This window comes from Virgibacillus sp. LDC1 (assembly GCF_025792345.1).
GTDB lineage: Bacteria > Bacillota > Bacilli > Paenibacillales > Paenibacillaceae > Paenibacillus_AQ > Paenibacillus_AQ lautus.
In genome coordinates this window covers 3,979,331-4,210,016 of record NZ_JAOXLZ010000001.1, presented here as the reverse complement: position 1 = coordinate 4,210,016, position 230,686 = coordinate 3,979,331, and the positions used below count along the sequence as shown (strand labels likewise).

The window sequence follows — 230,686 nt, the reverse complement described above, 5'->3', positions numbered from 1 at the left end:
CTTGCGCAAAGGAGCCGGCAATCTCGGCAGTCACTGCTTGCAGGCCCGGATTTTGGGGGATATAAGTCAGCTCCAAGTTTTGATCCTCATCTATTTCCAGATGGCGAATAACGGGGCCAGCAGCCATCCAGCGGTTCAATGCCTCTATCTCCCTGGGCGAAGGTGGCTCTCCCGCGACGATGTGTTGAACACATGTTCGAAGGAAGGAGCGAAGCTGCCGGAGAAGTTCCAGTTCATCCGGGGTCAGCGGCAGGTTGACTTGAAGCTGATATTGGTTCCTGAAATCGGTGAGCCAATCCTCACGGGCAAGCCGGTCCTCGGATCGGCCGCTGCCTCTCCAGTCATGCCATTTGCTATTTATAAAATCATCCCATAACATGAAACCCATCCTTTCTCATTCATTATTGTAACAAGTGAAAATTTATGTTGCTAGTTACTTGTAATGAAGTCTAAACTGTGTTAATTTTTATGTAACATTCTATTTCATTTATGGTGGTTACAAAAAACGAAGCGGAGGCGATGGTGGTTATGAACATGAAGGAACTACTGCTCCAAAACTGGGATTATACGATGGGGCAAGAGGATTGGTATCCTCCAATTCTCCCTGCCCTGAGGGATGTGACGGTCGAGCAGGCTTTGTGGAAACCGGAAGGGCAGGCGGCGAATTCCATTTGGGAGAACGTGCAGCATTTGCTGTATTACAAGCAGCGTCTGCTCGCGAGATTGGAAGGTACACCGCTTCCTAATGAAGGGATAGGCAATGACGAGACGTTTCTCATTCATGACCCAAGTGAGGAGGCATGGAATACGGCTCGGGAGCAGATTCAAGATGTTCATGGCGCTTTAAGACACAAGTTTGAGGAGATGCCGGAGGCGGAGATCATCGAATCGCCTCAGCGAATCCTTAGCTTAATTATGCATGATGCATATCATACGGGACAAATTGTTTTTCTCCGGAAGCTTCAGGGCTCCTGGCCAGCTAAACGCAGCTTTCTATAAGTTCAAAATTCGACGCATTCAGCCCTAATCAAACGCAAAAATAAGCCGGACAGGGTGTCCGGCTTATTGTCATACATATGGATCGGTTGCAGTGCCCTAACGGGCATTCGTGTTTTCTTCACCCGGGGAATTCCGGTAAAAGTACCAGCATTCGTTCAGCAGCTTGATCTGACGTCTGTCCTTTTTACGAAAAGCGCGTGTCAATTGATTGCAGAGCCATTGCGGCAAGGGTATCTCCTCCTCTTGCTAATTCCATCTGTATGGATAGCATATGGGGAAAAAGCCCAAAGCGTGCAGGTCTACCTCGATTATAACGCTTCTTCCTCGTACCACTGCTCAAGCTGCGCTTGGAGAGCCCGAATCTCGGTAAGCAGCGAGATGAGCGGATATTCCGTTTCCTTAAGGGAAGCAAAGGCCTGCTCAAGCTCATTTATGTATTCCAGACCACCTTGAATGCTTAGCGATTCCTGCAGCAGATCCAGATTGTCGCATTCCGCTACAGCAAGAGGCAGCTGAGGTTTGCCTGCGGCGGTGAGTTTATCAATTTCCTTATTGAGGCGTAAATTTAGAGCACTGAGCTGGTAAGCATAGTCACTAGGCATTTCGACAAATAACAGCTCGTCCTGTCCTTTTAAAATAACGTAGCGCATGTTCGGCATGATTGCAGGTTCTCCCTCCATACTTTCTACTTGACAGTGTAGCCCAGAGAGAAGTTAAAATTCAAGTAGCATTTATAAGGCAAAAGGAAGGATCGGACAGGGTGACGATGAACGAGATGAGTAATGAAGAACTACAGGCATGGGTTGAGAAAATCTCGCTGGAGAGCTTTCGGGTTCCGTTCAGGCACAAGGCGACGTTTAACCGGCGATTGTCCTCGACAGGCGGCCGCTATTTCATGAAAAGCCATCATATCGAGATCAATCCGCATCAGCTGGCTACGCACGGCAGGGAAGAGGTGGAGAAGATCATCAAGCATGAGCTGTGCCATTATCATCTGCATATTGCGGGCAGGGGATATCGGCATCGGGACGCTGATTTCAAAAGCCTGCTGCAAGCCGTTGGAGGGAGCCGTTTCTGCAAATCCTTGCCGAAGGGCAAGACTGCGGGCCGTCGGGAGCCGGAACCTTATCGATATAAACTTCGCTGCAGCGCCTGCGGGACTGAATATCTGCGCAAACGGAAGATGAATCCGGCCCGGTATCGGTGCGGAAAGTGCGCCGGACGCCTTACGCTTCTGAAGCTTGACTCCCCTATGAAGTCATGATAAATTATTAGTATCCAACTTAATGTTCCCTGATAGCTCAGTTGGTAGAGCACTCGACTGTTAATCGAGTTGTCACAGGTTCGAGTCCTGTTCGGGGAGCCATATGGAGAGATACCCAAGTGGCTATAAGGGGACCCTCTGCTAAGGGGTTAGACTGCGTAAGCGGTGCGAGGGTTCGAATCCCTCTCTCTCCGTTGAGCGTTACATCGAAGAAAGCTCCCATCACAAAGTGATCGGGGGCTTTTTTTTTGCAAAGGGATGAGAACCCTAGATAGGGTTCGTCGGAGCATAAGCGGCGTTAGGAATACTTCGCAGTCTCGACCGAAGGGAGAGTATCCCTTTCTCTTTCGTTGAACTTGAATGGGGGAGAGCTCAATGAAACAGATTATTGCCATGGGTGGCGGCGGTTTCTCGATGGAACCGGATAATCTCTTGCTTGATCGCTATATTTTGGCACAAGTACCGAAAGAAATGCCTAAGGTGTGTTTTGTTCCGACGGCAAGCGGGGATGCGGATGGTTATGTTGAACGTTTCTATCATGCTTTCCGGACACTGCCGTGCACTCCCAGCCATCTGTCACTGTTTCAGCCGAACTTTGCCGATCTTCGGTCTTTTGTACTCAAGAAGGATATCATCTATGTTGGCGGGGGCAATACCCGGAATATGCTCGTCTTGTGGAAGGAATGGGGCTTGGATCAGATACTCAAAGAGGCTTATGAACAGGGTGTCATCTTAACCGGGTTAAGCGCTGGTTCCATTTGTTGGTTTGAGCAAGGGGTGACGGACCCGTTGAACGGGCCTCTGTACAAGCTTGAGGGTTTGGGTCTATTACAAGGCAGTCATTGCCCGCATTATGATGGTGAGAGCAAAAGAAGACCTGCCTATCATAAACTAATGCTTCAAGGTGAAGCACAAGCGGGATATGCTGCTGGTGATGGGGCTGCATTGCATTTTATGGAGGGACGGTTGCATAGAATCGTAAGCTCAAGGAAAAATGCATATGCATACCGTGTGGAGCGCGAAGGAAATAGCGTTCAAGAAGCGAAGTTAACGCCGGACTTTTTAGGCTGATTTATTGGCCGAAAAAGCTCCAAAAATAAATATTAAAATTCACGAAAAAAAAGCTTGCCAGCTTTTTTGAAATTATGCTATACTCAATCTTGTCGTCACGGCGACGTGGTTAAAGTGGCCCGTTGGTCAAGGGGTTAAGACACCTCCCTTTCACGGAGGTAACAGGGGTTCGAATCCCCTACGGGTCACCACTTTCTATATAACTTCGGGAATGAGAATCCCGTCGGTTCGTCGGAGCATAACCCTCCGTTAGGATAAGCTTCGCAGTCTCGAACGAAGAGAGAGTATCCCCTACGGGTCACCACTTTCTATATAACTTTCTTATATGGCAGCAGCATGATTGTCATCGAGAGCCATTAGCTCAGTTGGTAGAGCACCTGACTTTTAATCAGGGTGTCGAAGGTTCGAGCCCTTCATGGCTCACCATTTTTATGAAGTAACGAAATGATGTACCCCTTATATTATGCGGTAGTGGTGGAATGGCAGACACGCTATCTTGAGGGGGTAGTGGGTGTATACCCGTGGAGGTTCGAGTCCTCTCTACCGCATACGAACATTAAGAAAAAGCTCCGCACTTTGTGTGGGGCTTTTTTTGCGTTTAAGATATCAGAAAGTAAAAACTTCGAAGTATGGCCTACCTGATATCGCAAGAAAAACAACCTCTAAACGCGGTCTGTCTTCTCTAGAATGCACGTCGATAGACGTTTTTTCTTACATCAAGGTTTACATAGGATTCATCACGGTTTTCATCGATTTTCAGTGCGCGTTTATGCAACACTGGTGTTTCATCTCTGGTCAGGAGTTTAATATCATAACGTGGACGAGCAGCAACTTCAAATTACCTATAAGGAGTGATTCAGAATGGCTAATAACAACAATGGAAAGATGAGCCGTGAAGAAGCAGGACGTTTAGGTGGAGAAGCAACAGCGAACAACCATGACAAAGAGTTCTACCAAGAAATCGGACGGAAGGGCGGCGAAGCAACTTCCCGGTCCCATGACAAAGAGTTTTATCAGGATATCGGTAAAAAGGGTGGAGAATCCACGTCAAACTCCCATGATAAAGAATTTTATCAAGAAATCGGCCAGAAGGGCGGGGAAGCGACTTCCGATTCCCATGGCAGGGAATTCTATGAGGATATCGGACGCAAAGGCGGCGAGGCTACCTCGGATTCCCACGGACGTGAGTTCTATCAAGAGATTGGGCAGCAGGGCGGCGAAGCCAGAAGCGGCAACGGCAGCGACGGAGACGGAGACGGCAAAATGAGCCGTGAAGAAGCGGGCCGCAAAGGCGGCGAGGCGAGAGCAAGGCAGCGCCAGCGGGGGAACTAATGACAATCCGGCGGATTTGAGAAGAAGTTCCCCTTGGAGGGGACTGAAATTCTCGCATGCGAAAGATCCGCCTCATATCATACCATTTGAAAGCAGCAGCTACGACTCCCTGACAGGGAGTGCGTGGCTGCTTTCTTTTTGCCTTGTATCGTCATGCAGCAAGGTGGAAAAGAGAAGATCGTGCTGGACTTTTGGGACAGTGTGTGATAATTATATGATAATGATAACCATTCTCATTTAAGGTTGGGGTCTGTACAAATGGTAAACCTATCGACGAATCGTAGCAGCAAAAAAGATCCGCGTGAATACAGCGGGCTCATGGCCCGTTTATGGAATATGGATATTGTTCATGGGCAAGAGCTCTCCTTAGAGCAACAGCTGGCAGTTCAGCCAGCCCTAATCATCCCACTTAGCGGAGAAACCTGTTTACTACAGGCAGAGCAAATGACCCGTATGAATAAGGGATGTGTTTATTTTTGTGCAGCGGGGTCTACTTTTGGAATCACGAGTGCCGATCACAAGAATTCCGAGGAATACGAACAGGCTTCGGTCGCGATCCTTCATTTTAGTTTCATGGAAGGGATGTCAGGCTGCAGTCGATTGCAGGAGGTGGACGGCGCCGCTTTCATGCCCTATGACGGCATCTTTGTCATCAGCTCTCCGGACCGCTTGAATCTCGTCTGCCGGTCGATGTATAAGGATTTTCACAGCAAGGAGCCCATGAAGCAGTGGAGAGTTCAGCTGGATTTTCAAGAGCTGCTGTATACGATGATTGCCGAATGCAGCCCTTACTCCAAGAATGATAAGCGGCAAGCACTGGAGCGGGTGAAGGAGTATATCGAGGAGCATTATGATGAAGATTTAACGATTGAACAATTGGCGACACTCTCCGAGCTGAGTCCTAAATATTTTGTAGAAGTATATAAGAAGACGTATGGGCACAGCGCAATGGATTATTTGGCGCATGTTCGATTGAACAAGGCGAAGCAGCTGATGCTGGGCTCGGATTCTTTGCTGCGTGAAGTGGCGCATATGGTGGGGTATAAGGATGAATTTTATTTTAGCCGCAAGTTCAAGAAGGCATTCGGGATCTCTCCCTCGGTGTATATGAAGACAAGGAAAAATAAACTGGCGATGTACGGCTCCACAGCTCTTCTGGGTTACGCCATGCCGCTGGATTTTACGCCGTATGCTGCTCCGCTTCATCCAAAGTGGTCACAGCATTACTATAACCTTCTTGGGCCGGATATCCCTGTCCATCTGGATGCATACCGCCAGAATCATAACAAATATGCCAATCTGGAGAAGCTGGCCTCGGCACGTCCCGAGCTCATCGTCTGTGCACAGGGGGTGGAGGATTGGGAGAAGGAGCAGCTTCGGCTGATTGCACCTCTCTACGAAATGGCGGAAGAACAGGAAGGGTGGCAGTTTAATCTGTTGGGACTCGCTAAATTGCTAAACAAGCTGCCCGAAGCAGAGCGATGGATTGAAACGTTCCATCATAAAATTTCAACTTACCGTGAGAAGCTCCCCGCTGAAATGATGGATGAACGCACGCTTTTGACCGCACGCCTGCATCAGGATGAACTTATGGCTTACAGCCATCCGGGCATGAAGGAACTATTATTTGATTATTTTAATTTTCAACCGGCTAAGCCTATGGATCGGGAGGATGCAGGATGTTTAACGATTAAGCAGATCAAGGAGAGCCGCGCAGACCATATTCTGCTCTTGATCCGTCAGGATTCCGAAACGCTGGCGAATTGGAGAAAACTGCAGGCAACGCCCGAGTGGATGACCATTCCCGCGGTGCGAGATGGAACGTTCCATCCATTATCCTCTTACCCCTGGCGCGAATACTCTCCCATTGCGATGGAGCAGATGGCGGAGGAGGCCTTCCGGTTGTTTTCCGGAAATTGTCCATGAGGAATCCGGTTATTTGTCCATGGTGCTTAGAGAGCAAATCCTATACTATGATCAATAATGATAATCATTATCATTTGTTTTGATCATAGATCATGGAAGGGGTATTTGGAGAGAGATGAAACGAATGAAATGGGTTTTGGGGTTATTGCTGGCATTTGCGTTGGTACTGTCCGCTTGCGGTGGAGGTAACGACGCTAAAGATACAGACGGAGCAAGCACGAATAATGCAGCAGAAAGCACGAACACAGCCGGGGAGGATAACGCTGCGAAAGAAGAAGCGACCCCCGCTGCGTCCGATACTAAAGTTGTGAAATACCTCGATCAGGAATATACGCTTCCGGCCAAAACGGAGCGCATCGTCATCACGGGTGCCGTTGAAGCCATGGAGGATGCTATTGTGTTGGAAGTGAATCCGGTTGGAGCGATCACCTTCTCGGGTAAATTCCCGCCGATGTTTGAGTCGATCACGAAGGATGCTCAGTCGGTTGGTGAGAAAATGGAGCCGAATTTTGAAACGATCCTGTCTTTGAAGCCGGATGTAATTTTGGCATCGTCCAAAGCGAAGCCTGAAGTCATTGAACAGTTGAACAAAATTGCTCCCACGATTCCGTACTCCCATATCTCCACTAACTGGGAAAGCAACCTGAGATTGCTCGGCGAGTTAAGCGGTAAACAGGAGCAAGCGGAACAGGCAATCGCGAAATATAAAGAGGACTTGGAAAACGTCAAAGAGACAATTGGAGATAGTCTAAAGGACAAGAAGGTTCTGGCGCTTCGGATTCGTGCAGGCGAGATGTACATCTACCCGGCAGGGGTGTTCTTTAACCCGGTGTTGTATGAGGACTTGGGGATTGCAGTACCGGCTGAAGTAGCCGCAGCCAAAGCGCAGGAACTGATCTCGAAAGAGAAGATTGCAGAGATGAATCCGGATTATGTATTCGTACAGTTCTCGCCTGATGAGAACAAGGATACGCCGAACGCCCTGGAAGAGCTGCAGAATGATCCGATCATGAAGAACTTGAATGCATTTAAGAACGGCACCGCTTTTGTCAACGTGGTGGACCCACTCGCTCAAGGTGGAACCGCGTACAGCAAAATCGAGTTTCTGAAAGCTGCGGTCGAAAGTCTGACAAAGTAACATTCATCATTCCAGTATAAACCTATAAGGCGTGTTGTTCATGGGGTTCAAAAAATCACTGCCGGCTGTCATCCTTGTGATGGCCCCGGCAGTCTGTTTATTGCTCATAGCGGCCTCCATCCTGTATGGAGCCAAAAATATTACGATGGATACCGTTTGGGATTCCATCTTTGCTTTTGATTCGGAGAGCATCGATCATCAGATCATTGTGAGCTCCCGATTGCCGAGAGTCGTTGGCGCCATGCTCATCGGCGCTTTTCTCGCGGTATCAGGCGCGTTAATGCAAGGAATGACAAGGAACTATTTGGCGTCCCCATCCATCATGGGGGTATCCGACGGTTCGGTGTTCGCGGTGACGCTGTTCATGGTATTTATCCCGAACGCCAGCTCCAATATGTACATCGTCAGTTCGTTGATCGGCTCAGCCATCGGAGCAGCCGTCGTGTTCGGCTTGGCATGGCTTATTCCTGGCGGACTCAGTCCGGTTCGACTGGCAATACTCGGAACCGTGATCGGAACGTTTCTTAGCGGTACCGCGGAGGCATTGGCGGCGTATTTTCAAGTATCGCAAAATATCAGTTTCTGGTACAATGCCCGACTGCACGCAATGGACCCGGAACTGATCAAACTGAGCATTCCGTTTGCCATCGTCGGTTTAAGCCTTGCCGTTGTATTATCCAAATCGATCACGCTGCTGTCACTCGGGGACGAGACGGCCAAGGGACTCGGTGTGAATACATGGCTGATCAAAGCCCTTGCGATGCTGGCTGTTATCATTCTAACCGGCGTATCTGTGGCGCTGGCGGGTAAGGTTGCCTTTGTAGGCTTGATTATTCCTCATATTGCCCGTTTCCTGTCCGGCTCGGATTATCGATGGATCGTACCGGTATCGGGCGTGCTCGGCGGCATGTTTCTTGCATTATGCGATATTCTCGCACGCTTTGTAAATTACCCGTTTGAGACGCCGGTGGGTGTTATTACTTCGTTGATCGGCGTTCCTTTCTTCCTCTATTTGATCAAGACGAGGGGAGGGGCTCAGCGTGCGTAATACCTACTATCGATTCCCGATTGTTTTGACTGGAGGAATCTTGGTTGTATTGACTGCCGTATATTTCAGTCTGACCAACGGGACGTTTGATATGTCCATCAAGGAAGTATTTCAGACACTGCTTCGGATGAGTCCCAATTCCGATTTTGAACTCGTTGTGTTTGAATTCAGGTTGCCGCGTATCGTGCTTGGCGCTCTCGTCGGGTTTGCGCTGGGGATGGCCGGTGCAGTTATCCAGGGGGTTACCCGCAATGGACTCGCGGATCCGGGTATCCTCGGCATCAATGCAGGTGCAGGCATGGCGGTTGTGTTGTTTATGTTCCTGCTGCAAGGGCAGATCACGATGACAGGCTGGCTCGGGGTTATGATGATGCCGATGTTCGGTATCGCTGGCGGCTTGGCGGCGACTACGGCCATATTTATGTTCGCCAGAGAAAACGGAAAGCTGGATCCGCAGCGGCTAATTCTTGTGGGGATTGCGATTGCATCCGGCTTTGGTGCTATTACGATGTTCCTCTCGCTCAAAATGAATCCATCGGATTATGAGATGGCCGTAGCTTGGCTGGCCGGCAGCCTTCACAGCGCCAACTGGAAGTTCGTGGTCACCATGCTTCCTTGGCTCATTATGCTGCCGCCTGTCATTTGGCTACGTTCTCAAGTGCTCGACTTGTTCCAGCTGAGCGAGGAAAGCGTGAAGAGTGTCGGGGTAACCGTCGAACGTGAAAAAAATGTATTGCTTCTATGCAGCATCGGTTTGATCAGCGCGAGTGTTGCCGTATCCGGCAGCATTGGGTTTGTCGGTCTGATCGCTCCGCATCTGGCGAGGCAGCTGGTTGGACTGCGGCACAGGCATATCATCCCGATCAGCGGTATAGCAGGCATGGCGATTGTGGTCATAGGCGATTTCATCGGCAGAACGATATTCGCTCCGGCCGAGCTGGCTGCAGGCATTGTGGTGTCCGTGATCGGGGTACCGTATTTTATCTATCTATTAATTCGCATGAGAAAATAAAAGCAGCTTTCGGGAGGATCACATGAATCGTTATCAACAGCTGGTGGTTGAGGACAGGGAACTCATACTGTATTTACCTCCTTCTTATCATGAGTCGGACCGTTCCTATCCTGTTGCCTATGTACAGGATCAAGGAGATATGTTCACGGACTGTCTCAACTATCTGAACCATCTGTTTGCAGCAGGCCAACTCGTCGAGGTCATCCTGGTCGGGATATCGTCAACAAATCGGAACCGTGAGTATACGCCTTGGCCAGCCGAGCCGCTGCTGGAGGGCAATCCGCCTTTCGGCGGGGAGGGCAGAGCTTATGTCGATGAGGTTGCGGATGTCATCAAGGCATACATAGACAGACATTACCGTACACTCGCAGCCCCCGAGCATACAGCCATCATTGGCGGTTCCTTTGGCGGTTTGATCTCGATGTTCGCGGGGTATTGGCGGGCCGAGACCTTCGGACGGATCGGGATGCTGTCGGCTTCGTTATGGTATGACGGGGTTATGGATTACATCAGGGAGCAGGGGGAATTGCCTGCCGGGCTGAGGGTGTATATGTCCGTTGGACAGTTGGAAGGTGCATATAAGGAAAATGCGCAGAAACATATGTATCCGAATAACGTCGAGGCCCATCGATTCTGGATGGAACAAGGGGTGAGCCCCGAGCGGCTCCAGTTGGCGGTAGATCCTGATGGGACCCATGATCCCATCTTTATGGCCAGAAGATTTCCGGATGCGCTGCGGTGGTTGTTCGTCAAGGAAGAATATGACCAAGAATCTGAGATGGCACGAGCTCAGCATGAGGGTATTATGGGTAACCACGAAAAGGGCGAAAAGCACGAAAAGGATGAAGAGCACGATAACCGCGATGACCATAACCATGATAACCACAATAATCTCGATAACTGCAATAACCACGAAAAGGATCCACTGTTTTGCATACCGGGAACGGTGACATGGTCCATGCAATCCGACGTCACAGGCCGTGAATACCGTATTTTCATTGCCGAACCGATGGGGCCGCCACCCGAAGGGGGGTATCCTGTGTTATATTCGCTGGATGCCAATGCGACCTTCGGATCGCTTGCAGAGGCAATCCGGCTGCAATCCCGGACGCCTCGGGGCATTCCTTCGGCGCTTATTGTCGGGATCGGCTTTGACAGTGACAGTCCCATCGTGAGCAGTGAGCGTTTTTATAACTTTACTGAATATGCTGAAGACCATGAACTGCCGGTCCGTCCTAACGGATTGGATTGGCCGGAAACAGGCGGCGTCGAAGCATTCCTTACGTTTATCGAGCAGCAGCTGAAGCCGGCCGTGGAGCGGCAATACGAGGTGAACCGTTCAAAGCAGGCGCTGTTCGGGCACTCGCTCGGTGGTTATTTTACCTTGTATACCTTATTCACCAGACCGGAGACCTTTTCGCGGTATATTGCGGCCTGTCCCTCGGTGTGGTGGAAGAACTACGTGCTGTACAAACGATGGGAAGAGGGAAAAACCCGTTTACAGCAGAGTGGACAGCGCAAACAGCTGCGTCTGTACGTGGGAGCCGAGGAGAAGCCGTCCATGGTTCAAGACGCCAGGGAGCTCTATGCATTCCTCAAAGGGCATGATGAGCTGCTGGAGACTACGTTTAATGAAGTTGAGGGAGAAGGCCACGTCTCGGTACTGCCTGCTCTGATAAGCCCTCTGCTTCGTTTTGTGAACGCGTAATATGAGAATGATGCGTTAAGCATGAATAAGCAGCCTCATATCCGTGATAAAGCCGGATATTGAAGCTGCTTATTTCGTGTTGTTGTATGTAGGCAGAGAGTTAATCGAGTAATTCCGGATCATCAAGGATGGATGAGTACTTGGGGTATAATCTGCGAATGCAATCCGGACAGATGTCGTGGGTGAATTCAATGGGGAGGCGGCTCTCCAAATAGCTCTCCACGGGCTCCCATTCTTCCGCGTGGTGAACGTATTTGCATACGGCGCAGATGGGAATATGCCCGGGAAGGGGAAAACTGTGAGCCAGCGCTTGTTCCAGCAGCAGTTCCTTACGTTTGAACTTCGTAATATCCGTAAATGATATCATAGCTCCGTGAATACGACGGTCCTTGTTGATAAGCAGCGGCAGTACCTCACATAACACCCAATTCTCTTGGCCGTTCCATGGCACTGCATATTCAAAGGAATAATCAGGCTGCTTACCCAGCATAACATCTCTTACGGAGGGCACATCCAGCTCATGGAAAAAATGATCGAATGAAGCCAAACTCAAGGGCTGGGAAGCGATATTAAAAAAAGATGCCCCCTGCCATCCAAACTCAGGGGAAACACCATATCTTTCGGCCATGGTAATGAGTGGATCGTTAATTTTGTCTATGATGCCATCCGGCGTAATGATCATCAATCCTTTATTCAAGGAATGAACCGCATTATTCCAAGATGTGATCATGGTATCGTAGGGCAAATGACTCGCTCCTCGTACTGAATAGACTCATGAGTAAAAGATACAACGAACAATGAGTACTATGGTATAATTTAGGCAATATATATTTGATTATACACGTAATTAAGTGGTTTTGCAAGAGAAAAATACGTACATAAGTAATTTTCTTTCAAAGAGAACTAGGAAGGCGGTTGTTTGATGCAATCTATTTACCAACGAATCGAACATCTCATAGAAAGCCGAGGTATGACCAAGAAGGCGTTTTGTGAAACCCTCGGAATCAGCACAGGAAATTTTGGTGATTGGAAGAGGGGGAAAACAACGCCGAGCACGAATAAATTGATTGAGATTGCAGCATTCTTTTCCGTAAGCTTGGACTGGTTGATTATTGGCAAGGGCAACCCTACCCGAGTCAGGGAAGCGCGTGGGGAGTATGGAGTGGATGCGGAATCGTCCGATCTTCCCTTCATGTCCGGATTGGCAGAGAATGAGAAGGAGTTTATCCGTGAATATATCGAGTTCTCAGCATACCGGAAGGAAAAGCGAAACGACAAGACTTAGCAGCTCATACGCCTAAGCCCATGATCCACAATTTGGTTCTTTACTTTTGTATGATGGAACAGTATAATAGGGAATGTTCGCTACAGAACATCCCTTACAACATGCGGTAGTGGTGGAATGGCAGACACGCTATCTTGAGGGGGTAGTGGGTGTATACCCGTGGAGGTTCGAGTCCTCTCTACCGCATACTTCATAAAGAAGCTGTTTATCAGGAGGAATTCTTCCATTGATAAACAGCTTTTTTTATTTGCTTTGCGAGTCGGGACATGCTGTTTCTTTTGCGAGTTGGCCTATTTATCGTTTCAATTTGTGCTGCAAGTTTAAAGAGTACATGTAGAGATCATAATAGGGCATGAAGGAGATGAACGAGCATGAAACCATTATACACAGCAGATGTAAAAGTCATTGGAGGGCGCGAAGGCTCTGTCGAATCTACGGATGGGGTTCTTAATCACAAATTAAGCATGCCGAAGGAGCTTGGAGGACCGGGCGGTGACGGAACCAATCCGGAGCAGCTGTTTGCGGCCGGCTATGGCGCCTGTTACGAAAGCGCTCTGGCTAATATCGCCCGTAAAGAGGGCGTCGAGCTCAAGGACGTTGTGATCCACTCCCAGGTCATGATCGGAAAGGACGAAGGCGCTGACGGCTTTAAGCTTGCGGTGAAGCTGAAGATCGAAATGCCGGGAATCGAACGAAGCCAGGCGGAGGACCTCGCGAAGAAGGCGCATGCGTTCTGCCCTTATTCCAAGGCAACCCGAGGCAACATCGACGTGGAGTTAAGCGTAAGCTAACCATAAAGGAATTCGGATGGTCCTCTGAAATGGAGGGCCATCCTTTTTTGTCGGCTTACGCGGAATATGAAACTTTTTACATGATACTCCGTATTTCAGTTAAAGCTATGAATTGGAAAGGGGCGCTTAAGATGAGTATTGAACAAATGATAGAGGAACGGTTTGTATGCAGCAAATGCGGAGGGAATCACTGCCAGACAAAAGAGGTCTCGATGTCAGGGGCCGGGCTGAGCAAGATGTTTGATATTCAGCACAATCATTTCCTATTTGTTTCCTGCACGAACTGCGGATATGTGGAAGTGTTCAACCCGGATATATTAGAAGGTAAAAAGAGGGGGCAGCTTGGCTCGATCCTGGATGTGTTCTTCGGTTGACATCACCCCTAAAATTCTTTAATATGACTAAGTACCAGAAAGTACAAACCAGTCATAGGGAATTTAAATAAAATAAACGGGTGATGAACATGCCATACAGACCGCAGATTGCAAATGTGACCACAGCTGGAAGCAATGAAAAAGAAGGGCTTTACGAATTCATTATCCACACGGCTGACGGAACGGATATTCGCGTATTCTATAACCGCTTCCCGGAATGGAAACTGACTGCGCTTAGCCGACTTGGGAAAGTACCTTGCCCGGTTTGTCGTAAGGATTTCATATGCAAATGCATGGAGAAATTCTCGAACGAATTCGACCAGCAGATGAAAGACGGCGAGTGGCTGAACAAAGCTGCTGAGTAATAAACCAATAAGCGTACTTGATCAAGCGTAGGAGAGGGCTCCTGCGTTTTTTCTTTTTTTATGGCGTGAAGGGAGCGAAGAAAGATATGAAGAATCGTGCAACCGAAAATCATGAGGAATATGCGATTGTGCTGATTGATGGCGTCTGCCATTTGTGCCAGGGGCTGACCCAGTTCATTATCAAGCGAGATCCCGCGGGTGCTTTCCGGTTCGCTTCGCTGCAATCCGAGATCGGTCAGGAGCTGTTGAGGCAGGGAGGGCTTCGTGGAGATACTACGGAAACGATGGTGCTGATTGAACAGGGGAGGTATTACACAAGGTCGACGGGAGCTCTGCGGATTGCACGGCGTCTTCGCTTTCCTTGGCCGCTGTCGTATATCCTGATTCTGATTCCCCCATTCTTACGTAACCTGGTGTACCGCTGGGTAGCGAAGAACCGTTACCGGTGGTTTGGGCAATCCAGTGAATGCATGATCCCGACGCCGGACATTCGGCGCCGGTTCTTGTCCTAATCCACTTGTATTAATGATGATGTTCTGCCGTACCTTCTTGAAATGTCGGAGTTCCTGCTTGCAGGTAGGCAAGCTCGGCCTCGGACAGTTTGCCGACCGCGAACGGTTTTTGGGGAATGATGATGGAACCGTTGTTGCCGCTGTGCAGCTTGATGAAATACAGCCCCTCTTTATCGAAGGTTTTGGTTACCGTGTACACGCCATCACCGACCTCTACCGCGTCCGTCATGGGATCCCGCAAGGAGCCGTCATGGCTCCACAGTTCGTAGTGGACAAAATCCGCACCGGGCACTCTTTGGCCAGCCTGGGTGAGAATGATTTCAATGGTCTCCGGTTGATGCACAGATAACGTCTCCGGAATGTTCACCTCGGCGATCAGCGGGATTTCTTTTTCATACCGGTCGGCTGCGCCGGGATTGGCCGAACAAGCGCTCAACAGCAGGACCGACAGTAGTACGGATAATATAACACGGCTTTTTATGATCATGAACCGCCACCCCTTATTGTAGTTAGAGTATAGAACCGAATCAGGCATTCAGAAATGTCTTGATCGCCGGTACCCTCCGAACGATGACATAATCGATGATCCACACGATGATGAGCGACAAGCCCACAAGCGGGAACAGGATCCCCAAAGCGATGAGCAGCAGAAGGAATACCCACATGTTCTTCGCTTTAACCTCGGGTGCTTTTGGTGCCCCCAGTCCGTGCTCGGGTTTTCGCTTCCACCACAAGTACAAACCGCTTACCGCAATGAAAATGATGCCTATGCATATAAGCAAACTGAAGATCTGGTTGACGATGCCGAATTGGGTTCCTTTGTGCAGGGTAATGCCCAGGGCAACGGCTTTGCCGACGACTCCGTAATGATCATAGCGATAATCCGCCAACACCGCGCCGCTGTACTGGTCGATGTGCATGGTAGCCTCGTCTTGGGCTTTCGGCGGATAGGCCGACAACGTGTACACCCCGTCCGCTTGCTGCGGAATGCTGATGGTGTAGCTTGGATGGATCCCCTCGCTTCGGGCTACGTACATGACATCTTCGATTGGAAGCGGCGTAAAGTCGGAGATGGTGGAGTTAGGTACCTCCAGATTTTCGGCCGCCCAAGGGACCTCTGCGACTTCCTTCGTCTGAACCACATGGGAGGATGGCGCACTGCCTGACCAGATGGAAGGCGGATAGCCGGCACCGGTATTGGTCGCCACGGTTTGGAAATTGCTGCCCCACAGGCCTGACCAGGGCAAACCGGTCATGACGAGAAACAGCATGCCTGCCGCGATCCAGAAGGCGGGAACGGCATGCAGGTCCCTGCGAAGAATCTGCTTGCCCTTGCCGAGCCTGGGGTAGAGGATACCCGCGAGGCTTCTTTTCTTTTTGCTTTTGTTTTTATTTTTCGGGAACCACAAATACACGCCGGTAATGATGAGCACGATCGCCCAGCAGGCGGCAAGCTCCACGATCCGGTCCCCGATGGTCCCGACCATCAGCTCACCGTGGAACTCCTCGATTTTGTCCATGATCCGGTCTTTGTCTTTCAACTCGCCAATCTTTTCTCCCGTATAGGGGTCCATGAAGACGGTCATGGATTCGCCCTCTGAGGTCAAACTGATCTCTGTAGAACGGGAGTCCGACTCGCCGGGGCGGTATTTCGTGATCGTAGCGTCAGGGTAGAGCTCTTTCACTTGTCCGACCAGCTTGCTGGGCGTTACCCGCTCAACCTGAGGTGTTACCGTGTAGTAGTCCCGATATAGCGCTTGTTCAATCTGAGGCTTGAATAAGTAAACGGAGCCGGTGATAGCCAGGATGATCAGAAAGGGAGCAAAAATGATGCCGGCATAGAAGTGCCATCTCCAGACGGTTTTGTACCATGCGGCAGAGCTTGGATTTGGCGGTGGACTTTCATTTGGTTGGATTGCGGGAGGTTTCTTGTTCCCCATGGCTGGTGGCTCCTTTTCCATTACGGCTAAAATTTATATAAGATGAACATGAGCGGTTCATTTCATATATCAAATGAGTTTACTTGTTCGGGGCCCGGAAACCGGCCTGGACGGCTTCTGCCTCGCTGCAGAACCACTGCTCCTGCTTCGTTTGCTCATAGTATGGGGATTCGGGAGTGTGGTAGATTTTTTCACCCTTCGAGTTGATGTTGCCTTTGATGTCGCAGCCTTGCTTCGACTCTTGGCTGTTCTCGTTCGGGGCTTGGGTTGCTGCTGTGTCATTACGGCCGCTGTTGTTATTGTTGTTTGTGTCGTCCTGCTCCTCCGGATGGAAGCCGTCTTCCTGGGCATAGTTCTCTACGCTCCATATGCCGAGCGCCTGGTCCCGACTGATCCGCTGCAAATCATCAAATTTGTCCACGTAGCGGGTGTTGGGCGGATAGATATAGGCCACGCGGGCAAGTCCTTCTTCAAGCAGCGATTCCTGGACCATTTTTCCATCAGCATATACGTACGCAAGAAGCCTGGAATATTTATCGCGGTTCGGACCGATATCGAACTCCAATTCAAGAAGGTCGGCTTGTTCCACCAGATCCTTCGTAAAAGCCTTGGCTTCGGGCCCGAACGGCTGTACGCCCAGCTTCGGATGGCTTGTCTCGGGCGTGTCGACCAGCAGCATGCGAACATTCTCTTTTTTACCTTCGAACATCACGCTGATGGTGTCGCCATCAACGGCTTTGACCAGTTCTACGGCTACCCGCGGAAGATTCAGATCATCGGTTGGATAGGTCGTTGGTTTTGAATTCGTCGTGCTGGTGTTTGTCTTTGGCTGGGAGTTAGCGGTTGTTGCGATTCCTTCGTTCGATGTCGCCGGGGACATCAGCGGCTGGCTGCAGCCTGACAATAGCAGCAAGGCGGTTAGCATAGCGGTTAACATTCGTTTGTTCACTTGTTGTCACTCTCCTGGCTTGGATGTTTGGTTCAGATGGTTTAGGAGTTTATGTAATGTTGATTCTATATAAGTAGTTCCTATATAGAGAACATTCGTTCTAAGCCTATATAGTAGGACATTTATCCTTGTTTTGACAATAGTGATTAAGGGCTATCTGTATATCAAAATAAAATCTTGCCGTTCTGCTGCAACTGTGATATTCTAATGTCAAATTATAACAGGCAACGGAAGCACCGTTCATGGACCGCATATTGCGGCCTTTGACGGTGCTTTTTTGGCGTTGTTACAGAAATGAGGGATTGGCTTTATGATACCGGCCCGGCTTGTGCTGGCAGTGCAGGATTCCCGGTATGTTGAACCGCTGCTGAGTTATTTCCATGGAAGTTCTTACGGATCCGCTCTCCAGGTGACCGCATTTACCCGCACCGATTCATTTCTACATTATATGGATGCGGGTGATACGCCGAATCTGGTCGTGGGGGATACGGAAATGCTGGAGAGTTGGCTGAGCCGGGGGGAGACTTCGGTTCCTTGGCTGCTTCTAAGTGAAGGCCATTCATCATCTTCTCTTTTAGAGGGGGGCAGCAGTACATTCAAGTATCAACCGCTGCCTCAGCTGATGGAAGTCATCATCACCCACTGTAAGCGAAGCGGTGGAGCGCTGGAGAAACTGAATGTCGGAACAACCCCGGTGATTGGCATTGTATCTCCCCTGAGCGGGAGCGGGAAGTCAACGATAGCCATGAATATGGCGAAGCAGCTGGGCGTGCTCGGATTAAAGGTGTTCTATCTCAATTTGGAGACGGTGAACAGCAGTGCATTATTTTCTTCCGGTTCGGTGGGCATGGAGGGGAGCTTTTCAAGATTGTTGTATGACATTAAGGCGTCACAAGAATCGGCTTCGGGGAATGAGTTGTCGATAACCCCTTATATCATCAGACATCACGGCCTGAAGTGCGATTCCTTTGAGCCCAGCTTCAATGTAAAGGAAATCACGGAGATGACCATGGAGGACACGGCTTTGCTGCTAGCTTCCCTTGCAGCGTGTAATCAATATGATGCCATTGTCGTGGATACCGAGGGGTACATGGAAGAACGAATGCAGACGGTTCTGGAGCAGGCCGGAGTGCTGATCTGGGTTTTATTGGATGATCTAATGAGTATGTATAAAAGCGGTGTGTGGATGGATCAATTGGAGCTCAAGGCTCCCGCGCTTTTCGGAAGTCTGAAGAAGCGGAGCCGATTCATTGTCAATCGTTACACAGGACAGCTTGTTAACGGATTCCCCCGCAAGGATATGAGCATAGACAGCGTACTGCCTTATATTCCTTCATGGAAACAGCTCCATCGGGAAGAACTGCTGTTGTCCTCACCCATCTATCAGAGAGAGGTATTGAAGCTCTGCCAGCAGCTGCTGGAGGGCTCGGGTATCACACCAGTGCAAGCGGGTGGTGAGCAGTGATGATGGAGGATCCGTTCAAGTCGGTTCGTGACCAGGTTCGTTCCGAGCTTGATATGAGTGCGAGCATTAACAATTCGGAATTGATGGCCCGCATCGAGGAACTGGTATGGAGAAGACGCGAGCTTATGGAGCTGACAGCCGCCGAGAAGCGGAGGCTGGTGCGGAGGGTATTTGATTCATTTCGCGGGTTGGATGTGCTTCAACCATTAGTGGATAATCCTCGAATTACGGAAATTATGATTAACAGCCACCAGGACATATTCATAGAGCAGGATGGCGAGGTGAAGAAGCTGCCGCTCCAATTCGAATCGCAGAGCCGCCTGGAGGATATCATTCAGAGCATTGTCGGTACGGTAAACCGGGTGGTGAATGAATCAACGCCCATCGTTGACGCCAGATTGAAGGATGGCTCGCGGGTAAATATCGTACTGCCTCCAATAGCGCTGAAAGGGCCGACCATGACGATCCGGAAGTTTCCGGAATCGCCGATGACGATGGATGACCTGGTTGGAAGGGGCGCGCTAACAGAGGAGGCAGCGGAGCAGCTTCGGATATTGGTCAAGGGTAAATACAATATTTTTATAGGCGGAGGGACAGGTTCGGGGAAGACGACTTTCCTGAATGCATTATCGCAGTATATTCCGCCTGATGAGCGTGTCATCACGATCGAGGATTCGGCGGAATTGAAGATCGTGACGGTTCCGAATCTTGTGTCGCTGGAGACCCGGAATGCCAACACGGAAGGCCGGGGGGAAATCGCGATACGCGATCTGATTCGTTCCTCCCTGCGGATGCGTCCGAATCGGATCGTGGTGGGCGAGGTACGAGGCAGCGAGGCGCTGGATATGCTGCAGGCGATGAATACGGGGCATGACGGAAGTCTGTCGACGGGGCACGCCAACAGCACGCAGGACATGATCAGCCGTTTGGAAACGATGGTGCTGAGCGGTGCGGATCTTCCGATCGGCGTAGTCCGTCAGCAGATTAGCTCGGCGATTGATATTTTCGTTCATTTATCCCGGCTTAGGGACCGATCGCGGCGCGTAACGGAGATTAGTGAAGTGATTGGAATGGAGGGCGGCGAGGTGTTGCTGAGTCCGCTGTATCGGTTCCGCGAGACGGGCGAATCAGGCGGCCGGGTGATTGGGAGCCTGGAGCCTTGCGGCAACCCGCTTCAATCGGCGGACAAGCTTCATATGGCCGGGATTACGACTTGGCCGCTGCAGAAGATGATGGAGGTGACGCCATGAAGCGATCTGGCGGTTCGGTCTTGACGCCTGAAGAGGGTCAAGGCGAGCGGGTGATCAAGAGGAGTAAGGGGGCTGGAAAGCGTGAGCATGCTGCCACGGCTCGAACCCATGCCCTTCCGGATTACAGTGTCTATCACCTCTCGATGAGGCAGAGAACGGCATGTGTCATCCTTGGCGGCCTTTTGTTTTTCTGCATCGGTTATCTGTTTTATCACAATCTGATTTTGTCGCTGCTGCTTGGAACGGGAGGTCTGACGGTCCCTAAATTTTGGCGACGGTTTATGCTGGAACGCAGGCGCAAGACGCTGAATCTTCACTTCAAGCAAGCTCTGTATTCCTTGTCCTCATCTCTGTCGGCTGGCCGCTCCGTGGAGAATGGGTTCAGGGACGCGGTACAGGATTTGCTGCTGCTGGATCCAGGAGGCCATAGTGATATGATCTTTGAACTCAAAGTCATTGTGTCCCGTTTGGAGTACGGCGAGCCTATTGAAACTGCTTTGCAGGATTTTGCACGAAGAGCGGGGATGGAGGATCTGACGAATTTTGCCGATGTCTTCTCGACTTGCAAACGAACAGGCGGTGATCTGGTTGAAGTCGTGCGCAGAACCTCTTCTGTCATCGGAGAAAAGCTGGATATTCAGCAGGAGATATCCGTCATGATCGCCCAGAAGAGGTTTGAATCCAAGGCGCTTCTTGCAGCGCCGTTCCTCCTGCTGCTGTTCATGAATATGACATCTCCCGATTATATGGAGTCCATGTATAGCGGATCGGGGATCTTAATCTCTACTTTTGCACTGGCGGCTCTAGGAGGCTGTTTCTTATGGATCACCAAAATGATGAATATCAAGGTGTAAGGAGGTGAGGCGGGCATGCTGACATGGATATCCGGCGCGCTGATGGTTCTGCTTGTGGGTGGTTGGGTGGTGCTGAATCAAATGTGCGGCGAACGGTACCATCGTCTTGGCAAAGTGCCAATGGAAGGTCTTAGGCTGCAGCGGTTAGCACCGCCTCTGTTGTTTCTGCTCGAGCGGGGAAAGGTTCCGATGCGCCTTCCAATTGTATTCTACCGGATGCAGGGTTCCGTTCAGAAGATCCATGGATTGCGGCACAGCACAGAAATGACGTTATTGTTTATGGCCGAGGCACTTGCGTATACATGGCTTATTTTGATCGGTGGCTGCCTGTGGACATTGCTGTTGGGGGATGTACTCGGACTTCTGGCCGGATTGGGATTGGGTGCATTGCTGCCCGTCGCTTTGGTAAAGGACCTTCATAAAAAGGTCACACTGCGCGAGCAGGATATCGTGATGGAGCTGCCGGAGCTTTTAAACAAGATTGTGCTGCTTGTTGGCGCCGGTGAGACCGTGCAGCGGGCGGTCATTCATTGTGTAGAGCGGAATAAGGACATGAACCATCCTTTGTATGTCGAGCTGAAGCGAATGGTGCTTGAATGGGAGGGAGGACATCCGTTCCAGCAAGCCTTCGAGCAGTTCAATAAACGGTGCGGCGTTCAGGAGGTATCGATATTTACAACAACCGTCCTGCTTAATTTTCGGCGCGGCGGGAATGACTTTGTCCTGGCACTGCGGGATTTGTCCCGCGTGCTGTGGGAGAAGCGCAAGGCCATTGCAAGAACAAGGGGCGAGCAGGCCTCCTCAAAGCTGGTGCTGCCAATGGTGGTCATTTTCATGATCGTGATTGTTTTGCTCGGAGCGCCTGCATTTATGATGATGAACATGTAGAAGGGACCGGTGTATGAAATATGATGTTAAGCATGGCAAAGAACGGGATGAAAACTTTTTGGAAGGATGAGAAAGGGATCGGAACGCTGGAGATGATCCTGATCCTAGTCGTTATTTTGATTATCGCGCTTATATTTAAAGATCAGATTACGGCCTTGGTGAACAACTTGTTTAAAAACGTGAACAACAAGAGTAAAGAGTTCCTTGAGTAAACGGCTGCCGAGAGGATGGAAGGACGAGACAGGGAGCTTCACGGTGGAAGCCTCCCTGGTTCTTCCCATCGTACTGATGGTGACGGTATTGCTTCTGTTCCTATGCTTGTATATCTACCAGCAGTCGATGCTGGTTCAGGCATCGGCCGCGGCTTCCGAAAGGACCGCGTATAGCTGGGACAACAGCCATAAGTTCGCAGCTACGGGATCCGTAGAGCAGGGACAATATGATTCGTTATATTGGCGGTTAACGGAAGATAACGTAGTCGGAACTCTATTTGGTTTGGCAGGGGGAGACAGTACGAGGTCAATTACATTGCCGCAGGGCGAAGCTGAGGGCGGAAAATTGCCCGAGCTTAAGCTGTCCAAGGGCGGCACGGCTGTGCCCGCTAGCATGGCGGGAGAGATGCGTTTTACAAATCAGCTGCTCATTCGAAAAGTAACGACTTCGTTAAATGAGCAGGTAACTCTGACGCCGCTGAGTCGAATATTGGACGATGGAGGCCAGATCAAGGTCAGCGCACAGTCGATCGTAGTTGATCCTGTAGAGTTTATCCGCACGGTGGATTTGATGCGATATTACGGATCGAAGTTTCAAGGCGGGAGAAATGGAACGGATAAGGCAGCCGCTGGAGAAGTTCTACAAAAGTTCGGAGGTTCGCGATAGTCATGACGAAGCATGGGAAAGCGCGGTCTAATCGGAGAAGGAGAGACGGGGGCCGATCGTCCGATGGATCTGTATCTGTTTTTTTGATTATCGCCCTGGCAGCCGTATTTATGTTTGTAGCTATCTTTATTGATTATTCCCGCATAGCGGCGATGAAGGTGCAAAGTGAAAGGCTGACAAGAGCAGCCGTACGCTCCGTGATGTCCTCCTATGATCCGCAGCTGCAGAAGGAATATGGATTATATGCCCTTGGAGACACCAGCGGCGATCTCATTATGGGCAATGTGCTGAATGACAGCATGAATCCGGGCGAACGTAGCGATGCATTCCGGTTAATGGCAATGGAGCTCGATAGCTCGGGGCTTGAGCTGCAGCGTCCGCTGGGGACTTATGACATCTTCAACCGGCAGATTATCGAGGATATGAAGTATAAAGCGCCGATTGATTTCACTTTGGAATTAGTGGGCAAGTTCAAACCGTTATCGCAGTCCATGAAGGAAGCTTCCAATACGGTCGATGTCCTTAAGAAGCTTCGCAAATTGTATGACAAGCGGGAAGCGGCGCTGGATGAGATGCTGGCAAAGCAGCGGAAGGCAGGCGAGCATGTAATCCGGCTTTCGAAGCTGGTTATGGATCCGCCGGGACAATCGATCTCTGACATTACGCTGGGGGGCAGTATGAATACCGCCGCTGATGTGGCATCACAATACGAGGATTTTAAGGCTAAACAGCAGGAGGATGCAGACCGGCCTCCTAAGGAAAAACAGTATACGCTGCTGCTCATGGCTTACCGGAGCGGAATTTCTTCCATTGGCTCACAGATCTCGAGGGAGGCCAGCCGAGTTCAGAGGGAGAATGACAAGCTTCTCTCGAGTGGGCATCAATTATGGGAGGAAGCAAGGAATCTGAATGAAGAGATGAAGCAGGTCATCAAGGATTCCGAGAACCGTTCATCTAATAAGGGATATGAACAGGTCACGAATGACGTAACACCAGGGTCTAACGATTCTTCCGGGGCGGAAGCGGAGATGATTCAATCCATACGGAAGCAAGCTGACAAATTAATTCATAGCGATGAATTCTTGAACGGCTTCCGACAGGAGATTGATCGCCAGGAGAGTCGATACCAACAGGTTGCACGAGCGGTCAGCATTCTTCAGTCTTCTCTGGGGGGAGAGGGAATGAAGGGAACGGTGCTTGAAGCCAGTCGCACATTACAGCATTTTGTCTCTAATTATGGAGTATCAGGCAGTGGAAATATTATAGATCGGCAGCAGGCGTCATTGGAACAGTTCCGCACATCGGATAAGGAACGCAAGGCGATGGAGAAGCAGGCCAATCAGAAGCTGAAGCAGGCATCCAAAGTCATTCAGGCAATTAACGGGTTGAATGGACAACATCAGGCTATTATGGATGAGTTTCGTGAACTCCAGCAGTACTATGACGAAAGTCTTCAATTTAATGCCGAAGCGGACAGTATGAGTAAGGGAAAGCCTATGGATGATGATCCGTATGATGCCGGTAAACAGGCAATGGATAATATGGATGGTATGTTTGGATTTATGGGGAACGTGCTTGGCGGTGTTAGGGATGAACTGTTTCAAAATGAGTATGCCGTTCATTACTATCAGCATTTTGATATGAGGAATTTAACCGGAATGGTTGATGGTTCCAACACTGGCGGGGATGTCATCCAGGAGTTTGCCATTGGGAACCAGGAAGTGGAGTACATTCTATATGGATTTCATAACCCCGCTGGGAACATATCGGCGGCCTATGCAGAGATTTTTGCTTCCAGGCTCGCGATCCGGACGATGGAAGGATTTATTGTGAATAGTAAATTAGGAAATCCGTTGGCGATTTTGGCGGCGGCGATTCTGTATGGGATCGAGAAGGCCATAGAGGATATGATCCAGTTGTGTCAGAAGGGGAGCGTTCAGCTATCCAAGTACGCCCCCATTGAGCTGACTTACAGGGATCATTTACGAATATTTCTGTTTATTCACAGCAATAACGAGAAGAAGCTATCGCGCATGTTGGCGTTGATTCGATTGAACACCGGCACCAATCCTGCGGAGCGATTTACCTACGCATCAGGAGAGGTCAAGACGGCCATGCGTTTATGGTTTCTTCCAGAGGTGACGAAAGCGATCGGCGTTGTATTTGGAAGCGATGGGGACGAAGTTCAGGGAAGTCGTTACATGGTAAAGCGCAAGGCGGATTTTTCCTATTAGGATTAGGGGTACTTGAATGAAACGATTATCGGTAATACAGAAACCTCTCCATAAAGGTAAAGCGTCATCGGAACAAGGAAGCGTGGTGGTGGAAGCTGCACTTGTGCTGCCGATGTTTATGTTTTTTGTCATTTTTCTCATTTATATCGTGCAAATGACGTTAATATCGACAGCACTCCAGAATACCGTTTCGGATACGGTTAAAACCGTAGCGGCTCATATGTATCCCGTCTCGCTAGCCGTACAGGCCAATGCTGGTGGCAGTGGGACAGGAGAAGGCTCACCAAGCACATCTCATTGGGAGATTCCCAAATTGTCGCTTTCTGATTGGGTTTCGAATTACAGCGACTCTCTTCCTGCTCCTGTTAATGAGTGGATCACGCAAGCCGTAGCGTCAGGCGAGGAGCCGCTGCAGCAGCTTAAGAACCAAACCGTGGAAGCCGTACTCGATCCCGTGGTCAAGCCGATGATGAAGCCGTTCATACCTGAACATCTTCTGGATTATGATCGAATCCATGTGTCCAATGTTCACATTCCCAATTTGAAGAGCGGGGCGAGTCCCTATTTCGGCATAGAGGTGAATTACGCGCTTCCGATCCGAGTTCCTTTCTTGAACAAACGAATTGTGCTGCAGGCAAAGGCTCAGGAGAGATTATGGATTGGTGATACCGGCGAAGGAGGGGCGGGTTCAGGGGACGGCTCGGGAACGAACGGGGCTATCGAGCTGCTGGAGAAGCCGAATCCGGCTGTGGCTAGCAAGCAGGCTAAGGTAAAAGTAAAAGTAGAGCCGGGAAGCAGTGCCCAATTGTCGGTCTACTATAAGAGTGGTCAGAGCACGGCTAAATATTTGGGATGGGAAACCGCGGACGGTAACGGCTATATCGAGTGGGAATGGAATGTAGGCTTTAATACAACGCCGGGAACGTGGCTGTTTGTCGTAGAGACAGCAGACGGGCAGCGGATTGAGGTGCCGTTTACGGTAGTGGCGCGGTCGGGTTCATGAGGCGTTCGAAAGTAAGGTTATGAAATAAAAGTTCCAAAAAAAGAATCGCATTATAAAGGCGTCCAGGATTTGCAATCTAAAGAAGTGTCCAAGAGAAGCAATCTAAGAAGCGTTTTAAGAGAAGCGTTCCAAAGAAATATCCAGGAAAAGTCCTTCCAAAGAAGCAATTCATTGTGCATCCATTTAATGTTCTATTAAGGCTGTTCCTTTGAATAGTCGCGCGGGGGAGGTTGATGCGTGTGGCCGTTGCCTTTGGTATTTGTGCCGTTTACCTGATTGCAGCATTCATTACAGACCTTCGTTCCATGAAAATACCGAATGTATTAACCGTTTCGGCGATGCTGTCCGGTCCTGTCTATCATGGCGTTCTGGACGGGTGGAAGGGGTTGTTCTTTTCTTTGCAGGGTCTTGGAGCAGGGTTTCTTATCTTGTTGATCATGTATTTTATAGGAGCTGTAGGAGCGGGTGACGTTAAGCTGTTTGGAGGGATTGGTGCCTGGACCGGCTTATGGTTTACCTTACAGGGCATCATGTACTCTGTCCTTTTTGCCGGTGTCATCGGGTTGCTCATCCTGCTCTGGCGGCGGGAAACGATGAAGCGAATACGCAATGTCGTTGGCAGTATCGCCGGAGTTTTTGTTATGAAGAGCTGGTTGCTATGGCGCAACAGCCAGGAGGAACACTTGCGATTCCCCTTTATGATGGCTGTCCTTCCTGGCGTAATCAGCACGTATGTAGTACTGCACTTATAGGAGGGGGAGCCTATGCTCGGATTAAAGGTGGATTTTAAGCAGAACGGTGGAACCATGATGGTGCTGGACCGGGCTGAAGGAATCCAATCATCAGAACTTAATCATGTACAGCTGGGAATGATCCGTTCTTCGAGAATCCCTCATTTTCTGAAGCTGCATATGAAAGAAGTCGATTATAAGGTAACGCTGGAATATGATATTACCGGCAAAAAAATGCTGTCTCAAGCGTTGAAGAGTGAGCGAATGACGCTGACCGAATATTTTGGATTGCTGCTGCAGATCGTCACCGCTCTGGAGGACAGCAAGTTGTATATGCTCCAACCCGAGAACTACATTCTTCATGAGGATTATCTGTTTATTGAAGGTTCCCTGCATCTTGGCACTTTATATTTAACTTATGTTCCCGTTGCAGCTAGCGAAGCAAGCAGCAATCGTCTTCCGATTTTGCTCAAAGAGCTAATGACAAGGTTGCTTGCATCGGTGACGGAGTTAAAAGGGGGAGGGATACAGGCACTGATGTCGTTCTGCAGTGAACAAAGCTTCAATCTGCCGGGACTAAAGAAGCTTGTGGTCGAGCTGTTAGCTGGAGAGGGTGAAGAGCATCGTGCTGTAACTCAAGCAAATGCAGCAGTGCCTTCAGGTCTGAATCAAGGATCTCCCTATACCGATAGTCAATCAAGCAGCTTGGGCTCCAAGCCTGCATTCGCATTTACAGAACCGGCTCGTGGGCGGACAGCAATGCCGCAGACGGAGAGTGACATCCACACGGATAAACAGAGTTTAATCCGAGGTCTGACGGAACGTACGAATGAGATGTTTGGGAAGAGGGGCAAGAGCGAGGAAATGAATTCTCATGGGGGGCGAAGCCCCTTGGGTTCAACTCCTCCGTGGTTACCTGATACGGATACGGATGATACAAATTCAGATGATGCGGACAATGACAAGACTTCACCGGTTCGTACCTATATTTTGTTAGGATGTTTGCTCGCCGCAGCGGGAGCTTGGAGATTGTTGTATATGAATCAGCGATCTCCACTGATGTTGGGGGTATCGGTTGGGATTACGATTCTACTTGCTGCAGTAGCCTGGCTTGGCTGGACAGGTAAACTCCAGCTGCTATCACGGAGATCCGGCGATTGGTCCGGTTCCCTGCCAATGTTCGAGTCAACAGAGCTTAGCCCGCAGGAGCATTCCAAGTGGAAGTCCGTCCCACGTTTTCAGGCGGATCCTTTATCGGGCCTTCTTGGGGATAACTCGGAAACAGACGCTGGAAAAGCAGCTATAGAGCTTGAGGAGGGGAAAGAGAATTGGAGATGGCGAGTTCCTAAATCTCCAGTTAACTCCGAGAGAGTTCACCATGCAGCGGGATATCCCGCACCGTCTCCGCAGGGCCATGCTTATTCGCGTCCATCTGAGGCAGCAGCTGCGGCAGAGGATTCGTATGGGGAAGAGGGGGATTATTATGCCCATTTGTCTCAACGGACGGAGGTGCTTTCATCCTCTGGAGGCGGGGGAGCTACCGTCCTGCTAAGTCCGGATGCTGCAGCCCGTCCAGCCGTGCAACATTCAGCAGGAGTTTACCTCGAACTAAACGAACCGAATACAGCCACCCCACAGCGGATAGAACTGCATCAGCCCCATTTTATCATCGGCCGTTCTCCCGACGTAGCCCAATTCGTCGCGCAGGGAGTGGGGACTTCACGGGCGCATGTCGAGCTTTCGCGCGAAAGCGGAGGGTACGTCCTGAAGGATTTGGGTTCTAGAAACGGTACGATGTTGAAAGGAGAATCCATGGTGCCTTATAAAGAATATCCTTTGATGGAGGGGGATGTTTTTATTATTGCGGGATGGTCGTTTACCTTGCGCAGGGGTTAATATTAATACGGGATTATATAGTAGGAGTAAGATTTACGTAGCTATGATTCTAAGAAGTTTAGAGAAAACTCGGATTATTGCAGAAAACCAAAGGTGTACCCTAATTTTTAGAGGGGCCTTTGGTTTTTTATTTTTACTAGATCTATAAAAAACATCTGGTATGATGATTATGGTAAAATGTACCGATTAACTATACATGACTAGCTTTGTATATGTTAACGATTAATTGAAAAAACATCTTGTGTTTTTTGATTCATGTGTATAAGGAGGACTTTGATGTGTCTGAAGATCTAAATAGAGAAATATTGAAAGAGCTAAAAGAAATCAATAATAAACTAGACACCTTGAACTCGTCAAAAGGAATCTCAGGAACTCTAAAAGTTATTGCCCTGATATTCGGGTTTTTAGTGATAGGACCTTTGCTTGTAGGGATAATGGTGTATCTATTTAATTTAGCTGGCTAAGGTAAACAGCCCCTGCCAGAAGCCCAGACGGACAATCCCGGAAGGGGCTTTATAAGCTCCAACAAGAGTAACTCGTCCAGCGATGCTGGTATGGCGTGTAGTCGATGCTTTTTTGTGTAGAATCATCTATAGGTAAAAATGAATTCTTTTTGTATGGTACCTTGAGAACAGCACTCTACTCATTGAGGTCACTGTCATAGCTGGAGCTGGAAATTTAGCTGCAACACCAGTTTTTTCTCGCAAACCGAAAACTCTATTTGGTTTACTCTCCGGCCCGTTCATTGCCTCTTATCGCCTCCTGCTCGCGGAAGACGGAAGGAGTCAGGCCGTATTTTTTCTTGAATAGAGTGGAGAAGTAAGTGATATTGTACATTCCGACCGATTCACTGATTTTGGCTGCAGTCTCATGGGTGGAAGCAAGCAAATCCTTTGCTTTCTCCAGCCTGGTGTGATTCAGGTATTCACTGAACGATTGACGGGTTGCTTTTTTGAAGAGCTTTCCCAAATAGCTTGGCGACAGGCCAGCAATGTTGGACACCAGCTCCAGAGATAAGTTTGGCTCGGCATAATGTTCCTGGATATAATTCTGCACTTTTTCAATGATAACATTGTGCTTCTGGGCATTCATCCAGAGATTCTTCTCTTCGATTAATGTGCAGATATTTAAACAATAGCGATTGAACGTTTCCTTGATTTCCGTCAGATGTTCGGCGGATTCAATTTCGGTCACCGCATCCAGATACTCGTTAAAATTGGAATCCGGCACATGCTGCAAATAGTCAAAGTGTTTAAGTAAGGATAGCATGAGCTGGGTGCTGTATGTAATGACCTGATTGATTGAACCGTTAGAGATCTGTTCCACGAATTGTCCGATTGCATCCCGGATTGCTTCCGGCTTCCCGGACTGCACCGCATCGATTAGCTTCTTCTCGAAGGCGCTGGGATAACTTAAGGCCGTCATCATATGGGGCCGTGTTGTTATGGCATCCAGGATCGATTCCTTCCCGTAGATTAGCCGGTATTTAACATACTGCTGCGCCGAAATATAGGAGTAAGAAATATTTTTCCTGCCGTAACTTATATCCCCTATGCCAATGGATACCGTCACCTTGAAGTAACGGTTCAGAAAACTCTGAATATTGCCCAAGGCAGCCTCGAGCTCCTCAGGCTGTTGGTTGTTCGTACACTGAAGGATTGCGACGGCTTCATTTCCCCCCATAAACAGGTAATCACATGCTCCGATAGGCTCCAGCATCTCTTTTGCAATATTGCCTAGAGCGAAGAGCAGCAGCGGCTGCTGTTCCGTCTCCATCCTCCCTCTTGTCGGTTCCAGCGCATTGATTTTGAATACAAGCACGCAAAAATAAGGCCCCGATACTTTCTTGTCGATATCCCGAATTAATTCGCTCGGAACAGAATGTTCCAGCGGATGACCCCAGAGTAACGAAAGTAAGTAATGCTCACGAATCGTTCGGGAAGAGCGGTTGATCACGAATTGCATCGATTTTTCACGTTCCTCCAACGAATGGAAAACCTCGGTCATCATCTTATATTCATCTATGAACGGCGAATCGGAGACTGGAGAATCCGTGTCCGGCATGATCCTTTCAAACAGCGCCGATAACGGTCTATAAATGCTCTTGGTCAGAAAAATAGAGATCAGCAGACCAGTCAGTACAATTCCGGCTGTCACAAGCAGCGTAACGTTGCGGAGACGGTCAATGTTGGAGATGAGTCCGGAGTAGGGGGAAACGCTTACAAAATACCAGTCCATTTTCTCCGACTTCACATAAGTGACCAGATGCTTTTTATTTTGAATATTTGTTGTGAAGCTGTTCTCTTCCTTGTCCTGATTTAGAATTTGCTGCACATACTGTTCCTCGGACCAATCGTTCAGAAATAAACTTGAATCGGTATGGGAGAGCACTTTGCCCTCTTTGTTGATGACAAAAACGTTGTTGGCGGAATCCGTTTTGCTGATTTTGCGGATCGTCGTCAGAATCGACTTTTCTTCCACATTGATATAGATAAGCGGGTTGTCGGAGGTCTTAAATGAAAAATCCGGGTACAGCAGAAAGGTCAGGAGCTGAAGCGGCGCATCGTTGTTGCGGTCGGCAACGGTCAAGCTACGTGGATAGAATTCCATGTACCGCTCCGCGCTAAGGGTGATGAGCGAGGAGTCGAATGGAAGCCCGGCAGTATCGACGGCTGTTCCCGTAGAAGGCCGGTAGATCCCGGCACTGTAAATATAAGGATACACACTTATAATCTGGTTCATTTGTTGAAATATCCGATAATTGTTCGTCTTGTCCTCCAACGTGTCATTCAGGAATGAGGTGATCTCAGGCTGGATGAGCAGCGCATTACCGATTGTCATGACTTGGTTATAGACGACCTCCGAGGCGTAAGTGATTTGGGATAACATGGCTTTGGAATTGCGATCGATCTCCTTGACGGCGCTTTTGGAGAAGAGAAGGAAGAGGACGCCGGACAGCAGGCTGACGGTTAGTAGAACGAGCAGGAAATATGAAATTGTAAGTTTTTGAAACGCCTTGTATCGAACAAGCCGATTCATGGTGTTCCGCATGAAGAATTCCTCCCAATGCCGTTAATATAACCACTTCACTATAGGACATATATGGCTAAAAAGGTACTCCTTCACGCAAAAATGAAAGTCAGTCCGTTTATTTGAAAGGTTTGAGCCGCATGTCAATACTGTCCATTCTTATGTATCCTCCGATATTGGGCTGGCGTCATTCCATACACCTTTTTGAAGATGGAATAAAACGTGTTAAGCGACGAAAATCCGTATTTCTGGATGATCGGCTCAATCGGCGAGTCGGAGGCAAGCAACTCCTGACAAATGTAATTTAGGCGCTTCTCCGATATCTTCTCCGTAACCGACTGGTTTGTCTCCGCTTTATACAAACTGCGGAAATAGTTCACGGACAGACCCAACTGGTCGGCCAGCATTTTTGCGGACAAGTTCGAATCGGTTAATTGTTTTTCAATGAACTGGTCCGCCTGCTCGATCAGGGCCGCGTTTTTGGACAGACTGCGGGCAGCCTCAATGTCTTCAAGCGTCTTGATTATAAGCGCTTCCATCCAAGGCACTACGTTTTCCATCGTCTCTTGCTGTATGATCTGATTCTCGATGGAAGTCAGCCCCCATGAATGGGGCAGCGGCTGACTGGAGTGCTCCTGCATGAGCCGGCGTATGTCCATAAACAAGGTAATCAACGACATTTTACATTCAAAATAGGGCAGTCCCCGCAGCTTGACCACGGCTGAGCGTATGATTTCCAGAACTATATCCGCGTTACCCTTGGGAAGAGCCTGAGCGATCTGCCGTTCTTTGTCCACAGGCAAATGATACAGTTCTCCTGGCGCGTCGGTAAGCCATGCTTTCATGATGAGCGCTCCGTGCCCGAATCGGAACCGTTCGTGCGTTAGTTCATACGTCTCCATATATACCTCATGCATGTCGGTCAGGCTGGGCAACGTCCTACCCCAAGCGACGGTCGTGCCGATTGACAAATACTGCTCCACTAACTGCTTAGATACTTGCAGCTTCTTCGCAAATTCCTCGGACAATGGAGCCGATAAGACAACCGCCACGTGATCGTTCCCCATGTCCACCGTTTGCAGCTTGTGTTTGGAAAATTGCAGCGACTCCTGGATAATATTGGACATTGCAAATCGGAGTAGACGCCGGTCTTTCTCCGGGTAGGTCTCCGTAAATTCCGAGAAGTGGTCGATCCGGAAGATGGCTACCGATAGCTGATCTTCCGGCAGAGCAATTCCCCATTCTTGAAATTGAGAGCATATTTCCTCTGCCGTATGGTAGATCCCCCCCAGAAAATCCCGTAAAAACCGCTCCCTACCCAGAATTTTAGTATGCCGCCAGTGCTCGGTCAGTTCATAAATCTGCTTGTGTTGGGCTGTAAACACATGGGATAAGTAGTCAAGTTCATTTGCGCTGGATCCTTCGCCGGGCTTTTCCGCTTGATGCTGCCGCATCACTCTGCTGATCAGTTCTTGAATAGGCGAGTACACCCGTTTGGAAATCAGAACGATAACGGTCAATGATGCTGCGAACAGAATGAGGAACAAGATCAAACTTGTGTTGCGAAGAACCGTGATTTTTCCCAAAATGACAGACTTCGGGATAGTTTCGATAAAGGTCCAATCCTGAATGCCTTTGATGGAGGAGCCTGCGTAAACCATCAGTTGCTCTTCCTGATTGCGGGGCTGAAACAGCTTCCATCCGCTTTCGCCCTTATTCCCTTGGCTCCTGAGCTCCGCAATTTGTTCCTGATTCAAAGGAATGCTGCTAAAAACCGTCTCATCCCGATCATTCAGAACAGTGACCGACCTGTTCGCATAATTCGAATTGTTCTGAAGCAAGGTCATTAAATTATCAGTATCTATATTCAGAACGAAAGCCGAGATGGAACTGCCTTTTTCGTAAAATCTTACGATGCTAATCACCTCTTTGGCCTTAATCCCGACAAGTGGAATGGACAAGACTCTCGGAATGAGAACGCTGTGATCCGTTGTAGCCGGATCCTGCAAGCGCTTAATAATGTCCTGGTCGTAAAAAGCTTCCGCATCACTCAAACCAAGTCTGGAATCTACTACAGTATTTGTGTAATCGTTGATTAGGTATACCGAATCGATAGACGGATTGGCGTTCTTAATGTCGATAAGCCGTCTCCATACCTCATAAGTTTCAAAATCGCTGTATTGATCCGAAAGGGCATTCACCTTGAGGGTACTGTCATCGCTGGAGGAGAAGCTGAATTCCAAAGACCATTCCACCAGTCGCGCTGTGTTCCGGGCACTGTTCACTAGCAAGGATTCGGAATGATCGCCGATCTCTTCCAGAAGTGTCTTGGAAGACTGCCAATAGAGCAGCGCAAAAGATATAGCCAGAACCAGAACGTTTGCACTGACAAAATAAAAAATAAGTTTCATATAAGTAGGATGTCGCTTCAGAGAGGTGGAAATTGGAAACCTGAACTTCATTGCTCTAAATCCCCCGTTATTAGAATCCCCGCATATAATTTTCAGATTATTAATTATAGCATAACGAGCAATCCGGTCTGCAGAATCGGTTATTTTCGAGGGTAGTGTTGTTTTTGGGAAGTTCGTAAATCTGCGCTTGCAGGAAAAATTGGAGCTTGCTGGAATTGTCGTTGCGGTAAGGGCTCGGTAAGGTGAAGGTATAAATAACGGGACGAAAATGTGATTGCCTGTTTCGATGAAAGGGGGAAGTAAAACTATGCAATATCAACTTAATGCAAGGAAACGGCCCGTGCTGAAGCATATTGTTCGTAATCCTTTTCTTTATGCTATGGCCGTGCCGGGGCTGCTGTTCTTTCTCGTGTTCAGTTATTTTCCCATATACGGGATTATGATTGCCTTCAAAGACTATAATTTTGCCAAAGGAATTACGGGAAGCGAATGGGTCGGTTTAAAAAACTTCAACTATTTTTTTACTTCAGATGACTTCTGGGTCATACTGCGCAACACGCTGATGCTGAACATGCTGTTCATTTTGTTTACTACGGCGGCTGCTGTATTAATCGCGCTAATGTTCAATGAAATTCGCAATAAGTATTTCAAACGAATTTCGCAGTCTCTCATTTTTCTTCCTTATTTTATGTCCTGGATTGTGGTAGGAATGATTGTCCAATCCTTGTTTGGCGGGGAAGAGCCGATGATCAATACTTGGCTGCAAAGTTTCGGCTTGGAACCGGTCAACTGGATGTTTGAGTCGAAGCTGTGGCCTTTCATTCTGACGGTGATCCGCGTATGGCAAGGAGCCGGTTATCTTTCGATTATTTTTCTGGCCGCGATTACCGGCATATCGGAGGATTTGTACGAGGCTGCCCGGATTGACGGGGCGTCTAAGCTGCAGATTGTGTTGCGCATTACGCTGCCGTTGCTCGTTCCTACTGTGATGATCATGACTTTGCTGGCCGTAGGCAAGATTTTCAACGGGGACTTTGCCATGATCTATGCCATCATTGGAGACAATTCCTTGCTGTATCCGACTACCGACGTCATCGACACCTTCGTATTCCGCTCCATGAGACAGTTGCATGACTTCGGCATGTCTTCGGCGGTTGGCCTGTTCCAGTCGGTTATGGGTCTGATCTTCGTCATTGCCGCCAACTGGATAACCCGAAGGGTGTCTAAAGAATCCGCTTTATTCTAGGAGGTAACGATGAGACAGAAACAGAGTGCTGCGGATCGAACTTTTACGGTATTTGCCTATACGTTCATTTTATTGTTCACCTTATTTTGTCTGTTTCCTTTTCTGCTGATGATTATCGGATCGTTTACGGACGAGGGGGAACTGATTGCGCATGGGTATACTTTATTTCCGCAAAAATTATCGCTGGACGCTTATAAAGCGGTTTTGCAATCGGATGTGCTGCTGAGCGGCTATGCGGTCACGATTTTTATCACCGCCGTAGGCGCATTAAGCGCGCTGTGCATTTCCGCAATGCTCGGCTATTCTCTGGCTAACAAGCGGAATGTCCTGAAAACGCCTTTTCTGATTTTTTGCTATTTGCCTATGCTTTTTTCCGGGGGCATCATTCCGTTTTATATTGTGGTCAGTCAGTGGCTGCATTTGCAAAATACCGTTTGGGTGCTTATTTTAACATTATTATGCCAGCCGTTCCTCGTCTTTTTGCTTGTCAGTTTCTTCCGCACAATTCCCGAGGAATTGGAGGAAGCCGCAAGAATTGACGGAGCGAATGAGATGAGAATTTTCTTTCAAATTATGATACCGATCTCGAAGCCGATTCTGGCTTCCGTCGGTCTCTTTTATGCCCTGAACTACTGGAATGACTGGTTTATGGGATTGATGTTCGTGGATAATGAGAAGCTGTTCCCGCTGCAATTGATTCTGCGCCGGATGGTATCCAATATGGAGGCCGCCAGAAATCTCATTCCCGCCTCGGCAGCCATTGCCGTAACGCCACCAACCTATGGCGTGCGGATGGCGACAACCGTGCTGACGATCGGCCCGATTGTCTTGCTGTATCCCTTGCTTCAAAAGTATTTTGTCAAAGGTCTAACGGTAGGAGCTGTCAAAGGGTAATCGAGGAGTTCCGGCATTAACCGGATCAGCCCGGTTAATCATAGATACTTTTTTCTTCATTATATAGAGGGAGGTTAACGAAATGAGATTGAAAAAATGGTTTGGCGCGGTGACGACCACAGTATTGGCTTTGTCATTGATGCTGGCGGGCTGCGGAGGCAAAACGGAGACAGGCGGCAATAAAGGGAATTCACCAACGAATACGGAAAGCACTACATCTGCACCGAAGGAAACGGTGACGCTGAAAGCTTATTTCCCGGGGGATAAGCCGGCTGGCTTTGACGATGTGCTGCAGGCGGTCAATGACAAATTGAAAGCGGACAACGTCGGAGCGGCCTTGAATATCAATTTCTTGCCGTGGTCCGATTACGGGAATGCGGTATCTGTGAAGATGTCTGCCGGGGAAGATTTCGATATGTATTTGGATGCCCCATGGTTGTCGATGAATCAGATGATCGCCAGCAATTCTTTGCTGGAACTGGATGCCATGGTGGCCGAGCGTCCGGAGCTTAAAGCGTCCATTCCCGATGAAATGTGGGAATATAACAAATTCGACGGCAAAATTATGGGCATTCCTCTTGGCACCACCCAAGGCCCGGTATACGGCCTGCTTATCCGCAAAGATTTGCGCGAGAAATACGGACTTCCCGAGTTGAAAACGCTCGAAGATCTGGAGAAATTTTTGTATACGGTCAAGGAAAACGAGAAGGACGTCAGACCCTTCGTCATTAACGGCATCAAAGCCGATAAACTTCCATTTATCCTGAGCGAATCCGCTAATCTGGCGCTCGATGAAGTGCTGGAAATCGGCGTCAGCATGTTCTCCTATTCAACCAAGGACAAGAAAGTTGTCGGTCAATGGGCAAGCCCGATGATTGCCGATGGTTATGAACGCGTCACCAAATACTACAAGGATGGCATCATTTCCAAAAATATCGCGCAGGAGCAAAATGCGGAAACATTGTTCAAACAGGGCAAATATGCGGCAACCTACTATGCGGCTGACGGTGTGGAGGGATTGAAATATTCGGATATGCTGAAGGATGGCAGCGACAAGCTTGAGGTTTTCGTTCCAAACGGCGATAAGGCCAAGCCGTATACCGCTTTCCAGCAATGGAATTTCCTTTGCATTCCGACTTCATCCAAGCACAGCGATTTGGCTCTGGACGTAGTCAATTGGTTATCCATTAAGGAAAACCACGATTTGATGGAATACGGCATTCAAGGGAAGGACTGGGAGCCTGTCGGCGATACGAGCTATAAGGTGCTGTCCAACTATTCGTTCCCCGGCTTCGTGCTGACCTGGCGGCCAACGCTAAACCGCACGCCGGATACGATGATGCCGGATGACAAGAAGTGGTTCGACTTCTCCGCCGACCCGGCTAATTTCACGCTTAGTCCGACGTCAGGTTTCAGCTTTAACGCTGAAAAGGTGAAGACGGAATATGCCAAAATTACGCCGCTTCACGATTCGGTTTTCCTGCCGCTTAGTCAAGGTGTGCTGTCTGCGGATGAAGGCAAGGCGACGCTGGAGGAAAAAATGGCGAGCCTCGGCGGACAAAAAGTGATCGATGAAATTCAAGCGCAAATCGACGCCGTTACATCCGGTAAATAACAATCATTGAAAGACGGAAAGAGGTATCTCACATGAACGTAAAACGCTGCGCGCAAAATCCTGTTATACGGACCCGGGACGTTGCACCCTCCCGCCCCAACTTTCAAGTGCTTGGAGCGTTTAATGCAGGCGTTGCGCAAGTACGGGATGAAATTATTCTGTTGCTGCGCGTTTCGGAAGCGCCGGTATCGGACCGGGGGGACGAAGTGCTCGTCCCCCGGCTTAACGAAACGGGCACCGATGTACTTATAGAGCACTACGACAAGGCCGATCCGAGCTATGATTTCTCCGACTCGCGCTTCGTAGCAAGGGACGGACGAACGGTCATGCTCACATCTTTATCCCATCTGCGGGTGGCGCGAAGCAAGGATGGCGTTCATTTCGACATCGAGCCTCAGCCGGCCTTGTTTCCGGAACACGCTCTGGAAGCGTGGGGGATTGAAGATCCGCGCGTGACCCAAATCGGGGACATGTATTATATCACTTACAGCTCCGCCTCCGCTCGCGGCGTTGGCGTTGGCCTGGCGGAGACCCGGGATTTTCGAACATTCAAGCGTCACGGGCTTATGCTCGCTCCCGAAAATAAGGACGTCATGATATTCCCGGAGAAAATTAACGGCAAATACTACGCTTTGCACCGTCCGGTGCCGAAGTCGTTCGGTTCCCCCGAGATGTGGATTGCCGAATCGCCCGATCTCATACATTGGGGGAACCATCGCTTCCTGATGGGGTTAAGCGAACAAGGCTGGGATTCAGCTCGTATGGGCGGCGGCGCGGTTCCGATTCGAACCGAACGCGGCTGGCTTGGGCTGTACCACGGCGCGGACAGCAAGCATCGCTATTGTATGGGCGCAGTGCTGCTCGACTTGAAAGACCCGGCCAAGGTGATAGCAAGATCTCGTGTACCGGTATTGGAGCCGGAAGCTGCATATGAGGTGAATGGATTTTTCGGCGAGGTCGTGTTTTCGTGCGGAGCCATTTTACTAGATCAAACGATCCGCATGTATTACGGTGCCGCGGACGAAGTGATGGCTGTAGTGGACATCCCCTTGGAGGTTATATATAGTACGTTTATTTGAAGGGTTGAGGGCAGTTTTTGCTGCCTTCTTCAATCCATTAATGTGAAAGCGTTATCAACAACTTTTTGAGCTTAACAAGGAGGAGTATGAGAATGGCTAACCCAAGGCAAAGGTTTGTAAAGAGGTGGATATGTCTTACTACGGTTTGTTTAATGATATCATCGATATTTTTATACTCGCCCGTATCGGCGAGCACTCCCGAGGAAACGAATGCTTCTCAAGAGATCGCTGATATGAAAATGATGAAAAAGCGTATGGTTGATTTTTACATCTCCAAAGATATTATAAATGACGGAACGAACGGTCGGGTCGAATGGACCTTCAAATCACAGGCAGGTACTTATTTATCCAATCAAAACCCTGATGGAAGCTGGGGCGATGTCGATTACACGAGTACAACTTCCGCCGCCAATGGGAGAGGTTGGTCGCCCTACCTTGCCTTAGACCGGATGCAGTCGATGGCGCAGGCGTTTGCTGACCCGAATGATCCAAACTATCATAGTGCAACGCTGTTAGATGGTATTCAAAAGGCGCTGGATTATTGGTTCACGGTAAAGCCGACTTCAACCAACTGGTGGGAGACCGGAATCGGCAAACAACTAAGGCTGGAAAAAATTGCGCTTCTATGTGAAGGATATTTATCGGCAACGCAAGTCTCCAATATTATCGGCACGTTAGACAGCAGCCCACACACTGTCGATGGAGCCAATTCGTCCTGGTACAATCAAAATTATATGTACCGGGGCTTACTGCTGGAGGATGCCCAGATCGTTCGGAACGCCGTGAATGCGTTTAACGTACTGTCGAATGTGACTACGACGGTGACGGGAATCCAGTCGGACATGTCTTTTTTCATGCATGGCAAAACGAATTATACGACGGGCTATGGAAGAAGCTTTGCCAGAGATATGTCATTCTGGGCCTACATTACCTCGGGCACCGCGTTCTCGTACAGCGAGGCGGCGATTGATTCGTTATCGTCATATTTGTTGGACGGCACCAGGTATCTCGTGAGAGGCGATGTTGCCGATTTGGGCATGGGGATGAATGGACCTGATTGGCCGGATTATGCGAGCGCGGCTTTGACCTTCTATGAAGATCCGTTGCAATGGATGCAGACGGCCAATCCGAAGCGGGCTGCGGAGTTTGCCAGTTTCCTTGACAATATTCGCATGATCGGCACGAACACGAGCAACGGACTGGACGTGAGCAATATGACGCAATGGCAGACGCTTGTTTCCTCCCATATGCGAACTGACTACGGAATTACGGTCAAGATGGCCTCCAGCACGGTTAAAGGCGGCGAATGGAGAACGATTCATCCCAGCGGATATAACCTGTTGTACTGGACGCCGCAAGGCGCCACCGCCATTCAGAGAACCGGCGACGAATACAGACCCGTTTACCCGTTGATGGACTGGGCCCATGTTCCCGGTACGACGGCTCCGTACGCACTCACGAAAGACGGGAATTTCAACAATCCCAAAACGTTTGTAGGCGGAGTGACAAATGAGCGTTATGGGGCCACCGCATTTGATTTTAACAAGCTGAATACAAGCGGAAAGAAAGGCTACTTCTTTTTCGATGATGAAATGGTGGCGCTTGGTGCAGGAATCGCTTCAACGAATACCGCGGCGATCCACACGACATTGAACCAAAGTCAGGCGATAGGCGAAGTTCTCGTAGATGGCAATCCGATAGCAGACGGAACGATGCAAACGGGCGGACGCTGGGCCTATAACGATCATATCGGCTATATATTCCCGATTCCGACGGATTTTCAAGTAAAACGGGAGACGAAAACCGGAAAATGGAGCGACGTCATCTCGGGAAGTTCAACGGAGGCGATGACCAAGCCGATTTTTTCGATTTGGCTCGATCATGGCGTGAAACCCACAAACGCTTCCTACCAATACATTGTATTGCCGAACAAAACCTCCGAAGAGGTCAGCAGCTACGCGAGCGACAACCCGATAAGTATTCTTTCGAATACATCGTCCGTCCAGGCTGTCCGGCATATGTCTCTGGGAATTGCGGAGTTGCTGTTTTATCAACCCGGAACGGTGACGGTGAGAGACGGTTTGATTGTCACAGTAGATCAACCCGCCATGGTTATCGTTGACGAATCTTCAGCACCTGTCCGTATTTCGGTCGCCAATCCCGAAACACCGGGGATTACCGTGAACGTGACGCTGGATCGGAACGGAGAAACATCCACGACAAGCTATACGCTCGGCAAGGATACGTTCACAGGCCGAAGCATGACTTTGAATGAGGGAGCCTCCATCGACGACAGCGGATTCGATCTCGCTTACAGTAAAGGAGCGACCGCTTCATCCAGCAAAGACAACTTATATGCCTCGAAGGCTACGGATCTCTACAGAACCTCGTATTGGAGTTCAAACGATTCGGATAATGAATGGATTTATGTTGATTTGCAAAATCAATTTTTGATCCATAAAGTTAGGCTGAATTGGGAGAAAGCGTACGGGAAAAGTTATAAAATTCAAGTATCGGACGATGCTGTCACCTGGAAGGATGTTTACTCAACGACGACGGGTGAAGGCGGAATCGAAGACATTTCATTCAGTCCGGTCAGTGCCAGGTACGTTCGTATGCAAGGGGTTCAGCAGGGTACCGGAAATGGCTACTCACTTCATGAATTTAACGTGTATGAAGCAGTACCGCCCAATCTTGCAGAAGGCAAGCCGGTAGTGGCAAGCTCGTCCAAAGCCGCGAACGTGGGGCCCGGTTATGCAGTCGATGGCTCAATTAGTACCCGTTGGGGATCTAACTATTCCGATCCGCAGTGGATCTATGTCGATCTTGGCTCTAGCAGGTCCATCCAGGAGGTCGCTCTACATTGGGAAGATGCGTATGGAAAGGCGTACCAAATTCAGGTTTCCGACGACGCGACGAATTGGACTACAGTTTACAGCACCACAACCGGAGACGGCGGAATCGATAGAATCTCCTTCGAACCCGTGAATGCCAGATACGTTCAGATGTATGGCACGAAAAGAGGGACCACATACGGCTACTCGCTCTGGGAATTTAGAGTATATTCGGCTCTTGCTACCGCTCCGGACGCACCTGCCGATGTGCATGCCGTCGGTCATGACGGGTCCGCTGAGGTAAGCTTTGCCGCGCCGATTAATACCGGCGGAAGCGAAATTACAGACTATAAAGTAACCGCGTGGGCAAACGGAGAAGCTGTTGCGACGGCGGAAGGTTCGGACAGCCCAATCACCGTCACCGGTCTGACGAACGGTACGGCGTATACCTTTACGGTGATCGCAAGGAACGGCAAATGGGAATCGGCCTCGTCCGCGCCGTCGAACGAAGTGATCCCGTCGCCGGATGAAGTATCTGTTCCGGCTTCGCCTGCGAATTTGACGGCTGCGCCCGGTGATCGATCCGTAACCTTAGGATGGGACGCTTCGGCGGAAAGCGTCACCTATTCCGTATACCAATATGAAGGCATGGCGGCGCCGGCCGATCCGGGCAACTGGCAGCTGGCTCAAGCCAGCGTAACGGAAGCCACGTATACGGTAACCGGGTTGACGAACGGAACGAGCTATGCGTTTACGGTGAAAGCCGTAGATGCGAGAGGCGAGAGTGATTTCTCCATGGCCGTGACGGCGACCCCGAATTCGACATTGTCGCAGGTTCCGGCAGCGCCGGCTCATCTTGCCGCTTTGGCGGACGACCGGAAAGTTTCGCTGAGTTGGGATGCCGTGGCTGGAGCGGATCGCTATGTCGTTTACAAGTATGCAGGGTCTACGGCTCCGGTGGATCCGGCCGATTGGGAGCAAGTGCAGGCGAACGTCACAGAAACCGCATACACAGTAACCGGCCTGACGAACGGCACACGATACGCGTTCTCAGTGAAAGCCGTGGGAGCAGGGGGCGAGAGCAAGTTCTCCAATGCCGTGACGGCGACGCCGAAGGCTTCGCAACCGGAGACGCCGAAGGATCCGCTACCGGGGGCGCCGGTCAGCGGCAGCGGCACAGGCAGTGGCATTGATACTTCCGTTATCAAATCGGCCAACGGCATCATCCTTATTCCGAGCGGCAGGACCGGCGAGGTCAGTCTCGATAACGAAGTTATCCTTACGGTAGGCGCAGGAGCGGCGGAGCAAGAGCTGCGCATTGAGATCGAGAAGCTGCTCAGTACGGCAAACCTCGTATTCGATAAGGAAACGCTGGTCAGCAATGTCTTTGAATTGACGAAAAATATGGCTGGAAACTTCAAGAAGCCGATCGTCATCTCGATGAAGTTCGATCCGTCTCTCATAGGAGACAATCAAAGAGTTGCTATCTTCTACTATGACGAAGCAAAGAAAGTATGGATTGAAATAGGCGGCGTCGTGAAAGGCGATCGAATTACGGCCGAGGTGGATCACTTCACCAAGTTTGCGGTCATGGCTGTAGGCGAGAAGAAGGACGAAATCGGCGAACCGAACGAGCCGGCGCCATCGTTCACTGACATAGAGAGACATTGGGCGAAGAGCGCCATCCTGAGCGCGGCGGGCATGAAGCTTGTCAGCGGCTATCCGGATGGAACGTTCAAGCCGAATGCCGCCATTACCCGCGCCGAGTTTACGGTCATGCTGGCCAATGCGCTTAAGCTGGAAGGAGCAGGTTCAGCGGCTGCGTTTACGGACGAGGCCAAAATCGGCGGATGGGCGAAGCAAGCGATCGCGAATGCGGTTGAAGCAGGTATTGTGAGCGGGTACGCGGACGGCAGCATCCGGCCGAATGCGCGTATTACCCGCGCGGAAATGGCGTCGATGATCGCTAGAGCGCTTCACCTGTCTGATGAAGCAGGCGCAACGACCGGCTTCGCGGACGATAAGGATATCCCGAAATGGGCGAAAGGCGCGATTGAAGCGGTTCGCAAGCTGGGCGTCATGAGCGGCCGCGGCGACAATAAGTTCGTTCCGAACGGTACTGCGACCCGGGCGGAAGCAGTGACCATATTGGTGCGGATATTGGAGCTTGGTACAGAACACTAAAACAGAGCTAACAGCAGGCACAGCGTAGGAACAGATAAGTTCCTCATGCTGTGCCTGTACTCGTGTTCAAGTGTTTCTTAAGACCTTTGTGGAAAAATTGGACGAAAATGTGTCACATTGTCAGGTGAAAAAATGGGAGTGGGCGTATTCCAGCCATTCGATTCAGCGGCTTAAGCGCGATCGAGGTAGGTGTGGGCTCCGCTTAATGATGATCCCTTCTCGTCTGACGAATTTCTTCTTGTGGTCGATCTCTTTGAATTTTTCGGTCAAAATGAAAATCAGTTCGGAAATTTGAAAGCCATTTAATCGAATCGTGAAAGCGATATCCGGTATTTGAAATTGGAAACGCTAACCCGCTGCTATAGAGTTAGAGCAAGCTCAACGCAGCCCAAAAATGTACACTGCAAAGAAGGAGGATAAGAAATTGGAAAAGAGACAGCGACCGGCATTCGGCATGTTTTCTGATATCCGTAGGAATGGAACATCTTACTTGCTGGTCCTTCCGGCGATGGTTTACACGTTTATTTTCGGGTATATGACGTATCCGTATATACTGATTGCTTTCCAGCGATTCAATTATACAAAGGGCATATTTCATAGCGAGTGGGTAGGATTAAAGAACTTCGAGTTCTTTTTCGGGTCGAGCAAGGCGTTTACGGTCACCTTTAACACCATCTTTCTAAATTTGCTCTTTATTGTCTTTGGAACGCTGACGGCACTGGCCATCTCACTGATCCTGAACGAGCTGCGCAAGAAGCTGTTCGTCAAAATCAGCCAATCCATGATGTTGTTTCCGAACTTCATTTCCTGGATCGTCATCAGCTATGTGCTGTATGCGTTTTTTTCTATGGATATGGGGATCGTGAACAAATTGCTGAATCAGCTTGGACTCGCCTCGGTCAACTGGTACACCGAGCCGAAGGTATGGCCGGCTGTTCTTACCGTCATGCATGTGTGGAAAGGAGCAGGGATGAGCGCGATCATTTATCTGGCTACCATCACCGGGATCGATGAGACGTTGTATGAAGCTGCCGAGATTGATGGGGCTAACCGGTGGCAGATGTGCATGCGCATTACGATTCCGTTGATGATGCCTACGGTGGTTATACTGATGCTGCTCTCGGTCGGCAAAATCATGTATGGCGACTTCGGGATGATCTACGCCTTGATTGGCGACAATGGCACCTTGTATTCGACCACGGATATCATTGATACGTATGTATTCCGCTCTTTGCGTCAGATTGGCGACCCTTCCGAAGCTATGGCTGTCGGATTGTTCCAGTCCGTCATCGGGTTTATCCTAGTCTTCGGCACGAATTCCATTACCCGCAAATTTTTTAAAGATGGCGCGTTGTATTAGAATCCGGTTTCGGCGATAGATTCCCGAAGAAAGGTTTTAGGAGGTATAGAAGTGAAGACGTTTTCATTCAGCAAGACGATTATGTATGCTCTCATTACGGTTTATTCGACGCTTTGTTTGCTTCCAATGCTTCTGGTTTTGATGATCTCGGTCACGGATGAGGATGCCATATTGAAGAACGGATACAGCCTTTTCCCGGAGGAGTTCTCTTTGTATGCCTATAAGCTAATCTTTACAGGGGGTTCCCAGGTCATGCAGAGCTACGGTATTTCCATCTTCGTCACAATTGTTGGTACGGTGCTGGCGATTCTGATTACGTCCATGGCTGGCTATACGTTGGCGAATAAAAATGTGAAATACCGCAATCCAATGGCGCTCTATTTCTTTATTACCATGATTTTTTCGGCGGGAATTGTTCCCTGGTATCTGATGAATCGGTCGCTTGGATTGACCAATAACATCTTCGCTTTAATCATTCCCTCGCTGCTGTTCAGCCCGTTCAACCTCTTCCTTGTGCGGAATTTCATGAGCGGGATTCCCGACTCGCTGCGAGAGTCGGCAAACATAGACGGGGCCAGCGATATTACGATTGCCTTCCGGATCTATCTTCCTTTATGCAAACCGGTATTGGCGACGATTGCGCTATTCTACGGACTTGATTACTGGAACAATTGGTGGAATGCAATCATGTTGATTGACAGCAAGGATTTGTACCCGCTGCAATTTATGCTGCTGCAAATGCAATCGGAGATCAGCATGCTGAACGAGATGACGATGCTGGCCGGAACAAGCGACATCACGCTTCCTTCAGAATCGGTCAAGATGGCAACAGCGATCGTGACGATCGGGCCGATCGTCTTACTCTATCCGTATTTGCAAAAGTACTTCGTGAAAGGCCTGGTTATTGGTTCTGTCAAAGGCTGATATACTCCCCTTCGGGGTTAACATAAATTAAGCACTTTATAGAAGGAGGTCAATATTTAATATGAAAAAGTATGGTGTGTTTCTATTGGCTGTGGTGCTTGTCCTTTCGACGTTAATTGGATGCGGTAAGGGGGACAATTCTTCAGTCTCCAATTCAGAGAATAATGACAAGCCTGCCAATACGGTCAAAATCAAATATTTAGTTCCAGGCACAGAGCCGAAAGACTACAAGGAAGTGTTCCAAAAGGTCAATGAGAAGCTGGCTGCGGACGGTGTCGGCGTTGAGGTGGAAAAAATATATATCCCGTGGGATGCGTGGGATCAGAAGCTGAACTTAATGCTGTCCACTGGAGAAGATTTCGACCTGTTCCACGTCATGCAGGACCGCACGCCGTTCTCGAGCTACTATAACCGCGGTGCACTGGCGGATATCACGGATGCGATTGAAAAGCATGGAGAAAATCTGAAGAAATATATTCCGGATGATATCTTCGACGGAGCTAAAATCGATGGCAAGTATTATGCCGTTCCCTCTTATTGGGTTGAAATGGCGAGTGAAGGTCAATTCAATATTCGTCGTGACATTCTCGCCGAGAATAATCTCAAAGAGCCGACGACTCCAGCTGAATTGATCAGCGCTTGGGAGATTGTCATGAAGAACTGGAAGGGAAGCAATAAGCCCTATCTTGGCACTCGCGCTGACTTTGACCCGATCTACCTGCATACGTCCATCCTGCACCGGACTTATGACACGTTCCCGTTTACCGTGAAGGATAAGTTCTTCTATGTGAATCAAAGCGGCGAGGTTAAGTCTTGGATTGAGACCGAAGAGTTCAAGAAAGATGCGTCTTTCATGCGCGAGCTGTACACAAAGGGCATTACCAATCCCGATATCCTGGTCATGAAGCAGGAGCAGGTAGATGCACAACTCGACAGCGGTGAATGGTTCGTCCGTTTGGGAACTGGCGGAAGCTTGAACGGGCTCAAGAAGTACAATCCAGAAGCCACTGTAAACGATATCGGCGTTGTATGGTTTAACCCGGAGAAAGAATATATGCGTCCGCTCACCTTCAAGAACGGAAATGCCGTACCGGTAAATAGCAAAAATCCGGAAGCGGCCGTCAAATTCATGGATTGGATGCTGGCAAGTCAAGAAAATTATGATCTTGTACAATATGGCATTGAAGGCAAGCACTACACCAAGGACGGTGAGACGGGCTTTAAGCCGATCAAAGATCCGAATAACAATAATAATCCGGGGTTTAGAGGTTCTGATTCGCAAAACGGCAACGTAAACTTCATGCGATTTGACTTGGAGAACAGCATTCCAGATAACAACAAAGTCTTGTTTGAGCCAAATCCGAATGCAATCAACAGTATCGCGGCGAACTTTATTTTTGACCCGACGAATGTAAGGGCCGAATACACCAATATTTTGTCGGAAGCTTCGGCAAGCATCACTCCGATTTATATGGGGGTTCAAGAATACGATAAGGCCTTCCCGGCTGCACTAGAAAAAATGAGGAAAGCCGGTCTGGATAAAGTGGTTGCTGAATACCAGAAGCAATTTCAGGAGTATCAAGCTTCACTTAAATAAACGAGTTGAAAAACAAAAGGAAGGTGTGGAGGAATTTTGACCTTGCAGAAGCAACGAATTGAATTTGAAGCGACAAAAACGATCTATGAAAGTGCAACCTTGAAATTTCATGGCGTTGATGGTTTTGATGTCTACAATATTTCGATTCCATTCAAACGGGATGGGAAGCGCTATTTGTTCGGGCGGGTAGAACGTCGCGAGGAATGGGCCCGCTCTTGGGTCCGCCTGTTCGAGGAAACGGGACAGGATGAATGGAGCGTGGTGGAAGATAGCATGATCTATACGCTGGAGGACCCTTACATCAGCGAGATCGGTGATGAGCTCGTAATGGGCGGGACTCATGTGCAATACCAAAGTGGAAGATACAGCACATTTTTCGGTTATTTCTTTCGGGGCACCGACCTCCATAATTTGTACTACTTCACGACCGGACCTAACAAAATGAAGGATATTCGCCTTGTTCCGTTGTCGGACGGCAGGATCGGCGTCTTCTCGCGTCCGCGCAGCGCCGAGATGAGGGGCGAATTCGGGAGCGAATCCATGATCGGCTTTACGATCATTGACAGACTGGAAGATTTGACTGCGGACGTCATCGAGAACGCACCTTACATTCATGGCATTTTCGGGGAAGGCGAATGGGGAGGCGTCAATCAGGCGTATCTCCTAGACAGTGACAAAATCGGAATCATTGGCCACATTTGTTACTTGGATAAGGATGAGAACGGAGGGGAACTGAAGGTGTACCTGAACATGGCCTTCGTCTTCGATCCAACCACCCGTGAGTCATCGAACCTTCATGTGATCGGTAGTCGTTCCTGCTACCCGGCAGGACCTGCCAAAGCGCCGTATTTGGTGGACTGTGTTTTTTCTTCTGGCATTGTCATGCGCCCGGACGGCAAGGCTGATCTTTACAGTGGTCTTAGTGATTGTCAGGTAGGACGCATTACGATCGACTATCCTTTCGCAAGGCATGGACTTCTTGTTTAGAAGCTCATGGGAGAATTCGCACTCGCGAAGGACACGTTGATAACCCGGAAATTGTACTTTTCAGCTTACAAGGAGGATAGTAATAGATGAAAACCTCGAATATGCCCAACATTGGAACGCTGGCGTCTAGCCCGTTCATTCGTCGCCATCCGGCCAACCCCGTGTTGGATGCGGCACGTGTGCCGTATCCAACCGCACTTGTCTTCAATGCAGGCGTCGCTAAGTTTAACGGCCGCTACATCATGGTATTCCGCAATGACTATGGCTCGCTGGAGAAGCAGATCATTGATCCGCATCATACGACAGATCTCGGCATCGCCTTCAGCGACGACGGCATTCACTGGACGGCGGGGCCGAAGCCGATCTTCAAGCTGCACGACGAAGAGATCGTGCGCGCCTATGATCCGCGTCTGACGGTCATTGACGGCCGCTGCTACATGTGCTTCGCCGTAGATACGCGGCACGGCATCCGGGGAGGTATCGCAGTAACGGATGATTTTGAATCCTTTGAAGTATTGAGCATGTCAACACCAGACTTGCGAAATATGGTGCTATTCCCGGAACGGATCAACGGCAACTACGTCCGGCTGGAACGACCGTTCACGGTATATAGCCGCGGCGGAGTGGACCGATTCGACACTTGGATCTCGGAGTCGCCGGATCTGATCTATTGGGGCCGTTCCGAGCTCCTGCTGGCGGTGGAGCAGGTGCCGTTCGCCAATGACAAGATCGGTCCGGCCGCACCGCCCGTGAAGACAGATAAGGGCTGGCTCACTACGTTCCATGCGGTGGATATTGATTCCGCTAGAGGGAAGAACGGCTGGGAGTCGACCTGGAAGAAGCGGTATACTGCCGGCATTATGCTTCTCGATCTTGACAATCCGAAGAAGATCCTTGGCATGAGCGCATCGCCCCTGCTTGCGCCTGAGGCACTGTACGAGACGGATGGGGGCTTCCGCAATGATGTCATTTTCCCCGGCGGCATGGTGCTGGAGGAGGATGGAGAAGTGAAAATCTATTACGGGGCCGCCGACACAGTGGAATGCTTGGCTACCGCTCATGTGGACGATCTAATCCGGCTCTGTTTGGAGGGATAAGGATGGGGCAGGCGGAACGCCTCATCTTTCCGTCTTCAAATTAGTACAAGAATTGCATGATACCTGCGGTTCGGATTATATCCTGATGTGGAACAAACCAGCCCGTGGGGCATGTGCGGAATTCAACCGCCATGCACCACGGGCTGACTGGGCTTTGTTTCTCTTTTTTTGTAAGCCTGGCCGATCCATTAAACTCAACAGACTTCTACTTATTGATCAAATGCTGATAAGGCTTGTAGTCGATTTCCTTCTTCTGGAGGAAGTTCATCAGGAATTTATAATCCCGCTTCGGCGTAGCCACGATGTAACCTTTGATGCAGTGATCCCGGGTTACTTCGGTTGCGCCGGATTCGACGGCGATTTTACCGATTTCGGCTGCAATGGAGTGTTTGGCGATATCCCGAAAAGGTCCCGGAACAGGCTGCACCAGTTCGTCCAGAAATGCTTTGGATTCATCCGTCCACAGCGGGCGGCTTCGCTCTACCCAGTAATTTTGCCAATCGAGCTTTGATTTGCCGTCGGCTTTGGGAAGCACTTTCAGAAACTTGCGGAACATGAAAAATCCGCCGATGCCCATCAGCCCGAGCATGACCCATCCCCAGAAGGCAATGGAGTTCATGAACCATGACGGCGGCGCACTGGACGACAAATAGCCCATGACGGCCCCTGTGCTCTTCATTTGTATATCACCTCAATGATTATTGTCACATGACACTTTCATGAGAATTATAACGCATTTCTAGATTTATTTCGATATACAAGCTAAAATAGGTGTAATTGTGTGTTAAAAAAGGGGGATGCAGCATGTTGAAAATTGGTTCCCACGTGTCGTTTTCGGACAAGGGATTGCTGACTGCGACGGCTGAAGCCACATCATATGGCTCCAGCTCGTTCATGATATATACCGGTGCACCGCAAAATACGCGCCGTAAGCCGATCGACTCCATGTTTATCGAAGAAGGTAAAGCCGCCATGCAGGAAAGCGGCATTGAGGAGATCGTGGTCCATGCGCCTTACATTATTAACCTCGGATCGTACAAGCCCAACACGTTTGAGCTGGCGGTTAGCTTTCTGCAAGAGGAGATTCGCCGCACGCATGCGGTCGGCGTGAAGAACATCGTTCTCCATCCCGGCGCGTATACCGATAAGGATGCGGAATACGGCATCGACCGAATTGCCGAAGGTCTTAATGAAGTGCTCGGCGGTACGGATGAGACCGAAGTGAAGATTGCACTGGAGACGATGGCCGGCAAAGGCACCGAGATGGGACGCAGTTTTGAAGAAATTGCTTCCATTATTGATAAGGTGAAGTACAATGACCGTTTGGCCATTTGTCTCGACACCTGCCATATTCATGATGCGGGTTATGATATTGTAAATGATCTGGACGGCGTCCTGGAGCAGTTCGACAAGCTGATCGGACTCGACCGTTTAACGGTCGTCCACGTGAATGACAGCAAGAATCCGCGTGGAGCGGGCAAAGACCGTCATACGCCAATTGGAACCGGATGGATCGGCTATGAAGCCATCCAAAGAGTGGTTCATCATGAGAAGCTCCAGGGCAGACCGTTTATTCTGGAGACGCCGTGGATCGGTAAGGATCCAAAGACGCAGCGTCCGATGTATGAGATCGAGATTGCGCTTCTGCGCGGGGATGTGGAAGGCCGTTTCGGGTCAACTTTTGCTGAGCAAGTAGAAGAACTGGGCGCTTTCTTTGCCAAGGAAGGCATCGAATCCCGTTCGTTTGTGCTGGATACCTGGACACTGTTGAAGAATGATGCCAAAGCCAAAAAAGCCGATCCGCGCGAACCGATGGAGCGCCTGTACGATATGGTCATGGCAGCAGGCCTGCTGTCCGACCTTTCGGAGGAGCAGATCAATCAGCGCCTGATCGCTTGGTTGTCCGGTGCTCCCCTGAATTCATAAGCTTCATTAGAAATGGCTTTATATTAAGAATACTAAGGCATTCTCAGGATAACGTCCGCATGTCGAGGGATGTTTTCCTGGGAGGCCGTTTGACGTTAATTGCAGATTTAAAAGGAGGATCACCGAGTCTCATGGAAATTCACATCAAGAAGGATCTGCCGTCTGCGGCAGGTCAGTACCCTAATCGTGCCCGCATGCTGATCTCCTGTCCGGATGGACCGGGAATTGTGGCGGCGGTCTCCCAGTTTCTGTACCAGCATGGCGCCAATATCGTTCAGTCTGACCAATACACGATGGATCCGGCCGGCGGCATGTTTTTTATGCGGGTTGAATTTGATCTGGAGGATTTGAATACAAAGCTTCCCAAGCTGGAGGAATCCTTCCGGGAAGTTGCCGATCAATTCCGTATGGAATGGAATATCTACCATGCAGCCCGTAAGAAACGACTGGCGATTTTTGTTTCCAAAGAAGATCACTGCCTTGTTGAGCTGTTGTGGCAATGGCAGGCCGGCGACCTGGATGCGGATATCGCATTGGTCGTAAGCAACCATCTGGATATGAAGGAATATGTGGAATCGTTCGGTATCCCGTATCACCATATTCCGGTTACGGCGGATACGAAGCCACAAGCGGAGCAGCGTCAGCTGGATGTGATCGGCGATGATATCGACGTGATTATCCTTGCACGTTACATGCAGATTATTTCGCCAACCTTTATCGAACATTACCGGAACCGGATTATCAACATTCACCATTCCTTCCTTCCGGCCTTTGTCGGCGGCAAGCCTTATGCGCAAGCTTATAACCGCGGGGTGAAAATTATCGGAGCCACCGCCCATTATGTAACCGAAGAGCTGGATGGCGGACCGATTATTGAGCAGGACGTGCAGCGCGTTAGTCACCGTGACGATGTCAACGAGTTGAAGCGTATTGGCCGTACCATCGAACGCGTAGTGCTTGCAAGAGCCGTCAAATGGCATGTCGAGGATCGGATTCTGGTGCATAACAATAAAACGGTTGTCTTCAACTAACGATTGCAAATAAGGCTGTATTCGGACGATTCATCATAGATAGTACAATGGAGCAGCCTAACACTTTAACGCTGCAATGGATTACCCCTTGATCCCGCTCCTCTTATTGGAGTGGGATTTTTATTTATGGAAGGAAACGTCAAACTTTTTATAGATTCGACTCGTCAATATAGTTGAACTTGTGAAGAGAACCTTTACATACGTCTTATGAACCTATGTGTCATTTTTCATGCGAAAGCAATTTATATGTGGAGAGGGGAATCATCAGTTGTCGTTTTATACAAAAAAAACGTGGATGTTGCTGCCGATGGTGGCGCTGCTGATTGTTGCAACGTTATCCTTGTCGATTCCGGCAGGAAACGTCTACGCCGACGGAGCGAAGATTGGGATTCAATCCGAAATGGGTTATCAAGGCAAGATTAAACATGATAAATGGAATCCGCTCAAACTGACCTTAACCAGTGACCGGGATATATCCGGTGACGTGGTTGTGCAGATTCAGAACTATAATGGCTCTGGATATCAAACTTCCTACGTCCAGCAGGTCGACCTGCCGAAGGATACGCCGAAGGAAGTCGTGATCGGCATTCCAGGGGCCGTGCTGAATAAAGATAATAACCAGATCCTCTTCTATGAAGGATCTTATACCAAGGGGAAGCAGATTCCGTTTGCCACAGGTAAAAATTACGTGCAGGCTTCTCCGTATCAAGGCGCACTCATCGCCGTGTTATCCGATGATCCGGATACGATGAATTTCATGAATGTCCTTAACGGCAAGGGCAACAGCGTGAACGTGTTCCCGCTTAAGAACGCCAGCGTTCCATCGGATGGAATGCTGCTGAACGGACTGGACGTCATCGTGATCAACAATTTTGCTTCCGATACGCTGTCAGAGCCGCAGCGCAAGGCAATTACAGATTGGGTAAATAGCGGCGGCACCCTGATTCTGGCCGGAGGCGCGGGATATACCAAAACTGCGGTGCCGTTTGCCGACATCACGCCGGTCGTTGCGGACGGAACCACTACCGTTAATTCGCTGGCTGAGCTGGAGAAGCTTGGCGGGAAACCGCTGAAACTGGATGGGGCCTTTACCATTTCTACAGCGAAAGCGGTGGAAGGCGCCCAAATCGGAATTGAAGCGGAAGGACAACCTTTGTTTGCCTCGAAGGCCTATGGCCAGGGAAGCGTTCAATATGCGGCTTATGATCTGGCCATGGAACCGGTGAGCTCATGGGCGGGTCATCCGGATGCGTGGGCATCGATATTGCGCAATAACCTTCCCATGATGGGCGCGCAGAATGGCATGTACTACAATTCGTTGATGGACAGTTTGAATTACGTTCTGGAGTATTTTCCATCGCTGAAGATGCCTTCCTTCACCCTGTTGTTATGGATGCTCATTATATATGCGGTCGTTGTTGCGCCGCTGCTCTACTATATCTTGAAGAAGGCGGACAAACGGGAATGGGCGTGGTTCTTGATCCCGATCATTGCCGTCATCGCGAGCGGTTCCGTTTACGTGGTCGGTTCATCGGACAAGACGCGGGAACTCGCGCACACCATCAACTTGATTGAACTAAACGGTCAGGGGGATGCGGTTAAATCGACGGCTTCCGCATTTTTCACGCCTCGAAGCGGGAACTATGCTTTGGAATTTCCGGAGAATACGTATTTGAAAACGGGGCAGTCCCAGACCAGGTTTGGAGGAATGGGCGAGAATAAGAGTTTTGTCCGAGTCGAGCAGGCGTCCACGACGCTGGAGCTTCGCGACATGTCCCAATGGTCATTAGCCAAGGTCTGGGTGGACCGTCAAGGAACCGAGGAGATGGGGCGCCTGGGCATGGATTTGAAGCTGGATGCCAAAGGAGAATTAAACGGTAAGGTCACCAATGACACAATTAACGATTTGACCGAGGTTGTGCTGGTTGTCGGGGGCAAAGCCTACAAGCTGGGAGATATCAAGAAGGGGGATGCTGCAGCCGTTCCTCAGGACCCGAAACAAATCATCAAGTTTACGGGCGGTGACTTGTCCGGGATGCTGTACCCTTATTCGCAGAATGATCCGAAACAGCGTGAGCGCGATATTTTGTCCCAATACGGATATTCCAACAGAATGGTTAACAGGGATGCTTACATTTTGGGATGGAGCAAGGATCATTTGACGAATTATACGCTGAAAGGCGCTGAGGTGGACAGTGATCAGCTCAATTTCTGGATACAGCCGGTGGAGATGGATTGGGGACTGAACGGGGAGATCAACATTCCTTACGGCTTCCTGTCTCCTGAGATCTCGCAGGTAAATGCACCGATGTTCGGGGTTTACCCTCATGGGGTCGAAATGGGACAGGGCAGCTTGATCGCCGAATTCCCATTAATATCTGAAGGCAACGTAAAGTATTCGGAATTGTCCATGAAAGGCACCAAATTCAACAACAACGTCACGATGGAGATCTGGAACTCCAAGAAGAGCGAATGGGAGCCTGTTACAGAAGTGAACAATGTGCATACCATTACCAAAAATCCGGAGCAATATATCGTAGGGAATCGGATCCGTTTCATGATCACCGCCAAGGATCAGACCAACTTTATGATGCCGGAGCTGTCTGTGAAGGGGGATGCCACTCCATGATCGAGATTAGAAACCTGAGTAAAAAATACGGAACGTTCCATGCGTTAAAGGACATCAGTCTTCATATCGAAAAAGGGACGGTATTTGGATTTGTTGGTCCGAACGGAGCAGGCAAATCCACGACGATGTCCATATTGGCCACCCTGATGCTGCCAACCTCGGGTGTTGCCAAGGTTGGCGGCTTCGATGTGACCCAGCATCCTAAAGAGGTCCGCAAGCGAATCGGCTACATGCCCGACTTCTTCGGCGTGTACGATCAGTTGAAGTCTACTGAATATTTGCATTTTTACGGGGCAAGTTACGGCATTCCGCGCGCCGAGCGGGAACAGCTCATTCCGCAGCTCCTAGAGCTCGTCAACCTGAGCGACAAAGCGGATACGTACGTCGACAGTCTCTCGCGTGGGATGAAGCAGCGTTTATGTCTTGCCCGGTGCCTGGTGCATGATCCGGACGTACTGATTCTGGATGAGCCGGCTTCGGGGCTGGATCCGCGGGCGCGGATCGAGATGCGTGAAATCTTGAAGGAATTGAAGCTTATGGGCAAGACGATCATCATTTCGTCGCATATTTTGCCTGAGCTGGCGGAGATGGTGGATGAAATCGGCGTGATCGAGCACGGCGAGATGGTTGCCCAAGGCAAGGTGGCCGATATTCAGAGCCGTCTCCGCGTGAAAAAAGTCATCCACATCCGCACGCTCGAGCGCGAAGAGGAACTGGCCGAGAAGCTGCGGGACGAACCGTTTGTCACGTCGGTATTAACGGATAACACGGGCGTCCATGTTCATTACGGCGGGGATGATTCGCAGCAAAGCGCTCTGCTGCGGCAGGTGGTCTCCTGGGAAATTCCGATTGTCTCGTTTCAGGAAGCGCAGAGCAATCTGGAGGATGTATTCCTCGAAATTACCAAAGGAGGACCCCGCGAATGAATTGGAGCAGAAAGCTAATTAATCCGGTCATTGACAAGGAATTTCGGCTGCGGATGCGTTCTACGCGTTCCATGCTGTCGGTGTTATTTTATGTGTTGGCGCTCGGAGCCGTTGCGATGGGCTTCATTTACCTTTTCTTATATTTGGGACAGCGAGGACCCCAGCGATTCGATCCGCAGATGAGCCAAATGATGTTCTATGTGCTGAGTTTTGCTCAGCTTGTCCTCATCGCGTTCATGGCGCCTGCTCTTACCGCCGGCGTCATCAGCAGCGAGCGGGAGAAGCAAACGCTGAGCATGCTGCTGACGACGCAGCAGAGCTCGGCGACGATTGTGCTGAGCAAGCTGGTGTCGGCACTCAGCTTCATGACATTGATCGTGCTGGCCACCCTGCCGGTATACAGCATTGTTTTCCTGTATGGGGGGATTTCGCCGAAACAGCTCATATCCGTCTTTGTTTTTTATTTATTCGTGATGCTGCTGCTCGGTTCGCTTGGCGTGATGTTCTCGACTTTATTCAAAAGAACCATCGTCGCGATTATTGTCACCTACGGTGCGGGACTTATTATCTTCCTTATAACAGGGCTGCTGTATTTGTTCTTTATGGGGATTGAACAGCAGAATATGTATCAAAGCGGGCAGGCGCCTACGCCGGGCAGCTATTCCTGGGTCGGATATTTGCTGGGTCTGAATCCGGCCGGGGCGATGATGAGTTTGTTTAACCCGTCCTTCTCAAAAGAAGTATTCCTGCTGCACGGCGGAAGCTTGAACAGCAAGGCTCCCATTGAATTGTGGCTGGAATTTTTCATCGTCTATTCGGTGGTGATCGTTCTCGCGCTGTGGGTTGCCGTACGGAATATCCGCCCTGTCGCAAGGCGGAAACGTAAGGATAAGAACGAAGCACAGCTCCCGCAAGAACCGGAAATGACGCGGGACGAAGCGTAACCTAAAGCATAAGAGTACGCTAAGGAGGAAGAGCAATGGACAACATCATGCGTTTTATCGAAGCTGCGAGACGGCGGCTGCAGCGCTTCCGCATCATCACGTATGTTTTATACGGACTGATGGCAGGGTTTGCCGCGCTGCTGCTGCTTCTGGTGCTGGGGAGATTCGTGCCCATAGCCTGGCTTCCCGTCGCATCCGTGGCCGTTCCTGTCGGGGCAGGCTTCGTAGGCTGGTTATGGGGATGGCTGCATCGGGTTCCGATCGAAGAGGCCGCTTCAGCGATGGATCATGTTCCGGACGGAGCGGAGCGAAGCGACATGATGGTGACGGCACTATCGTTCAAAGAAGAGGAATCGCAGGCCGCTAAATGGCAGCGCGAGCAGGCGGAACGCTATGGTGCACGTTTTGCGGAGCAATTGCCGGAGCGTCTTCCGTACCCTAGTCGTAAAAGACATCTCTTGATCTGTGGCGCTTCGCTGGCTGCCGTGCTCATCCTTGTTTTTGTTCCAAACCCGATGGATAAGAAGGTGGAAGCGGCAAAAGAGGTGCAGAGCTGGATGAAGGAGCAGGCAGCCAAAACCGAAAAGCTTGCGGAAGAGATCCCGAAAGAAACGCTCAATCCTGCCGACAGGAGGAAACTGCAGGAGAAGCTGGATGCCTTGAAAAAAGCGCTGGACCGTGAGAAGCATCCCGAGCAAGCGCTGGAGAAGCTGGAAGAAGCGATGAAAGAGCTGGAGAAAATAGCGAAACAGCAGGAGGAAAAAGCAAAGGCATTGTCTGAGCTGGCTAAGCAAATGCAGCAGGAGAAGGCGTTGTCCCAGGTGGGGAAAAAGCTTGCCGAAGGCATGGCTGATGAGCTGAAGCAGGAAATGAAGAAACTCACCGAGCAGGTGAAAAAGATGTCCCAGGAAGAGAAGGACGAACTGTCCGATGCTTTGAAAAAATTGGCTGAGGAAGCCGCCAAGCAGATGGAGGACGGGAAGCTGGAGCAAGAGCTCAAGAAAGCGGCCGATTCGCTGAAGGAAGGCAAGCTGCCGAAGGAGCTGGAAGAAGCGCTCCAGCAGCTGGCCGAGGAGCTGGCCAAAGCGGCGCAAGCCAAAGCCGCGTCGGACAGTCAATCGCAATCCGCCGCTTCGCTGGCGTCCTCTCTTGCTTCGCAAGGACTGAGCTTGGCCGATCAGATGACGGCTGCCGGGATGTCGGTATCCGATGCCTGGAGTAACGGCGGCAGTGCCGAGGCGCTGGCGCAGGCCGGATCCGGGGAAGGCTCGGGAGAAGAAGGCGAAGGCTCGGAGGGAAGCTCCGGGGAAGGCGGCTCCGGGGCCGGTCAAGGTCAAGGTCAAGGTCAAGTTGCCGGCAGTGGGTCCGGTTCGGGGAGCGGCTCTGGGTCAGGAGCAGGCTCCGGCTCAGGTGGCAGCGGCAGCGGAGGATCGGGAAGCGGGACCGGCAGCGGAGCCGGCCTTGGCTCAGGCGGTCGCGAGCTTGTGACGATCCCCAGGGATTACAAGGGCAGCGGCAATGTGCAAAACGATTCCGGCCAGATCAAAGGCAGCGGCGGAGATATTCAGAAGGGCGGCGTTTCGCCGACCGTTCCGGGCATGTCCAGGCCTTATGAGGAAGTGTACCGCGATTATGAGACCGAAGCGCGCAAAACGTTAGATCGCAATCAGCTGCCTGACCAGATGCAAGGCTTGGTTGAGGAATATTTCATACAGATCAATCCGAATCCGTAGGGGATGGAAGAGCCAACCGATCACGGAAGCTAGAATGAGTACTTGAACTTTACCAAGAAAATGGAGGTTTCGTCCATGTCGGATATTGCAGTGAGACCACAGGAATGGATGGAGAAAATATCAGGCCTGCGGGAACATATCGGGAAGGTGATTGTCGGGCAGCAGGAGGTTGTGGAGCAGATGCTCTGGTGTATCTTTGCAGGAGGGCATGCCCTCCTGGAGGGGATTCCGGGTCTCGGTAAAACGATGCTCGTCCGCACGGTGTCGGAAGCGTTGGAATTGTCCTTTTCCCGTATTCAGTTCACGCCGGATTTGATGCCGAGCGATATAACGGGCACCAACATCTTGTCGTTCGGGCAGCATGGAGACACCGGGATGACCTTTCAAAAGGGTCCGCTGTTCAGCAGCATCGTGCTGGCTGATGAGATCAACCGGGCCACGCCCAAAACCCAGAGCGCCTTGCTGGAGGCCATGCAGGAGAAGACCGTCACGGTGGGCGGGGTAACCCATCAGCTGCCCAAACCTTTCTTTGTTCTGGCGACTCAAAACCCATTGGAAAACGAGGGGACATATCCCTTGCCGGAGGCGCAGCTTGACCGCTTTCTGCTGAAGATCGAAGTATCGTATCCGAGTGCGGATGAACTGAAGGAAATCGTGAAGCGGACGACGTCCTCCCACGAATTCCAGGTGGAACGACAAATGACCGGAGACGAGCTGCTGGAAATCCAGCGCGGAGCCCGGGAAGTGCTGGTTGCCGAGGAGATTTTGGACTATGCGGTTCGTCTGCTCATGATGACGCATCCGCAAGAGGCTGCGGCCCCGGAGGCGGTACGAAAATACGTCCAGTTCGGTTCCGGACCGCGGGGCATTCAGTCCATCATATCCGTGAGCAAGGTCCGTGCATTGTGCAGCGGGCGGATGCATGTATCGACGGGGGATATTCGCGCCGTGGCTTTATCGGCGCTGCGCCACCGTTTGTTCCTGAATTTCGAGGGGCAGGCGCTCGGCATCACGACAGACCATGTCATTCAGGAGGTTCTGCAAGCGCTGGAGGCATCCGCGTGAGCGGGGGCGGGCACCTGCTTCCTCCGGAGTGGCTTCCGCGTCTGGAGCGATTGAGTCTGGAGGCCAAGCGACGGGTTGCCGGAACGCTGCAGGGAAAGAGACGATCCCGCCGGCTTGGTTCATCCCTCGAGTTCGCCGATTACCGAGTATATTCTCCCGGGGATGATGTCCGCAGGTTTGACTGGGGCGTCTATTCCCGTACGGGAAAAGCATTCGTGCGTCAATTCATGGACGAGCAGGAGCTGACAGTCAGTCTATTCGTGGATTGCTCGGCATCCATGGGGGCCGAAATGTCATCATCATCTGAATCATCGGCTGCGGATCCGGCGGGAACGAAGGGAAGCCCGAAATGGCTGCTCGCACGTCAACTCGCCGCCAGCATCGGCTACATGGCATTGTCCTCCTACGACAGGCTGCAGGTCGCCTGTTACAGCCGTTCGATTAACGCCCGTCTTCCGATCATGAGAGGAAAGGGCTCGGCCCATCGTCTGTTTTCATTCCTGCAAGGGGCAGAAACGGGAGGTGAGGGCAGCTTGGGTGCTGCGCTTGGCGTTCCTGGTGCACTCCCCCGGCAGCCGGGGATGACCTGGGTGTTCTCGGATTTTTGGCTGGAGGGCGGCGAGGAGGAATTGTTCAGAGCGCTTTCCCTTTTGTCCGGTACCGGACAGGAAGTGGTGCTGGTGCATGTTTTGTCGAGGGAAGAACTGGAGCCTAAATTGACCGGCGATTTGCGATTGGTCGACAGCGAAACGATGAGCGGCAAGGAAGTGGCATTGACGGGTAAAGTGCTCGATGCTTACAAAGAGGAGCTGGAGCGGTACCGGACGATGCTCTCCCGCGTGTGCGCGGAGCGGGGAATGTCTTACGTGCTCATTCCGGCGGATATGCCGCTTACGGACGCGATGTTCGGGGTACTGGCAGGAGCAGGACTCGTTACTGGATAAGGCGAGATCTCATGCAGGGGCCGGTGTCTGAGCATCTGCCGGATGTTCTCCGCTTTCGAAAGCTTGGCGACAAGGTAACACCGGTAAATACACAAGCTATGAAAAGTAGGCTTCACTAGCACCTGTCTGTGATCTCTAGAAACGAACAAGCAGGAAACGCATTAAATCTAGGAAGAGATGGATAGGCCTACATCCGATGCTTGGGGAAAACAGGCAAGTCTCGTTAGTCAGGGTCCACGGGAGTAAGGAGGGGACACGTTGGGGATTCAATCTTGGCTGAGTTTATGGTTCGGTTTAACGCTGCCGGCCATCGTGCTTATGTATATGTTCAAACGAAAATATGTGGATACAACCGTTCCCAGCCACTTGCTGTGGGAGCGGGTGCTTCGGAACCTGGAGGCCAACAGGCCGTGGCAGAAGCTGCAGAACCGGCTTCTGCTGTGGCTCCAGCTGCTTGCTGCTGCGCTGATGGTCTTCGCACTGATGCAGCCCTTTATGCAGGTGTCTGGCGGAGGCAGCGCCCATGTGGTCATCGTTGCCGATACCTCGGGCAGCATGAGCGCGCAGATTCAGCCTTCGGCCGAAGGTGAAGCCGCATCCAGGCTGCAATGGATGCAGGAACGAATTAAGGAATACGTGAAGGACCAAGGGAGACGGAGCGAGATCACCCTCCTGTCCGTGGGAGCAAGTCCCATGACGCTGGTCTCCCATGAAAGCGACCGCGCCGCCATCGATAAGGCCGTGGATGGGTTGCGGCCCTATTACGGCCAGGCATCCTACAGGGAAACCTTATCGCTCGCTTCCGCTCTGACACGGGAAGAACATGATGCAGAAGTCGTTATTTTTACAGATAGCTATTGGAAGCAGGATACGGCTCCCATATCGTTTCAGGTTCCAGTATCCGTGGAGAAGGTACAAGGGGAACACCCTCTTAACGTTTCCATCGACCAATTCGGCATTTCACTCAAGGGTGAAACAGGTTCAGCCTATGCGGCGGTCGCCGTCCTCAGCACGAATGCCAGGGAATCGATGTCGACCGAAGTGAATCTTTACGGAGATGAACAACTGCTGACCAGCAAGGTACTTGAATTGGAGCCGGGGAAGAGATTGACCGAATCCTTTGCCGATCTGCCGTTTGCCGAAGTGTACCGACTTGAATTAACCCGGGATGACGGGTATGCGGCAGACAATCAATCCTTTGCATTCGGTTTGGGTCACGGATCTTCGCGCGTCCTTCTGCTGACTTCGGGCAATTTGTTCCTGGAGAAGGCCCTGCAGCTAAGCGGAGCCGAAGTCACCCGGGTTGCCTTAGATGGCTCCGAAGACAAGAAGGATGAGGATCCAGGCCCGGATCAAAATACGGACAAGGGCAGCGCCGCATCGGATGTACCGCCCGTACCCGATGGCGAATTTGATCTGCTCGTCATAGACGGGAGCATGCCGGAAGGGTTCAAGCAAGGGAAGTGGGCGGAGCTGGCTGCCAAAACGCCCCTCTGGACGATCGGCGGAGAAGGTTCCAAAGTCGGAAGCCAAGGAGGACGCGCCGTGCTTGCCAAGCATCCGGTGACCGCCTACGTAACCTTATCGGGCGTCTATTTCGGCACGCTGGTGGATCAGGCCCCTGTCTGGGGGGAACCTGTAGTCAAGCTGGGGAATCAACCCATCGTCTATGCGGGAAGCGAAAACGGGCGACCGCGATTGTCGTTTAATTTCCTGCTTCAGGATAGCGATCTTCCGTTGTCGCCGGAATTCCCGGTCATGGTCAGCAATGCACTGGAGTGGATGACCTCAGGCAAGGGAAGCGGTCTAGGCCGATATATGGCCGGCACGCAAGCGGATATCCCGATTGCGGCGGATACGGTAGCGGCCAAATGGGTACCCAAGAGCGGTCTTGCTCTTACTGACGGCCTTCCTGCTGCGGAAGCTCTCCGGAATGAGCAAGGGATATCGCCGGTACAGCTCGTGCCGGAATATCCGGGGCTGTACGCTTTTGAGCAGCAGAATGAAGCGGGCGAAAAGCTTAGCTTTTGGCTTGCTGTAACGGCAGACCCGTACGAGGCGGATTGGAGCAACGATCAAAGCCCGACCGTGAGTCAAACGTCACCGAATTCGGATGATCCGGCGGCTGGTGATCGTGCCGGGATGTCCGGGGACAGCGAAACGGCAAGCCGTGCCGGTTCGTTAATGCCATGGCTGGCTGCCTTGGCACTTGCTGTGATCGCAGCGGAATGGGGGGTGTACCAGCGTGGGCGTTCAATTTAGCCAACCATGGTTGTTGCTGCTGTTGATTCCGGCAGGAGTGTTTCTCTATTACGCATACACATCGGATTTTCGGCTCAGCGGTTTTCGCAAGAAATTGGCCTTATTTTTTAGAACCTGCGTCATTCTGTTATTGATTCTTATGCTTTCGGGTCTGCACGGTTATACCGTCTTGCGGGATAAACAGGTCGTGTACTTGGCGGACCGTTCCGACAGTATGGGGGATTCGGCCCGGATCACGAACTGGATTAACGATTCCCTTGCGGCAAAAGGCGAGAAGGATGGCACGGCTGTAGTTTCTACAGGTCTTGAAGGCGCCGTGGAACGGCGTTTATCCTCTGCCGAGAATGCAGTTGCCTCTTTAAATGCGCTGCTGGAGCAGCAGTTTACGGGGCTGGAGTCCGGTCTTCAGCTCGCGGGAAGCTTGTTCGAGGGCAACAGCGATTCCAGAATCGTGTTGATTTCGGACGGGGAAGAGAATGTAGGCAGCATGGCAGCGGCGGGAAGGCTGCTGAAGGATCGGGGCATTGCGGTTGATGTGCTTCCGACTCCGAAGCAGGCGATCCAGGATGTTGCCGTGGAGGAACTGAAGGTACCGGATAAACTGTATCAAGCAGAGTCGTTCTACGTGGAGGTCATGATCCGGAGCACGTTTAAGACCTCCGGTGAATTGCGCATTTACGAGGACAACCGCGAGATCGGCCGGGAAAGAGTGGACGTAACCCCGGGCGAGAACCGGTATGCCGTGAAAGGCCTGGCCAAGAATCCGGGACTTCATCGTTACCGTGCCGAAATCTTCATGGACGGGGATGAAGCATCCGCCAATAATGCAGCCTTCGATTTTACCCGGGTGGAAGGTCCGCCGAACGTACTGATCGTTGAAGGAACCCCGGGAACATCGGGTAATATCACGGCGGCACTCGAGTCCGGAATGATCGGCACCGAAGTGATTCCGCCGGAGCTGCTTCCGCTGGAAGCGGCCAAGTATGCCGTATACGACAGCATCATCTTTAATAATGTCTCGGGCAGTGACGTCGGCGGCAAACAGATGGAGCTGATCGAGCAGGCGGTCCGCAGCTTCGGCATCGGGTTTATGATGGCGGGGGGCGAGGACAGCTTCGGGATGGGCGGATATTTTAAAACCCCGATTGAAAAAGCGCTGCCGGTCTCGATGGAGCTGGAAGGCAAGCGGGAGATTCCATCGCTTGCTCTCATCCTCGTCATTGACCGTTCGGGGAGCATGGATGGCAGCAAGATCGAATTGGCCAAGGAATCAGCTATGCGCACGGTGGAGCTGCTGAGAGCCAAGGATACGGTCGGCGTCGTCGCCTTTGACGATCAGCCGTGGTGGGTCGTTCCGCCGCAGAAGCTCGGGGACAAGGAAGAGGTGCTCAGCAGCATCCAGTCGATTCCGAGCGCAGGCGGGACTAACATCTATCCTGCCGTTTCCTCGGCGCTTGAAGAAATGCTGAAGATTAACGCCCAGCGCAGACATATCATTCTGATGACCGACGGACAATCCGCCATGAATTCCGGGTATCAGGACCTGACCGATACGATGGTGGAGAACAAAATCACGATGTCTTCGGTAGCGGTCGGGATGGATGCCGATACCAACCTGCTTCAATCCTTGGCGGATGCGGCCAAAGGACGTTATTACTTCGTTGAGGATGAAACGACGCTGCCGGCGGTATTCAGCCGGGAGGCCGTCATGCTGGCCAAATCCTATATCGTGGATAAACCCTTTGTCCCGGCCGTTCAGAATGCGGGCGATTGGGCGAGTCTATTCCAGCAGGGCGTTCCGGGGCTATATGGTTATGTAGCGGCAACGCCGAAGTCTTCCGCCCAGACGGTATTGTCCAGTCCGGAGCCAGACCCCATCCTGTCGCGCTGGCAATACGGATCCGGGCGAACGGTGGCGTGGACGAGTGATTTAAGCGGAAAGTGGTCCAAGGAATGGGTATCGTGGTCCGGCTTTGCCAACACGTTGACCGAAATCGTGAAGTGGACGTTCCCGCAGTTTACGTCGTCGCCCTATGAAGTGACAACCGAGACGGCCGGCAACCAAGTAAAGCTCCAAGTAATTGCAGAGGGCGAGAATCCGCCGGAGAAGCTGAAAGCGGTGATCGGGGACGATGAAGCCGGCGAGCAGACGGTAGAGCTTATCCAGGAGGCTCCCGGCCGTTATACCGGACTGGTCAACGTCACGAAGCCGGGAGCCTTCCTCATGTCTCTAGAGGATGCCAGCGGGGAAGAAGCGCTGCAGGCGGCGCCAGGCACCGGTTTTGTCGTGCCGTATTCTCCGGAATACCGGCTGTCCTCCGGCAGCGGCGAGGAAGCCATGAAGCGGCTGGCCAAGGTGACCGGCGGCCGTGTACTATCCTGGGATAACCCGGCCGAAGTGTTCGACCGGCAGGCGACCTCGCGGATGAAACTCCACGATTGGAGTTATCCGCTGCTGGCGGCGGCCCTGCTGCTGTGGGTCGCCGACATCGCCGTGCGGCGCCTGGCTCTGCCATGGGGCGCCATCGGCGCAAGGCTGGCCGCCCTGCTCCGCAGGCGGCCGGCACCTGCCGGCGAGGCCGCGCGTGACGCCGGCCTCGAGCGGCTGGCGGCGCGCAAAGCCCGCGCCGCCCAGTTCTACGGCGGCAGCTCCGCGAAGCCGCCGCAGGCCCCGCCCGCGCGCGAGCGCAGCGGCGCGGCCCATGGTGCCGGGGGCGGAAGCCCTGCCCCGGCACCCGGCGCAGCTCCGGCAGGGGGCCGCAAGGCCCCGCCGGAGGCGCGCGATTCGCAGCGGGCGGATGCCCCGCTGCGGGAAGAGCGGCCGGCCCAGGCGAAGCCGGCCGCAAGCCAGGGCGCGCGCAAGGGAAGCGCGCCCCCGCCGCCTCCCCCGCCGCCGCAGGCGCAGGGGGACGGCCAAGGCCGGCCCGAGGGAACCGGGCCGGCTCCGGAAGGAGGCTCCTCCATGGATCGCCTCCTCAAAGCCAAAAAACGCGGCACGCGCTGATGTGCCGCCTCACGCTTCGGTCCAGCTGTTTAATGTACAGCCGGACCGAAGCTTTTTTTAATTGTCGGATGAAGTAACTTTTTCCATGCCGACATGCCCGTAAAATCGTTTAACGGATGTCGAATCCGGTTATAACCGGACTATTAAGGGAAATAATGCAAGGGGGATGTCGCTCTCCCTGGCGGCTTTTACACAACTTTGATAATTACGTTATGGAAATGAAAGACGTGTGGTGATACAATAAGAGTCAAAATGATATTCTCAACATTCCTAACTGCTCTGATACCATATGGATTGGGGCTGGAGGGGCGTAAGAAGCCTTCATTTTCGAAGCTTACTATGGAAAAGATTTGAGGAGGACGAATCATGACAACTGAACATAACCAAACGATCGACAACCTGTCCATCGCAACGATCCGGACATTGGCGATCGACGCGATCGAAAAAGCAAACTCCGGTCATCCGGGCATGCCGATGGGGTCTGCACCTATGGGCTACCAACTGTTCGCGAAGACGATGAACCATAACCCGGACCAACCGGCGTGGATTAACCGCGACCGTTTTGTCTTGTCTGCAGGCCATGGCTCCATGCTGCTCTACAGTCTGCTTCACCTGAGCGGTTATGACTTGTCCATTGAGGATCTGAAGCAGTTCCGTCAATGGGGAAGCAAAACCCCGGGTCACCCGGAATTCGGCCACACGGCCGGCGTTGACGCAACGACAGGTCCGCTTGGACAAGGCGTGGCCATGGCTGTAGGTATGGCAATGGCTGAAGCTCATTTGGGCGCGACTTACAATAAAGAGAGCTTCAACGTGGTTGATCACTATACGTATGCGATTTGCGGCGACGGTGACATGATGGAGGGCGTGGCTTCCGAGGCAGCTTCCCTGGCAGGTCATTTGAAGCTTGGCAAATTGATCATGTTGTACGATTCCAACGATATCTCTCTTGACGGCGAGCTCAGCCTGGCATTCTCCGAGAACGTAGCGAAGCGCTTTGATGCTTATGGCTGGCAAGTGCTGCGCGTAGAAGACGGTAACGATTTGCCTGCGATCGAGAAAGCGATCGAGGAAGCGAAAGCCGATACGAACCGTCCGACGCTGATCGAAGTGAAGACCGTCATCGGTTACGGCAGCCCGAACAAACAAGGTAAAGGCGGCCATGGCGGTACGCACGGTTCTCCGCTTGGAGCTGATGAAGCGAAGCTGACCAAGGAATTCTATAACTGGGTATATGAAGAGGACTTCCATGTGCCTGATGAAGTGCGCGAGCATTTTGGCAAAGTGAAAGAACGCGGCATCGCAGCCTATCAAGCTTGGGTTGACCAATTTGCGAAATACAAAGAGGCTTACCCGGAACTGGCAGCGCAATTCGAGCGCGGCGAATCCGGTGAACTGGCTTCTGGTTGGGATAAAGACCTTCCGAAATACAGCGCGGATGACAAAGCGGTTTCCACTCGCGTGGCTTCCGGTAAAGCGCTGAACGGTTTGACTGCAGGCGTGCCGCAGCTGCTTGGCGGATCGGCTGACCTGGAAAGCTCCACCATGACTCACCTGAACGACCTGGCCTCTTTCACGGCGGACAGCTATGAAGGCCGCAACGTGTATTATGGTGTTCGTGAATTCGCAATGGCCGGCGCGATGAACGGTATCGCTCTCCATGGCGGACTGAAGATTTTCGGCGGCACGTTCTTCGTATTTACGGATTATCTGCGTCCGGCTGTACGTCTGGCTGCCATCATGAAGCTGCCGGTTACGTATGTGCTGACTCATGACAGCATCGCTGTCGGCGAAGACGGTCCTACGCATGAACCGATTGAACAATTGGCTTCCCTGCGCATCATTCCAGGTCTGACGGTGATCCGTCCTGCAGATGCCAACGAAACTTCCGCGGCATGGGCTTATGCGGTTGAGAACAGAGACCGTCCGGTAGCATTGGTGCTGACTCGTCAGAATCTGCCAATCCTTCCAGGCACGGTGGATCATGCACGTGAAGGCATCAAACGCGGTGCTTATGTTGTTGCCGATGCGAAGGATGGCAACGTGCAAGCTCAAATTATTGCAACGGGTTCCGAGGTTCAGCTTGCCGTTAAAGCGCAAACAGCATTGGCTGAAGAAGGCATCGCCGTGCGCGTCATCAGCATGCCGAGCTGGGATCTGTTCGACAGCCAGGATCAGGCATACAAAGATTCCGTGCTGCTTCCTGACGTAAAAGCCCGTCTGGCTATTGAAATGGCTCATCCGTTCGGATGGGAGCGTTATGTCGGAGACAAAGGCGACATCCTGGGCATCAACACATTTGGCGCTTCGGCTCCTGGCGACCGCGTCATTGCCGAATACGGATTTACCGTTGAGAACGTGGTTAGCCGCGTAAAAGGCTTGCTGTAATACAACGGATGTAACTCTATATTGATTTTCCGGCACCCGCATCCTGCGGGTGCCGTCCATATATCAAGCCATAACGATGTTGTTGGAGGAGGAGAGTTTGTCGATGTCACAATTTAAGAACGCTACCGTTACGAAAGCAGCCAACGTTTACTATGAGGGGAAGGTAACCAGCCGTACGGTGCTGCTGGAGAATGGCGAGAAGGTAACGCTCGGTATCATGCTTCCGGGAAGCTATGAATTCGGAACGGATGGCCCTGAGATTATGGAGATTTTGTCGGGCGATTTGCGTGTCCTTCTGCCCGGAGAGCAGGAGTGGTTAGAGATTCAAGGATCCGCTACCTTTAACGTTCCGGGCAATTCAAGCTTTAAACTGGAAATCCGCACCGTTACGGATTATTGCTGCTCTTATCCGACCATGTAATAGATTCAGCGCTGCACATGACTTCGTGTCCGTAAATAAACAACAAAAAGGCTCAGAGCCGTTGGCTCTGAACCCTTACTGTCAATGCCGGATGTCAACGCATGCGGTTAACGGTGGTTGTTATAATGGACTCATTCCTCCGGAATCGTCACGATCTCACCTTTGTAGCCTGGTGAGTGGTTATCAAGCTCTACGTACCCTTCGCCCCATTCCTTGCCGCGGTCGAGCAGTCGGTAGCTGGTGACGCCGGAAGGGTAGCGGAAAACGAATTTGGCTACAGTCCAGTTCTTGACATCCGGCTGCTTACCGACCTCGGCTTGAATCGCAGGCAGGAAGAACAGGTTCTGGTTTGCAGCCGCTTTGGCGGAGTAGTCCAGCTTGCCTTGCCATTTCAAATATTTGACGCCTCCCTGGATTTCGTAATATTCAGCAATGTCGTTATCGACCAGGAAGAAGCGATTGGATTTGCCTTTTGGAAAGTAATAATCCACGCCTTGCATTTCCACAGGGAGCATTTCCAGCTCAGGTTTCTGCAGTTGGGATGAGTAAGGAAGCTTGGCTGCAGCATTCCGGGCGGTGGCCAGATCGGAGCTCTTTAAGTCAGCGAGCATAGTGGCATCTGCCTTATTGATATAAGCTGTTTTTAAAGAGCCATTCCAATAGACGCTGGCATCAAAAGCTTGGGCTACGGCCCTCAGGGGAATCATGGTCTTGCCTTTATGTAGCAGCGGGGCTGCAGGCAGTGCCTTCTTAACTCCGTCCACATCCATGTGGGCGTTTCCGGCCGTGAGAATCACCGTTCGATGGTCGCCCTGAATCGTCACCTGTTTCTTGCTGTTGTCGTACTTCATGACGTAGTTACCCAGAGGCTTGAGATCGGTAAGGGTAACAAAGGTGGTGCCCTGCCTGATCAGCACGTCACCGCTTGCGGTAACATTGTTAATCGAAGCGGTTGGTTTGGCTGCGGCAGAAGCCGGTGAACCGGCTATTGCAGGAGACAGAACAGCGGTTAGTATGACAGCAGCTGCCATTGCTTTTGATCTTTTGGTCCATTTCATGTTGTAATTCCTCCCTTTGCATAGTAGACGGAAGTGAAATGCAAAAAGTTTCTTTCCGAGAGGAAAATGATGGAATGACCAAAAAAATAGCTCCTTCCTCCTAGTCCGGATGAACCGCAAACCAGCAAGAAGGAGCCATTATAAGATATAGCACGGCTTGTTTGTTATTACTGCTGCTGTCCGCCGATTTTTTGGCCGATCCAGGCTTCATAGCATTTCACGACAGCGGAAAGATCCTCTTCGCCATAGCCTTCGCTGGCACCGGCTTGAAACAGGCTCTTGGCCAGATTCAGCATAGGGGAAGGCATTCCGATGCCATCCGTGAGTGAAGAGGCCAGCTTGAGGTCCTTGAGCATGAGCGCAAGCGAGAATTGGTTGCTGAAATCGCCCTCGATAATTTTGCGTCCCTTCAGCTCTGCCGCTTTGCTGCCGGCCGATCCCAGCTGCACAAGCTCCAGGAAGTTGTCAGCGGGAATGCCTGACTTCGCGGCGATGGCGAAGCCTTCGGCTAGCGCCAGATTGTTAATGCCCACAATGGTATTATGCGCAAGCTTCGCAACAGCGCCGCTTCCGTTAGGTCCCATGTGGATGACTTTTTTGCCCAGGGTGTCAAATACGTCCGCATGCGCTTCGATGACGGCGGCATCACCGCCAACCATGAAGACCAAGGTTCCATCAATCGCTGCAGGCTTGCTGCCGGTTACCGGGGCATCCAGGAAGGAAGCGCCGAGACCGGATACGGCGGAAGCCATTTCCTTGACAAGGCTCTCGGAGATCGTGCTGCAGTCAATGACGGTCATCCCGCTCGTCAGGGAGCCAAGCAGACCATTCTCGCCATAGAATACATCGCGGATGGATTGGTCGTTGCTTACCATTGTAATGACAAGATCTTGTCCATCAGCCGCTTCACGAGGCGTCTCCGCAATGGAGGCTCCCTGTTCGGCGAGCGGACGGCACTTTTCGTGGGTGCGGTTATACACGGTCACATCGTAATCCTGCTTCAGCAGATTGGAGGCCATGGGAGCGCCCATGGTGCCCAGTCCGATAAACCCGATTTTTTTCATAGCTATATCACCTTCGATTATGGATTCCTGATCCACTCTATCTTAGCATGGGTTCCTGAAACGAAGCCAGCGTTTGTGAGGAATGGAAGCGGTAAGGAAATCCGCGCATGAAGAATAGATGACAGTTGGCCCGTGAAACTTGCGGTCTTTATTAAATTAAAGTATCCTATTTCTAAATTCACAGGAGGTTTAAGGCATGTCTAAAAAAATCAAGTTTGATTACAGTAAAGCATTGACTTTTGTCAATCAGCACGAAGTTGATTATTTCGCAGAGCCGATCCGTACAGCTCATGAACAGTTACATAACGGTACGGGAGCCGGCTCCGATTATCTGGGTTGGATCGACCTGCCGACGCAGTATGATAAAGAAGAATTCTCGCGCATCCAGAAAGCGGCTGCCAAAATTCAAAGCGATTCGGACGTTCTGATCGTTATCGGAATCGGAGGTTCCTACCTCGGGGCACGCGCTGCCATCGAAATGCTGTCGCATTCGTTCTATAATGAGCTGTCGAAGGACCAGCGCAAGACACCGGAAATCTATTTTGCGGGTAACAACATCAGCTCCACTTATGTGACTCACCTGCTTCAATTGATTGAAGGCAAAGATTTCTCTGTCAACGTCATCTCCAAATCCGGCACAACGACAGAGCCGGCTATCGCATTCCGTATTTTCCGTGCGGAACTGGAGAAGAAATACGGCAAGGAAGAAGCTCGCAAGCGCATTTACGCTACAACGGATCAAGAGAAGGGCGCCCTCAAGAAGCTGGCTACCGAGGAAGGCTACGAGTCCTTTATCATCCCTGACGATGTGGGCGGACGTTATTCCGTGCTGACTGCGGTCGGTCTGCTTCCGATTGCTACGGCAGGCATCAACATTGAAGAAATGATGCAGGGCGCGGCTGACGCATCCAAGGAATACAGCAGCCCGAACGTAGCCGAGAACGAGGCTTACCAATATGCGGCGGTTCGTAATGCGCTTTACCGTAAAGGCAAAGGCATCGAGATCCTCGTGAACTACGAGCCTTCCCTGCATTTTGTATCGGAATGGTGGAAGCAGCTATATGGCGAGAGCGAAGGCAAGGATTACAAGGGCATCTATCCGGCTTCCGTCGATTTTTCTACCGATCTGCACTCCATGGGTCAATTTATCCAGGAAGGCAGCCGCAACATCTTCGAAACGGTCATTCAGGTTGAGAACGTATCCGAGCATATTACGATTGAATCGGATCCGGACGATCTGGACGGATTGAACTTCCTGACTGGGAAAACATTGGATTTTGTCAACAAAAAGGCCTTCCAAGGCACCATGCTGGCTCATACAGACGGACAAGTTCCGAATTTGATTGTGACAATTCCAGATTTCACTCCCTATTCGTTCGGATATCTGGTATACTTTTTCGAAAAGGCCTGCGGTATCAGCGGCTATCTGTTGGGTGTCAACCCGTTTGACCAACCGGGCGTAGAGGCGTACAAGAAAAATATGTTCGCATTGCTCGGCAAACCTGGGTATGAGAAAGAGAAGGCCGAATTGGAAGCTAGACTTTCCGAATAACCTGACACTTTCATTGGATTAGACGTAAGACGCTGAAGGAAGCAGTCCGCTGGCATATCGTTGCCGTGGACTGCTTTCTTGGCAATATAGAGGTGGTTGTAGTTTCATGCTGGATCGTTACAAAACGGTACGTCAGGCGGGCTCCAAAGAGATTGTCATCAAGAAATCGCGTTTCATCGGGCATGTGATGCCGGTTGAAACGGAAGAGGAAGCCGTCGCTTTTATTGAAGAGATCAAGAAAAAACATTGGAATGCTACGCATAATTGTTCCGCTTATATGATCGGCGAGCGGGATGAGATTCAGAAGCAATCGGATGACGGGGAACCGAGCGGAACGGCGGGTAAGCCGATTCTCGAGGTGATCCGCAATCAGGGGCGGAAGAATGTAGCCATTGTGGTCACGCGTTATTTTGGCGGCATTATGCTGGGTGCGGGCGGATTGATCCGGGCGTACACCGACGGAGCCGTGGCTGCAATTGAGTCAGGCGAACCGATTACAAGGGTTCTGCATCGGGAGATTTTCGTGGAGCTGGATTATACCTGGCTGGGTAAGGTGGAGAACGAGCTTCGTAACCGGGGCGTTCGAATGGGAGAGACAAACTTTGCCGACACGGTAACCTTGACCTGCTTGCCGCTCGATGGTGATGCGGAGAGCTTTATGACTTGGATGGTGGATTTGACACAGGGGCAGTCCTTGATCACGGAGGGAGAGCGGCTTTATTTTATTGAAGGGGAATAAAATAATATGGCAAGAAGAGCTGTAGAACGCGAGTTGTCGAGAGAGCGGATACTGGAAGCAGCCAGGCATTTGTTCATAACCAAAGGATACAGGGCCATATCGATGCGAAGCATCGGGCAGCATCTGGGTTATAGCCACGGCTCCTTGTATTATCATTTTAAGGAAAAGGCGGAGCTTTTCTACGCCATTGTCATGAAGGACTTTAATGATCTAAATGATTTGCTGTTGGATGTCTCGGGAAAGCCTCCCTGTGACGGGGTATCGAAGCTGGAGCAGCTGATGCTGGAATTCGTTCGTTTCGGTCTGGATAATCCTTACCAGTACGAAATCATGTTCATGATTCGGGACGAAGAGCTGCTGTCCTACTGTCGCTCTGAGCAGGGACGCTGTTTTGAAATGTTTGCTATGCTGGTCCGTCAGTATTTGCTTGAGGAGAATTACAGTGAGGAAGAACGGCGAACCGTTCCGCTGACTTTGTTTTTGTCGCTGCATGGATTTATATCGTATTATATTCAGGACAGAATTGGTTTTGAGGAGATTAAACCAGCCGCTCTTACCCATATCAAAGTGTTATGCCGGAGTCTGTACAGCAGGGTCTGATTTTTAAATGCTGCCAAGACGTGCATCTTGATACTTCAATCCGTTACAACGACCTAGCGTTGAAACGTCAATCACCTAATGAATAAAACACAGACAGGTCCACACGCCCCCTAGCATGTGCCTGTCTGCTTTTTGTGTTGTTATACATACGCTGGCGTCAACATACATCTTATTTAAGGGATCATCCTTCCATGATCTTCACATGATATTGGCGCTGCCTTGGACCGTCGAATTCGCAGAAATAAATGCCCTGCCAACGTCCGAGAAGCAGGTGCCCGTTCTGAATGATAACGGTCTGGGAAGGGCCGCAGGTGATCGATTTGAGGTGGGAAGCGGTGTTGCCCTCCGCATGGCGATACTTGGGATGATTCCAAGGATAGACCTCATCGAGCGACATCAGGACGTCCCGCTTCACATCGGGATCCGCGTTCTCATTGATGGCAATCCCCGCCGTCGTATGCGGACAATAGATCAGGACCGTTCCTTGCTGGACCCCGCTTTGTTTTACGTAGGAGTGGATCTCCCTTGTAATATCCCTCATCTCATCGCGACCTTGCGTATCCAATTCACCGGTATACAGCATGTACCATACCTCCTCATTTTTTAAGAGATAAAAAAAGTATAAACATCCGAAGCTTAGCATCCTTATCTCGCAAGAAAAACTTCCGCTAAATGCGGTCTGTCTACTGAGAAAGTACGTCGACAGACGTTTTTCTTCCCATTTCTATTATTTTACCCGATAAAGTGCAAAAGATGGATTGACGATGGGATTCCGCTTTTGGTAAAGTATGTGTAAAGAAAACCAAGTATACAAATAGGAAATATAAAGATGGTTTGGGAAAGTGTCGACCGGAATGCCATCCGGAGGCGGGAGGGATACGATATGACAACATGGATTCGTCATAAAGGTTGGACTTGGGGGTTTCGAAGTACCGTACTGCTTTATTTTCTTGCCTTGATCGTACTGCCGATCTTTGGGGTATATGTGCAATCATTCTCTGCAGGATGGAGTCATTTTACGGAGAGCATTATGGATCCGATAGCATGGAAAGCTGTGCTGCTTACCATCAAGCTGGGCGTCATCTCTACTTTCATCAACGTGCTTGTCGGAACGATGATTGCATGGGTGCTTATACGCTATAAGTTTCCGGGAAGGACGCTGCTGAACAGTCTGGTCGACCTGCCCTTTGCGCTGCCGACAGCCGTAGGCGGTCTGATGATATTGCTGCTGCTGGGACCCGGGAGCTTTCTCGGTGGTTTGGCAGAGAAATTGGGTTTTGAAATTGTGTTCCACCAGCCCGCGATTGTGATAGCGATGATGTTTGTCACGTTTCCGTTTGTTATCCGGGCGGTTCAGCCGCTGCTGGAGGAGCTTGACCCGCTGGAGGAAGAAGCGGCCTATACGATGGGGGCTTCCAGGACGAGAACCTTTTTTAAGGTTATCCTGCCGTCGATGCTGCCGGGGATTATCAGCGGAGGGATGCTGGCATTCTCAAGGGCATTGGCCGAATTCGGTGCCGTTGTCTTGGTGGCCGGCAACATTCCGGGAAGAACGCTGATTGCATCGGTTTTTATTTTTGGTGAGGTCGAGAGCGATAATCCTGCTGGAGCAGCTGCGGTGTCGATTCTGCTCCTTACCCTCTCTTTCATCATCCTCTGGGTGATCAATGCCGTTCAGCAGAGGGGGAGACGAGTTTGAGACGTCTGTGGATCGGACTTACGTACGCCGTATTTATCATTCTGCTAATCATTCCCCTGTCCCGAATTGCGATCGGCGCGTTTGATAAAGGGCTGATCGGGTTTGCCGAAGGTCTGTTCAGGCCGGAAGCCTTGCATGCCCTGATGATGACGGGTCTTATTGTGGTATTCGTTACGTTCTTTAATGCGTTATTTGGCATCATGATGGCGTTGTACCTGGTACGGGCGAATTGGCTCAGCCGAAAGATCAAAGGCATCCTGAACAGCATTGTCGATCTGCCCTACGCTGTATCGCCGGTTATCGGCGGTTTGATGATTGTCCTGCTGCTCGGACCTGACAGCATCATTGGCGGTTTTTTTGAAGGGATCGGGTTTAAGGTGGTATATGCTTTCCCGGGCATGGTGATCGCGACACTCTTCGTCACGTTTCCACTCATGGTTCGCGAAGTCATGCCTGTCCTGCAGGAAATTGGAAATGATCAGGAACAAGCGGCAGCGACGCTAGGGGCATACGAATGGACAACGTTCCGGAAAGTAACATGGCCTTCCATCCGGTGGGCTGTCGTATATGGCCTGGTGCTCACGGTAGCCCGTTCATTGGGCGAGTTTGGTGCCGTGCTGGTGGTGTCCGGTAATATCATGAACAAAACTCAGACGGCGACGACGCTGGTATATCAGGATGTGGAGAATTTTAACGTGGCTGCGGCGAATGGCGTCGCATTGGTATTGGCTGCCTTCTCGGTAGGACTTTTGCTGCTGATGGAATGGGCCAAAAAAAGAAAGGATGTGCATTGATATGCATGTGGAAGTTCGCGATCTGAACAAGCATTTCGGTACGTTTCATGCCGTCAAAGATGTCAGCTTTGAGATTGAGAAGGGACATCTGATCGGACTTCTGGGGCCCAGCGGAGGCGGTAAAACGTCCATCCTGCGCATGCTGGCCGGGCTTGAGAATCCGGACTCCGGACAAATCTCCTTTCATGGCCAAGTCGTCAATGATCTACCGCCGCAAGAGCGCGGGATCGGCTTTGTGTTCCAGAACTATGCCTTGTTTAAACATATGACCGTGTTCGATAACATCGCTTTCGGTTTGAAGGTGAAGAAGACTCCCAAAGCCATCATCAAGGACCGGGTGATGGAATTGGTGGAGCTGACCGGTTTAAAAGGCTTCGAGAGCCGCTATCCGCACCAGTTATCGGGCGGACAGCGTCAGCGTGTAGCCTTTGCCAGAGCGCTGGCGCCCGAACCGCAGCTGCTCTTATTGGATGAACCGTTCGCCGCCATCGATGCGAAGATCCGTCAGGAGCTGCGCTCCTGGCTTCGCGAGCTGATTGAGCGGGTCGGCATTACATCGATTTTTGTTACGCATGACCAGGATGAGGCGATTGAAGTCGCCGACGAAATTATGATTATTAATCAGGGGCGCGTTGAGCAGAAGGGGACGCCTTGGGATATTTACAAGGAGCCGAAGACGCCGTTTGTCGCTTCATTCATAGGGGAATCTACCGTCATTTCGAGCGCGGCCGAGCTGAAGGGATTTGAGGCAGCGGCTAACAAGAATGCGACGCGTGCGCTGATTCGCCCGGAATATATCGAGATTGGAAGCAAGCATGATTTCAGCGTGCTGTCTGCAACGGAGATGGGAATCGTTCGTCATCTGCATTTCCGCGGCAGCGAATGGCTGGTGGAGGTGGAGGTTAAGGGACATAAGCTGATCACCTACCGTTCACTGGAGAAGGAAACGCTGTATCCGGGTCAAGAGGTCCGCGTCCTCGTTCACCGGGCTTATCTCTTTAATGAGGAGCACAGCTGGATCGAGGAGAATCGACTGAAGGTCGACCCGATGCCAATTATGATCTGATGGGTCAAAATATCCGAAGGGAAGTGGATTCATTCATGCGGATCTTGAATATGAAACGTACCTCATTCCTGCTGGTTGGCATGGCGCTTCTCTTCAGTTTTTTCATGGCAGGATGCGTCAGTGATCAGCCGGATAGCGAGGAAGTGACATCCCCAACCGGAGAGAGAACGATCGTTCTGGGCGCGTATAGCGTGGCCAGAGACGCCCTGTCCGAGATCATCCCTGCTTTTCAAGCGCATTGGAAGGAACAGACGGGAGAAACCATTCGGTTTCAGGAATCCTACGAGGCTTCCGGAACACAAGCTCGTGCCATCACGGGCGGATTCGAGGCCGACGTCACGCTGCTTGCCATGGAAGGGGATGTCGACAAGCTGGTCAGGGAAGGGCTTGTGGACCCCGAATGGAAATCTCAGCCGTATAACGGCATGGTGACACGTTCGATTGTCGTTCTCGGCACGCGCGAGGGAAATCCGAAAGGGATACGGGATTTCGACGATCTGACCCGATCGGACGTCAAGGTGCTGTATCCGAATCCGAAGACCTCGGGCGGTGCGCAGTGGGACATTAACGCGATCTACGGCGCGGGGCTGAAACAATCGGAAGAGAACGGAAAGCGTGATCCTGCCGAAGCGAAAGCTTTCCTTGAAGCGGTTCACCGCAATGTGGAATCGCTCGATAAAAGCGGGCGGGCTTCGATGGCGGCCTTTGAATACGGGGTCGGAGATGTAATCGTAACGTATGAGAATGAGCTGCTTGCCCGGATTGCCCAAGGCGTCCAGTATGATATCGTTGTGCCGCAGCATACGATGCTGATCGAGAACCCCGCTGCAGTCGTCAAGCGTTTCGCTGAAAAACATGGCACGCAGGATGTATCGGCGGCTTTTGTGGAGTACTTGCGCACGCCGGAGGCGCAGAGCATATTCGTGAAATATGGGTTCCGTCCGGTTGAAGAATCGGTGTATGAACAGACGAAGGATCAGTTTTCCAACCCGCCGGGGCTATTCGATATCGAGTATCTGGGCGGATGGGATCAGGTGCGCGAGACGCTGTATTCCAAGCGAGGGGTTTGGTATCAGGTGCTGGCCGGACTATGACGCTCGATCGCAGACGGAACGATTGGGTGGACACATGAGGGTGACTCATGAGGGATAGTCGTGTGCTGAGTTCCGTTTCGTAAATGGCCCGTCGATCAAAAAAAGAGAAAGCGAGCCGTCCAGGATCTCCTGGGCCGGCTCGCTTATTTGTGTAGAGAACATTAGCAATCGTCTGAATGACGCCTCGTGTGCTGCAAGGATGCCACGTATACGGATTGTGCAGTAACAATTTTGCTTTATACTTGGGCTTTCCGAGCTTCCCATTCTTCGCGCAGAATGCCCATGCGAATGGAATCGTAGTAGACGCCCGCGTAATATCTGCACTTCCGCATGCGGCCTTCGAGTTGCATGCCGACCTTCTCCGCGCAGCGCATCATTCTCGGATTGCCGGACCAGGTGGTAATGCCGACACGGGCAATGGTGAGATTTTGAAACAGGCATTCAATCCACAGCGACAGCGCTTCGGTGCCGTACCCGCCGCTCCAATGGCTCGGATCGTAAATCAGGATTCCGGCTTCCAGCCAGCGTGAGGCTTCATGCTCCCAATAGAACGTGACGATGCCAATCGTCTTTCCCTCCGCTTCGATGAGCAGGTCATTCGGAAATTGATCGGTTTCGAAGTCGGCGTTCCACTGCGTTTCAAATATTTCGTAGGAAATCGGCTTGAGCGGGAAATAAGGAGCGTCGTATTTTTTCCATTCCGGATTCTTGGTGCCATAGATCAGATTATATAAAACCGGGGTATCCTCGGGTTTCCTGGATCTTAGCGTCACTTTGCTGCCTTCAAGGCGGATTTTTTGCATATGTAGAAATTCCCTTCGCTCTGTATTCTGTATAGGCTGAAGTACGGTGCTGATTCTCTACATTGTAACGGTGATGAAGTTGATTGCCAACTAAATTTGGATAAATGCTCCTTTATATGAAACATTAGGTGACGTCATTCCGTCAATAGCAGATAGACAAAGAATCTGACATTGAAGGGGGACAAGGTTATGCGAAAAATAAAGATACTCACAGGCCTATGTTTGCTTATTGGGCTTACCGCTTGCGCTCCGGGCAGCGAGATCCAATCGGGGGAACCGCAAGGCATTGTTCATAAGCAGCCCAAAGTGAAGGAATTGTCCGCTCAGGAACGCAAAGAGGTGTTGACCAAGATTGATACCGGCATGGTGGAAGCGCAGAATGATTTTGGCTTACGATTGCATCAAGCGTTATCGAATAACCCGGAGTACTCGAACGGTAATCTGATTATTTCTCCGTACAGCATTACGCAAGCTTTGGCATTGGCCTATAACGGTACAGCAGGCGGTACGGCCGCCGAGATGTCCGACGTACTTGGATGGAAGGGCATGAGTGTGGCCGATATCAACGACGGGAACCGCCAGCTGCGATCATTGCTGGAGAACGGGGGAGGCGTCGTGCTGAATGTGGCGAATTCCGTGTGGCACACGGAAGACATTGAGATGAAGAAGTCGTATTTGCAGACTGTTAAGGATAGCTATCGTGCTGAAGTTAAGGAGGCCGACTTGCTGCATGTCGATGCAATGGATGCCATAAACCAGTGGGTGAACGACAAGACGAGCGGCATGATCCCTTCGATATATGATAAGCCTCCGGGCGGTGTTGCGGTCCTGATCAATGCCATTTATTTCAACGGCGGGTGGATGGATGAATTTGATCCGGCGAATACCGTGGATGAAGAATTCACGCTTTCTGACGGCACCACTCAAAAAACCCCCATGATGAAGCGGGAAGGACCATACAGCTATAAAGAAGGAAAGTCCTGGCAGGCCGTGCGCATTCCGTATGGAGACGGCCGCATGCATATGCTGGTCATTCTGCCGAAGGAATCCTCATCCATGGATGAACTGCAGCAGCAGCTGTGGAAGGATACGTCCGCCTGGAAAGGCGATTTCTCGCATGAGACCATCCAGCTTGGACTGCCCAAATTTAAGGTAGAACAGACCTTCGAGCTCCCGGATGCGCTTCAAAGCCTGGGGATGATGAAGGCATTCAACAGGAATGAAGCTGATTTTAGTGCAATGGCAGCTGGTGGAGAGAAATTTTGGATTGACAAGGTGAAACACAAAACGGTGGTGGATGTCAGTGAAAAGGGAACGGTGGCCGCAGCGATTACAGCGGTCGGGATCGAGTCAGGGGCCGCTCAGCCTACCGAGCCGATCGCCATGAATATCAACCGCCCTTTTTTCTTTGCCATTGAAGATCGGGACACGGGTGCATGGTTATTTATGGGGTCTGTTTTGAAACCGTAGCATATACTATACCAACATGCGCCTGCCATAATTTTCACCCAAAAATAGGCAACTTTGTTATAATGGTCGAATAAGACTAAAATGTATAACAAAGGGAGAATAGGATGTGCCTATGACCATACCGAAGCCGAATTTATTCATAGGTTCTTCCAGAGAGGCCATCAAGTATGCAAGGGCGATCCACGAACAGCTCAAACGATCCGCTCAAGTGACACCTTGGTACGGCGGAACGTTCGGGGCGAACATGTATACGATGGAAGCTTTGGAGAAACAGCTGGCGTCCAGTGATTTTGGTGTGTTCGTCTTTTCTCCGGATGATGTCGCACTCATTCGAGGCAAGCATGTATTTGTTACCCGCGACAACACGTTGTTCGAGATGGGGCTGTATTGGGGAAGGCTCGGGCGGCGAAGGGTGTACTGCATCATCCCGGATCAAGCGGAGGCAGACAGCAGCTCCGTTCAAGACGTTATTGTTAAGGATTACCATCTACTCTCCGACCTGCAGGGCTTAACGCTGCTCGAATACGAACTGCGAAGCGATGACGATTACAAATCAGCGGTCGATGTCGCTTGCGGGCATATTCTGAGTGCGATCGAAACCGAAGGGTTCTACAACAACCCGAGCACCGTGATTGAGCAGAAAGATGCAGAGCTGAGGCGCAAGCAAAGTGTGCTGCATTTTTTCTGGGAATATAATCGAAACGTGCATGTGACGGATGAATCGGAAAAATATCATGCACTGAGTGAAGCTGTCCGAAACTCCTTGCTCCCGCCGGCTGCAGGGGATTTCAGGGTGACCGGCGCCGCCTTCTGGGGCCGAAGAGATGAAGGCATTGCCCAAATTGGGGGTAATGTAGGTAGAGGACGGTATTTCCCGTTCGATGGGGATAAGGAACATTCGCCAAGTAACCAGTCGATTTATGTGATGGATGTCTATAATAGTGGAAAATGGGCATTTTATCACGAAGAGGAAGTTGCACAGGTGTATGTGTTCTGCTATCCTTTAGGTGTAAATCATGTATTATCCGTGCATTTTACGGGACATGAGATTCTTACGGATGAAGATCTCGCGGAGGTTGTAGAACAGAATCGTGAGCTGCTTCGTACCATCAGGCATTTAGTTGGAGGGGATTCGTCGTGAGCAGGAATGAGAAGAAGAGAACGTCAGGTCATCCGCAGGGGTCCGCCAATGGCAGCAGCTGGGTGGTTCGGGGACCCGTACCGATGATGAGTACGCTGAAATCCCGGAAGCGCTCGGTTAGACGCCCAAGCAAGAATAGTGTATATGTTGGTCCTTCCGTAGAAGGTGTAGATAAGAAGTACGTCAAGGTCATCAGCGGAGCTGTTGACGATAATAAGCCCTCGTTTGCTTAATGAATTGCTATCATAGCCATATCTATCGTATGACAGAAATGACGAAAGACCGTTCGGGATGAGCCGGGCGGTCTTTGTTTTTTCTTTGTGCGCTTATACAATATAGGGACAAGGTTTGCATAACCAAGAACGTATCTATAAACACAAATGGGGGATGTCATGTGAGCGGGGATACATTAACTTTTTTGGGAACGGGAGATGCCATGGGCGTTCCACGGGTATATTGCGATTGCGAGGTATGCACGGAAGCCCGGAATACGGGAATCAATCGGCGTTTGCGCTCTTCCGTGATGGTGGAGTGCGGCGAAACGTCCTTCATGATCGATTGCGGCCCGGATTGGCGCTCTATGATGGAGGGGCTGGGAAAGCGGAAGATGAGAGATATGCTGATTACGCACGCCCATTTTGATCATATCGGCGGCCTTCCGGAATGGAGCGATGCTTGCAGATGGCAGAGGGAAAAAGGTCGGTTATACGCCCCTGCCGAGGTGCTGGAGCAGATTGTACGCCAGTATCCATGGCTTCCACGCCAGATGGAGATGACGGCTGTGGACGATGGGATGACGCTTGGCGGCTGGGAGATTTCCTGCTGGAAGGTAAACCATGGCCAGAACGGGTATTCCTACGCATACCGGTTCCAGAAGGACGGGTACACATGGGTATACAACTCGGATTCGATTAATCTAAGCCTTGAGGAAAAGGAGCCGCTGAAAGGTGTGGATCTCCTGGTACTGGGAACCAGCTTTGTTCATGAAACCGCTAAATTCGAGACGCGCTCCGTCTATGACATGAAGGAAGCGGCAGAACTGCTCTCCGAGGTGAAGCCTCGCCAAACGGTGTATACCCATATGTCTCATGACGTCGATGTTCGGAAGGAGCTGCCTCTTCCGGAGGGGGTCCGTGTGGCGAGGGCGGGGATGACCGTAAAGCTGAGTAAATGAAAAAAATAGTGAGTTTGTGTGACTAGGAGTGCAAAAATGTAGCGGAAGCGATTTCGCAGCCGAGTGGGATGCCTTGCACAGGTTTGAAGGCGCCGCTCTCTTACACAGACCTGGCCATGCCGTATCGATCAGGGTACAGCAGCTTGAAGCCGGCATGCTGGTACAGCTTGATTCCGGGCACGTCCGTGATGACGGTGACCTCGGCTCCGCTTGGTGCTATTTTTTTCAGGCGAGCCAGCAGTTCGGACACGATCGTATCTTCAAGCCCTTGATCCCGATAGGAGGCCGCAACCATAATATCCACCAGTTGAAAATAGAACGCGCCATCGCCCACGACCCTTCCCATCCCGATTAGCCGGTCATTGCCGTCTCGGGCTAGAAGGGACAGCAAGCTGCGGTTTAGCGCCGTCTCTATGGCCGAAATCTCAACCTCAGGCAGTCCTGCATCTAATCTTAGGTCCATGTATTCTTTACGCTGTGGAAATTCTTCGGTTATGTGCATATTCATCATAGTCAGCCTCCCGCTGTTAAGAAATGAGTTCCACTTGCCTCTACAACACTCAATATACAACATTGATGCAAGTGAGAAGATACCTTGTAGCAAATTCAACCAAGCCGAGGATGTTATCCCGTAAACCTTCTCATAGCACTTTAATGTTTTAATTTAAGGTTTGCCAATGGCCTGCGATTCTGGTAAAGTAGGTTCTCAATCGTGATTGGGGAGGGAACCGGCGTGCATTACTACAAGCCGAAAGATATCGCCAAAGAGCTGCAAATCAGCACGAGTGCTTTAAGGCATTATGAATCTTGGGGAGTGGTACCCCCTCCTGACCGGAACGAGAAAGGATACCGTTTATACACGCAGATGCATCTGGCCTACTTCCGTTGTCTCCGCGCCATGTTTCCCGGGTTCGGTTACGCGGTTACTTATGATGTGATTCGCCACATTCAGAAGAGGGAGATGGATGAAGCCCTCTGGATCGTGAATGGGGAGCAAGTCAAGCTTCAGCAGGAAAAAAATATTGCGGGCGAAACGCTTGCCTTGCTCGAGAACCCGGAGCTTAACATCATCAAAGACAGAAAGCTCAAAGCCCATATGACGATCGGGGAAGTCGCCGAACTGACCAACGTAGAGTCGTCCGCCATCCGTCACTGGGAGAAGGAAGGGTTGATCACCCCGGATCGAAATCCCGAGAATGGATATCGGCTGTACAGCCCATCGCAAGTCAGGCAGATTTTGCTGATTCGCTCGCTAAGGCGCACCGTGTATTACTTGGAGAGCATCAAGGAGATTATTCAGGCCGTGGAGCATCAAAGCATTGAGCAGGCCCAAAAAATGGTTCGCGAAGCGTTATCCGTCATTCATAAGCGGAATCTGCAGCAATTTAACGGCATCCATAAATTGATGGAGCTGTGCATGGAGGTAGGCCTGCTGGAGTTCAACGATGCGGCACTTCTGAAGCCGATTCTAACATTTAACCCGGACCGGGAATGATGGATAGGCCGAGACGGCTTTCCGGTGCCCATTTACTTGTTAACGAACACATGGACTCAATGTATAGACATGAACAAGCCCCCATGGATATCATGGAGGCTTATTTGCGTATATCTATTTGTCCCGGATATTAACCTTGGTTAAGCACGAATTTATCAATGACATGTTTCACGCCGTCTTCGTTATTCCCAAGCGTTACGTAATCGGCAATCGCCTTAAGCGGCTCAATCGAATTGCCCATAGCGACGCCAAGTCCGGCGGCCTCCAGCATTTCGTGATCGTTCCAGGAGTCGCCGACAGCGATGGTTTCCTTGAGATCGCAGCCAAAATGATCGGCTAGGAAGGTGAGGGCATGTCCTTTCGTGCCTTCCTTATGCATGAATTCAAGAAAATGAGGCTTGGATTTGGTAATATGCACTTCATCGCCCAGCAGCTCGCGGAATACAGGGATCAGTTCATCCAGATAGTCGGGATCGTCAATAATGAGCATTTTCGGGGTCGGTTTCTGAACCATCTTCATAAAATCAGGCTCGATATAATACGGCGTCCGGTTCAGGGCGCAGTAATCGATCAGCTTCTGGTTCTCTTCACGGGCATAAAGCTTGTCATCGATGTAGGTTTGCAGATGGAGATTATGCTCTACGCAGTATTCATACAGCTTCACGGCAGCGTCGACGGGAACGAAGCGTTCGTAGAGAACCTTTTCGTCGAGCAGATTTTTAATTAAGGCACCTTGGTAGGTGATAATAGGAACATTAAGTCCGGTTTGACGGGCAATTGCCTGAGCCGACGCATAGGCACGTCCGGTTGCCAGTGTCACAACGACACCGTGGGCTACGGCTTGCTCAAGCGCCTGCTGGACGCCGGGGGTTACTTCCTTATCGTCATTGATCAGGGTGTCGTCAATGTCGATCGCCATCAATTTGTAAGTTGTCATGGGTATCTCTCCTTTGGATTCTGTCTCTGTCTTTAACTCTATTGTACCTTCTGTGGCGCAGACTTCAATTCCGCAATCATCATTCCTGCCAAAATGCATAGACAACCGATGCCGCCGGTGAGCGTAAGCCGCTCTCCCGCAAACAGAATTCCGGTCAGCGCGGCGAATACCGGCTCCGTTGCATAGATGATGGCCACCCTGGACGGCGTCGTATATTTTTGACAGACGGTTTGGATCCAGAAGGCGAATGCGCTGGTGGGTCCGATGGATACCACCAGTGCCCACAGCACGTTCGGTTGGGTTAGCTTGTCCATCAGGTCGGTCACATTGCCGACATGTTCGGTTAGTGCAGATGCCGCTAAGCTTAATACCCCTACGACAGCCATCTGGAGCGCCGCCAGCAGCAAAGAGGGATATCGACCGGCATACACGCCCGTATAACCAATATGGAGCGCAAAACCGATGGCGCAAACGAATACCAGCAAATCCCCCTTATTCAAGCTCATGCCGGAACCGGTGAAGGTAAGCAGATACAGACCCGCTGCCGCAAGCAAGGCACTGATCCAGGTGAACCTGGAGATGGAGTGCTTTAACAGGGCATAGGATATGAAAGGGACCAGCACGACGGACAAGCCGGTAATAAAGCCTGTATTGGACGTGGTTGTGTACAGAAGGCCCGCGGTTTGAAAGGCGTATCCTATAAATAAAAAAAGACCCAGCAGGCAAGCATGCAGCAGCATGTTGCCGGATATTAGCTTCCACTGACTTCGGTAAAAGAGGGTGATGATCAATGCAAGGAGCAGGGCCGCTCCCAAAAAGCGGACGGAATTGAAAGCCATCGGCGGGAGCACGCGGACCGCATGCTGAACGATGAGGAACGTAGATCCCCACATCATAGCCACCAGAAGCAGGCTGAGATCGGCAATTCGTGAGCGATTCACTCGGTAGTCATCCTTTCTTGAAGATGTGAAACTCCTGATGAGATTCCCGTGCATTCGTCCCTGGTCGCAACCTTGGGCAAGTGATCAAATTGTATCCCATATCAGAGAATCGGACAACCATTTTTAAGCCTAACCCAAGTGGAAGGGGTAGACAAAAAGAGGATGATTTTGCTATACTATTGAACCGAACGTATATTCTCATAACCCTGGGCTATCGGACGTGAAGACCGGCAACGATCCATCGATCCCATAGTCAGCATTGAGCTTAGAAAGGAAGATTGTCATCATGATGGGCAGAGCTCATTTGATTATTAGCACAGGGGTCACGTTATCCGTCATGGGCATGAGCGGAGTGCCTGTCACATTGCCGGCTGCCGCAGTGGCTTTGGTTAGCGCACTGCTTCCCGACATCGACGAGCCCAACTCCCTGCTGGTTCGCAAAGCCATTCCTTCCGGGCTGCTGCGAATCCTTCAGCTGGCGATGATTGGCGCAGCCATCTTCGTTGTCTTCTACGGCAAGGAGTATGCCCCATGGAACATCGCCCTGGCCGGGCTGATCGGGGTGGTTTCGTACCTGCCAAGCCGGACCCTGCGCCATATTGTCATGTTCCTGATCGGTCTCGGACTGATATCCTTCGGGCAGGACTTCAGCCCATGGAACACGATTGCAGGCAGCGTGCTCATTGCAGGCTCCTTGGTAACCCACCGGGGGTTAACCCATACCGTCTATGCCGCAGCCGGATGGACGGGTCTGCTGTATTTTGCATCGCAGGGCAAGATCGGCGGGGAAAGTCTGTGGTTTGCCGGCGGTTTATCCTACTCGATTCATTTGCTCGCAGATGCACTGACCAACCGCGGAATCCGTCCGCTTCCTCCATTCAAATGGAGAATTAAACTGAAAATCATGAGCACCGGAAGCAAATGGGGACGCACGGTAGAGAATGCATGCATTGTGTTGACGCTGGTCCTTGTTTGGTATGTGTTTATGGCCTCCTCTTGATCCGAAGTATTCCTGTTTGAAATGAAAGAGCCTCCCACCCTTTGCAAATTGCACACGGGGCGGGAGGCTTATTTAGATTTCAGCCGGATCTATTCCTCAAGAAAGATGAGGCCGATCAGATCGTCGAACTCCAGGTTGCCGAAGTAATGCTTGACGTTGATGTCGGATAGGGCCGTGCGCACAGCAGTTTCTTCATACCGTTTGCCGCGCAGCAGGTTTTCAATATCCGCCACATCGCCGACGCCGAAGAAGTCGCCGTAAATCTTGATCTCTCCGATATGCCCTTCACGGATGTCCATGCGGATATCGATAATGCCCACCGGGAACTTCTTGGCATGCTTCACATTGCTTTCAGGGGATAGTCCATAGTTCCAATCCCAATTCTGGTAGCGTTCCTTCGAAATCTGGTTGATGATCTCCCAGTCCTTCTCTTGAAGGACATATTGGGGTACTTGATCAGGCTCCATACCGAAAATCGAGCGAAGCAGCTCCGCGCGGAACTGTTCGATCGTCATATCCGTACCAAGCAGCTCCTTAATGTTCGCCACGCGGCTGCGGACGGATTTGGTGCTCTTGGATTTGAATTTTTCCGGATTGGCATTCAGCGAGGCTTGGACATCATCCAGGTTCAGGTCAAACATGAGTGTGCCGTGGCTGAACATGCGTCCCCGCGTCGAGAACTGTGCGTTCCCCGAAATTTTCTTCTCGCCGACCTGCAGGTCATTCCGGCCGCTGAGCTCGGCGGGTACGCCCATCTTTTGCAGGAAGTTGATGACCGGCTGCGTGAACTTCAGGAAGTTGTGGAAGGACTGTCCGTCATCCTTCGTAATGAAGCTGAAATTCAGGTTGCCGAGATCATGGTATACAGCCCCGCCCCCGGACAACCGGCGTACAACCTGAATGTTGTTGTCACGAACGTATTCCTGGTTGATCTCTTCGATCGTATTCTGATGCTTTCCGATAATAATGGAAGGCTTGTTGATATAAAAGAGAAGGTAGCTCTCGTCCATGGACAAGTGCTTCAAGGCATATTCTTCAATCGCTAGGTTAATGGATGGATCATGGATCCCCTGATTATCGATAAATAGCATAGTATCCTCCGTCGTCACAATTCAAAATGTGGTGCTTCCAGACTATTGTAAACCAATTTTAAGACAGAGACAAAGCATTCCATGTTGACGAGTCAGGGACGGTAGCGACATAATGATGGCATTACATAACGGCAGGGCTTGCAAGAGCCAGGGCATGGAACAGGAGGAGCCCTTATGAACGACAAAAAACAACCCTTGATCGAGGTGTACGGCCACGGAGGGGACGTGGAGACGGCGGCTGCCGCATTCGGAAGGCAAGCCTCGGCTTTCCTGGATTACAGCGCCAATATTAACCCGCTCGGACCGCCGCAAGGGGTAATTACGGCCATACAAGAGGGAATGAGTGCGGTCATTCGTTATCCGGATCCGGGACACCGCAAGTTTAAGGAGCTGCTCGCAGCGGAGTTAGGCACCGATCCCCGGCGAATTTTAGTCGGCAACGGGGCGGCCGAGTGTATGGCGCTGTTGTTGATGGGCCTTACGCCAAGGACTGTGGGCGTGGTTGACCCGTGTTTTTCCGAATACCGGGAGTTGTCCTTAAAATTTGGCTCGGACATCCGCTCCGTGTGCGGACATCCGGAGAGGGACTGGCGTGCAGACAAGGCGGATGTGATGGAGCTGTTGACTCGCACGGATCTCGTGTTTTTGGGACAGCCCAACAATCCGAACGGGGTTCAGTACAGCCTTGAGGATATCCGTGAAATAGCGGCATGCGCTGAGCAAGAAGGGACCTGGCTGGTGCTGGATGAAGCCTTTATCGACTTTATTCCGCTTGAAGACAGACAGACCCTGATGCCAGAGCTTCAGGACTATCCTCGAACCGTGATTGTCCGATCGATGACCAAGTTTTATGCGATTCCGGGTTTGCGGCTCGGGTATACGGCCGCGCATCCCGATGTGATACGCAAGATGGCAGGCAAGCAGGTGACATGGAGCGTCAATGGACTGGCGCTGCTTGCAGGAGAGGCATGTCTTGGCAGCGGGAGGGACTACGAGCAGAATACGCTGCATTTGATTCGCGCAGAGCGCGAGAAGCTCATACGGGGTGTACGAGCGCTGGGGCTTGACGTTACGCCGGGGGAGGCCAATTTTCTACTCATGGAGCTTCCGCGGCCCTGGAATGCCGAGATGTTTCAGTCGGAGATGGGGAGACGCGGCGTGCTTGTCCGCAGCTGCGCCATGTACCCGGGCCTCGGTGAGCGTCATATCCGGCTGGCCGTTAAACATGTTGAAGATAACGACAGGCTGCTTGCCATTATGGCGGAGGTTTTTGGGATTTGTTCTGAAGAAGAAGCAACCTAGGATATCAAGCGGCAAATGAGTTTGGGATCAGGCAGATTTAGATCATAGAGAGCAGGGAGAGAGAAGCATGGCCGTACCTTTTCTGAAAGGCAAGAATCACTTATATCGTTCGAATGCGTGGCAAGGAGCGGTGGTGTCCCTCGAATCGGAGCAGGAACAGCCGCATATCCGCATATCGCTTCCGGAGCCGGCTGCGTTTATTAGCAGCGCCATATATGGCGGCGGATTCGTGCGTTTGGATCATATCGTGAACCGTTATGTGGACCGGCATTATGATTGCAGCGACCCCGTGAACGATATGTTTAACTTTATGGGTGCTCACGGTTATCCGGCTGAATCCACAGCTGGATTGATGACGGCGGTAAACCTGAAATATGCCTCCATCCGGGAAGAGCGGAGTGAACAAGTTTCCATCCTTTGCTGCACCACCGCCGGCGTGGGCAATGCAGCCCGTGCCGGGTCGAGTCGAACGACCTTTGCGGCTTACCAGCCGGGCACGATTAATATTATGCTGCTGATCGACGGGATGATGACGCCGGCATGCATGCTGAACGCCGTGTTGACCGCGACGGAAGCGAAGGCCGCCGCGCTGTATGACCTGGGCGTGAAAGATCATGAAACCGGAGCCGTCGCGACCGGGACGACAACGGACGCCATGGTCCTTGGGGTCAGCGGCAATACAGCCTATGGCGTAAATCACCATTATGCCGGAACCGCAACCGATCTGGGCGGCATGATCGGCCGCCTTGTCTACGAGAGTGTTACGGAAAGCATTGCCGCCGAAAGAGAGGACCGGATATGACCGTCGTGTGGGTCATTTGGGCTGCGGTCGTGCTGGACCTGCTGATCGGAGATCCGAGATGGCTCCCCCATCCCGTCATTGGCATGGGGAAAGCCATCCGCCGGGTTGAAGGCTGGATTCGCCATTGGGCGACTTCCGCTCAGAGCCTGAAGCGGGCGGGGATACTGCTGCCGGTGATCGTGGCCGGCGGCTCCTTCGTGCTGGCGTGGCTGCTGCTGGAGCTGTGCGCGGCGATTCATCCTTGGCTTGCGTGGGGGGTGGAGATCGTGCTTATTGCGACTACGATTGCCATCAAGGGGCTGCGAGGGGCAGGATTGGAGGTCTACGGCCATCTTCGCTCCGGCCATATCGCGGAGGCCCGGCGCGCGCTCAGCATGGTTGTCGGGAGAGACACCGGCCATCTGGATGAGCCGGAGATTGTGCGGGGAACGGTGGAGACGGTTGCGGAGAATATCGTGGATGCGGTCATCGCTCCGCTGTTTTTTGCCCTGATCGGGGGAGCGCCGCTGGCGATGGCCTATCGGGCCGTAAACACGCTCGACTCCATGGTCGGTTATAAAAACGAGAAATACCAGCATATCGGCTGGGCATCCGCAAGGCTGGACGATATGGCCAATTGGATACCGGCACGCCTGACCGCAGGGCTGTTGACCATGGTAGCTGCGATGTTTTCGCTGCAATGGAAAAAAGCGATCAAGATGGTCAGAAGAGATGCGCGAAAGCACCCCAGCCCGAACAGCGGCTTCCCGGAATCAGCCGTTGCCGGTGCTCTGGGCATTCGTCTGGGAGGCGAGAATTCCTATCAGGGTATCATCTCGTTCCGGGCTTACATGGGGGATGCTGATCGCCCGCTTGAAGCGGAGGATATCCGGGTGACCAACCGTTTGCTGCTGGGCGTATCGGTTTTGTTTACGTTACTGGGTACCGTTGTGCTCGGACTTGTTGCTGCATCAGGAGGAAGGCTGTGGATATGAGGATTACCCTGCATCTGGTCCGTCATGGCCGCACGCTGTGGAACGAGGAGCGCCGTTATCTCGGTCACGAGGATCAAGGGATTCTGAGGGAAGGCAGACAGCAGCTCCTCCCGCTGCGGGAAAGGTTTTTTACCGGGCAGTTTGTCCGGATCTATTGCAGCGATCTCCTTCGATGCAGGCAGACGCTGAATGTTATCCTATCGGATTCAACAATGGCTGCTATTCCTGATGATGAAGCTTTGGGCAGGTTTATACCGGGTGTCGAGTATGATCCGCGCCTGCGCGAGCTTGACTTCGGGGATTGGGAAGGGAACACCTACGAGGATTTGAAGTCGGATACCTCCTATCGACGCTGGATTGATAACCCTGCAGAAGTTACGCCGCCGAATGGGGAGAGCTGGGAAGCGTTCCGTTCCCGGGTTCAGGCATTTTTGACCGGATTGTCTTTGGATTTGAAGGAACTGTTGCATGTGGAGGAAGATCCGGATACCCTTGTGCAGGCAGAGGCAGAGGCAGAGGCAGAGGCAGAGGCAGAGGCAGAGGCAGAGGCAGAGGCAGAGGCAGAGGCAGAGGCAGAGGCAGAGGCTGCTGGCTACGGCCTGGGAACACAGAGAGCGGGGCTTGATGTGCTTGTGGTCACCCATGGGGGCGTTATCCGGCAGATCGCCGCAGCCACCCTTCCGCATACGGAATTCTGGGGGACGCAGGTATCGCCGGGCGAGGAGCTCAAGCTGCAATTGACATGGGATGGAGAACGCTGGCAAGGCGTACGGGTAAGCGAATAAATGAAATCGTATGATATCGGTGCGGAATGGGCGATAACGGGATGAATCCGTATCCTGACGCATTTGAAACGACCGAAACTTTCGGTTGTAAGAGGAGGGTTTATCGCCTATAATCTTGGGCAGAGAAACCATGCTTGGCCTATCATACATAAATTCATATTATTTGCGAGGGTCCCGGACAGAAGGCGTTATTGTCTTTCTGCCGGGTTAATAGGGAAGCCGGTGCAAGTCCGGCACGGTCCCGCCACTGTGAAGCAGGGACTTCTCCATATGCCACTGAGCCATAGCGCTTGGGAAGGCGGAGAAGTCGTTACAGCCTGCAAGTCAGGAGACCTGCCCTCGGCGAATGAATGACGGTCCTTCGAGGAGAGGATTACGTTTGCCGAACCCATGCAGCATGTATGGGCGGAAGTTTAAGGCGCTATCTGTGAACGGTTATCCAGATGTCCTTATGTTAAAACGTAATCCCTGAGTCCTTGTTTACGAGGAGTCAGGGATTTTTGCTTCTTTTGGAGTATGACGATTGATGTTTTTCTCCCGGTAAGGATCAGTTGAAGGAATGTAGACTTGCAGCGCCAGGTTCTCAATTATGTATAGGGGGATTTCAAGAGATGAAAGCATTAAACAAAACATGGTCCGTACTTCTGGTAGCCATACTGATGGCCCTGGCCTTGGTCGGCTGTGGAGGCGAAGAAGCGGCGCCGAAGGATACAACGCCGCCTGCACAGCAGGAAGAGCAGAATAACGAAGCGCCGGCAAATTCCGGCGAAGAGCTTAAAACGGCGTATCCGCTGACCGTTAAGGATTCAACCGGGGTTGAAATGACGTTTGAGAAAGCTCCGGCCAAAGTTGCATCCCTGACACCGTCCGAGACGGAAAAACTGTTCGCCTTGGGCCTGGATGAGGAAATCGTTGGCGTGTCCGATAATGACGATTATCCGGAAGCGGCCAAATCCAAGCCTAAATTGGGCGGGTTTCAAGTGAATGAAGAGGCTATTATTGCAGCCGATGCCGATGTGGTATTTGCCGCTTCGATGAATGCCCAGAATGCCGAGAAATTGCGTGAGCTTGGCGTTACCCTGTTCGTCAATGATCCGAAAACCATTGATGCCGTGATGGAGAACATCGAACTGATCGGGCAAATTACCGACCGTCAAGCGGAGGCGAAAGCGGTCGTGGATCAGATGAAGCAGGAATTGGCTACCGTTACGGAAGCCGTGAAAGCCGTGAAGGATGAAGACAAGAAGAAAGTATACGTAGAATTCTCTCCGGGATGGACTGTCGGCAAGGGCGAGTTTATGGATGAGATCATCACCTTAGCTGGCGGCGTTAACGCAGCCGGCGATGCGGAAGGCTGGTTCGAAATCAGCGAGGAAAATATTATCGCTGCGAACCCCGATGTCATTTTGTACACGGACGATGTGGTAGATGAAGCAACCAAGAAAACATTGGATCAGCTGATTAAGGAGCGCGGCGGCTGGGATCAGATCGATGCCATCAAGAATGATCAGGTCATTTCCGTGGATGCGAACCTGCTGAGCCGTCCGGGTCCCCGTGTGACGCAAGGGTTGATTGAAGTGGCGAAGGCCGTTTATCCGGAACTGATGAATCCATGAGTAAAAAACTTGCAGGATTCGGTGCGGCCGGCATACTCCTATTACTGTTAACCTTGGTTGTCAGTCTCGGAATCGGCTCCGTGCACCTGCCTGTGAGAGAGATTGGGGCGATGCTGCTGCACCGGCTGCCGGGAATCGGCGATTCCATCGTTCCGGGCTGGGAAGCTTCCTCCGAGCAAATCCTCATGAAGGTGAGATTGCCGCGGATCCTGCTTGGGATGCTCGTTGGAGCCTCCCTGGCGGTGGCCGGAGCCGCCTTTCAAGGCGTACTTCGCAATCCGCTGGCGGATCCGTTTACGCTCGGTGTATCCTCGGGTGCTGCGCTTGGCGCAGCATCCCTGATTTTTTTCGGGATGGAATATTCCTTTGCCGGAGGTTACACGCTGCCGCTTGTAGCGTTTATGACCGGAGCAGGCACCCTATGGGCCGTTCTGCTGTTGGCAAGGGATCAAGGAAAACTGCCGATCCACGGGCTCATTCTGTCCGGTGTGGTGATGCAGTCGTTTCTGGGCGCCGTCGTTTCCTTTTTGACGGTCATGTCCAAAGATACGGTAAACCAGATCCTGTACTGGACGATGGGGAGCCTGAGCATGCGTGGATGGTCGTATACGGCCATCCTTTTCCCGTATTTTATCGCAGGTTTTATATACTTATGGAGCAGGTCGCGGGCGCTTAATATTTTGTCGCTGGGGGAACGGCAGGCCGCCCATATGGGCTTGAATGTGGATCGGCTGAAGACCAGCGTGCTCATCGTGGCTACCCTGCTTGCCGCCGCAGCCGTGTCGGTCTCCGGCGTGATTGGATTCGTGGGACTTGTGGTACCGCATATGATCCGGCTGATCACCGGCTCCGATTATCGCGTCATTGTTCCACTGTCGGCTCTGGGCGGCGCGATATTCATGGTCTGGTGCGATACGGCGGCACGGTCCGTGCTGGCACCAACGGAAATACCGCTCGGTGTGGTTACGGCATTCATAGGCGCTCCATTCTTTGCGTTTTTGCTATACCGGAACAAAAAACGGCGCAGGGAGGGTTTATCATGATTACAGCTCAAGGACTTGGCAAAGCCTATGGCAAGGTGCCGATTCTTGAAGGCGTGGACCTTCATATTGCCGAAGGGGAATGGTGGGGAATCATCGGTCCGAACGGAAGTGGTAAGTCTACCCTCATGCAGCTGTTATCCGGTGTGGAGAGCCCTACGAAAGGAAGCGTGACGCTTCGGGGGAAGGAGCTTGGACACTATAATCGAAAGGCACTGGCCCGGATCGTGGCGGTGCTTCAGCAGGAAGGGCTTGATCCTACCGATTTTACCGTCCGGGAAGTGCTGGAGATGGGAAGATTCCCATTCCTGAACTGGCTTGGCCGTGAAGATAAGGATGCAGCACCGCTCATTGAGGCCGTTATCCGAAAGCTGGATCTGCATGGTCTGGAGGAACGGCGGCTTACCGAGTTAAGCGGCGGTCAACGCCAGCGTGTAGCACTTGGCAAGGTAATGGTCCAGGAGCCTTCGCTGCTGATGCTGGATGAACCGACGACCTATCTGGATATCCGCTATCAGCTACAATTCATGGATATGGTGGCGGAGTGGCGGAACTCGTCCGGGATTACGGTGATCAGCGTACTGCATGATCTGAATCTGGCAGCTCAATTTTGCGACAAACTGCTGGTGCTTGATCAGGGAAAGATCGCGGGGGTTGGCAAGCCGGAGGAAGTTTTGACAGCGGCGTATATACGCCAAATCTTCCGGGTGGAGCCCTCGATTGTCGCCCATCCCGAGAATGGTGCTCCGCAGGTGCTGTTAACGGCGAATAGCACGTGGTCCTGACCGATGTTGCTGCATGTTCCGCTGGGGATGTAAGATTTAGGAACAAGATATGAGGAGGTCGTTTCATTGACGGATACAATCGTGAATCGTTTAAATCGCATCATGGCAAACATTAAACCGCTGAGTGTGGAGGTGCAGAACGAAACAGCCGCTTATTTGGATACGCTGACGAAGCCTCCGGGCAGTCTGGGCAAGCTGGAGTCGCTAGCGATCCAATTAGCGGGGATCACAAGGAATTTGAAGCCGTCGTTCACCCAAAAATCCGTCGTTGTCATGGCTGGTGATCATGGAGTCTGTGAAGAAGGAGTCAGCGCATTTCCGGCTGAGGTAACGCCCCAGATGGTCATGAACTTCCTGAATGGAGGAGCGGCTGTGAATGTGCTGGCCCGTCAGGCGGGGGCAGACGTGCATTGTGTGGACATCGGTGTTGCGATCGAGCTGAACCATGAGAAGCTGATGTCGCGGAATGTTGGCAGAGGAACCGCCAATATGGCCAAAGGGCCCGCGATGACAAAGGAAGCGGCGCTGCTGTCCATTGTAACTGGTGCTGAGGTAGCTGCCGAGTTGGTATCGCAAGGAACGCAAATGTTCGTGACCGGGGAGATGGGCATTGGGAACACGACACCGAGTGCGGCGATCTTCTCCGTTCTGTCCGGCAAACAGCCATCTGAAGTCGTGGGCAGGGGAACCGGCGTAACCGATGAACGGCTGCTACATAAGATTCGAGTTGTGGAACAGGCTATACAAGTTAATAGACCTCATGCCGATGATCCCCTCGACGTGCTCGCCAAAGTTGGAGGTTATGAAATCGGCGGGTTGGCTGGACTGATTCTGGGTGCGGCTGCCCATGGTTGTCCCGTTATCATTGACGGCTTCATATCCAGTGCGGCGGCGCTGGTTGCCAAATGCCTCTGTCCGGACGCCCTCTCCTATATGATTGCCTCTCATGTTTCGCATGAACAGGCGCATGTTCTTCTGTTGAAAGAGCTGGGGCTGCATCCGATGCTGCAAATGGACATGCGTCTTGGCGAGGGTACAGGCGGAGTACTGTGCCTGCATCTGGTCGAGGCGGCGTGCCGGATCATGAATGAGATGGCGACGTTTGAGAGCGCCGGAATCAGCGGAGGGGCCATATGAGTCATCGTGGAAGCGTGTTGGTAACGGGTGGGGCCAGAAGCGGAAAGAGCTCATTCGCGGAGAAGCTGTGCATGAAGCGCTCGGAGTCCGGAACGTACGTGGCGACTGCGCAAGCCTATGACGATGAGATGAGGGAGCGGATCCGAATTCATCAAGACCGTCGGCATGATTCCGCCTACGGTTGGGAGACGGTCGAGGAGCCTGTCGCCCTGCCGGAACTGCTGGATACGCTGGGCCAATCCCAACCTGATGCCCCTGCGGTGGTAGTGGACTGCCTGACGCTGTGGCTTACGAACGTGCTGCTGCAAGCCGAGCCTGAAGGAAGTGCCGCAATGGAAGAACGGCTGGGACTTCAAATCGGCAGACTGGCAAGAGCGGTGCAGGGTTATCCGGGAATGGTCATTCTGGTAACAAATGAAGTGGGGTCGGGGATTGTTCCGGAATACCCGCTAGGCCGAATATATCGCGACTGGGCAGGGATTATGAATCAGAGGCTGGCCCAGGCATGTGATGAAGTGTTTTTGGTGACTGCGGGAATTCCGATGGAAATCAAGAGCAGGGAGTATCGCATATGAGCAAGATGATCGAAGCGGCTGCGGCCGCTTTTCAATTTCTATCGAGGCTGCCGGTGCGGAGGGAAATTCCTTTTACGCCGGAAGTGCAGCAACGGAGCGTCATTTTTTATCCATTGGTAGGGGCGGTTATCGGTATTATCGTTGCCGGATTGGGACTGGGCCTAAGCTTTGTGCTGCCTTCTTTTCCTGCTGCCGTCATTCTGCTGGTTGTATGGGTAGCGCTGACGGGAGGGCTGCACCTCGATGGCTGGATGGATAGTGCTGATGCGCTGCTCAGCCATCGTTCGCGTGAGAAGATGCTGGAAATCATGAAGGATAGCCGTGTAGGTGCGATGGGGGTCATGGCGTGTATGCTGCTGCTCCTTCTGAAAGCTTCCTTGATCATGTCTGTGTGGGATTTGTCAGCCGGGGCATGGAAACAAGAGGCATGGCTGCTGGTGCTCGCTCCCGTTTGGAGTCGCTGGTTTATGGTCCACGCGATGTACCGCTGGCCGATGGCACGGGGGAGCGAGGGTCTTGCCGCTCTATTTCACGGATTGACCGCCGGAAGGAGATCGATGGCAGGCGTAATGGCCGCCCTGTTAACGCTAGTTATTGTAGGTTTGCTATGGATCACGGCAGGCGAGACTAATCTGGGGATGATTGAAATCGGAGGAACCCTTGTCATACCCATCATCGCCTGGGCGACTGGAAGTTTAACGGCAGAACGGATGAGCCGAAGACTTGGAGGACTGACGGGAGATACTTATGGAGCGCTCAATGAACTGATTGAGACGGTTGTGTTAATATTTGTGGTTCTCCTTTTGAAGTTTACATGATATGATAGTAGAGTGATATCAGTGGTAATCCGATCAACATAGTCGACATAATCCGCATCGATGGGAAACTAACGATTTTTGACAGGAATTTTCTCAATCGGGTAATGATATGTTTAGAGTGGGCTGTAATGGATATGAATACATACTAGCGCACTTATGACATGAGGATGGAGCACATATATCCTTATTTAAAGAATGGGAGGAATCATTAGGATGGAAACGCTTTGGGTTATCATCAATGTCCTTGTTCTGATTCTGCTGGTCGGTATTTTGTACTGGATGCAGAGAAAGCATTACTCGTTTACCAAACGCGTGTTTGCCGGACTTGGATTGGGTGTGTTGTTCGGAGTGGCACTGCAGCTCATCTATACTTCGACCTCCGATGTGGTGGTGAAATCCACCGATTGGTTTAATCTGATAGGATACGGTTACGTTAGACTTCTGCAAATGATGGTCATTCCGCTTATCATGGTGTCGATCATATCGGCCATCATGAAGCTGAAGGGCGGAAAGAATCTGGGCAAAATGAGCGGGCTTATCATTACGGTGCTGCTTCTGACGACAGCCGTAGCCGCTGCTGTCGGGATTACGACCGCGCTGGCCTTCGATTTGTCCGCGGTGAATATCCAGGGCGGTGCTGCGGAGGAGCAGCAGGGTGCCCTGCTGCAAGAGCGGCTCGGGGATGTTGAGGGCCGTACGCTGCCCCAGCAGATCCTGGATTTCATTCCGAGCAATCCGTTTGCCGACATGACGGGGGCACGAAGAACTTCGACGATTGCGGTCGTCATTTTCTCGGCCTTCATCGGGATCGCCGTTCTCGGGTTGGACCGAAAAAACAAGGAGCAGGCGGAAACGTTCCGCAACATGATCTCTGCGGTCTACGGCGTGGTTATGCGCATTGTGACGCTGGTGCTTCGTCTGACGCCTTACGGGATTCTGGCACTCATGGCCAAAACGATCGCCACGACCGATCTTGCGGTGATCATAAATCTGATCGATTTCGTCCTTGCTTCGTACGTGGCTTTGATCGCGATGTTCATTATCCATCTGGTGCTGCTGGCGATATTCGGGTTCAACCCGTTCAAATACGTCAAGAAGGTGTTCCCGACGCTGACCTTTGCCTTTACTTCGCGTTCCAGCGCGGCCACGATCCCGCTTAACGTGCAGACCCAGAACAAAAAGCTGGGCGTCTCGGAAGGCATCGCGAACCTATCGGCATCGTTTGGCGCCACGATTGGGCAGAACGGCTGCGCGGGCATTTATCCTGCCATGCTGGCCGTCATGATTGCGCCGACAGCCGGCGTGGACCCGACCTCATGGTCGTTCATCCTTACCCTGATCGTGGTCGTGATGATCAGTTCCTTCGGTGTGGCGGGTGTCGGAGGCGGAGCTACCTTCGCATCGCTCATCGTGCTCTCCACGATGAACCTGCCGGTTGCCTTGGCGGGCCTGTTAATTTCCGTCGAGCCGCTGATCGATATGGGACGGACGGCACTGAACGTGAATGACTCCATGACAGCCGGCGTGATTACCGGGAAAGTCATGAATGAAGTGGATAAAGACGTGTACAACGACGACAACATTGAACTGGATATGGTTCAGGCATAACATATCCGTGGGAGCCATCTTGAAGGCATTGTTTCTGCCGGAGGATGGCTCTTCTAGTACATAGAGAAAGCCCGAATACCGTATGTGAAACGGTAATTCGGGCTTTTTTCGTATGCTGAACATTGCATTATCCGAGGATGGTCAGTTCTTTCGGGAAAGAGGTCAACACCTCGACGCCATCCTTGGTTACGATCACATCGTCCTCGATCCGCACGCCGCCTACGCCTTGCAGATAAATGCCGGGCTCGATCGTGAATACAGCCCCCGGTTGCAAAATGTCCTGGTTCAACCCGTGGATGGATGGATATTCGTGGACATCCATGCCAAGCCCGTGACCCAAGCGATGTACAAAAGCTTGTCCGTATCCTGCGTCGTCAATCACTTTGCGAGCCGCTTGGTCAATCGATCCATAGGTTACGCCGGGCTTTACAGCCTGAATGCCGGCCAGGTTCGCTGCGAGAACCGTCTTATAAATGTTGACGGCTTCGGGCTTCAGCTCGCCTACCGCAAAGGTACGGGTAATATCCGACGCATAACCCCCCGCATACACACCCAAATCGAACATGAGCAGATCCCCTGCTTCAATTCGGCGCGTACCGGGAACACCATGAGGCAAGGCGGTGTTGGGGCCGGATAATACCATGGTGGCGAAGGATGGAGCATCCGCACCCAATTTTTTCATTAAGTACTCCAGTTCTGCCACAACCTCAATCTCACTGACGCCGATTTTGATCTGGGCGAGGCCTTGTGTCAGAACATCCTCAACCAGTCTTACTGCATGCTTGATGATCTTCACTTCATCGGCCGATTTTCGGATTCGGAGATCTCGGAGCACAGCGCCAACATCCTCGATCCGGTTCGCGTTCACATGCTGCTGCAGCTGCTCATAACGGGAGACGGTGAGCTGATCCTTCTCTAGCGCCAGCGTACCGGCTGCGCCTTGAAACTGCTGCTTCAGCAAGAGATACGGATTATCGGTATCCTGATGCGTGACAATATGCTTAACCGTTGAAGCAGCCTCGGCTGCGTCTGCATCCAATGCCGGTACGATCAGCACCGGATCATTCGCAGAGGAGAGGAGCAGCCCCAAAAAGCGTTCATGGGGATCACTCGCAAATCCGGTCAAATAGTAAACATGCTTGGGGTCAGTTACCAGGACATGATCCCAGCCCTGTGTATTCATGGATTGTAGCAAACTTTGCAATCGTTCATTCATCCTGTTCATTCCTTTCTTAATCCGAAGACGGTTGTCACACCATTAATGCTAGGGTATCGCGTTCAATCGCGTAAGTAAAGTGGAGGGACTTGGCGGATGGCTTGTATTCGTTCAGATTTCACTTTATTTCTCGTTGATCTCGATTACGTACGTGCTGGTTACTATTTTATTCCCGGTATTCGAACCCGAGACGTGGAATTTGATTACGGATAAAACGTCACCGGGTTATAATCAAGCGCTCATCCAGCTCATCATATTTGAGACCGTGGTTAATGTGATATTTGTTATCACGGCAGTCATCGCATTATTTTTACTATATCGCAAAAAAAGGGCGTTTCCCAAATTGATGATCGGTTATATATCATTTAGTTTGCTGGTAAGCATCGTGGACTATGCTGCTGTTAGCCAAATTGAAATTATGGCTCAGGGGGATAACGGGAAATTCATGAGTGAATGGATCCGGTCGTTATTATACGCCAGTATCTGGATCCCGTATTTCATTCGCTCCAAGCGTGTGCGAAACACCTTCGTAAATTAACGCCTTGAAAAAATAGAAGCGTTTTTTCGCTGCCTCTTGTACAATAGATCTCGTACAAAAAGATTACGCATCTATTCGGAGGTAGGGCATCGTGACGCATCAATATCGTATCGATTATGCCGTCAAAGAGGATTTGCCGGCCATTGTGGACATTTACAATTCGACGATTTCAGGCAGAAAAGTAACCGCCGATCTGGAGCCGGTCACGGTGGAGAGCCGTATACGCTGGTTTGAAGAGCACAGCAACGATTTTCGTCCGCTGTGGGTTATGCGGTCCGATGAAGGGATGGTTGCATGGATGAGCTTTCAATCCTTTTATGGTCGTCCTGCCTATAACGGCACAGCTGAGATCAGTATATACGTAAACGAGAAATATCGCGGCATTGGTGCCGGCAGCATATTGATTCAGAAGGCAATCGAGGAGAGTCCGCGCCTTCGCGTCAGTAATCTGGTCGGATTTGTATTCGGTCATAATGAGCCAAGCCTCAAGCTGTTGAAGAAGTTCGGCTTTGAACAATGGGGGCTTCTCCCCGGGGTTGCGGAGCTTGACGGCATCAGGCGGGATTTGGTCATTGTAGGTCGTGCCGTTTAAGTGTCGATTCGTTAATGGATTGATTTATGCTGTGCCTTAAAGCATGCAGATTAACCTATAAAAAAGCTGTCCCTCCGGTAAATGAGAGGACAGCTTTTTCATGGTGTTATGACATTGACAGGAAGCATTCGCGCTGTATATTTGGATATGGTCAATTTCTTGATATATTATAAGGGATTTTTAGTTCCAGAGGAAACGGGAGGTTATATTCGATATGAACACAAACATAACCAATATGAAGCCGATACGGTTTCTGGAAGGCGAGCGGATCTACTTGCGTCCCTTTGGAGAAGAGGACACCGCAGCGTATTTTCAAACGCTGTTTAATCCTGAAACACGGAGGCTGACCGGGACGAAGCAGGCTTTTACGATGGAAGGGGTGCGTCGGTATATCGAGGAGAAATCCGGTAATCATGACACCATCCTGCTGCTGATCGCTTTATCGGATAACGATCAGATGATTGGCGACATCGCGCTGCAGGATATCGATTATGTGAACCGGAACGCAAACATGCGAATCGCCCTTGATAATGGTGATCATCTTGGCAAGGGGTACGGACCGGAAGCCATCAGGCTTTTGCTCGAATACGCTTACGGAATCCTTAATCTTCATCGGATCGAACTGCAGGTGTTTGATTATAACAAGCGTGCCATCAAGGCATATGAGAAGGTGGGCTTCAAGCGCGAAGGGGTTCAGCGAGACGCTTTGTACTACCAACATCGTTACCATGATTCTATTATAATGAGCATGCTGGAGGAGGAATACAGGGCGCTGTACCATCAAGGGCAATAGCATCCTGGCTGCCTGAACCATGAAGTTGCGTGCAAACCATTCGTGGTTTTCTGCATTCCAAACCCTTGCCGCCATCTAGTACGCTTGGGGTAATGTCGGATGTAAAGGATGTGCGTGATTTGAAAACAGAGATTCATATATATCAAGCGGAACGGAAGGATCTGGACAAGGCAGCCGCTCTGTTTAATCAGTATCGTCAATTCTATAAGCGGGAAGCTGATTGGAATGGGGCCGAGCAATATATCAGGGAGAGGCTGACCCAAGGCGATTCCGTAATTTATTTAGCGGATTGCAATAGCGGGGGAACCCTGGTCACGGCTGGCTTTCTACAGTTATATCCATCCTTCTCATCGCTATCGATGTCCAGGTTGTGGATCTTGAATGACCTGTACGTGGATTCCGAATATCGCGGGCTTGGTATCGGAAGGAAACTGCTCCATCAAGCCCAAACGCACGCCCTTCAGACCGGAGCCAAGGGGCTGACCCTGTCCACGCAGCTTCATAACGTGCCTGCTCAGCATTTGTATGAATCCGCAGGGTATGTGCAGGATGAAGAATTTGCGTATTATTATTTGGATTTATCATAACGAAGGGTCATCAATAACAAACAAAGACGATACTCCAGATGGAGCTATCGTCTTTGTTTGTTATTGATATATCGAGCGTATTTTGCGGAAAACCTCAACCCGGGCTATTTTAAGTTCCCACATCTGGTCCAGCAGCTTCCGCTGCATATCTTGATCATCTGTTGCTTTCAGTTCATTGTACAGGGCAAACATGCGGTCATTGATTTGGTTCACGCATTGCCACAGCTCTTGTTCCGTGCATTCCTCCGACTTCACTTGGTTCTCGCCCTGCGGTTCCTGCAAGTGATGAAGTGTACGAATAATGTCTGCTTGCCACTTCCGATCTTCTAAGCGAATAGCCAAACCGAGAAGATCCAGATAATCATCGAGGGTCAGAGATGTCGGTTCTTTATCGCATTGATCCAAGTTGAAAGCCCCCTTAGCAAACTGCTAATCATCTTTATACCAAGTATTATACTTGGTATTGTGAGTTTTTCAAGAGGAAAAATAACGAGTATATTGTGATAAACATGCTTTCGCTTGTTGCAACCATGCGAAGGAATCAATATAGTTAAATGTGACCGTATTTTTCCAATCCAAGGAGTAATATGAATGAAGGTAATTCTCGTAGATGACGAACCGTTGGCCTTGAAATATTTAGAACGTCAGCTGTTAAAACTGGATACCCTGTCTATAGATGTAATAGGTACATATACGAATCCCTATGAAGGACGAAACGAAATACTTGCAAGGGACGTCGACATCGTGTTTTTGGACATCAGCTTGCCGGAATTGAACGGCATTGAGCTGGCAGAGCAGCTGCTTGAGCAGAAGCCTCATCTCTGTATTGTATTTGTGACGGGGTATCACGAATATGCAGTCACCGCGTTTGAATTGAATGCTGTAGACTATATTGTTAAACCTGTCCAGATGGATCGAGTCGCCAAAACGATGGAGCGTTTGCGAAGCCGCATAGCATCCAGGCCAGAAGAGGTCATGGAGCCCCATCGTAACATTCGGATGACAATGTTTCGCCAGGTTATGATCGAGCAGCCGAATGAGCAGGGGCAATTCGCTCTGCTTCATTGGCGGACGACCCGGGCTCAGGAGATATTCATCTATTTGCTTCAGCATAGAGGACAGCTTGTACGAAAATCGGCATTGATCGACATGTTATGGCCGGAGTTTGATATGGATAAAGCCTATCCTCAGCTGTACACGGCCATTTATCATATCCGAAAAACACTGGAGCCTTTTGATACCCGATTCCAAATCACCAACACGACGGAAGGCTATGTGCTGAATATCGAAGGCGTGCAGCTGGATATTGAGGAGTGGGAGAACTGGTTGATGTCAAATCCCTCCGTGTCGGCCGAGTCCATTGAAGGACATATTGAAATGATGAAGTTGTACACGGGAGACTATCTGCAGGAATATGACTATTGGTGGGCAGAAGGGGAGCGTCAAAGGCTGAAGGAGCTGTGGCTTAGCGTTTCTTTGTCCATGGCGGAATGGTATGTGGATCAGGAACGCATCGATGAAGCCATATTATGCTACTTCTCGATCCAGAGACAGCACTCCCTGGAGGAGAAGGCTTATTTTTCATTGATGAAAATATATGCTTTGCAGGATAACCCAGCCCAGGTGCACCGTCAATTCAGTCTTCTGTGTCAGGTGTTAGAAGATGAGATGGGCGAGGAGCCCAGCCCTTACATTGTGAAATGGTACGATGAATGGAGCAATGGAATCCAAGTCACTAATATGAAATAGATCTAATAGCCAAGCCCGCATACGATATGAAATCACCGGTTGTTCAACCGGTGATTTTTTGTATATTTCTGCCCGAATCTGTGGTCCTTCCGGTGGTTGTTCAGAAATTGTAGAGGATGGTCTCCTATACTATGGAGTGAACCATAACAATCGGGAGGTACATGATTCGGTTATGAAATTCATTCGGAAATTTAAGGAATCTTCGCTGTATAAGGCCATGGGTTTGGAGCTTGGAACGTTTCGGGAGATCGAGCTTGATGCGGAGAAGGACCTCCAGCATTGCAGAGGTTTCTATGTTCACTTCAACGGCAAACGGATTGGCATCGTTGCTACGGATGAGGGTCCGGTATTTCTGTGTGGTCAGGAAAAGTACTTGCTGGATGACCGTACCGTTCATTTTTTGTTGCAAAAAAATGCCGAGGTTAACACATTTATCTTCATGTGGGACGGGGGAGTGAAACTCCAAATTCCCTATTTGCGGTCGTTAATCGAGTACAACGGAAAATGGGTGGATGATTCAATTTTCGACTTTTTTTCGTGGATCTATGAAGCATCCGGGAGAAAAAGATTCTACTCTTACTATACGGTGAAGTATGTATCCGCTGCGGAATTATGTCCGCACCAGCCGCTGCAGCGTCCGGGCAAGACCTTATCGTTTGTATAGGGGCCTGACCCGGCCCGTTTATTTATTGGACTTTATGGAAAAGGAACAGACAACAGCTCCGTAACGATGTAAAATAATGGACAGTTATGTAGTGTTGTTGATTTTTTTACAATATGTTAAAAGGGACTGTTATTATTGTCGACCTATTCCAACTTGAAATCGAAACCGATCTCCGGCAGCAGGCTGCTGGGGATTACTTTTCTGTTTATTGTCATCTTACTTTCCGTGCGGTTGGCGTATTTTAAAATCATCATGATCCCTGAGGAAGTTCCGTTTCAGCAAGGCGTGCTGGATCTTCGGGATTGGCAGGCGGATTCACGGAATACGGTCGCGCTGAACGGGGAATGGGCCTTTTATCCGAATCAGTGGATGGGCCCGGATAGATTATCTCAAGGGGAGCGGCAGCCTGTCGCAGATCCGCGCTGGATACAGGTTCCCGGTCCATGGGAAGGCGTAAACGAGAACGGGAACCAAATCGGCTTTGGAACCTATCGTCTCAAGCTGCTCATACCGGAACGTAACGTAGCTTACGGCCTCTGGATTACCGATATCCGTACGGCCTATCGTTTGTATGTAAACGGCGAGTTATTGTACGAATCCGGTCATCCCTCCGATGAGCCGGAGACCCATGTGGCAAGAATCGTACCCCATGTCGAACTCATCCCTCCAGCTGCCAATGAAGAGATGGATATCATCCTGGAAGTGAGCAATTATCAATATGCCGATTCAGGCGGCATCAAGCTGCCGATCAAATTTGGGACAGCTGAAGCGGTGATGAAGGGGAAAGCATTCTCGGAGAACATGCAGCTGCTGGTGTGCATTGTGCTATTTCTTCATGTCATGTATGTCTTCATTCTGTATCTAATCGGCTATCGGAATAAAGGCCTGTTTTATTTTGCGGCTCTTATCCTGTTTACGCTGCTGGCTACGCTGGTTGACGATGATAAGCTCCTGCTCGTTTGGCAGCCGGCTATCCGTTTCGAATGGTCAGTGAAGCTTAAGGTTGTTGCTTATGTGGCTATATCCTTATGTTTGATTCTGTGCACCAAGCACTTGCTCCGACCGAAAATCAAAGAAGGATTTTACCGGGCCTATACGATCTTTGTGGTTTCGTATGCCGTCGCCTATTTGCTGCTGCCGTTTCATCTGATGGTGCATCTCTCTACTTATTTATCATTAGTATTAATAAGTTCGGTGCTGTTCCTGCCTTCGATTGCCAGGAAGGCGGTCAGCGAGCGGACGGAAGCGGCCATATTTATCTTGCTGTCGGCGGTTGCGGTTTCCTGCAACATTATCCTAAGCGGAATTTTAAGGTTTCGGTATTTTAAGGAGCTGCCTTATTACCCGATTGACCTGATCGCTGCGTTTCTCGGATTTGCTTCCTTCTGGTTTATCCGGTTTGCCCGAAACACTGTGGTGCTGAGGGAACAGGCAGAGGAGCTGCAGCGGGCAGACAAGATGAAGGATGAATTTCTGGCCAATACGTCCCATGAGCTGCGAAATCCGCTGCATGGCATGATTAATATGGCGCAAACGCTGCTGGAACGCAAAGGGAGTTTACTTCAGCAAGAGGATCGCAATCACTTGGAGCTCATTACCGGCATTGGCAGGCGGATGTCGCTGCTGTTGGATGACTTGCTGGATGTTTCGTTATTGAAGGACAAGCGGATCCGGTTGAATGTGCAGAGCATCCATCTCGGTTCGGCTGCACAAGGCGTGCTGGATATGCTCCGTCCGATGGCGGAGGGCAAGCGAATCGAGCTCGTATGCGAGATCGCGGATGACTTTCCCAAGGTATGGGCGGATGAAAGCCGCTTGGTTCAGATTGTATTCAATCTGATTCACAACGCAATCAAATATACGGAGTCAGGCCGGATCGCGGTGGCTGCCGATGTCGTTGATGGAAGGGCCTGCGTCCACGTTCTTGATACGGGGATGGGGATGGACGAAGAGACATTAAGACGGATATTCCTTCCCTATGAGCAGGGAGACTCCAGCTTTGCCGCGGCGGGAGGCGGGTTGGGGCTTGGACTGAGCATCTGCAAGCAGCTGGTTGAGCTGCATGGAGGAGAACTCTCGGTGTCATCGGCTCCGGGACAGGGGAGTTCCTTTACGTTCACGTTGAAAGTGGACGATATGATGAGGCAGGAGAATACGGATAAACAGGAGTTTATTGCGGGCTCCTCGGCTTCAAATTCAGAGAAAGAGAAGGAGAGGCTATCTAACATGTCAGATAAACAGGATGATGCCGAATCCGAGGCTAAGAAGCTTTCTCGTCAAACCGATGGCAGGCTGCTTATCGTAGATGACGATCCGGTTAACCTAAAAGTTATCCATCATTTGCTTGAAGACGAAGGGTATCAGATCGTGACCGTTACCCGGGCTGAGGAAGCCCTTCAATTATTGGAGCAGGGAGAATGGGATCTCATCATATCCGATGTGATGATGCCCCAGATGTCAGGATATGAATTGTCCAGGACGATTCGGCAGAGGTATATGATATCGGAGCTTCCGATTCTGCTGCTAACTGCAAGAAACCGGCCTGAGGATATCCATATGGGCTTCATCTCCGGAGCTAACGATTATTTAATAAAGCCGGTGGATCATCTTGAATTAAAAACAAGGGTACGCGCACTGCTGGAGCTGAAGCGGTCCATTAAAGAACGGCTGCATATGGAAGCGGCTTGGCTCCAGGCTCAAATCCAGCCGCATTTTCTGCACAATACCTTAAATTCGATCGCTTCTCTTAGTGAGATTGATCCTTCCCGGATGATTGCGCTGATTGGAGAATTCAGCCACTATCTGAGAGCCAGCTACGATATCAGCAATTTGGAGCGTTTTATCCCGTTGGAGCAGGAGCTTGGCTTGGTTCGCTCATACCTGTATATCGAGGGGGAGCGGTTTGGGGAACGGCTGCGTGTCCGTTGGCATATTTCCGAGGAAGTCGCTGTTCAGCAGTGGAAGCTTCCCCCTTTGACCATGCAGACGATTGTGGAAAATGCGGTCGTTCACGGGGTATTGGCGCGGACCCAGGGAGGCACCGTAACCATCCGCATCGTAAGTGAAGCTGAATCCGCCAAGGTCATTATTGCGGATGATGGTGCCGGGATGGATCCCGAGAAGCTCCGCTTAATGCTGGGAAGCGGACAGCGTACCGGCAAGGGAGTCGGCCTTATGAACACGGATCGGCGTTTGAAGCAAGTCTATGGGCAAGGGCTCATGATCGACAGCACAAGGGACAGAGGAACCACGGTGTCGTTTGTCATCAGGAAGATGGCATAATGAAAGCCTAAGCCTATTAAACCTATAGTCTATGAATCTTGGACGAATCCTTGAGGTATGGGTTAGGATGGAGAGATAATGATCCATGTACATTATTCCTAGGGAAGATACGGAGACGTAGTTAGTTGATGGCAAAAAATAAAACTTACGTAACCGAATTCCCGGTCTTGAATCCGGATCAACCGTCGCGCTCTTATTACCCATGAATATCACCATTTTCCCGAAAGAGGGGGAAATGACAGCACCGATTCAATCATATAAACGTCGGACAATCGATGGGCAATATGCGCTGATGATGTGCAGAATGCGCTGATGATGTGCAATATGCGCTGATGATGTGCAATATGCGCTGATGATGTACAGAATGCGATGATGACTGTGCGATATGCGCTGATGATGTGCGATATGCGCTGATGATGTGCGATATGCGCTGATGATGTGCAATATGCGATGATGACTGTGCGATATGCGCTGATGATGTGCAATATGCGCTGATGATGTGCAATGTGCACTGATGATGTGCAGAATGCGATGATGACTGTGCGATATGCGCTGATGATGTGCGATATGCGCTGATGATGTGCAATATGCGCCTGATGACTGTGCAGAATGCACTGATGATGTGCAATGTGCACTGATGATGTGCAATATGCACGGATGATAGGCAATGTGTACTGATGATGGGTGATATGCACGGATGATGGGCAATGTGCACGGATGTATGCGGACAGGAGGTCCGCTATTTTCCAACAACTGTGCCAAATTCAAGGCTTTGCGGACACCTAATCCGTTATTCTCGGCTTTTCCCTATTTTATGGTGTAGTATGCCGGCAATAGCGGAACACGTGTCCGCTTAACCTTATGTTTAGCACCTTTGCTTACAAATAGCGGAATCACGGTCCGCACGGAGTTGATCTAATGCCTGTGCACCGAGGGCTCTGCTGCCTGTGCCCGTGGGCACTGCTCCCTGTGCGCGCTGCTGACTGTACAACGTGGCACTGCTCCCTGTGCGCACTACTCCCTGTGCGTACAGTTCTCTGTGCGCACGTTGCGTGGTCCGGGGCATGCTTCCGATGGCCGTCGACCTTATGACAAAGAAGCCATCTCTTGAAGCGACGTAAAGATCAACGGAAAACGGGTGGATCATCAGGCTCTGGCGATTATAAATCCGTCAGAAGATATTAAGTTTCCTAAAGTGAAAATAATCGATCATTTTGGCTCAATCAACGGGATACGTTAGTTGAAATGACAACCGCGGCGGATCAAGACTTTTTACTTTGAATAAAGGTGGACCTCATGATCTCTTCTTTCTTAGTTACGATTTATAGTGTTTTCCTGCCCATATCGCTGCCCGTCATCGGCGGAGCACTGCTCAAGCGGTTTAAGGGCATTGAAACCAAGGGGCTTTCGGCCCTGTCTTTATATGTGCTGAGCCCGGCTCTGATCTTCGAGACGCTGGAAAAGGCTTCGATTACCTCGAATGAAGTCACGGTAACGGTTGCATTTTGCTTGTTGAATGTGATCGCCCTATGGGCGCTGAGTGCCTTCGCCGGTAAAATGCTGAGCTTGTCCCAGACAGAGAAATCGGGGCTCGCCTTGACCACTATTTTTACCAACAGCGTGAATTACGGGCTTCCCCTCGTCCTGCTTGCCTTCGGGCAAGCAGGGCTGGATAAAGCTTCTGTGTATGTCATCGTACAGATTATCATTATGAATACATTAGGGGTGTATCTGGCAGCGAGATCTCATTTTTCGGCTGTAAAGGCGATCAAATCAGTGTTTACTCTCCCCTCGGTCTACGCGGCGGCACTCGCCGTACTCTTCCGGCTGACGGACTTTCAGCTTCCAGAAGGGTTGAATACCGGCGTTTCTATGCTGTCCGCGGCTTATGCGCCGCTGGCTCTTGTCATCCTAGGAGCCCAGATGGTGGGGGTTCGTGAGAGCGGCGCTTCCGCCGTCTCCAAGCGTGGATTCTGGTCGGGCATGGCGATGCGAATGCTGGTGGGCCCATTGGTGGCATGGGGATTGCTCGCGATTTTATCCATTGAGGGAACATTATTTGCGGTTATCCTGATTTTGTCGGCGATGCCTGCAGCCGTGAACGCGGTAATCCTTGCCGAAGAATACGATGCCGCACCCAAGTTGGTATCCAGGTGCATTCTGTGGACTACACTGGCTTCCTTTATCGTTCTGCCTGCCATGATCGGTTTTCTCTAAGCCTGCCATCTCCTGCCTGAAGATTGGTTCAATCTCAAGACGTGTGTGTAAAGAGTAGTAAGCGTCAAGAGATACCATCATCTGCAACTAAAAGAATCGGATGGAGGTGGAGACTATGAGCAGGCAGCGTGACCGAGACGTGGAGATCGAGACCCGTAATATCGAGGAGCGTAACGACTCCAGCAGGGTAGCATCTACGTTGATTAAGTATGTTGCTTATCTGATTATTTTCTTTGGATTCTTGTATTTCCTTATCAAATACGTATTTCCGATGTTCTAAATGGAGCAGATGGTATTCGTTAAAAAGCCTCCCTTTCGTGGAACGCGAAAGAGAGGTTTTTTATCATGGATCGGCTTTTTTTATATCAACTTCACCTTCTAGTCAGGCGATTCACCTAGCCTGGAGTGATGAGCTTTACTTCGCAGCTGGGATCATCAAATCTTCCAGCTTGGTCTCTTCATCAGACCAGTTGGCGAGCAGTTCTTGAATATACCGGATGTCCGAATCGTCCGGATCATAGAAGTAATCGCCGCGGATCACTAAATCTTTTCCCTTCAGCATGTAATTCTCAAATGTAGGTGGGGAGTCATTAAAAAATAGGTTTTCGGCCAGATTGAGAATGAAATCGGAGTTTAAGTCCATCGTAAGATTGCTGCCTCCGATATGAATCAACTCCGGGATTTTCGTTATATTTTTCAATTCGAATACCCGATCCATTAAGGAGTTGAGGAATATGCGCTGACGCATGGTGCGGTTGAAATCCGAATCTTCCCGGTATCTGACATAATTTAATGCATCTGTGCCATCGTAAATCGGCTTGTTGGGCTCGATCCGCAATTTGATGTGACTCGCCTTCTTGTTCTCGATGACTTTATCGATGGGGAGTTTAATCCCGTCCAACGCATTGACGATATCCGTTAATCCGTAGAAATTGATGGCCGCATAATAATCGACAGGGTGCTGAAACAGATGCTCAACCGTATCAATGGCCATTTTGGCGCCGCCGTGGGCGTAAGCGGAGTTGATTCTGGAGGTGACTCCCCTGCCGATGACTTCGGTGTATGTATCCCTGGGAATGGAGACGAGCAATATTTTATTAAGGTCTGGCCGGATGACAGAGTAGATGATCGTGTCGGAGCGGGCAGGCTCGTCCTCGCGTTGATCAACGCCCAGAAGCAAGACCGAGAATGGTTTCGTTGCCTCGGCAACAGGCTCGGACGAATCAGGATTGTCAACAGGTTTGTAGGACCGGTCCAGCGTATGTTTGATATCTTTCGCGAAAAAAGCATGAAACACCATCCAGGACAATTCTTTTCTGAAAATATAACCTAGTCCGCCTAAGAGAATCAGTATAGATAAGGATATTCCTATCCATTTTTTGAGTTTGATATGGTGTTTAGATTTTCGAGGACGTCTGATAGGATACGTTTCGTTTCGATTTTGGCTGGGATCCATGGATTTCCTCCTTGAATGTTTTGGGATCATGCAGGGATGCTGGATTATGTTTAAATAGGGTTAATTTACCAATACATTTGTGATAATTATAGTGAAAAACTCAGGAAAATCAACATAAAATTACATTATATCCCATATATTTTGAAATTTGTATATGTAACACCTGATTTTGGGTTATAGGACAGCGGCTTCACCGTTGACTTTAGGGGTTAATGTAACTATGATGGTTACATGCTAATCATCTGAAGATTTGGTCCGTCAGGAGGGGTCACATGAACATAAGCAGCCGATTTGCAGTGGCCATTCATATTCTCTCCGTGCTGGAGATGAATAAGGCTGGCGTCAGTACCTCAGATTATATTGCGGAGAGTGTGAACACGAATCCGGTGGTTATTCGGCGCATTGTAGGTATGCTGAGCAAAGCGGGCCTGGTCGAGGTTAAACCTGGCGTAGCGGGAGCGAAGCTGGCAAAGCATCCGTCCGAGATTACGCTGCTGGATATTTATCATGCCGTTCATGTCGTGCAGGAGGATTCCCTGTTTGGCATTCATGCGAATTCAGACGCGAAATGTCCTGTTGGCAAACATATTCAAACGGCGATCGTTCCTGTTTTTTCAGCCGCCCAGAAGGCCATGGAGAACACGCTGCATGAGGTGGATCTGGAAGAAATCGTCCGGAAAATTTATGCCTCTGCGAATGAAACATCAAATGAATAAGCGAAAATCACACGCTCGATCCTATGTAGGATGGGCGTTTTCTTTTGGCCAACCATTGGAGACTCTTTGGTTCACCTGTAAATTACTGGATTTGACAACGAGGCTGTCCTGTAACTATAATGATTACAAGTAAGATGTAACTGATTTGATTACAAGTTGAGCCTCTCGTTGACCTGAATATATGTAATGAACAAAACAAACAACACCATTCAAGGAGTGAGAATATGACAGCTATTATACATCCATCCACAAAGCTCGGACCGGTCTCTTTGCGGATCAGTAATCTGGCACAATCCGTACGCTTTTATACGGAAGTCGTCGGTTTGAAAATGCTTCGCCAGCATGGCCGTATTGCCGAATTGACGGCAGACGGGAAGCAGCCGCTGCTGATTGTAGAGGAGATTCATGATTTGGTAAGACCGCAGACCCGGACGGCAGGTCTATACCATTTTGCGATCCTGGTTCCGAATCGGGAATCGCTCGGGCTTGCGCTTGCCAACCTGATCGCGCATAACATTCCTGTCGGCCAAGGCGATCATCTGGTCAGCGAAGCATTGTACATTAATGATCCGGACGGAAACGGCATCGAGATTTATGCCGACCGACCAAGGGATACCTGGAAGCGTGATGCCAAAGGAGAATATGTGATGACCACGGATCCTGTTGATGTTGAGGGGCTGCTGGCTCTCTCCAAGGACAAGGAATGGTATGGACTTCCTGAAGGGACCGTTATCGGGCATGTACACTTCCATGTGTCCGACCTGCACGATGCCCGCGTATTTTATTGCGATGTTCTGGGTTTTGAGCTGACAGCCCATTATGGAGGCGCTGCGTTGTTTATATCCGCAGGAGGATACCATCACCATATCGGGCTCAATGTTTGGGCAGGACTCGGTGTACCGAACACTCCACGGAGCGCTGCGGGTATGGAAGATTATACGATTGAGCTTCCGAGCCATGAGGAGCTTGAGGCGGTAACCGGCCGTATCCATGAGGCGGGGCTGCGTCTGGAGCAGCGCGATGGTGTCTGGGCCGTTCAAGATCCCTCGGATATCTGGATCCGATTGGTTGTTGCTTAAATAATAAAAGTCGAAGAGGCCTGTCCGCTATGTTAGCGGGCAGGCTATTTTTATGAGCTATCCGTTATCTTTATCAAGGAAATTATATCCGGTCTAGTTCCTCCAGCGTCCGAAGCATGAACTCCAATATATTCGGGATATCTCCCATCTGTTCTTCGTTGATCCTGCGGGGAAAGCGAAGCTCGATCGTGTTGTGGAGCGGTGCCGGATCATCGCTGTAGGTGTACCGTAACGTTTGCAGCGGCGGAAGCTCCGGATTCCATATCTCCTTTATGATCTTGGTGATAGCCGGACAAGCTATGGAAGCATCAGCGATGTTTTTATGAAAGCGGAGCTTCAGCTCGCAGGCCGGCTGACCCTCCGGAATTTCCAAAATCTCGGCCGCCAAATCCCGGAGCCCGGTCTCCAGGCAAATTTCGGCCGAAGTCGTGGATTGCGCAGCCAGCTCGAACCGGAGGCTAAAACTTCTGGACAACGTCGCCATATCCAGAAGATCCTTTCGATCGGTAACACGAATGATTTCATCGAGGTTGTCGAGGTCGTAGACCGCATTTTCGATGCCAACCTTTAAATTTTCGAATATTGTCGGGTCAAACATGAGGCACATCCTTTGAACATCATAATGACATACATACGATTGGGAATAATATATCACAATTCAGGTGTTGAAGGGCAACATACTGGGCCTATGAGCCGCGATCTCTCCGCGTGATTTCCTTCGTTTTATAACAGTATTGCCTTAATCGTATCATGTTGACCCACGCTCGATTTCCAATTTGCGTAGAACCGAAAAATCCTAGGAGCAGCAAGATTGACCCACGGGTAAAAGTCATGATAGGATGAACACGAATAACAGTAAAAATAAATTTACCGGTAAAATATATGGAGGTGTTAAAATAAAAATGACGGGTATCTATAAAATTAAAACCCATGAACAGCTCAAAGCGATTGCCGATCCACTGCGTACTAAGATACTGATGAATCTCGTGAAGGATGCCTACACTGGACAGCAGCTAGCCGAGATACTGGACATTACACGGAACAATATCTATTTTCATCTGAAGGAGCTGGAGAAGCACGGCATCATTCATGTGGTGCGGAAGGAAGAGAAGAACGGTATCGTGCAGAAATACTATCGTGCCGTCGCAAGCCGCTTCATACCGGAGGATCATTTGCTGCCAAGCCTGGATTTGGTGGAAACGTCCAGACAGGTATTTATGGAGACGCTCGAGGTTACCCGGACGAAAATCGAGAACGCACCGGCCTCCTCTTTTACCTTGAACAGCGCGAGCGAACACCACAGGAAAAACATTGCGGGAACCTACCGCTTTCATGCAACAAAGGAGAGCTTCCATGCTTTTGTGGACGAGTTCAAGCAGCTCATGAATAAACACTTCACGATGGAGACGGCCGAAACAGGCAGTACGCCTTTGTCCGCAGAAGAAAAGAATTACTATATGTCGTTGATCGCATTTCAAGATGATCAGGAGGATATCACCGTTCGATAATCCTTGATGGGGGAGTAGTACATATGGAGAATAATCAATATAACGTCGTTATCGATGATGCATGGTTTACCGTATCGCAGCTGGATGAAGCCACGTTTGCAATCAGTGAATACGGACATTGGGAGAAGGTGCATTCGTTTCTGTTGATAGGGGACGAGCGTGCTGCATTGATCGATACGGGCCTCGGCATCGACAACATGAGGCGGATGACGGATCAGCTGACGGATTTACCTATGATCGTGCTAACCACGCATGTTCACGCAGATCATATCGGCGGTCATGGGCAGTACGGGGAGATTTATGTGCATGAGGCTGAGGAAGACTGGCTCGTCAGCGGCATTCAGAAGCTTTCCATTGAACAAATCCGCAAGGACATATCACGCGATATCACGAGGCCGGTACCAGCTTCCTTTGATCCGGCAACCTATACCCCTTATCAGGGGCAGCCGACCGGCCTGCTTCGGGATGGAGACGTCATCGAGCTTGGCGGACGAAGTCTGGTCATTTACCACACACCGGGCCATTCTCCCGGGCATATCGCGGTATTGGATATAAACCGAGGTTACTTGTTCACAGGGGATTTATTGTATGATGAGACGCCGGTATATGCTTTTTATCCAACGACAAGTCCGGAGGATCTCGTAAGCTCACTGGAACGGATCGCGAATCTCGGTGGCGTAAATCGAATTTATGGTTCTCACAATACACTTGGACTGGACCCGGCATTGCTGGCCGTGGTTCAAGAGGCGGTTCGAGAGCTGCGGGAAAAAGACCTTGTCCGATTTGGAACGGGCATTCACCGGTTCAACGGATTTTCGGTTCAATTTTAATAGCACCGTTATAAGAAAGAGCCGCCTGCAGATCCGAAGTAATCTGGATCCGGAGGGCGGCTTTTTTTACGCAAAAACGATTCTCTCAGAAGATAAGCTACTTCCACATGTTGATGAGCATCTCGGCGTGGTACGACAAATCCATCCGCGCTCGGTGCTCAGGTAGATCCGGAGGGCCGAGCTGTCTGTGGCCCGGACCACCAGTTCTTTTCTCCAATCACCGAAAACTTTCATTGTATGGAACATTAGAGAATGACAACATACAAAAAAACAGAGTTAATTCCGGTAGCCATACATAAAAAAGAGAAGATCAATAAGCCTTGCACCGAGGGGTACAGGGCTTATTGACCTCATGCTTCATCCGGAACTCCGAGCAATGAGCGAACGGCTTGATCTCCCACAGTATGGCTGATGGTGTGTCATATCGGGCAGTAACATTCGGTCACTTCTTTAGGAAGGCGTGTCATATGACATTTTGACACTGTTGCACATGACAACGAGTGCAGTAGGATACAGAAATATCAAGGTCATAAGACATGAAAGGAGTCTAATCTATGAAGAAATGGCTGAGGGAGTACCTGCTAAACTTTTGTTTTTTGATGCTGACTTTTGGAACTGGAGTGTTTTACTTTTGCTACTATCTTGTAGGCCTTGTATTTGGCTTCAGCATGAGTTTCACCCTGATCGGGATACCTGTTCTCACCTTTGTCATGCGAACGTCACGGACCTTCATGAATTACGATCGGATCCAGGCGAAGTTTTATACGGACATAACGATCGAACCTGTTATGAAGAGAACATCATCCGGCTCCTACTGGAGTCAGGCTAAAGTGGAGCTGTCCGACATCCGAAATTGGAAAGCCGTATCGGTGCTCATGCTGAAGTTTATCGTTGGCATCGCTAGTTTGTTCAGTGCCGTTATCTTCTTTATCGTTCCCATTCTATGGATATTGGCCCCATGTATCAGTTCCTTTGCGGATATCAACGTAGGACATATTCGCATCGATACCTTGCCCAAGTCCCTGCTTATGATGGGAGTCGGCCTTCTGTTTGCTTATGCAGGGTCATGGGCAGCTAAGGGAGCGGCGAGATGGACAGGCCGGTACACGCAGTGGATGTTTTCGGTTTGGAGGTAGACACACTGTTGGGGCCGTGTCATATTAGGGAGGAACCGTGAAGGAACTGCAGGGAGTGAAAGCTTTTGTTTGATATAGTGAAACAATGGAAGTGGTACGACTGGGCGATGCTCTTTATTCGCATGATGGGCTGCATCTCCCTAATCATCACATGTATAGAGTTCAGGAACCAGTTTACCGTAGCATTATGGATCGTCGTCATGTGGGAATTGGCAGCCTTCTCGATACCCTGGTTGTGTCTGCTTCTGAATCATAAAGCATATTTGATCACCGAGATTTTACTATCAGGCGGAATCGCCGTTTATTTGACTTCCTTATTCCCGGGGGCCTACTTGTCGTTTATCATTCCGGCTTTTCTGATGGCTGCGAACAGTTATGGAACGACGTACAGATGGACAGGCCCCCTTGCGGCTATCTTGGTTCCAATACTGATCAAGCTGTATGCCCCGTCAACGGATTTGATACTGATGATCGAGCATGTTGCTTTTGCGTTTGCATTAGGATTTGCCTTTCATCTGTTGATGGCCAACTACAGCCAGAACGAAATGATTCGGACACATAATACGATATTGGAGCAGTATTTATCTCAGGTCGAGCGGGTCACGCTGTTGGAAGAACGGGAACGCGTGTCCAAGGAACTGCATGATACGATGGGCCATACGTATACTGCGGTCATCATGGGCTTGGAAACCCTTCGTTCTACGGAAACAGATGCAGCAGCTCAGCGTAAGCTGTCCAATCTGCTGGAACTGACGCGGAGAAGCCTGGATGAGGTCAGAGGGTATTTGCATGAGCTGGATTCACCGCAAGAGCAGCTTCCCTTGGTGCAGTCACTGAGACAGGTGACAGAGGATTTCGAGCGCAATACCGGGGTAAAGGTAGGACTTAGAGTGCTTGGTGAAGAGTACCCGGTATCCCGGCAGGCCAAAATGACCTTCTACCGTTGTCTTCAGGAGTCCTTAACGAATAGTGTGCGTCACGGTAATGCGACGAGGGTTGACGCCGTGCTTCAATTCGAATTGCAGCAGACCCGGCTTGAAATTCTGGATAACGGCAGTGGAAGCGTGCAAATCCAGGAAGGTTTCGGTTTAAGCGCCATGAAGGAAAGGGCCTATCGCCATCAAGGCCAATTATCGGTTTATTCGACTCCTGAGGCAGGAACCGTCGTGACCTGCAGCTTGCCTAGAATTTCGGAGCCTGCAGATGAAGTCATCCGGCTTTTGTTGGTGGATAATGAACCTTTTATCAGGGAGAGTCTTGGCATCATTCTGGAATCGGAGAAGGACCTTGAGGTGGTAGGACGTGCAGAACATGGGGAACATGCCTTGGACATGTGTGAGAAGCTAAACCCCCAGCTGGTGCTGATGGATCTGGAGATGCCCGTGATGGATGGCATTACAGCCACAAGGTTGATCAAACAACGTTGGCCGTTAGTGAAGATTATCATATTCACCACATTTGAGCAGAGGGGCAAAGCTGTAGAAGCCATGCGAGGCGGAGCGGACGGTTATTTACTGAAGTCGATGGAGCCGCGTGAACTTGCCGAGAACATACGAATCGTGTATCGAGGGGGGACCTTGATGGATCCGGCGATTTCGGCGAAGCTCTTCGATGGGGAAGCGGGCGATTTCATGAAGGAAGAGGGTGGCTCAGCATCTGTAATCGAAGCCGATCCAGCGTCCTCTCCACTTCTGAAGTTATATGATCTGACACCAAGGGAGATTGAGGTTCTGAAGTATCTCTCCCAAGGATTGCGGTACAAGGCGATTGCGATGAAATTGTATCTCTCAGACGGGACTGTGCGGAATTATGCCTCGACTTTGTATGCCAAGCTGGGCGTCCGCAACCGGGACGAAGCGGTAGAAGTTGCAAACCAGGCCGGACTCTTATGAGCCCAGCCTGGTTTTATTTCATTTATGTTCCCTCTATGGAAGCACATGTTGATGAAAACCCATCAGGAGTCCATCATCAGTAACTGCGGTCCATGTTTTTGCCGTAATAAATTTCGTCCATTTCCAGTTTGATGCGCTCGGTGATTTTCTGCTGCTCGGCATCGGATAGCTTATCCTTTGTGTAACCGAACAGATAATTGTCCAGATCAAACTGCTTCAGCTTACATTTGGTGTGGAAGATGTTTTCCTTGTATACGTTGACATCAATCATATCAAACAAATCCTTGGCTTCGTCTGGAATATAGTTCTGAATGGAGCTGATCTCATGGTCGATAAACAGCTTGTGCCCGTGAATATCCCTCGTGAAGCCCCGAATTTTATAGTCGATCGTCATAATATCCGTATCAAAGGAGTGGATCAGGTAGTTCAGGGCTTTGAGCGGGGAGATTTCCCCGCAGGTCGACACGTCGATATCAGCCCGGAAGGTGCTGATCCCCTCGTCCGGATGGAATTCCGGATACGTATGGACGGTAATATGGCTTTTGTCCAGCTGCAGCACCACGTTATCCGGCAATGGACCCGGCGATTCGTCATAGGATTCCTCCGGCACCTCCACGACGGGGCCCTCGGAGACCAGTACCGTCACGCTGGCGCCCTGCGGGATATAATCCTGCTTGGCAATGTTCAGGACATGGGCTCCGATGATTTCGGCCACATGGCTCAATATTTTTGTGAGTCGATCCGCATTATATTGTTCATCAATATATTCTAAGTACGCTTCTCGTTCTTCTCGGGTCTTCGTATAACAGACATCGTACATATTAAAGCTGAGCGATTTCGTCAAGTTGTTGAACCCGTGCAGGGTAACGCGTTCTTCTGGTGTCATATCCATATGAATTTCCCCTTGTGTCATTAATATATCAGTTCGAGTACCTATTATTTCCGAAACCGGCGATTCCTAGTCTGCCCGCGCGTCGCCTTCTGCGTTAACATTAATATGTTCTTACCCGCATCGGGTTCAACATTAACAGATGGTTCTGGAATGATAGAGACAAGACTCGGAATATAAAACAAGAAAAGGACACCCTGCGCATGCAGCATGTCCCTTCATTTTTTCCTATAGGATCTGTATTACCGATAACCATCATGCTTCCCAAACGTCACGATTACTCCGCGAATTCCAGTAGTTCGTTCATATTGCTAAAAGGGTCCCGGATCGCGCTGTATAAACCGGGAGGGCAGGGCTGCGGGGGATCAAAGACCTTGCTTTATTGGCAGCATAAAATGCCTTCACCGGATTCCATGTTGGATTTTAAGCTGGCCAGCAAGCCTCTCCATGCATCCACATGCCATTCCCGGGCTTGCAGCGACGCCTCGGTATCCTTCCAGCCCGTGTGCTCCAAGGTGATTCTCGTGCCGCCGTCCTGTTCAGGTCTAAAAGACACCTTGACCGTGGTCAAATTCCCCTGATTCATCGTTTCCGCAAAGGGATCGGGTCCTTTCCACTCAAAAACGAGGATATGCGGCTCGTCATACTGCAAAAGGGTACAGCCTGCGGTGCACATCGATTCACGATTGGCGGGGTTAAAATAAAGCTCGAATTTCCCGCCCGCCTTCGGTTCAATTTCCGCAGCCGGCGCAAACCACTCGGTTATCCTAGCAGACTCCGTCCATGCTCGCCAGAGTAGATGCACATCGGCCTGAATCACGGTTTCTTGAACAATGGTCATATGTATTCCTCCATCGTTTAGCGCTCATTGTTTTCGGATAATGCTTCTTGCAGTTCCATTATAAATGGACATGGGCTTCAAAAATTCTTCTACCTTGCGCTGTTATTCCGATCCTTCTCAAACAAGAGCAAAGGCAGATTGACAACAATCGGCGGGTCGTAGGGCAGAGGCTCGCGCAAGGTAATCTTCACGGCGAGATCGGTTCCTTCGTCGATATGGACAGGATCCTCCAGCTTGCCGCGCAAAGATTTGCCCAGCAGAAAATAATCCCGTGGATTAAGGCTCCAGGGGATGCCCGCTGCCAGCATATAATACGTGCCGTTTGGAATGCCGGTTAGGATACAGGTTCGGTTCTTATTGACAGCCGTACCGGAAACGGGCCTCTGATCAGGCACGGGTCTTGGGAACAGACCGACGTAAATCATGCCGCGAAATGCCTCGGGAGCTTCGATCCGGCAATGTATTCTGGGCAGAGCATGTCTTTCTTCCTCTGCCCAGGCTAATGGCTTATGCTCATATTGATTCACGTAACGATGCAGGGACTCGGTGGTGGAGCGGAACCTTTTCGGGGACAGACCGACAAACTGCTTAAAGCGGGTATTGAAGGTGCCTGGACTTGCCAAACCGATGCTCATTCCGATTTTTACAAGCAGGGAAGGACTTTGAAGGAGCTCAATTTTGCCGGATTCAACCCGGAGCGCGGACAGGTATTGCCTGAGCGATATGCCGGTTACTCGTTTGAATACTCTGGAGAAATGGAAGGGGCTATATCCCACTAGATCGGCGAGCTGCTCGGTCGTCATGGGCTCGTCCAGATGCTCCTTCATATATTGAATGGTTTGATTTACGGCTTCGGTATGTGCGTCATTCATTAGGATCACCAACTTCATTTTTTGGGCTTTACATGATAGCAAGCCTTTTTCCACATTTATGAAGTTCTCCTTGTCGAATGCAATTTCCTTCCCCGATTCGGTTGCCCATTCATGGAAAGGCCGTTAAACTTAAAGGATAAAGGCTTTTCGAAACGGAAAACCAAGGTGAATTAAGGAGTTTTTATCCATGAATGTGGAAACAAATGATAGAGAATCGATGAATATGGATACAGCGCGGGATTATCTGCAGAAATATTACGGCTATCCTGATTTTCGGGAGGGCCAGAAAAAAATCGTTGCCAGTCTACTGACGGGTCAGGATACGCTCGGGATTATGCCGACGGGCGGAGGCAAATCAATCTGTTATCAGATTCCGGCGCTCCTGTGTCCGGGTCTGACGTTAGTCGTATCGCCTTTGATCTCCTTAATGAAGGATCAGGTGGATGCACTCACAACAGCGGGCGTGGCGGCAGCCTATATCAACAGCACGCTCAGCGGCAAGGAAGTGAACGAGCGCATACGTGCGGCCAAGCGCGGAGAACTGAAGCTGTTATATGTCGCTCCGGAACGGCTTGAACTGGATTGGTTCCGGGAGGAGATGGCCGGTCTCGACATTTCGATTGTGGCTGTCGATGAAGCGCACTGCGTATCCCAGTGGGGGCATGATTTCCGGACCAGCTATCTCTCGGTCGCTCCTTTTGTTAAAGGGCTCCCGAACCGTCCGATTGTGGCAGCCTTTACGGCCACGGCCACGCCTGAAGTGATGGAGGACATGCAGCGTCTGCTTCGACTGGAACAGCCGCAGGTGTTCGTGACGGGTCTTGGACGCGATAATCTGGAGATGTCGGTGCTTCGCGGTGAGAACAAGCGGGAGTTTGTGCTGGACTATGCGGCCTCGCATACCCACCAGCCGGGAATCATCTATGCCGCCACTCGTAAAGAGGTGGATGATTTATGCCAGCGCCTTCAAGCCAAGGGGCTTCTTGCGGGGCGATACCATGCCGGCATGAGTGACGCGGAGCGAGCGGAGAGCCAGGAGGCTTTCCTCTATGACGATATTCGCGTTATTGTGGCAACGAACGCATTCGGTATGGGGATCGATAAATCCAACGTCCGGTATGTCATCCATTACAATATGCCGAAAAATATGGAGTCCTACGTGCAGGAAGCGGGTCGCGCCGGACGGGACGGGGAGCCCAGCCAGTGCATACTGCTGTTCAGCGCCCAGGATATTATGACGCAGAAATTTCTGATCGAACAGAATCCCCAGGAGGGTGAGCGCAAGCAGAACGACTACCGGAAGCTGCAGCAGATGATCGATTACTGCTACACCACCCGGTGCCTGCGCAGCGCGATGCTGGATTATTTCGGGGAAGAGCACGAAGATAAGCCCTGCGGTACGTGCAGCTCCTGCACGGATGACCGGGAGCTTGTCGATATCACGGTGGATGCTCAGAAAATCTTCTCCTGCATCCACCGGATGCGCGAACGCTTTGGCGTGTCTATGGTCGCCTCCGTGCTGAAGGGCTCACGGGCGAAAAAAGTGCTGGAATACGGCTTTGACCGCCTTCCAACCTACGGCGTGATGTCGAATCGGACCGAGAAGGAGATATCCGAGACGATCAATGTGCTCATCTCGGAAGGGTTCCTGGCGCTGACGGAAGGCCAATACCCTGTCGTGAAACTGCAAAGCGAGGCGGCCGATGTGTTAAAAGGGCAGCGCGAAGTGATGCAGCGCGTTCCGCGTCCTTCCAAAGCCGCAGGCAGCCAGCGCAGCGGCAGCCGCCGCGATTATTCGCCGTCAGCCGTCAACGAGACGGTGTTCGAGCAGCTGCGCTTGATTCGGCGTGAGCTGGCAAGCAAAGAGCATGTGCCATCCTACATCATTTTTAACGACGCAACATTGCGGGAGATGAGTGTGGTTTGCCCGCAAAGCGAGGATGAGATGCTGAATGTCAAAGGGGTCGGCGAAGTGAAATTCCGTAAATACGGCCGTCCGTTCCTGGAATTCTTCCTGAATGGTCAGGGCACATCGAGTGTCGGTGACGACTTGTACGACTATGAATAATAGGCTGGCATAACCGGCAGAAACTAATTTAGAAGGAAAGTGGACCCTACCATGAAAGTCATACTATCAACCTTGAATGCCAAGTACATTCATACCTCCTTGGCCATTCGCTGCCTGAAAGCATACAGCGAGAAGGATTTCGATATCGAACTGACGGAGTACACGATTAAGGACCCCGTGATGAATATCGTCTCCGACCTGTTCCAGCGCAAGCCGGATGTGATCGGATTCTCCTGTTATATATGGAATATTGAAGAAACGATTAAAGTGATCGACATCGTGAAAAAGATTATGCCGGAGGTCACGATCATACTGGGTGGACCTGAAGTATCCTACGATACGGAGTATTGGATGAACCGGCTGCACAATGTCGACTTTATCGTCATGGGTGAAGGCGAGGAGACCTTCCACCATTTGCTGCAAACGATAGAAGGTGACCGGAAGTATCATTTCGTCTATGGCGTAGCTTACCGCAAGCAGGACGAAGTCATTGTGAATCCCGGGAGACCGAAGAGCATTCTGGCGGAGCTGCCTTCCCCGCATCGTTTTCCGGAGGATATCCCGCATCTCGGGAAGCGGGTGGTCTATTTCGAGACCAGCCGGGGCTGTCCCTTTAGCTGCCAGTTCTGCCTGTCGAGCATTGAGGTGGGGGTTCGCTATTACGATATTGAACGGACCAAGGCGGATATTCTCTACCTGATCGAGAACGGAGCGAAATTGATCAAGTTCGTAGACCGCACCTTTAACATTAAGCGGGATTACGCGCTTGAAATGTTCGAGTTTTTGATTGAAAACCATGGCGGCTGCGTGTTCCAGTTTGAGATCACGGCGGATATCATGCGTCCCGAGGTGCTCGATTATTTGGCGAATAATGCGCCTCCCGGCATTTTCCGGTTTGAAATCGGGGTGCAGTCAACCAACGATCCGACAAACGAGCTGGTGAAGCGTCGCCAGAATTTCACCAAGCTGTCGCGCACGGTGACCATGATCAAGGACAGCCGCAAAATCGACCAGCATTTGGATTTGATCGCAGGTCTTCCGGAAGAGGATTACGATACGTTCCGCAAAACGTTTAACGACGTATTTGCGCTTGGGCCGGAGGAACTGCAGCTAGGCTTCTTGAAGATGCTGCGGGGAACCGGGCTGCGGATCGATGCGGACAAGTATAACTACACTTATATGGATCATGCTCCGTATGAGATTCTGGGCAGCGACGTGCTTCCGTTCTCGGATATCGTCCGATTAAAGAGACTGGAGGATGTGCTGGAGAAGTATTGGAATGCGCACCGGATGGACCATACCCTGAATTATTTGATGAAGCATGAATTTACGTCGCCGTTTGATTTCTTCCAAGAGTTTGGCGACTACTGGGAAGGACAGGGCTGGCAGAAAATCGGCCATCAGCTCGAGGACCTGTTCACCCGTTTAACAGCTTTCCTTGAAGATCGGAAGACCCCGCATATGGACGTTGTCTCCGGTCTGATGAAGTTTGATTATTTCCTGGGCCATAAGTATAAACCGCGGAAAATATGGTGGGATCATACCCAGGACAAAGCGCAGTGGACCGCCAATGTTCGCAAAATCGTTGAGGAACCTGCGGCCCTATCCGCCGGTTTTGCCGATCTGGGGATTACGGAGCGCGATCTGCAGAAACATGCGATGATCGAGGTGCTGCCATTTAACCTCAGCGATGCCATCCAGGGCGGCACCGGATTCCCGGACAACGCCGACCATGCAACGATGCTGCTGGTATTGTACCAGCAGAACGAAACAGGGCAGCCACAGTACTACACCATGCCTGTGGAGTTAGCGAAGCAGGCATAGTAGAGGAAGCGAAGGACAACCCTTTATCGGAACTTGAAACGAGCGGCTTGTCCGTTTTGGCAAAATATCTTTCTTCAAGGTTTAGGGATAGGTAAGGACTGATAGGATTGAAAATGTGATCATGCCCCCCTCGTTATCGTAACGGACGGTATCCTGGGCGTTCCGGAATAAAACACCCTTGGGATCGGTATTCTAATCGCATCAACCGATGAGGAGGGGATGTTTATGAACGGGAAACAGAAGGGGCGGGAACAGCATCCGCAGGACGAGCCCAGCATTGCGCCGGGCATGGAAACCAATGACGATCTGCGCGAAGAGGCTACGGAGGATGAAGTAGCGCATGGCGAGTACACCGAGGTCACGCAGTTGATCATCGACCGCACGCCGAACGAAGAAGAGTAAGAAGCTGGGCTGTCGCGTTAAGTAGGTTTACTTACTTGACGGATAGCTTGTCTGATTAAAAAAAAGCGTCATACAACAGACAGAGGGGGTGTCCCAAAAAGGTCAATTGACCTTTTGGGACACCCCCTTTTTAATTCGTCCTGCATCATTCTTTTACATCATCCGTTTCGATTCTTGCGGTGTCTGCTGTCTCATGCGATCCCGCTGTGTGCCGTTCGAGCCAGTCGAGAACATGTGCCGCTACTTCATCCCGGTTGATTTCATGCAGCATTTCGTGGCGGCCGCCGGGATACAAACGGTATTCAAGATCCTGAATGCCATGTTTCCGGTACAATTCGATCAACCGTCGTACGCCTTTACCGCGGTGTCCGACCGGATCATCCTCGCCCGAGAAAATATAGACCGGCTTATCCTTTAGAAGGCATTCCATCAGTTGAGGTTTATGAATCTGGGACAGCAGCTTGAAGAAATCATGGAAGAAACGAGCGCTGCATACCTGACCGCAGTAGGGGTCGTTGATATACTTATCCACTTCCGCTTCATCCCGGGATAACCAATCAAATGGAGTGCGAATAGGACCGAAACCTTTGTTGTAAGGGCCGAACACGATGGCGTTCAGCATCAGACTCCGGTGCGTGTTTCCTTGGAGGCGCATTTGGGCCGCTGCCAGATTCAAACCGAACGCTAGCAGTCTCTGGGGACCGTTGGTCCCGGACAGCATGAATCCGTCGAATAATCGGCCGTTCGAACACATGATCTTTTGGGTCAAAAAAGATCCCATGCTGTGACCCATCAAGTAATGTGGAACATCCCCATGGCGCTTTTTAAGCTCGGAAGCAAGAAGCAGCAGGTCTTCAATCATCCCTTCGAATCCATTCTCCCCGGCATCGCCGAGAAGCGTAAGGCCGGACGTTTGTCCATGACCCCGATGGTCGTTGCAGTACACGGCGTAGCCGTGTGCTGTAAGCAACTCGGCAAGCTCCTCGTATCGTATGCCGGTTTCGCACATGCCATGCGCAATTTGCACGATGGCACGAATAGGGTGGTCCGGCTCGGGCAGCCATTGATATACAAAAACATGCATGCCCTGCGTATTCAGCATCGTAAACGTGTCGGTTTGCATTACAGGCCTAACACCTCCACAAAAACGAATGGTTATTTCAATTATTTATACCCTGTTTAAGGAAGATAGGAACGAAGAACCGTAGATTGCCCATCCAATGTATATGCACCCAGGTTAGCTGGCAGCAGGAAGCATTGTCCGGAGGTATAATCGATGGAGCCGTTATCCCAGCTGAGGGTTCCTTGACCATCGCATACCACCACGATCGTGAAGCTTTCAACTGAAGTGGACAAGGACCAGGCACCGTTAACAACGCCTTTTTCAACTACAAAATAAGGAGATTTGGCAAGCTCAAGCCATTCTCCAGGAGCGGTTCCCTCCGTGCTCATGGTAGTTGCGCCCGATCCTTCATAGGCCGTCACGTTTAAGGAGTCCTCAATATGAAGCTCGCGCGGCTTACCGTCCAGCCCTGGTCGATTATAATCAAAAATCCGGTAGGTGGTATCCGAATTTTGCTGAATTTCCGCCACGACAACGCCCGCACACAGCGCATGTACCGTACCGGCAGGTATGTAGAATGTATCTCCGGCTTTTACGGACACTTCTTGCAGCTGGTCCATAACCGTGCCGTTTTCCATGGCCTCTTTCAAAGTCTCGCGGCTGACGCCTTCTTTCAGACCGTATATGATTTTGGCGTCCGGCTTCGCATCCAGCACATACCACATTTCAGTCTTGCCCAGCTCGCCTTTCGGAAGCCCCTCATAGTCATCGGTCGGATGGACCTGAACGGAGAGGTTGTCATTGCAGTCAAGCAGCTTGATCAGCAGCGGAAAACGTCCGTTAACCTCGGAGAATCCTTTGCTGCCAAACCACTCCCGTCCGAATTGCTCCCGAACCTGATCAAGACCGCGGCCGGCAAGTTCACCGTTCACAATGCTGGTTGTACCGTTCGGATGGTCGGCGATCATCCAGCCTTCTCCGATATGTCCTTCAGGAATATCCAAGCCGAATTGCTCCAGGGCACGGCCACCCCACACACGTTCTTTAAATTCGGGTTGGAACAACAATGGATATGGTTTTGTCATGGTAATCATCTACCTTTCATCATGTTTGGAATATGCTATGGATGTTGTAAAGTGCGGCACCTCTCCTAGAACTTATATCATATCGGCTTCTTCCGTTCCAGTGCAATGAGATATGGCGCTTCGGAACGCTGAAGACCACGATATAATATCGTTTGCACTTTGTGCTGGGGCAATTCCGCCGCCCAGGCCAACACGGCGTCCGCTTCGGCATCGCCGCCCTTGTGGCCTGGATACAGCACGATGGTGATAATGCCGCCGGGGCGGAGCAGCTCGATGGCAGCCTCCAGAGCCGTCAGTGTGCTGGCGGTTTCCGTCATGATCCGTTTATCCGATGAATCTGACGGAAGGTAACCGAGATTGAACATGATCGCACCCATGCGGCCATGCTCGCGCTCAGGTACGCATTCTCCCATAAGCGCATGGCTCTGATGGTGAAAAGTAACCTCTGCAAGGGTGTCTGGGGGTTCCTTGTCCAGCCTATCACGAGTCAGCTGCAGCGCCTGTTCCTGAATATCAAAAGCGTACACTTTGCCCTTTGAGCCTGTGCATTTGGCTAGATACAGCGTATCGGCCCCGGTTCCGGCCGTCGCATCCAGCGCAATGTCTCCAGGCCGCAGCCTTTCGGACACGAGTTTGTGGGCAAAACTCAAAACCGAGAGGAAGCCCATCAGGATCCCCCCCACAATTTACCCTGCCATGTATCCCGGCGTTTAAGCTCGGCGTCAATGCCGTTAAGCACTTCCCATTTCTTGAGACTCCACGTCGGGCCGATCAAGAGATCCCGTGGAGCGTCTCCGGTCAGACGATGAACAATCATATCCGGGGGCAAGAGCTCCAGGCTGTCTGCGATAAGGCTGATGTATTCGTCCTGCTCCAGGAACCGCAGCAGCCCGGCCTCATATTGTTTCACCATCGGCGTCTTGCGCATGAGGTGCAGCAGGTGGATCTTGATTCCCTGCACATCCATCTTGGAGACCGCTCGGCCGGTGGCGAGCATCATGTCATGGTCCTCTTGCGGAAGGCCATAAATGATGTGTGTGCAGACACGGATGTTATGCTTGCGCAGCTTTTCGACCGCTTCCAGATAACATTCGGTATCATGGGCACGGTTGATCAGCTCGGAGGTGGAATCATGGATCGTTTGCAGGCCCATTTCCACCCAGAGATAGGTTCGCTCATTCAGCTCCGCCAAGTATTCCACGACGTCGTCAGGCAGGCAATCGGGGCGTGTCGCGATCGATAAGCCGACAACACCCGGCTGCTGGAGAATGACTTCATAGTATTCCCGAAGCTCTTCGACCGGAGCATAGGTATTGGTATAGGCTTGGAAATAACCGATGTACTTGGCGCTCGGCCACTTCTGGTGCTGCCGGTCACGAATGGTGTTGAACTGGGTAACAAGATCATCCCGACGCCGTCCGGCAAAATCACCGGAGCCGCGGGCGCTGCAGAAGGTGCACCCCCCCTTGGCAATCGTGCCGTCGCGGTTCGGGCACGTAAAGCCCGCATCCAGCATAACCTTGAATACTTTTTCCTCGAATTGGCTGCGCATTTCGTAATTCCATGTATGAAATCGTTTGTCGCCCCATAACGTTGGGGCGGGTTTAAGTGGTGTACTCATGTGTGCTCCTTTTATAGCCGCATAAGATGAATAGAGACAGACAGCCTATAGCCGTGCCTCCAAGTATACATGTTTGACTTAACCTTTACTTAAGCAGATATGTCCATTGTAACAAAAAATAAAACTTTGCGTTATATGCAGGTCTTCAAGCCTAATTAAAATGTTGTTACTTGAATGAATTGCATATAATTGGTATATTTAAAATAGAAAAATAAATATATGATTCAAGCAATTTTGGCATGGGTATATATCGGATAGGATTCATATTTGTGTGACGTCATGGATACAATAATACCGTGAGGTGATTACGAATGAATTCATCGACAGTAAAGAATGAGAGTAGAGACAAAATCGCTGTGGAGCTTACCCCGAACGAAGCTTTAGCCCTTACCGGCGTGGAGTTTAACTCCAACCAGGATGTGAAGGCTTCGGCACGTCGCAAGATTCGGGCCGCCTTTGAGAAGACGTTTGATTTTGCGTCGGAAGAAAGGTAGATTATTCACAGTTTAACCATCGCGGAACCCCAATTCCAAATATAAGAAAGAGGAACCTAAATCCTTTGCGTTAAGCAGAGCATAGGTTCCTTTTTCTATGGGGCTCTTTACTTTTGGGATTAACTTCGTCACAATAAATGCAGTATCGGGATATCATTCTAAATTTACTTGGAAAGTTTCGGAGGTATGACATGCGTTTACGCGGAAGAAAAGGTATACGGGAAAATCTGGAGCAGCAGGAAGACCTGGTCGTTTTGGACCCCGGTCAATATAGAGGAAAATGGGCTTCATTATTTGGCAATGACCTTCCGATTCATGTTGAATTCGGCATGGGCAAGGGCCAATTTATCAGCCAGATGAGTTACAAGCATCAGCAAGTGAATTTTATCGGGGTGGACATGTACGACGAGCTGATTCGCCGTGCAAGCGAAAAGGGACGCAATGTCTGGGCTCAGGACGGTATCGATACCCCGCCGAATTTGAAGCTGGCGCTGTTTAATATCGAGAACGTCGAGCAGGTTTTTGAACCCGGCGAGATCGAACGTTTATATTTGAACTTTAGTGATCCGTGGCCAAAATCGAAGCATGCCCGCCGTCGTTTGACGCATCCGCGTTTTTTGGACAAGTATTCCCAGATCCTGAACGAGCGCGGGGAAATTCATTTCAAGACCGATTCGGTTACACTCTTTGAGTTCTCCCTGAATGCATTTGCCGATTATGGCTTGCAAATGACGAACATTTCGCTGGATCTGCATCGTGACGGATTGAACGAAGAACACGTAATGACAGAATACGAGACCAAATTCGTCGGTCAAGGTATGCAGATTCATCGCTGCGAGGCTATTGTCGGCAAGGAAGCACTTGCTTCCTACCATAAGAACCGCCTTGAAAAATACGGTAAATAACGTCCGTACACTAGCGTTTTCCCAATGATAGCGTTTGCATCTATTATAATAGTAGGAAATCTATCAACTGCGATGACATGTTCGCGAAAAACGACGCAAAAAAAGGTGTGCTCCTCTTCAGGAGTACACCTTTTCGTTTTCCAGCATATCGATGATGCTGCGTGCGCTTTGCATCGGATGGAATCGTTCGATGTCTCGCAAATTTTGCGCCCGTTGCTGTTGGATTACGTCGTATTGATGAAGCAGTTTGTTCATCCAGCTGCCAATAACCTCCAGCGAGTGGATAGGCTCACCCAATCCCTGCGCCGTAAAGTATTGGCAATTCTCTTCTTCCTGCCCCGGAAGAGGTTGATGGAACAGCATCGGGATTCCTTTGGCAAGGCCTTCGGTGCATGTCATGCCGCCAGGCTTCGTAACGAGCAGATCCGACACCTCCATCAGCTTGTCGATCTCGCGCGTAAAACCCAAAATCCGGATGTTCGGATGCTGGAACCGAGGATTGTTCTCCATCTCCTCGCGTCCCTTGTCGTTATTGCCGAGGCAAAATATAATCTGTACTTCTTCCCGCCATCGGGTCAAAAATTCATGCACAACTTCGTCATTCATGATGCCCCAGCCTCCGCCCATCACAAGCACGGTAGGCATATCGGACAGATGAAATCGTTCCCTGATTTCCTTCTTGCTCGGATGCGTCCAGAAGTCGGGATGGATCGGAATGCCGGTGACCTGAATTTTGGCTTGCGACACCCCGCGATTGAGCAGTTTTCGCTTCACTTCCGGCGTGGACACGAAATATCGGTCGACCTCAGGACTAATCCATGTATCGTGAGCATCATAATCGGTTATAACGGTACACAGAGGCACATCAATGCCCAGCCGTTTCAAACGCGAGATGACCGCACTTGGTATAAAGTGGGTACACACAATGATGTCGGGTTTGAGCTGTCTAACCACGTTTTTGGTGCTTGTGTAGAACATTCGGTGAAGAGCTAAAGCCGTAAAGCGGTTAAAGGACTTTTGATGGCGATACATGTACCCGACCAATCGTGGGCGAGTTGTAATCGTCTTTCTGTAGGCCGAAATGATCAGTGGAGCGATTTTAGGGTTCAAGAAGCTCCCGAGCTCGAGAACTTTGGTCTGTACGCTAGGCGATAACTGGCGCAGGCTGCTGGAGAGTGCATGAGCGGCCTGTGTATGGCCTGCACCGAACCCTTCAGATAACAGCAAGACTCTTTTTTTAGCCACTACTTTTCACCCGTTCTGCAGCGTTATTCTTTAACTTTAACATATCGACTTTGGGAAAAGAAATCAACCATTCTCCGCTTGTGTTTCAGGGACTTTGGTCCCGGAAGCGGAAACTTTATTCGGCAAGCTGCTCGCTGGCACCTTGCTACTTAAGGAGTTAGTCAGCGGCGCGCATTTTGTAGAAAATCAGGGTCCGTGGTCTTTTGACTTGAGTATGAGATGCCGCTACAATGATTCAAACGGACATCAAAAAGTTTATTAGAGAAAGAGCATTGAAAAAACGAAAACTTTTTGGGTGTCTGTTGCGTTTATTTATTAACGGACAAGTCGAAAAAGAAAAAATGGGCAGCCAAGAGAAATAAAAAGCAAGAAAACGGATGAAAATAAGAACTAAAGCCGTTTGAAACGAAGCTTGCTGGCAAACGGGATTGCAAGCTGAGCTCTTTTACGAAGTTTTTCCGTAAATTAGAGCATTCCACGGTTTTGACAAAAGATTCAAAAGTGTGGAAAATCGTGTATGACGTGCAAAGTTGCCCCGCGGCACCGAGGCTACTAGAAGGACAGACACAAGTCACAGGGTCATAGCAACAACAAAAAAAGCGAAAAACTTAGAGAGAAAAAAATAACAAACATTCTCGGGTTATAAAAAGGGGGTAACGGAGAATCATGACAGACGCCATCTTTATCGCGCTCCAACTATTCTTGGCCGCGGTGGGTGTGTACCAGTTCGTATTCTCTTTGTTTGGTCTGGTCAAAAGAAAAAAGAAACAACAGTTCGAACCCAATAAATCATTTGCAGTGTTAGTTGCTGCGCATAACGAAGAACAGGTTGTCGGGGCATTAATGGAGAACCTGAAACAGCTTAATTATCCAAAACATCTGTACGACGTATTTGTCATCTGTGACAACTGTACAGACCGTACAGCAGAGATCGTCCGTGCCCACGGGATGAACGCATGCGTGCGTACGAATCAGAATCTCCGAGGCAAAGGTTATGCCATCGAATGGATGCTGAAAGAGCTCTGGGCGATGCCGCGGCAGTACGACGCGGTCGTCATGTTTGACGCCGATAATCTGGCGGATCCGAATTTCTTGAACGAAATGAACAATGATCTTTGCTCTGGAGCGAGAGTTATCCAGGGATATATCGATACCAAGAACCCTGAGGATTCCTGGATCACTGCTTCTTATGGGGTGTCTTACTGGTATATCAACCGCTTGTGGCAGCTTTCCCGCAGCAATCTGAACATGGCGAACTTCCTTGGCGGTACGGGAATGTGCTTTGAGACCAATCTCTTGAAGGAGATCGGCTGGGGCGCAACCAGTCTGGTTGAGGACTTGGAGTTCACGATGCGCAGCGTTATGCGCGGGGTGTATCCGAAGTTCAACTATGACGCGAAGGTATTTGACGAAAAGCCGCTTACGTTTAAGGCTTCGGCCAGACAACGCCTGCGCTGGATGCAGGGTCACTTTACGGTTGCCCGCCGTTATTTCTTCCCGCTGCTGTGGCGTGCCATTAAAGAACGCAGCCTTGTGAAGCTGGATTTGGCCTTGTACGGAGTCAACGTTTACATCGTGCTGCTGACTTTCTTGTTGACGGCCATCATCTGGGTGGACAGCTCATTCTTCAATGGTCCGAATATCGCGAACCTGTACGGTTATTTACCGCTATGGCTGAGCTTTACAGCGATCGCGGCGAATGTGTTCACGTTCATGATCGCGATGATTCTGGAGAAGGTGAAGTACAAGAAGGTGTACATGTATCTGGTGCTGTTCCCGATTTACCTGCTGTCGTGGTATCCCATCACGGTGTATGCGTTCTTCACGCAGAACAACAAGCAGTGGAGCCATACGGAGCATACCCGGGTTGTGCGTCTTGAAGAAGTTCAAAGCAAACAAGGCTGATCCAATTTTTTTATTCCATCTGTGTTGACAGAAGATAGGATGACCTGTTATACTATCCTAGTCTGTTAAACAGAATATCTGATTGCAAGCAGAAGCGCCGCTTCTCACCTGACCGACATGTGTTGGCTGGTTTGATCACGAAATCAATGAATGGATTTAACTTCATTTGTGAGATGAGTATCAAATAGGGATGTCGGTGATTAACCCGTCATCCCTTTATTTTTTTTGCAAACAGGAACAACAAGTAATTTGGAGGTGGAGGACTATCAGTAAGGAACATATGATCAATGACGAGATTCGGGCCAAGGAAGTACGTTTGGTTGGTGCCGAAGGTGAGCAAATCGGGATCAAGCCGATTCGTGAAGCACTGCAAATGGCAATTGATCTCAATCTGGATCTGGTGAACGTGGCCCCTCAGGCGAAACCGCCGGTATGCCGCATCATGGACTACGGTAAATTCCGCTATGAGCAGCAGAAGAAAGAGAAGGAAGCACGTAAGAACCAGAAAATTGTGGATATCAAAGAAGTATGGTTCCGAGCCAACATTGAGGAGCATGATTATCAAACCAAGCTTCGCAATGTCGTTAAGTTTTTGAAAGACGGCGACAAAGTGAAATGCTCTGTGCGTTTCCGTGGTCGTGAAATCACCCATGCTAACATTGGTCAAAAGATTTTGGAGCGCGTGAAGGTGGAAGTGGCCGATCTCTGTGTCATTGAACGTCAACCGAAATTGGAAGGCCGAAGCATGATTATGATTTTGGCTCCAAAAGCCTAAGAGAAATTAGAGGAGGAAGTACTACAATGCCTAAAATGAAAACACATAGCAGCCTGAAAGGCCGCTTCAAGATTACTGGTACTGGTAAAGTTAAACGTTATAAAGCTTACAAAAACCACTTGCTTTCCCACAAATCCAAGCGTGCGAAGCGCGTATTGTCCAATAGCCCAGTTATGGCGCCTGGAGATGTTAAACGTTTGAAGCAAGGTCTGGCTAACTTGAAATAGTAAACAACAATTATTGGGAGGTCTTTTGATATGGCACGAGTTAAAGGCGGATTTGTCGTTCGTCGTCGACATAAAAAAGTATTGAAGCTTGCGAAAGGTTATTTCGGTTCCAAACACCGCATTTTTAAAACAGCGAACGAGCAGGTCATGAAATCCCTCGTTTATGCATACCGGGATCGTCGTACTACGAAACGTAATTTCCGTAAATTGTGGATCGTTCGTATCAACGCGGCTGCTCGTCAAAACGGTCTGTCTTACAGCAAATTGATGCATGGTCTGAAGCTTGCTGGCGTGGACATTAACCGTAAAATGCTGGCTGATCTGGCTGTGAATGATCTGAACGCGTTTAATTCTTTGGCTACTGTAGCTAAAGAAAAAGTGAACGCTTAATTATACGTGTATGAAGAAACCGCCGTAATATTACGGCGGTTTTTTTATTTTGCGCTCCTGTCCGTCATACATTGGCATCGTAAGCGCTGAATGATGGGCATGAGGAGTTTTTTACCTATCTTTAGCCATCGTAAGGGCCATGAAACAAGCAAGTGAACTCCTTCCGGAATAGATTGAAATGTATATTACCTGAGGAGGGATCTTATGCACAAGCCTGTCAGCAGGGCAAAAGTGAAATCATATGTGGGCAAACAGATCGTAGCGTATAAGAAGGACGGGACCATGGCGACAGGCAAGCTGGTACGCGTTTCCGGCAACCGCCTTTTTGTAGAACCGGCAACCAAGGGGAAAAAGGTGAAGACCAAGGCGATTATTCCGCTCGCATTGTTTGACCTTCTTGCCATTGGGACGGCACCTTATGCGTTCGGTGGAGGCTATGGTGGCGGATTCGGTGGATATCCGGGAGGATACGGCGGCTTCGGACCGGGGTATGGCGGCTTCGGGCCGGGCTTTGGACCTGGTTTCGGACCAGGCTTCTTCTGGTAATTAGAGGAACCAGATCTTCTCCAACTCATAACATCGGCTGGGTTCGATCATTCTTGTCACCGTATAGCCAAGCTTTCGGTAAAAGTTAAGTCCGGTATGGTTGCCAATATCCACCATAACCTTGGCGCGTTTGCATCCGCGGGATACAGCGAAACGTTCGGCATGTTCCATCAATCGGACACCCCACCGTCTTCGCTGTGCGGTGGATGCGACGGCCAGCATATCGATATACAGCAGTTCGCCGTGCATCATAAAATGGATAAAGGCAATGATTTTATCGTTATCCTGAGGCGAAGCAACAAGGGTCACGCCGCGTCGTAATCGAGAGGGAATATCCTTGCGGATGATGTCCAGCTCTTTTTTGGTCATATGGGAAAGCGGGACGAGTTGGGACTCAATGAGTTGTAGAATCATCGGATCATCCAGCTCCGGTGTTCGATAGCGGATCATCGTGTTGTTTCCTCCCTTCACCGCTATTAAGGATAGCTCCATTTATCATATGTAGCAGGGTTTAAGAGCGTGTTTTGCATCAAGGAGGAGAAGGGATTGCTCCAATTGTGAATGAAAACCTTTCATCGGAAGTAAAATAAATGTGTTGACTTCTGGAATGAATGAATCATATAATGTTTCTAAACATTTTAACGAATATATCCAATCGGCAATGATGAGGACGAAGTTTAAAGGGCTCTTTTGCTCAGAGAGTGGATGGATCAGCTGAAACCACCACCAAAACCCCTTTTATACGAGCTCACCTCGGAGCTGTTTCCCTGAAAGATGCTACGCTATGACTTTATCGCATTAAGTCGTAACAGCGTTTATTAGGGGGAATCGTCTTAGTCCACGTTACGGACTGCAGATATTGAAGAGCTGTGTTCATTGTGTTCTTCATACCTGCTGAGGCTTTACACTGCGAAGTGTAGGGCAAACATGGGTGGTACCACGGAAGCTAAACCTTTCGTCCCTCACACGGAGATACTCCGGGTGTGGCGACGGAAGGTTTTTTTGTTGCTTGAAGGAAGAGTGCCAATATTTGAGAGGAGGATGACTGATGAGCGCGCAAACTCCAGAAGTGCGGTCTACAGAACAATTACGAGAGAAATGGTTGAAGCCTGAAGTGATTACCGGATCGGAAATCTTGCTTCGGAGTCTTCTGCTCGAAGGTGTCGAATGCGTCTTTGGGTATCCGGGCGGAGCGGTCCTGTACATCTACGATGCCATGTATGGTTTTGAGGATTTCAATCACGTCTTGACCCGTCACGAACAAGGTGCCATTCATGCAGCTGACGGTTACGCTCGCGCAAGCGGCAAAGTCGGTGTGTGCATAGCGACTTCAGGACCGGGGGCAACAAACCTTGTGACCGGTATCGCAACAGCTTATATGGATTCCGTTCCGCTCGTTGTGATAACCGGTAACGTTGCAACAACCCTGATCGGTACGGACGCTTTCCAGGAAGCGGACATTACGGGCATCACGATGCCGATTACGAAACACAGTTATCTGGTAAGAGATGTAAAGGATCTGCCAAGGGTGATTCACGAAGCCTTCCATATTGCTTCTACCGGCCGCAAAGGTCCGGTACTGATCGATATTCCGAAGGATGTATCCGCGGCAACCACGCTGTTCCAGCCGGAAGAACGAATTCAACTGAGAGGATATAATCCTCGGACGGTACCAAACAAACTTCAGTTGGATAAATTGGCCCGTGCGATTGAGGAAGCCGAGCGTCCTATGATTCTTGCCGGCGGCGGCGTGATTTACTCCGGAGCTCATGAAGGTCTGTACGAATTCGTGAATAAATCCGGGATTCCGATCACGACAACCCTTCTGGGTCTGGGTGCCTTCCCGAGCGGTCATGACTTGTGGACAGGAATGCCGGGCATGCACGGAACCTACACCTCGAATCATGGTATTCAGCAGTCGGACCTGCTGATCAACATCGGGGCGAGATTCGATGACAGGGTTACAGGCAAGCTGGACGGATTCGCGCCACATGCGAAGATCGTTCATATCGACATCGACCCGGCAGAGATCGGCAAGAACGTGCCAACCGATATCCCGATTGTCGGCGATGTGAAGACCGTGCTTGAGATGCTGAATCCGCTCGTTCCATACGCTGCGAAAGCAGATGCCTGGAGAGACCAGATCAGAAAATGGAAAGCCGAATACCCATTCCGTTACGTTGATTCGGATACGGTGCTGAAGCCGCAATGGGTTATCGAAATGCTGAACGACACCACGAAGGGTGAAGCGATTGTAACGACTGACGTTGGTCAGCACCAAATGTGGTCCGCTCAGTATTACAAGTTCAACCAGCCGCGTTCCTGGATCACCTCCGGCGGTCTTGGAACGATGGGCTTCGGATTCCCGTCCGCGATTGGTGCCCAGATGGCCCATCCGGATCGCCTGGTCATTTCGATCAACGGGGACGGCGGCATGCAGATGTGTTCGCAAGAACTTGCCATCTGTGCCATCAACAACATTCCGGTAAAAATCGTTGTCATCAACAACCAGGTGCTTGGCATGGTTCGTCAATGGCAGGAGCTGATTTACGATAACCGTTACAGCCACATCGATCTGGCAGGCAGCCCTGATTTCGTCAAGCTGGCTGAAGCCTACGGTGTCAAAGGACTTCGTGCCACCACGAAAGAAGAAGCACAGCGTGCTTGGGCCGAAGCGATGGAAACACCGGGACCCGTCCTCGTTGAATTCGTTGTAGAGAAAGGCGAGAACGTGTATCCGATGGTGACGCAAGGGTCGACAATCGATCAAATGCTGATGGGGGATGCGTAAGATGAGTACAAAACATACCATTGCCGTACTAGTGAACGACCAGCCGGGTGTCCTGCAGCGCGTATCCGGGTTATTCGGACGCAGGGGCTTTAACATCGAGAGCATTACCGTGGGGCAGTCGGAGGAATCCGGCCTGTCCCGGATGGTCATCGTAACCACGGGTGATGAAACGACGCTGGAACAGGTGGAGAAGCAGCTTTACAAGCTGATCGATGTCATTAAAGTCATCAACCTGAGCTCGAAACCGATGGTAGCCAGAGAGCTTGCCCTGATCAAAGTAAAAGCCGAGCCTTCGGCCAGACCGGAAATTATGGGCGTTGTCGAGACTTTCCGTGCATCCGTCGTGGATATCGGCACAGCCAACCTGATGGTTCAGGTTGTTGGCGATACCGTCAAAATCGATGCCATGATCGAGCTGCTTAAGCCGTATGGCATCCAGGAGCTTTCCCGTACCGGGGTTACCGCGATGATTCGCGGTAATGCGTAATTATTTTATACGATTGTCTTGAACCGGGATCACAAATTATAGCTAATATCAGCGTTAGACACCTGCATGTCATGAGCGGGTGTCTCAGCAGATCGAGAATGGATTCGGTCTATTGAGATACCCGCTCATCATGAAGGGTCTTTAAAATCAAAGGAGGACTTATACAAATGGCAATTACTACTTATTATGAACAAGATGCAGAACTCAGCGTGTTGAAAGACAAAACAATCGCGGTTATCGGTTATGGAAGCCAAGGTCATGCTCAAGCGCAAAACCTGCGTGACAGCGGACTTCAGGTTGTCATTGGCCTTCGTGAAGGCAAGTCGTTCGACAAAGCGAAAAATGATGGTTTCGAAGTGCTTCCTGTAGCTGAAGCCGTTAGCCGTGCAGATGTGGTACAAATCCTGATGCCGGACGAAACACAAGCATCGGTGTACAAGAACGATATCGAGCCAAACCTGAAAAAAGGCGCGGCACTGATGTTCTCCCACGGTTTCAACGTTCATTTTGGTCAAATCGTAGCTCCTAAAGACAACGACGTCCTTCTGGTTGCGCCTAAATCCCCAGGTCACATGGTTCGCCGTACGTATGTTGAAGGCTTTGGCGTACCTGGATTGATTGCAATCGAGAAAGATGCAACTGGACAAGCTAAGGCGATCGGTCTTGCTTATGCTAAAGGTATCGGTTGTACTCGTGCAGGCGTTATCGAAACTTCCTTCCGCGAAGAAACCGAAACCGACTTGTTCGGTGAGCAAGCGGTATTGTGCGGCGGTGTATCCGCATTGGTCAAAGCCGGTTTTGAAACATTGACTGAAGCTGGATACGCGCCGGAAATGGCATACTTCGAGTGCCTGCATGAGCTGAAATTGATCGTGGACATGATCTATGAAGGTGGTCTTGCAAGCATGCGCGACTCCATCAGCAACACGGCGGAGTACGGCGACTATGTAACAGGCCCGCGCGTGGTAACCGAAGATACGAAGAAGGCAATGAAAGAAGTCCTCTCCGATATTCAACAAGGTAAATTCGCTCGCGACTTTATCCTTGAGAATCAATCGGGACGTGCTTTCCTGACAGCTACCCGCCGTAACGAGTCCGAGCATCCGATTGAAGTGGTTGGTGCGGAGCTTCGCGAAATGATGCATTGGATCAAGAAATAAGAATATATAGAATTCATAAGGAATTCTTCCGGGTATAGAGCAGTCAAGCATGAGATAAGATGGTGCTGCTGCATGGGACCCGTTAGATTAAGCAGCCGGCGGCAGGGGATGAAATCAACCTGCCGCCGGATGTTTACGTCAAGCGATAAACTTCAAGGAGGTGCCGACATGCGAAAGATTTATGTCTTTGATACAACGCTGAGAGATGGAGAGCAGTCTCCTGGCGTGAATTTGAACACTCGGGAAAAGGTGGAGATCGCCCTTCAACTCGAAAAGTTGAAAATCGACCGCATGGAAGCAGGGTTTCCAGCGGCGTCACCCGGTGACCTTGCTGCTGTGAACGCAGTGGCACGAGCGGTTAAAGACGTCACGGTCATTGGATTGTCTCGTTCCAGAGAGAGTGACATTGATGCGGTTCGCGAAGCGCTTCAGGGAGCACAGGATCCATGCATACACGTGTTCCTGGCGACTTCCCCGATTCACCGCAAGTTCAAGCTGCGGATGGAGAAGGAGCAGGTGCTGGAAACGGCGCAGGCCTCGATCCGTTATGCAAAGAAATACTTTTCCAAAGTGGAGTTTTCCTTGGAGGATGCCGGCCGGACAGAGCTTGACTTCATGGCCGAGGTCGTAGGCATGGCTGTGCGCGAAGGCGCCAATGTCGTGAACATTCCGGATACCGTGGGTTACTTGAACCCTTCGGAATACGGGGCCATCTTCAAATACTTGAAGGAAAATGTTCCGGATATCGAGAAGGTGCAGCTGAGTGCGCACTGCCATAACGATCTGGGCATGGCGACGGCGAATACCCTTGCTGCCATTCTGAACGGGGCCGATCAGATCGAAGGCACGATCAACGGAATCGGTGAACGTGCAGGCAATACCGCCATCGAGGAAATTGCAATGGCGCTCGAGACGCGCTCCGAATTCTTCGGAGCGAAGACGGGGCTGGTCTTGACCGAAATCGCCCGCACGAGCCGCCTTGTGAGCAAGCTGACCGGTATGGTTGTGCCTGGCAACAAAGCGATTGTCGGCGCGAACGCATTCGCTCATGAATCCGGCATTCATCAGGACGGCATGCTGAAAGAGAAGACGACCTACGAAATTATGACGCCGGAGTCCATTGGGCTCAAAGAAAGCAAGCTGGTGTTAGGCAAGCACTCCGGCCGTCATGCTTTCCGTGAGAAGCTGCTGGATCTGGGTTACGAGCTGAGCGAAGAACAGGTGAATGATGCATTCGCCAAATTCAAGGTGCTGGCTGACAAGAAGAAGGAAGTATCCGATGAGGATCTGCTGGCTTTGTTGGAAGAGAAACTGATCGATACGCCGGAAGTGTTCAAGCTGGAAACGATCTTTGTTGCTTACGGCAATGAATCAACGCCGACGGCGCGGGTTCGCATTGCGACCGTGGATCAGACGATTGAGGAAGAGGCTGAGGGCAACGGTTCCGTGGACGCGATCTATAACGCGATCGACAAGGTGACCGGCGAAGAAGTTACGCTTGCGGATTATTCGATCAAATCGGTTACGCACGGCAAGGATGCTCAAGGCGAAGTGCATGTGGTGCTGTCGCAGAACGACGTGGCGGCGCAAGGCCGCGGCTTGAGCACCGACATCCTGGAAGCGAGCGCAAGAGCTTACGTGGATGCGGTTAATGTGCTGATCGAGAAACGCAAAACGTTTAGCCGGCGCGAGCGCGCTACACTGTAATCCATACTTGGTGTGATGGAAGCTCTGCTTGCAGCGTGAGCGCTGAAGGAGCATACCATGAAAAAGAGGGGCCACTGTTGAAGCGGCTCCTCTTTTACTTGTTTTATTTATGCTGTTGGCCAGTCTTGTACTGCGGTATCAAGACACTTACACCAAGCCCTTAACCATCATGGTTGTGGAAGCGAAAAGCCGAATCTTACCAGGCGTAGGCTTGCGGAGCGGCGCCGCCCGGACCCGGGAATATTTCATCCAGACGTTTCATCACGGATTCATCGAGTTCGATCTCAAGCGAGCGCAGGGAGCTTTCGAATTGCTCCAGCGTGCGAGGTCCGATAATCGGTCCCGTAACGGCCGGGTTCTTAAGCACCCAAGCAAGGGCGACGTTGTCCTGTGGTTCGCCGAGCTCTTGGCAGAGTGAGGCGAACTGTTCCAGCTGCGAGCGGTGCTTCTCCACGCGCTCCGCGTTTCCTCCGCTGCGCGAGCCCTCGATTTTTTTAAGCGCATTGCGTCCCAGCAGTCCCCCGTCCAGCGGGCTCCATGGAATAACGCCGAGTCCGAGCTGCTGCGAAGCGGGAAGCACTTCGAGTTCCGGCAATCGGCAGGTCAGGCTGTATTTATGCTGCTCGGAAACGAGGCCCAGGAAGTGACGGCTTTGGGCCGCGGCTTGCGCAACTGCAATCTGCCAGCCCGCAAAGTTGCTGGATCCGACATATCCGATTTTTCCTTGATGAACCGCAACCTCAAAAGCGCCCCACAGCTCGTCCCAAGTGACGGAAGGATCGACGTGATGCATTTGGTACAGCTCGATATGATCCGTTTGCAGACGCTTGAGCGATGCTTCGAGATGACGACGAAGTTTATAGCTTGACAGTCCGGCTTCATTGTTGGGGCCATCCAGAGGATCACTCATGGAGCCGTAGAATTTGGTAGCCAAAACGACTTTCTCGCGGCGGCCCCCGCCTTGGTTAAACCAGCGTCCTATGATGGTTTCGGTCAGGCCGGAGTTCTCGCCCCAGCCGTAGATGTTCGCCGTATCGAAGAAATTGACGCCAGCGTCAAGCGCTGCATCCATGATGCGGAAGGCCTCCTTTTCATCCGTAGCAGGACCGAAATTCATTGTCCCCAGACACAGACGACTTACTTTCATACCGGATTTACCTAGAGCTGCGTACTTCATAATCGATGATCACTCCTTGGTCGTTTAGGGTATAAGACAAATTCACCCCTATTGTAGCGTATTGGCAGAAAAATGTAACTAACGGCGTGAAGAGTTCTGGAGCAGTGATGAGGTTTATCAGGGCTATGAAACCTCGCTCTACAACAGCAAATTCTTCCAGAGCAACTTGTCGGACGAAAGCATGAAGGGCATGGACAGTTATTACGCTCCGGGAAAGACTGTTCAACGATTTCCAGAAGAAGCATCCCATTCAGGTACCTGATCGTAACGAGTTGTTCCAACAAGCAGACCTGTAATATACATTCTCTCTTTTCTGGTTGGCCAGTTAAAGGCAGAAGCGGGAGATGGATGGATGATCAAAAGTAGCAGGAGCAAGCATCAAAGCTCAAGAAGTAAGAAGTAAGAAGTAAGAAGTAAGAAGTAAGAAGTAAGAAGTAAGAAGTAAGAAGTAAGAAGCAAGAAACAACCAGCAAAAAGAAAGTCTAGGAGTAACCGAGCTCCCAACAAGATGTTTCCTTGAAGAGCCGCCCTATGCTTATGCATAGGGCGGCTCTTCAAACTCCCACCACCCTTGTGGTCGGGGAGATTCGCTCTTCTCCGTTGAGCCTGCTAATCCGTTCGGCTTCGAAGCAGCGGAGAGGACGAATCGATTCCGGAAAAGCGAAGCGGTCGCCTTTGGAGCCGAATTTCAACCCTTAACAATAAAACCCTGAAATTCGGCGACAACAGCGATTGGAGGAACGATACGTAATCGGAGCCACCCACATTAACTCTTCGAAGCTCTTGCATAAAGCTGCTCTCATTAAAGCCGCTCTCGATATTAAGTCGCTCTCGCGATATTAACTCTTCGAGCATCTGCACAACTCTTCACGCTGTCATCTCCCTGATCACATTCCCCCTACTTATAGGCAAAACGAATTAAGTTCATAGTTTCTATATCTTGGTCAATCGAGGGGGAAGTATGTTACAACAGTAACTAGATGATTAAATACGACCAGTGTATATATAAATAAGGAGTGACGAAGAATGGCAGAAACGAAAAAAATCGCGGTAATTGCCGGAGACGGTATCGGTCCTGAAGTAGTGGCGGAAGCGGAGAAGATCATAAAACGTACCGAAGAGGTGTTCGGATATTCATTTACGACGGAACATGCCCTGTTTGGCGGCATTGCCATTGACGAGAAGGGGACGCCGCTGCCAGAAGAAACGTTGAATGTATGTAAAAGTGCCGATGCCGTATTGCTTGGTGCGGTGGGCGGACCGAAATGGGACAACAATTCGAAGGAGCTTCGCCCGGAAACGGGATTGCTTGGCATCCGTAAAGAGCTTGGCCTGTTCTCCAACCTGCGTCCGGCTGTCATTTTCGATTGCTTGAAGGATGCGTCCACATTGAAGCCTGAAGTTCTGGAAGGTACCGACCTGATGGTCGTTCGTGAGCTGACAGGAGGCATATACTTCGGTGAGAAGTTCAGACGTGAAGGCGCTGGTGGAGAAGAAGCGGTAGATACCTGCGTATACAACACGGCGGAGGTAGAGCGCATCGTCCATCAAGCCTTCGAGATTGCACAGAAGCGTCGGAAGAAGCTGGCTTCCGTCGATAAAGCGAACGTGCTGGAAACGTCCCGCTTGTGGCGCGAAACGGTAAACCGCATCGCTCCTGAATATCCGGACGTGGAACTGGAGCATGTGCTGGTAGACAATTGCGCGATGCAGCTTCTGCGCCGTCCGTCCAGCTTTGACGTGATCGTAACCGAGAACATGTTCGGCGACATTCTAAGCGATGAAGCAGCCATGCTGACAGGTTCCATCGGGATGCTGGCATCCGCATCCATGGGCGAAGGGGCTTTCGGTCTGTACGAGCCGGTACACGGTTCGGCACCGGACATTGCAGGCCAAGGCTTGGCGAATCCAATCGCAACGATTCTTTCCGTAGCGCTGATGTACCGCCTCACGTTTGGCTACGAGGATGCGGCAGACGCAATTGAACGCGCAGTTGCCGAGGTGCTTGATGCCGGACACCGGACAGCAGACATTGCCGTGGATAAGAGCAAAGCGCTCAGCACGACGGAAATGGGCGATTTGATCGCCGCGGCTATCCGTTAATAAAGGAAGCGTTCGTTCAAAGAAATTCCTTATTTATAATAATTATAATAAAGTAACGTCTACAATCTTGACTTTGATTAGCCTCAATGATAACATTTCTATTAAATGTTCATAGGAACATAGCATGTAGAAAATACACGTATTTTCTTACATATGTTAAGGAGGAATTCAATCATGGCAGAACGTTTGGTTGGTAAAGCGGCTCCTGATTTCACAATGGAAACTGTATCAGGAGACGGTAAAGATTTTGGTAAAGTAAGCCTGTCCGACTACCGCGGCAAATGGCTCGTATTCTTCTTCTATCCGCTTGATTTCACATTTGTATGTCCAACTGAAATCACGGCTCTCAGCGATGCTTACGATCAATTCAAAGCATTGGATACTGAAATTCTGGGTGTAAGTGTTGACTCTATCCACAGCCACAAAGCTTGGATCAACACAGCTAAAGAAGCGAATGGTCTGGGAGCATTGAACTTCCCGCTGGCTTCCGACATCACCAAAAATGTAGCAAGAGACTACGGTGTTCTGATCGAAGAAGAAGGCGTTGCTCTGCGCGGCTTGTACATCATCGATCCAGAAGGCGAATTGAAATATCAAGTGGTTAACCATAACGACGTAGGCCGCAGTGTAGAAGAAACGCTTCGCGTTCTTCAAGCACTTCAATCCGGCGGATTGTGCGCTATGAACTGGAAACCAGGCGACAGCAACCTGTAATTCCATTTCGTTAAAAGTGAAGGCAACCCTCATTATCTGACATTATGTGCAGGTAATGGGGGTTTTTTCACCTCTGATTTTATTGGATGAAATAGGGGAAGACTCTTGTTTAGAGAACCGCATTCTGCGTTGATATATAATTAAATATATAGGCTTACAGACTTATGTTTAGGGAATCGCGCCTAAATTTTAATCGAGGTTTTTTTCATGAAGGAATTAGCGGGACTGAAAGCGAATACAATATTTTGAAACGGTAGAGAATCCACAAAAGGAGGGTGAACGATATGAGTTTTTGCTGTGGGGCTAGTATGATGGGTACAAAGGGTACACTGAAGCATTATCGCACTCAAGTACATAATGTTCCCCTGCTGTCTTGTCCGGTCTGCCATCGCGTCGAGGTCCATCATCGGGTAGAGAATGAGTATGAAATATTAGCTGAATATGCCCATGGTGACGGAGCATCCCAGGTGGATTTTCAGGATTATGTGATGGAAGATGAGGATGCGATTTTTGAGAATGTTGTCAACCGGGAGTCGGAGGATCCGCTAATGGTGGTGCAGAGTCAGATTGATATGTCGTTAGATCTCCTGGTGGTTGCCAAATGGATGGAGGATGAGAAGTGGCAGGGCGAACTGAAAAGACGGCTTGCCGTGATGAGTCAGCGCAGGCTCCGGCTCCAGAAGCAACCTTAATGCAGGAATTAATAAAGCCTCGTGAATGCCCGGGGCTTTTTTAATGTTTCAAATCAAACAAAAGGGGGTAATGTTTATATTAGTTGTTTGAAAATAGGGGTTATATACAATACATAAACAAAAATACATAAGAGTGGAGAATGGTATTTTTATGCAATTTTCCATTTTTCGACAGGATTTCTGATTGACGTTTCTTTGTCTCGATGACTATCATGGAAGGAAGCAGATTCGGGCTGCTTCTGATTCAAAGGCGGACAAGCTGAGTTTTGCAAGTTTTTTTGTCGGTTTGGTGAGTTCAACTTTTCAAGAAAAGGGGGAGCCATCTTGTTGAGTCAAATCCGTGAATCTGAGCTGCAGGCAATTCGTTCTTTTCATTCCAGCCAGCTTATTAGGAACAAGTATGAGAACATACTGGAGAATCTCGACAGCGGGATCATCCTCTTTGATAGTGACGGTGTGTTGGCATTTGTTAATGTACAGATGGCAAAATTACTAGGTGTATCCCGTAAGTCGCTGACTGGCTGTACGCTGACCCAACTGTTGCGTCATCCCCAGCTATCCAAATTTAAAAAGAGGAAAATACTTCGCATTTTTCGGGAAACGGTATTCCATCGCAAGAGATTTCATGAATTGGTTGATGAATATGGCAGATCGTGGCTGATCACGATGACTTATGGGGACCAGATGGAAGGCGATTTTCTGATCAGCGTGAAGGATGTATCCGACTTCAAACGAATTGAGCAAACCGCTTATCAGAACGATAAGCTGGCCATGCTGGGAAAGATCTCGGCCTCCATTGCCCATGAGATACGCAACCCGCTCACCTCCATCCGTGGCTTCATCCAACTGCTTCGTCCGCATCTCGTAAGTTTAGGTAAGGACGAGTATGCCAGAATTATACTTACGGAGATCGATCGTGCGAATGATATTATATATGAATTTCTAAATTCCTCCAAGCCCTCGGCTCCAGAAACCAAGATTGTGTCCGTATCCTCATTATTGAAGGAAGTCGTTCTGCTAACTGAAAGTGAAGCCTTAATGAAGGGATGCCAGATTAATCTGCATACCGATAAGACCCCACCTGCCTTTATATCCGTGGATGTGAAGCAGATCAAACAGGTAATTCTGAATATTATAAAAAATGCCCTGGATGCAATTAATGAACATCATGATGAGAACATCACCGGAGTGATTGATATTTCCGCCCGCGATACGGGGAAACATATCAACATCTGTATTTCGGATAACGGCGGCGGCATGGATCAGAATACGCTGAACCATCTGTTCAATCCGTTCTTCACGACCAAGGAGAGTGGAACGGGGCTTGGATTATCCGTGAGTTACAGTATTATCCGGAACCATGGCGGCTCGATTGCCGTGGATAGCCAGATAGGTGCCGGGACGGAGTTTGTGATTACATTTCCCAAGTTGGACGTTTCGGAAGTCTAAGATTGTACGATACGTGCCTGAAATGAATACGAGAGCAGCTGTTCCGATGGAATGGCTTTTTCTTTTTTAGGAGGAGAAGAACGCATGAAGTGGACATTAAAGGACCGTTTATCATCCGGGTATGTGCATACCGATGCCATCATTGTTCCCGTAACGAAAAAACAAGCGGCGGAAGGCGGTGTTTCCGAGTCGTGGGATCCGCTGCTCAAACAGTTGACCGAGAATCGGTTATTTGACGGCACTCCCCATCGGTCATTCGTATGGCCGGAGAGCATCGAAGGCGGAGCGCGCCTATTAATTTGGCTGGGCCGTCCCGAAGGAATTCTGACATCCGAGCAGCTGCGGCTGCTTGCAGCACAAGCGGTAAAAGCCGCCGGGAAATCGGGTGTACGCAGTGCTGCCATTCAAATTCCGAATACGATGATCAACTTCACTGCGGAACAGACTCCGCAAGATGCTGCTCAGGCTTTAACTGAAGGTTTTATCCTCGGAAGCTATCGCAAACCTCATTATAAGCGTGATGCTTCCAAGCAAACGAATATAGAAGAAATCCTCTATTATATAGAAGGCGATATGGACGCGGAATTTGAAGCCGGGTGGACAAAGGGGATGTCATTAGGCGCAGCGATTGGGGAAGCGACCTGTCTGGCACGGGATTTAACGAACCTCCCCGGCAATATGCTGTTGCCGGAAGACTTGGCCCAGAAGTCGCTTCAGGTGGCGAAACGGTACGGTTTTGAAGCCCAGGTGCTGGACGAGGAAGGAATTGTCGAGAAGGGCATGGGCGGCCTCCTCGCCGTCGGTAAGGGCAGCATACATCCACCGCGCATGATCGCGATCCGTTATCAGGGACGGGAGACGTGGGAGGATGTTGTCGGCCTTGTTGGCAAGGGGGTTACGTTTGATACCGGTGGCGTCTCGCTGAAGAGGGCATCCGGAATGGAGGATATGATCAGCGACATGGGCGGGGCGGCTACCGTACTGGGCGTCATGGAAGCGCTGGGACGGATTCGCCCCAGAGTAAATGTAGTGATGGTGATTCCGTCAGCGGAGAATGTGATGAGTGGTAGCGCCTTTAAACCCGGCGATATCGTCACGACACTGAGCGGTCGCACCATCGAAGTATTGAATACGGATGCCGAGGGCCGTATCGTGCTTGCGGACGGAATGACCTATGCCAAGCAGCTCGGGGCTTCGCGATTGATTGATGTGGCCACATTGACGGGGGCTGTTGTTTCGGCTCTGGGGGATATCGCCACTGGGGCCGTAACCAATGATGAGACCTTTTTACAGGAGCTTATTGCCTCCTCCCGGAGGGCCGGCGAAAAAATATGGCCGCTGCCATCCTATCCGGAGTTCTGGGATAAATTGAAGAGTGAGGTGGCGGATTTACGAAATCAAACGGGCCGAGAAGGCGGGACGATAACAGGCGGTCTTTTTGTGGGGACATTTGCTGATGGGCTGCCTTGGGTGCATTTTGACATAGCAGGTACGGCATATTTATCCAAGGAGCGGGGCGTGGATCCTAAAGGGGCAACCGGCGTGCTCGTCCGCACCATCACCGACTGGATACTCAAGCAGGCCCAGGTCGCCATGGATTGAAGCGCTTGTTATGAAATGAAGAGGCAGTGGCAGTCCGATACCCCTTTGAAAAACGTCCGTCCTTCGGACGTTTTTGCTTTACTTTTCAACCGGCATTCAAGTATGATGAAGAGAAAAATTGCCGAGAGGAGTTTAGCTTAGAATGATTAAGAGTAGTCAGACAAAGATTGTAGACTGTACCATTCGCGATGGCGGACTGGTCAATAATTGGGATTTTAGTGTGGAATTCGTACAAAATTTATATGCGGGCCTGAATGAGGCTGGCGTGGACTATATGGAAATCGGTTATAAAAATTCGCCTAAACTGCTGAAAGGCGCTGATCAAGCGGGCCCTTGGCGTTTTCTGGATGATGAGTTCCTCAGAGAAGTGATTCCTCATAAAGGTAAAACCAAACTGTCCGCACTTGTAGATATCGGCCGTGTGGATGAAGACGATATTTTGCCGCGCGAGGAAAGCTTGCTGGATCTTATCCGTGTCGCTTGTTACATCAAAGACGTGGATAAGGCGCTGGCACTGGTACAGACCTTCCACGATCGTGGTTATGAGACTACGCTGAACATCATGGCTCTCTCCAACGTGATGGAGAATGAGCTGTTGGAAGCTTTTGAGCTGATCAGGGAGAGCGTCGTGGATGTGGTGTACATCGTCGATTCTTACGGAAGCCTTGATCATAAAGACATGGAATACCTTGTGAATAAGTTCAAGATGCATCTGCCGAACAAACGTCTGGGCGTTCATACCCATAACAACATGCAGCTGGCGTTCTCCAACACGCTGGTCGCTGCAGATCTTGGCGTTGAGCTTCTGGATGCATCCGTGTACGGGATGGGACGTGCGGCCGGCAACTGCCCGACCGAGCTTCTGGTTACCCATCTGAAAGGCACGAAGTATGAGCTGCGTCCGGTACTGGACATTATCGAGCGCTACATGATCCCTCTTCGCGAAAAAGAAGAGTGGGGTTATATCATGCCTTACATGATTACTGGCACCCTGGACGAACATCCACGCTCCGCCATGGCACTCCGTGCTTCGGACGATAAAGACAAAATTGTGGATTTTTATGATAAATTGACGACGCCGGAAGTGACTTTCGACAAGAAATAGGCAAGGTGCTCTTGCAGCCCTGCTACCTATATAAGTCAAGGAAATACAGCATCTTTCCCTCCTCGGAAGGATGCTGTTTGCTTTCTAATACGGACAACCCATTTTCCATAAAATACATGTTGAAATTATATGTTCGACATGGTATATTTATTTTTGTCTTCAAAAGACGCCATCTTCATTCTCGGGACGTAGCTCAGCTTGGTAGAGCACCTGGTTTGGGACCAGGGGGTCGCATGTTCAAATCGTGTCGTCCCGATTCGCTTATGAATTAGGGCCTCGCAAAAGTAATCGAAATATGCTCCGAAGCATAGCGTCACTTTTGTAGGTATATGTGCGGGTGTAGTTCAATGGTAGAACTCCAGCCTTCCAAGCTGGTAGCGTGGGTTCGATTCCCATCACCCGCTTATAGTTAGAACCGGAAACCCTTGGTGACAAGGGTTTTTTGTTTGCTTTTTTTGAAATGTGAATGGGACCGGAATAAACATGGGATAGCAGGCATTCAAATATATAGTGACTCCGTAATACCCCTTTTACAAGCGAAGAATATCTGTTATAATGACCATAATTTCATTCCAAGAATGCGAGGTAACCCAGTCCAATGAAGTAAGACACCCTTTTCTCTAAACAACTGCATGTGGTTTTGCAGGCGTTTCTCTACGGCGGTAGAGGGAGAGATTTGGTGTGTCTGAACAATGTGACTGGGGTACCTCTTTTTGTTATGTCAAAACGGTGCTCTTATGCAAAACAATCACATATACGGAACGGATTTGCAGCTTCCGCTAACGGCCGAGGTTATTGAGCTTCATCTCAATAACAGTCAAGGCTGGACTGGAATGAACAGCCGAAGTCGTGTCGGTCGTGCGAATTTGTCCCGTTAATCAGACCAGACCCATACTTCTCTTTATAACATCCGCCGCAGGCCAGCGCTTGCGGTTTTTTAGTTTTTTCAAAGAGAGAGGATGAGGCGATATGACCATGATTCTAAAAGCGAAAGATATAAGTATGGAGCTCCAAGGAAGGCCGCTGTTTGAGGGCATTCAGCTGGAGGTGGCGGAGGGAGAACGGATTGCGCTGTATGGGCGTAACGGCACCGGCAAAACCACGCTCCTCTCGATCCTGGCCGGCGAGCTCGAACCGACCTCGGGCGTTGTGGAGACGATTCTCCCACGAGAGCGCTGGGGCTGGCTCAGGCAGCAGGATGAGCCGGACGAAGTCGATAGGAGTGCTATCGATACGGTGCGCAGCCGCAGTCACCCAACATTATGGCAGCTGAAGCTTCAGCTTGCCGCAGTCGAGCGGCGGATGAACGGCGGCAGCGCTGCAGAAATGGAACCATTGCTTGAGCAATATGGCAATCTGCTGGAGCGCTACGAGTCCCAGAACGGTTTCCAGTGGGAGACCGAGGTGGAGAAGGCGATGACGATGCTGGGCATCGGGCCGGAGGTGTGGCCTGTGTCCTACCGTGAGCTGAGCGGAGGTCAGAAGACGAAGGTCATGCTGTCAGGGCTCCTTGTATCGGCACCGAAATTTTTACTGCTCGACGAGCCTACAAACCATCTGGACAGCGACAGCTTGGTCTGGCTGGAGCAGTGGCTGGTGTCGTCCTATAAAGGCACTGTGTTGTTTGTATCCCATGACAGGGAATTCATCGACCGGGTAGCAACCTCCGTATGTGAGCTGACCTCAGAGGAGCTACGGCGTTACAGGGGAGGATATACGGATTACCGCCGCGAAAAGGAGCGGGAGCTGCGCGAACAGGAGACGCTTTACCGGAAGCAGGAGCTGGCCCGCAAAGCGCTGGAGGAATCGATCCGAAGATACGAGGAGTGGTTCCATAAAGCGCATAACGCGGCCGGGGACGTCAATGATGTCAAGATCACCGCCAGCTTTTACAAGGCCAAGGCCAAGAAGAACATCTCAAGATATCATGCCAAGGAAAAAGCGCTGGAACGGCTGGAAGCAGAGCGGGTGGATAAACCGCGAAGCGGTCCTAAGCTGAACATGGAGCTGGAAGGGGAAGCTTTCGGCGGCCGGACCCTTGTCCAAGTGAAGGACATCTGTTTTGGATTCGGAGATCAACCGCTTTTTAATAAACTCACCTTCTATCTGAACCGTGGCGACCGGTTGGCCGTAAGAGGCCCTAACGGGAGCGGGAAAACGACACTGCTCAAGCTGCTGCTGGGCGAAATCGAACCGCAGGAGGGCCGGATTACCCGAAATCCTTCCGTCAAGATCGGTTATTTCTCACAGGAGCTTGAGGGGCTTGAACATGAAACCACGCTGCTGGACAGTCTGCTCGTCATTCCGGGAATGACGGAGAGCCGTGCCCGTACTTTGCTGGGCTCATTCCTCTTCAGGCGGGACGATGTGTTTAAGAAGATGGGGCAGTTGAGCATGGGGGAGAAGTGCAGAACGGCTTTTCTCAAGCTGTATTTCAGCGGGGCGCATCTGCTCGTATTGGATGAACCCTCGAACTACCTGGATGTGGATACCCGAGAGGTGATTGAACAAGTACTCGTGAGCTTTCCGGGTGCAATTGCGCTCGTATCCCACGACCGGTATCTGGTGCGCAAAATCGCGAACCGGCTGCTCACGCTGAAGCCTGGAGAAGCTCCGATTTGGTTTGAGGGAAGTGTGGACGAGGAGGAAGAACAGGCCTCGCGGACCGGTGTGATCAGGGGGAATACGGAGAAGGACAATCGGCGGATGGAGCTCGAATACCGGATTCAGGAATTACTGGGCTTATCAGCCGAAGATCTTGAAGCCGGGGACGAGGCGAGCTGGCTTGCCGAGATCAGGGAGCTTCGGGCTGAGCTGGTCAGGCTTCAGTCGGAATAAGATCAAGGATCGCGATTAAAATCAGCCAGATGGGGTTAAAATGGGGAAATGAAACTTGCCATATCTCGAAAGGTTGCATATAATAAACCCTATATATTTGCATATGTAACAAATGCGTGGATGGAGAAAAGTAGCTAGTGCCTCTTTACAGGGAAGGGATACCGTAGATTGAGAGTGTCCCTAATAGAAACAGGCTAGTGAAGTTCGCTCCGGAGCAGTTCCCTGAACACGGCATGCTGCCGCTCAGTAGGGGATAACGGGTCCGATTCGTTACGTCGGTCAAGTGAGCATGATGAGGCATACTCAGGGCCTAAGGCTTTTACCGCCTTGGTTAGGGTATGAAACATGTTAACAAGGGTGGTACCACGGTCTCTTCGTCCCTTTTCGGGAGGAGAGGCCTTTTTTGTTTTCAGTACAATGATGGAGTTTACAAAGGGGTGTGCGAATAGCCATGAAGGAAAAATTAGAAGCATTAAAGCAGGAAGCATTGGCGCAATTGCAGGATGTTACCGATCCGCAGCAGCTGAATGATTTGCGGGTGAAATACCTTGGCAAAAAAGGTGCCTTGACGGAAATCCTGCGCGGAATGGGAGCGCTGAGCGCAGAAGAGCGTCCCGTTATCGGCCAGGTGGCCAATGACGTTCGGGGCGCGATCGAGGAAGTCATCACCGGCAAGCAGGAAGCATTCCTGCAGCAGGAAACGCAAGAGCGTCTGCGTGCAGAGAAGGTGGACGTAACCCTTCCGGGCCGCAAGCTCAGCCAAGGCGGGGTTCATCCTTTGAGCAAGGTGATCCAGGATATCGAGGATATTTTCATCGGGATGGGTTACCAGGTAGCGGAAGGACCCGAGGTGGAAACGGACTACTTCAACTTCGAAGCGCTGAATCTGCCGAAGAATCACCCGGCACGTGACATGCAGGATTCCTTCTATTTGACGGAAGATCTGCTGATGCGTACTCAGACATCCCCGGTGCAAGCCCGGACGATGCTGTCGATGCAAGGAAAAGCGCCTGTCAAAATCATGTGCCCGGGCCGCGTATTCCGCCGGGACGACGATGATGCGACGCATTCGTTCCAGTTCCACCAAATCGAGGGCCTCGTGATCGGCGAGAACATTCGCATGAGTGATCTGAAAGGGACGCTGCTGCAATTCGTGCAGGAGATGTTCGGCGATAACACGCAGATCCGTCTGCGTCCAAGCTTCTTCCCGTTCACGGAGCCGAGCGCGGAAGTGGACGTATCCTGTGTAAGATGCGGCGGCAGTGGCTGCCGCGTATGCAAGCAAACAGGCTGGCTTGAGATTTTAGGCTGCGGCATGGTTCATCCGAAGGTGCTTGAAATGGGTGGTTATGCCCCTGAGAAGTACAGCGGTTTTGCTTTCGGTATGGGGGTTGAGCGGATTGCCATGCTGAAATACGGCGTGGATGACATCCGTCACTTCTTCAACAACGATACAGCATTCTTGAATCAGTTCACGCGGATCTAATTTTAACGATAAAGGGAAGTGAATAGACAATGAGAGTTTCAACCGATTGGTTGTCCGATTATATTTCGCTCGAAGGTGTAACCTCAGAGGATTTGGCAAGCCGTATTACTTCGGCTGGTATTGAAATCGATGTGATCGAGAAACGGAATCAAGGCATTAACAAAGTGGTCGTAGGCTTCGTCAAAAGTAAGGAGAAGCATCCTGACGCAGACAAGCTAAATGTATGTATCGTGGATGCGGGTCAGGAGGAAGATCTCCAGATCGTGTGCGGAGCAAAAAATGTGGATGCTGGCCAGAAGGTGCCGGTGGCGCTTGTTGGCGCGAAGCTGCCTGGCGGTATGGATATCAAGAAGGCCAAGCTGCGCGGCGTGCTTTCCCAAGGCATGATCTGCTCGGCGAAGGAACTGGGCATGAATGACAAACTGCTGCCTAAAGAGCTGCAGGAAGGGATTCTCGTCCTTCCGGCTGATACGGAAATCGGCAAACCCATTCTGGATGTGCTGGGTCTGAACGATGAAATTTTGGAGCTGGATCTGACGCCGAACCGCTCCGACTGCCTCAGCATGCTGGGAGCAGCTTACGAAGTGAGCGCCATTCTGGGACGTGAGCTGAGTCTTCCGAACCCGGAGAAGGAGATTCTGGAGGTTCAAGATGCAGCAGCTGATCATATCTCGGTTACGATTGGTGCTGATGAGCAGTGCAGCCATTACGCGGCACGTTACATTACGGGAGTAAAGATCGGTCCTTCTCCGCTGTGGATGCAGAACCGGTTGATCGCAGCAGGCGTTCGCCCGATCAGTAACATCGTGGATATTACGAACTATGTGATGCTGGAATATGGCCAGCCGCTGCACGCTTTTGATGCCGATCAGCTGAAGGATGGCGCGGTACACGTGCGTATGGCTGAAGCTGGCGAAACGATGGTGACGCTGGACGGCACGGAGCGCCGCCTGGAGCCGCATATGCTGGTGATTACAGCAGGGGGCAAGCCGGTGGCATTGGCTGGCGTTATGGGCGGCCTGGACTCCGAAGTAACGGACAGCACGCTGAATATTTTCCTGGAATCGGCGAAGTTCGATGGCGGTACCGTCCGCAAAACATCCCGTCAGCTGGGACTTCGTTCGGAGGCAAGCTCCCGCTTCGAGAAGGAAGTGGACCCCGCCGCAGTTATTCCTGCATTGAACCGTGCAGCGGCACTGATGGCGAAATATGCCGGCGGCGCTGTCCATCAGGGAATCGTCGAAGCAGGCAGTGCCCAAACCGAGCCTACCGTGATCACTTTGTCGCTGGAGAAGCTCAATCGTTATCTGGGTACGGAGCTGTCTCTGCTTGAAGTAAAAACGATCTTCGCCCGATTGCATTTCCCTTGCGGAGATGCGGGCCAAGGAATGGTGGATGTTCAAGTGCCGACCCGCCGCGGCGATATCGTGCTTGACGTAGACCTCATTGAAGAGGTTGCCCGTCTGTATGGATACGACAATATTCCGACAACGGCGATTGAAGGTCCGACGACACCGGGTTCATTGACCATCGCTCAGGCCATCCGCCGCTCGCTTCGTCGTTTGCTGACGCATAGCGGATTCCAGGAGGTTCTGGGTTATTCCTTCATCCATCCGCAGCAAGCGGAAATGTTCACTTCGCTGTCGTCAGATGGCACGGCGGTTAAGCTGGCCATGCCGATGAGCGAGGACCGCAGCGTCCTTCGCACCAGCCTGCTTCCGCAGCTGCTGGATATCGCAGTATACAACCATAACCGTAAGCAGCCGGACCTGGCTCTGTTTGAAATAGGGAACCTGTTCCATACGCATGAGAAGACGTTGACGAAGCAGCCGCTGGAGCGTCCGGTTCTCGGTTTGCTGTTGTCGGGACGCAAAGGCAGCAAGCAATGGAATGTCCAGCCGGCCAAAGTGGATTTCTTCGATTTGAAGGGGGCGCTCGAAACAGTGCTCGATTACCTTGGAATTCGCGCAGAAGACATCACTTACGAGGCCAACGGACCGGTTGGCTTCCATCCGGGACGTTCCGCATCCGTATATGCGGGTCAAGGCGAGAACAAGCGGCTGTTAGGTGTACTTGGACAAATTCATCCGAAGACGCAGCAGGAGCTGGATTTGGAAGATACCTATGCTGCCGAGATTCTGCTTGAGCCGCTGTATGATCTGACCAACGCCCGCGTTGTTTACCGCGATTTGCCTAGATTCCCGGGCATGGAACGCGATCTTGCCATCGTGGTGAATGAGGAGGTTGAAGCCGGCTCCCTGATTCAAGTGATCAAGGACAATGCAGGTGAGCTTCTGCAGCAGATTCAGGTATTTGACGTCTTTACGGGCAGCAAGCTTGGAGAGGGCAAGAAGAGTGTTGCCATCTCCATGACGTACCGTCATCAGGAACGGACGTTGACCGATGAAGAGGTTGCCGGCGTCACGGAAAAAGCCGTTGCTGCCCTTCAGCAAACTTTTGGCGCAGAATTAAGAAAATAGCAGGAATTGTGAACGCCCGCATCGAATCCATTACATCAGAGATTCGATGCGGGCTTTTTTGCTCTAAATTGAACTGGGATTTGCATCAGGACGCCCGCAGGGTACATAATTATAAGCACAAAACTGTGTTATCATATACCAAACTTCGGTCTGTTTTCTTGAGGTTCGTCTACAGATGTTATCTCATATATAATGAATGTAGAGAATAGACCATTTCAGACATCATAGAATCTACACATAATAGAAGGAGGGCACAATTTTGACTACATCGGACCGTAAAAGCGTTACCGTAGACATCTACGGAACTTCCTATAAACTCGTTGGCAATAGCAGTGATTATACCAGACAGGTAGCGAATTATGTAGATGACCGCATGCGTACCATATCCAAGGCGCACTCTCGATTGGATACCCCGCGCATTGCCGTCCTAGCTGCAGTACATATGGCGGAAGAAGCTTTGCAGAAGCTGGAGTTTCAGAATGAGGCCAAGCAGATGACGGCCGAGCGGAATGAACTGCGCACGGAGCTTGCCAAGGTGCAAGGACTTCAAATCGAGCAGCAGGAGAGACATCGTCAGCAGTTAGAGCAGCTGGAGCACAAGCTGGCGGAGCAGACAACGCTGGCTGAGGAATACAGGAAGTCCAAGGAGAATCTAACCGCGGAGTCAGAGCGTACGAAGGAATTGCTCCAGAAGGAATCCGACCGCGTGGCGGAACTGCTGAAGGAGAAGCAGCAGCTTGAAGCACGTCTTAAGGAGCAGCGCGAGAAGCTGGAGAGCGGCCATAAGCAGTCGATTGAAGATATGAAACGCCGCTATGAAGGACAAATTTCGCAGATGACGCTCACTCATAAGCAGGCCATCGAGAAGCTGGAACAGAGTCTACGGAACGCTGCGAAGCAGGCCGAAGAGAAGCTGGCTGAGCAATTGAAGAAACAGGAGAGCACCTATAAACAAGAGGCCCTCCTGAAGGAGCAGCAGCACTCGAAGACCGTGCAGGATCTGGAGCAGAAGTATACGAAGACGGTGCAGGATCTGGAACAGAAGAATACGAAAACCGTGCAGGATATGGAACAAAAGCATACGACGACCGTCCAGGAGCTGGAGAAGCAGCTTACCGAGCAGCGAACTCGCGGCGGGCAGCTCCAATCACGCTTGTCGACTGCGGAGAAGGAACTGGGTGCTGTAAAAGCGGAATCGGACAAGCTGAAGGAAACGCTCCAATCGTCCAGACAGCAAGCCGAAGCCTCTTCGCAGGAGCTGCGCTCCTTCCGTACGAAGGTGGAAGGGCTGACGAAGGAGCTCGAAGGCCTGAAGCAGGAATCCGCCAAGTCGGAGGAAGAGCGCCGTCGTCTGCAGAAACTTGTGGTGGATGCGAATCAGACCTCCCGCAAACAGCAGGAAGAGCTGCAGCGTTTAAGCAGCGAGCTCCAATCTTGGCGCACGCTGGCGGATCAGCGCAAAGAGGAAACCGGCGAGCTGGAGATGAGAATTGTCGAGCTTATGGAAGCGAACGAAAGCCTGGAAGAAGGAATGAAGGGACTTCAGGATGAGATCCAGGTCATGAAGGACGAAGCTGACCGGAGCATGTCCGAGCGCAGAAGTGCCCAAGAGGAATTGAAGGAACTGCAGCTTCGTCATGAAGAGCTGGAGAAACTCACGAAGGAAGCGGGAATCCGAGAGGAAGAGACCAGCAAACTGTACGCCATGCTGGAAGAAGAGTACGATACGGTGTCGAATCAGCTGGATGAGCTTCGCAAGAAGGCGGCTGCCAGTGAAGAGCGCGCACGTGAACTCGCCGAGCAGCTGAGGGATTCAGAGGAACGTGCCGTTCAGTGGCAGGAGCAATACCAGCAATGGATGGCGGAACGGGAACAGCTTGCCGAGGGCAGCGAGAAGCTGGCCGCAGAGCGTGATGAGTGGAAGCGAACCAAGCTTGCTCTCGAAGAAGAGCTCCAGTCCTGGCAGCAGGAAATTGCGTCCGCACGCCAAGCCTGTGAGCGCCTGGAAGGCGAAAAAAGTGAAGCAGCACAGCAGTATTCCGATTTAGGTGAACAGTATGAGCTGGTTATGCACCAATATCGTCTGCTCCAGGCGGAGCAGGAATTGAAGGCGGAGCAATCTGCGCAGCTTGAAGAAGAACACCGTAAGCTGAAGGAAGAATATGCGAAGCTCCAAGTTGAATATAATGAGTGGATCGAGTTGATTGAGCAGGATCAGCGTTAGGCCATGGCGAAGATGTGAACCTGAAAAAACCTCCGGATTAGACAGAGGATACTCTGGCGATCCGGAGGTTTTTTTCGTGAGGAAGATCTACTTATTCTTCGACGATAAGTTTGGATATCATTTTGCTGTGACCCGCTCCGCACATAATGGAACACGAAACTTCGAATTCTCCCGCCTCATCCGGCGTAACAACAGTGGAGTTGTTTTTACGGTCCAGCTGCAGGCCAAGCGCAGGAATCATAACGCCGTGGTTGCCGTCTTCGTTCTCGTACGTAATCTTGACGGGCACCCCTTTCTTGAGACGATATTCCTCTTGGTCGAACTGAAAATTGGTACCCTTAATCACGAGTTCAGCTTCCGGTGCTACGCCAGTATCCGAGATCCCTGAATCTCCCTGGGACTCTTTCTGGTCTCCGCCGCAGGCAGCCAATACAAATAGGAGCATACATGAAACAAGTAAAGCTATGCCTTTTTTCACTATAATCTCTCCTGACTATGAAATAATTGTGAAATATAATTTCCAATCTTTATGATAGCGCAGAAAAAGAGTGGATGCACATATGTGTTATGAAAAATTGGTGAACGTGAACGTTTTCAAACGATGATATGGATTTACTTTATAATATAGGGGAAGATGGAAATAAAGGAATTGAGGTTTTACCCAAAATGAAAACCCCCTGCGCAGAGTAGCAACAAGGGGTTAATGTGGGGAATACAGCTGCCGATCGGTTCGTTCAAGAAGAGGGTCCAGAGGATTCCTCTAACGAAGCGGGCGTTCTTCTATCTTATTCTTTGCGGTTTTTGCCTGCTTCAAAAGGGGTGGAAATCGGAATGAACAGATCGATGATCCCGATGACCAGTGCAGCAAGCAATGCGCCCAATACGGAGACGCTAACGCCTCCAACGATGAATTGGGCAAGGTAAATCACGAGTGCGCTCACTAGGAAGCCCACGATGCCACGTCCAAACGGCGTGACTTTTTTGCCGAAGATGCCCTCGATAGCCCAACCAATCAGAGCGATGACGAGTGCAAGCAACAGGGCGCTTCCGAATCCGCCGACGGAGAATTGAGGGACAATCCATCCGACAACCATAAGAACGAGCGCGGCAACGATAAATCGAACAACGTGCCCGAGAAATTGCATGGTACCTGCCTCCTTAGAATAAGACTGGAATGTTACGCAGAATTTATTTTGTTCAATAGGGCCGTCGGTTATGTGTGGAAGGATTTTGGATTCCTTGGCGAATTCGTATCACTTTCGATATAATATATGCATTGATTGAGAGGAGTTGTGAACTTCTTGAATGACAAGATTTTGCAAACTTTAGAGTACCGAAAAATTTTAAATACATTAACACAATACACTCAAACCTCCATGGGAAGTGCGAGAGCTGAACAGTTAATGCCTGAAACCGACCTGGAGGCTGTAAAGGATCTGCTTGCGGCTACCGATCAAGCCTACACCGTAGACAGACTTAAGGTCAATCCGTCTTTCCGCGGGATTACCGATATCAACGACGCTCTGAAACGGGCCAGAATCGGGGGGACGCTCAATCCCCATGAATTGCTGGCTACGTCGAATACGATTCATGGATCTCGCCGAATCAAGCGGTTTATAGCGGCGATTCATGAGGACGAGAAGATTGAGACCCTCTATAATCTGAGTGATCTTATTTCGGAGCAGAAGCCCCTGGAAGATGCCATTCGGCTGTGTATTGATGATGCTGCTGAGGTGCTGGACTCCGCAAGCGCGGAGCTTGCCCAGATCCGGCGGGAGCTGCGGGGCGGAGAAGTTCGCATCCGCGAGAAACTGGAGTCCATGATTCGATCGCAATCCGTGGCGAAGATGCTGCAGGACCAGTTAATTACGATACGCGGCGACCGTTTTGTCATTCCCGTTAAAGCGGAATATCGCTCGCATTTTGGCGGCATCGTGCACGACCAGTCCGGGTCAGGCGCGACGCTGTTTATTGAGCCGGAATCCATCGTAGCCATGAACAACAAGCTGCGTGAGACGCGAATGAGGGAAGAACGGGAGATCGAAGTGATTCTGCAGAAGCTGACCGCTCAGGTCGGCGAACAGGCTGAGCTGCTGTCCATTGACTTGGATCTGATCGGCCAGCTCGACTTTATTTTTGCCAAGGCTCGTTTGGCCCATGTCATGAAGGCTTCACTGCCAAGAATGAATGACAGAGGTTATATTAAGCTGCGTAAAGGCCGACATCCGCTGATTCCGGCGGATCAGGTTGTGCCGCTTGATGTGGAATTGGGCAATTCCTATACTTCCATCATCGTCACGGGTCCGAATACTGGCGGTAAGACGGTTACACTCAAAACGATCGGGTTATTAAACCTGATGGCGATGTCCGGACTCTTTATTCCAGCTGAAGAAGGCAGCCAGATGTGCGTGTTTGACGCGATCTACGCGGACATTGGCGATGAGCAAAGCATTGAGCAGAGCCTCAGTACCTTCTCCAGCCATATGACGAACATCATCCGCATCTTAAGCCAGATGACACCGAAGAGTCTGGTGCTGCTTGATGAGGTGGGAGCGGGGACGGACCCTGCGGAGGGTTCCGCTCTGGCGATTTCCATTCTGGAGCATATCCACCGCATGGGCTGCCGCATGATCGCGACGACGCACTATTCGGAATTGAAGGCCTATGCATACGAACGCAAAGGCGTGATCAACGCCAGCATGGAGTTCGATATCAATACCCTAAGCCCGACCTATCGGCTGCTGGTAGGCGTACCTGGACGCAGTAATGCGTTTGCCATTGCAGAACGTCTGGGATTGCCGGGATCCATTCTGGAATTTGCCCGGGGCGAAGTGAAGGAAGAAGATCAACGGGTGGAGCATATGATTGCATCGCTCGAAGAGAACCGTCACACCGCGGAAGTAGAGCGTGAGAAGGCAGAGCAGGTTCGGAAGGAAATGGAGGACTTGCGTCTTCGCCACCAGCACGAGCTTCAGAAGCTGGAAGAGCAGAAGGACAAGCTGGTTGATAAAGCTCGTGCGGAAGCGAGACAGATCGTGGACAAGGCCCGGAGCGAGGCCGAAGAGATCATTTCGGATCTGCGCAAGATTGCCCAAGAAGAAGGGGCCTCCGTTAAGGAGCATAAGCTGATTGCAGCCCGAAAGCGTTTGGATGAAGCCGAACCGCAGCAGGGCAAGAAAACGGGCGGCCAGCGTTCAGCGAAGCAGCAGCGCAGCATTGAGCCTGGGGATGAGGTGCGGGTATACAGCCTGAATCAGAAGGGGCATGTCGTGGAGATGTCCGGCTCGAAGGAAGCGGTTGTTCAGCTCGGCATTATGAAGATGAAGGTGGCGCTGGATGATTTGGAGCTCCTGTCGAATCCGGCAGCAAACGCTAAACAGGCGCCGAAACAGCATGCGACCGTCTTGAAGCGGACTCGAGATACCAACATCCGGAATGAGCTGGATTTAAGGGGCGCGAATCTGGAAGAGGCGCTGATCGAGGTGGATCGGTTTATTGATGAGGCATTTCTGGGGAACCTGGGTCAGATTTACATCATTCACGGCAAAGGCACCGGGATCTTACGAACCGGAATTCAGGATTATTTGCGTAAGCACAAACATGTGAAGAGTCATCGTTTAGGTAATTACGGCGAAGGCGGCAATGGCGTTACCATTGCCGAGTTGAAATAAGGAAAGTAAGAAATCAGGAACCGTTTTCTCCTTCAATCGTATAACATATCATCATAGGGTTCAGAACGACGGGATGCGAAAGGTGCCGCATCCCGTTTATATCAGGGAGGAAATAAGGTAATGACGGAAGCGATTGATCATTTGCTGACCCATCCACTTGGGGTGCTCGTCGGCTATTTCTCGGTTGCGATACTTGCACTTATTGTTTACTTGTATTGCTTTGAATTGGTTACCAAGTACAATTGCTGGGATGAAATACGCAAAGGAAATGTTGCCGCGGCCATGGCGACCGGCGGCAAGGTCTTTGGCATCTGTAACGTGATGCGGTATAGCATAACGGCTAATACGTCCATTTACGGCATGATTAAATGGTCGTTCTTCGGGTTTATACTGCTTTTATTGGCGTATTGGTTGCTTGAGTTCTTGACGCCTGTGTTTTCGGTAGATGAAGAGATTGGCAAGGATAATCGCGCAGTGGGCTTGATCGTACTTCTTATCACCGTATCTTTATCTTACATTATTGGAGCGAGCATCATTTAATGGCTTCGGGAGGAAAAGGACGATGAAATATTTACCGCGGATATTGTTTGCGGCTGCCTTGATTTTTTTTGTGGCGGGTATTGTATACTTGATGTCTCAATAAAAATAAAGTTAACAGGGCCATTTATGGCCGTTTGAATAAGGAAAGGGATGAATGATCGATGGAACCGACGGTTTGCCCATGGTGCCAAAGTGAGATTGTATGGGATGAAGAGATAGGTCCCGAAGATACTTGTCCTCACTGTGCGAACGAGCTTAAAGGCTACCGCACATTGAATATCGCATTGGAAGAAGAGGAAACACAGGAAGATCCGGAGGAATATGAAGAGGCTTACGAGGCTTCCGATGAGGAGGCGGGTGATCTTCATCGTATTTGGGGATCCGACCATGAATCGCTGTCCTCGCTTCGAACCGTGGATAAGTACGGGGAGGATCACGACCTATTTGCATTTGAGGAAACCGTAGAGGGGATCCTGGACCAGCAAGAGGAAGTTCCCGAGTGCTTGCATTGCAGGGAGTATATGCTTCATGCCGGAACGCAGCACGTGAGCGGGGAAGGGTTCCAGCCGGTTAACGCAGCCTTGATTCAAGGGCCTATACTGCAGCCGCCATATGACTTAAACGTATACGTGTGTCCCGGATGCTTCCATGTACAGTACAATCTGGCAGAGAATGATCGGCTTCGGATGATCAAGAGTTTTATCCATAAAAAGGAATAGAGTTTACGGAAAGGCGCAATATGCCGATCCACGGCTATCTTAAGGAAACTGCTTGCGGCGGTTTCCTTTTTTTTGTTCATGAAGTGGGGATTAGAAGGGTAAAATACCTTGGACTTCAAGTGTGAGGGCAAGGGAGGAACTGTATATGAAGTTGACAAAGGACCCCCAGGCTATGCTTCTGTTATCGGTTCATGGGTTGTTTATACTATCGAGTGCATTGTCGGGTACATTCCTCAACGTATACTTATGGAAAAGCCGCCAGGATTATACGATGCTCGGTTGGTTCACGATTGCTCAACAGGTCGCATTGGGCTTGACGTTCTGGGCCGCCGGCAAATGGGTGAAGGAGCATAACAAAATGAATGCGCTTCGCCTGGGAATTGCGGTGTCCGGCCTGTTTTATCTATGCGTTCTGTGGACAGGGCGGGACGCCGTCCATTATATTTGGCCTCTTGGCCTTCTGTTCGGCGTGTCATTAGGATTATTCTGGTTAGCCTTTAATGTGGTTTATTTCGAGGTTTCGAGCGCGGAGAATCGGGACTGGTTTAATGGCTGGATCGGACTCCTGGGCTCCATCACCGGGATTATCGGTCCGTGGCTGGCGGGTTGGATCATCACGATGATGCATGGGGATCGGGGCTACCGGTTTATTTTTACCGTATCGATGGTCATCTTCGCAGCGACGGTGGTGCTGAGCTTTTTTCTGCGAAAACGGCCGGTCCAGAGCGACTACCATTGGCTGGAGGGGGTGAGCCGGCTCAAGGAGGGCGGCGTTTGGAAATACGCCGTATTCGGATTGGCCGTTCAGGGAATCAGGGAAGGTGTGTTTTCCTTTCTCATTACGCTCCTTGTTTTTGTGGCGACGGACCAGGAATCGAAGCTGGGGCAATACGCATTGATTACTTCGGCGGTTTCGCTGGTCAGCTACTGGGCCTGCGGTAAGTGGTTCAAGCCCAAATTTCGTAAAACCGGCATGCTGGTAGGTTCGATATTGATGCTGCTGGTCATTTTGCCGCTGCTGTTTGCCGTCAACTATACTACGCTGTTGGTGCTGGGAATCGGGACGTCGCTGTTTATTCCCCTGTACATGATGCCGGCTATATCGGCTAGCTTTGATCTTATGGGAGTGAATGAGGAAAATGTGGAGAAGCGGGTGGAACTGGTTGTGCTCCGGGAACTCAGTCTAACCGTAGGCCGAATTACGGGTCTGCTTGTGTTTATTCTTGTCCTGTCATTTAGACAGGACACGTTAACGGTGACGCTGCTGCTGCTGTTTCTGGGGGCATCCCCTATCGGATCATGGCTGTTTATACGAAAGCTGTTTCCTTCCAAAGGACAAGTCACCTAAGTCCGATTGCATCCATATGAGCGGTGTAGGATAACACAGGTCAACCAAGGTATGTTTAAAACATTCGGCTGCGTCGCGACGCAAATCGTATACACGCAAAGAAGGTATCTCCAAGGGGCTTAAGGCCTGTAGGGGATACCTTCAATTATTTAGGTGTGGTTCAGGTCGATTGGCCGTGTCAGGGAGAACCATTTTAGTTCTTCGGGCTCATGTCCTGCAATCGTCTTGCCCAGCAGATCCGCAGCGATCATGCTGTAAACGGTCCCGTTTCCGCCATACACCTCGATAAAGTAGCTGTGCGGATATTGCGGGTGTCTGCCGATCAGCGGGATGCCGTCTTTGGTTGTGGCAAACAGGCCGGCCCAACTGCAGGCGATATTCAAATCCGCCATATGGGGGAACAGCTGATGAATTTCATTTAGCAGTCTCCGGCCTCTTGGTTCAGCGTATTCCTCTGGTTTGCCTGAAGGAGGAAGCGGCTCATCCAGCCCTCCGGCTATGATTCGCTGATCCGGCGTTGTCCGGAAATAGAGATAAGGGCGATTTGTTTCCCATATGAATGCCCGCTCATACCATGAAGACAGATCGGATACAGGCTCCGTCAGGATGGCATAGGTGTTGATCAGCTCCGCTTGATAATCAGGCTTCCATTCTTGGGTGCTATACCCAGTGGCCCAGATCACGTTTTTGGCCAGAACGCTTCCTTGATCGGTTAAAACGGTGACATCGCTATCGGTATGCCGTGTTTCCTTCACTTCGCTATTTTCATAAATTCGCAGCCCATGCTCGCTGGCGTCTTGGAGAAGATTATGACCGAAACGGTAGGGATCGACTTCGGCATCGCCGCGGGTATAGATGGCCGCTTCTTTTGAGAACGGGAAGTTAGCCTTCACCTGCTCACGGCTCCAGTACTCCACATCGAAGCCCTTGCGTTTGAGCAGGTCATACTCATGCCGAAGCATGCCGACATCTTGGGGGTTACTGGCATAGTAGAGGCTGCTTCGCGGGATCAGGCCGGAATCCCTGGACAGATGATTTGCGATTTCGGTGAGCCGACGTACAGCATTTCTGCACATCATGTAGAAGGAGGAGCCCCGTTGTTCACCAAATTGTTGGATCAGATCAGATAGGGGGCAGTCGCTAGAGAATTGCAACAGCCCCGAATTGGCGGATGTGCTGCCTTCGCATACGCGTTTTTTGTCCAGCAGGATCGTGTCCACGCCTTGCTTGCTCAGCACATAGGCCATCAGCGCGCCGCTAATACCGCCGCCGACAATTAGCACATCACAGCTGAGCTGTTCTGATAGACCGGGGTATTTTTTTACAGGTTCACTGTTTAAATATTTCCAGGGCGTTGTTCCGCCGGTCAGTAACATGGTCCCTCACCCCCTCATTGTCGCTTTGTTATTAGTTTGGACGTTCCTTTCGTATTTAATGACATCTCACGACATAGATTTTTATATAGGTGGCATACTAGCTCCTGTGCAACTTAAATGGAAAGGGGAACAAGTACAAAGATGACACCTAATCAGCAATTACAGCCTCTAACCTCAAAAGAACTGGACTATATTGCGGATTGCATCTCCAACGAGACCATGCTGGCCAAGCATTGCGCCGCGACGGCAGCTGCCAGTCAGAATCCTGCTATCCAGCAGGCGCTGCTGGGATTCGTAAAACGCCATGAACAGCATCTGGACATGTTGGTGAACTCTCTGCAGAGTCACAGCAATATTGCGCCGACGCAGCCTCAATAAGAGGAGATTTATAGACTTTCGAAGTTAAATTGTTAAGGAGGAACGACTTATGGTAACCCCTAATGGATCTTCATACCTGCCCGAAGAGGACATGCTTAGCCCTATTTTGGGAGAACTGAAACGGTCTGTTCGAGAGTATACGACAGCCACGACGGAAGCCTCTTGCCCTGACGTGCGTCAAATGTTTACGGATTTGACTGCAGATACACTGAGGCTGCAAGGTGAGTTTTTTAATATGATGAAGCAGCAGAACATGTATACCGCGCCTCGGCACGCATTGAAATACGACGTGGACAAGCAGTATAAGCAAGCGCAGCAGTCCCTGCAAAAAACTCAGGAAACCATTCATCAAAAAACTTCCAGCATGGGCGCGTTCGCGCATCATCCGAATGTAGCGCCGCATGCCACCAATGTAGCTCCTTCCTCTAATAATGTAACCCAATGATCCCTTGGTTAACTCAAACGATAAGCCGATGACCCCCGCAGCCGTTGCTGCAGGCATGCATCGGTATTTTTTTTTGCACATCCCGTGTAAGTTATTGTAATATAAGTATTAATCTCTGTTCCGAAATATCATGCATGAAGAATGGTTATTCGGAATAAGTGCTGGAGGATACGTATATGGAAGAGCTTAGCGAATTGAAACTGAAGGTGCTTGATCTGCTGAAGGAAGATGCGAGAAGATCGCCGGCTCTACTCTCTACTCTACTCGGTGTAGATGAGGAAGAAGTAAAGACCTCCATTGCGGAGCTTGAACGAGATCACGTGATTGTCAAGTATGCGACCGTTGTCAACTGGGGCAAGGTGGAAGACGAGAAGGTTACGGCGCTGATCGAGGTTCAAATTACACCTGAGCGCGGAAGAGGCTTTGAAGGAATTGCGGAACGGATCTATTTATTCCCGCAGGTGAAGTCGGTCTATCTTATGTCTGGCGCCTACGACTTGCTGGTTGAAGTGGAAGGTGGAAGCTTGCGTGAGGTGGCCAACTTTGTTTCGGAGAAACTGTCACCTATCGATTCTGTATTATCGACCAAAACGAATTTTATTTTAAAAAAATATAAACAAGACGGGATTATTTTTGAAGAACGTCAAGAAGACAATCGTCTCCTGATCTCGCCGTAAAGGAAGCGTGTGCTATGATTGTGAACGAACAGCAGCTTGCAGAAAATAACAGGAAATCGATGAGCTCCTATTTGGCGCCTAGGGTCAGGGACATTCAACCCTCCGGAATCCGGAAATTTTTTGATCTCGTCAGTGGAAATAAGGATATTATCACACTTGGTGTCGGTGAGCCTGATTTCGTAACGCCGTGGCATGTACGAGAAGCCTGCGTGTATTCATTGGAGCGCGGGTTTACAGGATATACGTCCAATGCCGGTATGCCGGAACTGCGGGAGGCGATCGCGGAATATTTGAACGACAGTTTCCACGTGACCTATAATCCTGCCAATGAAATAATCGTAACCGTAGGCGGCAGTGAAGCGATTGATCTGGCGCTGCGTGCCTTGATTGTTCCCGGAGATGAAATTCTGATTCCCGAGCCGTGTTACATTTCCTACTCGCCGATTGCTTCAATCGGTGGTGGGGTGCCCGTTGGTATTGAAACGACGGCAGAGCATCATTTCAAACTGACGGCCGAGGCGCTCGAAGCGCAAATCACCCCTAAATCGAAGATTCTGATCCTGTGCTATCCAAGCAATCCGACAGGAGCCATCATGACCTATGAGGATTGGCTGCCCATTGCAGAAGTGGTAGAAAAACACGATCTGATTGTGATCTCCGATGAAATCTATGCTGAGCTCACATATGAAGGCAAGCATGTCAGCTTTGCCTCGATGCCAGGCATGATGGACCGCACCATACTGGTGAGCGGCTTCTCGAAGGCGTTTGCTATGACCGGTTGGCGTATGGGGTATGTGTGCGCTCATGCCGATCTGATCGGCGCCATGCTGAAAATACACCAGTATACAGTCATGTGTGCACCCGCAATGGGGCAAGTCGCAGCACTTGAAGCATTGCGTAACGGCATGGGGGAAAAGGATCGAATGGTTGAATCCTATAACCAGCGGCGCAGGCTCGTGGTTCAAGGGCTTCGGGAGATCGGTTTGGATTGCCACGAACCTCAGGGAGCGTTCTACGCCTTCCCGAGCATCAAGGGAACAGGACTCGGCTCGGATGAATTTGCCCAGCGCTTGCTGACCGAGGCAAAAGTGGCTGCAGTACCAGGCACCGCATTCGGGCTTGGCGGGGAAGGATTCATCCGCTGCTCTTATGCTACATCCATTGCCCAACTGAATGAGGCCTTGGAGAGAATGGGCAATTTTGTGGAAAAAATAAAGTAGGCAAGGAAATCGTTGAACTTTTTCCTTGAATTAACAAAAAAATCACTTTCCATTGGCAAAATATATGTTATAATTTTATTTTGGGGGCAGAATTTTACTTTCCAAGGAGGGATCACCAGTGTTTTGTGATTATGAATTGTCAAACTACCGTGGTGACTATACGGCTGAAGACAATAATCACGGTAAATGGTCAATTAAATCAGCCAAATCCACTCCTCAGGAAATTACCTTGGAAGACGAAATTCATATGCTTCGCCGGAAGATGGAACAAATTTTTTTGGAAGAGCAGTCCTTCACATCGGAGATTGTTATCGAGATCAGCAGTTTGCTGGATTTGAAGATCAACGAATATATGAAGGCCCATCCCAAAAAGAAACTATAAAATACGACATGATTGAATAATACAAGGCTGCTCCTGAGGTTAGATGCCTCACGGATCAGCCTTGTTTGCGTTTAAAACAATCCCCTGGTGCAAAACTCGTCCCGGAATCATGATCAGCATGGGGCTTATTCTGCCGTAGAGGGACCGTTATTGGAAATTATGCTATAGTTGAGCATAATAAGAAAAACGTCTATCGCCGTACTTTCTCAGAAGACAGACCGCGGTTAAAGGAAGTTTTTCTTGCGATTATAGAATTGCTCAGCTTCGCTGAAACTATAAATTCTATAATCTTAAGAAATATGGTGTGTTCGTTCAATATGGATCGGACTTTGAAATGGAGGAAGATGTGATGAAGGTATATACGAGAACGGGAGATGCGGGGGAAACTTCAATTATTGGCGGTCGTGTGCCCAAGGATGATCCGCGCATCGAGGCGTATGGCACGATCGATGAATTAAACAGCTTTGTCGGTCAAGCCGTATTTTTGGCCAAGGAAGCCGACTTTGAGGAGCTGCATCTTCAGCTCGTTCGAATCCAGCATGAACTGTTCGATTGCGGCTCGGATCTGGCCTATGCGAGACCTCGTGAGGATAAACTCAAGGTAAGCGCTGATCTTGTGGATAATCTGGAGGCATGGCTGGATGCATTCGAGGAGAAAAACCCTCCGCTTGAGCGTTTTATCCTGCCAGGCGGAAGCGCGTTGTCCTCCATGCTTCATGTATGTCGGACCGTATGCCGCCGCGCCGAGCGGTTGACCGTTTCGCTGCAGCGAACCACGGAAATCAATCCGGAGGTTCGCCGCTATCTGAACCGATTGTCCGACTATTTCTTTGTGACTGCGCGGGCAGCCAATGTGCACGCCGGGATTCCGGATGTCGAATATGAGCGAAGTGGAAAGGTGTTTCGGTAATTCATGAATTTGTATTATCCTCCAATTAGCTATGTCGTGTCACCGCAAGAAGACGGCATGCAGCTTAAGACTATTTTACAAAAACGAATGGGGGTATCCCGTAAGCTGCTCTCGCGCCTCAAGTTGACCGAGCAGGGCATCATGCTGAACGGGACCCGTGTATACATTAGCGTTAAAGTGCATGCGGGAGATCTGATCGAAATCCGGATGGAGCAGGAACGGTCAGACGATATGCTGCCCCAGCCGATGAAACTTCATATTCTGTACGAGGATGAGCATCTGCTTGTTCTGAACAAGCCGGCAGGGATCATCGTGCATCCGACGCACGGTCATTATACGGACACACTGGCGAACGGCGTTGTTCACTATTGGCAGGAGAAGGGCTGGAATTACCGGTTCAGAGCGGTTCACAGGCTGGATCAGGAAACCTCCGGCGTGCTGGTGGTGGCGAAGAATCCGTATATTCACCAGCATGTTTCCGAACAAATGATAGCCGGCACGGTTGACAAGAGGTATGTAGCATTTGTTCATGGCAAGCCTGCTGTGCCGTCAGGCGATATTGACGGTCCGATTGATCGGGATCCGTTAGAGCCCCACCGTCGCATCGTAACTCCGGATGGATATCCTTCATTGACACGGTATCAGGTATGCGAAACCTATCCTTCCGCATCCTTGGTTGAGTTGAAGCTGGAAACGGGCCGGACCCATCAAATTCGGGTGCATATGCTTAGCATCGGCTGTCCATTGATTGGAGATCAGATGTATAGGCACCCGGTTTACAGCGATCGGGAGTCGCCATCAGATGGGACGGAAGCTGCTTCCTATGAGAACGAGGGACCGGCAGAGCCGGAAGCCGCATCCATCATGAGGCTGGACCGGTGCATGGGCAGGCAGGCGCTGCATGCGGCAAGCCTGACGCTGATGCACCCGATTGAGGGGACCCCGATGGTATTTACCGCTCCGCTCCCTGAGGATATGAACTTTCTGAGAAACCTGCTTGCGGAAGAGGCGACCTAATTTTCAAAACAACATGAGAAGGAGAACGTATCGAATGAGCAAACTGAAAGTATATCAATACCCGAAATGCGGGACATGCCGTAACGCGGTGAAATGGCTGCAGAACGAAGGGCATGAGCTGGAACTTCAAAATATTTTTGAGCAACCGCCAAAGAAGGATGAATTAGCCGACCTTATCGCCAAGAGCGGCCTGGAGCTGAAGAAGTTTTTCAATACGAGCGGCGAGGTCTACAAGGAAATGAACCTGAAAGACAAGCTGCCTGGACTCTCCGACGAGGAGAAAATCGAACTGTTGTCGTCCAACGGAAGATTGATTAAGCGTCCGATCGTGACGGACGGCAGTAAAGTGACCGTCGGCTTCAAGGCGGAACAATATCAGGATTCATGGCAGAAGTAGAATGGCTGTTTTTAGCCGGAGACAAGGACAGGCCCAATAAAGGCCGGTTAAAAGAGCTGATGGAACCCGATTGTTGAAGGGCAACGATCCGGCATTGACGCATTCTCCTGCTGGTAAAGGTAGAGCATCCCAAGGTCCTTGGACCGCCGGGATGCTCTTTTGTTTTAAGAGATAAGAACGTATAAACATCCGAGGCTTAGCATCCTTATCTCGCAAGAAAAACTTCAGCTAAATGCGGTCTGTCTACTGAGAAAGTACGTCGATAGACGTTTTTCTTATGAACAGCCAATGATAGGAAATTCAAAGAAATGCCTTGTGACTAGCCCAAGTCTATATAGGGATATGGTATAATGACAAGGTATATTTAAGGTTATATCAGAGAAGTTAAAGTTAGGAGCGATCATGACTGTGATACCCAATCAACAACCATCCTTAATGCTTGTAGACGGGATGGCTTTATTATTTCGTGCTTACTATGCGACCGCGTCAAGCGGCTATATCCGTCGAACCAAAGCGGGTGTGCCGACCAACGCGATTTACGGCTTCCTGCGGTATATGTGGGATGCTATCGATAAATTTCAGCCTACCCATGTGGCGTGCTGCTGGGATATGGGCTCAAAAACATTTCGTACAGAGCAATTTGCCTCGTATAAAGGGAATCGTCCGGAAGCGCCGGATGATTTGGTTCCGCAGTTTTCGTTGGTGCGTGATGTGACGGAATGCCTGGGAATTCCGAATCTGGGCGTCGTGGGCTATGAGGCTGATGATTGCATCGGTACGCTGGCCAGACGGTATGGGGATAGCATGAATGTCATGATCCTGTCGGGGGACCACGATCTGCTTCAGCTCGTGAACGATTCGACTTCCGTCATTATTATGAAAAAGGGACACGGCAATTATATGCATTATACCCCGGAAACGTTGTATGCCGAAAAAGGACTTTCCCCAAGGCAGGTGATCGATGTGAAAGGCCTGATGGGAGATACGAGCGATAATTATCCGGGCGTACGCGGGATTGGTGAGAAAACGGCGGTCAAGCTGATTCAGGAGTATGAATCCGTGGAAGGCATTCTTGCGAATCTTGATTCGCTGACCAAAGGGGTCCGCACCAAGATCGAGGCGGATCTGGAAATGCTGCATCTGTCCCGGGCTTTGGCTGAAATCCATTGCGAGGTTCCCATGGAGTGCGAATTGGATCTATGCCGCCTGAGCGTGGATCACGAACGGGCATTAACCAAACTGGAGGAGCTCGAGATGAAGAGCCTCGGCCATCTTTTTGGGGTGGCGGTGGTTTCCTAGTCATGTGGAGACCGTTTAATTTCGGAAGAACATCAATCTTGACCGGGTTGCTGCTTGGGGCCATGCTGCTTCTAATATCCGCATGTGCATCCAACCAGACTCCTTCAACCGATACCACTAAGCAGCCCTCAGGGGCTGAGAAGAAGGTGGAAGTGATTGTTTCGGCAGCAGCAAGCCTAAAATCCAGCCTGGAAGAGACCGGACGACGATTTGAAGCAGAGTTTCCGAATGTTACGCTGCGGTATAATTTCGGCGGTTCGGGCTCTCTTGGACAACAGCTCGAGCAAGGGGCGCCTGTAGATTTGTTTGTATCCGCGGCAACGGAGCCGATGGATCGACTGGTCGAGAAGGGGGTTGTACAATCCGATGCGGTTCAGTTGATGTTTCGGAATGCGTTGGTGCTGATTGAGCCTGTTGGCAAACAGAACGTGAAGCAGTTATCGGATCTGCTCAAACCTGAAGTACGCGTTCTGGCTATCGGGCAGCCGGATACGGTACCGGCCGGGGAGTATGCGAAGGATGCTCTTCAGAATGAAGGCCTTTGGGATGATGTCGAATCCAAGGCGGTGTATGCCAAGGACGTGACGCAAGTTCTCGCTTATGTGGAGTCGGGGAATGCGGATGCCGGTTTTGTGTATAAAACCGATCTGAAGAGTTCGACCAAGGCAAAACTTGCGCTTGAGGTCGACCCGGACAAGCACCAACCGATTGAATATCCTGCAGCGGTTCCGGGCAATGCCAAGCATCCGCAGGAGGCTGAGGCGCTCCTTGAATTTATGCGGAAGCCCGAGATCAGGGATATCTTCACGGAGGCTGGATTTGAGGTAGCGGAGGCGTCGCCGTGACCACGACCGAAATGTTCTGGATGCCGGTATGGCTGTCGATAAAAACATCACTGCTGTCCAGCATCATTGCCTTTATACTGGGATCAGCGGCGGCACGCTGGATGTCCCGGCGCGCGTTTGTCGGCAAAACGGCCGTCGAAACGCTGCTGATGCTTCCGCTTGTGCTTCCGCCTACGGTGGTCGGCTTTCTTCTGCTTGTCATGCTGGGCAGAAACAGCTGGATAGGTTCAGCTGCCGAATGGCTGTTTGCCAGGCCCATCATTTTCAGTTGGGGGGCCGCGGTCATAGCGGCTATAGTGGTCTCGTTTCCGCTTGTGTATCAGAGCATGCGGGTGGGCTTTGAGTCCGTGGACCCGGAGCTTGAGGATTCGGCGCGATCGGCCGGGGCCGGTGAATGGCAGGTGCTTCGCTGGATTACGCTGCCGCTGGTCCGCAGGGCAGGCGTATCGGCGTTCATTCTGGCTTTTGCCAGAGGCTTGGGCGAGTTTGGGGCAACCTGGATGGTTGCAGGCAATATACCGGGCGTCACGCAAACGCTGCCCACGGCGATTTACGTTGCGGTTAGCAATGGCGAAAGCGGGCTGGCATGGGCGTGGACGGCGGTCATTATTTTGTTCTCATGGCTGTTACTCGCCGCGTCAGGAACGGGCAGAAGCAGAGAAAGCGGCAGGTAGACTTGACGGGAGCACAATGTTTACATATGCTTCGAATAGAGCTTGTTAGCAACCAAATAGAGAACAAGGCACAGCACATCGTGGAGAGGATGGAAGAAGCATGAGTTTACTTGGAGCAATTGAAGCAGGAGGAACCAAGTTCGTTTGCGGCGTGGGTATGGAGGATGGAACGGTTGTGGAGCGAGTGAGCTTCCCGACAACAACCCCGGAAGAAACCATGGCAAACGTCTTTAACTTTTTTGCTGATAAGGATATAGAGTCGATCGGAGTCGGTTCTTTCGGACCGATTGATCCGGTGAAGGGCAGCCCGACTTATGGCTGCATTACAACGACACCGAAGCCGCATTGGAGCAATTACAATATTGTCAAAGCATTGGAAGAGCGTTTTCATGTTCCGATTGGATTTGATACCGATGTAAACGGAGCAGCTCTTGGAGAATATACATGGGGCGCTGCCCAGGGACTGGAAAGCTGTCTGTATATCACCATCGGAACGGGAGTAGGAGCTGGCGCCGTGGTAGCTGGTGAATTGATCCACGGCTTGTCTCATCCGGAGATGGGGCATATTTATGTGCGCCGCCATCCGGAAGACCGGTATGAAGGGACCTGTCCATATCACGCCGACTGTCTGGAGGGGCTTGCAGCCGGTCCGTCCCTTGGCAAACGTTGGGGAGTTCCCGGCGTGGAATTGACGCCGGATCATCCGGCTTGGGAGATGGAAGCTTATTATCTGGCTCAAGCGCTGATGAATTATGTCCTCATTCTGTCCCCTCAACGTATTGTGATGGGCGGAGGCGTTATGAAGCAGGAGCAGCTGTTCCCGCTGATCCGCACGAAGCTTCAGGAGCTGCTGGCCGGATATGTTCAGCATCCAAGCCTTCATGACGGGATCGATCAATTCATCGTTCCGCCGATGCTCGGCGATAATGCGGGGCTCTGCGGCGCATTGGCGTTGGCCAAGCTGGCAGTAGATGAGGCCAAGAGCGTTCAGGCTTAACCTTATTTCTTAATTTCTTATATAGAGTGAGCCAAAATTGGTTTGATTTTATTACAGATTATAGGTATTATGGTTTCAACAGTATAACGTATGGAACGGGAAGCACCTTTCTTTGTCGCTGCGGCGGAGGAGAGGTGCTTTTTTGCGTTGTATCATCGTTGTGCTGAATGCTTAAACGGGAGGTATTTGAGGGATGCAAATTGTGTTCATGAATCAGATGAGCGGAGCGGATGAGTCAGGTCATCTCCGTTCTGCTCAAGTATGGATCGGTGAGGAAGAGGGGGGATGGCAGCTCGGTTGGCGGAATATGGAACCGGACGGTGAAGTATCCGACGAGGAGTGGTATGAAGGGAATTCATGGAATGAGTTATTATGCGTGTACCGACATCAATTAGCGAAGAAGCTTGGAGAGGGCTTCCGGCCGCTTGTTGAGGGGGTATTCCATGCACCCGGAGAGACGGGAGGCAAGAATCTTGGTGTGCAGAAGCTGCAGTGCTACAGTGAGCTGTATGGCTCGGAGGAGCTGTACGCGGAGCTGTGTGCCTGGCGCAGGAGAAAGGCGGCCTCCGGAAGAAAAGCCCCTTACTTCATTGCCAGCAATCGGGTGCTGCGCATGATTAGCGCCTTCATCCCCCAGAATGAGGAAGAGCTGCTGCAGCTTCCGGGAATCGGGGTCAGCAAGGCCTCGGAGCATGGGGCGGAGTGGCTGGAGATCACGACGAAAATCGAGCGAACCACAACCTTTCCATTGGATTGGGTTTATAAGCAGCTGCAGGAAGAAGTGTTCTTGTCCTGGCTGTATAAACAGAAGGAGCAGCGCTACAAGCAAGAGCTGGACCGCTTCCGAATCCGTCGTACGATGCTGCTTGGCATAGCAGAGGGAGCTTCGCTGACCCAGCTGGAAGAGCGCACCGCGTTATCTCGCCGGGATTTGGTTGAGGAATTGGAGGGGCTCGAGAAGGAAGGTTATGACACGGAGCAGCTGCTGGAGGTAGAATTGAATACGATGACGGCTTCAGAGCAGGCGACGGTATGGAAGGCTTTTGAAGAGCTGGGCGATACGTTTCTTAAACCGGTATTACAACGGGTATATGGAGAAGGACAAGCCCGGAATGGAGAGGTAGAAGAGATTGGCGGAACGGAGAAGCTGTATGAGCGGCTGCGCCTGATACGGATTCGCTTCCGGCGGGAAGAGCCTGGCAAAGCGAACGCAGGCTAATCCGCACGAACGAAATCAGGACGGATTTCCTTGGGCAAGGAAATCCGTCCTGATTCTCTCTGTGGTGCTGTGGTATTTCATATCCAGTCCTTTTTGCGGAACAGATAAAACATGAGGGCACCGGCAGAAATCATGATGCCTATAACTACATAATATGAATATTTCCAGTGAAGCTCAGGCATATTGTCAAAGTTCATGCCGTAGATGCCCGTAATCAGCGTCAGTGGAATAAAGATCGTTGTAATGGCGGTAAACACACGCATGATTTCATTGGCCCGATTGGCGATACTGGATTGGTAAGCCTCTCGAAGGTTCCCCATAAGATCCCGGTAGGTCTCGAAGGTTTCGGAAATTTTCACGGCATTTTCATAGATATCGCTGAAATATTTCTGCAGCTGGTCATCGATCAGCCGGAGATCTTTTTTGTTAAGTGTATTGATAACTTCCTTCTGCGGACCAAGCACCTTTTTCAACCAAAGAATTTCGCTTCGCAGACCGATAATCTCGCTTAAGTGTGTTTTTTTGGTATGCATCAGGATGTCTTCCTCCAGCTTTTCAATCCGCGCCTCGATGCGGTCCCCAACGGAGAAATAGTTGTCCGTGACAAGGTCGATCAAGAGGTAAAGGAAGCGGTCAGGCGTGCTGACTTCGTCCTCCCATAGAAGCGGCTTAACGGTGCGAAGCTCGTGGATCTTTTGCTTGGTTACCGTAATAATAAAATGTCTACCCAGGAAAACATTCAATGCCCGAAGGAAAATCTCTTCGTCGTCAAACCGGATGCTGTTCACGACGATAAAATAGTGGTTCTCGTAAATTTCAATTTTGGGACGCTGCTCCTCTTCGCTGAGGCAGTCCTCAACCGCAAGATCATGCAGGGAGAAGAGGGGCTGCAGTTCGGCTAAATCATCCACGTCCGCATCCAGCCAGTAGAAGCCGCTGGCCGGAGGCGTCAGCGTCATTTCGATGTCATCAATAGGGGTAAATACGCCCGAATCGACCAACCGGATTTTCATCTGATATCACTCCTTTGTCAAATACAAACTGCTTGGTTCAGCAGTAAAGGCACAGGATATCAGCCCACCGGTATACAGGCATGATTCAAGGAAGGTTAGAATACGATAAAAGCGCATGAAAAATAACGCCGCCCTCTGCCGGTAAGCTGATCTTAATCCTATGCGGTTGTGCGTCTTGTGCATCCAGTTTCTGGCTCGGGTCACCGTCCATCTTCCATGTCACCTCTTTCATACTCGGTTTTAAACAGCACTTGTCTAGTATAACGCCGGGTGTAGGACCTTTCAAGTTGAAAATCCGGTGCAATCAAGGGCCATTTGTACAGGGTATGGAAACCTTCGGTGAAGTGTGACGGACTTATGAAAAGGTTCTTGACGAAAAATTGGGAATGATTTAAAGTAAGTATCAATTACGAACCATTTAAGACAACTGAATAAAGCGAAATCTTATCAAGAGCAGGTGGAGGGACTAGCCCTATGAAACCCGGCAACCGGCGGCAACATCGCACGGTGCTAATTCTTGCAGGAGATACGACGCTTCTTCGAAGCCGTTGTATAGTCTGACAGATGAGAGAGGCGCATTGTGATACGTATATGATGACCTTTCTCTACTTCGAGAAAGGTTTTCTTGCGTTTATACAGTCTAACGCTCTTTCTCACAGCTTTTTATGGATGTATCATTTCATATTTCGAAGGAGTGAGCCACAATGCCAATTAAAATTCCGGATGCCTTGCCGGCAAAGGAAGTTCTGGCTGGAGAAAACATTTTTGTCATGGATGAGAGTCATGCATTTCATCAGGATATCCGCCCATTGCGGATTGCTATTCTGAACTTGATGCCAACCAAGGAAACGACGGAGACCCAGCTGCTGCGATTGATCGGTAACTCCCCGCTCCAGGTGGATGTTGTTCTTCTTCATCCGAGTTCCCACGTTTCGAAGAATACGTCGGCTGAGCATCTGAAATCATTTTACAAAACCTTTGAAGAAGTGAAGAACCGTCGTTTTGACGGCATGATTATTACAGGAGCTCCAGTCGAGCAGTTGGAGTTTGAAGAAGTGAATTACTGGGATGAGCTTACTGAAATTTTTGAATGGACCAAGACGCATGTGACCTCCACGCTCCATATCTGCTGGGCATCGCAGGCCGGGCTTTATTATCATTACGGCGTGCCGAAATACAGCCTCGAGGAAAAATGCTTTGGCGTATTTCCACATACGATCAATGAAGCATGTACCAAGCTGCTTCGCGGCTTTGACGAAATGTTCTTTGTTCCGCATTCCCGTCATACGGAAGTTCGGCGCGAAGACATTACAGGTGTTGACGATTTGGTCATCCTGTCCGAGTCCGAGGAAGCAGGCATTTATTTGGTATCCAGCCGCGATGGAAAGCAGATTTTTGCCACAGGGCATTCCGAATATGATGCGGACTCTCTGAAATGGGAGTATGACCGGGACGTTGCCAAAGGAATGGATATCGCGCTGCCGCGCAACTATTACCCGAATGATGATCCAACAAGGACGCCTCCGTCCATCTGGCGCGCGCATGCAAACTTATTATTTACTAATTGGCTCAATTACTATGTATATCAGGAAACGCCGTACGATATTGGTCCGCAAATATAGCAGTATACGGGAGGAGAGTATGTGATGGAGAAGAAACCTTTGAATATAGAGAGCCGGCTGGCACAGATCGGGTCGGTGCAAGAACCGGTAACCGGAGCCGTGAATTTTCCGATTTATCAGGCTACGGCGTACCGCCATCCCAAATTAGGCCAGAGCACGGGGTTTGATTATGCCCGTACGAAAAATCCGACCCGGTCGGTATTGGAGGATGCCTGCGCCGAGCTGGAATCCGGTGATGCCGGCTTTGCTTGCAGCTCGGGCATGGCTGCCCTTCAGACGATTTTTGCTTTGTTCGGCCAAGGGGATCATCTGATTGTATCGCTGGATCTGTATGGTGGGACGTATAGGCTGCTGGAGCGGATTATGTCCAAGTTCGGCGTAACGGCTACGTACGTGGATACAAATGACCTGGATGCCCTGGAAGGGTCAAGACAGCCCAACACGAAGGCTGTCTTTGTCGAAACGCCGACCAATCCACTTATGATGATTACAGATATCGAAGCCGTCTGTACGTGGGCAAGGCGCCATCAACTGATCAGCATCGTCGATAATACGCTTTTGACTCCATATTTCCAAAGACCCATCGAGCTTGGGGCGGATATCGTCATACATAGCGCCACCAAGTATTTGGGAGGACATAACGATGTGCTGGCGGGTATCATCGTAACGAAGGGCAAGGAATTATCGGAGGAGATGGCTTTCCTTCATAACTCCATCGGCGCGGTGTTAAGCCCGACCGATTCCTATCAGCTGATGAGAGGCATGAAGACGCTTGCGCTGCGCATGGATCGGCACGAAACGAATGCCACCGCAGTGGCGACCTTTTTGACAACTCACCCAGCGATCGGCGAGGTATATTACCCTGCCCTGTCGGATCATCCGGGACATGACATACAGAACCGTCAATCCAGCGGCAACACCGGCATCTTCTCCTTCAAGGTGAAGGACGCCCGCTATGTGGAGCCCGTGCTGCGGCACATTAAGCTGATTGCGTTCGCCGAAAGCCTCGGGGGCGTCGAGTCCCTGATGACATACCCAGCCGTCCAGACCCATGCGGACATCCCGCTTGAGATTCGGGATGCGATCGGTGTGGATGACCGCTTGCTCCGGTTCTCGGTCGGCATCGAGCATGCGGATGACCTGATCGCGGATTTGGATGCTGCGCTGGGCGCAGCTATGGCTGAAGTGGAAGGGAGCACGGGAGAATGAGCATCGATAAAGGCCCATCAGGCTTGGAAACGCAATCCAAGCAGTTATCAACAAAACGGGAGCGCGAGGAAGAACTCCGTTTCGAGACGAAATTATTGCATTTCGGCGGGGAAATCGACCGGGCAACCGGCGCCTCAAGCGTTCCGATCTATCAAGCCTCTACGTTTCATCATGAAGATATCTTTAACCCGCCCCAACATGATTACAGCCGTTCCGGCAATCCGACGAGGCAGGCGCTGGAAGATTATATCGCCCTCTTGGAAGGAGGCGTACGCGGTTTCGCTTATGCTTCCGGTATGGCCGCGATCTCCAGCTCGTTCATGCTGCTCTCCGCGGGCGATCATATGATCGTGACGGAGGACGTGTACGGCGGGACCTACCGCCTGCTGACCAGCATTCTATGCCGTATGGGCATCGAGAGCACCTTTGTAGACATGACCGATCTGGATCAGGTGAAGGCGGCCCTCAAACCGAATACGAAAGCTGTCTATATGGAGACTCCTTCGAACCCGACCCTAAAAATTACTGACATTGGTGCCGTGACGGATTGGGCGAAGGAGCAAGGCCTGCTTACCCTGCTGGATAATACGTTCATGACGCCGTTTTACCAGCGTCCGATTGAATTCGGCGTGGATATCGTCATCCACAGCGCGACCAAATTCCTTGGCGGGCACAGCGATGTGCTGGCAGGTCTCGCGGTAGCCAGAACCCAGGAGCTTGGAGACCAATTGAAGCAGCTGCAAAATGGTTTGGGCACGGTGCTTGGGGTTCAGGATTCCTGGCTCCTTATGCGCGGCATGAAGACACTCAGCACACGAATGGCCCACTCCGAGCAAAGTGCAGCCAAGCTGGCGGCCTGGCTGCAAGGGAGAAGCGATATTGAGCGAGTGTACTACCCTGGCCTCTTGAATCATCCGGGACGTGAAGTCCATGAGAAGCAATCGAGCGGTTATGGTGCGGTCATCTCCTTTGACGTCGGCTCAGGCGAGCGCGCCAAGCAGGTGCTGAACCATGTGAAGCTGCCGCTGGTAGCGGTCAGCCTGGGAGCTGTGGAGAGCATCTTGTCGTATCCGGCGATGATGTCGCATGCAGCGATGGGCGAGAAGGTTCGGCAAGAACGCGGCATTACGGATGGTTTGCTCCGTTTCTCGGTTGGACTCGAGGATGTGGACGATCTGATTGCTGACCTGGATCGGGCTTTTGCTGCCAGTTACTAAAGATTTGCATGGAAGCAAGGACTTCATTTAAAGATATGCCAAATCATAGAATTCGGCATCCTGTCACGGACGGGATGTCGTTTTTAATGCCGGATTGTGGTAGGATGAGATAGAAAAAGTTTTACTGGTGATTTGTTATTTTGCTCTAAGTAGGGAGGCTGCAAGAATGAGTGCGGTAAACCGTATATTGGATAAAGCTTTACGCGGTGAGCGTCTAAACCTGGAAGATACCGTGACGCTTTTTGAAAGTGACGAGATTGAGAAAATTGGTCATGCGGCGGATGTGATGACAAAGCGCCTGCATCCGGATCCTATCACAACATTTGTTATCGGCCGGAATATCAATTACACGAACATATGTGATGTATTCTGCCGTTTCTGTGCTTTTTATCGCAGACCGGGCTCTTCCGAGGGCTATGTTCTGCCCGATGAGACGATTTTCCAGAAGATTCAGGAAACCGAGGATGTGAACGGTACTGAAATTCTGATGCAGGGCGGAGTCAATCCGGATTTGCCTTTCAATTATTATACGGACCTGCTTCGTAACATCAAGAAGCGGTTTCCCAACATTACGATGCATTCCTTCTCCCCGGCGGAAATTATGAAGATGGTGGAGATCTCCGGGCTTACGCTCGAAGAGGTAATGCGCGAGCTTCACAGCGCGGGTCTGGATTCGCTGCCTGGCGGCGGCGCAGAGATCTTGGATGATCGCATCCGTAAAAAAGTCAGCCGTTTGAAAGGCACATGGCGCCAGTGGATGGATGTCATGCAAACGGCTCATAAAGTCGGCATGAACACGACGGCAACCATGGTGATCGGTCTGGGCGAAACGATGGAAGAGCGTGCGCTCCACATGCTTCGCGTACGTGATGCGCAGGATGAATGCATTCAGAACGGTTATGATTCCAAAGGCTTCCTGGCCTTCATTCCATTTACGTTCCAGCCGGACAATACAAACCTTAAGCGTGAACGCGAAACGCCGGAGGCGTATTTGAAGACGGTAGCCATCGGTCGATTGGCGATCGATAACGTTCCGAATTTGCAGTCGTCCTGGGTAACGATGGGGCCAGAGATCGGCAAACTGTCACTCAGCTACGGCTGTAATGACTTTGGCAGCACGATGATGGAGGAGAACGTGGTTTCTTCCGCAGGAGCTGTGTATAAGGTCAATATTGAATCGATTATTCAATTGATCCGCGAGACCGGCAACATTCCGGCTCAACGCAATACCCGGTATGATATTTTGCGCGTGTTCGAAGATAACAGCACCGTTGAGCGCGACTTTGTCATGCAGAACTAATTTTATACTTCATGAAAAATCCGCAAAGCGGGCCGAGCAACTCGGTCCGCTTTTTTTATATTGGGATATTAGAAAGTATGGTTTTCATGGAACTTAAATCGATCGACATTTTTAGTATGCGCGCCATTTATTAGATATTCTTTCGGACTTGCTTGTTTTTCCAAGCAGGAGTTCCGTATATCCCCGAGCGGGTCCCCATATACTGAAAAGGGAACTCGAAAGGAGTGATTCCATGGAACTGTTCAGCATTTCTGTCGGTACACGGACGGAAGACGAGAAAAAGGCGTTTCACCGTATATTGTCAGACAAGCAGAAAGAGCTACATAAACAATGCAAGCAGCTGAAATTCACATTCAGCGCTTCGGATGACCGCGTGATTTGGACGTGCTCCGGCAAGCTTCCGCTGTCCTCATGGACCGCATCGGCCGACACGCTGCGCCGGCTCACTGCCGAAGCAGTCACTGCTTATATTATGGAAGAGAAGGAGCAGGAGATTGCTGCACGGTTAATGTTCTCGGAATTCGAGTTTGATGATGAGGAAGAAGCGGGGCGGATTCTGCAATGGTTTTTGATGCTCCTGCAAAAAGAGGAAGGCCCGTCCGCGGACTTCTGGCAGAGCCGCAGACGCAAGCTGTCCGAAGGCATATACCAATGCCTAAACGAAGCATCTGAGCTCAATCTGGATGGATATATGACCTTCCGGCTTCAGTCCTATGAACAGGAGCTCCGCGAGATGGCGGAGTATGCAGTGGATGAATTTATGCTCGATCAGCAGTACGAGGAGTTTGTCAGCCTGCTGAAATATTTTGTTTATTTTCAGGAGCCCAAAATGCCGCTGGTTCACGTCATTCATAAGGGGGAGGAAGATTTCCTGCTGCTGGATGGCAATCTTCGCCCGATTGAACGTCCTCGAGATGAAGGACTCGTTATGGAAAGGCTGGACCAGGATATGGAGATTGAAGATATGGTGGTCAGTACGCTGATTTCGGTATCTCCGGCCCGCATGATTATCCACACGAGGCAGCCTGAGCTTCCCGTCATCGTGACATTGGCCCACATCTTTGATAACCGCGCCGAAGTATGCTGCAGCTGTCCGGAATGCAGCGCGCTTCTCGGAAGCGGACGAATGATGACTTGACGCACCGAAGCGGTCAGGATTATAATTACTGATAAATTCACGTAAAAGCTCTGACAAAGACATGAATCAATCCGGATTTGACCGCTCAGAGAGAGGAAACCTCGGCTGCAATTTCCTCCGGTTCGCCATTGATTTACCCCTTTGTAGCTGTGTCGTCGAACCCGCACGTCATGATGAATGCGGATGAGTAGGCTTCACCGGTTCATGACCGTTACTCAATGCTGATGAAGGATCTTAATCGTTTATGTACCCAGTACATAAGGTGATGGAGAGATCGAATTAGGGTGGAACCACGGGTATAACACTCGTCCCTTCGCGGGACGGGTGTTTTTTGCATGTTCCGGTATCTTTCGTTGAAGTCCAGGCGGGCACCTCAGCCGTCCATACCTGTCTTCGCGGGGAGACTAACGCGTCCTTCATATATGGAAGAAACGTGAAATACTTTTTTGGGAGGAATACAAGGTGGCTATTAGCATTAAATTGCCTGACGGCTCCGTACGGGAGTATGAGGCGGGCAGCAGTATTGAGGATGTGGCTGCGTCAATCAGCAGCGGACTTAGAAAGAATGCGGTCGCGGGAAAAATGGACGGGATCGTCGTGGATCTCTCGACACCGCTTCAGGACGGAGCTTTGATCGAAATCGTAACGCAGGATACACCCGAAGGGCTTGAAGTGATGCGCCATAGTACAGCGCATTTGCTGGCTCAAGCAACCAAGCGTTTGTATGGAGCGAAAGAAGTAAAGCTGGGCGTGGGTCCGGTCATTGAGGACGGCTTCTATTATGACATGGATCTGGAGGAGCCTTTGAATCCGGAGGACCTGCAGAAGATCGAGAAGGAAATGGAACGCATTATCGGCGAGAATCTTCCGATTGTCCGCAAGGAAGTAAGCCGTGCGGAAGCGCTGCGCATCTTCGCCGAGCTCGGGGATCCGTACAAGCTGGAACTGATCAATGCTCTGCCTGAGGATAGCGTCATTACGATCTATGAGCAAGGTGAATTCTTTGATCTCTGTCGTGGACCGCACGTCCCTTCAACCGGAAAGATCAAAGTATTCAAGCTAATGAATGTGGCAGGCGCATACTGGCGCGGCGACAGTAAGAACAAAATGCTTCAGCGCGTTTACGGTACGGCGTTCGTGAAAAAAGCGCAGCTTGATGAGCATCTTCATCTGCTTGAGGAAGCCAAGAAGCGCGATCATCGTAAGCTGGGCAAGGAATTGCAAATGTTTACGTTCTCTCAGCTTGTTGGACAAGGCCTGCCGATCTGGCTGCCAAACGGCGCGAAATTGCGCCGTACCCTGGAGCGTTATATCGTGGACATGGAGGAGCGCCTCGGTTACCAGCACGTGTACACGCCTGTCCTCGGAAACGTGGAGCTGTACAAAACTTCAGGTCACTGGGAGCACTATCAGGAAGATATGTTCCCAAAAATGGAGATGGACAACGAGGAGCTTGTTCTTCGTCCGATGAACTGTCCTCACCATATGATGGTATATAAGAGCGATATGCACAGCTACCGGGATCTGCCGATCCGTATTGCTGAGCTTGGCATGCAGCATCGCTATGAAATGTCCGGTGCACTGACCGGCTTGCATCGCGTGCGCGCGATGACGTTGAACGACTCGCATATTTTCTGCCGACCGGATCAGATCAAGGAAGAGTTTGCGCGGGTCATTCAGCTGATCATGACCGTCTACAAGGACTTTGGCATCCATGACTACCGCTTCCGCCTTTCTTACCGGGATCCGCAGGATACCGAGAAGTACTTCCAGAATGATGAAATGTGGGAAATGTCCCAGCGCATGCTGCGCGAAGTCGTCGAGAGCCTGGACATGCCGTTCTATGAGGCCGAAGGCGAAGCTGCCTTCTACGGACCGAAGCTCGACGTCCAGATCCGTACGGCTCTAGGCAAGGAAGAGACGCTGTCAACCGTTCAGCTCGACTTCCTGCTGCCTGAGCGCTTTGAGCTGGAATATGTCGGCGACGATGGCCAGAAGCATCGTCCGGTCGTTATCCACCGCGGTATTCTGGGCACCATGGAACGCTTCACCGCGTTCTTGCTTGAGAATTTTGCAGGTGCGGTTCCGCTGTGGCTGTCACCGGTGCAGGTTAAAGTCATTCCGGTTTCCAATGCCTTTGAAGACTATGCCAAGGAAGTGGCCGAGAAGCTTCAATTCGCCGGTATCTCCGTAGAGCCGGATCTTCGCAACGAGAAGCTGGGCTACAAGATTCGGGAAGCACAGCTCGAGAAGATTCCTTACATGTTTATCGTAGGCGAGAACGAGAAAAATGCGGGCGCCGTTTCCGTCCGCAAACGCGGCGAAGGGGACATCGGTGCCCAGCCGCTGGACGAGATTATCCTCAAGCTTCGTGAAGAAATTAACACCCACGTCGTTTAAGTTTGGCTTTAAGTGCATGTTCAAAAAGGTCGATTTTCAGCACCGAGAAGGTTGGATGAAGCTAGGGAGTGAGGAGCGGAGCGTACGATTTGGGTACGTGAGCACCGGAAGGCCCGGCTGAATTCAAGATTCGATGCCGAGCTGCTTCCTGATTCGCTTCGTGATCAAAAGCGGACTTTTTGAACAACCTCTATAAGTAACGAGGGAGCATGCAAACCTCTGTCATCACGTATATTCTATTTGGGAAGTGGGAACCCTCGCTAGTAAGGGGGAGGTACTCACATGATCCAATGGAAAAAATGGCAGAGGTTTTTTGCTGGTTTTATTTTATCAGCCGTCTTGTTTAGTGCAGGTTCTTCAATAGTAGAAGCCCACAATCTGATTCTAAGCGAATCCTATGGTTCGACGGACTTCAGAAATGTATATGATCCGGCCGGGGAAATTCAAGGCTCCGATTACGTGGAAATGTCTCGCTTCTATGCGCTTCGTGTAGTAGGTTTTAGCGATATGAATAGATACTTGGAAGTTCCGGATACAGGGCCAAAGGCCAGCCAGCCGGGCAAGAAACGGGAATCCATGCCTGTGCTTGCGCCCAGGGAGGACCAGGTGCTGCATACGGTGAAGGTAACCGCTACGGGGTATACGGCAGGTTATGAATCGACCGGGAAGAAGCCGGGACATCCTCAATATGGAATCACCTACTCCGGGGTGAAGGTTAAACGGGATCGAAATACGCTATCTACGATTGCCGCGGATCCGGATGTATTTCCGCTTGGCAGTATTCTCTATATACCGGGTTATGGTTATGGAATCGTAGCGGATATCGGATCAGCGATCAAAGGGCAAAAAATCGATCTTTATTTCTCCACAACCAAACAAGTGTTTAAGGAGTGGGGGAAGAAGGACGTCGAGGTACAGGTCATTAAAACCGGAAGCGGCAAATGCACGGAGGAAATGCTGAGAACCCTGGATACCGCGATCGAAACCTATCGTTTCCTGCCTTCATCCGTTCTGGAGGAAGCCATTTAGGGTGATTATGGCGCATAGAGTGGCAGTAAACATTTAAGAATAATGCCTCCCTGTTCATCACATACTACTTTTCGGGGGCCAAACCCCTGAAGAGGATGATGGTATTGCATATGAACAGGGAGGTGAATACTGTGGCTAAAAAGAACAAAGTACAAGAAAACTTTAAAACACCGAATGAAAAGTTTAACGCTGAGTTTGCTGAAGATACCAGCATAGCCAGCAACCCAAAAGGGAATTCCAAAGTTCAAGAGAACTTCAAAACACCGAATGAAAAGTTTAATGCTGAGTTTGCTGAAGATACCAGCATCGCCAGCAATCCAAAAGGGAATTCGAAAGTTCAGGAGAACTACAAAAAGCCGAACGAGAAGTTTGATGCTGAGTTTGGCGAACTGAACACACCAGGGGACCATTCCGCTAACCGTTAAGGTTTAGATGTCAGCGTCCGTTCGTGAAATAAGACCTCCGCTATAGCGGGGGTCTTTTATTTTGATACTTTTTCCCATTTTTATCCATGGACTCAGTCTCAAGACTGAGATCAACTTCATTCCACCGCCGCTAACCGGTTCATTGCAATATGTTGTACACTGTAGTTAAGAAAAAATAGAACTGGAAGGCAAGGGGATGACCATGAGTAGAAAAGGATGGAGCCAGCTTAGCAACGGATTGCTGCTCATCGGTATTGGTGTGGTATTTCTTCTAAATCAGCTCGATATGATACATGTGGATCTTGGTTATATATTCTCGACCTTTTGGCCGGTGTTTATCATCTGGTTCGGGCTGCAAAGCTTAATTTATGCCCGTGGAGGAGCACTATGGGGCTCCGTTGTGCCGATCATTATCGGATCGTACTTTCTTGGCAGAAATCTGGATTTGATTGACTTCTCATTCGGCGATCTGATCAAGTACGCGATTCCGATTATCCTGATTGGGTTTGGATTGCAGGTTATTTTCAAACCGAAGGATCATACGCCACCGCCATCGCCGCCAAGTCCGGATGACTTCAGCTCGCATCGGCGCGACGATTACAATATCCCGGAGCCGCCTGAAGCGCGTCCGCTAGAATCCTCCCTAGACGAAGAATTCGAGCGAAGATTCGGCAAGCCAGACAAGGCTGACAAGGCTTATGAAGAGCCGGAGTTCGAATCAAGGGACTCGCACGATTCAAGCAAAGGGTACCGCTGGCAAGGACAGCAGCATGAACGCCCGCGCCAGGAACGACCGGACCGCAGCAAGTTCAGAGTTCATGTGGATTTTGACGATAACGGCAGAAGCTACGGCGACGGATCGGAATATAAGGATGAACAGCACGGGCACCATCATCATCATCAATCTTGGCATAGCCATGATGCGGTGAACAAGTCCTCTTTTATCGGGGACGTGCATATGGGAAAAGATTATTTTCAGCTCAAGCCGACAAATATCTCGCAGTTCATCGGTGATACGGTGCTGGATCTGACCAAAGCCCAAATCCCTTACGGCGAAACGAAAATCAACATCTCGGCGTTTATCGGGGATGTCAAAGTATTCGTTCCGAATGATTCGGATGTCGGCATTCATGTCACAACCAACTCCTTCATTGGCGATATGAAGGTGCTGGAGGAAAGCCGCAGCGGCTTTATGAGTAATGCCGGTCTGGAAAGTCCGCATTACAGGGAAGCGGGTAAGAAAATTCGAATCACCGTTAGCGTATTTATCGGTGATGTCAAAGTGAATAGGGTAGGATAACCGTTATGATGGGGATATTGAAAAATACCAAATGGGTGATACTGTTTTACTTTCTGTTGATTGGAGCCGGGGTTGCTGTTTTCCTGTATACAGCAAACCAATCCGGCTACATACATATTGAAGATAACCGGCTGTGGGTGTATTACACGGTCGGTGTACTTCTGTTTACGGGAATTGCGGGATACATCGCGGGTCAGCGCATCCAGCGACCGCTGGACCTGCTCCATCTGAACATGCTGCAGGTTGCCAAAGGAAATCTGAACGTACGGCTGCCGGCCATGGAAGACGGTTCTTTTGCCAGAGTATACGATGAGTTTAACGGAATGACAGAAGCGTTGGAGAAGAAGATGAAGCTGCTGCAGCGCCTGGGTGAGCAGGATGTCATTGAGAAAGAGATTGCCGCGGAAGCGGCAGTGCTTGAGGAACGACGCCGGATGGCAAGGGATCTGCATGATACGGTCAGTCAGCAGCTGTTCGCGATTCATATGTCGGCTTCATCGCTTCCGGCGGTTCTGAAGCGAAACCCGGAGCAGGGCGATAAAGTGCTCGGCCAGTTGATTGAGATGTCTCACGTGGCTCAGAAGCAGATGCGGGCGCTGATTGCACAGCTTCGGCCTGTTGAACTGGAAGGAAGAACCCTAGAGGAGGCACTCGAACGGTGGTTCCCGGATTACTGCCGCCAAAATGGCCTGAAGGGCATGAAGGATGTCGAACTCTACGGCGGGGTATCGGATGCGATTGAGCATCAGCTGTTCCTGATTATACAGGAAGCAGTAGCTAATATTGTGAAACATGCCGGTGCAGGCCTTGTCAGCATGTCGCTTCGTGAGGATCAGAAACGCGTGATTTTAAGCATCAGCGACGACGGGGTTGGGTTTGACGAGGTGGCGGGCAAGCAGGGTTCATACGGGCTGTCCACGATGCGTGAGCGGGCCGAAAAGCTTGGTGGACAGGTCGATATTATAAGCAAAAAGGGCGCAGGGACGACCGTTCGCGTGAATATTCCGTTGTTTGAGGCCGAGGGCAATCAGGGACCGGCTGCGGAAGAGGGCAAGGATGAGGAAGTGCTGGCTGAGCCAGTGGAATAGAGAGGGGACAACATCATTATGGGTACGATTCGGATATTGCTGGCGGATGATCATGATATGGTTCGTATGGGATTAAAAACGTATTTGTCGCTGGATCCGGGATTTGAAGTGATTGGAGAGGCGGCAAACGGCCAAGAGGTCGTTGATATGTTAAGAAATGGGGATGAGTCAGACCGGCCGGATCTCATTCTGATGGATCTGATGATGCCGGTGATGAACGGGGCGGAGACCACGCGTGCGGTCATGTCCGAGTTCCCGGACCAGAGGATCGTGATTCTGACCAGCTTTCTCGAAGACGAGCTTGTGGTTGAGTGCATTGAGGCGGGGGCTGTCAGTTATGTACTGAAGACCGTTTCGGCCGACGAGCTCATTTACGCCCTTCAGGGAGCGTTCAGGGGCATGCCGGTCATGACCAAAGACGTGTCGGAAGCACTCACCCGGGGGATCCGCCGACATATGGTGAACGGCGACGATTCCGGGCTTACCGAGCGCGAAAAAGAAGTGCTGCTGCTCATTGCCGAAGGCAAGAGCAACAAAGAGATCGGCGAAGAGCTGCATATCAGCATCAAAACGGTCAAAACCCATGTCAGCAATTTGCTGATGAAGTGTGAGCTGGAAGACCGCACGCAATTGGCGATTTATGCCCACCGTAAGGGATGGGTGAAAATATAGCGACTCCGTTCGGATCAGATTTCCCCTTAACGCGGCCTTAGCTTTCTTTTTATCTGCCTTTTAATTGTTTTTAAGGTACTATTAAGGTTTATAGTACACAATAAGAACAGTTAATCAATTAAACCACTTGGAAGCAAGTGATTTTAAATAGGAGGTAGACCTATGGACGACGAAAGAAAGCGCTACGGGTATCCGGATGATGAGGGAATGAACAACGAGTCGAATAACAATGAAGCACCGAGACGTGAGGAAGCATCCACGAAGAATTCGTCTTATTACTATTCTTACGGACCGTTCCAGTCCATACCCAGCGAACGCGATGATCAGCAGACAGAGCAGCCATATCAGAGTCGGGAATCGCAGGAAGTGGAAGTTACCGCTCCGCAGCCTGTCAAACCAATTCCATCCTCCGGTTTCTCGCAGTCACATTCCTCCGGAAGCCAAGGGGGCGGCGGGTCTATGGATTCGATGAAAAGGAACAAAGAATGGAACTACAGCCAGAAGCCTAAAAATTCCGTGAAGACGGTGCTGTTGTCCTTCTTGGCAGGTGTCCTTGTCATTTCGAGCCTGATGTTTGCCGCTGACCGCACGAACCTGTTTACGCCTGATGCGGCGTATTCATCAGAGCCAGCCCAAGAAACCTCAGCGAAAGTCGATGATAACGGCGGAGCTACTACGGCATCGGCCATGATTCCTTCGAATCCGGGCGATGTATCGGCGGTTGTGGACCAGGCAAGTCCAGCCGTCGTGCTGATCGAGACGCTTGTAAACAGCAGCAATCGCCAAAATACGAATCCGAACATGAATGATCCGTTCTGGTACTTCTTCGGCGGGGGTCAATCGAGTCAGGAAGGCAATGGCGGAAACAGTGGAAACGGTGGAAGCAGCAACAACGGAGGCCAGGAATCCCAGCTTCAGCCTTCCGGCATCGGCTCGGGTTTCATCTTTGAGAAGTCCGGATACATTTTGACGAATGAGCATGTGATCCATGGTGCCGATGTGATTCAAGTGACGGTACAGGGTACCAAAAAGCCGTATGAAGCGAAGCTGCTCGGTTCTAGTTATGAGCTCGATTTGGCCGTACTCAAAATCGAAGGGGCCGATTTTCCATCGGTGCAGCTAGGCGACTCCAACTCGCTGAAGGTCGGTGAATGGCTTGTAGCCATCGGTAACCCGCACGGTTTTGAGCATACGGTAACCGCAGGCGTACTTAGCTCGAAGGAACGCGAGATCGATATTCAAGGAACCAATGGTGAGGATGATCGTAATTACGAGCATCTTCTGCAAACCGATGCTTCGATTAATCCGGGTAACTCCGGCGGACCGCTTCTTAATCTGAAGGGTGAGGTTATCGGGATGAACGTAGCCGTCAGCGCGGAAGCGCAAGGGATCGGGTTTGCGATTCCGTCCAGCACGATCAAGGAAGTTGTGGAATACCTGAAGAACAATGAGGAAATTCCGAAAGAACCGGCTCCGTTTATCGGGGCAAGCCTGGGGACGGTCACTCCGCAAATTGCCCAGTCCCTGGGTACCGACGTAACGGAAGGATCCTACGTTGACAGCGTCGTATTCCGTTCGCCGGCTTATGAAGCAGACCTGCGTCAATATGACATCATTGTGGGCGTGGACGGGACGAAATATCCGACCTCGCAGGATCTGATTGAATTGATTCAATCGAAGAAGGTTGGAGACAAAATTACGCTGAATGTGGTTCGTAACGGCAAGAACATTGACCTGCCGCTGACGATCGGTGATAAGAACGATTTCGATTTAACCCAACAGCAGCAACAACAGCAACAACAGCAACAACAACCGTAACCCTGGAAAGGCGTGACAACAAGCGGAAGGGACCGTTCCCTTCCGCTTGTCTTGTCCTTGAGGCGACCGATATAATGGGATTGTAACGTCGTATTAAATATAACGCTAGAAGATAGAGGAGATGCCGCTATGCGATCCCGGATATTAATTGTAGATGATGATGAGAAGATTATTTCCATGCTGCGCAGGGGACTTGCGTTTGAGGGCTATGACGTCCTGACCGCATCCAACGGAGCGGAAGGCTTGAAGGTGATATTGAGTGAGGAGCCGGATGTTGTCGTTCTGGATGTGATGATGCCTCAAGTCGATGGATTTGAGGCATTGCGCAGACTCCGGGAAGGCGGAAGCACAGTACCTGTGCTGATGCTGACCGCGAAGGATGAAGTGGAGAATCGGGTAAAGGGGCTGGATACCGGAGCAGATGATTATCTGGTCAAACCCTTCGCCCTGGAGGAGCTGCTTGCCCGCGTACGGGCCTTGCTGCGCCGTAAAACCGGTGATGATTCATCTAACCACCGACTGACCTTCGAGGATCTCGTGATGGATACGGATGCAAGGGAAGTTATTCGCAGCGGACAGAGACTGGAGCTCACCGCGAAGGAATTTGAGCTGCTGCATCTGTTTATGCAAAATCCGAAGCGGGTGCTGTCCCGCGATTTAATAATGGATAAAATATGGGGCTATGACTACAGCGGGGAGTCCAACGTGCTGGAGGTTTATATCGCCATGCTCCGGCAGAAGACCGAGGAACATGGAGGTAAAAGGCTGATCCAGACGATCCGCGGAGCCGGCTATATTTTAAGAGGAGATAACTAGCATGTCTATTCGGTTAAGACTGACAGCATGGTATACCGGCATTTTATTCGTGACACTGCTGATATTCAGCTCGGCGGTGTATGGCTTTGTTCATTTGTATACGTATGAGGAGTTAAAACAGCGGTTGGTACAGGAAGCAAATAAGATTGGTTACACCTCCTCGTCTGTTGCTCTTCTACCGGATCGTTCCTCCGCGCTTAATATGGAGGCAGCTGATTTATACGTTCAGCTTTATACTTTCTATAATGGATCCATCTGGAGATCTGGCAATATGGAGTTCAGTGGTTTGCAATTTGAAAATCCAACTGTAGAAAGAGCATTAAGTATGAACAAACCCGGAGAGTTTAAACGTTTTTCTTTCGAGGGGGCATCCTTCCTTGTATACGAATCCCCGGTCGTTGAAACGAACTCAAGGAAATTATTCGGATGGCTTCAGATCGGAGTAAGTACGCGAACCATCGAGCAAACCCTGGATAGACTCCAGTCCATCCTCATCATGGGATCCGCAGCAACACTTGTCATTGCCTCAACATTAGGCTTGTTCCTGGCACGCAAATCCATGAAACCGATCGGCAAGGTCACGGAGGCGGCCGAGCAGATTCAGAAGGGGACTGACCTCAGCGTACGAATCGAATATGATGGGCCAGAGGACGAGATTGGTCAATTAATCGGGACGTTTAACGGGATGCTCGAGAGGACGGAGAGCTTTTACAAAGAGCTTGAGGATGCCTATGCGGCACAGCGCCGGTTTGTATCGGATGCTTCCCACGAACTCCGAACGCCGCTGACCACCATCCGGGGGAATGTGGATCTTCTCCATAAGATGTGGACGGAAGCCCCTGGTGAAAGAGCGAATATGGACGAAGAAACGATTAAACAGATCTCGGTTGAAGCGGTGGGCGATATTTCCGACGAAGCGAAGCGGATGAGCAGACTGGTGAACGACATGCTGTCTCTGGCACGGGCCGATACCGGCCAGACCTTTGAACTGGATCCGGTCCCTCTGCAGCCTTTGGTTGAAGAGGTCGCACGGCGCGCTCATTTCCTCGATAAAACCGCTGAGTGGCATGTTGGAGAGCTGTCTGTCTTGAACGGTGTCTATGTAGAAGGAAATAAGGACTACTTGCAACAGATGCTGTTCATCTTTATCGAGAATGCGTTCAAGTATACGCCGGAGGGTGAAGTCAGCCTGGATGTCGTCCTGTACAAGGGTCAGGTGGGCTTGCGGATTTCGGATACGGGGATCGGCATGGATAAGGATGAGGTTCCGTTCATATTCGAACGCTTCTACCGTGCGGATCAGTCGAGAGGCATCACGAGCGGAACCGGACTCGGGCTGTCCATCGCCAAATGGATCATCGATGAGCATAAGGGGTCTGTCGAGGTCGTCACCCGAAGAGGGGAAGGCAGCACCTTTATCGTCTGGCTCCCCGTCGTCTTTGCTCCTCCTCTGGAATAGGTTATAATAGACTAGATCGCTTATGTATTACTACGGAAAGCAGGTGGGGATCATCGAAGTCTTGAAAATATCACCGAGAGGTTATTGTTACGGTGTCGTCGACGCCATGGTCTTGGCGCGTCAGGCGGCGCAGAATCTGGATCTTCCTCGGCCTATTTATATATTGGGCATGATTGTGCATAACAGTCATGTCACGCAATCCTTTGAAGACGAAGGCATCATTACCCTGGACGGTCCGAATCGAATGGAAATTCTGAGCCAGGTGGAGAGCGGAACCGTCATTTTTACCGCACACGGGGTCTCTCCCGAAGTACGCAAGCTTGCACGGGATAAAGGATTGACCACGCTCGACGCCACTTGCCCGGATGTGACGAAAACCCATGATTTGATCCGGGATAAGGTAGCCGACGGATATGAGATCATTTACATCGGGAAGAAGGGGCATCCCGAGCCGGAAGGGGCTATCGGGATCGCACCGGAACATGTGCATCTGATCGAGAAGGAAGAAGAAATTGAACAGCTTCAGGTAAAATCATCCCGAATCATCATTACGAACCAGACCACGATGAGTCAATGGGATATCAAGCATATCATGAAGAGTCTGCTCGATAAATTCCCTGGAGCGGAGATTCACAATGAAATTTGTCTTGCAACGCAAGTCCGGCAGGAAGCGGTAGCCGAGCAAGCCGGTCAGGCGGACTTGGTCATCGTGGTTGGCGACCCGCGCAGCAATAACTCCAACCGTCTTGCCCAGGTATCCGAAGAGATAGCCGGCGTACCGGCTCACCGCATTGGCGATGTGACGGAACTCAGACGGGAATGGCTTGAAGGCGTAGGCAAAGTGGCAGTGACATCAGGGGCATCCACACCGACTCCAATTACCAAAGAAGTCATTGCCTATCTGGAACAGTATGAACATGATCAGCCGGACACTTGGGAGATCAAGCGTACGGTGAATATGAATAAATTGCTTCCACCTGTACGGGTGAAGAGCAAGTCATAAGAGACTTTTCTAAATACAACCGTCGGATTTGGTCGTGACGGTTGTATTTTTTTGTTGATATCGGTGCTTCCTTAGTATTAACCAGTCATCGTTATACCACAGAGCCTCTTGCTTGGAATTATATACGCCACTGTTATTCATTGATTAATATCATTTTCATGATCACCTATGATATATTAGGGGTTCCAGCCCATTGACATTACAGAAAATGGTTTATAACATACCAGCACAGCAGCGTTAAGCTAAATGTTGATGATACTATGAATGGCTTAGCCAAATAGAGCTAATTGAAACTCTCCCCTTGTGGTGAATGGTGGAATAACCGTTCATGTGAAATGAACCTGACACTATTGACGCAAGGGGATTTTCTATGCCTCAGATTAAATATCGGGAGGGTGAAGTTAGATAATCTGGCCTGTTAAAGCTTCCTTTTTAGGGACTCTCATAACCCCGTGAATATCCCATGCCCTGTAAGCGTTTCATTTTTCAATTGAATAATATCATTTTTCGTTGAATAGGCAAATGTTTATATGGGATCATTTATTCTACAATGTTAGACATCAGGTAAACTTCATGGCATAGAACACACGGGGGGTTGGACATGGCACAGATATCCGTAGAACAGAAGACTGTTCCTAAACGGAAGAAAGACAATGGATTTATTCGCTTCTTTAAACAGTGGGATATTCAATTAATGGTACTTCCTGCGCTCGCATTAATTTTTGTTTTCAGTTACATACCGATGTATGGTATTCTGATGGCTTTCCAAGATTTCAATATTTTCAAAGGCATGGGAGGCAGCGCGTGGGCAGGCATGAAGCACTTCCGGATGTTCTTTGAATCACCAGAGTTTACGACCGTAATGCGGAATACCATCGTAATCAGCTTACTCAAGTTTTTGATCGGCTTTCCAGCTCCGATCCTGCTTGCGCTGATGCTTAATGAAGTTCGCCATATGTTCTTCAAACGATTGGTTCAGACCGTCAGTTATCTGCCCCATTTCTTATCCTGGGTTATCGTATCAGGGTTTGTGGTTTCCATGCTGTCTACCGATAATGGAAGTGTAAACATTCTATTAGAAAAAATGAACTTGATTAAAGAGCCTATTAACTTTCTATCCATTCCTGAATACTTCTGGGGGATATTGGTGACCACAGGGCTCTGGAAGGAAATTGGGTTTTCCTCCATCGTTTACTTGGCGGCTGTAGCGGGTGTAGATCCCCATATGTACGAGGCTGCGGATATGGATGGAGCGAGCAAATTCAGACAGATCTTTACGATTACATTACCGTCCATCATGCCTGTCGTTATCATCTTTATGATTCTGGCAATAGGTAGCCTGCTCAATGCAGGATTTGAGGATATTTTACTCTTGGCTAAGAACCCTGTTTTAAGAGAGGTATCAGATGTAATTGATACTTATGTTTACCGAATTGGTATTGAAAACTCCCGGTTCTCTTATGCAACGGCTGTAGGCTTGTTCAAAGCGGTAATCAGCGTGATGCTTCTGACCATTGCCAACGTGGTAGCACGCAGATCAGGTAACAGTCTATGGTAAAACGAACATCGTATAGAGGGGAGCGATTAGATTGGTACGTTTAGGATTCGGTGATCGCCTCATGGTGATTATGATCTATGTCTGTTTAGCATTTTTGGCCTTTGTGACCTTTTATCCTTTCTGGAATGCACTTGTAATTTCATTTAACTCCGGAGCGGACACATCGCTTGGAGGGGTTACATTCTGGCCGAGAGATTTTACATTGGAGAACTACGAAATCGTGTTTCAGGATAAACGCTTGTTGAACGGCTTCGGCATATCCGTAGCACGTACGATCATTGGAACGATTACTTCGATTCTCGTAACTTCCATCTTCGCATACGGCATGACCAAGCGCGAACTGATGGGCCGCAAATATTACATGATTATGTGTATCGTGACCATGTATTTCACTGGCGGATTAATTCCAAGCTTCATGCTAACTCGTAGTTTGGGCTTGATGGATTCTTTCTGGGTGTTCATTATTCCCGGTTTGGTAAGTGTATGGAATATGATCATATTCCGAACCTTCTTTGCTGGCTTGCCTAATGGCTTGGAAGAATCGGCAAAAATTGATGGTGCGGGTAACTGGGGAATCTTCTTTAAGATTATCCTGCCATTATCGGGACCGGTTATTGCCACTTTGTCATTATTCACGGCGGTATATCACTGGAATGAATGGTTCTTACCGAGTATTTACATCAATAAAGAAGAATTGCTGCCCATTCAGACCATATTACGTCAAATACTGAATTCCAACATTATGTCTGAGCAGATGAGTAATTTGGACTCGGCATCTCAGGCCGCTTTATCTCGAATGCAGAGTGTGACCACGAAATCTTTATCCATGGCCACAATGATTGTCGCTACCGTTCCGATCATCATGGTATACCCTTTTGTACAGAAACATTTTGTTAAGGGAGTACTGGTAGGATCGTTGAAAGAGTAGCACATGCATGGCAAGCCATCCTGTTGTTTGAAGCTTAGCTTTAGACATAAATATCAAGGGGAATTTTGAAAGGGGAAATTAGAGAATGAGGCTCAGAAAAAAATCTTTGGCCACATCGGTTACTGCGTTGTTAGCAGCGGCTTTAATGCTGTCAGCATGCAGCGGTGGTACTAAGACTGCTAACCCGACTCCTAGCGACAATGGAACCAGCACACCGCCAACCGAAGCAGTATCGGAAAAATTTGTACTGGGTGAGCAACCGCTTGATTTTAGTTTTTATGGACACTATGACTGGTACACCATGCCTACATGGGGAGAAGATGCCGCAACGAAGTGGATTAAAGAGAATAAAAAAGTTGATGTAAAAGCGGTCAACTCCCAAGGTAATGCTCAACAAAAATTCAACACGATGATTGCTTCCGACGAGCTCCCTGATGTTATTTGGTTGGAGCGAGGATCGGATGTTGAAAAATTGAGAGAGAACGGCATGCTCGTACCTTACGATGACTACTTGGATAAATATCCGAACCTGAAGGAATGGTTGGGCGAGGCGGGAATCAACATGCTTCGTTCCCCGGATGGCAAGCTGTACCAATTCCCTAACTGGTACACTAGTCAACCGAACGGAAATGCAGGGTATGTAGTTAATAGCAAAATTTATAAAGAGCTTGGCGAGCCTAAGCTGGAAACAACGGACGATTTGACTAAATACCTGGAAGCTGTCAAGGCGAAATACGGAAACTCTGTAGTTCCTTATGAACCAGGTATTGAAGGACAAGGGATTGATGTGTTGTACTCTGCTTTCAAAGAGGATGCAATGACACGTTGGATTACCATTCGTGGTGTGCCTAACGGAGATAAACTGACTTCGATCTTTACGGATCCAACATATCGCGAATCGATGCAATATGCAGCGAAGCTGTTCCGCGATAAACTGATTTCTCAAGATGCATTGACTCAAACCGCTGACCAAATCAAGGAAAAAGTAATGACAGGCCGCGTTGCTGTATATGCAGCTTCCAGCCCGACTGAAAATGCAATGAACGCACATGCGGAACTCGTTGCAAAAGATCCGGAAGCCGGTTATTTCATGATCTGGCCGATTCATAAGGAAGGTCTGGATAAGAATAAAATCTTCCCAGGAACCTATACTCAACTGGGTTGGAACGTAAGCGTTATTACGAAAGCTGCAAAAAATCCTGAAGCGATCTTCGCTTTCCTGGACTGGTATACAGGTCCTGAAGGTCAAACACTATTAATGTGGGGACCGGAAGGCGGATATTGGGATGGATATGAAGAAGATGGTATAACGCCTAAGTTTACTGAAAAATATGTTACGGATGCTGCAGGTCTTGGTAAGTTGCAAGCGGAAACAACAAACCTCCAGTGGAACGGAAACACGGTATTTATTGATACAGCAAAAGCGAAATACGAAAGCACCTTGCCAGAAGAAGAGCGTAACTGGTCGACTCGTTGGCAGTATGAAATAACTTGGAAAACGCAAGCGAATGCAACGGAATTCATCAATCTTGATCCGGCCCCAGAAAGTGAAGAAGGTATTATCCGTCAGCGTGTAGAAGATATCTACACAGAAGCTAGAGCGAAGGCGCTGTTTGCGAAGGACGATGCAGAAGTATTGGCTGTCTTGGACAAAGCAGAAGCGGATGCTCAAGCAGCTGGATATGATAAACTTCTTGCATTCAAAACAACGAAATGGCAAGAAAACTTGGCTCAAATGAATGGTCAAAAGTAGAATAACGTAAACCGAAAGGGTATGCTGCATCCGCAGCATACCCTTATCGAAATTTAGGGGAGAGGATACCCATCTATAAAGTGCTGCTGGCTGACGATGAAATACTGGACCTAGAGGGCATGAGGAGCTTTATTCCATGGGAGAGTCTTGGAATGACCGTGGTTGATTCGGTCAATAATGGATTTGCAGCATGGGAAGTCCTACAACGAGAGGATATCGATATTCTCGTGACGGATGTTCGCATGCCCAATATGACTGGTATTGAATTAGCGCAAAAAGCGCTGAAGATACATGATGAATTACAGGTTATTTTCGTAAGTGGTTACCAGGATTTCAGTTATGTTAAACAGGCAATCGCATTAAACGCTTGTAATTATGTGCTGAAGCCCATGGAGGACCAAGAGCTGATTGAAGAGTTGACAAAAGTTCGGCTTGAGCTGGACAGACTCCATGATCGTAAGGAAACAGAACGGGCTTATCAGCTGATGGTACCGATTCTTAAAAATCAGTATCTGCTGCAAATTCTCCAGAAGCCTTATGACGGTGCCATGCTGGGTATTATTAAGCGGGAATATCAACTTCATGAGATAAACTGGCCCGTACGAGTGATATTACTTGAAGTGGATGATGTCAGCTCATGGCGAAGCAATCAGTACGAGGTTGAGAATCAGAGGGGGTTAAATGAGCAGTACTTCACGAGTTTGCATAAGCAGCTGGAAAGCTGCGGATTCAGGCATATCTGTAAGGTAACAGACCAGCGGATGGCCATACTCATGGACACGGCGAAAGGCAGGGAAGAGATTCAGTCATTGTTGACGGCGCTAGGTCAAGAGTATCCCCTTACCGTGACCGTAGGTGAGGGAGGGACTGCGAATCGGCTTGAAGAACTTCATCCGTCCTACGTTATGGCAGAGGGGGCCCTTGACTATAAAATGTTCCGTGGAAAAGGGAAATGGATCCTTTATAACGAAGTGCCGACAGAGGACCGGGAGGAAGCGAAAAGCCTCGATCTCAGGCTGGACTCTTTATTTACCGCTATGACGAATTATGAGATCGTCAAAATCCACGACGAAATCGAAGCCATACAACTGCTTGCATCCAATATCCGCTCCAAATTTACGGTTCGGAATCTTGGAGTATACATTATATTGAAGTTGGACGCGCATTTGCATACCATGCACGAAGACCTGTTTCGGATGCTGGGAATCGAACTAAAAAACCTCGATGTACTCTTGCAATTTGAAACGATGGACGATATTTTCTCGTGGTTAAGAATGAAAGTGTTTGAGATATCGGAGCAATTGAAATTTCGCAAATCGTCCAAAAATGGACGCCTTGTTGAGGAAATTATTGATAATATAAGAGAGCGGGTACACGAGAATATTACGCTTCGAGATATGGCGAACCGTTTTTCCTTTTCGCCTAACTATCTAGGTGTTCTGTTTAAGGAAGAAACCGGTTATAATTTTAGTGATTATGTCATCAAGCTTCGTATGGAGCGAGCCAGAGAACTATTAGTCAGCACGAAACTTAAAATATATGAAGTGGCTTCTCAAACGGGGTACCAGTATTTGCCTTATTTTAGTCGTCAATTCAAAGAGATGTATGGAATGACACCGTTGGAGTATAGGCGTAAACACTCTTAACATACTACTATACCGCTTGTAATGAGGTTGTGATTAGGTTTGGCGGGGAAATTCGAGCGTATCCGGGTCAAAATCCCATTTGGCTTCAAATTAATGATTTCTTACTGTGTATTCATCATCATACCGGTATTGCTTGTAGGAAATATCGCGAACCAGGTATTTATCAAATCGATTAGAGAACAAACGTATAATAACATTCAGGGTACCCTGCACCAAATGAGTGATAACATTTCGTATAAAATGGAAGACATTGTCCGCGTTTCCGACATGCTCTACTTTGATTCGTCCTTTAATAACCGGCTGCGTTATTCAGAAAGTACATGGGTTAGCTACGATACGATGGTCAATGTCCTGATTCCGAAGCTGGAAACGGCGATCAATACAGCGAACTCCAAGGTTTGGTTGTCTATTTATTTACGGAATGAAGAATTAAGGGAAATTTATAATAATTATAGTTACTCTGATCCGCTTGAATCCAACACGCGTTTATTTGATATATATCAGTATGAGCGTCTTGAGGATAAGACCTGGTACAAGCTCTATCCCCAAGAGGAAAACTATGGATCGACGCTGGAATGGAAGCAGGTTGAAAATGATGCGGGCAACGGTCGCATTTCGCTCTTGCGCAGGCTGATAGACATCAGTTCTATACAGCTGCAGGAGATTGGATTCGTGCGAATCAATGTCAGTTTAGAAGATATGTTCGAAAGCATGGATTATAACAAAATTGGTGATGGGACAGCGTTATATTTGTCGGATTCGCAAGGCAGAGTCATTCTTTCCTCAGGCGGGGTACAGACAACCGTGTTTAAGGAGAACGAGCTGCGCAATAATGGAGACTTGCTTATTCGTAAGCCGATTCCCGTGCTCGGCTGGAATCTTATCGCTGTCGTTCCTGCAGACATTGTGGAGAAAGATACGGTGAAAATCCGGAACCTCACCCTGCTTATTTGCCTCATTTGCATTGCTATATTTTTTATAGTCAGCATTGTGATATCCAAGTATTTCAGCTTACGCGTATCCAAAATCGTTTCTGTTCTGGATTCTTTTCAGGAAGGTGCATTTCATAAACGGGCTCAGTTCAAGGGGAACGATGAGTTTACACATATCGCTTCAGCCCTGAATGATATGGGCAGCAATATCGGCAAGCTGATTAATGAGGTGTATCTGGCCGACCTTCAGAAAAAACAAGCGGAACTGGAATCGCTGCATGCGCAGATTAATCCGCATTTCCTATACAACACCCTATCCTCCATCAGCCGTCTGGCGCGGTTTGGGATGCTGGACAAGCTGCAGCGCATGGTGATGGACTTAGCGAAGTTTTATCGTCTGTCTCTTAATGATGGACGGAATATCATCTCTGTGAAGAATGAGTTGGAACAGGCTCAGGCGTATGTAGACATTCAAAAGATTAAATACGACGAACGGATGCAGGTTACTTATGATTTTGAGCCGGAAGTGGTCCGGTATGAAACTGTGAAATTGATTTTGCAGCCGTTTATCGAGAATGTTTTGGAGCATGCCTGGACCGGGGATTATATACATGTTCGAATTACCGCCAGAGTGCTGGAAGACGTCCTGGAGTTTAAAATTATCGATAATGGCGTCGGGTTCCCGCCCGGCAGAGTTCTGGACAATACAGGCGGGCAGGATCTTACGAATGCCGGATACGGTATTCGGAATGTGGATCAACGAATCAAACTTCATTATGGCAGCGAATACGGGGTCACGTTATTCAGCCGTGCCGGTATTGGGACTACGGTAAGAATTGTGATACCCCTCGTGAAGCGCACCGTAGCGGAAGGACGCAGCAAAACATTGATGTAACAGGTGGTCTATATCTCCCGATCGTTCAGGCTTGAAGAATGGGCTTGACGAGGGGAGATATTTTCTGTATATTTACTTTATCGATTAAAAGCATAAAAGCTTAAAAGCGAACAAGCGCGAAAGTGGCTATCACACATTAAAATGGAATATATTCAGAAAGAAGGTTTTATTATGATCGTTATTACATCCAATCAAATATCAGAGGAACAAGTTCAGCATATCGTAAGCGAGATTGAGAAGGAAGGACTGCAGGCTCACGTATCCCAGGGGGCGGATCGTACCGTGATCGGGCTGATCGGCAGCGTGAACCCGAAGCTTGCGGAGCATCTTCGCCAAATGAAGGGCGTAGAGAATGTGGTTAAAATCTCCAAGTCCTATAAGCTCGCGAGTCGTGATTTTCATCCGGATGATACTGTCATTGATATTAAAGGCACCAAGATTGGCGGCGGCAATCTGGTTGTCATGGGTGGTCCATGCGCCGTGGAATCCGCACAGCAGATTGACGAGATCGCTCAGCTGGTTAAGGCAGCAGGAGGACAAGTGCTTAGAGGCGGTGCTTTTAAACCTCGTACGGGTCCATACAGCTTCCAGGGCGTTGGCGTCGAAGGTTTGATCATGATGGCGGAGGCCGGGCAAAAACATGGCCTGTTGACGATTACGGAGGTTATGACGCCCGAATACGTGGATATTTGCGCGGAGTACGCCGATATTCTGCAAGTGGGTACCCGTAATATGCAAAATTTCGATCTGCTTCGAAAACTGGGTACCTGCGGCAAGCCGGTATTACTGAAAAGAGGTTTCAGCGCAACCTATGATGAATTCCTGAATGCAGCGGAGTACATCCTTGCCGGCGGCAATCCGAATGTCATGCTCTGTGAACGCGGAATCCGAACATTCGAAACTTACACCCGCAATACGCTGGATTTATCTGCCATCCCTGTTTTACAAGGGTTGAGTCACCTTCCGGTCATTTCTGATCCGAGTCACGGAACGGGACGACGCGAGCTTGTCGAGCCGATGTCCAAGGCATCCGTGGCGGCTGGGGCAGACGGTCTTATTATTGAGATGCACACGGATCCGGACAATTCCATGACAGGCGATGGGGTGCAATCCCTGTTCCCGGATCAATTCGCCGCATTGCTTAAAGACTTGGAGCAGCTGGCCCCATTGGTAGGCAAAAGCTTTGCGACTGCCAAAGCACCGGCTTCTGAATTTGCGCGCGTATAGCTTCTGGTTAGAGATAAGGAAGAAAAACAACGGTGGCCAACCATGCTTATCTCGCAAGAAAAACTTACGCTGAATGCGGTCTGTCTACTGAGAAAGTAGGTCGATAGACGTTTTTCTGATAAGCCGTTGTATACCCGTCGATAACGTTCAGCACATCGTTATGGTTCGCCAGTTCCTTAATTTCTAATATAAAAGACACCTGCAAAAAGCTTGCAGGTGTCTTTTTTCTGAGTTTACATTAACTGGTTTTTCATGTCATATAACTTAACATTGTTTTCAAAAATACCTTACATAGGTATTGACGTCAGGTTATCTCCCGGCATATAATGACGAAAAGAAATCGAAAGATTATGAACATTGTTAAGCTGTTTAAGTCTTAATGTTCGGAAATTGGGAGGAAGAGACATGTCGGTAGAGAAAGTATTGCAAACCATTAAAGAGAACAATATTGAGTGGGTTGATTTTCGTTTTGTAGACTTGTCGGGACGGGTTCATCATATTAGCTTGCCGGCTTCAGAAGTAGATGAAGAAACATTCGTGAATGGGGTCGCGTTCGATGGATCTTCTATTCCAGGATTCCGCGGCATTGAAGAATCGGATATGGTTATGATGCCTGATCCGGAGTCTTGCTATATCGATCCGTTTACAGCACATCCTACGCTTAACATTATGAGCAACATCTATACTCCGGAAGGGGATGCTTACGAGCGTGACCCGCGCGGTATCGCGGCTCGTGCCGAGCAATACCTTCAAGAGGCCGGTATCGGAACAGCAGCATTTTTCGCACCGGAATCCGAGTTCTTCCTGTTTGATGAAGTTCGCTATGAAAGCTCCATGAACAGCTCCAGCTATTTCGTAGACTCCGAGGAAGCACATTGGAATACGAACCGCAAGGAAGAAGGCGGCAACCTTGGTTTCAAAGTTGGCGTTAAGGGCGGATATGTTCCTGTAGCACCTGTGGATACTCAGCAGGATATCCGCAGCGAAATGTGCCGTTTGCTTGATGAAGCAGGACTTCGCGTTGAGCGTCACCACCATGAAGTAGCAACGGCCGGCCAAGCAGAAATCAATTTCCGTTTCGATACATTGAAAAAAACAGCTGACAACTTGTTGATCTATAAATATATCGTGCATAACACAGCACGCCAATATGGCAAAACGGCTACGTTCATGCCGAAGCCATTGTTCGGGGATAACGGAAGCGGCATGCACGTTCACCAATCCATTTTTGATGGTGACACCCCATTGTTCTACGAAAAAGGCGCTTATGCTAACCTGAGCGAAACAGCGATCCACTACATCGGCGGTATTCTGTACCATGCGCCTGCATTAATCGCTTTGACGAATCCGAGCACGAACTCCTTCAAACGTCTGGTACCAGGCTATGAAGCACCGGTTAACCTCGTATTCTCCAAAGGCAACCGTTCTGCCGCAGTGCGGATTCCGGTTGCAGCTGTAACACCTAAAGGCTGCCGCATCGAGTTCCGTACACCGGATTCCACGGCGAACCCTTACCTTTCATTCTCCGCTATGCTGATGGCAGGCTTGGACGGTATCAAGCGTAAAATCGATCCTACCGCACTCGGTTATGGACCATTCGATAAAAACATTTATGAATTGTCCGACGCCGAGAAGAAAGAAATCCGCAGCGTACCGGGTTCCCTGGATGAAGCTTTGGATGCACTTCAAGCAGACTATGAGTTCTTGACAGAAGGCGGCGTGTTTACGCAAGAATTCCTCGAGAACTTCATTGAGTTCAAGCGTGCCGAAGCCAAAGCGGTTAATATCCGCGTTCATCCGCACGAGTACTCCCTGTACTACGACCTGTAATAAACAACGTTAAAAAGCCTAGGGCATGATGCCCTGGGCTTTTTTTGTTACACATATAAAGCCTAACTAGGCTTAGGTGAGGATTACCATACCAAGTGAGATAAAGAGGGATTCTCTTCGCTAGAAGCACCCCCGTCACCTCAGCTCTACTCTTTAGAAGTAACCGTAGTGGTGCGTATTGCTTCCGCAAGATTCACGAACGATGAGTTCAGGCTCTACGACAAAGGAGCTGACGGGTGATTGTTTATGGATAAGGTCATAGAGCATGAGCGCTGCCAAGCGGCCGATTTTCTCTTTATTTTGCCGAATCGTCGTTAGTTTGGGTGTTGTATATTTGCACGCCTCAATATCGTCACAACCGATGATCGATACATCGTCAGGGACATTCAGACTATGTTCCTGAAGTGCTTGGATGGCTCCAATCGCAATCTGATCGGAGGCTGCAAAGATTGCGCGGGGAAGAGAACCCGCCTGGATCAGCCGTGTCATGGCTTTATATCCGCTGGCCTCATGAAAATCTTCACCGCTTTGGAACCATTCCGTACGGGCCGGAAGGCCGAAGCTGTCCATGGCGTTACGATAACCGGCCTCACGCATGTTGGAGATTTCAGACTCCTTGCTGCCTCCGATGAACCCCAAGTCTCTGAAGCCTTGAAGATAGAAATGCTCCACGACCTTCGAGGACATTTTATAATTATCGGACATGATATGCCCCGACATTTCGCCGAACAGTTCAATATCGACCCCGATACACGGAATGTCGCTCTCATCAAGCTCTTTAATCGAGGGCTCGATTTCCTCGCCGGATATAATGACACAGCCATCCACCTGATAATGACGACATCGGCCTAGGTAGTCGGCGTCATCCCCTTGGAATTTCTCATTCGAAAAAAACAGTAGATCGTAACCGAGTACCCCCATTTGCTTTTTAAATGAATTCAGAACTTCAACAAAAAAGGGATGGGTAAAATCGACATTCAGCTTTCCCGCAAATATGATGCCGATTAAATTAGATTTCTTGGTTGCTAATGTTTTCGCAGAATTGGAAGGGGTGTATCCCGTCTCTTTCATAATTTCCAACACGCGTGCTTTGGTCTCCTCGGATACATCACTATAGTTGTTGATAATCTTGGAGACGGTGGATACGGATACCCCGGCCATCTTAGCGATTGTTTTGATGTTTAACGCCATGCGAAACGCCCCTTATTCTGTTTATGATGTCACTTCATAATTTTCGTAAGTTTTCGTTAATCATGATTGCCAATTGTCTGTAAGTGCAAGGTTAAGGAGAGAAAGAGTGGTTTTATACGTGTTTCCTGCTCAAAATATGTTGTTTAGGTATAAGTTTTTAAATGATCCGATGGAGTGATAACGGAAAACATATCGATAGAGCCTACCATTGTGATAAGTATTAACCAATCTGGTTGAAACGTATACAGCACTGATTCGAAACTGTTTCGTAAATTAGTGTATCTGCTTTAACCAGGTAAGTCAATGAAGAGAGTAGCTATGATGCTTGTAATAGAAAGGGATAAGGCTGAATCGCGTTCAATAACAAAATATTGTGGGAAAGAGAAAAAAAGCTTTGACAAACAAAAAATAATGAGTAATAATAGGCCTTGCGAAACCGCTTTCGGTATATTTCGTTAAATTACGAAAATTTATAATAAATGTTTCGTAACATCAAGATGGTACTGGGCGAGAAAAAGCGGAATGATGAATCCGGTTTCATAATGAATTGCACTTTAATTTCAGGGGGTAACGAAATGATTAAGAAATTATCAGCAATACTTTTGGCGGGTGCTCTGACTTTCTCGCTAGCGGCTTGCGGAAGCAGCGATTCAGCCGATAAGGGTACACCTGCGAAAGGTGATAAAAAGGTCATCAAAATTTTACACTGGAAACAAGATAACATCAATAAAGCGGTTGAAGAGATCAACAAGAAATTTGAAGAGAAATATCCCGAGTATACGATAGAGTATACCACTACGGGTCCGGACGACGAATACAAGCAGGCGCAGAGAGCAAGAATTACCGCGAATGACGTCGACGTTTTGGCTGATTTATCGGGAATGAGGCTCTCTCCGCAGGAATGGACACCGGGAGCGAAAGTACCGGATTGGCAGCAATGGATTGATACGGGATTAATCGCGGATTTATCCGACCAAGCCTTCATTAAAAATTATAACGCTAACGATATCGAAAAAGCCGGAACTTATAACGATAAAGTGTATGCTATTCCAACGGGCAAGGTTGCGATGTCGGGCCTGTTCTACAATAAGGAAATCTTCGAACAGAATGGATTGAGCGTGCCGAAAACGTGGTCGGAGTTCATCAAGCTGAATGATGATCTGAAAGCCAAAGGCATTACCCCGATTGTTGTTGCAGGTAAAGACGTATGGCCATTGAAACTTCCTGTATTTGCTCTGCAAGCTAAAATTCTGGGCGGCGGAGATCAGCAGAAATGGATTGAGGGCGTGTGGAAAGGCGAGACGGCTTACAACGATGAAGAGGCAATCGAAGTATTGGAAAAAATGAAGACGCTTCAAGACAATTACATGATTGACGGATTCATGGGGATTGATTATGCAACGGCACCTTCCTATTTTGCCACAGGAAAAGCAGCCATGCTGGCTGATGGCTCTTGGGATGCTCCGACCGTCGCAGCAGCAAATCCGGAGCTGAAATTCGGTTACTTCCCGCTACCGGCTACGGAAGATGCAGCCAAGAATTCCTCCTTTGTCGGCAAGTATGACGTAACCTGGTATGCTGCGGAGAAAGGACCGAACAAAGAAGGAGCCCTAAAATGGCTTGAATTCTTCTCCGAGCCGGAAAATTACACGACATTCGTGAAAGCTGCCGGCTTCATCCCGACACAGGATAACATTCAGACGGAAAGTGAATTTATTGATAATGAACTGACTCCATATCTCGGAGAGTTCGAATTGGCGTACGAAATCATGATGATTAACCGTCAAAATATTGGCGAGCATCTGGCTGCAGAAGGCGTTCATACGGAATTCCTGGCACCGGGCGGCCCGTACAAAACAGCAAAAGAACTGGCTGACATTCAACAAAAGGAATGGGAAGCTGCCGCTCCAAAATAAAGATTCTTCTATTATAAAGAAACCTATATAGAATGAACCATACTGTAGTCGGGGTCTGTGCAGCAGGCCCCGACATTCATTGAAAAGGGATTTGCGAGGTGAGAGAGATGTATCCATTTGGAAAAGGATTTAACCGATTCATACCCTTATTGCTGCTGCTGATACCGATGGCGTTGTATATCGTGTTTTATTTTGGACCATCGATCCTGACGGTCATCTATTCCTTTACCGATGTCAAGAACCTCCCGGGCAGCACGTACCAATTTGTCGGGCTTGATAATTATAAGGAATTATTTTTCTCGGGGAACTCAGGGGAGCGGTGGCGTTCCATCGTAAACACCCTGATCTTTATGTTCGTTGTTACGATCGTGCAGAACGGGGTCGCTCTGTTTATCGCCGTCATCATTAACCAGCGCCTAAAAGGCGATTACTTCTATCGTGCGGTATTCTTCCTGCCGGTTGTACTGGGCGTAGCTGTCGTCGCTCTGATCTGGGGGATGATGTTCGATCCGTTAAACGGACCGGTCAATCGCCTCTACGACGCCCTCTTCGGCTATCAGGACATGTTCTTTGGGAGCTTCACTCACGCATTTGGCTATATTATTTTCGTCCAGATTTGGATGTACATGGGCTACTCCATGCTGATCTTTCTGGCCGGGCTCCAATCCGTCCCGAAAGATTTATATGAGGCGGGTCATATTGACGGCACCAACAAGTGGCAATCCTTCCGTCATATTACCTTCCCCCTGATCGCACCGTCCTTCACGGTGAATATGCTGTTATCCATCATTGGCGCAATGTCTACCTTTGATATCATTCTGGCGACTACAGACGGTCGCTTCAATACAAGGACGATGGCGTATGACGTGTACAAAGAAACGTTCCGGGGAAGTTTGGAAATGGGTCTTCCTTCGGCTCTATCCGTCATACAGTTCCTGATTATTCTCCTCTTTGTTGTGGTGGCCGTCAGACAGACGCGGAAGAGAGAGGTGGAATATTGATGCAAAATTCCAAAACCACGCAAATCCTTTCTTATGGCGTCATAGGTTTGCTGCTGATTCTCTACGTTGTTCCGCTTCTGCTCGTATTCAATGTATCGCTGAAATCCTTCAACGAATATTTGCTCAACCCGATCGGGATTGTTCAGAACATCGAATGGGGCAATTACACGCAAGCATGGTCTGAGGGCAATTTCGCTGGCTATTTCACGAACAGCTTGATTTATACGGTAACGGCGACGGTATTGACCATCATCGTGTCGCTGTTTGCGGCGTTTCCGGTCGCGCGCGGATATGTGATGTGGAGCGGATTTATTTATATGTTCTTTTTGCTGTCCCAGTTTCTTCCGAATCCGATGGTTGCCCAGTATAAACTCATGCTGTCCTTCAAGGAGAGCGTTTCGTTCTTCGGCTATGATACCAAGCTTGGTTATATATTGCTGAAAACGACGGGAACAGGCGTTGTGTTCATGATGTTTGTCGGCTACATCAAGTCGATCAGCCGCGATTTGGATGAGGCCGCAGGAATGGATGGTTCCGGATATATCCGTTACCTGTTCCAGATCATTCTGCCGCTGATGAAGCCTGTTATCGCAACGGGCGTCATTCTGACCGCGATCGGAATCTGGAATGATTTTGTCGGGCCGATCATGTATCTCCCGAGTCCGTCCAACTATCCTATTACGTTCGGTCTGAAGGAATTCAGGGGGCAGTACGGGAATAACTGGCCGCTGCTGGCATGCGGAATTACGATCGTAGCTGCGCCATTGATCATTCTGTACACGTTCATACAGAAATATCTGGTGGATGGTGCTCTTGCAGGAGCCGTCAAATCCTAAGGCATAGAGGGGAAGAGATCGTGATATGAAATCAACAGGATGGAAGTTTGAGGGGAACCAGGGTGTCTTTAAGTTAAGTGATCCCGGACATCATAACTATTTATATTTTCCTTTAGTGAATGAGGCCGGCATGATGTCGGCCGTCACGCCGAATCTTCACGGTGAAATGACCAGCAGTCATAATACGTTTTTCATGTCGCCCGTATCGGTGGAGGATCTACATAATTCCAAGTCCGCACGTAATTTTTGGGTGCACGTTGACGGGCATGGCGCATGGTCCGTAACCGGCAATTCTGCCAAGCAGAACGCAAGCCGGTTCATGAACAAGGAAGAAGAAAGCCAATTGGAAGCCGGGTTTTTATGGCATAAGCTGACGCGGATGAACGGGGAGGCCGGACTGCAAGCGGAAGTAACCAGCTTCGTTCCGGTGACGGATGACAAAATCGAATTAATGAAAGTGAAACTGACCAACGTAGGCGGGCAGACGCTAAAACTGACCCCTACCGCGGCGATCCCGCTGTATGGCCGTTCGGCAGACGACCTAAGGGACCATCGTCACGTAACATCCCTGCTTCACCGGATCTTTGTCCATCGTAAAGGGATTGAAGTGCAGCCTGCTCTCTCATTTGACGAGCGGGGTCACCGTATCAATCACGTATCCTATAGTGTGCTGGGGGCGGAAGCGGACGGTGCGGAACCGATCGGTTATTTTCCGGTGCTCGAGGAATATATCGGGGAAGGCGGCGCGCTCGATTGGCCTGAGGCAGTCATTGCCAATAAGCCAGCAAGCGCACAGGCAGGAGACTCCGTGGAAGGGTACGAGGCTATAGGAGGTTTGCGGTTTGCGCAGGTTCAATTGCTGCCGGGTGAATCCAAGGTCTTTGTCATGGCAATGGTTATTTCAGAGGATCGCGCAGACACTGAAAGGCTGTCTGAAACGTATTTATCGGAGAATCGCTTTGATGGGCTGCTTGCTCAGAATGAAGCCTATTGGAATGACAAACTGAATACGGTATCCTTCCAGACCGGAGATCAGCAGCAGGACTTGTGGATGAAATGGGTAACCTTGCAGCCGATATTGAGGCGCCTATATGGCAACTCATTTCTTCCTTATCATGACTATGGCCGCGGAGGGCGTGGATGGCGTGACCTATGGCAGGACTGCCTCGCATTGATGATCATGGAACCGTCCGAGGTCCGGTATCTGCTGCTCAATAATTACGCGGGTGTCCGGATGGACGGAAGCAATGCCACGATTATCGGAACGAAGCCCGGTGAGTTTATCGCTGACCGGAACAACATACCGCGCGTATGGATGGATCACGGTGCATGGCCATTCATGACCACGCTGCTTTATATAGATCAGAGCGGGGATTTGGATTTCCTGAAGCAGCCGCAGACCTATTTCCGCGACGTATTTGTTAGTCGGTGCAAGGAGAAGGACAGCGGATGGCTGCCTGAGCATGGGAATCAGCTCTTAACCGTGAACGGTGAGGTATACGAAGGTACGATACTGGAGCACATGCTGCTGCAGAATTTGGTTCCGTTCTTTAATGTCGGTGAACACAATAACATCAAGCTTGAGGGAGCAGACTGGAATGATGGTCTCGATCTTGCCCCGGACAGAGGCGAGAGCGTAGCCTTTACTGCGTTCTATGCAAGCAATTTGATGCAGCTTGGCGATCTGCTGCTGGCATGGCAGGACGGCGAAGGCGTGGAGTTTCTTGAAATTGCGGAAGAAATGGCCGTGCTGCTTGATTCGGTAACGGCTCCCGTCTCCTATGACGATGTGCAGGAGAAGCTGGAACTGCTTGATCAGTATTATCAGGCCGTTAAAGTCTCCGTCACCGGAAACAAACGAAAGTTTAGCGTTGCGGAAGTTGTGAAGGATTTGAAATGGAAAGCGGACTGGATCATCCGGCATTTGCGCAGCAAAGAATGGATTACGAGTCAAGAAGGATACTCGTGGTTTAATGGTTATTACAATAATGACGGAGCGCGCGTGGAAGGCGACCATCCCCTTGGCGTGCGCATGACGCTCACAGGCCAGGTCTTTGCTGTGATGGGCGGAATTGCGGACGATGAACAGGTAGGACAAATTACGAAGTCGGTTGATCGGTATTTAAAAGATCCGAGCATCGGCTATCGTCTGAATACGAACTTTGGCGAGATTCAGCAAAATCTGGGGCGGGCATTCGGTTTCGCGTTCGGGCATAAAGAGAATGGAGCCATGTTCAGCCATATGAGCGTCATGTACGCTAACGCTCTTTATAAGAGAGGTTTCGTCCGAGAGGGATACGAGGTATTACAATCGATTTACGATTTGAGCAATGACTTTGAACGCAGCCGCATGTATCCGGGAATTCCCGAGTACATCAACGAGAAGGGAAGAGGGATGTATCCCTATCTTACCGGTTCGGCAAGCTGGCTTTTGCTTACCATGCTGACCGAGGTCTTTGGCGTGAAAGGAAAACTGGGACATCTGCTCTTGGAGCCGAAGCTCAGGCCTTCGCAATTCGGAGCCGATGGCATTGCCGTTGTGCATACGCGATTTGCGGGTAAACAGCTTCAGATTGTATACAGCAATCCGAAGCGATTGGATTACGGAAGCTATACGATTCAATCGGTTACGCTGAACGGCGAGAAGATTCAGCTGCGCAGTCAGAAACCGGGGGCAGCCGAATTGGATCGCAGCTTGCTGTCCGCGTTATCCGATGACGAGTGTCAACGGATTCGTGTCGAGCTTGCCTGACACACGAGCATACAACATTTTGGAAGCCCTGGCAGGCAAGTCGGCCGGGGCTTCTTCATCATGAATGGAGCGATTTTTTTGGGACATCAATTAGCAAACGGACAATTGGAAGTCGATATAGCGGAGGTTGGTCGTTACCAAGGCACGCGTTTTGACCGGACCGGTTTCATTACCCAGGCCAAATTGACCGAGAGCGGTCACACATTCTGTGTTCATGAGTTTGCGGATGGGTTTAACCCTCAGGGTGGTTCCGGGTTGTGCAACGAGTTTGGACTGCATGAAGGTATGGGGTATGCAGAGGCCGAAGTAGGCGGGTGGTTTCCTAAATTAGGGGTGGGCCTTCTTCAACGGATCAGCAAGGACTCGTATCACTTTCAGTATACGTATCCGGTGGAACCCTTCGATGTGGATATCACTTCGGATGACGTGAGTATCACCTATACGATTCATCCTAGGAACGTCAAGGGGTATGCGGCAAAGCTCGTTAAAAAAATCTCGATTCAGGACACGGCGTTGACGATAGATTATGAGCTCTTCAATGAAGGGAGCCAAAGGATAGATACGGAGGAGTACATTCATAATTTCATAGGGATTAATGAGGAATCGGTAGGACCCGAGTATAAGCTCAAGCTGCCTGTCCCTGTCCGTTTTACGGAGGTCGAATCGGATTATACCTCGGGCCTGCTGTCTGTTCATGATTGCGAGGTATGCTGGAATGAGAGACCCCACAAGCCCTTCTATGGGAGAATGCAAGGCTTTAACGGCAGCGATTATCCTTATTCCTGGCAGCTAACGCACAGCGCCAGCAGGGCGGGAGTGAGGGAGATCAGCGATTTTACGGTGGCGCATATGGCCCTGTGGGGGATCGGCCACGTTATTTCGCCAGAAGTGTTTATTCGATTAAGCCTGGCACCCGGAGAAAAGAGATCCTGGAGCAGAAAGTATCAATTCTTTTGCTGGTAACCGGAACAATTTAATGTGAATAATTACACTTGAAGGTCTATGGGATTGTTGCTATGATTAGCGTTAATTAGCATTCATAGTAGAGAAAGGGTGGAGAGTCTTTTGAGCAAGAGAGCATACAATTTTAACGCAGGACCTGCTGCATTGCCGCTTGAAGTGTTGGAGCGCGCCCAGGCCGAATTCGTCAATTACGGGGATACCGGCATGTCAATCATGGAAATGTCTCATCGCGGTGCTGTATATGAAGCCGTTCATAACGAAGCGCAGGCGCGCCTGCTGTCCCTGCTGGGGAATCCATCCGGCTACAAGGTGTTGTTCATTCAAGGCGGTGCAAGCACGCAATTTGCGATGATTCCGATGAACTTCTTGGGACAAGACCAGGTTGCGAACTATGTAATGACGGGAAGCTGGTCTGACAAGGCGATTAAAGAAGCCAAGCTGATCGGCGAAACTCATGTGGCAGCCTCTTCTGAGGAGAGCAAGTACATGGCTCTGCCTAGTCTTGAAGACATCAAGCTGTCGGATCATGCAGCTTACCTCCATCTTACTTCCAATGAAACGATCGAAGGCACGCAGTTTAAGGAATTCCCGGATACCGGTTCGGTGCCGCTTATCTGTGATATGTCGAGCGATATCCTCAGCCGTCCGTTCGATTTGAACCAATTCGCGATGGTCTATGCGGGTGCCCAGAAGAACTTGGGGCCGTCCGGCGTTGCCGTTGTGATCGTCAGAGAGGATATGATTACAGATTCTCCTAAACATCTGCCGACTATGCTCCGTTACAATACGTATTTGAAAAATAACTCGCTGTACAATACGCCGCCGTCTTTTGGCATCTATATGATCAACGAAGTGCTGAAGTGGATTGAGGAGAAGGGCGGACTGCAAGGCGTTCAAGAGATGAACCGCAAGAAAGCCGCGCTCATCTATGATGCCATCGATAACAGCGAAGGCTTCTACCGCGGATGCGTGAATGCAGAGGTGCGTTCCGATATGAACATTACGTTCCGTCTTGCCTCTGAGGAGCTGGAGAAGGAATTCGTGAAGGCATCGGAGCAAGCAGGCTTTGTCGGCTTGAAGGGTCATCGCAGCGTCGGCGGTTTGCGGGCTTCGGTCTATAACGCCGTTCCGTATGAGAGCGCTCAGGCGCTGGTAGAATTCATGCAGCAGTTTAAGAATAGTCACAGCTAATATTATACAAGATTACACAATGATAACCTTCCGCCGGTTTGGCGGAAGGTTATTTCTGGATATCCCGGGAAATCGGGAGGGAATCGGTTATAATAAAAATAAAACAGATGAAAAGGTGGACTTATCAACATGGCATTACACATCGTACTAGTCGAACCGGAAATTCCAGCCAATACGGGCAATATCGCCAGAACTTGTGCCGCAACGGGCACCCATCTGCACCTGGTCCGTCCGCTCGGCTTTAATACCGATGACAAAACCTTGAAACGGGCCGGGCTGGATTACTGGTATGCCGTACATATTGAATATCATGATTCCTTTGAGGAGCTGCAGGCACTCTATCCCGAAGGACGCTATTTCTACGCCACGACGAAGGCAACCAAGCGTTATATGGATATCGAATATCAAGACGGAGATTTTTTGGTGTTTGGCAAAGAAACCAAGGGACTGCCTCCGGAGCTGCTAGCCGCGAATAGCGAGCATTGTATTCGCATGCCGATGACGGATAAGGTGCGTTCGTTGAATCTGTCCAACTCCGCAGCAATTATGGTGTATGAGGCATTACGTCAATTAGATTTCCCGGGTATGGAATAAATTTTGCAAAACGTTGAGTTTTTTCGGGAAAATCATCCAGTATACCTAGTTGATATTGAAAAAAACTAAGAAATTCTTAATTTCCAGCAGGATTCGACAACTTTTTATCGAACTATTATACTAGGCCCTTGTTATCAGTTCTGAACTGTGGTGTCAGAAATCACTTGTTGAAAATGAAAGAGGTGTACAATCGTTATGAAACCTGCTGGTGTTGTTCGTAAAGTTGATCAGCTGGGAAGAATCGTTCTGCCTAAGTCTCTACGCAAGAGATATCAAATGAACGAGGGGGATCCCGTAGAAATTCTTGTACAGGGGGACCATATTATATTGGAGCGCTATCGTCCGAAATGCGTCTTCTGTGGTTCTATGGACGGAGTAAGCGAGTTTAAAGAACGCTATATCTGTTCACAATGCATGTCCGAAATGCAGCAGCTTCCCAAACATGCCTAGTACCTCACACGAATTACTTTTTGCGCATCGCTAATGAGCGGTGCCTTTTTTGTCCCTCAAAAAAATAAAACTCCCCCGATATACGAGGGAGACGCCTTACAGGCCTTTGGTTTTATCATCATTGTATGACGCGGTCCAAATGCCAACCATATAAAGGGCGAATACGAGCATGACGATCCAAAATGTTAATGAGAAAGACATCCTTGCCACCTCCTGCTAAGCTACTCTTTATTATAACCACCTTGGGCAAAAAAATAAACGAGAATATCAAGCCGGCTCCATTATTTGAAAAATAAGAAGTGCGTGGGTACCGGCCGCAGACTTCCGTCCGACGGTTTGTTCACGACGCGGCCGTTTAGGATTAGGGATGCGGACCCGCCGCCATCCAGATTATAAGCGTCAATCACGCCCAACTTTTTAAGCTTGTTCTGCAGCTCCTGCAGCGTGGCTCCCGATTTGCCCTTCTCATCATATCCTTCGGTAACCAGAATGAGCAGCTGATCGTCCTTGTAATTGCCGATGACGGTACGCGGTGCCCTGCCGGGAGTTGTTCTCCATTTCTCGGGTATTGTCGTTTTGCTGCCGTTTTTGAGCAGCACGGGTACAAAGGTAGCACCGAACATAGGATCAAGCCGGTCAAGCTCGCTCTGACTGTAGAACTTGCCACCGATCAGCTTGCCGGATTTGCTCATGCCGACAAAGGCAAGATCCTTAAAGCTCGGTTGAAACCCCGAGACGTATTTGCCATCATAATAGGTCGTGCTCAGCGGATGTCTGCCCCCGTTCCCGTCAGCGTATCCACCGGCATTAATTCCCGCAACCGCACCATGCCTGCTTACGGCACGCATGGTGGTTTCGACGGACCCGGGTCTGCCGCTTTCGCTTCCAAGCGACATTTTCATCGCGGAAGGGTCTTTCAGTTTGACCTTCATCGCATACCCGTGATAGGTGCCGGGATTGATCTTGTACAACTCAATTCGAATCCGGTCACTGTTGACCGTTTCAATAGGGACACCCAGTTTGGTGGTGATCCGGCGATTATAGATTTGCTCCGGGCGCGCGGCTTGCGATTCCGCTGTTTGCAGAATGGTTCCTACTGTGGCGGTTGTCTGCCGATAGAGCTTGGCCGTTTTTTCAATGGAGGATATCGTCTGCTCCGCAGAGACGGCAGCTTGATCCAAATCCTGTTTAATAACGGCTGACTGTTCCGATATGCTGCCGGATGGTATGTACTCCGCGGTTTCGTGCGACAGACGCGGCGGTTCCGTGATTAACCACATACACAGCAGCATTCCGATAAAAGGTGCAATGGCCAGCATAAACGTACGGTTTAACTGCTTGGGACGGATATACTTCAGTTTTCTCACTTCAGCAGCTCCATCTTGCGTTCCAGCTCCTTCAGCTGTTTCTCAACTTGGCTTAGTTGACTGTACAGCTTGTTGCTGTTGTCTGTTTTGCCGCTAGCCTGATCCTTGGTAAAGGTCAGCAGCTCATTAAACGACTGAACCTTGCTCTGCATTTCGTCCATTTCCTGAACCAGCTCGTTAAACCTTTGGTCGTACTCTGCTTTGAATGACGCCATCTCCTGGCGCGTATCCTGCTGCAGCTGCACCACGACTTGCTCCTTCAAGTGATTGCTATATAGGTAGGCTGCGGTGGTACCCAGCCCGATGAGAACAATCCAAAATACCCAGAACCATTTGGTGGATGGCCCCTTTTGCTGCACTTCCTCACGGGATTTATAGGGGGTATTGTGTTCCTGCTCCAACATTGGCATTTCATCACCCCTCAAAAACTATCATTTTTTCCAAATTTCATTCTAACATGTCAGAATTACTTTCGCAAAGACGAACCAATAGCACTTGTTTTTATGAAAAATAGATTGCCTAGAAAGATAGAGTGGGATACAATCTGTATAGATTTGATTATCAAATAGGATACATATAAGACATTCGCCATGCATACCGTCAAAGGCCCTGCGCCTATAGGATTAATTAACCTTTTTTCTATACGAATAACGGCTCCGAATTGCGTCTATCCATATCTGCAAACAACGGGGATTCGCAATACCGGATATGTAAGAAATTGACGGCGCTTACTTAATAGAGATACTAGAGATTCAAGATTGTTGATACAGGAGGTCTATTAGAAAATGAATCAGTGTTGGCGGGTAGTTATCGTTGGCAGTCAACCTACAAGCATGCTGGGAACAAAATTGATTTTGGAAGAGCAGCAGGATCTGCTCGTGGAGGGAATGACCTCCTCGGATTCAGAAGGGCTTCGAATGGTCGGGGATTTGCTTCCTGACTTGGTACTATTGGATTATCATTTGTCGGAACATACCTCGGAAGCCGTATTGGAGCAGATGAAGCAGCTGTCCCCGAAGACCCATGTCGTCATTATGACCGACAATGATGGCCTTCCTTTGCTGCAATCCTTGATCAGTCGCGGTGCTAGCGGCCTATTGTCCAAGCAGGCATCCACATTTCAGCTCATACATATGATTACCGGACTCCGGGAAGGTGTTGCCTCGCTGCCGCTCGACTGGGTAAGGCAAGGCATCTGGCCGTTAACGGCCTCTGCAATGAACGAAGGCGGACTCCAGCTCTCCGAAACGGAGGCTTTTATAATGGAACGGATCGTCCAGGGCATTACATACGACAAAATCGCCATGGAAATTCAGGTGAGCCGCCGCTCGATTGACAATTACCTCCGCAAAATTTATGTGAAGCTCGGGGTATCCACCCGTGCGCAGGCGATCGAGAAGTATGCGCTGTATACCCGCCAAGGCAGGCAAATATATGCCTAATGCAGGATTAAGGTATAATATATACATATCAGGAATACCTTTTAGAGGTTGTTAAGAGGCTCCTGAATACAAAACCGAGGTTTTGATAACGGTTAGAGGAGGGACTTCCATGCAGTATTCCTTTGCTTCCCGTGCACAGACCCTTTTGTCATCCCCGCTGCGCGATATCAGGGAACTTGCGAAGCGGGATTCTTTTATTTCCTTGGCAGAAGAGCTGCCGGCCGAAGAGTTATTTCCTTTGCATTCACTGGCAGAAGCGGCGACATCGGTGCTCTCCGAGGACCCGCTCGCCCTGCAGTACGGTGAGGCAGAAGGTTATGGACCGCTGCGCGAGTGGCTGAGCGAGGACTTTTCCAGGCGTAAAGGCCTGAGCGTTCAGCCCCAGCATATTCTGCTGACAACGGGCACCCAGCAGGCCATCGATTTGCTGGTCCGGGTGTATGTGGACCCAGGCGATCCGGTGCTGGTGGAGAATCCAACCTCACCGGGACTGCTCCAGGTGCTGCGTCTCCAAGGTGCCGTCATCGTACCTGTGGAGGGAGATCAAGACGGGATGCTGCCGGAGCATCTTGAGGCCATGATCCGGCAGCATAAGCCGAAGCTGCTGATGGCTGCCCCCAATTTTACCAATCCCACAGGCGTGATGTGGAGTTTGGAACGGCGCAAGCAGGTGCTGGAGCTGTGTATCTCGCATGGACTTCTTATCGTGGAGGATGATTCTTACGGCGATCTTTATTTTGCAGACGCCAAGAATCCGAAGCCCCGAATTCCTTCCATCTTCTCACTTGAGGAGCCGCAGGGAGGACATGTTCTGTATGTGGGCTCGTTCAGTAAAACCGTAGCGCCGGCGCTGCGTACGGGATGGGCTGCCGGGAACCGGCGCTTGATTGAGATGATGACGGCTGTGAAGCAGATGGCCGACTGGCAATCCAGCATGCTGAACCAGCGGATGCTGCATCATCTGCTGGAATCAAAGCATTTTAAGCTGGAAGATCATATCGCCATGCTCAATCGGGAATACGCAACGAGGCTCAAGCTGATGGTGGAGCTGCTGAAACGCAGCGCATGGAAGGATTCAAAGTATGCGGTGCCTCCCGGGGGGATGTTTCTCTGGGTACAGCTGCCTCCGGGCTTGAATGGGGATGCGCTCTTAAGAGCCGCTCTATTAAAAGGAGCTGCATTCCTGCCAGGCTCGATGTGCTCGGCAGCAGATCGCACCCGTGAGTGTATCCGGCTGAATTTTACGCATCCGGGGCGGGATGAGCTGCTGCTCGGCATGAATCTCATCAGCGAAGCCGTGATGGAATTTACAGCCCGGAATTAGACGTGGAAGGTTTCTTTTTGCGAAATCGTGTATAACATAGCAAAGCTGCTGATTGAGCCTGATTTCAGGTTCGGAATAGAATCAGCAGCTTTTTTTCATGGGCGAATGTTTGCTTGCTTGAGGGTCTGCATATAAAATCTATGATTTCACTACGGAAGCATAATCTGCCAGGGCCTGTACGCCGGCGGGCGTCAGCACGTAGCGTCCGCGGCTCACCCGACGGAACCAGCCGTAGTAATTGCGCTGCAGAATGTCAGCCGCCGATCCCACCCCGCTTCGATCCCGCACAGCCGCCGGAGAAATGCCGGTGAGCACCGCAGGGGCAGTTCCTTCTTGCCGCTCATGACCCTCCGGGAGTTCGCGCGAGCCCAGCTGCTCCACTTCCGCCGCATTCATGGCAGCAGCAACGCGCAGCGTCTTTTCGCGATAAGCGGTAACCAGCTTGGCCCTCGTCACCCCGCCCGTGTTGTAATCGCCGCTGCGCTCACGAAATTCATACAACAGGCGTTCCTTGCGCCTGATGGCGGTCCGTCCCTTCTGCACGGCCATCTCCGGCTCACAGAGCACCTCGACGAAGGGCGCTTTGGTTTTGTAAAAGGTGACCGTAATGAGTCCAAGTCCCAAACGTCCGCAGAGCCCCGTCAGCTCCGCCCAGCGCTGATTGACGGCTCCTTTCTTCGCCCGGCTCTTCTCGACGGCAAGGTAAACGTACGGGGTCAGCTTCAACCGCTCGATGCCCTGGAGCAGAAGGGCCAGATTGAATGTTTTTTTCAATTCCACAATCAGCGGTTCATCGGCGCCCTCTTTCATGCCGACAAGATCACAGTGGCGCACTTCGCCTTTCACTTCATAACCGTTCAATTCAAAAAAGGCCTTGAGGGGAGCGTACAGCTCGGCTTCATGCTTTATCGCCATGATGACTCTCCTTTTATTCGAAAGATGCTTAATGTCAAGTTAATGTAATTTCAGTATAGCATGGGGACGGCTCGCGTGGCGTACCCGAGTGTAGAATGGACCGGTGGTTAGATAAAATTGCATGCGCATGACTTCGAAAATAAGGTCAACTATTCCAAGTAAGTCGCATAGGTATGTAATACACTTTTTCGAAAATGGAATGTTTTCTAATGACGCTGTGGAATGGAAGCCAATCCCCATAAACAGACTCATAGGAGGTAGCGAAATGGATATTTTCGAACGCATAGCATCGTATCGGGCAGAAGGCGACCGTTTGGCGTGGAGCGGCACATTCAGGGAATACATTGAAATACTTAAGAAGGATCCCTCTCCAGCCATGACGGCACATGCCCGTGTATATGACATGATCGAATCCTACGGTTTCGAAGAGAGCGGGGGCCAGAAAAAATATAAGTTTTTTGAACAGGAAATCTTCGGTCTCGACCGAGCTGTTGAGAAACTCGTTGAGGAATATTTCCATTCCGCGGCCCGCAGACTGGATGTTCGCAAGCGCATACTGCTGCTTATGGGGCCCGTCAGCGGCGGGAAATCCACGCTGGTTACGCTGCTGAAGCGCGGCCTGGAGAAGCATTCCCGTACCGACCGGGGAGCGGTATACGCGATCGCCGGCTGCCCGATGCAGGAAGAGCCGCTGCATTTGATTCCGCTGGAGCTCAGACCGGAGATCGAGAAGGAGCTCGGCGTCCGAATCGAGGGGAATTTGTGCCCGGCCTGCCAGCTTCGGCTTAAGACCGAGTACGGCGGTGATATCGAAAAGGTTGAAGTCGAGCGGATATTAATTTCCGAGGAGAACCGGGTCGGCATCGGTACGTTTAGTCCATCGGATCCCAAGTCGCAGGATATTGCCGATTTGACCGGCAGCATCGATTTCTCCACCATCACGGAATACGGCTCGGAATCGGATCCGCGGGCCTACCGCTTTGACGGCGAGTTAAACAAAGCCAACCGTGGTTTGATGGAGTTCCAGGAGATGCTGAAATGCGACGAAAAATTTCTGTGGAATTTGCTCTCCCTGACCCAGGAAGGGAATTTTAAAGCGGGCCGGTTTGCGCTGATTAGCGCGGATGAACTGATCGTGGCCCACACCAACGAATCCGAGTATAAAGCATTTATCGCCAATAAGAAAAATGAGGCGCTGCAATCCCGAATGATTGTCATGCCGATTCCGTATAACCTGAGAGTCAGCGACGAGGAGAAGATCTACTCGAAGCTGATCGGCCAAAGTGATATGAAGCATATCCATATCGCGCCGCACGCGCTTCGTTCTGCCGCGATATTCTCCGTTTTGACGCGCCTGAAGGAAACGAAGAAGCAAGGGATGGATCTGATCAAGAAGATGCGCATGTACGATGGGGTGGAAGTCGAAGGATATAAAGAAGCGGACCTGAAAGAAATGCAGAATGAGTATCTGGAAGAAGGCATGTCCGGGATTGATCCGCGATATGTCATTAACCGGATATCCAGTGCTTTGATTAAGCAGGATCTTCAGTGCATTAACGCGCTGGATATGCTGCGGGCAATTAAGGATGGGCTGGATCAGCACGCTTCGATTGCCAAGGAAGAGCGGGAGCGTTATCTGAATTTTATCGCTGCCGCACGCAAGGAGTATGATGATCTGGCGAAGAAGGAAGTCCAGAAAGCCTTTGTGTATTCCTTTGAGGAGTCGGCCAAGACGCTGTTCGAGAATTATTTGGATAACATCGAGGCATTCTGCAACTGGACGAAAATCCGCGATCCGTTAACCGATGAGGAGATGGATCCGGACGAAAGATTGATGCGTTCGATCGAGGAGCAGATCGGTGTCTCGGAAAACGCAAAGAAGGCTTTCCGGGAGGAGATCATGATACGCATCTCGGCTTATTCCCGGAAGGGCAAAAAGTTCGAGTATAACAATCATGAGCGCCTGCGCGAGGCGATTGAGAAGAAGCTGTTCACCGACCTGAAGGATATCGTCAAGATTACGACCTCGACCAAAACGCCGGATGCCGTGCAGTTGAAACGGATCAACGAGGTTAGCTCCAGACTGATCGAGGAGCATGGGTACTGCCCGGTATGCGCGAACGAGCTGCTGCGATATGTGGGCAGTCTGTTGAATCGGTAATAACGAATAGAAGAATGGAATGCCATGAGAAACCATCTGTGAATTCGGGTGGTTTCTCATGTTTTGGGATGAAATGGCCCGGTTTTTCGGTGCAAATATACACACAATTAGGACTTTGGCATTATGTCTGTATGGTAAATATAGTCTATAATGGACCCTAAGTACTTGAACCTGTGATATGGATCACGCTATTTAGGAGTGGATTTTTCGAAATGATTGATGTTTCCCCGAAAAGACGCCAACAGTTGGAGTATATCGGATTGGATGAACAAGGGTTGGAGCTGCTGGCCAATCATCGTGACGTGTTTGCGAAGGTAGTTGAAGAGGTCGTTAACCGGTTTTACGCGCAGATCGGGACGCAGCCGCACCTGATGCAGATTATCGAGCGTACCTCGAACGTGGAGCGGCTTAAGGAGACCCAGCGGGTATACTGGATGTCGCTTGCGGCAGGGAGAGTGGACGATGCTTATATTGCCGAACGGATTAAGATCGGACAAGTTCACTCCAGAATCGGCCTGAAAACAGATTATTATCTTGGAAGTTACATGGTTTATCTGGACATTGCCACCGATTTACTGAAGCAAATCGTACCGGATCAGTGGATCCACGTGGTGCATGCGCTGAGCAAGATGTTTAATTTGGACTCCCAGCTCGTCCTGGAAGCTTACGAAATGAAAGAGAAAGAGAAGATCAACCATTTGGTATCGGATCAACAACGAATGTTGGAAGCGATTACAAATGCAGTTCAAGAATTAACTGCCATGATTGTGGAGCTGGATCAAAGTGCAGCCTTAATGGCAGACAATGCAATCAAAACTGCAGAAGCCCAAGATAAAGCGCATTCGCTGACTTCCGAGCTCGGCGAGGAAATTCTACATATTGAGCAGATGGGCAGCTTGATTAGGGAAATCTCGGATCAGAGCCACTTGCTCGGTCTGAATGCGGCGATTGAGGCTGCTCATGCCGGGGAGTTAGGCAGAGGCTTCGAGGTGGTTGCCGGCGAAGTTCGAAAGCTGGCCACCAACTCCAAGAAGGCGATGGATGAGATTCAGGACAAGGTTAGCGGCATTATTCGCAAGCTGGGTCTTGTAGAGCAGGAATCGGAAAAAACGTCCATGAACGCACGTAATCAGGCGGCAAGCTCGCAGGAATTAGCTGCTTTTGTGAAAATGATGGAAAAACTGGCCGATGATTTGGAATCACTTCAACATGAATATGATGTTCAGAAGCACGATGTCCAGGAGGAAAACGTATCCGAGAAGGTAAGTGTATAACAGGGATCCGAGAGCGAACAGATGATGTGTGCGCTATATGAAATGAACAGCAGCACCCGCGAAGGAGGAAACTTACCCTTCGCGGGTGCTGCTGTTATATGGCGCCATATTGTCCTTCAAGCGTGGTTAAATAAATCGCCGATGCAGCTTCTTGCCGTCATAGGAGAACAGGATCGGTTTGCCCTCGATCATGCTGTGCAGATGCACGGGTTTGCCCCAGAGCCGGTAAACATAGGGAATGGTGCGCTCCATATATTTCAGGTCAAGCTCAACGCCCTCGTACAGATGCTTGATCATCAGCTCGCCGGAGCGGAGATGATCGCCATCGGTCACCACGAGAAACGGCGAGCCGCCGTTTACGCGGGAGACGACCAGCTGGTCGCGGATATTTTCCCACGCCTTATCGGTGATTTTCCACTCCGGTCCTTTTTTCTCAAAGACATAGAGGTCCAGATCCTCCACCAATTCCTTTGTCAAATAATTGCGCAGGAAGGAGATATCGGAGTCGTATTCACGGACATCAAACATCTTATCCCGGTCCCAGCGGCGTTCGATATCCTCGAAGATTTTCAGCCCAAGGTAGTAGGGGTTCAGGCTGTGGCGCGACGGCTGCACAACCGAGGCATTAAGCTTGGCGAATTCCACCGTTTCCTCGCTGGTCAGGTCCATCTCCCGCAGAATACGCTGATGCCAGTACGAAGCCCAGCCTTCGTTCATGATTTTGGTTTCCATCTGCGGCCAGAAGTACAGCATCTCCTCCCGCAGCATGCTCATAATGTCCCGCTGCCAATCCTCCAGAATGTCGGAGTGCTCCTGAATAAACCACATGATATCTTTCTCCGGCTCGGGCGGGAAGCGTTTAGGTGCTGCCGGCGATTTGTCGGCTTTGT

205 protein-coding genes, 8 tRNA genes and 2 riboswitches (2 of these 215 cut by a window edge) are annotated in these 230,686 nt (G+C 50.3%); of the genes, 170 read left to right on the top strand and 43 right to left on the bottom strand.

The window, feature by feature from the left end:
* Positions 1–379: the 5' portion of a CGNR zinc finger domain-containing protein gene (locus tag OHJ21_RS19005; protein WP_394054151.1), read on the bottom strand. The gene continues 182 nt to the left of window position 1, outside the view; the window shows 379 of its 561 coding nt (coding positions 1–379); it begins with the start codon at positions 377–379; its stop codon lies beyond the left edge, outside the window.
* Positions 380–534: 155 nt separating this feature from the next.
* On the opposite strand from OHJ21_RS19005, the gene OHJ21_RS19000 reads away from it, so the two are divergent.
* On the top strand, positions 535–999 hold the full coding sequence (locus OHJ21_RS19000; RefSeq protein ID WP_411830436.1) for a DinB family protein: 465 nt from the start codon (positions 535–537) through the stop codon (positions 997–999).
* 96 nt (positions 1,000–1,095) lie between these two features.
* Here the strand turns inward: OHJ21_RS19000 and cmpA are convergent, their stop codons facing one another.
* A complete protein-coding gene (cmpA, locus tag OHJ21_RS18995) occupies positions 1,096–1,227 on the bottom strand; it encodes a cortex morphogenetic protein CmpA (protein WP_326114240.1) in 132 nt (43 codons plus the stop codon).
* An 80-nt stretch (positions 1,228–1,307) separates the two neighbouring features.
* Positions 1,308–1,658 (bottom strand): hydrolase/acyltransferase, encoded by a 351-nt coding sequence (locus OHJ21_RS18990; RefSeq protein WP_071222576.1) that lies wholly within the window; start codon positions 1,656–1,658, stop codon positions 1,308–1,310.
* A gap of 116 nt (positions 1,659–1,774) precedes the next feature.
* Between OHJ21_RS18990 and OHJ21_RS18985 the strand changes: the two genes are divergently transcribed.
* The 13 genes from OHJ21_RS18985 (at position 1,775) to OHJ21_RS18925 (ending at position 11,498) form a co-directional block, all read left to right on the top strand.
* Complete coding sequence (locus OHJ21_RS18985) at positions 1,775–2,263, top strand: SprT family protein (RefSeq protein ID WP_207797488.1); 489 nt, start codon at positions 1,775–1,777, stop codon at positions 2,261–2,263.
* Positions 2,264–2,289: 26 nt separating this feature from the next.
* Positions 2,290–2,365: transfer RNA gene (locus OHJ21_RS18980), tRNA-Asn, on the top strand.
* A 3-nt stretch (positions 2,366–2,368) separates the two neighbouring features.
* Positions 2,369–2,457, top strand: a tRNA-Ser gene (locus OHJ21_RS18975).
* Between the two features lie 181 nt (positions 2,458–2,638).
* Positions 2,639–3,334 carry a Type 1 glutamine amidotransferase-like domain-containing protein gene (locus OHJ21_RS18970; protein WP_486020875.1) on the top strand — a complete coding sequence of 232 codons (696 nt, stop codon included), beginning with the start codon at positions 2,639–2,641 and terminating at the stop codon, positions 3,332–3,334.
* 116 nt (positions 3,335–3,450) lie between these two features.
* Positions 3,451–3,525: transfer RNA gene (locus tag OHJ21_RS18965), tRNA-Glu, on the top strand.
* Positions 3,526–3,684: 159 nt separating this feature from the next.
* A tRNA-Lys gene (locus OHJ21_RS18960) sits at positions 3,685–3,760 on the top strand.
* Between the two features lie 39 nt (positions 3,761–3,799).
* A tRNA-Leu gene (locus tag OHJ21_RS18955) sits at positions 3,800–3,882 on the top strand.
* A 313-nt stretch (positions 3,883–4,195) separates the two neighbouring features.
* On the top strand, positions 4,196–4,666 hold the full coding sequence (locus tag OHJ21_RS18950) for a KGG domain-containing protein (protein ID WP_486020874.1): 471 nt from the start codon (positions 4,196–4,198) through the stop codon (positions 4,664–4,666).
* Between the two features lie 453 nt (positions 4,667–5,119).
* Complete coding sequence (locus OHJ21_RS18945; protein WP_486020873.1) at positions 5,120–6,592, top strand: AraC family transcriptional regulator; 1,473 nt, start codon at positions 5,120–5,122, stop codon at positions 6,590–6,592.
* 115 nt (positions 6,593–6,707) lie between these two features.
* Positions 6,708–7,730: an ABC transporter substrate-binding protein gene (locus OHJ21_RS18940; RefSeq protein ID WP_326119934.1), complete on the top strand. Its 1,023-nt coding sequence runs from the start codon at positions 6,708–6,710 to the stop codon at positions 7,728–7,730.
* Positions 7,731–7,770: 40 nt separating this feature from the next.
* A complete protein-coding gene (locus tag OHJ21_RS18935; RefSeq protein ID WP_394054154.1) occupies positions 7,771–8,778 on the top strand; it encodes a FecCD family ABC transporter permease in 1,008 nt (335 codons plus the stop codon).
* Positions 8,771–9,790: a FecCD family ABC transporter permease gene (locus OHJ21_RS18930; protein WP_394054155.1), complete on the top strand. Its 1,020-nt coding sequence runs from the start codon at positions 8,771–8,773 to the stop codon at positions 9,788–9,790. Before OHJ21_RS18935 ends, OHJ21_RS18930 begins: the two co-directional genes overlap by 8 nt.
* 22 nt (positions 9,791–9,812) lie before the next feature.
* Entirely contained in the window at positions 9,813–11,498 is a 1,686-nt protein-coding gene (locus OHJ21_RS18925; RefSeq protein ID WP_394054156.1) for an alpha/beta hydrolase, read from the top strand.
* A 100-nt stretch (positions 11,499–11,598) separates the two neighbouring features.
* Here the strand turns inward: OHJ21_RS18925 and OHJ21_RS18920 are convergent, their stop codons facing one another.
* Complete coding sequence (locus OHJ21_RS18920) at positions 11,599–12,228, bottom strand: PAS domain-containing protein (protein ID WP_243390829.1); 630 nt, start codon at positions 12,226–12,228, stop codon at positions 11,599–11,601.
* A 192-nt stretch (positions 12,229–12,420) separates the two neighbouring features.
* Between OHJ21_RS18920 and OHJ21_RS18915 the strand changes: the two genes are divergently transcribed.
* The 6 genes from OHJ21_RS18915 to OHJ21_RS18890 all read left to right on the top strand — a co-directional run bounded on the left by OHJ21_RS18915 (position 12,421) and on the right by OHJ21_RS18890 (position 14,825).
* The gene (locus OHJ21_RS18915; RefSeq protein ID WP_100539069.1) at positions 12,421–12,783 is read left to right on the top strand and encodes a helix-turn-helix domain-containing protein; all 363 of its coding nucleotides are present in this window, start codon (positions 12,421–12,423) and stop codon (positions 12,781–12,783) included.
* A 103-nt stretch (positions 12,784–12,886) separates the two neighbouring features.
* Positions 12,887–12,969: transfer RNA gene (locus OHJ21_RS18910), tRNA-Leu, on the top strand.
* Positions 12,970–13,154: 185 nt separating this feature from the next.
* Entirely contained in the window at positions 13,155–13,574 is a 420-nt protein-coding gene (locus tag OHJ21_RS18905) for an organic hydroperoxide resistance protein (RefSeq protein ID WP_071222584.1), read from the top strand.
* A gap of 131 nt (positions 13,575–13,705) precedes the next feature.
* Positions 13,706–13,948: a zinc ribbon domain-containing protein gene (locus OHJ21_RS18900; protein ID WP_071222731.1), complete on the top strand. Its 243-nt coding sequence runs from the start codon at positions 13,706–13,708 to the stop codon at positions 13,946–13,948.
* A gap of 89 nt (positions 13,949–14,037) precedes the next feature.
* Complete coding sequence (locus OHJ21_RS18895) at positions 14,038–14,313, top strand: hypothetical protein (protein WP_076324660.1); 276 nt, start codon at positions 14,038–14,040, stop codon at positions 14,311–14,313.
* A gap of 86 nt (positions 14,314–14,399) precedes the next feature.
* Entirely contained in the window at positions 14,400–14,825 is a 426-nt protein-coding gene (locus OHJ21_RS18890) for a thiol-disulfide oxidoreductase DCC family protein (protein WP_486020872.1), read from the top strand.
* Positions 14,826–14,835: 10 nt separating this feature from the next.
* On the opposite strand, the gene OHJ21_RS18885 is transcribed toward OHJ21_RS18890, so the two are convergent.
* The 3 genes from OHJ21_RS18885 to OHJ21_RS18875 form a co-directional block, all read right to left on the bottom strand.
* Positions 14,836–15,312, bottom strand: coding sequence for a FixH family protein (locus tag OHJ21_RS18885; protein ID WP_394054158.1), 477 nt, complete (start codon positions 15,310–15,312; stop codon positions 14,836–14,838).
* Between the two features lie 40 nt (positions 15,313–15,352).
* Positions 15,353–16,765 (bottom strand): PepSY-associated TM helix domain-containing protein, encoded by a 1,413-nt coding sequence (locus tag OHJ21_RS18880; protein WP_394054159.1) that lies wholly within the window; start codon positions 16,763–16,765, stop codon positions 15,353–15,355.
* Between the two features lie 79 nt (positions 16,766–16,844).
* The gene (locus tag OHJ21_RS18875) at positions 16,845–17,714 is read right to left on the bottom strand and encodes a thermonuclease family protein (protein ID WP_394054160.1); all 870 of its coding nucleotides are present in this window, start codon (positions 17,712–17,714) and stop codon (positions 16,845–16,847) included.
* A 310-nt stretch (positions 17,715–18,024) separates the two neighbouring features.
* Here OHJ21_RS18875 and OHJ21_RS18870 point away from each other — a divergent pair, with 310 nt between their 5' ends.
* From OHJ21_RS18870 to OHJ21_RS18820, 11 genes are all read left to right on the top strand, one after another.
* Complete coding sequence (locus tag OHJ21_RS18870) at positions 18,025–19,179, top strand: P-loop NTPase family protein (protein ID WP_394054161.1); 1,155 nt, start codon at positions 18,025–18,027, stop codon at positions 19,177–19,179.
* Positions 19,179–20,429, top strand: a complete 1,251-nt coding sequence (locus tag OHJ21_RS18865) for a TadA family conjugal transfer-associated ATPase (protein ID WP_486020871.1) — start codon at positions 19,179–19,181, stop codon at positions 20,427–20,429. The genes OHJ21_RS18870 and OHJ21_RS18865 overlap by 1 nt, the downstream gene beginning before the upstream one ends.
* On the top strand, positions 20,426–21,283 hold the full coding sequence (locus tag OHJ21_RS18860; RefSeq protein ID WP_486020870.1) for a type II secretion system F family protein: 858 nt from the start codon (positions 20,426–20,428) through the stop codon (positions 21,281–21,283). Before OHJ21_RS18865 ends, OHJ21_RS18860 begins: the two co-directional genes overlap by 4 nt.
* Before the next feature lie 15 nt (positions 21,284–21,298).
* Positions 21,299–22,171 (top strand): type II secretion system F family protein, encoded by an 873-nt coding sequence (locus OHJ21_RS18855; RefSeq protein WP_394054164.1) that lies wholly within the window; start codon positions 21,299–21,301, stop codon positions 22,169–22,171.
* Between the two features lie 20 nt (positions 22,172–22,191).
* Positions 22,192–22,383 (top strand): Flp1 family type IVb pilin, encoded by a 192-nt coding sequence (locus OHJ21_RS18850; RefSeq protein ID WP_486020869.1) that lies wholly within the window; start codon positions 22,192–22,194, stop codon positions 22,381–22,383.
* On the top strand, positions 22,376–23,050 hold the full coding sequence (locus OHJ21_RS18845; RefSeq protein WP_486020868.1) for a TadE family protein: 675 nt from the start codon (positions 22,376–22,378) through the stop codon (positions 23,048–23,050). The genes OHJ21_RS18850 and OHJ21_RS18845 overlap by 8 nt, the downstream gene beginning before the upstream one ends.
* Positions 23,051–23,052: 2 nt before the next feature.
* Positions 23,053–25,284 carry a hypothetical protein gene (locus tag OHJ21_RS18840; RefSeq protein WP_486020867.1) on the top strand — a complete coding sequence of 744 codons (2,232 nt, stop codon included), beginning with the start codon at positions 23,053–23,055 and terminating at the stop codon, positions 25,282–25,284.
* 16 nt (positions 25,285–25,300) lie between these two features.
* Entirely contained in the window at positions 25,301–26,287 is a 987-nt protein-coding gene (locus OHJ21_RS18835) for a TadE/TadG family type IV pilus assembly protein (RefSeq protein WP_394054166.1), read from the top strand.
* Positions 26,288–26,526: 239 nt separating this feature from the next.
* The gene (locus tag OHJ21_RS18830) at positions 26,527–27,039 is read left to right on the top strand and encodes an A24 family peptidase (protein WP_100539057.1); all 513 of its coding nucleotides are present in this window, start codon (positions 26,527–26,529) and stop codon (positions 27,037–27,039) included.
* 12 nt (positions 27,040–27,051) lie between these two features.
* Complete coding sequence (locus OHJ21_RS18825; protein ID WP_486020866.1) at positions 27,052–28,914, top strand: DUF6382 domain-containing protein; 1,863 nt, start codon at positions 27,052–27,054, stop codon at positions 28,912–28,914.
* Positions 28,915–29,192: 278 nt separating this feature from the next.
* Complete coding sequence (locus OHJ21_RS18820; protein WP_100539055.1) at positions 29,193–29,378, top strand: hypothetical protein; 186 nt, start codon at positions 29,193–29,195, stop codon at positions 29,376–29,378.
* Here the strand turns inward: OHJ21_RS18820 and OHJ21_RS18815 are convergent.
* The 3 genes from OHJ21_RS18815 to OHJ21_RS18805 form a co-directional block, all read right to left on the bottom strand.
* Positions 29,367–29,504, bottom strand: coding sequence for a hypothetical protein (locus tag OHJ21_RS18815; protein ID WP_486020865.1), 138 nt, complete (start codon positions 29,502–29,504; stop codon positions 29,367–29,369). The genes OHJ21_RS18820 and OHJ21_RS18815 overlap by 12 nt on opposite strands.
* Before the next feature lie 136 nt (positions 29,505–29,640).
* A complete protein-coding gene (locus tag OHJ21_RS18810; protein WP_486020864.1) occupies positions 29,641–31,965 on the bottom strand; it encodes a helix-turn-helix domain-containing protein in 2,325 nt (774 codons plus the stop codon).
* A gap of 122 nt (positions 31,966–32,087) precedes the next feature.
* A complete protein-coding gene (locus tag OHJ21_RS18805; protein WP_486020863.1) occupies positions 32,088–34,355 on the bottom strand; it encodes a helix-turn-helix domain-containing protein in 2,268 nt (755 codons plus the stop codon).
* Between the two features lie 307 nt (positions 34,356–34,662).
* On the opposite strand from OHJ21_RS18805, the gene OHJ21_RS18800 reads away from it, so the two are divergent.
* The 10 genes from OHJ21_RS18800 to OHJ21_RS18755 all read left to right on the top strand — a co-directional run bounded on the left by OHJ21_RS18800 (position 34,663) and on the right by OHJ21_RS18755 (position 50,172).
* Positions 34,663–35,601: an ABC transporter permease gene (locus OHJ21_RS18800; protein WP_100539052.1), complete on the top strand. Its 939-nt coding sequence runs from the start codon at positions 34,663–34,665 to the stop codon at positions 35,599–35,601.
* Positions 35,602–35,610: 9 nt separating this feature from the next.
* Positions 35,611–36,495 (top strand): carbohydrate ABC transporter permease, encoded by an 885-nt coding sequence (locus tag OHJ21_RS18795; RefSeq protein WP_486020862.1) that lies wholly within the window; start codon positions 35,611–35,613, stop codon positions 36,493–36,495.
* An 82-nt stretch (positions 36,496–36,577) separates the two neighbouring features.
* Positions 36,578–38,110, top strand: a complete 1,533-nt coding sequence (locus tag OHJ21_RS18790) for an ABC transporter substrate-binding protein (protein WP_486020861.1) — start codon at positions 36,578–36,580, stop codon at positions 38,108–38,110.
* A 32-nt stretch (positions 38,111–38,142) separates the two neighbouring features.
* Entirely contained in the window at positions 38,143–39,189 is a 1,047-nt protein-coding gene (locus OHJ21_RS18785; protein ID WP_486020860.1) for a glycoside hydrolase family 130 protein, read from the top strand.
* Positions 39,190–39,422: 233 nt separating this feature from the next.
* A complete protein-coding gene (locus OHJ21_RS18780; protein WP_486020859.1) occupies positions 39,423–44,207 on the top strand; it encodes a polysaccharide lyase family 8 super-sandwich domain-containing protein in 4,785 nt (1,594 codons plus the stop codon).
* A 424-nt stretch (positions 44,208–44,631) separates the two neighbouring features.
* Positions 44,632–45,567, top strand: a complete 936-nt coding sequence (locus OHJ21_RS18775) for an ABC transporter permease (protein WP_486020858.1) — start codon at positions 44,632–44,634, stop codon at positions 45,565–45,567.
* Positions 45,568–45,618: 51 nt separating this feature from the next.
* Positions 45,619–46,491: a carbohydrate ABC transporter permease gene (locus OHJ21_RS18770; protein WP_486020857.1), complete on the top strand. Its 873-nt coding sequence runs from the start codon at positions 45,619–45,621 to the stop codon at positions 46,489–46,491.
* Between the two features lie 61 nt (positions 46,492–46,552).
* Positions 46,553–48,088 (top strand): extracellular solute-binding protein, encoded by a 1,536-nt coding sequence (locus OHJ21_RS18765; RefSeq protein ID WP_486020856.1) that lies wholly within the window; start codon positions 46,553–46,555, stop codon positions 48,086–48,088.
* Between the two features lie 42 nt (positions 48,089–48,130).
* Positions 48,131–49,075, top strand: coding sequence for a DUF1861 family protein (locus OHJ21_RS18760; protein ID WP_486020855.1), 945 nt, complete (start codon positions 48,131–48,133; stop codon positions 49,073–49,075).
* Positions 49,076–49,161: 86 nt separating this feature from the next.
* Positions 49,162–50,172 (top strand): glycoside hydrolase family 130 protein, encoded by a 1,011-nt coding sequence (locus tag OHJ21_RS18755; protein WP_100539045.1) that lies wholly within the window; start codon positions 49,162–49,164, stop codon positions 50,170–50,172.
* Between the two features lie 205 nt (positions 50,173–50,377).
* Here the strand turns inward: OHJ21_RS18755 and OHJ21_RS18750 are convergent, their stop codons facing one another.
* Positions 50,378–50,851, bottom strand: coding sequence for a DUF2621 domain-containing protein (locus tag OHJ21_RS18750; protein WP_009594427.1), 474 nt, complete (start codon positions 50,849–50,851; stop codon positions 50,378–50,380).
* Positions 50,852–50,976: 125 nt separating this feature from the next.
* Here OHJ21_RS18750 and OHJ21_RS18745 point away from each other — a divergent pair, with 125 nt between their 5' ends.
* From OHJ21_RS18745 to ppnP, 12 genes are all read left to right on the top strand, one after another.
* Positions 50,977–52,098 (top strand): deoxyribonuclease IV, encoded by a 1,122-nt coding sequence (locus OHJ21_RS18745; RefSeq protein ID WP_100539043.1) that lies wholly within the window; start codon positions 50,977–50,979, stop codon positions 52,096–52,098.
* A gap of 131 nt (positions 52,099–52,229) precedes the next feature.
* Positions 52,230–53,129, top strand: coding sequence for a formyltetrahydrofolate deformylase (gene purU, locus OHJ21_RS18740; RefSeq protein ID WP_100539042.1), 900 nt, complete (start codon positions 52,230–52,232; stop codon positions 53,127–53,129).
* 268 nt (positions 53,130–53,397) lie between these two features.
* On the top strand, positions 53,398–55,758 hold the full coding sequence (locus OHJ21_RS18735) for a hypothetical protein (protein ID WP_486020854.1): 2,361 nt from the start codon (positions 53,398–53,400) through the stop codon (positions 55,756–55,758).
* Entirely contained in the window at positions 55,755–56,684 is a 930-nt protein-coding gene (locus tag OHJ21_RS18730) for an ABC transporter ATP-binding protein (protein WP_127595654.1), read from the top strand. Before OHJ21_RS18735 ends, OHJ21_RS18730 begins: the two co-directional genes overlap by 4 nt.
* On the top strand, positions 56,681–57,628 hold the full coding sequence (locus tag OHJ21_RS18725) for an ABC transporter permease (protein WP_100539039.1): 948 nt from the start codon (positions 56,681–56,683) through the stop codon (positions 57,626–57,628). The genes OHJ21_RS18730 and OHJ21_RS18725 overlap by 4 nt, the downstream gene beginning before the upstream one ends.
* 35 nt (positions 57,629–57,663) lie before the next feature.
* Positions 57,664–59,361 (top strand): phage tail tape measure protein, encoded by a 1,698-nt coding sequence (locus OHJ21_RS18720; RefSeq protein WP_486020853.1) that lies wholly within the window; start codon positions 57,664–57,666, stop codon positions 59,359–59,361.
* Positions 59,362–59,436: 75 nt separating this feature from the next.
* Entirely contained in the window at positions 59,437–60,426 is a 990-nt protein-coding gene (locus OHJ21_RS18715; RefSeq protein WP_326114277.1) for an AAA family ATPase, read from the top strand.
* Positions 60,423–61,370: a DUF58 domain-containing protein gene (locus OHJ21_RS18710; protein WP_486020852.1), complete on the top strand. Its 948-nt coding sequence runs from the start codon at positions 60,423–60,425 to the stop codon at positions 61,368–61,370. Before OHJ21_RS18715 ends, OHJ21_RS18710 begins: the two co-directional genes overlap by 4 nt.
* Before the next feature lie 258 nt (positions 61,371–61,628).
* Positions 61,629–63,632, top strand: a complete 2,004-nt coding sequence (locus OHJ21_RS18705) for a vWA domain-containing protein (RefSeq protein ID WP_486020851.1) — start codon at positions 61,629–61,631, stop codon at positions 63,630–63,632.
* Positions 63,616–66,636: a VWA domain-containing protein gene (locus tag OHJ21_RS18700; RefSeq protein ID WP_486020850.1), complete on the top strand. Its 3,021-nt coding sequence runs from the start codon at positions 63,616–63,618 to the stop codon at positions 66,634–66,636. The genes OHJ21_RS18705 and OHJ21_RS18700 overlap by 17 nt, the downstream gene beginning before the upstream one ends.
* A 366-nt stretch (positions 66,637–67,002) precedes the next feature.
* Positions 67,003–69,024: a transketolase gene (gene tkt, locus OHJ21_RS18695; RefSeq protein ID WP_486020849.1), complete on the top strand. Its 2,022-nt coding sequence runs from the start codon at positions 67,003–67,005 to the stop codon at positions 69,022–69,024.
* A 103-nt stretch (positions 69,025–69,127) separates the two neighbouring features.
* Positions 69,128–69,445, top strand: a complete 318-nt coding sequence (ppnP, locus tag OHJ21_RS18690; RefSeq protein ID WP_006212330.1) for a pyrimidine/purine nucleoside phosphorylase — start codon at positions 69,128–69,130, stop codon at positions 69,443–69,445.
* Positions 69,446–69,576: 131 nt separating this feature from the next.
* Here the strand turns inward: ppnP and OHJ21_RS18685 are convergent, their stop codons facing one another.
* On the bottom strand, positions 69,577–70,503 hold the full coding sequence (locus tag OHJ21_RS18685; RefSeq protein ID WP_394054178.1) for a copper amine oxidase N-terminal domain-containing protein: 927 nt from the start codon (positions 70,501–70,503) through the stop codon (positions 69,577–69,579).
* Between the two features lie 167 nt (positions 70,504–70,670).
* The gene (locus tag OHJ21_RS18680) at positions 70,671–71,567 is read right to left on the bottom strand and encodes an NAD(P)-dependent oxidoreductase (protein ID WP_100539031.1); all 897 of its coding nucleotides are present in this window, start codon (positions 71,565–71,567) and stop codon (positions 70,671–70,673) included.
* 196 nt (positions 71,568–71,763) lie between these two features.
* Here OHJ21_RS18680 and OHJ21_RS18675 point away from each other — a divergent pair, with 196 nt between their 5' ends.
* The 3 genes from OHJ21_RS18675 (at position 71,764) to OHJ21_RS18665 (ending at position 74,458) form a co-directional block, all read left to right on the top strand.
* Positions 71,764–73,119, top strand: a complete 1,356-nt coding sequence (locus OHJ21_RS18675; protein ID WP_006212326.1) for a glucose-6-phosphate isomerase — start codon at positions 71,764–71,766, stop codon at positions 73,117–73,119.
* A 106-nt stretch (positions 73,120–73,225) separates the two neighbouring features.
* Positions 73,226–73,858 (top strand): YigZ family protein, encoded by a 633-nt coding sequence (locus OHJ21_RS18670; RefSeq protein ID WP_100539030.1) that lies wholly within the window; start codon positions 73,226–73,228, stop codon positions 73,856–73,858.
* Between the two features lie 6 nt (positions 73,859–73,864).
* Positions 73,865–74,458 carry a TetR/AcrR family transcriptional regulator gene (locus tag OHJ21_RS18665; protein ID WP_486020847.1) on the top strand — a complete coding sequence of 198 codons (594 nt, stop codon included), beginning with the start codon at positions 73,865–73,867 and terminating at the stop codon, positions 74,456–74,458.
* Between the two features lie 181 nt (positions 74,459–74,639).
* On the opposite strand, the gene OHJ21_RS18660 is transcribed toward OHJ21_RS18665, so the two are convergent.
* The gene (locus OHJ21_RS18660) at positions 74,640–75,041 is read right to left on the bottom strand and encodes a secondary thiamine-phosphate synthase enzyme YjbQ (RefSeq protein ID WP_071222616.1); all 402 of its coding nucleotides are present in this window, start codon (positions 75,039–75,041) and stop codon (positions 74,640–74,642) included.
* A gap of 300 nt (positions 75,042–75,341) precedes the next feature.
* On the opposite strand from OHJ21_RS18660, the gene cysT reads away from it, so the two are divergent.
* The 4 genes from cysT to OHJ21_RS18640 are packed head-to-tail and all read left to right on the top strand — an operon-like array spanning position 75,342 to position 79,111.
* Positions 75,342–76,157 carry a sulfate ABC transporter permease subunit CysT gene (cysT, locus tag OHJ21_RS18655; RefSeq protein ID WP_100539027.1) on the top strand — a complete coding sequence of 272 codons (816 nt, stop codon included), beginning with the start codon at positions 75,342–75,344 and terminating at the stop codon, positions 76,155–76,157.
* The gene (locus tag OHJ21_RS18650; protein WP_486020845.1) at positions 76,154–76,951 is read left to right on the top strand and encodes a sulfate ABC transporter permease subunit; all 798 of its coding nucleotides are present in this window, start codon (positions 76,154–76,156) and stop codon (positions 76,949–76,951) included. The genes cysT and OHJ21_RS18650 overlap by 4 nt, the downstream gene beginning before the upstream one ends.
* A 1-nt stretch (position 76,952) precedes the next feature.
* On the top strand, positions 76,953–78,017 hold the full coding sequence (locus tag OHJ21_RS18645) for a sulfate/molybdate ABC transporter ATP-binding protein (protein WP_486020843.1): 1,065 nt from the start codon (positions 76,953–76,955) through the stop codon (positions 78,015–78,017).
* Between the two features lie 35 nt (positions 78,018–78,052).
* Positions 78,053–79,111: a sulfate ABC transporter substrate-binding protein gene (locus OHJ21_RS18640; protein ID WP_486020841.1), complete on the top strand. Its 1,059-nt coding sequence runs from the start codon at positions 78,053–78,055 to the stop codon at positions 79,109–79,111.
* A gap of 236 nt (positions 79,112–79,347) precedes the next feature.
* Here OHJ21_RS18640 and OHJ21_RS18635 read toward each other — a convergent pair whose 3' ends face one another.
* Positions 79,348–79,914 (bottom strand): GNAT family N-acetyltransferase, encoded by a 567-nt coding sequence (locus OHJ21_RS18635; RefSeq protein ID WP_100539024.1) that lies wholly within the window; start codon positions 79,912–79,914, stop codon positions 79,348–79,350.
* Between the two features lie 189 nt (positions 79,915–80,103).
* Here OHJ21_RS18635 and OHJ21_RS18630 point away from each other — a divergent pair, with 189 nt between their 5' ends.
* From OHJ21_RS18630 to OHJ21_RS18615, 4 genes are all read left to right on the top strand, one after another.
* Positions 80,104–81,384, top strand: a complete 1,281-nt coding sequence (locus tag OHJ21_RS18630) for a serpin family protein (RefSeq protein WP_486020839.1) — start codon at positions 80,104–80,106, stop codon at positions 81,382–81,384.
* Between the two features lie 112 nt (positions 81,385–81,496).
* Positions 81,497–82,525 (top strand): TIR domain-containing protein, encoded by a 1,029-nt coding sequence (locus OHJ21_RS18625; RefSeq protein ID WP_486021054.1) that lies wholly within the window; start codon positions 81,497–81,499, stop codon positions 82,523–82,525.
* A complete protein-coding gene (locus OHJ21_RS18620) occupies positions 82,522–82,758 on the top strand; it encodes a hypothetical protein (protein ID WP_071222624.1) in 237 nt (78 codons plus the stop codon). Before OHJ21_RS18625 ends, OHJ21_RS18620 begins: the two co-directional genes overlap by 4 nt.
* A 161-nt stretch (positions 82,759–82,919) precedes the next feature.
* Positions 82,920–83,699 (top strand): MBL fold metallo-hydrolase, encoded by a 780-nt coding sequence (locus OHJ21_RS18615; RefSeq protein ID WP_326114305.1) that lies wholly within the window; start codon positions 82,920–82,922, stop codon positions 83,697–83,699.
* A 100-nt stretch (positions 83,700–83,799) separates the two neighbouring features.
* Here OHJ21_RS18615 and OHJ21_RS18610 read toward each other — a convergent pair whose 3' ends face one another.
* Positions 83,800–84,207 carry a GNAT family N-acetyltransferase gene (locus tag OHJ21_RS18610; protein ID WP_326114307.1) on the bottom strand — a complete coding sequence of 136 codons (408 nt, stop codon included), beginning with the start codon at positions 84,205–84,207 and terminating at the stop codon, positions 83,800–83,802.
* A 225-nt stretch (positions 84,208–84,432) separates the two neighbouring features.
* On the opposite strand from OHJ21_RS18610, the gene OHJ21_RS18605 reads away from it, so the two are divergent.
* Entirely contained in the window at positions 84,433–85,194 is a 762-nt protein-coding gene (locus OHJ21_RS18605; protein ID WP_100539019.1) for a TioE family transcriptional regulator, read from the top strand.
* A 130-nt stretch (positions 85,195–85,324) separates the two neighbouring features.
* Here the strand turns inward: OHJ21_RS18605 and OHJ21_RS18600 are convergent, their stop codons facing one another.
* Positions 85,325–86,131 carry a Cof-type HAD-IIB family hydrolase gene (locus tag OHJ21_RS18600; RefSeq protein ID WP_127594441.1) on the bottom strand — a complete coding sequence of 269 codons (807 nt, stop codon included), beginning with the start codon at positions 86,129–86,131 and terminating at the stop codon, positions 85,325–85,327.
* A gap of 38 nt (positions 86,132–86,169) precedes the next feature.
* Complete coding sequence (locus tag OHJ21_RS18595) at positions 86,170–87,072, bottom strand: DMT family transporter (RefSeq protein ID WP_486020836.1); 903 nt, start codon at positions 87,070–87,072, stop codon at positions 86,170–86,172.
* A gap of 286 nt (positions 87,073–87,358) precedes the next feature.
* Between OHJ21_RS18595 and OHJ21_RS18590 the strand changes: the two genes are divergently transcribed.
* Entirely contained in the window at positions 87,359–88,072 is a 714-nt protein-coding gene (locus OHJ21_RS18590; RefSeq protein WP_326117076.1) for a metal-dependent hydrolase, read from the top strand.
* A gap of 89 nt (positions 88,073–88,161) precedes the next feature.
* Here the strand turns inward: OHJ21_RS18590 and lplA are convergent, their stop codons facing one another.
* The gene (lplA, locus tag OHJ21_RS18585) at positions 88,162–89,163 is read right to left on the bottom strand and encodes a lipoate--protein ligase (protein WP_326117077.1); all 1,002 of its coding nucleotides are present in this window, start codon (positions 89,161–89,163) and stop codon (positions 88,162–88,164) included.
* A gap of 174 nt (positions 89,164–89,337) precedes the next feature.
* Here lplA and cobD point away from each other — a divergent pair, with 174 nt between their 5' ends.
* The 11 genes from cobD (at position 89,338) to OHJ21_RS18530 (ending at position 100,605) form a co-directional block, all read left to right on the top strand.
* Positions 89,338–90,465 (top strand): threonine-phosphate decarboxylase CobD, encoded by a 1,128-nt coding sequence (gene cobD / locus OHJ21_RS18580; protein ID WP_486020834.1) that lies wholly within the window; start codon positions 89,338–89,340, stop codon positions 90,463–90,465.
* 67 nt (positions 90,466–90,532) lie between these two features.
* Positions 90,533–91,267, top strand: a complete 735-nt coding sequence (locus tag OHJ21_RS18575) for an adenosylcobinamide amidohydrolase (protein WP_486020832.1) — start codon at positions 90,533–90,535, stop codon at positions 91,265–91,267.
* Positions 91,264–92,241: an adenosylcobinamide-phosphate synthase CbiB gene (gene cbiB / locus OHJ21_RS18570; protein ID WP_486020830.1), complete on the top strand. Its 978-nt coding sequence runs from the start codon at positions 91,264–91,266 to the stop codon at positions 92,239–92,241. Before OHJ21_RS18575 ends, cbiB begins: the two co-directional genes overlap by 4 nt.
* Positions 92,238–93,026, top strand: a complete 789-nt coding sequence (locus OHJ21_RS18565) for a histidine phosphatase family protein (protein WP_486021053.1) — start codon at positions 92,238–92,240, stop codon at positions 93,024–93,026. Before cbiB ends, OHJ21_RS18565 begins: the two co-directional genes overlap by 4 nt.
* A 152-nt stretch (positions 93,027–93,178) precedes the next feature.
* A riboswitch (cobalamin riboswitch) is annotated at positions 93,179–93,381 on the top strand.
* 256 nt (positions 93,382–93,637) lie between these two features.
* On the top strand, positions 93,638–94,642 hold the full coding sequence (locus OHJ21_RS18560) for an ABC transporter substrate-binding protein (protein WP_100539010.1): 1,005 nt from the start codon (positions 93,638–93,640) through the stop codon (positions 94,640–94,642).
* Entirely contained in the window at positions 94,639–95,685 is a 1,047-nt protein-coding gene (locus OHJ21_RS18555) for a FecCD family ABC transporter permease (RefSeq protein ID WP_486020828.1), read from the top strand. Before OHJ21_RS18560 ends, OHJ21_RS18555 begins: the two co-directional genes overlap by 4 nt.
* Positions 95,682–96,467 (top strand): ABC transporter ATP-binding protein, encoded by a 786-nt coding sequence (locus tag OHJ21_RS18550; protein ID WP_486020826.1) that lies wholly within the window; start codon positions 95,682–95,684, stop codon positions 96,465–96,467. The genes OHJ21_RS18555 and OHJ21_RS18550 overlap by 4 nt, the downstream gene beginning before the upstream one ends.
* Positions 96,468–96,533: 66 nt before the next feature.
* The gene (gene cobT, locus OHJ21_RS18545; RefSeq protein ID WP_486020824.1) at positions 96,534–97,604 is read left to right on the top strand and encodes a nicotinate-nucleotide--dimethylbenzimidazole phosphoribosyltransferase; all 1,071 of its coding nucleotides are present in this window, start codon (positions 96,534–96,536) and stop codon (positions 97,602–97,604) included.
* Entirely contained in the window at positions 97,601–98,179 is a 579-nt protein-coding gene (cobU, locus tag OHJ21_RS18540) for a bifunctional adenosylcobinamide kinase/adenosylcobinamide-phosphate guanylyltransferase (RefSeq protein WP_326114320.1), read from the top strand. Before cobT ends, cobU begins: the two co-directional genes overlap by 4 nt.
* On the top strand, positions 98,176–98,997 hold the full coding sequence (gene cobS, locus OHJ21_RS18535) for an adenosylcobinamide-GDP ribazoletransferase (RefSeq protein WP_486020822.1): 822 nt from the start codon (positions 98,176–98,178) through the stop codon (positions 98,995–98,997). Before cobU ends, cobS begins: the two co-directional genes overlap by 4 nt.
* Before the next feature lie 213 nt (positions 98,998–99,210).
* A complete protein-coding gene (locus OHJ21_RS18530) occupies positions 99,211–100,605 on the top strand; it encodes an L-cystine transporter (RefSeq protein WP_100539004.1) in 1,395 nt (464 codons plus the stop codon).
* 127 nt (positions 100,606–100,732) lie between these two features.
* On the opposite strand, the gene OHJ21_RS18525 is transcribed toward OHJ21_RS18530, so the two are convergent.
* Complete coding sequence (locus OHJ21_RS18525) at positions 100,733–101,821, bottom strand: M24 family metallopeptidase (RefSeq protein ID WP_486020820.1); 1,089 nt, start codon at positions 101,819–101,821, stop codon at positions 100,733–100,735.
* A 79-nt stretch (positions 101,822–101,900) separates the two neighbouring features.
* Here OHJ21_RS18525 and OHJ21_RS18520 point away from each other — a divergent pair, with 79 nt between their 5' ends.
* The 4 genes from OHJ21_RS18520 (at position 101,901) to OHJ21_RS18505 (ending at position 104,331) form a co-directional block, all read left to right on the top strand.
* Entirely contained in the window at positions 101,901–102,359 is a 459-nt protein-coding gene (locus OHJ21_RS18520; protein ID WP_486020818.1) for a DUF2569 domain-containing protein, read from the top strand.
* A 91-nt stretch (positions 102,360–102,450) separates the two neighbouring features.
* A complete protein-coding gene (locus OHJ21_RS18515) occupies positions 102,451–102,951 on the top strand; it encodes a GNAT family N-acetyltransferase (protein ID WP_486020816.1) in 501 nt (166 codons plus the stop codon).
* Positions 102,952–103,165: 214 nt separating this feature from the next.
* On the top strand, positions 103,166–103,744 hold the full coding sequence (locus OHJ21_RS18510; RefSeq protein WP_326114326.1) for a GNAT family N-acetyltransferase: 579 nt from the start codon (positions 103,166–103,168) through the stop codon (positions 103,742–103,744).
* A gap of 110 nt (positions 103,745–103,854) precedes the next feature.
* Positions 103,855–104,331, top strand: a complete 477-nt coding sequence (locus OHJ21_RS18505) for a GNAT family N-acetyltransferase (RefSeq protein WP_486020813.1) — start codon at positions 103,855–103,857, stop codon at positions 104,329–104,331.
* A 60-nt stretch (positions 104,332–104,391) separates the two neighbouring features.
* On the opposite strand, the gene OHJ21_RS18500 is transcribed toward OHJ21_RS18505, so the two are convergent.
* Positions 104,392–104,736 carry a hypothetical protein gene (locus OHJ21_RS18500; protein WP_100538999.1) on the bottom strand — a complete coding sequence of 115 codons (345 nt, stop codon included), beginning with the start codon at positions 104,734–104,736 and terminating at the stop codon, positions 104,392–104,394.
* A 186-nt stretch (positions 104,737–104,922) separates the two neighbouring features.
* Between OHJ21_RS18500 and OHJ21_RS18495 the strand changes: the two genes are divergently transcribed.
* From OHJ21_RS18495 to OHJ21_RS18475, 5 genes are all read left to right on the top strand, one after another.
* Positions 104,923–106,080, top strand: coding sequence for a response regulator (locus tag OHJ21_RS18495; protein ID WP_100538998.1), 1,158 nt, complete (start codon positions 104,923–104,925; stop codon positions 106,078–106,080).
* 172 nt (positions 106,081–106,252) lie between these two features.
* Positions 106,253–106,744, top strand: a complete 492-nt coding sequence (locus OHJ21_RS18490) for a hypothetical protein (RefSeq protein WP_486020810.1) — start codon at positions 106,253–106,255, stop codon at positions 106,742–106,744.
* Positions 106,745–106,897: 153 nt separating this feature from the next.
* Positions 106,898–110,026 (top strand): hybrid sensor histidine kinase/response regulator, encoded by a 3,129-nt coding sequence (locus OHJ21_RS18485; RefSeq protein WP_394054193.1) that lies wholly within the window; start codon positions 106,898–106,900, stop codon positions 110,024–110,026.
* 1,296 nt (positions 110,027–111,322) lie between these two features.
* The gene (locus OHJ21_RS18480) at positions 111,323–112,243 is read left to right on the top strand and encodes an AEC family transporter (RefSeq protein WP_100538995.1); all 921 of its coding nucleotides are present in this window, start codon (positions 111,323–111,325) and stop codon (positions 112,241–112,243) included.
* A gap of 115 nt (positions 112,244–112,358) precedes the next feature.
* Positions 112,359–112,523, top strand: coding sequence for a hypothetical protein (locus OHJ21_RS18475; protein ID WP_164817510.1), 165 nt, complete (start codon positions 112,359–112,361; stop codon positions 112,521–112,523).
* A gap of 135 nt (positions 112,524–112,658) precedes the next feature.
* Here the strand turns inward: OHJ21_RS18475 and OHJ21_RS18470 are convergent, their stop codons facing one another.
* Entirely contained in the window at positions 112,659–113,543 is an 885-nt protein-coding gene (locus OHJ21_RS18470) for an LCP family protein (protein WP_486020808.1), read from the bottom strand.
* Between the two features lie 428 nt (positions 113,544–113,971).
* Here OHJ21_RS18470 and OHJ21_RS18465 point away from each other — a divergent pair, with 428 nt between their 5' ends.
* Positions 113,972–114,415, top strand: a complete 444-nt coding sequence (locus OHJ21_RS18465; RefSeq protein WP_100538993.1) for an Rrf2 family transcriptional regulator — start codon at positions 113,972–113,974, stop codon at positions 114,413–114,415.
* Positions 114,416–114,639: 224 nt separating this feature from the next.
* Positions 114,640–115,494, top strand: coding sequence for a VOC family protein (locus OHJ21_RS18460; protein WP_100538992.1), 855 nt, complete (start codon positions 114,640–114,642; stop codon positions 115,492–115,494).
* A gap of 82 nt (positions 115,495–115,576) precedes the next feature.
* Here OHJ21_RS18460 and OHJ21_RS18455 read toward each other — a convergent pair whose 3' ends face one another.
* Positions 115,577–116,092, bottom strand: coding sequence for a hypothetical protein (locus OHJ21_RS18455; RefSeq protein WP_100538991.1), 516 nt, complete (start codon positions 116,090–116,092; stop codon positions 115,577–115,579).
* A gap of 304 nt (positions 116,093–116,396) precedes the next feature.
* On the opposite strand from OHJ21_RS18455, the gene OHJ21_RS18450 reads away from it, so the two are divergent.
* The 4 genes from OHJ21_RS18450 to OHJ21_RS18435 all read left to right on the top strand — a co-directional run bounded on the left by OHJ21_RS18450 (position 116,397) and on the right by OHJ21_RS18435 (position 120,860).
* Positions 116,397–117,002: a winged helix-turn-helix domain-containing protein gene (locus OHJ21_RS18450; RefSeq protein ID WP_100538990.1), complete on the top strand. Its 606-nt coding sequence runs from the start codon at positions 116,397–116,399 to the stop codon at positions 117,000–117,002.
* Positions 117,003–117,025: 23 nt separating this feature from the next.
* The gene (locus OHJ21_RS18445; protein WP_486020806.1) at positions 117,026–117,832 is read left to right on the top strand and encodes an MBL fold metallo-hydrolase; all 807 of its coding nucleotides are present in this window, start codon (positions 117,026–117,028) and stop codon (positions 117,830–117,832) included.
* Between the two features lie 554 nt (positions 117,833–118,386).
* Positions 118,387–118,968, top strand: coding sequence for a sensor domain-containing protein (locus OHJ21_RS18440; protein WP_100538988.1), 582 nt, complete (start codon positions 118,387–118,389; stop codon positions 118,966–118,968).
* Positions 118,969–119,045: 77 nt separating this feature from the next.
* Positions 119,046–120,860 (top strand): response regulator, encoded by a 1,815-nt coding sequence (locus OHJ21_RS18435; protein WP_486020804.1) that lies wholly within the window; start codon positions 119,046–119,048, stop codon positions 120,858–120,860.
* A gap of 76 nt (positions 120,861–120,936) precedes the next feature.
* On the opposite strand, the gene speD is transcribed toward OHJ21_RS18435, so the two are convergent.
* The 3 genes from speD to OHJ21_RS18420 form a co-directional block, all read right to left on the bottom strand.
* A complete protein-coding gene (speD, locus tag OHJ21_RS18430) occupies positions 120,937–121,752 on the bottom strand; it encodes an adenosylmethionine decarboxylase (RefSeq protein ID WP_100538986.1) in 816 nt (271 codons plus the stop codon).
* 376 nt (positions 121,753–122,128) lie between these two features.
* On the bottom strand, positions 122,129–122,590 hold the full coding sequence (locus OHJ21_RS18425) for an SRPBCC family protein (RefSeq protein ID WP_486020801.1): 462 nt from the start codon (positions 122,588–122,590) through the stop codon (positions 122,129–122,131).
* Between the two features lie 89 nt (positions 122,591–122,679).
* The gene (locus tag OHJ21_RS18420; protein ID WP_100539516.1) at positions 122,680–123,462 is read right to left on the bottom strand and encodes an AraC family transcriptional regulator; all 783 of its coding nucleotides are present in this window, start codon (positions 123,460–123,462) and stop codon (positions 122,680–122,682) included.
* Between the two features lie 187 nt (positions 123,463–123,649).
* Here OHJ21_RS18420 and recQ point away from each other — a divergent pair, with 187 nt between their 5' ends.
* The 3 genes from recQ (at position 123,650) to OHJ21_RS18405 (ending at position 127,756) form a co-directional block, all read left to right on the top strand.
* Entirely contained in the window at positions 123,650–125,530 is a 1,881-nt protein-coding gene (gene recQ / locus OHJ21_RS18415; protein ID WP_100538984.1) for a DNA helicase RecQ, read from the top strand.
* A gap of 51 nt (positions 125,531–125,581) precedes the next feature.
* Positions 125,582–127,354 (top strand): B12-binding domain-containing radical SAM protein, encoded by a 1,773-nt coding sequence (locus tag OHJ21_RS18410; protein WP_100538983.1) that lies wholly within the window; start codon positions 125,582–125,584, stop codon positions 127,352–127,354.
* A gap of 225 nt (positions 127,355–127,579) precedes the next feature.
* Positions 127,580–127,756, top strand: a complete 177-nt coding sequence (locus OHJ21_RS18405; protein ID WP_486020799.1) for a hypothetical protein — start codon at positions 127,580–127,582, stop codon at positions 127,754–127,756.
* Positions 127,757–127,901: 145 nt separating this feature from the next.
* Here the strand turns inward: OHJ21_RS18405 and OHJ21_RS18400 are convergent, their stop codons facing one another.
* The 4 genes from OHJ21_RS18400 to mnmL all read right to left on the bottom strand — a co-directional run bounded on the left by OHJ21_RS18400 (position 127,902) and on the right by mnmL (position 131,525).
* Positions 127,902–128,879 carry an alpha/beta hydrolase gene (locus OHJ21_RS18400; protein WP_100538982.1) on the bottom strand — a complete coding sequence of 326 codons (978 nt, stop codon included), beginning with the start codon at positions 128,877–128,879 and terminating at the stop codon, positions 127,902–127,904.
* Positions 128,880–128,935: 56 nt separating this feature from the next.
* Positions 128,936–129,904, bottom strand: coding sequence for a type I phosphomannose isomerase catalytic subunit (locus OHJ21_RS18395; protein ID WP_100539515.1), 969 nt, complete (start codon positions 129,902–129,904; stop codon positions 128,936–128,938).
* A gap of 77 nt (positions 129,905–129,981) precedes the next feature.
* Positions 129,982–130,572 carry a tRNA 5-(aminomethyl)-2-thiouridylate-methyltransferase MnmM gene (mnmM, locus tag OHJ21_RS18390; RefSeq protein WP_100538981.1) on the bottom strand — a complete coding sequence of 197 codons (591 nt, stop codon included), beginning with the start codon at positions 130,570–130,572 and terminating at the stop codon, positions 129,982–129,984.
* Positions 130,572–131,525, bottom strand: coding sequence for a tRNA modification radical SAM protein MnmL/YtqA (gene mnmL, locus OHJ21_RS18385; RefSeq protein ID WP_100538980.1), 954 nt, complete (start codon positions 131,523–131,525; stop codon positions 130,572–130,574). The genes mnmM and mnmL overlap by 1 nt, the downstream gene beginning before the upstream one ends.
* Positions 131,526–131,836: 311 nt before the next feature.
* Here mnmL and OHJ21_RS18380 point away from each other — a divergent pair, with 311 nt between their 5' ends.
* Both OHJ21_RS18380 and trmB read left to right on the top strand, forming a co-directional pair.
* Positions 131,837–132,019: a hypothetical protein gene (locus tag OHJ21_RS18380; protein WP_100538979.1), complete on the top strand. Its 183-nt coding sequence runs from the start codon at positions 131,837–131,839 to the stop codon at positions 132,017–132,019.
* 191 nt (positions 132,020–132,210) lie between these two features.
* The gene (trmB, locus tag OHJ21_RS18375; protein ID WP_100538978.1) at positions 132,211–132,924 is read left to right on the top strand and encodes a tRNA (guanosine(46)-N7)-methyltransferase TrmB; all 714 of its coding nucleotides are present in this window, start codon (positions 132,211–132,213) and stop codon (positions 132,922–132,924) included.
* Between the two features lie 117 nt (positions 132,925–133,041).
* Here trmB and OHJ21_RS18370 read toward each other — a convergent pair whose 3' ends face one another.
* Positions 133,042–134,169, bottom strand: a complete 1,128-nt coding sequence (locus OHJ21_RS18370; protein WP_100538977.1) for an MGDG synthase family glycosyltransferase — start codon at positions 134,167–134,169, stop codon at positions 133,042–133,044.
* A gap of 666 nt (positions 134,170–134,835) precedes the next feature.
* Here OHJ21_RS18370 and OHJ21_RS18365 point away from each other — a divergent pair.
* The 5 genes from OHJ21_RS18365 to OHJ21_RS18345 all read left to right on the top strand — a co-directional run bounded on the left by OHJ21_RS18365 (position 134,836) and on the right by OHJ21_RS18345 (position 138,012).
* Entirely contained in the window at positions 134,836–136,074 is a 1,239-nt protein-coding gene (locus OHJ21_RS18365; RefSeq protein ID WP_009589322.1) for a glycosyltransferase family 2 protein, read from the top strand.
* Positions 136,075–136,354: 280 nt separating this feature from the next.
* A complete protein-coding gene (gene infC / locus OHJ21_RS18360) occupies positions 136,355–136,849 on the top strand; it encodes a translation initiation factor IF-3 (protein WP_071222668.1) in 495 nt (164 codons plus the stop codon).
* A 26-nt stretch (positions 136,850–136,875) separates the two neighbouring features.
* Positions 136,876–137,076 carry a 50S ribosomal protein L35 gene (gene rpmI, locus OHJ21_RS18355; RefSeq protein WP_007127239.1) on the top strand — a complete coding sequence of 67 codons (201 nt, stop codon included), beginning with the start codon at positions 136,876–136,878 and terminating at the stop codon, positions 137,074–137,076.
* A gap of 30 nt (positions 137,077–137,106) precedes the next feature.
* Complete coding sequence (gene rplT, locus OHJ21_RS18350; protein WP_071222669.1) at positions 137,107–137,466, top strand: 50S ribosomal protein L20; 360 nt, start codon at positions 137,107–137,109, stop codon at positions 137,464–137,466.
* A 204-nt stretch (positions 137,467–137,670) separates the two neighbouring features.
* Complete coding sequence (locus OHJ21_RS18345) at positions 137,671–138,012, top strand: hypothetical protein (protein WP_486020794.1); 342 nt, start codon at positions 137,671–137,673, stop codon at positions 138,010–138,012.
* Here the strand turns inward: OHJ21_RS18345 and OHJ21_RS18340 are convergent, their stop codons facing one another.
* A complete protein-coding gene (locus OHJ21_RS18340; protein WP_100538975.1) occupies positions 138,013–138,462 on the bottom strand; it encodes a GNAT family N-acetyltransferase in 450 nt (149 codons plus the stop codon).
* A gap of 598 nt (positions 138,463–139,060) precedes the next feature.
* Here OHJ21_RS18340 and ilvB point away from each other — a divergent pair.
* The 4 genes from ilvB (at position 139,061) to OHJ21_RS18320 (ending at position 144,157) form a co-directional block, all read left to right on the top strand.
* On the top strand, positions 139,061–140,803 hold the full coding sequence (gene ilvB, locus OHJ21_RS18335; RefSeq protein ID WP_100538974.1) for a biosynthetic-type acetolactate synthase large subunit: 1,743 nt from the start codon (positions 139,061–139,063) through the stop codon (positions 140,801–140,803).
* 1 nt (position 140,804) lies between these two features.
* On the top strand, positions 140,805–141,290 hold the full coding sequence (ilvN, locus tag OHJ21_RS18330) for an acetolactate synthase small subunit (RefSeq protein WP_071222673.1): 486 nt from the start codon (positions 140,805–140,807) through the stop codon (positions 141,288–141,290).
* Between the two features lie 167 nt (positions 141,291–141,457).
* Positions 141,458–142,450 (top strand): ketol-acid reductoisomerase, encoded by a 993-nt coding sequence (ilvC, locus tag OHJ21_RS18325; RefSeq protein ID WP_036639716.1) that lies wholly within the window; start codon positions 141,458–141,460, stop codon positions 142,448–142,450.
* A gap of 168 nt (positions 142,451–142,618) precedes the next feature.
* Positions 142,619–144,157 carry a 2-isopropylmalate synthase gene (locus OHJ21_RS18320; RefSeq protein ID WP_100538973.1) on the top strand — a complete coding sequence of 513 codons (1,539 nt, stop codon included), beginning with the start codon at positions 142,619–142,621 and terminating at the stop codon, positions 144,155–144,157.
* Positions 144,158–144,353: 196 nt separating this feature from the next.
* On the opposite strand, the gene OHJ21_RS18315 is transcribed toward OHJ21_RS18320, so the two are convergent.
* Together OHJ21_RS18315 and OHJ21_RS18310 are read right to left on the bottom strand one after the other, a co-directional pair.
* On the bottom strand, positions 144,354–145,334 hold the full coding sequence (locus OHJ21_RS18315) for an aldo/keto reductase (protein ID WP_100538972.1): 981 nt from the start codon (positions 145,332–145,334) through the stop codon (positions 144,354–144,356).
* A 609-nt stretch (positions 145,335–145,943) separates the two neighbouring features.
* Positions 145,944–146,189, bottom strand: a complete 246-nt coding sequence (locus OHJ21_RS18310) for a hypothetical protein (protein ID WP_486020791.1) — start codon at positions 146,187–146,189, stop codon at positions 145,944–145,946.
* Between the two features lie 171 nt (positions 146,190–146,360).
* On the opposite strand from OHJ21_RS18310, the gene leuB reads away from it, so the two are divergent.
* The 13 genes from leuB (at position 146,361) to zapA (ending at position 162,027) form a co-directional block, all read left to right on the top strand.
* Positions 146,361–147,437, top strand: coding sequence for a 3-isopropylmalate dehydrogenase (gene leuB, locus OHJ21_RS18305; RefSeq protein ID WP_076324535.1), 1,077 nt, complete (start codon positions 146,361–146,363; stop codon positions 147,435–147,437).
* Positions 147,438–147,611: 174 nt separating this feature from the next.
* Positions 147,612–148,151 (top strand): peroxiredoxin, encoded by a 540-nt coding sequence (locus tag OHJ21_RS18300; protein WP_009593058.1) that lies wholly within the window; start codon positions 147,612–147,614, stop codon positions 148,149–148,151.
* Between the two features lie 284 nt (positions 148,152–148,435).
* The gene (locus OHJ21_RS18295) at positions 148,436–148,843 is read left to right on the top strand and encodes a hypothetical protein (protein WP_486020790.1); all 408 of its coding nucleotides are present in this window, start codon (positions 148,436–148,438) and stop codon (positions 148,841–148,843) included.
* A gap of 324 nt (positions 148,844–149,167) precedes the next feature.
* Complete coding sequence (locus OHJ21_RS18290) at positions 149,168–150,292, top strand: ATP-binding protein (RefSeq protein ID WP_100538969.1); 1,125 nt, start codon at positions 149,168–149,170, stop codon at positions 150,290–150,292.
* An 84-nt stretch (positions 150,293–150,376) separates the two neighbouring features.
* Positions 150,377–151,894 (top strand): leucyl aminopeptidase, encoded by a 1,518-nt coding sequence (locus OHJ21_RS18285; RefSeq protein WP_486020788.1) that lies wholly within the window; start codon positions 150,377–150,379, stop codon positions 151,892–151,894.
* Positions 151,895–152,036: 142 nt separating this feature from the next.
* Positions 152,037–152,999 carry an aldolase catalytic domain-containing protein gene (locus OHJ21_RS18280; protein ID WP_100538967.1) on the top strand — a complete coding sequence of 321 codons (963 nt, stop codon included), beginning with the start codon at positions 152,037–152,039 and terminating at the stop codon, positions 152,997–152,999.
* A gap of 182 nt (positions 153,000–153,181) precedes the next feature.
* A tRNA-Pro gene (locus OHJ21_RS18275) sits at positions 153,182–153,255 on the top strand.
* A gap of 77 nt (positions 153,256–153,332) precedes the next feature.
* Positions 153,333–153,403 (top strand) — tRNA-Gly (locus tag OHJ21_RS18270).
* A gap of 333 nt (positions 153,404–153,736) precedes the next feature.
* Positions 153,737–153,877, top strand: a complete 141-nt coding sequence (locus OHJ21_RS18265) for a hypothetical protein (RefSeq protein ID WP_165789685.1) — start codon at positions 153,737–153,739, stop codon at positions 153,875–153,877.
* 91 nt (positions 153,878–153,968) lie between these two features.
* The gene (abc-f, locus tag OHJ21_RS18260) at positions 153,969–155,837 is read left to right on the top strand and encodes a ribosomal protection-like ABC-F family protein (RefSeq protein WP_486020787.1); all 1,869 of its coding nucleotides are present in this window, start codon (positions 153,969–153,971) and stop codon (positions 155,835–155,837) included.
* A gap of 451 nt (positions 155,838–156,288) precedes the next feature.
* Positions 156,289–157,323, top strand: coding sequence for a phenylalanine--tRNA ligase subunit alpha (gene pheS, locus OHJ21_RS18255; RefSeq protein WP_486020785.1), 1,035 nt, complete (start codon positions 156,289–156,291; stop codon positions 157,321–157,323).
* A gap of 29 nt (positions 157,324–157,352) precedes the next feature.
* On the top strand, positions 157,353–159,803 hold the full coding sequence (gene pheT / locus OHJ21_RS18250) for a phenylalanine--tRNA ligase subunit beta (RefSeq protein ID WP_326117109.1): 2,451 nt from the start codon (positions 157,353–157,355) through the stop codon (positions 159,801–159,803).
* A gap of 259 nt (positions 159,804–160,062) precedes the next feature.
* Positions 160,063–162,027, top strand: coding sequence for a cell division protein ZapA (zapA, locus tag OHJ21_RS18245; protein ID WP_394054207.1), 1,965 nt, complete (start codon positions 160,063–160,065; stop codon positions 162,025–162,027).
* A gap of 91 nt (positions 162,028–162,118) precedes the next feature.
* On the opposite strand, the gene OHJ21_RS18240 is transcribed toward zapA, so the two are convergent.
* Complete coding sequence (locus tag OHJ21_RS18240; protein WP_100538962.1) at positions 162,119–162,505, bottom strand: cupredoxin domain-containing protein; 387 nt, start codon at positions 162,503–162,505, stop codon at positions 162,119–162,121.
* Between the two features lie 307 nt (positions 162,506–162,812).
* A complete protein-coding gene (locus tag OHJ21_RS18235; protein WP_100538961.1) occupies positions 162,813–163,172 on the bottom strand; it encodes a phage holin family protein in 360 nt (119 codons plus the stop codon).
* A gap of 156 nt (positions 163,173–163,328) precedes the next feature.
* On the opposite strand from OHJ21_RS18235, the gene OHJ21_RS18230 reads away from it, so the two are divergent.
* The 4 genes from OHJ21_RS18230 to OHJ21_RS18215 all read left to right on the top strand — a co-directional run bounded on the left by OHJ21_RS18230 (position 163,329) and on the right by OHJ21_RS18215 (position 168,305).
* Complete coding sequence (locus OHJ21_RS18230; RefSeq protein ID WP_486020782.1) at positions 163,329–165,698, top strand: endonuclease MutS2; 2,370 nt, start codon at positions 163,329–163,331, stop codon at positions 165,696–165,698.
* 120 nt (positions 165,699–165,818) lie between these two features.
* Positions 165,819–166,238, top strand: coding sequence for a DUF350 domain-containing protein (locus tag OHJ21_RS18225; protein WP_100538959.1), 420 nt, complete (start codon positions 165,819–165,821; stop codon positions 166,236–166,238).
* 161 nt (positions 166,239–166,399) lie between these two features.
* Entirely contained in the window at positions 166,400–166,957 is a 558-nt protein-coding gene (locus OHJ21_RS18220) for a hypothetical protein (RefSeq protein WP_100538958.1), read from the top strand.
* 121 nt (positions 166,958–167,078) lie between these two features.
* Positions 167,079–168,305, top strand: a complete 1,227-nt coding sequence (locus tag OHJ21_RS18215) for an MFS transporter (RefSeq protein WP_347708119.1) — start codon at positions 167,079–167,081, stop codon at positions 168,303–168,305.
* Between the two features lie 149 nt (positions 168,306–168,454).
* Here the strand turns inward: OHJ21_RS18215 and OHJ21_RS18210 are convergent, their stop codons facing one another.
* Complete coding sequence (locus tag OHJ21_RS18210) at positions 168,455–169,681, bottom strand: NAD(P)/FAD-dependent oxidoreductase (protein ID WP_486020779.1); 1,227 nt, start codon at positions 169,679–169,681, stop codon at positions 168,455–168,457.
* 141 nt (positions 169,682–169,822) lie between these two features.
* Between OHJ21_RS18210 and OHJ21_RS18205 the strand changes: the two genes are divergently transcribed.
* The 13 genes from OHJ21_RS18205 (at position 169,823) to OHJ21_RS18145 (ending at position 180,141) form a co-directional block, all read left to right on the top strand.
* Positions 169,823–170,059: a hypothetical protein gene (locus OHJ21_RS18205; protein ID WP_326117113.1), complete on the top strand. Its 237-nt coding sequence runs from the start codon at positions 169,823–169,825 to the stop codon at positions 170,057–170,059.
* Between the two features lie 49 nt (positions 170,060–170,108).
* Positions 170,109–170,504: a spore coat protein gene (locus OHJ21_RS18200; RefSeq protein ID WP_486020777.1), complete on the top strand. Its 396-nt coding sequence runs from the start codon at positions 170,109–170,111 to the stop codon at positions 170,502–170,504.
* A 176-nt stretch (positions 170,505–170,680) separates the two neighbouring features.
* Positions 170,681–171,181, top strand: a complete 501-nt coding sequence (locus tag OHJ21_RS18195) for an Lrp/AsnC family transcriptional regulator (protein WP_326114355.1) — start codon at positions 170,681–170,683, stop codon at positions 171,179–171,181.
* A gap of 14 nt (positions 171,182–171,195) precedes the next feature.
* Complete coding sequence (locus OHJ21_RS18190; protein WP_326114356.1) at positions 171,196–172,401, top strand: aminotransferase class I/II-fold pyridoxal phosphate-dependent enzyme; 1,206 nt, start codon at positions 171,196–171,198, stop codon at positions 172,399–172,401.
* A 118-nt stretch (positions 172,402–172,519) separates the two neighbouring features.
* On the top strand, positions 172,520–172,783 hold the full coding sequence (locus OHJ21_RS18185; RefSeq protein WP_009590300.1) for an aspartyl-phosphate phosphatase Spo0E family protein: 264 nt from the start codon (positions 172,520–172,522) through the stop codon (positions 172,781–172,783).
* Positions 172,784–173,132: 349 nt separating this feature from the next.
* Positions 173,133–173,693: a cob(I)yrinic acid a,c-diamide adenosyltransferase gene (locus OHJ21_RS18180; protein WP_100538952.1), complete on the top strand. Its 561-nt coding sequence runs from the start codon at positions 173,133–173,135 to the stop codon at positions 173,691–173,693.
* A 3-nt stretch (positions 173,694–173,696) separates the two neighbouring features.
* Positions 173,697–174,710, top strand: coding sequence for an RluA family pseudouridine synthase (locus OHJ21_RS18175; RefSeq protein WP_100538951.1), 1,014 nt, complete (start codon positions 173,697–173,699; stop codon positions 174,708–174,710).
* A 34-nt stretch (positions 174,711–174,744) separates the two neighbouring features.
* Entirely contained in the window at positions 174,745–175,107 is a 363-nt protein-coding gene (locus tag OHJ21_RS18170) for an arsenate reductase family protein (RefSeq protein ID WP_100538950.1), read from the top strand.
* A 402-nt stretch (positions 175,108–175,509) separates the two neighbouring features.
* Complete coding sequence (locus OHJ21_RS18165; protein ID WP_181469742.1) at positions 175,510–176,406, top strand: 5'-3' exonuclease; 897 nt, start codon at positions 175,510–175,512, stop codon at positions 176,404–176,406.
* A 38-nt stretch (positions 176,407–176,444) separates the two neighbouring features.
* Complete coding sequence (gene modA, locus OHJ21_RS18160) at positions 176,445–177,251, top strand: molybdate ABC transporter substrate-binding protein (protein WP_486020774.1); 807 nt, start codon at positions 176,445–176,447, stop codon at positions 177,249–177,251.
* A complete protein-coding gene (gene modB, locus OHJ21_RS18155) occupies positions 177,248–177,925 on the top strand; it encodes a molybdate ABC transporter permease subunit (protein ID WP_243390820.1) in 678 nt (225 codons plus the stop codon). The genes modA and modB overlap by 4 nt, the downstream gene beginning before the upstream one ends.
* Before the next feature lie 100 nt (positions 177,926–178,025).
* Complete coding sequence (locus OHJ21_RS18150; protein WP_326114359.1) at positions 178,026–178,922, top strand: ROK family protein; 897 nt, start codon at positions 178,026–178,028, stop codon at positions 178,920–178,922.
* Between the two features lie 193 nt (positions 178,923–179,115).
* On the top strand, positions 179,116–180,141 hold the full coding sequence (locus tag OHJ21_RS18145; RefSeq protein WP_486020772.1) for an HRDC domain-containing protein: 1,026 nt from the start codon (positions 179,116–179,118) through the stop codon (positions 180,139–180,141).
* 77 nt (positions 180,142–180,218) lie between these two features.
* Here the strand turns inward: OHJ21_RS18145 and corA are convergent, their stop codons facing one another.
* A complete protein-coding gene (gene corA / locus OHJ21_RS18140) occupies positions 180,219–181,154 on the bottom strand; it encodes a magnesium/cobalt transporter CorA (RefSeq protein WP_100538945.1) in 936 nt (311 codons plus the stop codon).
* Between the two features lie 441 nt (positions 181,155–181,595).
* A riboswitch (SAM riboswitch) is annotated at positions 181,596–181,725 on the top strand.
* Positions 181,726–181,858: 133 nt separating this feature from the next.
* Between corA and metA the strand changes: the two genes are divergently transcribed.
* From metA to glnA, 22 genes are all read left to right on the top strand, one after another.
* Positions 181,859–182,776 (top strand): homoserine O-acetyltransferase MetA, encoded by a 918-nt coding sequence (gene metA / locus OHJ21_RS18135; RefSeq protein WP_015737127.1) that lies wholly within the window; start codon positions 181,859–181,861, stop codon positions 182,774–182,776.
* Between the two features lie 24 nt (positions 182,777–182,800).
* The gene (locus OHJ21_RS18130) at positions 182,801–183,985 is read left to right on the top strand and encodes a PLP-dependent transferase (RefSeq protein WP_326114361.1); all 1,185 of its coding nucleotides are present in this window, start codon (positions 182,801–182,803) and stop codon (positions 183,983–183,985) included.
* On the top strand, positions 183,982–185,202 hold the full coding sequence (locus OHJ21_RS18125) for an aminotransferase class I/II-fold pyridoxal phosphate-dependent enzyme (protein WP_486020770.1): 1,221 nt from the start codon (positions 183,982–183,984) through the stop codon (positions 185,200–185,202). Before OHJ21_RS18130 ends, OHJ21_RS18125 begins: the two co-directional genes overlap by 4 nt.
* Positions 185,203–185,368: 166 nt before the next feature.
* A complete protein-coding gene (gene mqnC, locus OHJ21_RS18120; protein ID WP_015737124.1) occupies positions 185,369–186,502 on the top strand; it encodes a cyclic dehypoxanthinyl futalosine synthase in 1,134 nt (377 codons plus the stop codon).
* Positions 186,503–186,734: 232 nt separating this feature from the next.
* Positions 186,735–187,640: a putative sporulation protein YtxC gene (locus OHJ21_RS18115; protein WP_100538942.1), complete on the top strand. Its 906-nt coding sequence runs from the start codon at positions 186,735–186,737 to the stop codon at positions 187,638–187,640.
* Positions 187,641–188,102: 462 nt separating this feature from the next.
* Entirely contained in the window at positions 188,103–190,040 is a 1,938-nt protein-coding gene (gene thrS / locus OHJ21_RS18110; RefSeq protein WP_486020767.1) for a threonine--tRNA ligase, read from the top strand.
* Positions 190,041–190,322: 282 nt separating this feature from the next.
* Entirely contained in the window at positions 190,323–191,069 is a 747-nt protein-coding gene (locus OHJ21_RS18105; protein ID WP_100538940.1) for a 3D domain-containing protein, read from the top strand.
* A gap of 131 nt (positions 191,070–191,200) precedes the next feature.
* A complete protein-coding gene (locus OHJ21_RS18100) occupies positions 191,201–191,494 on the top strand; it encodes a hypothetical protein (protein WP_174819260.1) in 294 nt (97 codons plus the stop codon).
* A gap of 196 nt (positions 191,495–191,690) precedes the next feature.
* Positions 191,691–192,794, top strand: coding sequence for a cell wall-active antibiotics response protein LiaF (gene liaF, locus OHJ21_RS18095; protein ID WP_486020766.1), 1,104 nt, complete (start codon positions 191,691–191,693; stop codon positions 192,792–192,794).
* Between the two features lie 5 nt (positions 192,795–192,799).
* Positions 192,800–193,882, top strand: coding sequence for a sensor histidine kinase (locus tag OHJ21_RS18090; RefSeq protein ID WP_127594963.1), 1,083 nt, complete (start codon positions 192,800–192,802; stop codon positions 193,880–193,882).
* Between the two features lie 18 nt (positions 193,883–193,900).
* A complete protein-coding gene (locus OHJ21_RS18085) occupies positions 193,901–194,554 on the top strand; it encodes a response regulator (RefSeq protein ID WP_100538937.1) in 654 nt (217 codons plus the stop codon).
* A 162-nt stretch (positions 194,555–194,716) separates the two neighbouring features.
* Positions 194,717–196,372, top strand: a complete 1,656-nt coding sequence (locus OHJ21_RS18080) for a S1C family serine protease (RefSeq protein WP_486020763.1) — start codon at positions 194,717–194,719, stop codon at positions 196,370–196,372.
* 129 nt (positions 196,373–196,501) lie between these two features.
* Positions 196,502–197,188 carry a response regulator transcription factor gene (locus OHJ21_RS18075; protein WP_100538935.1) on the top strand — a complete coding sequence of 229 codons (687 nt, stop codon included), beginning with the start codon at positions 196,502–196,504 and terminating at the stop codon, positions 197,186–197,188.
* 1 nt (position 197,189) lies between these two features.
* Entirely contained in the window at positions 197,190–198,647 is a 1,458-nt protein-coding gene (locus OHJ21_RS18070) for a sensor histidine kinase (protein ID WP_394054216.1), read from the top strand.
* A gap of 52 nt (positions 198,648–198,699) precedes the next feature.
* The gene (locus OHJ21_RS18065) at positions 198,700–199,650 is read left to right on the top strand and encodes a 4-hydroxy-3-methylbut-2-enyl diphosphate reductase (protein WP_100539512.1); all 951 of its coding nucleotides are present in this window, start codon (positions 198,700–198,702) and stop codon (positions 199,648–199,650) included.
* A gap of 601 nt (positions 199,651–200,251) precedes the next feature.
* Positions 200,252–201,208, top strand: a complete 957-nt coding sequence (locus tag OHJ21_RS18060; RefSeq protein ID WP_100538933.1) for an ABC transporter permease — start codon at positions 200,252–200,254, stop codon at positions 201,206–201,208.
* 31 nt (positions 201,209–201,239) lie between these two features.
* Positions 201,240–202,136 (top strand): carbohydrate ABC transporter permease, encoded by an 897-nt coding sequence (locus OHJ21_RS18055; RefSeq protein WP_071217862.1) that lies wholly within the window; start codon positions 201,240–201,242, stop codon positions 202,134–202,136.
* Between the two features lie 85 nt (positions 202,137–202,221).
* Positions 202,222–203,889: an extracellular solute-binding protein gene (locus tag OHJ21_RS18050; RefSeq protein ID WP_100538932.1), complete on the top strand. Its 1,668-nt coding sequence runs from the start codon at positions 202,222–202,224 to the stop codon at positions 203,887–203,889.
* 80 nt (positions 203,890–203,969) lie between these two features.
* A complete protein-coding gene (locus OHJ21_RS18045; RefSeq protein ID WP_486020760.1) occupies positions 203,970–205,535 on the top strand; it encodes a response regulator transcription factor in 1,566 nt (521 codons plus the stop codon).
* Positions 205,536–205,628: 93 nt separating this feature from the next.
* Entirely contained in the window at positions 205,629–207,362 is a 1,734-nt protein-coding gene (locus OHJ21_RS18040) for a sensor histidine kinase (RefSeq protein ID WP_100539511.1), read from the top strand.
* Between the two features lie 171 nt (positions 207,363–207,533).
* The gene (gene aroF, locus OHJ21_RS18035; RefSeq protein ID WP_326117124.1) at positions 207,534–208,589 is read left to right on the top strand and encodes a 3-deoxy-7-phosphoheptulonate synthase; all 1,056 of its coding nucleotides are present in this window, start codon (positions 207,534–207,536) and stop codon (positions 208,587–208,589) included.
* A 405-nt stretch (positions 208,590–208,994) separates the two neighbouring features.
* A complete protein-coding gene (gene glnA / locus OHJ21_RS18030; RefSeq protein ID WP_486020758.1) occupies positions 208,995–210,419 on the top strand; it encodes a type I glutamate--ammonia ligase in 1,425 nt (474 codons plus the stop codon).
* A gap of 153 nt (positions 210,420–210,572) precedes the next feature.
* Here the strand turns inward: glnA and OHJ21_RS18025 are convergent, their stop codons facing one another.
* Positions 210,573–211,610 carry a LacI family DNA-binding transcriptional regulator gene (locus OHJ21_RS18025; protein WP_100538929.1) on the bottom strand — a complete coding sequence of 346 codons (1,038 nt, stop codon included), beginning with the start codon at positions 211,608–211,610 and terminating at the stop codon, positions 210,573–210,575.
* A 575-nt stretch (positions 211,611–212,185) separates the two neighbouring features.
* On the opposite strand from OHJ21_RS18025, the gene OHJ21_RS18020 reads away from it, so the two are divergent.
* The 8 genes from OHJ21_RS18020 to OHJ21_RS17985 all read left to right on the top strand — a co-directional run bounded on the left by OHJ21_RS18020 (position 212,186) and on the right by OHJ21_RS17985 (position 221,313).
* Positions 212,186–213,526 (top strand): ABC transporter substrate-binding protein, encoded by a 1,341-nt coding sequence (locus OHJ21_RS18020; protein WP_326114376.1) that lies wholly within the window; start codon positions 212,186–212,188, stop codon positions 213,524–213,526.
* A 107-nt stretch (positions 213,527–213,633) separates the two neighbouring features.
* Positions 213,634–214,527: a carbohydrate ABC transporter permease gene (locus OHJ21_RS18015; protein ID WP_100538927.1), complete on the top strand. Its 894-nt coding sequence runs from the start codon at positions 213,634–213,636 to the stop codon at positions 214,525–214,527.
* Complete coding sequence (locus tag OHJ21_RS18010; protein WP_100538926.1) at positions 214,527–215,363, top strand: carbohydrate ABC transporter permease; 837 nt, start codon at positions 214,527–214,529, stop codon at positions 215,361–215,363. Before OHJ21_RS18015 ends, OHJ21_RS18010 begins: the two co-directional genes overlap by 1 nt.
* A 25-nt stretch (positions 215,364–215,388) precedes the next feature.
* Entirely contained in the window at positions 215,389–218,115 is a 2,727-nt protein-coding gene (locus OHJ21_RS18005; protein WP_486020756.1) for a GH36-type glycosyl hydrolase domain-containing protein, read from the top strand.
* 60 nt (positions 218,116–218,175) lie between these two features.
* The gene (locus tag OHJ21_RS18000; protein WP_486020754.1) at positions 218,176–219,078 is read left to right on the top strand and encodes a hypothetical protein; all 903 of its coding nucleotides are present in this window, start codon (positions 218,176–218,178) and stop codon (positions 219,076–219,078) included.
* A 102-nt stretch (positions 219,079–219,180) separates the two neighbouring features.
* Positions 219,181–220,269: a 3-phosphoserine/phosphohydroxythreonine transaminase gene (serC, locus tag OHJ21_RS17995; RefSeq protein WP_100538924.1), complete on the top strand. Its 1,089-nt coding sequence runs from the start codon at positions 219,181–219,183 to the stop codon at positions 220,267–220,269.
* Positions 220,270–220,398: 129 nt separating this feature from the next.
* A complete protein-coding gene (trmL, locus tag OHJ21_RS17990) occupies positions 220,399–220,863 on the top strand; it encodes a tRNA (uridine(34)/cytosine(34)/5-carboxymethylaminomethyluridine(34)-2'-O)-methyltransferase TrmL (RefSeq protein WP_100538923.1) in 465 nt (154 codons plus the stop codon).
* A 195-nt stretch (positions 220,864–221,058) separates the two neighbouring features.
* Complete coding sequence (locus tag OHJ21_RS17985; protein ID WP_009595823.1) at positions 221,059–221,313, top strand: AbrB/MazE/SpoVT family DNA-binding domain-containing protein; 255 nt, start codon at positions 221,059–221,061, stop codon at positions 221,311–221,313.
* Positions 221,314–221,594: 281 nt separating this feature from the next.
* On the opposite strand, the gene OHJ21_RS17980 is transcribed toward OHJ21_RS17985, so the two are convergent.
* Both OHJ21_RS17980 and OHJ21_RS17975 read right to left on the bottom strand, forming a co-directional pair.
* Positions 221,595–222,680 (bottom strand): phosphodiester glycosidase family protein, encoded by a 1,086-nt coding sequence (locus OHJ21_RS17980; protein ID WP_100538922.1) that lies wholly within the window; start codon positions 222,678–222,680, stop codon positions 221,595–221,597.
* Positions 222,677–223,084, bottom strand: a complete 408-nt coding sequence (locus tag OHJ21_RS17975; RefSeq protein WP_071218139.1) for a hypothetical protein — start codon at positions 223,082–223,084, stop codon at positions 222,677–222,679. The genes OHJ21_RS17980 and OHJ21_RS17975 overlap by 4 nt, the downstream gene beginning before the upstream one ends.
* Before the next feature lie 381 nt (positions 223,085–223,465).
* Between OHJ21_RS17975 and OHJ21_RS17970 the strand changes: the two genes are divergently transcribed.
* Both OHJ21_RS17970 and OHJ21_RS17965 read left to right on the top strand, forming a co-directional pair.
* Complete coding sequence (locus tag OHJ21_RS17970) at positions 223,466–224,122, top strand: DNA-binding response regulator (protein ID WP_100538921.1); 657 nt, start codon at positions 223,466–223,468, stop codon at positions 224,120–224,122.
* 109 nt (positions 224,123–224,231) lie between these two features.
* Positions 224,232–225,446, top strand: a complete 1,215-nt coding sequence (locus OHJ21_RS17965; protein WP_100538920.1) for an aminotransferase-like domain-containing protein — start codon at positions 224,232–224,234, stop codon at positions 225,444–225,446.
* 138 nt (positions 225,447–225,584) lie between these two features.
* Here OHJ21_RS17965 and OHJ21_RS17960 read toward each other — a convergent pair whose 3' ends face one another.
* A complete protein-coding gene (locus OHJ21_RS17960; protein WP_326114382.1) occupies positions 225,585–226,361 on the bottom strand; it encodes a DUF2161 family putative PD-(D/E)XK-type phosphodiesterase in 777 nt (258 codons plus the stop codon).
* Between the two features lie 265 nt (positions 226,362–226,626).
* On the opposite strand from OHJ21_RS17960, the gene OHJ21_RS17955 reads away from it, so the two are divergent.
* Together OHJ21_RS17955 and OHJ21_RS17950 are read left to right on the top strand one after the other, a co-directional pair.
* Complete coding sequence (locus tag OHJ21_RS17955) at positions 226,627–228,522, top strand: PrkA family serine protein kinase (RefSeq protein WP_100538918.1); 1,896 nt, start codon at positions 226,627–226,629, stop codon at positions 228,520–228,522.
* 212 nt (positions 228,523–228,734) lie between these two features.
* Complete coding sequence (locus OHJ21_RS17950) at positions 228,735–229,796, top strand: globin-coupled sensor protein (protein ID WP_100538917.1); 1,062 nt, start codon at positions 228,735–228,737, stop codon at positions 229,794–229,796.
* A 126-nt stretch (positions 229,797–229,922) separates the two neighbouring features.
* Here the strand turns inward: OHJ21_RS17950 and OHJ21_RS17945 are convergent, their stop codons facing one another.
* A protein-coding gene (locus tag OHJ21_RS17945) for a SpoVR family protein (RefSeq protein WP_326114384.1) crosses the window boundary here: on the bottom strand, positions 229,923–230,686 show its 3' portion. 628 nt of this gene lie beyond the right edge of the window; only the last 764 of its 1,392 coding nucleotides appear in the window; the start codon falls outside the window, past its right edge; the stop codon is at positions 229,923–229,925.

Coding starts and splice junctions, on each gene's coding strand:
- OHJ21_RS18190 (WP_326114356.1), top strand. CDS start 171,196: ATGATTGTGAACGAACAGCAGCTTGCAGAAAATAACAGGAAATCGATG.
- OHJ21_RS18445 (WP_486020806.1), top strand. CDS start 117,026: ATGGAGAATAATCAATATAACGTCGTTATCGATGATGCATGGTTTACC.
- OHJ21_RS18025 (WP_100538929.1), bottom strand. CDS start 211,610: ATGGCGTTAAACATCAAAACAATCGCTAAGATGGCCGGGGTATCCGTA.
- OHJ21_RS18450 (WP_100538990.1), top strand. CDS start 116,397: ATGACGGGTATCTATAAAATTAAAACCCATGAACAGCTCAAAGCGATT.
- OHJ21_RS18115 (WP_100538942.1), top strand. CDS start 186,735: ATGGAACTGTTCAGCATTTCTGTCGGTACACGGACGGAAGACGAGAAA.
- OHJ21_RS18365 (WP_009589322.1), top strand. CDS start 134,836: ATGACAGACGCCATCTTTATCGCGCTCCAACTATTCTTGGCCGCGGTG.
- OHJ21_RS18040 (WP_100539511.1), top strand. CDS start 205,629: ATGATTTCTTACTGTGTATTCATCATCATACCGGTATTGCTTGTAGGA.
- OHJ21_RS18405 (WP_486020799.1), top strand. CDS start 127,580: ATGAACGGGAAACAGAAGGGGCGGGAACAGCATCCGCAGGACGAGCCC.
- OHJ21_RS17975 (WP_071218139.1), bottom strand. CDS start 223,084: ATGTTGGAGCAGGAACACAATACCCCCTATAAATCCCGTGAGGAAGTG.
- OHJ21_RS18315 (WP_100538972.1), bottom strand. CDS start 145,334: ATGAAGTACGCAGCTCTAGGTAAATCCGGTATGAAAGTAAGTCGTCTG.
- OHJ21_RS18345 (WP_486020794.1), top strand. CDS start 137,671: ATGCACAAGCCTGTCAGCAGGGCAAAAGTGAAATCATATGTGGGCAAA.
- OHJ21_RS18170 (WP_100538950.1), top strand. CDS start 174,745: ATGAGCAAACTGAAAGTATATCAATACCCGAAATGCGGGACATGCCGT.
- OHJ21_RS18720 (WP_486020853.1), top strand. CDS start 57,664: ATGGACAACATCATGCGTTTTATCGAAGCTGCGAGACGGCGGCTGCAG.
- pheS (WP_486020785.1), top strand. CDS start 156,289: ATGAAGGAAAAATTAGAAGCATTAAAGCAGGAAGCATTGGCGCAATTG.
- OHJ21_RS18070 (WP_394054216.1), top strand. CDS start 197,190: ATGTCTATTCGGTTAAGACTGACAGCATGGTATACCGGCATTTTATTC.
- OHJ21_RS18550 (WP_486020826.1), top strand. CDS start 95,682: ATGATTACAGCTCAAGGACTTGGCAAAGCCTATGGCAAGGTGCCGATT.
- cysT (WP_100539027.1), top strand. CDS start 75,342: ATGACAACATGGATTCGTCATAAAGGTTGGACTTGGGGGTTTCGAAGT.
- OHJ21_RS18195 (WP_326114355.1), top strand. CDS start 170,681: ATGGAAGAGCTTAGCGAATTGAAACTGAAGGTGCTTGATCTGCTGAAG.
- OHJ21_RS18555 (WP_486020828.1), top strand. CDS start 94,639: ATGAGTAAAAAACTTGCAGGATTCGGTGCGGCCGGCATACTCCTATTA.
- OHJ21_RS18235 (WP_100538961.1), bottom strand. CDS start 163,172: ATGCAATTTCTCGGGCACGTTGTTCGATTTATCGTTGCCGCGCTCGTT.
- OHJ21_RS18145 (WP_486020772.1), top strand. CDS start 179,116: ATGCAAATTGTGTTCATGAATCAGATGAGCGGAGCGGATGAGTCAGGT.
- OHJ21_RS18610 (WP_326114307.1), bottom strand. CDS start 84,207: ATGAATATGCACATAACCGAAGAATTTCCACAGCGTAAAGAATACATG.
- OHJ21_RS18870 (WP_394054161.1), top strand. CDS start 18,025: ATGATACCGGCCCGGCTTGTGCTGGCAGTGCAGGATTCCCGGTATGTT.
- OHJ21_RS18400 (WP_100538982.1), bottom strand. CDS start 128,879: ATGCAAACCGACACGTTTACGATGCTGAATACGCAGGGCATGCATGTT.
- OHJ21_RS18175 (WP_100538951.1), top strand. CDS start 173,697: ATGAATTTGTATTATCCTCCAATTAGCTATGTCGTGTCACCGCAAGAA.
- OHJ21_RS18085 (WP_100538937.1), top strand. CDS start 193,901: ATGGGTACGATTCGGATATTGCTGGCGGATGATCATGATATGGTTCGT.
- OHJ21_RS18680 (WP_100539031.1), bottom strand. CDS start 71,567: ATGAAAAAAATCGGGTTTATCGGACTGGGCACCATGGGCGCTCCCATG.
- OHJ21_RS18890 (WP_486020872.1), top strand. CDS start 14,400: ATGAAGAATCGTGCAACCGAAAATCATGAGGAATATGCGATTGTGCTG.
- OHJ21_RS18625 (WP_486021054.1), top strand. CDS start 81,497: ATGACCATACCGAAGCCGAATTTATTCATAGGTTCTTCCAGAGAGGCC.
- OHJ21_RS18905 (WP_071222584.1), top strand. CDS start 13,155: ATGAAACCATTATACACAGCAGATGTAAAAGTCATTGGAGGGCGCGAA.
- OHJ21_RS18525 (WP_486020820.1), bottom strand. CDS start 101,821: ATGAATGAACGATTGCAAAGTTTGCTACAATCCATGAATACACAGGGC.
- OHJ21_RS18935 (WP_394054154.1), top strand. CDS start 7,771: ATGGGGTTCAAAAAATCACTGCCGGCTGTCATCCTTGTGATGGCCCCG.
- OHJ21_RS18860 (WP_486020870.1), top strand. CDS start 20,426: ATGAAGCGATCTGGCGGTTCGGTCTTGACGCCTGAAGAGGGTCAAGGC.
- OHJ21_RS18285 (WP_486020788.1), top strand. CDS start 150,377: ATGAAGTGGACATTAAAGGACCGTTTATCATCCGGGTATGTGCATACC.
- OHJ21_RS18755 (WP_100539045.1), top strand. CDS start 49,162: ATGAAAACCTCGAATATGCCCAACATTGGAACGCTGGCGTCTAGCCCG.
- ilvB (WP_100538974.1), top strand. CDS start 139,061: ATGAGCGCGCAAACTCCAGAAGTGCGGTCTACAGAACAATTACGAGAG.
- ilvC (WP_036639716.1), top strand. CDS start 141,458: ATGGCAATTACTACTTATTATGAACAAGATGCAGAACTCAGCGTGTTG.
- OHJ21_RS18060 (WP_100538933.1), top strand. CDS start 200,252: ATGGCACAGATATCCGTAGAACAGAAGACTGTTCCTAAACGGAAGAAA.
- OHJ21_RS18840 (WP_486020867.1), top strand. CDS start 23,053: ATGACGAAGCATGGGAAAGCGCGGTCTAATCGGAGAAGGAGAGACGGG.
- OHJ21_RS18970 (WP_486020875.1), top strand. CDS start 2,639: ATGAAACAGATTATTGCCATGGGTGGCGGCGGTTTCTCGATGGAACCG.
- OHJ21_RS18865 (WP_486020871.1), top strand. CDS start 19,179: ATGATGGAGGATCCGTTCAAGTCGGTTCGTGACCAGGTTCGTTCCGAG.
- OHJ21_RS18425 (WP_486020801.1), bottom strand. CDS start 122,590: ATGACCATTGTTCAAGAAACCGTGATTCAGGCCGATGTGCATCTACTC.
- speD (WP_100538986.1), bottom strand. CDS start 121,752: ATGGATATGACACCAGAAGAACGCGTTACCCTGCACGGGTTCAACAAC.
- OHJ21_RS18020 (WP_326114376.1), top strand. CDS start 212,186: ATGATTAAGAAATTATCAGCAATACTTTTGGCGGGTGCTCTGACTTTC.
- cbiB (WP_486020830.1), top strand. CDS start 91,264: ATGACCGTCGTGTGGGTCATTTGGGCTGCGGTCGTGCTGGACCTGCTG.
- OHJ21_RS18200 (WP_486020777.1), top strand. CDS start 170,109: ATGGTAACCCCTAATGGATCTTCATACCTGCCCGAAGAGGACATGCTT.
- OHJ21_RS18410 (WP_100538983.1), top strand. CDS start 125,582: ATGAAAGTCATACTATCAACCTTGAATGCCAAGTACATTCATACCTCC.
- OHJ21_RS18665 (WP_486020847.1), top strand. CDS start 73,865: ATGGCAAGAAGAGCTGTAGAACGCGAGTTGTCGAGAGAGCGGATACTG.
- OHJ21_RS18455 (WP_100538991.1), bottom strand. CDS start 116,092: ATGTTTGACCCGACAATATTCGAAAATTTAAAGGTTGGCATCGAAAAT.
- OHJ21_RS18105 (WP_100538940.1), top strand. CDS start 190,323: ATGATCCAATGGAAAAAATGGCAGAGGTTTTTTGCTGGTTTTATTTTA.
- OHJ21_RS17985 (WP_009595823.1), top strand. CDS start 221,059: ATGAAACCTGCTGGTGTTGTTCGTAAAGTTGATCAGCTGGGAAGAATC.
- OHJ21_RS18670 (WP_100539030.1), top strand. CDS start 73,226: ATGCTGGATCGTTACAAAACGGTACGTCAGGCGGGCTCCAAAGAGATT.
- liaF (WP_486020766.1), top strand. CDS start 191,691: ATGACCATGAGTAGAAAAGGATGGAGCCAGCTTAGCAACGGATTGCTG.
- OHJ21_RS18530 (WP_100539004.1), top strand. CDS start 99,211: ATGGAAACGCTTTGGGTTATCATCAATGTCCTTGTTCTGATTCTGCTG.
- OHJ21_RS18320 (WP_100538973.1), top strand. CDS start 142,619: ATGCGAAAGATTTATGTCTTTGATACAACGCTGAGAGATGGAGAGCAG.
- OHJ21_RS18785 (WP_486020860.1), top strand. CDS start 38,143: ATGAACGTAAAACGCTGCGCGCAAAATCCTGTTATACGGACCCGGGAC.
- OHJ21_RS17960 (WP_326114382.1), bottom strand. CDS start 226,361: ATGGCGATAAAGCATGAAGCCGAGCTGTACGCTCCCCTCAAGGCCTTT.
- OHJ21_RS18265 (WP_165789685.1), top strand. CDS start 153,737: ATGCAAAACAATCACATATACGGAACGGATTTGCAGCTTCCGCTAACG.
- OHJ21_RS18475 (WP_164817510.1), top strand. CDS start 112,359: ATGAGCAGGCAGCGTGACCGAGACGTGGAGATCGAGACCCGTAATATC.
- OHJ21_RS18225 (WP_100538959.1), top strand. CDS start 165,819: ATGACGGAAGCGATTGATCATTTGCTGACCCATCCACTTGGGGTGCTC.
- infC (WP_071222668.1), top strand. CDS start 136,355: ATGATCAATGACGAGATTCGGGCCAAGGAAGTACGTTTGGTTGGTGCC.
- OHJ21_RS18900 (WP_071222731.1), top strand. CDS start 13,706: ATGAGTATTGAACAAATGATAGAGGAACGGTTTGTATGCAGCAAATGC.
- OHJ21_RS18440 (WP_100538988.1), top strand. CDS start 118,387: ATGAAGAAATGGCTGAGGGAGTACCTGCTAAACTTTTGTTTTTTGATG.
- OHJ21_RS18395 (WP_100539515.1), bottom strand. CDS start 129,904: ATGACAAAACCATATCCATTGTTGTTCCAACCCGAATTTAAAGAACGT.
- OHJ21_RS18750 (WP_009594427.1), bottom strand. CDS start 50,851: ATGAAGAGCACAGGGGCCGTCATGGGCTATTTGTCGTCCAGTGCGCCG.
- OHJ21_RS18210 (WP_486020779.1), bottom strand. CDS start 169,681: ATGTTACTGACCGGCGGAACAACGCCCTGGAAATATTTAAACAGTGAA.
- OHJ21_RS18990 (WP_071222576.1), bottom strand. CDS start 1,658: ATGCCGAACATGCGCTACGTTATTTTAAAAGGACAGGACGAGCTGTTA.
- OHJ21_RS18590 (WP_326117076.1), top strand. CDS start 87,359: ATGATGGGCAGAGCTCATTTGATTATTAGCACAGGGGTCACGTTATCC.
- mnmM (WP_100538981.1), bottom strand. CDS start 130,572: ATGGGCTTCCTCTCGGTTTTGAGTTTTGCCCACAAACTCGTGTCCGAA.
- OHJ21_RS18420 (WP_100539516.1), bottom strand. CDS start 123,462: ATGAATGACGCACATACCGAAGCCGTAAATCAAACCATTCAATATATG.
- mnmL (WP_100538980.1), bottom strand. CDS start 131,525: ATGAGTACACCACTTAAACCCGCCCCAACGTTATGGGGCGACAAACGA.
- OHJ21_RS18180 (WP_100538952.1), top strand. CDS start 173,133: ATGAAGGTATATACGAGAACGGGAGATGCGGGGGAAACTTCAATTATT.
- OHJ21_RS18660 (WP_071222616.1), bottom strand. CDS start 75,041: ATGCTGTATACCGGTGAATTGGATACGCAAGGTCGCGATGAGATGAGG.
- recQ (WP_100538984.1), top strand. CDS start 123,650: ATGAATGTGGAAACAAATGATAGAGAATCGATGAATATGGATACAGCG.
- OHJ21_RS18220 (WP_100538958.1), top strand. CDS start 166,400: ATGGAACCGACGGTTTGCCCATGGTGCCAAAGTGAGATTGTATGGGAT.
- lplA (WP_326117077.1), bottom strand. CDS start 89,163: ATGCTATTTATCGATAATCAGGGGATCCATGATCCATCCATTAACCTA.
- OHJ21_RS18280 (WP_100538967.1), top strand. CDS start 152,037: ATGATTAAGAGTAGTCAGACAAAGATTGTAGACTGTACCATTCGCGAT.
- OHJ21_RS18510 (WP_326114326.1), top strand. CDS start 103,166: ATGAACACAAACATAACCAATATGAAGCCGATACGGTTTCTGGAAGGC.
- OHJ21_RS18000 (WP_486020754.1), top strand. CDS start 218,176: ATGAATGGAGCGATTTTTTTGGGACATCAATTAGCAAACGGACAATTG.
- OHJ21_RS18715 (WP_326114277.1), top strand. CDS start 59,437: ATGTCGGATATTGCAGTGAGACCACAGGAATGGATGGAGAAAATATCA.
- OHJ21_RS18015 (WP_100538927.1), top strand. CDS start 213,634: ATGTATCCATTTGGAAAAGGATTTAACCGATTCATACCCTTATTGCTG.
- OHJ21_RS18825 (WP_486020866.1), top strand. CDS start 27,052: ATGCTCGGATTAAAGGTGGATTTTAAGCAGAACGGTGGAACCATGATG.
- OHJ21_RS18945 (WP_486020873.1), top strand. CDS start 5,120: ATGAATAAGGGATGTGTTTATTTTTGTGCAGCGGGGTCTACTTTTGGA.
- OHJ21_RS18850 (WP_486020869.1), top strand. CDS start 22,192: ATGATGTTAAGCATGGCAAAGAACGGGATGAAAACTTTTTGGAAGGAT.
- OHJ21_RS18465 (WP_100538993.1), top strand. CDS start 113,972: ATGAACATAAGCAGCCGATTTGCAGTGGCCATTCATATTCTCTCCGTG.
- metA (WP_015737127.1), top strand. CDS start 181,859: ATGCCAATTAAAATTCCGGATGCCTTGCCGGCAAAGGAAGTTCTGGCT.
- OHJ21_RS18780 (WP_486020859.1), top strand. CDS start 39,423: ATGAAAATGATGAAAAAGCGTATGGTTGATTTTTACATCTCCAAAGAT.
- OHJ21_RS18090 (WP_127594963.1), top strand. CDS start 192,800: ATGATGGGGATATTGAAAAATACCAAATGGGTGATACTGTTTTACTTT.
- cobU (WP_326114320.1), top strand. CDS start 97,601: ATGAGTCATCGTGGAAGCGTGTTGGTAACGGGTGGGGCCAGAAGCGGA.
- OHJ21_RS18940 (WP_326119934.1), top strand. CDS start 6,708: ATGAAACGAATGAAATGGGTTTTGGGGTTATTGCTGGCATTTGCGTTG.
- OHJ21_RS18460 (WP_100538992.1), top strand. CDS start 114,640: ATGACAGCTATTATACATCCATCCACAAAGCTCGGACCGGTCTCTTTG.
- OHJ21_RS18815 (WP_486020865.1), bottom strand. CDS start 29,504: ATGATTCTACACAAAAAAGCATCGACTACACGCCATACCAGCATCGCT.
- OHJ21_RS18895 (WP_076324660.1), top strand. CDS start 14,038: ATGCCATACAGACCGCAGATTGCAAATGTGACCACAGCTGGAAGCAAT.
- OHJ21_RS18725 (WP_100539039.1), top strand. CDS start 56,681: ATGAATTGGAGCAGAAAGCTAATTAATCCGGTCATTGACAAGGAATTT.
- OHJ21_RS18640 (WP_486020841.1), top strand. CDS start 78,053: ATGCGGATCTTGAATATGAAACGTACCTCATTCCTGCTGGTTGGCATG.
- OHJ21_RS18295 (WP_486020790.1), top strand. CDS start 148,436: ATGAGTTTTTGCTGTGGGGCTAGTATGATGGGTACAAAGGGTACACTG.
- OHJ21_RS18165 (WP_181469742.1), top strand. CDS start 175,510: ATGACTGTGATACCCAATCAACAACCATCCTTAATGCTTGTAGACGGG.
- OHJ21_RS18730 (WP_127595654.1), top strand. CDS start 55,755: ATGATCGAGATTAGAAACCTGAGTAAAAAATACGGAACGTTCCATGCG.
- trmL (WP_100538923.1), top strand. CDS start 220,399: ATGGCATTACACATCGTACTAGTCGAACCGGAAATTCCAGCCAATACG.
- cobD (WP_486020834.1), top strand. CDS start 89,338: ATGAACGACAAAAAACAACCCTTGATCGAGGTGTACGGCCACGGAGGG.
- OHJ21_RS18565 (WP_486021053.1), top strand. CDS start 92,238: ATGAGGATTACCCTGCATCTGGTCCGTCATGGCCGCACGCTGTGGAAC.
- OHJ21_RS18880 (WP_394054159.1), bottom strand. CDS start 16,765: ATGGGGAACAAGAAACCTCCCGCAATCCAACCAAATGAAAGTCCACCG.
- glnA (WP_486020758.1), top strand. CDS start 208,995: ATGTCGGTAGAGAAAGTATTGCAAACCATTAAAGAGAACAATATTGAG.
- cobS (WP_486020822.1), top strand. CDS start 98,176: ATGAGCAAGATGATCGAAGCGGCTGCGGCCGCTTTTCAATTTCTATCG.
- rplT (WP_071222669.1), top strand. CDS start 137,107: ATGGCACGAGTTAAAGGCGGATTTGTCGTTCGTCGTCGACATAAAAAA.
- OHJ21_RS18150 (WP_326114359.1), top strand. CDS start 178,026: ATGAGTTTACTTGGAGCAATTGAAGCAGGAGGAACCAAGTTCGTTTGC.
- OHJ21_RS18800 (WP_100539052.1), top strand. CDS start 34,663: ATGCAATATCAACTTAATGCAAGGAAACGGCCCGTGCTGAAGCATATT.
- OHJ21_RS18575 (WP_486020832.1), top strand. CDS start 90,533: ATGGCCGTACCTTTTCTGAAAGGCAAGAATCACTTATATCGTTCGAAT.
- OHJ21_RS18490 (WP_486020810.1), top strand. CDS start 106,253: ATGAAATTCATTCGGAAATTTAAGGAATCTTCGCTGTATAAGGCCATG.
- OHJ21_RS18050 (WP_100538932.1), top strand. CDS start 202,222: ATGAGGCTCAGAAAAAAATCTTTGGCCACATCGGTTACTGCGTTGTTA.
- rpmI (WP_007127239.1), top strand. CDS start 136,876: ATGCCTAAAATGAAAACACATAGCAGCCTGAAAGGCCGCTTCAAGATT.
- OHJ21_RS18630 (WP_486020839.1), top strand. CDS start 80,104: ATGCGAAAAATAAAGATACTCACAGGCCTATGTTTGCTTATTGGGCTT.
- leuB (WP_076324535.1), top strand. CDS start 146,361: ATGGCAGAAACGAAAAAAATCGCGGTAATTGCCGGAGACGGTATCGGT.
- OHJ21_RS18745 (WP_100539043.1), top strand. CDS start 50,977: ATGTTGAAAATTGGTTCCCACGTGTCGTTTTCGGACAAGGGATTGCTG.
- OHJ21_RS18675 (WP_006212326.1), top strand. CDS start 71,764: ATGTCTAAAAAAATCAAGTTTGATTACAGTAAAGCATTGACTTTTGTC.
- OHJ21_RS18495 (WP_100538998.1), top strand. CDS start 104,923: ATGAAGGTAATTCTCGTAGATGACGAACCGTTGGCCTTGAAATATTTA.
- OHJ21_RS18885 (WP_394054158.1), bottom strand. CDS start 15,312: ATGATCATAAAAAGCCGTGTTATATTATCCGTACTACTGTCGGTCCTG.
- OHJ21_RS17955 (WP_100538918.1), top strand. CDS start 226,627: ATGGATATTTTCGAACGCATAGCATCGTATCGGGCAGAAGGCGACCGT.
- OHJ21_RS18480 (WP_100538995.1), top strand. CDS start 111,323: ATGATCTCTTCTTTCTTAGTTACGATTTATAGTGTTTTCCTGCCCATA.
- OHJ21_RS18950 (WP_486020874.1), top strand. CDS start 4,196: ATGGCTAATAACAACAATGGAAAGATGAGCCGTGAAGAAGCAGGACGT.
- OHJ21_RS18130 (WP_326114361.1), top strand. CDS start 182,801: ATGGAGAAGAAACCTTTGAATATAGAGAGCCGGCTGGCACAGATCGGG.
- OHJ21_RS18125 (WP_486020770.1), top strand. CDS start 183,982: ATGAGCATCGATAAAGGCCCATCAGGCTTGGAAACGCAATCCAAGCAG.
- OHJ21_RS18635 (WP_100539024.1), bottom strand. CDS start 79,914: ATGCAAAAAATCCGCCTTGAAGGCAGCAAAGTGACGCTAAGATCCAGG.
- tkt (WP_486020849.1), top strand. CDS start 67,003: ATGACAACTGAACATAACCAAACGATCGACAACCTGTCCATCGCAACG.
- OHJ21_RS18920 (WP_243390829.1), bottom strand. CDS start 12,228: ATGATCACATCTTGGAATAATGCGGTTCATTCCTTGAATAAAGGATTG.
- OHJ21_RS18080 (WP_486020763.1), top strand. CDS start 194,717: ATGGACGACGAAAGAAAGCGCTACGGGTATCCGGATGATGAGGGAATG.
- corA (WP_100538945.1), bottom strand. CDS start 181,154: ATGAAAATCCGGTTGGTCGATTCGGGCGTATTTACCCCTATTGATGAC.
- OHJ21_RS18470 (WP_486020808.1), bottom strand. CDS start 113,543: ATGGTGTTTCATGCTTTTTTCGCGAAAGATATCAAACATACGCTGGAC.
- OHJ21_RS18810 (WP_486020864.1), bottom strand. CDS start 31,965: ATGCGGAACACCATGAATCGGCTTGTTCGATACAAGGCGTTTCAAAAA.
- mqnC (WP_015737124.1), top strand. CDS start 185,369: ATGAGTGCGGTAAACCGTATATTGGATAAAGCTTTACGCGGTGAGCGT.
- OHJ21_RS18205 (WP_326117113.1), top strand. CDS start 169,823: ATGACACCTAATCAGCAATTACAGCCTCTAACCTCAAAAGAACTGGAC.
- OHJ21_RS18915 (WP_100539069.1), top strand. CDS start 12,421: ATGCAATCTATTTACCAACGAATCGAACATCTCATAGAAAGCCGAGGT.
- OHJ21_RS18340 (WP_100538975.1), bottom strand. CDS start 138,462: ATGATCCGCTATCGAACACCGGAGCTGGATGATCCGATGATTCTACAA.
- OHJ21_RS18765 (WP_486020856.1), top strand. CDS start 46,553: ATGAAAAAGTATGGTGTGTTTCTATTGGCTGTGGTGCTTGTCCTTTCG.
- purU (WP_100539042.1), top strand. CDS start 52,230: ATGGAAATTCACATCAAGAAGGATCTGCCGTCTGCGGCAGGTCAGTAC.
- pheT (WP_326117109.1), top strand. CDS start 157,353: ATGAGAGTTTCAACCGATTGGTTGTCCGATTATATTTCGCTCGAAGGT.
- OHJ21_RS18380 (WP_100538979.1), top strand. CDS start 131,837: ATGAATTCATCGACAGTAAAGAATGAGAGTAGAGACAAAATCGCTGTG.
- OHJ21_RS18645 (WP_486020843.1), top strand. CDS start 76,953: ATGCATGTGGAAGTTCGCGATCTGAACAAGCATTTCGGTACGTTTCAT.
- OHJ21_RS17965 (WP_100538920.1), top strand. CDS start 224,232: ATGCAGTATTCCTTTGCTTCCCGTGCACAGACCCTTTTGTCATCCCCG.
- OHJ21_RS18795 (WP_486020862.1), top strand. CDS start 35,611: ATGAGACAGAAACAGAGTGCTGCGGATCGAACTTTTACGGTATTTGCC.
- trmB (WP_100538978.1), top strand. CDS start 132,211: ATGCGTTTACGCGGAAGAAAAGGTATACGGGAAAATCTGGAGCAGCAG.
- ppnP (WP_006212330.1), top strand. CDS start 69,128: ATGTCACAATTTAAGAACGCTACCGTTACGAAAGCAGCCAACGTTTAC.
- OHJ21_RS17970 (WP_100538921.1), top strand. CDS start 223,466: ATGAATCAGTGTTGGCGGGTAGTTATCGTTGGCAGTCAACCTACAAGC.
- OHJ21_RS18010 (WP_100538926.1), top strand. CDS start 214,527: ATGCAAAATTCCAAAACCACGCAAATCCTTTCTTATGGCGTCATAGGT.
- OHJ21_RS18310 (WP_486020791.1), bottom strand. CDS start 146,189: ATGCTCGAAGAGTTAATATCGCGAGAGCGACTTAATATCGAGAGCGGC.
- OHJ21_RS18925 (WP_394054156.1), top strand. CDS start 9,813: ATGAATCGTTATCAACAGCTGGTGGTTGAGGACAGGGAACTCATACTG.
- OHJ21_RS18600 (WP_127594441.1), bottom strand. CDS start 86,131: ATGACAACTTACAAATTGATGGCGATCGACATTGACGACACCCTGATC.
- OHJ21_RS18685 (WP_394054178.1), bottom strand. CDS start 70,503: ATGAAATGGACCAAAAGATCAAAAGCAATGGCAGCTGCTGTCATACTA.
- OHJ21_RS17950 (WP_100538917.1), top strand. CDS start 228,735: ATGATTGATGTTTCCCCGAAAAGACGCCAACAGTTGGAGTATATCGGA.
- OHJ21_RS18985 (WP_207797488.1), top strand. CDS start 1,775: ATGAGTAATGAAGAACTACAGGCATGGGTTGAGAAAATCTCGCTGGAG.
- ilvN (WP_071222673.1), top strand. CDS start 140,805: ATGAGTACAAAACATACCATTGCCGTACTAGTGAACGACCAGCCGGGT.
- OHJ21_RS18005 (WP_486020756.1), top strand. CDS start 215,389: ATGAAATCAACAGGATGGAAGTTTGAGGGGAACCAGGGTGTCTTTAAG.
- OHJ21_RS19000 (WP_411830436.1), top strand. CDS start 535: ATGAAGGAACTACTGCTCCAAAACTGGGATTATACGATGGGGCAAGAG.
- OHJ21_RS18790 (WP_486020861.1), top strand. CDS start 36,578: ATGAGATTGAAAAAATGGTTTGGCGCGGTGACGACCACAGTATTGGCT.
- abc-f (WP_486020787.1), top strand. CDS start 153,969: ATGACCATGATTCTAAAAGCGAAAGATATAAGTATGGAGCTCCAAGGA.
- OHJ21_RS18300 (WP_009593058.1), top strand. CDS start 147,612: ATGGCAGAACGTTTGGTTGGTAAAGCGGCTCCTGATTTCACAATGGAA.
- OHJ21_RS18855 (WP_394054164.1), top strand. CDS start 21,299: ATGCTGACATGGATATCCGGCGCGCTGATGGTTCTGCTTGTGGGTGGT.
- OHJ21_RS18560 (WP_100539010.1), top strand. CDS start 93,638: ATGAAAGCATTAAACAAAACATGGTCCGTACTTCTGGTAGCCATACTG.
- OHJ21_RS18075 (WP_100538935.1), top strand. CDS start 196,502: ATGCGATCCCGGATATTAATTGTAGATGATGATGAGAAGATTATTTCC.
- OHJ21_RS18835 (WP_394054166.1), top strand. CDS start 25,301: ATGAAACGATTATCGGTAATACAGAAACCTCTCCATAAAGGTAAAGCG.
- aroF (WP_326117124.1), top strand. CDS start 207,534: ATGATCGTTATTACATCCAATCAAATATCAGAGGAACAAGTTCAGCAT.
- OHJ21_RS18805 (WP_486020863.1), bottom strand. CDS start 34,355: ATGAAACTTATTTTTTATTTTGTCAGTGCAAACGTTCTGGTTCTGGCT.